Source organism: Streptomyces agglomeratus, from assembly GCF_001746415.1.
Lineage (GTDB): Bacteria > Actinomycetota > Actinomycetes > Streptomycetales > Streptomycetaceae > Streptomyces > Streptomyces agglomeratus.
The window spans coordinates 7231032-7460331 of the sequence record NZ_MEHJ01000001.1 but is presented as its reverse complement, the minus strand read 5'-3'; the positions used below and the strand labels follow the sequence as shown (position 1 = coordinate 7460331).

213 protein-coding genes and 7 pseudogenes (2 of these 220 only partly in view) are annotated in these 229300 nt (G+C 71.1%); 102 read left to right on the top strand and 118 right to left on the bottom strand.

Annotated elements, in window-relative coordinates; all coding sequences use genetic code 11:
- From hypF to AS594_RS32640, 14 genes are all read right to left on the bottom strand, one after another.
- Positions 1-588: the start of a carbamoyltransferase HypF gene (gene hypF / locus AS594_RS32700; protein ID WP_069775071.1), read on the bottom strand. 1824 nt of this gene lie to the left of the window's left edge; the window shows 588 of its 2412 coding nt (coding positions 1-588); its start codon is at positions 586-588; its stop codon lies off the left edge, out of view.
- Positions 585-1466: a hydrogenase nickel incorporation protein HypB gene (gene hypB / locus AS594_RS32695; RefSeq protein WP_079144287.1), complete on the bottom strand. Its 882-nt coding sequence runs from the start codon at positions 1464-1466 to the stop codon at positions 585-587. Before hypB ends, hypF begins: the two co-directional genes overlap by 4 nt.
- A 3-nt stretch (positions 1467-1469) precedes the next feature.
- Positions 1470-1865: a hydrogenase maturation nickel metallochaperone HypA/HybF gene (locus tag AS594_RS32690; RefSeq protein ID WP_069775072.1), complete on the bottom strand. Its 396-nt coding sequence runs from the start codon at positions 1863-1865 to the stop codon at positions 1470-1472.
- A 194-nt stretch (positions 1866-2059) separates the two neighbouring features.
- Positions 2060-2167 carry a DUF6893 family small protein gene (locus tag AS594_RS48010; protein WP_420877868.1) on the bottom strand — a complete coding sequence of 36 codons (108 nt, stop codon included), beginning with the start codon at positions 2165-2167 and terminating at the stop codon, positions 2060-2062.
- An 11-nt stretch (positions 2168-2178) separates the two neighbouring features.
- A complete protein-coding gene (locus AS594_RS32685; protein ID WP_069775073.1) occupies positions 2179-2727 on the bottom strand; it encodes a hydrogenase maturation protease in 549 nt (182 codons plus the stop codon).
- Positions 2724-4172, bottom strand: coding sequence for a hypothetical protein (locus tag AS594_RS32680; RefSeq protein WP_069935682.1), 1449 nt, complete (start codon positions 4170-4172; stop codon positions 2724-2726). Before AS594_RS32680 ends, AS594_RS32685 begins: the two co-directional genes overlap by 4 nt.
- Positions 4169-4873 carry a DUF6084 family protein gene (locus tag AS594_RS32675; RefSeq protein ID WP_069935681.1) on the bottom strand — a complete coding sequence of 235 codons (705 nt, stop codon included), beginning with the start codon at positions 4871-4873 and terminating at the stop codon, positions 4169-4171. Before AS594_RS32675 ends, AS594_RS32680 begins: the two co-directional genes overlap by 4 nt.
- Positions 4870-5538 (bottom strand): DUF5947 family protein, encoded by a 669-nt coding sequence (locus AS594_RS32670; protein WP_069775077.1) that lies wholly within the window; start codon positions 5536-5538, stop codon positions 4870-4872. The genes AS594_RS32675 and AS594_RS32670 overlap by 4 nt, the downstream gene beginning before the upstream one ends.
- On the bottom strand, positions 5535-6185 hold the full coding sequence (locus AS594_RS32665) for a hypothetical protein (RefSeq protein WP_069935680.1): 651 nt from the start codon (positions 6183-6185) through the stop codon (positions 5535-5537). The genes AS594_RS32670 and AS594_RS32665 overlap by 4 nt, the downstream gene beginning before the upstream one ends.
- Positions 6182-7966 carry a nickel-dependent hydrogenase large subunit gene (locus AS594_RS32660; RefSeq protein WP_069930940.1) on the bottom strand — a complete coding sequence of 595 codons (1785 nt, stop codon included), beginning with the start codon at positions 7964-7966 and terminating at the stop codon, positions 6182-6184. The genes AS594_RS32665 and AS594_RS32660 overlap by 4 nt, the downstream gene beginning before the upstream one ends.
- Positions 7967-8107: 141 nt before the next feature.
- The gene (locus tag AS594_RS32655) at positions 8108-9196 is read right to left on the bottom strand and encodes an NADH-quinone oxidoreductase subunit B family protein (protein ID WP_069775079.1); all 1089 of its coding nucleotides are present in this window, start codon (positions 9194-9196) and stop codon (positions 8108-8110) included.
- Between the two features lie 61 nt (positions 9197-9257).
- Positions 9258-11048 carry a hydrogenase maturation protein gene (locus AS594_RS32650; protein WP_069935679.1) on the bottom strand — a complete coding sequence of 597 codons (1791 nt, stop codon included), beginning with the start codon at positions 11046-11048 and terminating at the stop codon, positions 9258-9260.
- 312 nt (positions 11049-11360) lie between these two features.
- The gene (locus AS594_RS32645; RefSeq protein WP_069935678.1) at positions 11361-11723 is read right to left on the bottom strand and encodes a DUF952 domain-containing protein; all 363 of its coding nucleotides are present in this window, start codon (positions 11721-11723) and stop codon (positions 11361-11363) included.
- Positions 11724-11730: 7 nt separating this feature from the next.
- The gene (locus AS594_RS32640) at positions 11731-11973 is read right to left on the bottom strand and encodes a hypothetical protein (protein WP_069935677.1); all 243 of its coding nucleotides are present in this window, start codon (positions 11971-11973) and stop codon (positions 11731-11733) included.
- 89 nt (positions 11974-12062) lie between these two features.
- On the opposite strand from AS594_RS32640, the gene AS594_RS44840 reads away from it, so the two are divergent.
- Positions 12063-12239: a hypothetical protein gene (locus AS594_RS44840; RefSeq protein ID WP_167368062.1), complete on the top strand. Its 177-nt coding sequence runs from the start codon at positions 12063-12065 to the stop codon at positions 12237-12239.
- A 183-nt stretch (positions 12240-12422) separates the two neighbouring features.
- Here the strand turns inward: AS594_RS44840 and AS594_RS46435 are convergent.
- Positions 12423-12567 (bottom strand): annotated as a pseudogene (locus tag AS594_RS46435) (GntR family transcriptional regulator); the annotation flags it as partial.
- Between the two features lie 96 nt (positions 12568-12663).
- On the opposite strand from AS594_RS46435, the pseudogene AS594_RS32635 reads away from it, so the two are divergent.
- Positions 12664-13748, top strand: a pseudogene (locus AS594_RS32635) (extracellular solute-binding protein); the annotation flags it as partial.
- Here AS594_RS32635 and tnpA read toward each other — a convergent pair.
- Positions 13738-14038: pseudogene (tnpA, locus tag AS594_RS45480) on the bottom strand (IS200/IS605 family transposase); the annotation flags it as partial. The pseudogenes AS594_RS32635 and tnpA overlap by 11 nt on opposite strands.
- A gap of 54 nt (positions 14039-14092) precedes the next feature.
- Between tnpA and AS594_RS32625 the strand changes: the two are divergent.
- The 3 genes and pseudogenes from AS594_RS32625 (at position 14093) to AS594_RS32615 (ending at position 16821) form a co-directional block, all read left to right on the top strand.
- Positions 14093-15278, top strand: a pseudogene (locus AS594_RS32625) (RNA-guided endonuclease InsQ/TnpB family protein).
- Between the two features lie 110 nt (positions 15279-15388).
- The gene (locus AS594_RS32620; RefSeq protein WP_069775086.1) at positions 15389-15676 is read left to right on the top strand and encodes a LamG domain-containing protein; all 288 of its coding nucleotides are present in this window, start codon (positions 15389-15391) and stop codon (positions 15674-15676) included.
- A 248-nt stretch (positions 15677-15924) separates the two neighbouring features.
- Positions 15925-16821, top strand: a complete 897-nt coding sequence (locus AS594_RS32615) for a GNAT family N-acetyltransferase (protein ID WP_069935676.1) — start codon at positions 15925-15927, stop codon at positions 16819-16821.
- A gap of 173 nt (positions 16822-16994) precedes the next feature.
- Here the strand turns inward: AS594_RS32615 and AS594_RS32610 are convergent, their stop codons facing one another.
- The gene (locus tag AS594_RS32610; RefSeq protein ID WP_069935675.1) at positions 16995-18497 is read right to left on the bottom strand and encodes an FG-GAP repeat protein; all 1503 of its coding nucleotides are present in this window, start codon (positions 18495-18497) and stop codon (positions 16995-16997) included.
- A 379-nt stretch (positions 18498-18876) separates the two neighbouring features.
- On the bottom strand, positions 18877-19314 hold the full coding sequence (locus tag AS594_RS32605) for an SsgA family sporulation/cell division regulator (RefSeq protein WP_079144288.1): 438 nt from the start codon (positions 19312-19314) through the stop codon (positions 18877-18879).
- A 265-nt stretch (positions 19315-19579) separates the two neighbouring features.
- Between AS594_RS32605 and AS594_RS32600 the strand changes: the two genes are divergently transcribed.
- Positions 19580-20344 carry a hypothetical protein gene (locus AS594_RS32600; protein WP_069775091.1) on the top strand — a complete coding sequence of 255 codons (765 nt, stop codon included), beginning with the start codon at positions 19580-19582 and terminating at the stop codon, positions 20342-20344.
- Between the two features lie 38 nt (positions 20345-20382).
- Here the strand turns inward: AS594_RS32600 and AS594_RS32595 are convergent, their stop codons facing one another.
- The gene (locus AS594_RS32595) at positions 20383-21222 is read right to left on the bottom strand and encodes an alpha/beta fold hydrolase (RefSeq protein WP_069775092.1); all 840 of its coding nucleotides are present in this window, start codon (positions 21220-21222) and stop codon (positions 20383-20385) included.
- 200 nt (positions 21223-21422) lie between these two features.
- The gene (locus tag AS594_RS32590; RefSeq protein WP_069775093.1) at positions 21423-21842 is read right to left on the bottom strand and encodes a CBS domain-containing protein; all 420 of its coding nucleotides are present in this window, start codon (positions 21840-21842) and stop codon (positions 21423-21425) included.
- 371 nt (positions 21843-22213) lie between these two features.
- Between AS594_RS32590 and AS594_RS32585 the strand changes: the two genes are divergently transcribed.
- Positions 22214-23050: a class I SAM-dependent methyltransferase gene (locus AS594_RS32585; RefSeq protein ID WP_069775151.1), complete on the top strand. Its 837-nt coding sequence runs from the start codon at positions 22214-22216 to the stop codon at positions 23048-23050.
- 104 nt (positions 23051-23154) lie between these two features.
- Here AS594_RS32585 and AS594_RS32580 read toward each other — a convergent pair whose 3' ends face one another.
- A complete protein-coding gene (locus AS594_RS32580) occupies positions 23155-23421 on the bottom strand; it encodes a hypothetical protein (protein ID WP_069775097.1) in 267 nt (88 codons plus the stop codon).
- Positions 23422-23639: 218 nt separating this feature from the next.
- Between AS594_RS32580 and AS594_RS32575 the strand changes: the two genes are divergently transcribed.
- From AS594_RS32575 to AS594_RS32555, 5 genes are all read left to right on the top strand, one after another.
- Entirely contained in the window at positions 23640-25511 is a 1872-nt protein-coding gene (locus tag AS594_RS32575; protein WP_069935674.1) for a hypothetical protein, read from the top strand.
- Positions 25512-25694: 183 nt separating this feature from the next.
- A complete protein-coding gene (locus AS594_RS32570; protein WP_069775100.1) occupies positions 25695-26207 on the top strand; it encodes a hypothetical protein in 513 nt (170 codons plus the stop codon).
- Between the two features lie 192 nt (positions 26208-26399).
- Positions 26400-27230, top strand: a complete 831-nt coding sequence (nadE, locus tag AS594_RS32565) for an ammonia-dependent NAD(+) synthetase (protein WP_069775101.1) — start codon at positions 26400-26402, stop codon at positions 27228-27230.
- A 263-nt stretch (positions 27231-27493) separates the two neighbouring features.
- Positions 27494-27697 carry a hypothetical protein gene (locus AS594_RS32560; protein ID WP_069775102.1) on the top strand — a complete coding sequence of 68 codons (204 nt, stop codon included), beginning with the start codon at positions 27494-27496 and terminating at the stop codon, positions 27695-27697.
- Between the two features lie 134 nt (positions 27698-27831).
- Positions 27832-29904 (top strand): SpoIIE family protein phosphatase, encoded by a 2073-nt coding sequence (locus tag AS594_RS32555; RefSeq protein ID WP_069935673.1) that lies wholly within the window; start codon positions 27832-27834, stop codon positions 29902-29904.
- A 70-nt stretch (positions 29905-29974) separates the two neighbouring features.
- Here the strand turns inward: AS594_RS32555 and AS594_RS32550 are convergent, their stop codons facing one another.
- Positions 29975-30772 carry an 8-oxoguanine DNA glycosylase OGG fold protein gene (locus AS594_RS32550; RefSeq protein WP_069775106.1) on the bottom strand — a complete coding sequence of 266 codons (798 nt, stop codon included), beginning with the start codon at positions 30770-30772 and terminating at the stop codon, positions 29975-29977.
- Positions 30773-31265: 493 nt separating this feature from the next.
- On the opposite strand from AS594_RS32550, the gene AS594_RS32545 reads away from it, so the two are divergent.
- The gene (locus AS594_RS32545) at positions 31266-31640 is read left to right on the top strand and encodes a VOC family protein (protein WP_069930939.1); all 375 of its coding nucleotides are present in this window, start codon (positions 31266-31268) and stop codon (positions 31638-31640) included.
- Positions 31641-31726: 86 nt separating this feature from the next.
- Here AS594_RS32545 and AS594_RS32540 read toward each other — a convergent pair whose 3' ends face one another.
- On the bottom strand, positions 31727-32119 hold the full coding sequence (locus AS594_RS32540; RefSeq protein ID WP_069775107.1) for a winged helix-turn-helix transcriptional regulator: 393 nt from the start codon (positions 32117-32119) through the stop codon (positions 31727-31729).
- 92 nt (positions 32120-32211) lie between these two features.
- Here AS594_RS32540 and AS594_RS32535 point away from each other — a divergent pair, with 92 nt between their 5' ends.
- Positions 32212-33072, top strand: a complete 861-nt coding sequence (locus AS594_RS32535) for an SDR family oxidoreductase (RefSeq protein ID WP_069775108.1) — start codon at positions 32212-32214, stop codon at positions 33070-33072.
- Positions 33073-33271: 199 nt separating this feature from the next.
- On the opposite strand, the gene AS594_RS44835 is transcribed toward AS594_RS32535, so the two are convergent.
- The 3 genes and pseudogenes from AS594_RS44835 to AS594_RS47330 form a co-directional block, all read right to left on the bottom strand.
- Positions 33272-33526, bottom strand: a complete 255-nt coding sequence (locus AS594_RS44835) for a ricin-type beta-trefoil lectin domain protein (RefSeq protein WP_069775109.1) — start codon at positions 33524-33526, stop codon at positions 33272-33274.
- Positions 33527-33837: 311 nt separating this feature from the next.
- Positions 33838-34257: a protein kinase family protein gene (locus tag AS594_RS47335; protein ID WP_069775111.1), complete on the bottom strand. Its 420-nt coding sequence runs from the start codon at positions 34255-34257 to the stop codon at positions 33838-33840.
- 89 nt (positions 34258-34346) lie between these two features.
- Positions 34347-34661, bottom strand: a pseudogene (locus AS594_RS47330) (protein kinase domain-containing protein); the annotation flags it as partial.
- A gap of 57 nt (positions 34662-34718) precedes the next feature.
- Here AS594_RS47330 and AS594_RS32520 point away from each other — a divergent pair.
- Positions 34719-34961, top strand: coding sequence for a DUF6411 family protein (locus tag AS594_RS32520; protein ID WP_069775112.1), 243 nt, complete (start codon positions 34719-34721; stop codon positions 34959-34961).
- A 140-nt stretch (positions 34962-35101) separates the two neighbouring features.
- Here AS594_RS32520 and AS594_RS43155 read toward each other — a convergent pair whose 3' ends face one another.
- Complete coding sequence (locus tag AS594_RS43155) at positions 35102-35611, bottom strand: ATP-binding protein (RefSeq protein WP_240509134.1); 510 nt, start codon at positions 35609-35611, stop codon at positions 35102-35104.
- A 370-nt stretch (positions 35612-35981) separates the two neighbouring features.
- Between AS594_RS43155 and AS594_RS32510 the strand changes: the two genes are divergently transcribed.
- Entirely contained in the window at positions 35982-36341 is a 360-nt protein-coding gene (locus tag AS594_RS32510) for a hypothetical protein (RefSeq protein ID WP_069775113.1), read from the top strand.
- Between the two features lie 42 nt (positions 36342-36383).
- On the opposite strand, the gene AS594_RS32505 is transcribed toward AS594_RS32510, so the two are convergent.
- Together AS594_RS32505 and AS594_RS32500 are read right to left on the bottom strand one after the other, a co-directional pair.
- Positions 36384-37853 carry a serine/threonine-protein kinase gene (locus tag AS594_RS32505; RefSeq protein ID WP_069775177.1) on the bottom strand — a complete coding sequence of 490 codons (1470 nt, stop codon included), beginning with the start codon at positions 37851-37853 and terminating at the stop codon, positions 36384-36386.
- Positions 37854-38233: 380 nt separating this feature from the next.
- Positions 38234-39508 carry a YncE family protein gene (locus tag AS594_RS32500; protein ID WP_240509133.1) on the bottom strand — a complete coding sequence of 425 codons (1275 nt, stop codon included), beginning with the start codon at positions 39506-39508 and terminating at the stop codon, positions 38234-38236.
- A 274-nt stretch (positions 39509-39782) separates the two neighbouring features.
- Here AS594_RS32500 and AS594_RS32495 point away from each other — a divergent pair, with 274 nt between their 5' ends.
- A complete protein-coding gene (locus AS594_RS32495; protein ID WP_069775117.1) occupies positions 39783-40427 on the top strand; it encodes a TetR/AcrR family transcriptional regulator in 645 nt (214 codons plus the stop codon).
- Between the two features lie 176 nt (positions 40428-40603).
- On the opposite strand, the gene AS594_RS32490 is transcribed toward AS594_RS32495, so the two are convergent.
- The gene (locus AS594_RS32490; RefSeq protein WP_069775118.1) at positions 40604-41968 is read right to left on the bottom strand and encodes a pectate lyase family protein; all 1365 of its coding nucleotides are present in this window, start codon (positions 41966-41968) and stop codon (positions 40604-40606) included.
- Between the two features lie 304 nt (positions 41969-42272).
- On the opposite strand from AS594_RS32490, the gene AS594_RS32485 reads away from it, so the two are divergent.
- Positions 42273-43085, top strand: coding sequence for an SAM-dependent methyltransferase (locus tag AS594_RS32485; RefSeq protein WP_069935672.1), 813 nt, complete (start codon positions 42273-42275; stop codon positions 43083-43085).
- Positions 43086-43172: 87 nt separating this feature from the next.
- Here AS594_RS32485 and AS594_RS32480 read toward each other — a convergent pair whose 3' ends face one another.
- Together AS594_RS32480 and AS594_RS32475 are read right to left on the bottom strand one after the other, a co-directional pair.
- A complete protein-coding gene (locus tag AS594_RS32480; protein WP_069775121.1) occupies positions 43173-44075 on the bottom strand; it encodes a helix-turn-helix domain-containing protein in 903 nt (300 codons plus the stop codon).
- Between the two features lie 88 nt (positions 44076-44163).
- On the bottom strand, positions 44164-44397 hold the full coding sequence (locus tag AS594_RS32475) for a DUF397 domain-containing protein (protein WP_069930111.1): 234 nt from the start codon (positions 44395-44397) through the stop codon (positions 44164-44166).
- Positions 44398-44564: 167 nt separating this feature from the next.
- Between AS594_RS32475 and AS594_RS32470 the strand changes: the two genes are divergently transcribed.
- The 3 genes from AS594_RS32470 (at position 44565) to AS594_RS32460 (ending at position 48010) form a co-directional block, all read left to right on the top strand.
- Positions 44565-45092 carry an ATP-binding protein gene (locus AS594_RS32470; protein WP_079144289.1) on the top strand — a complete coding sequence of 176 codons (528 nt, stop codon included), beginning with the start codon at positions 44565-44567 and terminating at the stop codon, positions 45090-45092.
- A gap of 238 nt (positions 45093-45330) precedes the next feature.
- Positions 45331-47472: a SpoIIE family protein phosphatase gene (locus AS594_RS32465; protein ID WP_069775126.1), complete on the top strand. Its 2142-nt coding sequence runs from the start codon at positions 45331-45333 to the stop codon at positions 47470-47472.
- 175 nt (positions 47473-47647) lie between these two features.
- Entirely contained in the window at positions 47648-48010 is a 363-nt protein-coding gene (locus tag AS594_RS32460; protein ID WP_141743736.1) for a DUF6355 family natural product biosynthesis protein, read from the top strand.
- A gap of 109 nt (positions 48011-48119) precedes the next feature.
- Here the strand turns inward: AS594_RS32460 and AS594_RS32455 are convergent, their stop codons facing one another.
- The 4 genes and pseudogenes from AS594_RS32455 to AS594_RS32440 form a co-directional block, all read right to left on the bottom strand.
- On the bottom strand, positions 48120-48608 hold the full coding sequence (locus tag AS594_RS32455; protein ID WP_256096770.1) for a hemerythrin domain-containing protein: 489 nt from the start codon (positions 48606-48608) through the stop codon (positions 48120-48122).
- 96 nt (positions 48609-48704) lie between these two features.
- A complete protein-coding gene (locus AS594_RS32450) occupies positions 48705-50183 on the bottom strand; it encodes an oxidoreductase (RefSeq protein ID WP_069775130.1) in 1479 nt (492 codons plus the stop codon).
- A 198-nt stretch (positions 50184-50381) separates the two neighbouring features.
- Positions 50382-50588 (bottom strand): annotated as a pseudogene (locus AS594_RS32445) (DUF2201 family putative metallopeptidase); the annotation flags it as partial.
- An 83-nt stretch (positions 50589-50671) separates the two neighbouring features.
- Complete coding sequence (locus tag AS594_RS32440; protein WP_069930935.1) at positions 50672-50863, bottom strand: DUF6381 family protein; 192 nt, start codon at positions 50861-50863, stop codon at positions 50672-50674.
- Between the two features lie 746 nt (positions 50864-51609).
- Between AS594_RS32440 and AS594_RS32435 the strand changes: the two genes are divergently transcribed.
- Together AS594_RS32435 and AS594_RS32430 are read left to right on the top strand one after the other, a co-directional pair.
- On the top strand, positions 51610-52812 hold the full coding sequence (locus AS594_RS32435; RefSeq protein ID WP_079144291.1) for an amidinotransferase: 1203 nt from the start codon (positions 51610-51612) through the stop codon (positions 52810-52812).
- Between the two features lie 136 nt (positions 52813-52948).
- Positions 52949-53263, top strand: a complete 315-nt coding sequence (locus AS594_RS32430; protein ID WP_069775132.1) for a DUF3040 domain-containing protein — start codon at positions 52949-52951, stop codon at positions 53261-53263.
- Positions 53264-53353: 90 nt separating this feature from the next.
- On the opposite strand, the gene AS594_RS32425 is transcribed toward AS594_RS32430, so the two are convergent.
- Positions 53354-53773 carry an Hsp20/alpha crystallin family protein gene (locus AS594_RS32425; protein ID WP_069775134.1) on the bottom strand — a complete coding sequence of 140 codons (420 nt, stop codon included), beginning with the start codon at positions 53771-53773 and terminating at the stop codon, positions 53354-53356.
- 387 nt (positions 53774-54160) lie between these two features.
- Between AS594_RS32425 and AS594_RS32420 the strand changes: the two genes are divergently transcribed.
- Together AS594_RS32420 and AS594_RS32415 are read left to right on the top strand one after the other, a co-directional pair.
- On the top strand, positions 54161-54634 hold the full coding sequence (locus AS594_RS32420; protein WP_069775181.1) for a carboxymuconolactone decarboxylase family protein: 474 nt from the start codon (positions 54161-54163) through the stop codon (positions 54632-54634).
- A gap of 183 nt (positions 54635-54817) precedes the next feature.
- Positions 54818-55750, top strand: coding sequence for an RNA polymerase sigma-70 factor (locus AS594_RS32415; RefSeq protein WP_069775136.1), 933 nt, complete (start codon positions 54818-54820; stop codon positions 55748-55750).
- Between the two features lie 298 nt (positions 55751-56048).
- Here the strand turns inward: AS594_RS32415 and AS594_RS32410 are convergent, their stop codons facing one another.
- Together AS594_RS32410 and AS594_RS32405 are read right to left on the bottom strand one after the other, a co-directional pair.
- Positions 56049-56420 carry an ArsR/SmtB family transcription factor gene (locus tag AS594_RS32410; protein WP_069775137.1) on the bottom strand — a complete coding sequence of 124 codons (372 nt, stop codon included), beginning with the start codon at positions 56418-56420 and terminating at the stop codon, positions 56049-56051.
- Complete coding sequence (locus tag AS594_RS32405) at positions 56417-56863, bottom strand: SRPBCC domain-containing protein (RefSeq protein WP_069775139.1); 447 nt, start codon at positions 56861-56863, stop codon at positions 56417-56419. The genes AS594_RS32410 and AS594_RS32405 overlap by 4 nt, the downstream gene beginning before the upstream one ends.
- A gap of 221 nt (positions 56864-57084) precedes the next feature.
- On the opposite strand from AS594_RS32405, the gene AS594_RS32400 reads away from it, so the two are divergent.
- Positions 57085-57903 carry a hypothetical protein gene (locus AS594_RS32400; protein ID WP_069775141.1) on the top strand — a complete coding sequence of 273 codons (819 nt, stop codon included), beginning with the start codon at positions 57085-57087 and terminating at the stop codon, positions 57901-57903.
- A gap of 75 nt (positions 57904-57978) precedes the next feature.
- On the opposite strand, the gene AS594_RS32395 is transcribed toward AS594_RS32400, so the two are convergent.
- Positions 57979-58437 (bottom strand): hypothetical protein, encoded by a 459-nt coding sequence (locus AS594_RS32395; RefSeq protein ID WP_167368061.1) that lies wholly within the window; start codon positions 58435-58437, stop codon positions 57979-57981.
- A gap of 249 nt (positions 58438-58686) precedes the next feature.
- Entirely contained in the window at positions 58687-59292 is a 606-nt protein-coding gene (locus tag AS594_RS32390) for a hypothetical protein (RefSeq protein ID WP_056789649.1), read from the bottom strand.
- A 167-nt stretch (positions 59293-59459) separates the two neighbouring features.
- Here AS594_RS32390 and AS594_RS32385 point away from each other — a divergent pair, with 167 nt between their 5' ends.
- Positions 59460-60674 (top strand): helix-turn-helix domain-containing protein, encoded by a 1215-nt coding sequence (locus tag AS594_RS32385; protein WP_069935671.1) that lies wholly within the window; start codon positions 59460-59462, stop codon positions 60672-60674.
- A gap of 39 nt (positions 60675-60713) precedes the next feature.
- On the opposite strand, the gene AS594_RS43150 is transcribed toward AS594_RS32385, so the two are convergent.
- Positions 60714-61534 (bottom strand): IS5 family transposase gene (locus AS594_RS43150; RefSeq protein WP_107357852.1). Its coding sequence is split into 2 segments (ribosomal slippage): positions 60714-61186 and positions 61186-61534, totalling 822 coding nucleotides; the frame shifts between segments, so codons are not numbered across the junction.
- A gap of 217 nt (positions 61535-61751) precedes the next feature.
- On the opposite strand from AS594_RS43150, the gene AS594_RS32370 reads away from it, so the two are divergent.
- The 3 genes from AS594_RS32370 (at position 61752) to AS594_RS32360 (ending at position 63884) form a co-directional block, all read left to right on the top strand.
- Entirely contained in the window at positions 61752-62159 is a 408-nt protein-coding gene (locus AS594_RS32370; RefSeq protein ID WP_069775143.1) for a YciI family protein, read from the top strand.
- A gap of 8 nt (positions 62160-62167) precedes the next feature.
- On the top strand, positions 62168-63391 hold the full coding sequence (locus AS594_RS32365) for an RNA polymerase sigma factor (RefSeq protein WP_069935670.1): 1224 nt from the start codon (positions 62168-62170) through the stop codon (positions 63389-63391).
- A gap of 133 nt (positions 63392-63524) precedes the next feature.
- Positions 63525-63884, top strand: a complete 360-nt coding sequence (locus tag AS594_RS32360) for a phage holin family protein (protein WP_069775152.1) — start codon at positions 63525-63527, stop codon at positions 63882-63884.
- A gap of 383 nt (positions 63885-64267) precedes the next feature.
- On the opposite strand, the gene AS594_RS32355 is transcribed toward AS594_RS32360, so the two are convergent.
- Both AS594_RS32355 and AS594_RS32350 read right to left on the bottom strand, forming a co-directional pair.
- Positions 64268-65539, bottom strand: coding sequence for an Ig-like domain-containing protein (locus tag AS594_RS32355; RefSeq protein WP_069775155.1), 1272 nt, complete (start codon positions 65537-65539; stop codon positions 64268-64270).
- Positions 65540-65888: 349 nt separating this feature from the next.
- Complete coding sequence (locus tag AS594_RS32350; RefSeq protein WP_069932005.1) at positions 65889-66089, bottom strand: cold shock domain-containing protein; 201 nt, start codon at positions 66087-66089, stop codon at positions 65889-65891.
- A 396-nt stretch (positions 66090-66485) separates the two neighbouring features.
- Between AS594_RS32350 and AS594_RS32345 the strand changes: the two genes are divergently transcribed.
- The gene (locus AS594_RS32345) at positions 66486-66860 is read left to right on the top strand and encodes a hypothetical protein (RefSeq protein ID WP_069775157.1); all 375 of its coding nucleotides are present in this window, start codon (positions 66486-66488) and stop codon (positions 66858-66860) included.
- A gap of 89 nt (positions 66861-66949) precedes the next feature.
- Here AS594_RS32345 and AS594_RS32340 read toward each other — a convergent pair whose 3' ends face one another.
- The 3 genes from AS594_RS32340 to AS594_RS32330 form a co-directional block, all read right to left on the bottom strand.
- A complete protein-coding gene (locus AS594_RS32340; RefSeq protein WP_069932006.1) occupies positions 66950-67270 on the bottom strand; it encodes an SCO5918 family protein in 321 nt (106 codons plus the stop codon).
- A gap of 72 nt (positions 67271-67342) precedes the next feature.
- On the bottom strand, positions 67343-68893 hold the full coding sequence (locus AS594_RS32335) for a DEAD/DEAH box helicase (protein ID WP_069775159.1): 1551 nt from the start codon (positions 68891-68893) through the stop codon (positions 67343-67345).
- A 374-nt stretch (positions 68894-69267) separates the two neighbouring features.
- Complete coding sequence (locus AS594_RS32330; RefSeq protein ID WP_069775160.1) at positions 69268-69471, bottom strand: cold-shock protein; 204 nt, start codon at positions 69469-69471, stop codon at positions 69268-69270.
- 519 nt (positions 69472-69990) lie between these two features.
- Here AS594_RS32330 and AS594_RS32325 point away from each other — a divergent pair.
- Positions 69991-71225: pseudogene (locus AS594_RS32325) on the top strand (PP2C family protein-serine/threonine phosphatase).
- A 173-nt stretch (positions 71226-71398) separates the two neighbouring features.
- Positions 71399-72844, top strand: a complete 1446-nt coding sequence (locus AS594_RS32320; RefSeq protein WP_069775161.1) for a glyceraldehyde-3-phosphate dehydrogenase — start codon at positions 71399-71401, stop codon at positions 72842-72844.
- 152 nt (positions 72845-72996) lie between these two features.
- On the opposite strand, the gene AS594_RS46425 is transcribed toward AS594_RS32320, so the two are convergent.
- Positions 72997-73275, bottom strand: coding sequence for an HPP family protein (locus AS594_RS46425; RefSeq protein ID WP_240509132.1), 279 nt, complete (start codon positions 73273-73275; stop codon positions 72997-72999).
- The gene (locus tag AS594_RS46420) at positions 73272-73550 is read right to left on the bottom strand and encodes an HPP family protein (RefSeq protein WP_240509131.1); all 279 of its coding nucleotides are present in this window, start codon (positions 73548-73550) and stop codon (positions 73272-73274) included. The genes AS594_RS46425 and AS594_RS46420 overlap by 4 nt, the downstream gene beginning before the upstream one ends.
- A gap of 364 nt (positions 73551-73914) precedes the next feature.
- Between AS594_RS46420 and AS594_RS32310 the strand changes: the two genes are divergently transcribed.
- The 3 genes from AS594_RS32310 (at position 73915) to AS594_RS32300 (ending at position 76503) form a co-directional block, all read left to right on the top strand.
- The gene (locus AS594_RS32310) at positions 73915-74397 is read left to right on the top strand and encodes a hypothetical protein (protein ID WP_069932007.1); all 483 of its coding nucleotides are present in this window, start codon (positions 73915-73917) and stop codon (positions 74395-74397) included.
- Between the two features lie 246 nt (positions 74398-74643).
- A complete protein-coding gene (locus tag AS594_RS32305) occupies positions 74644-75864 on the top strand; it encodes a GDSL-type esterase/lipase family protein (RefSeq protein ID WP_069932008.1) in 1221 nt (406 codons plus the stop codon).
- 63 nt (positions 75865-75927) lie between these two features.
- Positions 75928-76503 carry a TetR/AcrR family transcriptional regulator gene (locus AS594_RS32300; RefSeq protein ID WP_069932009.1) on the top strand — a complete coding sequence of 192 codons (576 nt, stop codon included), beginning with the start codon at positions 75928-75930 and terminating at the stop codon, positions 76501-76503.
- Positions 76504-76569: 66 nt separating this feature from the next.
- Here the strand turns inward: AS594_RS32300 and AS594_RS32295 are convergent, their stop codons facing one another.
- On the bottom strand, positions 76570-77307 hold the full coding sequence (locus AS594_RS32295; protein ID WP_069935669.1) for a TetR/AcrR family transcriptional regulator: 738 nt from the start codon (positions 77305-77307) through the stop codon (positions 76570-76572).
- A gap of 116 nt (positions 77308-77423) precedes the next feature.
- On the opposite strand from AS594_RS32295, the gene AS594_RS32290 reads away from it, so the two are divergent.
- The 4 genes from AS594_RS32290 (at position 77424) to AS594_RS32280 (ending at position 79596) form a co-directional block, all read left to right on the top strand.
- Positions 77424-77954, top strand: a complete 531-nt coding sequence (locus AS594_RS32290) for a DUF4386 domain-containing protein (protein WP_240509130.1) — start codon at positions 77424-77426, stop codon at positions 77952-77954.
- A gap of 23 nt (positions 77955-77977) precedes the next feature.
- Entirely contained in the window at positions 77978-78115 is a 138-nt protein-coding gene (locus AS594_RS46415) for a hypothetical protein (RefSeq protein WP_240509129.1), read from the top strand.
- Between the two features lie 196 nt (positions 78116-78311).
- Positions 78312-79163, top strand: coding sequence for an aldo/keto reductase (locus AS594_RS32285; RefSeq protein ID WP_069935668.1), 852 nt, complete (start codon positions 78312-78314; stop codon positions 79161-79163).
- A 205-nt stretch (positions 79164-79368) separates the two neighbouring features.
- Positions 79369-79596, top strand: a complete 228-nt coding sequence (locus AS594_RS32280; RefSeq protein WP_069775169.1) for a hypothetical protein — start codon at positions 79369-79371, stop codon at positions 79594-79596.
- 38 nt (positions 79597-79634) lie between these two features.
- Here the strand turns inward: AS594_RS32280 and AS594_RS32275 are convergent, their stop codons facing one another.
- Entirely contained in the window at positions 79635-80462 is an 828-nt protein-coding gene (locus AS594_RS32275; RefSeq protein WP_079148789.1) for a DUF2637 domain-containing protein, read from the bottom strand.
- Complete coding sequence (locus AS594_RS32270; protein ID WP_141747185.1) at positions 80455-80820, bottom strand: hypothetical protein; 366 nt, start codon at positions 80818-80820, stop codon at positions 80455-80457. Before AS594_RS32270 ends, AS594_RS32275 begins: the two co-directional genes overlap by 8 nt.
- A 401-nt stretch (positions 80821-81221) precedes the next feature.
- Between AS594_RS32270 and AS594_RS32265 the strand changes: the two genes are divergently transcribed.
- Positions 81222-81500, top strand: coding sequence for a hypothetical protein (locus AS594_RS32265; RefSeq protein ID WP_069775171.1), 279 nt, complete (start codon positions 81222-81224; stop codon positions 81498-81500).
- 74 nt (positions 81501-81574) lie between these two features.
- On the opposite strand, the gene AS594_RS32260 is transcribed toward AS594_RS32265, so the two are convergent.
- On the bottom strand, positions 81575-81925 hold the full coding sequence (locus tag AS594_RS32260) for a hypothetical protein (RefSeq protein WP_240509128.1): 351 nt from the start codon (positions 81923-81925) through the stop codon (positions 81575-81577).
- A gap of 437 nt (positions 81926-82362) precedes the next feature.
- Positions 82363-83190, bottom strand: a complete 828-nt coding sequence (locus tag AS594_RS32255; RefSeq protein WP_069935666.1) for an endonuclease I family protein — start codon at positions 83188-83190, stop codon at positions 82363-82365.
- A gap of 269 nt (positions 83191-83459) precedes the next feature.
- On the opposite strand from AS594_RS32255, the gene AS594_RS32250 reads away from it, so the two are divergent.
- From AS594_RS32250 to helR, 4 genes are all read left to right on the top strand, one after another.
- The gene (locus tag AS594_RS32250) at positions 83460-84668 is read left to right on the top strand and encodes a cytochrome P450 (RefSeq protein ID WP_276207446.1); all 1209 of its coding nucleotides are present in this window, start codon (positions 83460-83462) and stop codon (positions 84666-84668) included.
- Positions 84551-84826, top strand: a complete 276-nt coding sequence (locus AS594_RS47325; RefSeq protein WP_276207445.1) for a cytochrome P450 — start codon at positions 84551-84553, stop codon at positions 84824-84826. The genes AS594_RS32250 and AS594_RS47325 overlap by 118 nt, the downstream gene beginning before the upstream one ends.
- Positions 84827-85101: 275 nt before the next feature.
- Positions 85102-86343 carry a glycosyltransferase gene (locus AS594_RS32245; RefSeq protein WP_069935665.1) on the top strand — a complete coding sequence of 414 codons (1242 nt, stop codon included), beginning with the start codon at positions 85102-85104 and terminating at the stop codon, positions 86341-86343.
- A 157-nt stretch (positions 86344-86500) separates the two neighbouring features.
- Entirely contained in the window at positions 86501-88648 is a 2148-nt protein-coding gene (gene helR / locus AS594_RS32240; protein ID WP_069935664.1) for an RNA polymerase recycling motor ATPase HelR, read from the top strand.
- Between the two features lie 76 nt (positions 88649-88724).
- Here helR and AS594_RS32235 read toward each other — a convergent pair whose 3' ends face one another.
- From AS594_RS32235 to AS594_RS32215, 5 genes are all read right to left on the bottom strand, one after another.
- Positions 88725-89330, bottom strand: a complete 606-nt coding sequence (locus AS594_RS32235) for a cysteine hydrolase family protein (protein WP_069935663.1) — start codon at positions 89328-89330, stop codon at positions 88725-88727.
- Positions 89331-89503: 173 nt separating this feature from the next.
- Positions 89504-90760: an IS21-like element helper ATPase IstB gene (gene istB, locus AS594_RS32230; RefSeq protein WP_069775180.1), complete on the bottom strand. Its 1257-nt coding sequence runs from the start codon at positions 90758-90760 to the stop codon at positions 89504-89506.
- A gap of 128 nt (positions 90761-90888) precedes the next feature.
- Positions 90889-91722, bottom strand: coding sequence for a class II glutamine amidotransferase (locus AS594_RS32225; protein WP_069775182.1), 834 nt, complete (start codon positions 91720-91722; stop codon positions 90889-90891).
- Positions 91723-91867: 145 nt separating this feature from the next.
- Positions 91868-92563 carry a L,D-transpeptidase gene (locus tag AS594_RS32220; RefSeq protein ID WP_069775183.1) on the bottom strand — a complete coding sequence of 232 codons (696 nt, stop codon included), beginning with the start codon at positions 92561-92563 and terminating at the stop codon, positions 91868-91870.
- A 260-nt stretch (positions 92564-92823) separates the two neighbouring features.
- Entirely contained in the window at positions 92824-93216 is a 393-nt protein-coding gene (locus AS594_RS32215) for an ATP-binding protein (RefSeq protein WP_167368059.1), read from the bottom strand.
- Between the two features lie 260 nt (positions 93217-93476).
- Between AS594_RS32215 and AS594_RS32210 the strand changes: the two genes are divergently transcribed.
- Both AS594_RS32210 and AS594_RS32205 read left to right on the top strand, forming a co-directional pair.
- Positions 93477-94268 carry a restriction endonuclease gene (locus AS594_RS32210; RefSeq protein WP_069775187.1) on the top strand — a complete coding sequence of 264 codons (792 nt, stop codon included), beginning with the start codon at positions 93477-93479 and terminating at the stop codon, positions 94266-94268.
- Between the two features lie 98 nt (positions 94269-94366).
- Positions 94367-95266: a SigB/SigF/SigG family RNA polymerase sigma factor gene (locus tag AS594_RS32205; protein WP_069935662.1), complete on the top strand. Its 900-nt coding sequence runs from the start codon at positions 94367-94369 to the stop codon at positions 95264-95266.
- A gap of 94 nt (positions 95267-95360) precedes the next feature.
- Here AS594_RS32205 and AS594_RS32200 read toward each other — a convergent pair whose 3' ends face one another.
- Together AS594_RS32200 and AS594_RS32195 are read right to left on the bottom strand one after the other, a co-directional pair.
- A complete protein-coding gene (locus AS594_RS32200) occupies positions 95361-95816 on the bottom strand; it encodes an STAS domain-containing protein (protein WP_240509127.1) in 456 nt (151 codons plus the stop codon).
- 1 nt (position 95817) lies between these two features.
- Entirely contained in the window at positions 95818-97281 is a 1464-nt protein-coding gene (locus AS594_RS32195; RefSeq protein ID WP_079148788.1) for a PP2C family protein-serine/threonine phosphatase, read from the bottom strand.
- 314 nt (positions 97282-97595) lie between these two features.
- Here AS594_RS32195 and AS594_RS32190 point away from each other — a divergent pair, with 314 nt between their 5' ends.
- Together AS594_RS32190 and AS594_RS32185 are read left to right on the top strand one after the other, a co-directional pair.
- Complete coding sequence (locus AS594_RS32190) at positions 97596-101900, top strand: HAMP domain-containing protein (protein ID WP_069775193.1); 4305 nt, start codon at positions 97596-97598, stop codon at positions 101898-101900.
- Positions 101897-104218: a SpoIIE family protein phosphatase gene (locus AS594_RS32185; RefSeq protein WP_069775194.1), complete on the top strand. Its 2322-nt coding sequence runs from the start codon at positions 101897-101899 to the stop codon at positions 104216-104218. Before AS594_RS32190 ends, AS594_RS32185 begins: the two co-directional genes overlap by 4 nt.
- Positions 104219-104249: 31 nt before the next feature.
- On the opposite strand, the gene AS594_RS32180 is transcribed toward AS594_RS32185, so the two are convergent.
- The 3 genes from AS594_RS32180 to AS594_RS32170 are packed head-to-tail and all read right to left on the bottom strand — an operon-like array spanning position 104250 to position 106710.
- Positions 104250-104990, bottom strand: a complete 741-nt coding sequence (locus AS594_RS32180; protein ID WP_069775195.1) for a hypothetical protein — start codon at positions 104988-104990, stop codon at positions 104250-104252.
- A 47-nt stretch (positions 104991-105037) separates the two neighbouring features.
- Positions 105038-105886 carry an alpha/beta fold hydrolase gene (locus tag AS594_RS32175; protein ID WP_206281727.1) on the bottom strand — a complete coding sequence of 283 codons (849 nt, stop codon included), beginning with the start codon at positions 105884-105886 and terminating at the stop codon, positions 105038-105040.
- Complete coding sequence (locus AS594_RS32170; RefSeq protein ID WP_240509126.1) at positions 105883-106710, bottom strand: SDR family oxidoreductase; 828 nt, start codon at positions 106708-106710, stop codon at positions 105883-105885. Before AS594_RS32170 ends, AS594_RS32175 begins: the two co-directional genes overlap by 4 nt.
- A gap of 198 nt (positions 106711-106908) precedes the next feature.
- On the opposite strand from AS594_RS32170, the gene AS594_RS32165 reads away from it, so the two are divergent.
- From AS594_RS32165 to AS594_RS32155, 3 genes are all read left to right on the top strand, one after another.
- The gene (locus AS594_RS32165; RefSeq protein WP_069775198.1) at positions 106909-107304 is read left to right on the top strand and encodes a TOBE domain-containing protein; all 396 of its coding nucleotides are present in this window, start codon (positions 106909-106911) and stop codon (positions 107302-107304) included.
- Positions 107305-107403: 99 nt separating this feature from the next.
- On the top strand, positions 107404-108219 hold the full coding sequence (gene modA / locus AS594_RS32160; RefSeq protein ID WP_069775199.1) for a molybdate ABC transporter substrate-binding protein: 816 nt from the start codon (positions 107404-107406) through the stop codon (positions 108217-108219).
- 81 nt (positions 108220-108300) lie between these two features.
- Positions 108301-110235: an ABC transporter permease gene (locus AS594_RS32155; RefSeq protein WP_069775239.1), complete on the top strand. Its 1935-nt coding sequence runs from the start codon at positions 108301-108303 to the stop codon at positions 110233-110235.
- 27 nt (positions 110236-110262) lie between these two features.
- Here the strand turns inward: AS594_RS32155 and AS594_RS32150 are convergent, their stop codons facing one another.
- The 11 genes from AS594_RS32150 to AS594_RS32105 form a co-directional block, all read right to left on the bottom strand.
- The gene (locus tag AS594_RS32150) at positions 110263-112023 is read right to left on the bottom strand and encodes an ABC transporter ATP-binding protein (protein WP_069935659.1); all 1761 of its coding nucleotides are present in this window, start codon (positions 112021-112023) and stop codon (positions 110263-110265) included.
- A complete protein-coding gene (locus AS594_RS32145; RefSeq protein WP_107383020.1) occupies positions 112020-113924 on the bottom strand; it encodes an ABC transporter ATP-binding protein/permease in 1905 nt (634 codons plus the stop codon). Before AS594_RS32145 ends, AS594_RS32150 begins: the two co-directional genes overlap by 4 nt.
- Positions 113921-115306, bottom strand: coding sequence for a nitroreductase family protein (locus AS594_RS32140; RefSeq protein ID WP_069935658.1), 1386 nt, complete (start codon positions 115304-115306; stop codon positions 113921-113923). The genes AS594_RS32145 and AS594_RS32140 overlap by 4 nt, the downstream gene beginning before the upstream one ends.
- Before the next feature lie 11 nt (positions 115307-115317).
- Entirely contained in the window at positions 115318-116673 is a 1356-nt protein-coding gene (locus tag AS594_RS32135; RefSeq protein WP_069936022.1) for a YcaO-like family protein, read from the bottom strand.
- Positions 116674-116753: 80 nt separating this feature from the next.
- Complete coding sequence (locus AS594_RS32130) at positions 116754-118247, bottom strand: CocE/NonD family hydrolase (protein WP_069935657.1); 1494 nt, start codon at positions 118245-118247, stop codon at positions 116754-116756.
- A 101-nt stretch (positions 118248-118348) separates the two neighbouring features.
- A complete protein-coding gene (locus tag AS594_RS32125) occupies positions 118349-119233 on the bottom strand; it encodes a hypothetical protein (RefSeq protein ID WP_069935656.1) in 885 nt (294 codons plus the stop codon).
- A gap of 85 nt (positions 119234-119318) precedes the next feature.
- Positions 119319-119456 (bottom strand): streptamidine family RiPP, encoded by a 138-nt coding sequence (amiA, locus tag AS594_RS44830; protein ID WP_167368058.1) that lies wholly within the window; start codon positions 119454-119456, stop codon positions 119319-119321.
- 57 nt (positions 119457-119513) lie between these two features.
- Positions 119514-120413, bottom strand: coding sequence for an ABC transporter ATP-binding protein (locus AS594_RS32120; protein ID WP_420877867.1), 900 nt, complete (start codon positions 120411-120413; stop codon positions 119514-119516).
- A 102-nt stretch (positions 120414-120515) separates the two neighbouring features.
- The gene (locus tag AS594_RS32115; RefSeq protein WP_420877866.1) at positions 120516-121574 is read right to left on the bottom strand and encodes a FecCD family ABC transporter permease; all 1059 of its coding nucleotides are present in this window, start codon (positions 121572-121574) and stop codon (positions 120516-120518) included.
- Positions 121575-121585: 11 nt separating this feature from the next.
- The gene (locus AS594_RS32110; protein ID WP_069935654.1) at positions 121586-122614 is read right to left on the bottom strand and encodes a FecCD family ABC transporter permease; all 1029 of its coding nucleotides are present in this window, start codon (positions 122612-122614) and stop codon (positions 121586-121588) included.
- On the bottom strand, positions 122611-123594 hold the full coding sequence (locus AS594_RS32105) for an ABC transporter substrate-binding protein (RefSeq protein ID WP_069935653.1): 984 nt from the start codon (positions 123592-123594) through the stop codon (positions 122611-122613). The genes AS594_RS32110 and AS594_RS32105 overlap by 4 nt, the downstream gene beginning before the upstream one ends.
- A 103-nt stretch (positions 123595-123697) precedes the next feature.
- Here AS594_RS32105 and AS594_RS32100 point away from each other — a divergent pair, with 103 nt between their 5' ends.
- The 4 genes from AS594_RS32100 to AS594_RS32085 all read left to right on the top strand — a co-directional run bounded on the left by AS594_RS32100 (position 123698) and on the right by AS594_RS32085 (position 127661).
- Positions 123698-124945 (top strand): hypothetical protein, encoded by a 1248-nt coding sequence (locus AS594_RS32100; protein WP_069775263.1) that lies wholly within the window; start codon positions 123698-123700, stop codon positions 124943-124945.
- A gap of 155 nt (positions 124946-125100) precedes the next feature.
- Positions 125101-126186, top strand: coding sequence for a DNA glycosylase AlkZ-like family protein (locus AS594_RS32095; protein ID WP_069935652.1), 1086 nt, complete (start codon positions 125101-125103; stop codon positions 126184-126186).
- Positions 126187-126297: 111 nt separating this feature from the next.
- The gene (locus AS594_RS32090) at positions 126298-126954 is read left to right on the top strand and encodes a lipoprotein (protein WP_069775268.1); all 657 of its coding nucleotides are present in this window, start codon (positions 126298-126300) and stop codon (positions 126952-126954) included.
- A gap of 230 nt (positions 126955-127184) precedes the next feature.
- Entirely contained in the window at positions 127185-127661 is a 477-nt protein-coding gene (locus AS594_RS32085) for a MarR family winged helix-turn-helix transcriptional regulator (RefSeq protein ID WP_069775270.1), read from the top strand.
- Between the two features lie 43 nt (positions 127662-127704).
- Here the strand turns inward: AS594_RS32085 and AS594_RS32080 are convergent, their stop codons facing one another.
- From AS594_RS32080 to AS594_RS32045, 8 genes are all read right to left on the bottom strand, one after another.
- Positions 127705-128208, bottom strand: coding sequence for a MarR family winged helix-turn-helix transcriptional regulator (locus AS594_RS32080; protein WP_069775273.1), 504 nt, complete (start codon positions 128206-128208; stop codon positions 127705-127707).
- 73 nt (positions 128209-128281) lie between these two features.
- Positions 128282-128860 carry a pyridoxamine 5'-phosphate oxidase family protein gene (locus AS594_RS32075; RefSeq protein WP_069775275.1) on the bottom strand — a complete coding sequence of 193 codons (579 nt, stop codon included), beginning with the start codon at positions 128858-128860 and terminating at the stop codon, positions 128282-128284.
- Positions 128861-128895: 35 nt separating this feature from the next.
- Positions 128896-130119, bottom strand: coding sequence for a globin domain-containing protein (locus tag AS594_RS32070; RefSeq protein ID WP_240509125.1), 1224 nt, complete (start codon positions 130117-130119; stop codon positions 128896-128898).
- Between the two features lie 205 nt (positions 130120-130324).
- Complete coding sequence (locus tag AS594_RS32065) at positions 130325-131722, bottom strand: PP2C family protein-serine/threonine phosphatase (protein WP_069775213.1); 1398 nt, start codon at positions 131720-131722, stop codon at positions 130325-130327.
- Complete coding sequence (locus tag AS594_RS32060) at positions 131719-132735, bottom strand: SpoIIE family protein phosphatase (RefSeq protein WP_069935650.1); 1017 nt, start codon at positions 132733-132735, stop codon at positions 131719-131721. The genes AS594_RS32065 and AS594_RS32060 overlap by 4 nt, the downstream gene beginning before the upstream one ends.
- Entirely contained in the window at positions 132732-133211 is a 480-nt protein-coding gene (locus AS594_RS32055) for an ATP-binding protein (RefSeq protein WP_107357856.1), read from the bottom strand. The genes AS594_RS32060 and AS594_RS32055 overlap by 4 nt, the downstream gene beginning before the upstream one ends.
- Complete coding sequence (locus AS594_RS32050) at positions 133195-133605, bottom strand: STAS domain-containing protein (protein ID WP_069775216.1); 411 nt, start codon at positions 133603-133605, stop codon at positions 133195-133197. Before AS594_RS32050 ends, AS594_RS32055 begins: the two co-directional genes overlap by 17 nt.
- Entirely contained in the window at positions 133602-134492 is an 891-nt protein-coding gene (locus tag AS594_RS32045) for an STAS domain-containing protein (protein ID WP_069935649.1), read from the bottom strand. Before AS594_RS32045 ends, AS594_RS32050 begins: the two co-directional genes overlap by 4 nt.
- 462 nt (positions 134493-134954) lie before the next feature.
- On the opposite strand from AS594_RS32045, the gene AS594_RS32040 reads away from it, so the two are divergent.
- The 5 genes from AS594_RS32040 to AS594_RS32020 all read left to right on the top strand — a co-directional run bounded on the left by AS594_RS32040 (position 134955) and on the right by AS594_RS32020 (position 140997).
- On the top strand, positions 134955-136640 hold the full coding sequence (locus AS594_RS32040) for a ribonuclease J (RefSeq protein ID WP_069775217.1): 1686 nt from the start codon (positions 134955-134957) through the stop codon (positions 136638-136640).
- Between the two features lie 86 nt (positions 136641-136726).
- A complete protein-coding gene (locus tag AS594_RS32035) occupies positions 136727-137500 on the top strand; it encodes a spermidine synthase (RefSeq protein ID WP_069775218.1) in 774 nt (257 codons plus the stop codon).
- 25 nt (positions 137501-137525) lie between these two features.
- Positions 137526-138713 (top strand): D-alanyl-D-alanine carboxypeptidase family protein, encoded by a 1188-nt coding sequence (locus AS594_RS32030; protein ID WP_069775219.1) that lies wholly within the window; start codon positions 137526-137528, stop codon positions 138711-138713.
- 151 nt (positions 138714-138864) lie between these two features.
- Entirely contained in the window at positions 138865-140082 is a 1218-nt protein-coding gene (locus tag AS594_RS32025; protein ID WP_069775220.1) for an RNA ligase, read from the top strand.
- Positions 140083-140085: 3 nt separating this feature from the next.
- Positions 140086-140997: a phosphatase domain-containing protein gene (locus tag AS594_RS32020; protein WP_240509124.1), complete on the top strand. Its 912-nt coding sequence runs from the start codon at positions 140086-140088 to the stop codon at positions 140995-140997.
- A gap of 70 nt (positions 140998-141067) precedes the next feature.
- Here AS594_RS32020 and AS594_RS32015 read toward each other — a convergent pair whose 3' ends face one another.
- Positions 141068-141403, bottom strand: a complete 336-nt coding sequence (locus AS594_RS32015) for an STAS domain-containing protein (protein ID WP_167368057.1) — start codon at positions 141401-141403, stop codon at positions 141068-141070.
- A gap of 231 nt (positions 141404-141634) precedes the next feature.
- Here AS594_RS32015 and AS594_RS32010 point away from each other — a divergent pair, with 231 nt between their 5' ends.
- From AS594_RS32010 to AS594_RS31975, 8 genes are all read left to right on the top strand, one after another.
- Positions 141635-142108 carry a J domain-containing protein gene (locus AS594_RS32010; protein ID WP_240509123.1) on the top strand — a complete coding sequence of 158 codons (474 nt, stop codon included), beginning with the start codon at positions 141635-141637 and terminating at the stop codon, positions 142106-142108.
- A gap of 10 nt (positions 142109-142118) precedes the next feature.
- Positions 142119-144005 carry a molecular chaperone DnaK gene (gene dnaK, locus AS594_RS32005; protein WP_069930106.1) on the top strand — a complete coding sequence of 629 codons (1887 nt, stop codon included), beginning with the start codon at positions 142119-142121 and terminating at the stop codon, positions 144003-144005.
- Entirely contained in the window at positions 144002-144706 is a 705-nt protein-coding gene (gene grpE, locus AS594_RS41435; RefSeq protein ID WP_079144299.1) for a nucleotide exchange factor GrpE, read from the top strand. The genes dnaK and grpE overlap by 4 nt, the downstream gene beginning before the upstream one ends.
- Before the next feature lie 98 nt (positions 144707-144804).
- The gene (locus AS594_RS31995; protein WP_069775224.1) at positions 144805-145257 is read left to right on the top strand and encodes a YbhB/YbcL family Raf kinase inhibitor-like protein; all 453 of its coding nucleotides are present in this window, start codon (positions 144805-144807) and stop codon (positions 145255-145257) included.
- A gap of 193 nt (positions 145258-145450) precedes the next feature.
- Positions 145451-145708, top strand: coding sequence for a hypothetical protein (locus AS594_RS31990; protein WP_069930105.1), 258 nt, complete (start codon positions 145451-145453; stop codon positions 145706-145708).
- Between the two features lie 5 nt (positions 145709-145713).
- A complete protein-coding gene (locus tag AS594_RS31985; protein ID WP_069775225.1) occupies positions 145714-146052 on the top strand; it encodes a cupin domain-containing protein in 339 nt (112 codons plus the stop codon).
- Between the two features lie 52 nt (positions 146053-146104).
- Positions 146105-147226, top strand: a complete 1122-nt coding sequence (locus AS594_RS31980) for a CapA family protein (RefSeq protein ID WP_069775226.1) — start codon at positions 146105-146107, stop codon at positions 147224-147226.
- A 151-nt stretch (positions 147227-147377) separates the two neighbouring features.
- Complete coding sequence (locus tag AS594_RS31975) at positions 147378-149462, top strand: transglycosylase domain-containing protein (protein WP_069775228.1); 2085 nt, start codon at positions 147378-147380, stop codon at positions 149460-149462.
- A gap of 89 nt (positions 149463-149551) precedes the next feature.
- Here the strand turns inward: AS594_RS31975 and AS594_RS31970 are convergent, their stop codons facing one another.
- From AS594_RS31970 to AS594_RS31955, 4 genes are all read right to left on the bottom strand, one after another.
- Positions 149552-149941, bottom strand: coding sequence for a hypothetical protein (locus tag AS594_RS31970; protein WP_069775230.1), 390 nt, complete (start codon positions 149939-149941; stop codon positions 149552-149554).
- 335 nt (positions 149942-150276) lie between these two features.
- Positions 150277-150891: a hypothetical protein gene (locus AS594_RS31965; RefSeq protein ID WP_069935648.1), complete on the bottom strand. Its 615-nt coding sequence runs from the start codon at positions 150889-150891 to the stop codon at positions 150277-150279.
- A gap of 180 nt (positions 150892-151071) precedes the next feature.
- Positions 151072-151554 carry a DUF5709 domain-containing protein gene (locus tag AS594_RS31960; RefSeq protein ID WP_069775233.1) on the bottom strand — a complete coding sequence of 161 codons (483 nt, stop codon included), beginning with the start codon at positions 151552-151554 and terminating at the stop codon, positions 151072-151074.
- Positions 151555-151686: 132 nt separating this feature from the next.
- Positions 151687-154167 (bottom strand): ATP-binding SpoIIE family protein phosphatase, encoded by a 2481-nt coding sequence (locus tag AS594_RS31955; RefSeq protein WP_079148785.1) that lies wholly within the window; start codon positions 154165-154167, stop codon positions 151687-151689.
- A gap of 180 nt (positions 154168-154347) precedes the next feature.
- On the opposite strand from AS594_RS31955, the gene AS594_RS44825 reads away from it, so the two are divergent.
- From AS594_RS44825 to AS594_RS31935, 4 genes are all read left to right on the top strand, one after another.
- Positions 154348-154533: a hypothetical protein gene (locus tag AS594_RS44825; RefSeq protein ID WP_069935647.1), complete on the top strand. Its 186-nt coding sequence runs from the start codon at positions 154348-154350 to the stop codon at positions 154531-154533.
- A 97-nt stretch (positions 154534-154630) separates the two neighbouring features.
- Complete coding sequence (locus AS594_RS31945; RefSeq protein WP_069775236.1) at positions 154631-154930, top strand: hypothetical protein; 300 nt, start codon at positions 154631-154633, stop codon at positions 154928-154930.
- A gap of 102 nt (positions 154931-155032) precedes the next feature.
- Complete coding sequence (locus AS594_RS31940) at positions 155033-155491, top strand: CBS domain-containing protein (RefSeq protein WP_069935646.1); 459 nt, start codon at positions 155033-155035, stop codon at positions 155489-155491.
- Between the two features lie 261 nt (positions 155492-155752).
- Positions 155753-156742 (top strand): Gfo/Idh/MocA family protein, encoded by a 990-nt coding sequence (locus AS594_RS31935; RefSeq protein WP_069935645.1) that lies wholly within the window; start codon positions 155753-155755, stop codon positions 156740-156742.
- A gap of 71 nt (positions 156743-156813) precedes the next feature.
- Here AS594_RS31935 and AS594_RS31930 read toward each other — a convergent pair whose 3' ends face one another.
- The 4 genes from AS594_RS31930 to AS594_RS31915 all read right to left on the bottom strand — a co-directional run bounded on the left by AS594_RS31930 (position 156814) and on the right by AS594_RS31915 (position 161662).
- Positions 156814-158268: a GH1 family beta-glucosidase gene (locus AS594_RS31930; RefSeq protein WP_069935644.1), complete on the bottom strand. Its 1455-nt coding sequence runs from the start codon at positions 158266-158268 to the stop codon at positions 156814-156816.
- Positions 158269-158322: 54 nt separating this feature from the next.
- Positions 158323-159249, bottom strand: a complete 927-nt coding sequence (locus tag AS594_RS31925; RefSeq protein WP_069775242.1) for a carbohydrate ABC transporter permease — start codon at positions 159247-159249, stop codon at positions 158323-158325.
- 17 nt (positions 159250-159266) lie between these two features.
- Complete coding sequence (locus AS594_RS31920) at positions 159267-160250, bottom strand: carbohydrate ABC transporter permease (RefSeq protein ID WP_079144302.1); 984 nt, start codon at positions 160248-160250, stop codon at positions 159267-159269.
- 95 nt (positions 160251-160345) lie between these two features.
- Positions 160346-161662 carry an ABC transporter substrate-binding protein gene (locus tag AS594_RS31915; RefSeq protein ID WP_069935643.1) on the bottom strand — a complete coding sequence of 439 codons (1317 nt, stop codon included), beginning with the start codon at positions 161660-161662 and terminating at the stop codon, positions 160346-160348.
- 284 nt (positions 161663-161946) lie between these two features.
- Between AS594_RS31915 and AS594_RS31910 the strand changes: the two genes are divergently transcribed.
- The 7 genes from AS594_RS31910 (at position 161947) to AS594_RS31880 (ending at position 170269) form a co-directional block, all read left to right on the top strand.
- The gene (locus tag AS594_RS31910; RefSeq protein WP_069775246.1) at positions 161947-162963 is read left to right on the top strand and encodes a LacI family DNA-binding transcriptional regulator; all 1017 of its coding nucleotides are present in this window, start codon (positions 161947-161949) and stop codon (positions 162961-162963) included.
- 110 nt (positions 162964-163073) lie between these two features.
- A complete protein-coding gene (locus tag AS594_RS31905; protein WP_069935642.1) occupies positions 163074-164384 on the top strand; it encodes an ATP-grasp domain-containing protein in 1311 nt (436 codons plus the stop codon).
- Between the two features lie 39 nt (positions 164385-164423).
- Positions 164424-166508 (top strand): CocE/NonD family hydrolase, encoded by a 2085-nt coding sequence (locus AS594_RS31900; protein ID WP_069775249.1) that lies wholly within the window; start codon positions 164424-164426, stop codon positions 166506-166508.
- Positions 166509-166616: 108 nt separating this feature from the next.
- On the top strand, positions 166617-167297 hold the full coding sequence (locus AS594_RS31895) for a TNT domain-containing protein (RefSeq protein ID WP_069935641.1): 681 nt from the start codon (positions 166617-166619) through the stop codon (positions 167295-167297).
- Between the two features lie 10 nt (positions 167298-167307).
- A complete protein-coding gene (locus AS594_RS31890; RefSeq protein WP_069775251.1) occupies positions 167308-167547 on the top strand; it encodes a hypothetical protein in 240 nt (79 codons plus the stop codon).
- Between the two features lie 77 nt (positions 167548-167624).
- The gene (locus AS594_RS31885) at positions 167625-169049 is read left to right on the top strand and encodes an IS701 family transposase (protein ID WP_069774837.1); all 1425 of its coding nucleotides are present in this window, start codon (positions 167625-167627) and stop codon (positions 169047-169049) included.
- A gap of 134 nt (positions 169050-169183) precedes the next feature.
- A complete protein-coding gene (locus tag AS594_RS31880) occupies positions 169184-170269 on the top strand; it encodes an IS630 family transposase (RefSeq protein WP_069774131.1) in 1086 nt (361 codons plus the stop codon).
- On the opposite strand, the gene AS594_RS31875 is transcribed toward AS594_RS31880, so the two are convergent.
- Entirely contained in the window at positions 170270-171646 is a 1377-nt protein-coding gene (locus tag AS594_RS31875; RefSeq protein WP_107393241.1) for an extracellular catalytic domain type 1 short-chain-length polyhydroxyalkanoate depolymerase, read from the bottom strand.
- 583 nt (positions 171647-172229) lie between these two features.
- Here AS594_RS31875 and AS594_RS31870 point away from each other — a divergent pair.
- Complete coding sequence (locus AS594_RS31870) at positions 172230-172676, top strand: subtilase-type protease inhibitor (protein ID WP_069935640.1); 447 nt, start codon at positions 172230-172232, stop codon at positions 172674-172676.
- Positions 172677-172740: 64 nt separating this feature from the next.
- On the opposite strand, the gene AS594_RS31865 is transcribed toward AS594_RS31870, so the two are convergent.
- Positions 172741-173493 carry a transglutaminase domain-containing protein gene (locus tag AS594_RS31865; protein ID WP_069935639.1) on the bottom strand — a complete coding sequence of 251 codons (753 nt, stop codon included), beginning with the start codon at positions 173491-173493 and terminating at the stop codon, positions 172741-172743.
- Between the two features lie 304 nt (positions 173494-173797).
- On the opposite strand from AS594_RS31865, the gene AS594_RS31860 reads away from it, so the two are divergent.
- A complete protein-coding gene (locus AS594_RS31860; protein WP_420877907.1) occupies positions 173798-176611 on the top strand; it encodes a PQQ-dependent sugar dehydrogenase in 2814 nt (937 codons plus the stop codon).
- Between the two features lie 22 nt (positions 176612-176633).
- The gene (locus AS594_RS31855; RefSeq protein ID WP_069935637.1) at positions 176634-178415 is read left to right on the top strand and encodes a ThuA domain-containing protein; all 1782 of its coding nucleotides are present in this window, start codon (positions 176634-176636) and stop codon (positions 178413-178415) included.
- Between the two features lie 56 nt (positions 178416-178471).
- On the opposite strand, the gene AS594_RS31850 is transcribed toward AS594_RS31855, so the two are convergent.
- A complete protein-coding gene (locus AS594_RS31850) occupies positions 178472-180553 on the bottom strand; it encodes a SpoIIE family protein phosphatase (RefSeq protein WP_069775331.1) in 2082 nt (693 codons plus the stop codon).
- Positions 180554-180783: 230 nt separating this feature from the next.
- Here AS594_RS31850 and AS594_RS31845 point away from each other — a divergent pair, with 230 nt between their 5' ends.
- Complete coding sequence (locus AS594_RS31845; RefSeq protein WP_069775259.1) at positions 180784-181734, top strand: DUF3048 domain-containing protein; 951 nt, start codon at positions 180784-180786, stop codon at positions 181732-181734.
- A 37-nt stretch (positions 181735-181771) separates the two neighbouring features.
- Here the strand turns inward: AS594_RS31845 and AS594_RS31840 are convergent, their stop codons facing one another.
- The 6 genes from AS594_RS31840 to AS594_RS31815 form a co-directional block, all read right to left on the bottom strand.
- Positions 181772-182080: an SCO5918 family protein gene (locus AS594_RS31840; RefSeq protein WP_069775260.1), complete on the bottom strand. Its 309-nt coding sequence runs from the start codon at positions 182078-182080 to the stop codon at positions 181772-181774.
- A 159-nt stretch (positions 182081-182239) separates the two neighbouring features.
- Complete coding sequence (locus AS594_RS31835; RefSeq protein WP_006604711.1) at positions 182240-182443, bottom strand: cold-shock protein; 204 nt, start codon at positions 182441-182443, stop codon at positions 182240-182242.
- A gap of 723 nt (positions 182444-183166) precedes the next feature.
- Positions 183167-184261 (bottom strand): carboxylate-amine ligase, encoded by a 1095-nt coding sequence (locus AS594_RS31830; protein WP_069775261.1) that lies wholly within the window; start codon positions 184259-184261, stop codon positions 183167-183169.
- A gap of 11 nt (positions 184262-184272) precedes the next feature.
- Complete coding sequence (locus tag AS594_RS31825) at positions 184273-184728, bottom strand: DUF4383 domain-containing protein (RefSeq protein WP_069935636.1); 456 nt, start codon at positions 184726-184728, stop codon at positions 184273-184275.
- 221 nt (positions 184729-184949) lie between these two features.
- Complete coding sequence (locus AS594_RS31820) at positions 184950-185225, bottom strand: isoamylase early set domain-containing protein (RefSeq protein ID WP_069935635.1); 276 nt, start codon at positions 185223-185225, stop codon at positions 184950-184952.
- Positions 185226-185345: 120 nt separating this feature from the next.
- Positions 185346-186221: a UbiA family prenyltransferase gene (locus AS594_RS31815; RefSeq protein ID WP_069935634.1), complete on the bottom strand. Its 876-nt coding sequence runs from the start codon at positions 186219-186221 to the stop codon at positions 185346-185348.
- A 125-nt stretch (positions 186222-186346) separates the two neighbouring features.
- Here AS594_RS31815 and AS594_RS31810 point away from each other — a divergent pair, with 125 nt between their 5' ends.
- The 5 genes from AS594_RS31810 (at position 186347) to AS594_RS31790 (ending at position 191381) form a co-directional block, all read left to right on the top strand.
- Positions 186347-187399, top strand: a complete 1053-nt coding sequence (locus AS594_RS31810; protein WP_069775267.1) for a type III polyketide synthase — start codon at positions 186347-186349, stop codon at positions 187397-187399.
- Between the two features lie 12 nt (positions 187400-187411).
- Positions 187412-187957, top strand: a complete 546-nt coding sequence (locus tag AS594_RS31805) for an isoprenylcysteine carboxyl methyltransferase family protein (RefSeq protein ID WP_069775269.1) — start codon at positions 187412-187414, stop codon at positions 187955-187957.
- Complete coding sequence (locus tag AS594_RS31800) at positions 187954-188970, top strand: NAD(P)/FAD-dependent oxidoreductase (protein WP_069935633.1); 1017 nt, start codon at positions 187954-187956, stop codon at positions 188968-188970. The genes AS594_RS31805 and AS594_RS31800 overlap by 4 nt, the downstream gene beginning before the upstream one ends.
- 58 nt (positions 188971-189028) lie before the next feature.
- On the top strand, positions 189029-190111 hold the full coding sequence (ku, locus tag AS594_RS31795) for a non-homologous end joining protein Ku (protein ID WP_079148783.1): 1083 nt from the start codon (positions 189029-189031) through the stop codon (positions 190109-190111).
- A 178-nt stretch (positions 190112-190289) separates the two neighbouring features.
- The gene (locus AS594_RS31790; RefSeq protein ID WP_069935632.1) at positions 190290-191381 is read left to right on the top strand and encodes a glutamate--cysteine ligase 2; all 1092 of its coding nucleotides are present in this window, start codon (positions 190290-190292) and stop codon (positions 191379-191381) included.
- A gap of 210 nt (positions 191382-191591) precedes the next feature.
- Here AS594_RS31790 and AS594_RS31785 read toward each other — a convergent pair whose 3' ends face one another.
- Positions 191592-192089, bottom strand: a complete 498-nt coding sequence (locus tag AS594_RS31785) for a peptidylprolyl isomerase (protein WP_069935631.1) — start codon at positions 192087-192089, stop codon at positions 191592-191594.
- Positions 192090-192300: 211 nt separating this feature from the next.
- Here AS594_RS31785 and AS594_RS31780 point away from each other — a divergent pair, with 211 nt between their 5' ends.
- A complete protein-coding gene (locus tag AS594_RS31780; RefSeq protein ID WP_069935630.1) occupies positions 192301-193722 on the top strand; it encodes a PP2C family protein-serine/threonine phosphatase in 1422 nt (473 codons plus the stop codon).
- Positions 193723-193736: 14 nt separating this feature from the next.
- On the opposite strand, the gene AS594_RS31775 is transcribed toward AS594_RS31780, so the two are convergent.
- Positions 193737-195224 (bottom strand): DNA-binding protein NsdB, encoded by a 1488-nt coding sequence (locus tag AS594_RS31775; protein ID WP_069775279.1) that lies wholly within the window; start codon positions 195222-195224, stop codon positions 193737-193739.
- 231 nt (positions 195225-195455) lie between these two features.
- Here AS594_RS31775 and AS594_RS31770 point away from each other — a divergent pair, with 231 nt between their 5' ends.
- The 6 genes from AS594_RS31770 to AS594_RS31745 all read left to right on the top strand — a co-directional run bounded on the left by AS594_RS31770 (position 195456) and on the right by AS594_RS31745 (position 203922).
- On the top strand, positions 195456-196607 hold the full coding sequence (locus AS594_RS31770; RefSeq protein ID WP_069775280.1) for an aminoglycoside phosphotransferase family protein: 1152 nt from the start codon (positions 195456-195458) through the stop codon (positions 196605-196607).
- A 174-nt stretch (positions 196608-196781) separates the two neighbouring features.
- Positions 196782-197840 carry a glutathione S-transferase family protein gene (locus tag AS594_RS31765; protein ID WP_069935629.1) on the top strand — a complete coding sequence of 353 codons (1059 nt, stop codon included), beginning with the start codon at positions 196782-196784 and terminating at the stop codon, positions 197838-197840.
- Between the two features lie 116 nt (positions 197841-197956).
- Complete coding sequence (locus AS594_RS31760; RefSeq protein WP_069935628.1) at positions 197957-198988, top strand: PHP domain-containing protein; 1032 nt, start codon at positions 197957-197959, stop codon at positions 198986-198988.
- Between the two features lie 127 nt (positions 198989-199115).
- Positions 199116-199325: a YkvA family protein gene (locus AS594_RS31755; RefSeq protein WP_069930921.1), complete on the top strand. Its 210-nt coding sequence runs from the start codon at positions 199116-199118 to the stop codon at positions 199323-199325.
- A gap of 223 nt (positions 199326-199548) precedes the next feature.
- Complete coding sequence (locus tag AS594_RS31750) at positions 199549-201525, top strand: N-acetylmuramoyl-L-alanine amidase (RefSeq protein ID WP_079148782.1); 1977 nt, start codon at positions 199549-199551, stop codon at positions 201523-201525.
- 171 nt (positions 201526-201696) lie between these two features.
- A complete protein-coding gene (locus AS594_RS31745) occupies positions 201697-203922 on the top strand; it encodes a terpene synthase family protein (protein WP_069935627.1) in 2226 nt (741 codons plus the stop codon).
- 77 nt (positions 203923-203999) lie between these two features.
- Here AS594_RS31745 and lepB read toward each other — a convergent pair whose 3' ends face one another.
- From lepB to AS594_RS31710, 7 genes are all read right to left on the bottom strand, one after another.
- Positions 204000-204731 (bottom strand): signal peptidase I, encoded by a 732-nt coding sequence (lepB, locus tag AS594_RS31740; RefSeq protein ID WP_079144308.1) that lies wholly within the window; start codon positions 204729-204731, stop codon positions 204000-204002.
- 28 nt (positions 204732-204759) lie between these two features.
- Positions 204760-205260, bottom strand: coding sequence for a glycosyltransferase family protein (locus AS594_RS31735; RefSeq protein WP_069775284.1), 501 nt, complete (start codon positions 205258-205260; stop codon positions 204760-204762).
- A gap of 153 nt (positions 205261-205413) precedes the next feature.
- Positions 205414-205656 carry a DUF397 domain-containing protein gene (locus AS594_RS31730; RefSeq protein ID WP_069775286.1) on the bottom strand — a complete coding sequence of 81 codons (243 nt, stop codon included), beginning with the start codon at positions 205654-205656 and terminating at the stop codon, positions 205414-205416.
- A gap of 117 nt (positions 205657-205773) precedes the next feature.
- Entirely contained in the window at positions 205774-206940 is a 1167-nt protein-coding gene (locus AS594_RS31725) for a thiolase domain-containing protein (protein ID WP_069775287.1), read from the bottom strand.
- Positions 206937-208007, bottom strand: a complete 1071-nt coding sequence (locus AS594_RS31720) for a thiolase domain-containing protein (protein ID WP_069775354.1) — start codon at positions 208005-208007, stop codon at positions 206937-206939. The genes AS594_RS31725 and AS594_RS31720 overlap by 4 nt, the downstream gene beginning before the upstream one ends.
- Positions 208007-208951: a Zn-ribbon domain-containing OB-fold protein gene (locus AS594_RS31715; protein WP_069775289.1), complete on the bottom strand. Its 945-nt coding sequence runs from the start codon at positions 208949-208951 to the stop codon at positions 208007-208009. Before AS594_RS31715 ends, AS594_RS31720 begins: the two co-directional genes overlap by 1 nt.
- 26 nt (positions 208952-208977) lie before the next feature.
- Positions 208978-209781 carry a crotonase/enoyl-CoA hydratase family protein gene (locus tag AS594_RS31710; RefSeq protein ID WP_069775290.1) on the bottom strand — a complete coding sequence of 268 codons (804 nt, stop codon included), beginning with the start codon at positions 209779-209781 and terminating at the stop codon, positions 208978-208980.
- A 188-nt stretch (positions 209782-209969) separates the two neighbouring features.
- Between AS594_RS31710 and AS594_RS31705 the strand changes: the two genes are divergently transcribed.
- The gene (locus tag AS594_RS31705) at positions 209970-211604 is read left to right on the top strand and encodes an acyl-CoA synthetase (protein WP_069935626.1); all 1635 of its coding nucleotides are present in this window, start codon (positions 209970-209972) and stop codon (positions 211602-211604) included.
- 153 nt (positions 211605-211757) lie between these two features.
- Here AS594_RS31705 and AS594_RS31700 read toward each other — a convergent pair whose 3' ends face one another.
- Both AS594_RS31700 and AS594_RS31695 read right to left on the bottom strand, forming a co-directional pair.
- Complete coding sequence (locus tag AS594_RS31700) at positions 211758-212510, bottom strand: PepSY domain-containing protein (RefSeq protein WP_069775292.1); 753 nt, start codon at positions 212508-212510, stop codon at positions 211758-211760.
- Positions 212511-212597: 87 nt separating this feature from the next.
- Positions 212598-213038, bottom strand: coding sequence for an SRPBCC family protein (locus AS594_RS31695; protein ID WP_069775293.1), 441 nt, complete (start codon positions 213036-213038; stop codon positions 212598-212600).
- 51 nt (positions 213039-213089) lie between these two features.
- Here AS594_RS31695 and AS594_RS31690 point away from each other — a divergent pair, with 51 nt between their 5' ends.
- The gene (locus AS594_RS31690) at positions 213090-214631 is read left to right on the top strand and encodes an ATP-dependent DNA ligase (RefSeq protein ID WP_069935625.1); all 1542 of its coding nucleotides are present in this window, start codon (positions 213090-213092) and stop codon (positions 214629-214631) included.
- A 25-nt stretch (positions 214632-214656) separates the two neighbouring features.
- Here the strand turns inward: AS594_RS31690 and AS594_RS31685 are convergent, their stop codons facing one another.
- A complete protein-coding gene (locus AS594_RS31685; protein WP_141747184.1) occupies positions 214657-219189 on the bottom strand; it encodes a HEAT repeat domain-containing protein in 4533 nt (1510 codons plus the stop codon).
- Positions 219190-219374: 185 nt separating this feature from the next.
- On the opposite strand from AS594_RS31685, the gene AS594_RS31680 reads away from it, so the two are divergent.
- Positions 219375-219572, top strand: coding sequence for a DUF4236 domain-containing protein (locus tag AS594_RS31680; protein WP_069775296.1), 198 nt, complete (start codon positions 219375-219377; stop codon positions 219570-219572).
- Positions 219573-219594: 22 nt separating this feature from the next.
- Here AS594_RS31680 and AS594_RS31675 read toward each other — a convergent pair whose 3' ends face one another.
- The 3 genes from AS594_RS31675 to AS594_RS31665 all read right to left on the bottom strand — a co-directional run bounded on the left by AS594_RS31675 (position 219595) and on the right by AS594_RS31665 (position 222080).
- Positions 219595-219987: a DoxX family protein gene (locus AS594_RS31675; RefSeq protein WP_420877865.1), complete on the bottom strand. Its 393-nt coding sequence runs from the start codon at positions 219985-219987 to the stop codon at positions 219595-219597.
- A gap of 78 nt (positions 219988-220065) precedes the next feature.
- Positions 220066-221583, bottom strand: a complete 1518-nt coding sequence (locus tag AS594_RS31670) for an alpha/beta fold hydrolase (RefSeq protein ID WP_069935623.1) — start codon at positions 221581-221583, stop codon at positions 220066-220068.
- A 125-nt stretch (positions 221584-221708) separates the two neighbouring features.
- Positions 221709-222080 (bottom strand): DoxX family protein, encoded by a 372-nt coding sequence (locus AS594_RS31665; protein WP_069775298.1) that lies wholly within the window; start codon positions 222078-222080, stop codon positions 221709-221711.
- A gap of 91 nt (positions 222081-222171) precedes the next feature.
- Between AS594_RS31665 and AS594_RS31660 the strand changes: the two genes are divergently transcribed.
- Entirely contained in the window at positions 222172-222873 is a 702-nt protein-coding gene (locus AS594_RS31660; protein WP_107357858.1) for a TetR/AcrR family transcriptional regulator, read from the top strand.
- Positions 222874-222998: 125 nt separating this feature from the next.
- Positions 222999-224288: a phenylacetate--CoA ligase PaaK gene (gene paaK, locus AS594_RS31655; protein WP_069935622.1), complete on the top strand. Its 1290-nt coding sequence runs from the start codon at positions 222999-223001 to the stop codon at positions 224286-224288.
- Here paaK and AS594_RS31650 read toward each other — a convergent pair.
- Positions 224257-225783, bottom strand: a complete 1527-nt coding sequence (locus AS594_RS31650; protein ID WP_069775301.1) for an acyl-CoA synthetase — start codon at positions 225781-225783, stop codon at positions 224257-224259. The genes paaK and AS594_RS31650 overlap by 32 nt on opposite strands.
- A gap of 180 nt (positions 225784-225963) precedes the next feature.
- On the opposite strand from AS594_RS31650, the gene AS594_RS31645 reads away from it, so the two are divergent.
- Positions 225964-228366, top strand: a complete 2403-nt coding sequence (locus AS594_RS31645) for a penicillin acylase family protein (protein WP_069935621.1) — start codon at positions 225964-225966, stop codon at positions 228364-228366.
- A gap of 72 nt (positions 228367-228438) precedes the next feature.
- Here the strand turns inward: AS594_RS31645 and AS594_RS31640 are convergent, their stop codons facing one another.
- Positions 228439-229300, bottom strand: the 3' portion of a protein-coding gene (locus AS594_RS31640; RefSeq protein WP_079148780.1) for an acyl-CoA synthetase. Its footprint extends 695 nt past the window's final position; only the last 862 of its 1557 coding nucleotides appear in the window; its start codon lies off the right edge, out of view — the gene reads right to left on this strand; it ends in the stop codon at positions 228439-228441.

The window sequence follows — 229300 nt, the reverse complement described above, 5'->3', positions numbered from 1 at the left end:
GCAGTGGGGGCAGGCGACCGGCTGGGCGTGGAAGCGCCGGTCGGCCGGGTCGGCGTACTCGCGGGCGCAGTCCGGGCACATCGGGAAGTCGGCCATGGCCGTCTGGGCCCGGTCGTACGGCAGGCCGGTGACGATGGTGAAACGCGGGCCGCAGTGCGTGCAGTTGATGAACGGGTGGCGGTGGCGCCGGTCCGCCGGATCGGCGAGTTCGGTGAGGCAGTCGGCGCAGGTCGCCGTGTCGGGCGGGACCAGGGTGCGGGCCGCGCCGTCCGTACGGGAGGCGACGATGGCGAAGCCCGCGCCGCCGGCGGCCGGTACCTCGTGGTGGTCTACGGATTCGACGCGGGCCAGGGTCGGGGCATGGGTGGAGATCGCGGCGCAGAACCGGGCCACGGCCGACGGGGCGCCCTGCACCTCCGCGACGACGCCCTCGGGTGTGTTGGTCACGTGTCCGGTCAGTTCGAGTTCCGTGGCGAGGACGTACAGGAAGGGCCGGAAGCCGACGCCCTGCACGACGCCGCGTACGGTCACGCGCCGGCGTTCGACCGTGCCGTCGACGACGGCGGCCCCGGACGGGGAATCGCTCACGAGCGGGTCGGCGACATGGCGCCGGGGCCTGCGCGGTGGTGGTCCGGGTGGCCGACGGGGTGGTGATCCGCCTGGTCGTGGTCCGGGTGGCCGGCCTGGTCGTGGTGGTCGTGGTCGGGGTGGGCATGGTGGTCCGCGCCGGCATGAGCGTGGATGTGGGTGTGGGTGTGTCCTTGCGCTACGTCGTCCTGGCAGCGGCCCATGACGGGCGCGTGCACCGGCGCGCCGTCGGCCACGGCCAGTGCCCGGTCGAGCAGTTCTCCGGCCCCCTGCCCCCGGCGGGTGGACGTCAGGAGCACCTCCACGCCGGGGTTGACCTGTTCGACGTGCGCGCGGAAGGCCGCCTCGTCGAACTCGACGGCGTCCGCGATGTCGGTCTTGGTGACCACCACCAGGTGGGCGAGCCCGAAGGCTGTCGGGTACTTGAGCGGTTTGTCCTCGCCCTCGGTCACGGAGGCCAGGACGACCCTCAGTGACTCGCCGAGGTCGTAGGAGGCCGGGCAGACGAGGTTGCCGACGTTCTCGACGAACAGCAGCCGGGTGTCGTCGGGCAGCCAGCCCTCCAGGTGCCGGTGGAGCATCGCGGCCTCCAGGTGGCACAGCCCGTCGGTGAGGACCTGCTTGACGGGGACGCCGGACCGCGCGAGGCGTACGGCGTCGTTCTCGGTGGCGAGATCGGCGGTGAGGGCGGCGACGGGGAGCCCCCTCTCACGCGCCAGCAGCAGTTCGCGTTCCAGCAGGGCGGTCTTCCCGCTGCCGGGGCTTGACAGCAGGTTGACCACGGTGGTGCCGCGTGCGGTGAGTCCGGCGCGCAGGGTGTGCGCGGTCGCGTCGTTCTTGGCGAGTACGGCTTGGTGCAGATCGACGGCACGGCACATGGTTCAGCGCTCCTCGAGGATCGGTTCGCGGGTGTGTTCGTGCGGCGGGCCGTCCTCCCAGTGCACGCTGACGATCTGGAGTTCGCGGCCCGAGACGAGTGCGTCGGTCGCCGTACCGCACACCGGGCAGCACAGTCGCGGCGGCATGCCGACGGCCCATTCGTCCGCGCAGGGGGCGCAGCGGGCGCGGCCCGGCACCGCTTCCGTGACGAGTTCGGCGCCTTCCAGCAGCGTTCCGGCGCAGGCCAGTTCGAAGCAGAAGGAGAGCGCGTCGGGGACCACGCCGGCCAGTTCGCCGACCTGGAGGCGCACCGACCGCACGGCGGTCACGCCGCCGGCCCGTTCGGCGGCCTCTTCCACCTGGCCGACGACGGCCAGCGCGATGGACATCTCGTGCATCGGACTCCGTCCTGGCGAAGGCCGGTCTCCGTCGGCCGCCACGGGCGGGCGGCGCGCCTCCGCCGTGGCGGGCGGAGTGCGCGAGGGGTGGCCCGCACGGCCCCATTACAGGCCGCGCCGCGGGCGGGCGGCGCGGCGGCACGCCGACGTGGCGCCGCGCGTACGCCGTTCGACGCAACCGGGGCCGGCGCGGGTCACATCTTGCGGATGCGCAGGTACCGCTGGATGTCAGGCAGGGTCAGCTTGGCGAGCGCCGCCAGCGCGGATGCTCCGACGGCGCCAAGGATGATGGTCTTCTTCATGCTCGTCTCCCTCATGTCGCGGCCTCGCCGGCCGTGGCCCGCGGCGCGGGCGCTTCCTGGTCCCCGTCCCGCAGCAGTTCTTCGATCAGCCGTACGGCCTCCGGCACGGCGGCGGCCACCGGCGGGCTGAGGCCGATGCCTTCGTCGACCGACGCCGGTTCGCACCCCACGACCAGCGTGCGGCGCGGCGGGTTCGCCCCGGTCCCGGCGCAGAGCGTGCCGAGCAGGGCCAGTACGGCGTCGGGTGACATCCGGTGGCCGTCGAGCACGGGGCTCTGCTCCGCGCTGTCGCCGGGGCCGGAGGGCTCGATCAGGTACACCGTGCCCGGCTCGCCGCCGCGTTGCGTAGCGTCCACCAGGACGAGCGTGTCGTAGCGGTCGAGGAGCTGGTACGCGAGGTGTACGCCGCGTACGCCGATGTCCACGGCCTCGACGTGCTCGGGCAGCGGCTGCGCGGCGAGCCGGCGGACCGTCTCGACGCCGAAGCCGTCGTCGCTGAGGAAGATGTTCCCGACACCGGCCACCAGGATGCGGCCCTCGCCGGGGGCCGGGCGGCTCACGCGTCCTCCAGGGGGCTGACCTCGTCGGGCTGGAAGTACAGGAACCGGCCCTGTTCGCGGCGGATGTCCGCGCCCGGGTCGCCTTCGACGGTCACCGCCAGGTGCACCTGGCCGTCCACGTCGTGCAGCACCGCTTCGACGCGGGCGCTGCGGCCCTGGAGGAACAGGTCCTGCGCGTCGGTGCGGCGCAGGCCCGGCCGCAGCAGCACCCGGCTTCCGGCGCCCAGCGACCGGCCGTCGACCACGACCCGGTCGTGTGCCGGGTCGAAGCCGGCGTCGCTCGCCGGGTCCCACCACGGGGTCTGTGGCGGCTCCACCCCGTACGGGTCGGGCATGGCCGGGGCGGCCTGCAGCGGGGCGGACGGCGCCGGCGAGGGCTCGGGGCCGGTCACGTCGCGCAGGCTGCGGACGGCGCCGTGCAGGCGCTCCAGTACCTCGGGCGGCATGGAGTCGGCCAGTTCGATGACGGCGGCCGCCCGGTCGTCGGTGCCGCGTGCCTCGCGCTTCTCCTGGTCGGTGAGGGCCGCTGTGCGCAGGGCGAGGATCTCGTCGATCTCCGTGGCGTCGTACAGCGCTCCGGGGCTCTCCGGGGCGATGGCGGGGTGGTCCTCCAGGATGATCGGCGAGGACAGTACGAGGTCCGCCCGCCCGGGTTCGCCGGCGAGTACCGGCCAGGTGTGCAGGTTGCGGCAGGACGCGACCGCGCCCTTGGCCCACTCGGGCGGGTCCGTCATGGACAGGAACGATCCGGCGTCGAGGCACATCAGGACGTGTGCGGCGACCAGTGAGCGCGGGAGCGCCGCGTGGCGGCCGGCGGTCCCGTCGTCCGGCGGGGACCAGGGGGTGGTGTTCTCCACTACCGCCGTCAGCTGCATCACCCGGTAGGGGCCGTCGAGTTCGCGTGCGGACAGCCGTACGACACCGCTGATCTCCTCGCACCTGCGGACCAGGCGGCCGAGCGGCCGGCCGTCGGTGTCGAGGACGGGTTCGGTCTCCTCGCGGGCGGGGCGGGTGAACGGCACGGTGACGCCGTCCCCGATCAGCTCGTCCACCGGAGCGAGCACCTCCTCGCGTTCCTCGGTGCCCTCGTCCCAGGGCACCAGGACCCGGTCCTCCAGGTGGAGTTCGGGTACGTCCTCGAATCCGCCGTCGGGCCGGGAGCGCTGGACGGTCCGCCGCTGGGCGTGCAGGAAGCGCAGTTCGACGGCGAGCGTGGCGCCCGCCCTGGGTTCCATCAGGCATTCGGTGTGCTGGAAGTCGTGCTCCTCGGAGTCCGCGCCCCAGCCCGGCGGTACGAGGACCCCGAACTGCCAGCGCAGCCGGTTCTTCGCCGCCGAGGCCCGGTAGGGGTAGAGCACGTACCCCTCGAAGAGCACGGCGTCGGCCACCTGCCGGGCGACGGAGAACCGGGCCTCGGTCCCGTCGGCGAACGTGGTCACGGTCACGGAACCGTCCTTCCGGTGGCGGTGAGCGGCGCCCCCGCGCCGGTCAGGGCGGTCTCGTGCCGCGGCGGATCCGGTTCGTCCGCCTCGGCCAGCAGTGTCTGGAGGGTGGACTCCCAGGAGGCGAGACCCCGCCGGGAGCGGAATCCCAGCAGGGCGTCCATGGTGTCGCGGGGCACCCGGATCCAGCCACAGCCGGGGAAGTGCTGCTCGACCATCTCCCGCCAGGCCGCCACGGGCATCCGGAAGTCCGCCTCCCGGTCCCACGGCACGGGCTCGACGTGGAAACCGCCCGCTCCCGTGAACGCCGTGCCGGAGAAGAGCATCAGCAGGGGCACCTCACCGCCGGTGACGGCGCCGAAGTACCGCGTGGAGGCGATGTCGGTGTCGTACGTGCACGGCACGACGAGGTCGGTCTCCGTCTCGCCGGTGAAGCCGGGGACCATGAGGGAGACCTGGGCGAACTGGACCGGCTGGAGCGTGCTGCCCCACCGTGAACGCTCGCCGAAGAGGTCCTTCAGCCCGTCGGCCTCCGCGGGTTCGTATCCGCGCCGGGCCGGTTCGATCCGGATCTGGCAGCGCAGGGCGAGAGCGTGCACCCGGGCGCCACCCGAGGCGGTGATGCGTAGCCGGAAGACGAGGGTCGGTCCGGCGGCGTACGGGTCGGACCGTACGCCGGTGCAGGTGAACGCGAACTCCGTCATGGCCGGTCCTCCTCGCGGACCGTCCGGGCGCGTTGCGCCACGGTGCGGAAGAACGCCTCCAGGTCGGCGCGGGCCTCGGCGCCGCCGTCGAAGCCCTGCCACAACAGGCGCATGCGGCCCACCAGTTCGTAGCAGATGTCGATGGGTACGAGGTAGCACTCGGACCGTCCCTCCGAGCGGCGCACCAGCAGCGCCTCCACGTCGGGTTCGAGCAGCGCGGCCAGCGGGGTGCTGTCGGTGATCGCCGGCCAGACCGAGGGGTTGAGTTCGCTCTCGGTGGCGCCCGCCGGGCTCGGGTAGAAGGCGGCCGGCCGGTCGAGCGCCGCGTTGCGGAAGAAGAAGGCGACGCCGACGGGGATCTGGAGGAGTTCCCACGCGCCGTCGTCCAGGTGGTGGTCCGGGTCGGCCAGGTAGCGGGAGGGAACGGCGCGGAAGCGGCCGCCCGCCGCGCCCGGCCGCTCGAACAGGAAGGCGCACGGGGTGCAGGCGCAGGCCAGCGACCGGTTCTCCGTGTCCACCAGGTGGCGGTGGGCGTCTTCGGCCACCGCCACCCCGCACAGTTCGCAGCGCTCCTCCCGGGGCGGGCGCGCGCCCACGAACCGGCGCAGGCCGCGCACGTCCGTGGGCCGCGCCGCAGGCTGCGGCCGGACCGGGGGCGCGCTCACGGCGCCTTCGCCGGGGCCGGTCGCGCCGCCGCGTCCGCCCGCGTTCCCGGTCCCGTCGGGCCGGGCCCGGAGAGGGGCGCCGATCCGATCTGGAGCAGGACCGGCTCGCTGGTGTCGGCGGGCGGCTGGATATGCACGGACTTCACCTCGGGGGCGAAGCAGGCGAGCGCGTCCTCGACGGCCTGCTGGGCCGCGCCCGCGGTGGCGGCGCAGCCGCAGCCGGAGCCGGAGCCGCCGGAGGACCGCAGGCTCAGGGCCCCGGTGGCGTCGTCGAAGCCGGCGACCTCCACCGCGTGTTCCGGCACGGTCGCCAGCGCCCGCGCGATGCGGGTGGCGGTGTCCTCCGGGTGCAGGTCGTGCAGGACCAGCAGGCCGGCGACGAGTTCGTCCCCGAGGAGCCGGGCCAGCGCTTCGTCGCCGCTGCCGGCGGTCCCGGCGCTCTTGGCGGCCCGGCCGTCGAGCAGGGCCATGATCCGGGCCAGACCGGCGCCGTAGAACTCCATCAGCGACCGGACCAGTTCCTCGGCCGCCGCGGTGGCGGTCCCGTCCCCGGTGGCGGCCAGACGGTCGATCACCTCTTCGACACGGCGCCCGGCCTGCTCCGCGTTCACCGCGGGAGCCGTCTTCACCCTCGTCCCGCCGCTCATCCGCCGAGTCCGCTCAGCCCGGTGGGCATGTGCATCTTCTGCACGGTCTTGCCCTCGCCGACGTACATGTGGACACCGCACGGCAGGCAAGGGTCGAAGCTGCGGACGGCGCGCATGATGTCGATGCCCTTGAAGTTCTCCGGGGTGTTCTCCTCGAAGATCGGCGTGTTCTGCACGGCGTCCTCGTAGGGGCCCGGTGTGCCGTAGGTGTCGCGGGTGCTCGCGTTCCACGGGGTGGGCGGGTAGGGGTGGTAGTTGGCGATCTTGCCGTCGCGGATCACCATGTGGTGGGAGAGGACGCCGCGTACGGCCTCCGTGAACCCGACGCCGACGGCCTGGTCCGGTACTTCGAACTTCTCCCAGGTCTGGGTGCGTCCGGCGCGTACCTCCTCCAGGCCCTTCTCCGCGAAGTGCAGGGCGATCGCGGCGGTGTACGCCTGGAAGTACGTACGGGCGCGGTTGCGCTCCAGGGCGTTGCTCCAGCGCGGGATGTTCCACTCGAAGGTGGTCTCGGGCTTGGTCATCGTGCGCGGCAGGTTGATGACCACGCTGTGGCCGGTGGACTTCACGTAGCCGGTGTCGACGAGCCCGGAGAGCGCGGTCGACCACAGGCGGGCGATGGGGCCGCCGCCGGTGTCGAGGGCGAGGTAGTCCTTGCCGTCGAACCAGCGGGGAGACATCACCCAGCTGTAGTTGCCGTTGAAGTCCCGCTTCTGCGGCGCGGGGATCGTGTGCTGGTTCCACGGGTGGCGCGGGTCCACCGGGTTGCCGAGCGGGTCGTGGGTGACGAACTGCTCCTGGCCCTGCCAGTCCTCGTAGTACGAGCTGCCGAGCAGGATCCGGATGCCGAGGTTGATCTCGGTGAGGTCGTTGGTGACCAGCTTGCCGTCGACGATGATGCCCGGGGTGACGAACATCCGCCGGCCCCAGTCGCTCATGTTGGCGTACGTGAAGTCGCAGTACTCGGGGTCGTTGAGCGCGCCCCAGCAGCCCAGCAGGACGCGGCGCCTGCCCACTTCCTCGTACCCGGGGAGGGCCTCGTAGAAGAAGTCGAACAGGTCGTCGTGCAGGGGGACGACGCGCTTCATGAACTCGACGTAGCGCATCAGGCGGCTCAGGTAGTCCGTGAAGAGCTGCACGGAGGCGATGGTGCCGACGCCGCCCGGGTACAGCGTGGAGGGGTGCACGTGGCGTCCCTCCATCAGGCAGAACATCTCGCGCGTGTAGCGGCTGACCTGGAGGGCCTCGCGGTAGAACTCCCCCTCGATGGGGTTGAGCGAGCGCATGATGTCGGCGATGGTGCGGTAGCCGTGATCACCGGCGTGCGGCGCCTCGGTGCGCTCGGCCAGTTCGAGGACGCCCGGGTTGGTCTCACGGACCATCTTCTCGCAGTAGTCGACCCCGACCAGGTTCTCCTGGAAGATGTTGTGGTCGAACATGTACTCCGCGGACTCACCGAGGTTGATGATCCACTCGGCGAGGTGCGGGGGCTTCACGCCGTACGCCATGTTCTGGGCATACACCGAGCAAGTGGCGTGGTTGTCGCCGCAGATGCCGCAAATCCGGCTGGTGATGAAGTGCGCGTCCCGGGGGTCCTTTCCGCGCATGAAAACGCTGTAGCCCCGGAAGACCGACGAGGTGCTGTAGCACTCGGCGACCCGCTTCTGCTTGAAGTCGATCTTTGTGTGGATGCCGAGGCTGCCCACGATCCGGGTGATCGGATCCCAGGCCATCTCCACCAGGCCGCTGCCGTCGCCGGCCGCCTTCGTCGTCGGTGCCATCGTGTCTGCCGTGCCCTTCTTCAAGCGGGGAGTCTTCTCGCGCGGTGGGGTCGGAGGTGGGGGCAGGCCCGCCGGTACGGACGGGCCTGCCGGGGGGACGGAGTGCGCGGGCCGGGAAGGAGCCCGCGCTCCGGGCGGGAGTCACCAGGGCGGGCGGTATCCCGTGGTCAGCTGTTCTCCGGTGTGCCGCCACTTGGGCTCCTTGTCGACCGTCTTGGCCGTGATGGACCGCAGCTTGCGGACCACCGCCCCGTAGGCGCCGCTCGCGGCGCTCGACACCTTGCCGCCGGGCGGCTCGTCCATGAACGGCATGAACTTGTCGGGGAAGCCCGGCATGGTGCAGGCGATGCAGATGCCACCGACGTTCGGACAGCCGCCGATACCGTTCATCCAGCCGCGCTTGGGGACGTTGCACTTGACGACCGGACCCCAGCAGCCCAGCTTGACCAGGCACTTGGGCGAGTCGTACGTGAGGGCGAACTGGCCCTGCTCGTAGTAGCCCGCGCGGTCGCACCCTTCGTGCACGGTGGCGCCGAAGAGCCAGGTCGGGCGCAGTTTGTCGTCCAGCGGGATCATCGGAGCCGAACCGGCCGCCTGGTACAGGAGGTAGGTGAGGGTCTCCGAGAAGTTGTCGGGCTGGATGGGGCAGCCGGGCACGCACACGATGGGGATGCCCGCCTTGGACTTCCAGTCCCACCCGAGGTAGTCGGGCACGCCCATGGCTCCGGTGGGGTTGCCGGCCATGGCGTGGATGCCGCCGTAGGTGGCGCAGGTCCCGATGGCCACGACCGCCAGTGCCTTCGGCGCCAGCCGGTCGATCCATTCGCTGGTGGTGATCGGCTGGCCGGTCTCGGGGTTGTCCCCGAAGCCGCACCAGTAACCCTCCTGTTTGATCCCCTCGTTGGGGATCGACCCTTCGACGACGAGCACGAAGGGGTCGATCTCGCCGCGTTCCCCCTTAAAGAACCACTCGATGAACGTGTCCGACCCTCCGACCGGACCGCACTCGAAGTCGATCAGGGGCCAGTGAACGGCGATCTTGGGCAGGCCCGGCAGCACACCGAGGACGATCTCCTCGATGCTCGGCTGCATGGCCGCTGTCAGGGCGACCGAGTCGCCGTCACAGCTCAGACCGGCGTTGATCCAGAGAATGTGGATCGGGGGCGCCTCGTCGGCGGGCGCACCCGGCGCGTCCGCGGCCTCGGCTGTGTTCGGCGTCGCTGCACTCATGGGGAGCGCCTCCTTGGGGAGGTAAGGACGAAAGCCGGCATTCCGACCATCAACCCTCTTGTTAACAGGGACCCTGGGCCGGTGCGCCGTCAGCGGCGGCCGTTCCGGTGACGCGGCCCGTCCGGCGGCCAGAAGGCGCCGCTCGACTTGCGGACGCGGGCGGATTGAGGTGGGGCGGGGTGCCCGGCGGCGCCTCCTTGCGGACGAAGGACCGGCGCAGGGCGTGGTACGGGGCGTCCGGGTCAAAGAACGTGCGCCGCATGAGCGCCAGCTCCTTCTCCCGGAAGGCCGCCAAGGGCTTGACGCTCTCCTGGCGGTCCAGCTCCGCCTTCTTCTCCCGTACGCGTGTGGGCGTCGCGGGCAGCGCGGCCAGCTGCACCGCCAGCCGGCCCGCCTCGCGCACGAATCCCTGCGGAGTGCTCTCGACCACCCGGTCGACGAGCCCCAGCCGAAGCGCCGCGTTCGCGCTCACCGGAAGGGCCTCGCGCGTGAGCCGTTCGGCTGCCTCGGAGCCCACTCTGCGAGGCAGGGTGTACGTCCAGTACTCCGAGCCGTACAGGCCCATCAGGCGGTAGTGCGGGTTCAGTACGGCCCCGGACCTGCACCACACCTCGTCCGCCGCCAGGGCGAGCATCACCCCGCCCGCGGCCGCGTTGCCGCCCACCGCGGACACCACCAGGCGGTCGGTGGTGGTCAGGACGGCTTCGACCAGGTCGTCGATGGCGTTGATGTTGGCCCAGGACTCGCCGCCCGGGTCGTCGGCCGCCTCGATGACGTTCAGGTGGATGCCGTTGGAGAAGAAGTCCCGGCCGCCGCCCAGTACGAGTACGGACGTGGGGCGCGAGCACGCCTCGCGGTAGGCGGCGAGCAGGCGCCGGCACTGGTCGGTGCTCATGGCGCCGCCCGGGAAGGAGAACGACAGGACGCCGACCCGGCCGTCCTCCCGGTACCGGATGTCGCTCCAGGTGCGGCCGGCCGGGTCGTCCAGTAGCGGAGCCGGGTGCTCGGGCAGCGGGGGCAGCAGGTCGCCGAGGGCCTGGACAGCGGGCAGTTTGAACGTGGCGGGCTGTCCCGGGACGCGCCGCGGGCGCACCTCGGGAATCCACACGGCGCTGTCGGTCGTCGCCCGGCAGACGGCTCCGGCCCTGGTGGCCAGCAGCGTGCCGGGCCGGCCCCGCAAGGCGTCCTCGGGGTGGCCGCCGTGGAGATACCACTCGGCGCCGAGCAGCTCGTCCAGTACGCCGGGCTGCGAGTCCGCGGCGCGCAGCTTGCGCAGTACCGTCTCGGTGGACTCCGACGCCCAGTCGATCCGCCGGTCGGTCTGCTTCAGGTACGGGCGGGTGCGGACGGTCGTTCCCGCCTCGCCCGCGCCGGGCTGCCGCCAGGGGACGTACGTGCCGCCCGCGAAGCGCTGGACGGCCAGCAGGACCGCCGCCAGCGCCGCGTCGGCCACCTCGTTGCGGTACAGGTCGCTCTTGGCCACCGGGGGCACCGCGCAGACGACCGAGGCCCACACGTCGCCGGCGTCCATCTCGGCCTCTGCCTGAAGGACGGTCACGCCCCACTCGGCGGCATCCTCATGAATGGCCCAGTCGAGCGACGAAGGCCCGCGGTCACCGATGGGGCCGGGGTGGACCACGAGACAGGTGTGCGCCGACCACACGTCCTGCGGGATCGCCGTTTTCAGCATTGGCGCCACGACGAGCTCCGGCGCGTGCCGCCGCACGGCCTCGCGCAGGCAGTCGGCGTGCCGTACGAGCTCCACCGCCACGCTGTGGCCGTGGTCCCTCAGTTCGGCGTGCACACGCTGGGTGAGGCTGTTGAACGCGCTGGCCACGAGCAGGAGGTGCATGGCAGCCTTTCCCGGCGCGGGCACCGGCGGTCGTCGACGCGGCCGGGACTCCCCCGGCCGCTGCGATCGTCGGGCACGCGGCGGGGAGAGGGGACGACGACAGGCTGCGGGGTCACCCGAAAGCGCAAGGTGCGACGCCCACCCGGCGGGCCGTCGGCGGGCCGCGACGGCAGGGCGGGGCGCCGGCGGCAGGGGCGGGGCCGCGCAGTTCCACACGGGCGGCCGGCCGGCTCAGTGGCCGCTGGACCGCCGCGCCGGGCCGCGTCGCCACGCCTCTCGGGACACGATGTTCGCCGTGTGCGCCGCGCGGTGTTAGTTCGCACCCTCCAGCCCGATCGCCCGGCCTTCCTCGTCCCACCGGATCTCCAGGACGCGCTCGACGGCGTCACGGTTGACGGGGCCGAACACGTGGGGGAACAAGGTTCCCCGGGCGACTCCGGGCGGCGGGGCGGGCACCGCCTCCTCCCGTACCACCTCGGCACTGAGACGGCTCTCGTCCAGGCACAGCACCAGCAACGGCCTCGGCGCCGACCGGTAGAAGGCGTTGACGACGGCCAGCGTGGTCGCGTCGTCGGGAGAGCAGTGGACGAAGCCTTCCTCCGCGAGGGAGGCGGGCGCGTACGGGCGGTCGGGACGGGCGGCCCACTCGTCGAGCGGCACGACGTGATAGATCATGACGCGGTTATACAACGGCGTGTTCGACGAGCCGTTCGGGGTGCCGTACCAGGCCGGTGGCTTCGTGCCCGATCCGGCCACCACCGGCCGCGGCGCGGTTCGAGCCGGACACACCGGACGTGTCGCCGATCAGCGCCACCCCGTACACCGGGGAGCCGAAACCGCAGGTGGACGCGTTGCCGAGCCGGAGTGGCTCCGACAGCCGCACGAAGCGCGCCGCGCTGGCGTCGAGCGGGCCCGGCCGTGCCACCAGCCGACCGTTGGTTGCGGCCGAGGCGGTTTCCGTCCCTGCGTGACGGGCAGGCGGATGGGTGAGTGAGTGCTGACGAAAGGACCGACATGAGCGCCGGAGAGAAGGCCAAGGCCAAGGCCGAGCAGGTTGTCGGGATGGCCGTGCGGAAGGCGGCCCACGCGATGGGCAAGGAGACCACCGCCGCGAAGGGCGCCGCGCTGGAGGCCCGGGGCAAGGCCCGGGACACCAAGGAAACGTCGAAGGACAGGTTCAGGCGACGCTGACCACGGCCCCTCGGGACGTGACGACCGCCGCGAAGGCCGGTCGTCGACCCGACCGGCCGAAGCGCACATACGAGGGCCCGGGCAGCGATGTCCGGGCCCTCGTGCTGTCGGCCTCCGTGAACGGTGGAGCGGAGAGCCTTCGGCTGGCGGCCCGCGGGGCCCGCTGCCGTCGCACCGGTCCGGTCAGCGGGCGTCGCCTGTCGTCGACGACGTGATGATGTCCCCGTGCGCGAAGTCGCCCGGTGGAATGCCCGGGTGGTGGCTCTCCGGACGCGGGTGCGGGGCGGTGGCGCCCAGGGCGATGGGAGACGATGCGGTAGCGGTCGCCGGGGTCTATGCCACCTTCGAGCCACATCGTTGTCCAGTTGCCCAACTGGTCAACTCTCTCGCGAGGTGAATCCAGTGAAGATCCGCTTCATCCCCACTGCCGCGGCGCTCGCGGCCGCTTGTGCGCCTGACTGCCTGCGGTACCTCGTCGTCCGGCTCCGAGCAGGCGTCCGGTCCCGACGCGCTCACCGGATGGATCATGAAGGACAGCGTCTCCGACGCCTACCTCAAGCGGTTCGAGAAGGACTTCGAGCGGCAGCACGAGGACACCGTCCTGGACATCCAGAAGGGGAGTGGGACGGCATAGGCGAGAAGATCACCGCCGCGCTCGCGAGCAAGGACGCCCCCGACGTGATCGAGGTGGGGAACACCCAGGTCGCGCAGTACGCGCATAGCGGCGGCGTACTCGACCTGAGCGACAAGGTCGATGAGCTGCGGGGCGGTGACTGGCTTCCCGGCCTCGCCGAGCCGGGGAAGATCGACGGCAAGCAGTTCGACGTCCCCTGGTACGCGGCCAACCGCGTCGTGATCTACAACAAGGATCTCTTCGCCAAGGCCGGGATCACCTCGCCGCCCACCACGCGTGACGAGTGGCTGCGGGACACCGCAAAGCTCAACCGGGGGAAGACGCAGGGCATTTACCTGCCCGGGCAGAAGAGCGGTGACCGGTGGAAGGGCTCGCTCGACAGCCCGGAAGCGCTCCGGGCCATGGACTTCTACCAGCGGTTGCAAGCGCTGGGCAGGGGCCCCAAGGATTCCGACGAGGCCAAGCCGCCGCAGGCGGACGTCTTCACCAAGGGCGACGTCGCCCAGATCATCGCCGTTCCCGGCGGAGCCAAGATCGTGGAGCAGGCCAACCCGGCCCTCGCCGGCAAGCTCGACTTCTTCCCGGTCCCCGGCGCGACGGCGGGCACACCGGGGGCCACCTTCACCGGCGGCTCGGACCTGATCATCCCGGCCGCCTCCGCCCACCAGGACGCGGCGTACCAAGTAATCAAGTCCCTCGCCGGGGAGAAGTGGCAACGGGACCTGGCCAGGACGATGAGCTACGTACCCAACCGGACGTCGCTGGCCGACGCCTTGGAGGACAACGAGGGCACCGCCGCCATGGCCGCGGCGGCCGCGCGGGGACGTGCGACGCCCAACTTCCCGCAGTGGGCCGCGGTCGAGGCCACCAACCCGAGCGGCGGGCGTGGTTGTCGTTCTCCTGACGGAGCCTGCGGGAGCTGATCCCCTTGAGGGAGTTGACCAGCTTGGCGAGCTGGACCTCGGGCGGGTAGTGCACCAGGAGGTGCACGTGGTCGTCCTCGCCGTTGAACTGTTTAGAGCTCGGCTTCGAAGTCTGTGCAGACTTCCCGCGTGATCTCTTCGGTTCGCGTCAGCGTGGCGTCGGTCATGGCTTTGCGTCGGTACTTGGTGGCGAAAACCACGTGGACGTGCAGGTTGTGGACGACGTGACGCCCGGCGCGTATATCGGGGTTGGGGTTTCATCGTGGTGACATAGACCGAAGGGTAATGTGATCAATATGCAGCTTCGGTACTCGTTTCGGGTGTACCCGAGTGCCGGTCAGCGTTTGGCGTTGGGGCGGGCGTTCGGGTGTGCTCGGGTTGTCTTCAATGACGCGCTTCGCGTGCGTGAGGCGCCCAGGCAGCTGACCGCTGTGAAGAAGACTCCCGAGCGGGCTTGGCTCGCCGAGGTGTCTTCGGTTGTGTTGCAGCAGTCCCTTCGGGACCTGGACACGGCGTACCGGAACTTCTTCGACGGTCTCAAGGGCAAGCGCCCGCGCATGGGTGCACCTGGTTTCAAGTCTCGCAAGGACACCCGCCAGGCTATCCGCTTCACTGCGAACGCCGGATGGAAGGTGACGGCCGGTGGGAAGCTGCGGCTTCCCAAGGTCGGTGATCTGGCCGTGAAGTGGTCCAGGTCCCTGCCCTCGGCTCCCTCCACGGTGACCGTGATCAAGGACAGCGCGGGCCGGTACTTCGCATCGTTCGTGGTCGAGACAGAACCCGGGACACTGCCGGATACCGGCAGCGCGGTCGGCATCGACCTGGGCCTGGCCCACTTCGCGGTCCTTTCCGACGGCACGAAGATCACCAGTCCCCGCTTTCTTCGCCGGGCCGAGAAGAAGCTCAAGAAGGCGCAGCGGGATCTGGGTCGGAAAGCGAGGGGATCGGCGAACCGGGCGAAGGCCCGGGTGAGGGTCGCCCGCGCCCACGCGCGGGCCGCAGATGCGCGGCGCGAGTTTCACCACCAGCTCTCCACCAGGATCATCTGTGACAACCAAGCGGTGGCAGTGGAAGACCTGGCGGTCAGGGGACTGGCCCGTACACGCATGGCCAAGTCCATACACGACGCCGGATGGTCGGCCTTCGTGACGATGCTGGAATGCAAGGCCTTGAAGTTCGGCCGTTGTTTCCACCGCGTCGGACGCTTCGAGCCGACCTCTCAGGTCTGCTCCGTATGCGGCGTCAAGGACGGACCCATACCCCTGGGCATACGCGTGTGGGAATGCGGAGCCTGTGGGGCGGTCCTTGACCGGGGACATCAACGCGGCGGTCAACGTCGCCCAGGCCGCCGGACTGGCGGTATCAGCCTGCGGAGCGCGGGTAAGACCGGGACCCGTCCCGGCACAGCGCGAAGAAACAGGAACCCACCCGAAGCCCCAGCCGGTGACCACCGGCAGGCAGGCGGGAATCTCCGCCCCTTAGGGCGGAGAGGATGTCAAACCACCTCGTGGGAGACCTACCGGCCCGACCCGTGGGAGGCCGTCAACCAGCACTCGGAGTCCCGCACGAGCTACGCGGGCTGGCACGACTTCGTGGTCACCATCAACGACAGCAACATCACCTACTACGTCGACGGCCAGGAGTTCGGCCGTGATGACGCCCGCTACCTGCCGGAGCGGCCGATGTCCATCAACTTCAACCAGTGGCTCATCGACCTCGCGGGCCAGACCAGCACCACACCGCGCGCCTACGACCAGAAGGTCGACTACGTGCTGCACGTCAAGGACCAGGTGCTGACCCCGGCCCAGGTCGCCGCGAAAATCGCCGCCTACCGGACCGCGGGTACGACGTTCGAGGACACGGTGCCGGCCGGTCAGTGACCGCGCGCGGCGGGCGGACGCGCAGCTGCGTCCGCCCGCCGCTCCCGCCGAGGGTGGGAGCCGGCGTCACACAAAGCCGTGGACGACAGGGCGGTCGGGCACCTAGGCTGGGCCGCGACGCCCACGACAGCGGAAGGAGGCGAGTGCTGTGCACAAGTCACGTTTGTCGCGCTCCCCTTCCGTTTCCCCGGTGTCCTTGGCCTGACCGGGAGCGCTCTTCACTTCCTGCTTTCCGGAGGACAACTCTCATGACCGATCCGGTCATCCGCGTGCTCGACGCGAGCAACGTGCATCTCTTCGACACCCTGCCCGACCCGCTCGGCGCCCGCGCCGGGCATGCGCGCACCACACACCGTCCCGAGTGGAAGCGTGTGGCGCTGCGTGACGGTGCGGTCGTCGCCCGCGGTGCCTGGTGGGGCGGGCCCGACGACAACACCCCGGTTAACATCAACTGGTTCGACGTCGGCGAGGGCGAGGAGGAGGCGGGTGCCCATCTGCTGCGCACCGCCCCGCACCAGGTCGAACTGGAGCTCAACCTGCCCGCCGGCTGGCGCGACGCCCCGGTCACCCGCGCCGCGGGCGAGACCCGCCTGCGAGCCGCGCGGGCGGCAGGGTACGACGTACTGGTCGAGCGGTTCATGTACCGCTGGACACCGGACTGCGGTCTGCCCCGGCGGCCCGGGCGCCTGAAGTTCGCGGCGGAGCCGGACGACGCCGTGTTCTTCGACGCGCTGCGCCGCATCCACTCGGCGACGCTGGACGCGCACGCGCTGCGCGCGATCGCGGAGGGCGGACTCGACCAGGCGGCCCAGGAGGAACTGGACTTCTTCCACTGGTGCCCGTCACCGCGCGAGTGGTGGCAGGTGGCGTACGCACCGGACGGCGAACTGGCCGGTATCCACATTCCCGCGCACAACCCCGCGGGACCCTGCGTCGGTTTCATCGGTGTGGTGCCTGAGCAGCGTGGGCGCGGCTATGCGTACGACCTGCTGGCCGAGTGCACCTACTTCCTCGTGGAGCAGGGTGCGGACTTCGTCGCCGCTGCCACGGATCAGGGCAACCGCCCGATGGCCGCGAACTTCGCGAAGGCCGGGTATCCGGTGGTACGCGAGCGCGTCAACCTGGTCCCGGGCGAGCGGGACTGACGACGGGACACCCCGGGGGGCGTGCCGATCCGCACGCCCCCCGGCCGTCTGTCCGTCTCTCCGACTTCGGGGTGCTGTCGGGCTGCATTGTGCTGTTGGGCTTGAAGGGTTTACGGCGCTGGTGCCCACCTCGGTGTTCACGCCGGCAGCAGTTCGGCGCGACCGGCAGCGGTCTACTCGTCGATCGCCGCCCCGAACTGCGCGTTGGCTGCGGGCGCCCCGAGGCGCGCCCCGTCGTAGGTCCACGTCCCCTTGGCGACGAGCCCCGACGACGACGCGGGGAGGACCCATGCGACGCCGTCATTGGTGTTCTCGCCCGGTGCCGCCGCCAGCAGGCCGAACAGGCCGTCCTTGTTGGCATCGACAAGCCGCACCTGTTCGCCCCAGCGGTCCGAGGTCTCCGCACCGCCGGGGATGTCGGGGTGGTTCTGGTCGAAACCGCGCGCCCCGGTCGCCGTCAGCCCGCCCGGCGCTCCGCGCAGCGCCCAGACCGCTCCCGCGTTGGAGACGGATCCGATGTCCTCCCCGGGGGCGCCGACGGCGAGGTCCGGGAGGCCGTCGCCGTCGGTGTCGCCGGAGGACATCTCGGCGCCCCACCGGTCGCCGGCCTCGGCCGCGCCGGGGATGCCCGGTGAGTCCTGCGTCCACCTCTGGGCCGGCGTTGAACCGAGCCCGGAGAGATCGCCCTGGCCCAGGTATACGGAGACGGACCCGCCGACGGGCGAACCGACCCCCGTGTCGCCGATGGCCAGGTCGTCCTGGCCATCCTGGTTGAAGTCGCTGGAAACGACCGCCGGACCGCCCTCGAACGCGCCGCCGTCTTCCATCGCCCCGGCGCCGGGTGCGCCGTGCAGGACCTGGGTGGCTCCGATGCCCGGCTCGTCGCCGGTGGTCACCCCGGAGATCGCCAGGTCCGCCCAGGCGTCCTCGTTGTAGTTGCCGCGGCTGAGGCTGCGGAGGGCGAAGCCGGTCTCCAACGGCGTCGCGTCCGGTGCCTGGCCTCCCTGGTCCGTCGGCTTCAGCTGCTGGGCCGCCGCCCCCGGCGGGGCGGTGAAGAACAGCAGCGCGTCGTTCTCCAGGACGGCGACGCTGTCGCGCGGGTTGGCGTCCGGGTCGGCCGGGTCCGGGGCGAAGTACCTGCCGGCTTCGATCGCCCGGCCGAAGTTCGCACCGGCCCGCAGTTGGCCGGGGTTTTCCAGCCAGGTGCTGTCGGAGCCGTGCAGCCCGGTCGGCGAGCCCCAGAAGACGGTGGCGCCGCCCGCGTTGGACAGCCCGGCCAGGTCCTCACCGGGGACGCCGACGATCGCGTCGTCGTAGCCGTCGTTGTCCAGGTCACCCGAGGCCACGGCGCGCCCGAAACCGTCACCGGCCTCGGTGCCGCCCGGGACGCCCGAGGTGTTCTGGTGGAGGACGCTCTTCTTGGTGGTGCTGAGACCGCTTGACGAGCTGTACTGCACGGTGACGTAACCGGCGCCCGTGGCGCCGCTCACCGTGGCGCCCGGGGCGCCGATCAGCACATCGTCGAAACCGTTGCCGTCGTAGTCACAATTGCGCTGCTGCCAGCCGATGGACGGAAAGGGCGCTGCGGCCTGTGCGGCGGGGGCCGTGAACGCGGCGCCGCCGAGGAGTGTGAGGAGTGCTGCGGCCGTGAGGGCCGTGCCTCTGATGTGACGCACAGGAAGAACCTCCTTGTACTCCTGGGTCGCCCACGGCGTCCTGCCCGGCCGCCGGCTGGTGCCGGGGGCGGGCAGGGCTGTGTGGTCGGTCCCCAGTGAGACGCCGCAGCACGGACCGGTGCGGGTGCCGGGAGCACCAGGCAAGGCCGCCGCGTCCCCGGCACGACGGGGTGAAATCCCGCACGACGGGGTGAAATCCCGCGCGACCTTCCACGCGAACTCGCCTACAAGACGTCCGGAGTCCGCCAAGGGTTGTACGCCTCGTTGGACGGGCCGTCGGGTCCGGCTGAGGAGCGGCGTGCAGAGGCAGGCCCGGACAAGGTTCGGCTTTCACTGTGCTGAGCCGTGCCGTGCCGTGCTGTGCCGTGCTGTGCCGTGATCAGCTGGCGAGGGCGTCGTGGAACGGCTTCCAGTCGAGGTGACCGCTCTCAGTCCCGGCCGGCACCAGCACGTACGTCTCGCCCAGCCATTCGGTGAGCGGTACGCGATCGACGTCCACCATGGCGATCCCTTCGGGGCTGCTCAGACGCATCAGGACGCGGTCCGTATTGCCGGGGCCGGGCGCAGGGCGGAGGTGGATGTCGCCGATGCCGGTCGGGGACTGCGTGCCCGCCATGAGCATGTCGCGGTCCAGATGCCAGACCACCGTCGGGCCGAGAGGGAGGTGGAAGTCGATCCGGACGGTGAAAGGATCGTCGGAGCGATAGCGGAAGGTCGTGTCCAGGGTGACGGGACACTCGTCTGTGACCTGGCAGATCACGGTCTTCCACGAAAGTTCACGGCAGGGCGGTGGGGCGGTTGAGCCGGCATCGGACATGGGTACTCCCGCATCAGGCACCGCTCCCGTCAGCGACGCTCACGCTTCTCTGGTCACCCGTATCCCGGTGATCACACCTGGCAGTCGTGTGACCCTTGCAACCGCTTCACCGGCATGCCCCCGAGACGTACGACCACCGAGCCGACCGGCACCCTCCGGCCGGGAAACGCCCCTGCCCCTAGTGGATATTCGGACTGCCGGACGGGTCCCACAGGCCGGTGTCTGCCCTGATGACACGGGAGCCGGCTTCCGGAAGGCTCGACCCATGACAGAGATCCTGATCGCCGCGTTCAGTGCGGTGGTGGCGGCCGGTGCCGTCGCAGTCAGCTTCGCCGCCCACCGTCACCAGGTGCAGCGCGCGGCCGTACTCGACGCCAAAGAGGCCCGCGTCGAGAGCCGTGAGCGGCAGGTGGAGGAGCGCGAGGCGGAGGCGGAGCGGCGCGAGACCCGTAGCCAGGCGTCCATGATCGCCGTCCGGGCACTGATGGTTCCCTCATCACTTCACGGCAATTGGCACCGAGTGGAACTGGACATCACCAACCACAGCAACCAGGCAGTCTTCCACTTGAACGTTTCTTACCAGGATCAGGAAGTGGAAGAAGGCGCGCGTGGGATCAGTCCTGGCTGCACGCGCACCGTGCCGCTCGAGTTCTTCGAACCCTCGGGCCGCCCCACCGTCCTGGACAAGGTCCGGATCGAGTTCACCGACGCCGCCGGTATCCGCTGGCACCGCGACGCCGACGGCGGGTTACGAAGACAACAGCGAGGCGACGACGGCGGATGGGAATGGGGCGAACGTGAAACTCCCATCATTTTCCCCACGCCCGCAACGCGACTTCCCGAGCGGAGGCCGGACGGCTACTCCGACGTCGGCGGCGCCTTCGACGTGGACGAAGAAGACTGGGTCAACGCGTCGCCCATGGATACCGGCGGTCCGGAAGAGGAAGGCATGACATCCGAGGCCCGCGGCGGCCTCCGCCTCGTGGACGAACCGGACGACCCGGCCGACGCACGACGCGACTGGACTTAGGCGACGCGACATTCGTACGCACCGGGGCGGCCGGTGCCTCACTGCCGGCCCTTGAGGAACTCCCGCAGGTGGCCGGTGAGGACGGTGGGCTGGTCTTCGGGAATGAGGGTGTAGCTGTCGGCGATCTCGACGAACTCGGCCTGCGGCAGGAGCCCGGCCAGGCGGCGGCCGTGGGACGGGGGCATCACGCGGTCCTCGGCGGCCCAGGCGACGAGTGCCGGGCGGTCGAATGTGCGAAGCGCCTCGGACCAGGCGAGCAGCTCGGCCTTCGGAGGTGTGCTGAAAACGTACTTGCGCAGATCGCGGCGGATCTCGGGCGAGCTGATCGCGGGCCGGAACCAGGCATCCATGATCTCGGGCGGCACAGGCCGCTTGGTCATCCAGCCCCAGGTCACGGGAAGTCGGCGCATGGGCTTCAAACGGAGCATGTTGAAGGCCATCGCCAGGCCGCCGGGCAGCCTGGCGAAGGTGACCAGGTTGCTGCCCGGCAGGCCGGGCGGGTAATTGTCGAAGGCCTCACAGGAGGTGAGTACGAGCCGGCCGATGCGGGTGGTGCGGCCGTCGGCGACAAGGCTCTGCGCGCCGCCCCAGTCGCTGAGCACCAGCGTGACATCGCTCAGGTCGAGCCGTTCCAGGAACTCGTCCACCAGCCGGGCAACGCCGAGGATCGACAGGTCGGCGTCCGGGCGCATCGGTCGGCGGTGGCCGCCGAGCGGGAGGGTGGGGACGACGCAGCGGAAGTCGTCCCGGAGCCCGGCGACGACGTGGCGCCAGAGCGAACCGTCCATGGCCACGCCGTGCAGAAGGACGACTACGGGACCGTCACCGCCGGTGTCCTGGTAGTCGATGGTTCCCGCCGAGAGTTCCAGCTCGGGCATGAACGCTCCTTCTTGTGCTGACTCGTGACGACGAACCTGGCGGGACCCCGGACGCCCGGTGCTCGTGCACGGGGCGCTGGGCGAAGCGCAACACCCCATGCAACTTAACGCACTTGGTCCCGGCCGGAGCTGCCGTTCCCCGTCAACGCACCACCCCGCCGCGCAACCGGTCGGCCGTGATCCACGGCGGACCCTTCCGGTTACTGGTTGGGGTCGGCGGCGCTGATGTCAGCCAGGGCCGAGTCCGTCTCGTGCTCGACGGCCAAGTCGCCCAGGGAGACGATGCCGACCGGCAGGCCGTCCTCGACCACGGGCAGACGCCGTACCGCGTGCTGCCGCATCAGTGAAACAGCCCGGTCGAGATCGTCGTCGAGCGAAACGGTGATCAGCTCGTCGCTACAGGCATCGGCCACGCTGTAGTCCGCGATGTCTCCCTCCCGCGCCACGATCCGCACCGCCAGGTCCCGGTCGGTGACCAGACCACGCAGTTCGTCGCCCTCGGCCACGAGCACCGCCCCGATGCCTTCGTCCCGCATCACCCGGGCCACCTCGCCCACCGACGTCTGCGGCCCCACTGTCACGGGCGCAGCCGTCATCACTTCACGCACTTTCCTGGCCATCACCGGTCTCCAAGGTCTGGGCACGTCGAACACGCCGGCCCACCGGCCGCGCGCACTGGCTGTACCCGCCAGCCCCCTGACCACACGCCCTCACATCCCGGTTTGCGCTCCGATGGCCCCGCCCCGTCCCCGGCGCCCGCCTCCGCAGCTCGGGACCCGGCCGGCCGGCTCACCGTCAGTCCCTGGCCACAACCCCAGGAACCGCCTGCCGAAGCCCGGGACGTGTCCGCTGCCGTTGGGGATCGTTCACGAGGCATGGACAGCACCGCCGCGGAGCGCAGCGGCCACCTGAGTGTCCGGAAGCTGAATCCCTTATTGGGTTACCGACCTGCCCGACCCGACTGGGCGGCGCAGTGAAAGAAGGACCTCCGATGGAGACGATCGCCAACACCCAGCAGGCGCAGGCATGGAACGGCCCCGAGGGCGCTTACTGGGCCGGTCGCCATGACCGGTTCGACGCGTTGAACAGCGGGTTCGACGACGCGCTGTTCAGTGCCGCAGCCATTGACGAGCGCGACCACGTGCTCGACATCGGGTGCGGAACCGGACAGACCACCCGCCGCGCAGCCCGCCAGGCCAAATCCGGTAAGGCGGTGGGAATCGACATCTCCGCGCCGATGCTGGAGAGGGCCCGTGCCGTGACAGCTCAGGAAGGCGTGCCCAACGCGGTCTTCGAGGAGGGAGACGCGCAGGTCCACCTCTTTCCGTCCGCCGGGTACGACGTGGTGATCAGCCGGGGAGGCGTCATGTTCTTCGCCGACCATGTCGCCGCGTTCACGAACATCGGTCGCGCTCTGCGGTCCGGCGGCCGGATGGCTCTCATCTGCCCGCACATGCCTGACCCCGAGGGGGAATCCGCTCAGGTGTTCGCTCCGGTGAACGCCCTTGTGCGCGAGCCCTCCCCGGCTGCCCGGGGGATGATGTCGCTGTCCGACCCGGCCCGCGTCCTCGACGTACTCACCGCCGCCGGGTTCGCCGATGTGACGACGACGCGCGTCGAGGGAACGGTCCACTGGGGGCGGGACGCCGGCGACGCCGCAGACTTCTTCTTCGCCATGAGCCCGGTCCGCTTCAACTTGGAGGGCGTCCCCGACCAGGTCCTCGCCCAGGCCCGGGAGCAGGTCACCGGTGCGCTTCGGCAGTACGAGTCCGCGGACGGGGTCCGCCTGCGCGGCGCTGTCTGGCTGGTGACGGCTACCCGCCCATGACCTGACCACGTCGAACGGGTCCTTCGGCAGGCACCCGGACAGTTTCAGGGGCAGGCCGTGAGGGCCTGCCCCTGAACGGTGCATACGGCGAGGACCTGTTGCCATCAGCCTCCCGTCTCGTCCGAAGTGGCGGAAGACCTGTCGGGCGAGGGGTTTTGGCTGCTATCACTGTTCTTGTCCGCAGGGTTCTGGGCTACCGCTGACAAGAACAGGGCGGCGACGGCCACGGCGGCCACGAGAGCGGACGCGATGTCGCCCTTGGGCCGGATGCCCGGGGTGTGCTGGACCTTGCTGTGCCGGTACAGCGCGTAGCTCAGCACCGCCGCCAGCAGGAGGATGAGACCTTGCAACGGAGCGACGTAGATGGTCATGCCCTGACTCCAGTGTGTAGGGGGGACGCGCGGGCGGGCGCGGGCTCGCACGGGGACGCCGGCTCCCGGGCGGTGGGGCTGGGAGGAGAACACAGGGGTGGCCGGCAGGTCTACGACGTTGCCCCTGGTCGCACGCTCCGTTCCAGTCGCACCACTTGTTCGGCAAACAATGCTGAACAAAGCGCCGTCGGTTCACTGACGGGGGCGGTGGCGCGGCGGTGAGCCGGCGGCACGGCAGCGGCTCGCGGGGCCGCAAGTGGGGCCCGCCGGAGGGCAGCAGCAAGGAGATCAACGAGCTGGCGCTCCTCCTGCGCTCGTGGCTGACCAGTACGGGCAACACCCTCAACTCGTTCAGGCAGCAACTGACGCCACTCCACTTCCACGCGGGAACGGTTCCGTCGCTGGGAACGCTGTCGGAGCGCTTCAAAGGCAAGAAACTCGACTGGGAGTTCACCCAGACCGTCGCGGATGTCTGTTTTCACGACCACACGGGTATGACGGCGGCACTCTTCGAGGCGGAGGAACTCTGGAAGAGGCACTGCCAGAACCCGACCCCGGTCGATATTGACGGAGCCCGTGCGGTGGCGCGCTCGCACGCGCACGTCACACGGAAGCAGCAGGAAACGCTGAAAGTTCAGCACGAGCTCATCGACGCACAGAATCTGCTCCTGGATGCGCGGCAGAACGAGCTGGAACTGAGCCGCTACACGTTCACTCTGCAAAAACAGCTGATCGTCGCGCAGAACTCCTTAATAGACAGCCAGAAAGCTGAGGCGAACAGCTACCAGCTCGTGCTGTTACTTCTCCAGATAATTCACAGCCTGACCACTTCCATGTTCGTGTTCAAGAGAGACGCGGAACGCTCCCAGCTGTCGGACAGCGAGAAGGGGTCCTTGCAGTACTTGCTGGACCAGGCAGCCACAAGGCGCGATCGGGCCATCGCAGAGAAGGAGGCCGCCGAGGAGGAGCAACGCGCCGCCCTGAAGGGAATCACCCAGGCACAGGAGGAAGTAAATGCCCTCCAGTACGAGCTGAACACTCTGGGTATTCAGCAGGACGAGACGGCCTCGACGCGCGGCCTTCTGTCCGTTCCGGTCCAAGGCCGCCAGGTCGTGGAGCAGGGTCCGTCGTACATCGAAGACATCGACAGGGCGCTCTCGACCGCGAGGCGGGTCAATCAAGAGAGCGAAGAGCTCACGAAGCGGGCCTTTGCCGGGTTGCAGTCGATCGAGCCGCCGCAGCCCGCGCTTTCCAGCCTCGTCACCACCGGAGGACAGGTGGCGACAAAGATCCTGATGCTGCGTCTCGAGGGGCTCGACCGAGAGGCCGGCACACTGGTGGCCGACGCGTCCAGGAAGTTGGACGTGCCGGGCTTGGTGACCTTGCTGCAGCAGTTCCGGGAGGCCGGGGCGCCCGCGGACCGCAGGCTCGCGCTCAGGACCGTGTGCAGGCGGCGGTCGACCCGAGAGATGATCGAACTCATCAGCCGCTGCCGCGCCGCCGGGCAGCACCCGGATGTCGTCTCCGCGCTGTCGGTCATGTCGGCCCACAGCCCCGCACAGACGCTGCCGGCCATAGCCGGGTCACTCCGGGCTGCCGGGCTCAAGGCCGAAGCACTCATGTTTCTCGACGAAGTGGGCCATGTCCGCAACGACTTCATCGACGTATTGGCACGCTTCGAAAAAGCCGGTCAAGCCAAAGACTGCGGGCCGATCTACGACGGGGCGTGCCGTCGGGGGCACCGAGAAATTCTGGACCTGTTCTCAGAATTAAAGGGAGAGGCGAGAAACAGACTTCTTCTGGCTATGGCGCGGAGGATTTCAGCCAGGTCCGTTCCGGCGACCGTCACCGAAATGCGTGCACGTCGATTGCAGCGGAATGCCGACCGCCTGCTGGAGCTGATCGGCCAGCACAGAGGAAGCTGGCTCTTACCACCGGTGCTCAAAGCTCTGCGCGGAGCGAAGCTGGGCAGAGAGGCATTGCGGACTCTCGACGCCGCCAGAAGCCGAAAGGACGGATCCAAGGACGCACTTCTTTTGGCTCTCGCGCACTTCAACATGATGGAAGACCACAAGAGATTACAAAGGTGAGAGACACGCGCCTGTCGGCCGGTCGGTCGGTCGGTCGCTGACCAGACCTCCGCCGCGCCCCGTGACCGTGCAGCGGCGGGGACACACCTTGGCAGGTGCCCTAACGGATGCGCTACGAATGCGCCGCCGCGTACCCGCGTACAGGCTCGGGGTGAAATCCCAGCATCGAACAGGAGCACCTGAATGCGCGCACGATCGGTCGCCGTCGGCATCTCCCTCGCCGCCCTGGCCTCGCTGACTCTCGCCGCCGCACCGGGCAGCGGCGACGACCCCCACCGCCAGCTCGACATCGCCGCAGCGGCCAGCGGCGCCTTCCACGCCCCCAAGCTCGCGGCAGCCGCCGGCTTCAAGAGCACGAACGAGTGCGTCAGCCACCCCACACAGGGCGGCATGGGTTACCACTACGTCGACCCGGCCAACATCGGGTCCGTGCACCCCGGGCGCCCCGCCGCCCTGGTCTACGCGCCGGACAAGTCCGGCAAGCGCCAGCTGGCGGCGGTCGAGTACATCGTGCCCGACTCCGACCAGAACCCGAAGACCACCAAGGACCGCCCCAAGCTGTTCGGCCAGAAGTTCGACGGCCCGTTCACCGACATTCCCGGCCTGCCCGTGCACTACTCCCTGCACGCCTGGCTGTGGAAGGACAACCCCAGCGGTCTCTTCGCGCCGTACAACCCCCGGGTGAAGTGCCCCTGACGCGCTGGTGACACCCATGGAGCCGGAGGCCCTGACGATCCCCCGTCAGGGCCTCCGGCCGAGTGCGTTCCGGGTGCCCCCGCCCTGCGGACCCACGGTCCGGCCGTCCCGGCTGTCCGGCCACGGGTCGCCGGACAGCCCCTGGGTAGGGTGGCCGCGACAGCACACCGTGAACCGGAACAAGGAGCAGACGTGAGCGAGCCGGCGTCCATCGCCCTGCAACAGGAGATCGCCCGGGAACTCCAGGTCGCCGAGACCTTCGAGGCCGAGCGGGAGATCGAACGCCGAGTGGCCTTCCTCGCCGAGCGGCTGACGTCCACCGGTCTGCGCTCCCTCGTTCTCGGCATCAGCGGCGGCGTCGACTCCACCACCACCGGCCGACTGTGCCAGCTCGCCGTCGAGCGGGCCCGCGCCGCCGGGCACGAGGCACGGTTCTACGCGATGCGGCTGCCCTACGGAGTCCAGGCCGACGAGCACGACGCCCAGCTCGCGCTCTCCTTCATCCGGGCCGATCACGTACTGACCGTGGACATCAAGCCGGCGAGCGACGCCGCGCTCGAAGCCTCCCTGGCCGGCGGCGTGAGCTTCCGCGACGCCCACCACCAGGACTTCGTGCACGGCAACATCAAGGCCAGGCAGCGCATGATCGCCCAGTACGCGGTGGCCGGGGCGCACAACGGCCTGGTCGTCGGCACCGACCACGCCGCCGAGGCGGTCTCAGGTTTCTTCACGAAGTTCGGCGACGGCGCGGCCGACCTGGTCCCGCTGACCGGCCTGACCAAGCGCCGGGTGCGCGCCGTCGCGGACGCCCTGGGCGCGCCGGGCGAGCTGGTGTGGAAGGTCCCGACGGCCGACCTGGAGACCCTCGACCCGGGCAAGACCGACGAGGACGCGCTCGGGGTCACGTACAACGACATCGACGACTTCCTCGAGGGCAAGCCGGTGGACGAGCGGGTCTTCGAAACCATCGTCAGCCGCTACCGCCTCACCGACCACAAGCGCCGGCTGCCCATCGCCCCCTGAGCGGCTCCCGGCCGCGTGCGGCCGGCCCCCGGCACGGCCCAGGGGCCGGCCGCCGATGCGACCGGCCCCTGGAGGCCTTGTTCTGGCCGTTCCACTCACCTCGACCGGGTGCCCCCTCAGCGCGCCGCCTAACAACCGAATCTCAGCGATCGAGCGCCGCCGCCGCAGCCCCCGGGTGGCAGCAGTGTCTTCCTCACGTATCGATTTCGTGACAGCGCCCAGTGCCACCATCCCCCTGCCGGGTGTGCGCGCGTTGTCAGGCGGTGAACCCACACAACAAGGACACAGAACCCGACGAGCCCCTGAACAACTGGCCCAGACACACCCACCATCCCGATACCCCGGTCAACGAGAGGGGCAGGCTGACAAACACGTTGAAGCTCCTGCGGCTCCTGCTGCTGACGCTCGCCGTCTTCGCCGCCGTCCTGAGCTTCGCCGCAGCACTGGCGGGCCTCGCCCGACCCTGACGGACCGGGCGGTTCTCTCCGGAGGGGCGGAGCCGCCCGATGTCCGCACAATGGAGGCAGATGCCTGAGCCGCGTACCCGGCGTGCCGTCCGCGCGGACTCGGGTCGGCATGCCAGGTGTGGAAGGGGCCGCTGGTGCCGTCAGACCGGTCGGAGGACGAGAGGGTTCCCGGTCCGCTCCGGTCGGAGCCCGGGACACTTCTGGAGCACGTACGCGTCGCGGTCCTCGGCATCGACGAGCACGACCGGATCTGTTACTGGGGACCCGGCGCGCAGGACCTCTTCGGGCACGCCCCTGCCGAGGCGCTGGCCGGACCTGCCGACATCCTCCTCGCGGATGCGCCGCCGCGCGCCCCCGGCGCACCGCTGCCACTGGCCGAGCGAGGACGCACGCTCGGCTACTGGCGCGGCCGGATGCGGGCCCGGCACCGGGACGGCACCGTGTTCGACTGCGGTTTCCGGGTGTTTCCGGTGACCGGTGTGGGAGGGGCCTCCGTGGTCATGGCGCTCGCCAGCCGGAGCGACCAGCTCGACCGGGTGAAGACCAATCTGGCCTTCCTCGACTCGCTCTTCGAGACCTGCCCGATCGGCCTGGTCATGCTCGACGAGGACCTGAGGTACGTCCACCTCAACCAGGCGCTCGCCGACATGGACGGTCTGTCCATAGCGGAGCACCTCGGCCGGCGGATGGACGAAATCATGATCACCTCGGACGACGGTGAGTACCGGCGCATGCTGCGGGAGGTCGCCCAGGAGGGCCGGCCGGTGGTGGGTGCGCTGGTGGGTGTCCGTACGCCCGGCCGCCCGGACCGCGACCAGGTGCGATCGGTGAGTTTCTTTCCCCTCAGCGGAGCGGCCGGCAGCCGGCCGGGGCTGGGCGGGCTGCTGGTGGACGTGACCGACCGCGAGCAGGCGATCATGGAGGCGACCGCCGGCCGCCGGCGACTGGCTCTGCTGAACCATGCCGCGGCCACCATCGGCACCACCCTTGACGTGAACGTCACCGCACGGGAACTCGTCGATGCCGCGGTACCGGACTTCGCCGACGCCTCCGTCGTGGAAGTCGTGCAGTGGATGGACGAGCCCGAGGTGTTCGACCCGGAGCGTCCGCTGATCACCCGCCGGATCGCCTCCGGCACCACCCTGCCGCCGCCCGCCACCGAACTCGTGAGCGGACTGGAGCAAGTAACCTATCCGCCCGGTTCCGCGATCCACCGGATGCTGGGAACGGGCAGCATCGTCGCCGTACCGGTGGACGACGAGTTCGTGACCCGGACCGTCGTACACCGGGACCGTGCTCAGCTGCTCCGGGACAGCGGCCTGACCTGCATTCTCATCGCCCCGCTCATCGCCCGGGGCACGGTCCAGGGCCTCGCCATGTTCGGCCGGTCCGCCGCCCGTCCCGCCTACACCGAACAGGACCACGCCCTGGCCGCCGAACTCTCCTCACGCGCCGCGCTCTGCCTGGACAACGCGCGCCTCTACAGCAGGGTGCAGGACATCGCACTCACCCTTCAGCGTGCCCTGCTGCCCAGTGCCCTGGCGACCAGCCCCTCTGTGGAGGTCGCCCACCGCTATGTGCCGGGCAGCCACATCACCGAGGTCGGCGGCGACTGGTACGACGTGATCAGCCTGCCCGGCGGCCGGGTCGCGCTGGTCGTCGGTGACGTCATGGGGCACGGTGTGCCGGCCGCCGCCGCCATGGGGCGGTTGCGCATCACGGCCAAGGCCCTCGCCCGGCACAACCAGGAACCGGGCGACCTGCTCGCCGAGCTGGACGCCTGTGCCCAAGAGGCCGGCATCGAGCTCGCGACCTGCCTCTACATCTCGTACGACCCCGCCACCGGACGCGCCCGTATCGCCAGCGCCGGGCATCCCCCGCCCCTGGTGCGGCACCCGGACGGCGCGGTCGAGACGATCAGCGATGTCCTGGGTGTCCCCCTCGGGGTGGGCGGCCAGCCCTTCGCGACGACCGAGGCGCACCTTCCCGAAGGCGCTGTTCTCGCCCTGTACACCGACGGCCTCATCGAGGCCCGTGGCCGGGACATCGAAGAGGGGCTGGACGCCGCGCGTGCCGAGCTCTCCGGCGAATGCGGCGACCTGGAGGCAGCGGCGGACCGCATGTTGGCCGGCCTGCTGCCCGGACCGCCCGACGACGACACGGTCCTCGTCCTCGCACGCGTCCACCGCGCCCACTCCGCCCCGTAGTTGCAACCGGAGCGGAAGCCGGCCGCAGTCAGCAGCCCGCAGTCATCGGTCATCGGTCATCGGTCATCGGTCATGCTGTTGGATCCCAGACGCCGTCGAACAGGGCCAGTTCGAGGAGATCCGGGCTTGCCTCGGGCCACCCGATACCGGAGGAGGCGAGCTGGGCTGCGGCGGCCTCGGCCCAGCGCACGTACACACCGTAGCGATGTGGCGTCCAGCCGCCGTCCGACCAGATCCAGGCCGCCACATCCGGCGCGGACGGCATGCCGGTGTCCAGCCCGACCCGCGTGGCGTGGCCGCGTACGACGCGGGCGACCCTCTGGTCCAGGATCAGCGCGCGTGGGGCGGCGGGAGTGTCCATCGCCAGGTCCAGGAAGTAGAGGAACTTGGTGAAGAACGCCGGCCCCAGCCCTCTCACGGCTCCGTACAGAACGCGATACGCCGCGACCGCGCCCTCCGCCTGGAGGGCCGCGCCGGCTCTGGCCAGCGCCTCGGCGACGTTCGGCTCGGCCAGGATTTCCTTGAGGCGGTGCGGGCCGTAACCGGTTCTGCCCTGCCCCCAGACGTACGAGGCGGCGAGAGCCTGGGGCCATTCCCCGCGGTCCACCGCCTCTCGCACGACGGTGACCACCTGGGCGCGACTGACCGTCGCGGTCCTTGCGTACGACCGGTTCGAGAGCTGATCGGGCCACGGCTCGACGCCCGACCAGTGCGCGGGCACATACGTCACGCGATGGCCGCCCACGCCCGTCGCGTACCGGGCGCCGGGGCCCGCCAGCCACCCGCCCACCGTGTCAACGGCGGCAGGCGGCAGCAGCCGCCGCATCAGCTCGTCGTCCAGCGCGTCCGCGAGATCCTGTCGTCCCACACCCACCCCTCCCCTAGCCCCTCCAGCATCATGACAGTGGCCACTGACAACGCAGGTTCGGACAGCGTCCTGACACACAATCCGCCCCGGCTTCTGATCAGTTGTGACAGCACTGCGTACGTCTCACTGCGCAGTCCGCCGAAATCTCGCCCGTGCGGCACTCCGCCGTCGCGTACGTCACCGGGACGGCCACGACAGCGGTCGCCCGGCTCGCTGCGCTCGCCCCCTGCGGCCGTACCGAGCGACAATGGGTGGAGCGGGGTCGGCCCGGCCGCTGGAGCGAGGGTGCGGGCGTGCCCACGGGCGCGCATGGCACGTCGCCCGGCGGTACTTCGAGACTTCCGGTACGGGCTGCCGGCGGCCCTTGCGTGAGGGGCGATGAATTCGCTGCTTCAGTCCAGTCCTTGGTGTGACGGCCGCCTCGGGGCTCCTCCGCCCGGCGGCTCCCGGCCCCGCACGGCCCGTACGCGTGACGACGGCACAGGAGGCGATCATGTTCGGTACGACGAAGGCGTTCAGCGGATTCTCGGTGGACGACACAGAGGCGGCCAAGGCGTTCTACGGCGAGACGCTCGGCATCAAGGTCTCGGAGGAGGACGGCATGCTCACCCTGCACATCGCGGGTGACCGGGACATCCTCATCTACCCCAAGCCCGACCACGAACCAGCGACGTACACCGTGCTCAACTTCCCCGTCGACGACATCGAGGCCGCCACCGACGAGCTCGCCCGCCGGGGTGTGACGTTCCTGCGCTATGACCACCTGCCCACGGACGACAAGGGCATCTTCCGCGGTGGAGGCCCGCTGATCGCATGGTTCGCGGACCCCGCCGGCAATGTGCTGTCCGTCCTCCAGACCCCTTCGTGAACGGTGGGCCGGGTAGAGGGGCGCGGGCGGAAAGTGGCGAGCGGTGTCCTCCCGCTCGGTACCTTCCGCGCTCCCGCCGGCCACCTCTAGGTCTGCGTCTGCCGTGCCTCCCGGGCGGCGTCGTACGCCGTGCGGGCCGCGACGACCGCCTCCATGCGCTGCTCGGTCCAGTCAGCCAGCGTCCGCACCTGGACCGCTGCCTCCCTGCCGAGGTCGGTGAGTGAGTAGTCCACCCACGGCGGGATCACCGGCCTTGCGTTCCGGTGCACCAGGCCGTCGCGTTCCAGTGTCTGAAGGGTCTGGGCCAGCATCTTCTCGCTGACCCGGCCGATGGAACGCCGCAGTTCGCTGAATCGGTACGAGCGCTCCTCCAGTGCGATCAGAACGAGGACGCCCCAGCGACTGGTGACGTGCTCCAGGACGAGCCGATGCGGGCACACCGGGTCGGCGGCGCCACCGGGCTTGCTGCTTACCTTCATGTCAGTACCTTACTTCAAAGTGGGTACTTTCGATTGGTTAGCGCCTTCTCTAGGGTTAGTGCATACGCACGCCCCCTGGAGGAGATCCGCACATGAGCATCGTCGTTACCGGAGCCACCGGAAACCTTGGCCGCCTCGTCATCGACGGGCTGCTTTCGGCCCGGATCCCGGCCGAGCGGATCGCCGCCGTCGTACGGGACGCGGAGAAGGCCGCGGACATCGCAGCGCGTGGGGTGGAGCTGCGCGTAGCCGACTACAGCGCTCCCGGGACATTGGGGGCGGCCTTCGCGGCGGGCGACCGCGTTTTGCTGATCTCGGGCAGTGAGATCGGGCAGCGCGTGACGCAGCACCAGGCCGTGATCGATGCCGCGACGAACGCGGGCGTGGCAGTGCTGGCGTACACCAGCGTCCTGGGTGGTCCCGACGCCGACTTCGATCTGGCTGCCGAGCACAAGGTGACAGAGCGGGCGATCCTCGGCTCCGGACTGCCGTCCGTGCTCCTGCGCAACGGCTGGTACCACGAGAACTACACGGAGAGTCTGGCCCCCGTCCTGGAGCACGGGTCGGTCGTCGCCTCCGCCGGCGAGGGGCGCGTCGCATCCGCCTCGCGCGCCGACTACGCAGCGGCCGCGGTCGCCGTGCTGACCGGCGAGGGCCACGAGGGGAAGACGTACGAGCTGAGCGGCGACATGGCGTGGTCGTTCGCCGAGTACGCCGCCGAACTCACCAGGCAGTCCGGAAAGAGCATCACGTACACGAACGTCCCGGCCGAACAGCGTTTCACGATGCTCACCGGTGCGGGCCTTCCGGAGCCCCTGGCCGCGATGCTCGTCGACGTGGACGCGGCGGTGGAGCGTGGGCTGCTGGCCGGGACCACCGGAGACCTGGCACGCCTCATAGGCCGGCCGACTACACCGCTCGCGGACGCGATCGCGGCAGCCCTCAGGAACTGACCCCAACTGCGGCGCCCAGGCCGTCCTCGTCGTGCGGAACGCGTCGGGCGGCCGGGTCACCGTCGACGGGAGGATCGTCTGCCCTCGCCGACGCACGGCCCGCCGCCCGCGTGTCGCCCTGCTTCGGATACTCCCCACCGGACGCGGCCCACCTGGCAGGAAGCGACGGGATCGTGTTCGGCAAGGACGTCCCCCAGGGCTATGCCTGCCTCGTCCAGCGCTGCGATGCCGCACCCGCGCACGTCCTCGTCACCAGGCCGCTGCTCATGCCCAGGTCGAGGCAGCCGCCGCCGTAGTCACTGCGAAGGCTGCCACCCGAACCCGTACGCCACAGCCGGCCGGCGTCCTGGGCGCAGTCGCCCACGAAGACGGCCTGGCCCAGCCCGTTGGAATACAGGCACTGGCTCGTCTGCTGGTTGACGAGCCTGAACGTGCCGTCCGGTCCGCTCCGCAACGTCCACCGGGCGGTCGAGTCCGCGCAGTCGCCGTGATCCGATGCGACGTAGACCTGCGTGATGCACCGGCCGAGCGGCCGGTGCCGGAAGCCGGGGGTGTGGGGGCCGTGGACGTCCCCCGCCCGAGGCGTCGGAACCGCCCGGGCTGCCAGAACCTTCAGAGGTGCCGGAGCCGCCGGAGTCGTCCGAGGTGCCGGAGTTGCCGGAGTTGCCTGACCCGTCAGAGCCGGCGGAGCCGCCGGACGCACCCGAGCTGCCGGATTCTTCGCTTCCTGGCCTGTCGTCCTCGGCACCGGCCCCCGCGCCCTCCTCAACAGCGCCCCGTGACCCGCCAGTCCCGCCCTGCCCTTGGCCTCGCCTTCCTCCCCGGCCTTCCGCCCTGCCGGTGACTTCGCCGCCGGCGCCGTGCCCGAAGGGCTGCCAGACGCACGTCCGCGGCGAACGCGGCGCGTTCGGACAGGCGCTCGCTGATGGCCGCCGGCCACAGCGGGGCGGTGAACGGGCCGTGCCGCGCGGCACGTTCGAGGAGTTCGGCGGCGGTCGGACGGCCCTCGGGGTCCTTGTCGAGGCACGCCGCGACGACGTCGGCGAGCTCCGGCTCCAGCTCGCGCAACGGCTCCAGGTCGGGCTCTTCGTGGACGATGCGGTACAGCACTCCGTACCCCGACTCGTCACCGAAGGGCGGCCGGCCGCACGCCGCGTACGCGAGTACGGAGCCCAGCGCGAACACATCGGTGGCGGCGCCCGCTTTGCGCCGGCGGCCTGTTCGGGTGCCATGTAGGCGGGCGTGCCGACGACCATGCCGGTCCTGGTCAGCCGGCTCTGCTCCGCGGCCCGGGCGACGCCGAAGTCGATCAGGGTGAGACCGTCGAGGGTCAGCATGACGTTGGACGGCTTGACGTCCCGGTGCACCATGTCCAGCGCGTGCACCGACGCCAGCCCGGCGGCCGCCTGCCGCAGCAGCAGCCACAGCGCGGGCGCGGGCAGGGGGCTGCCGTGCAGCTCGACGTACGTACAACGGTTCCGGACAACCTTCGCACGAGGTTCGACGCTTGGGCCGGCCGGCCGAGAGCGGCGGTCTCCGGCCGCCGGGTTCTCCCGGACCGCCCGAAGGCGGACAGGCGCCCTGCGCATGCGGTCACTCCTCGCGGGGCAGGCGGCAGACACGCCTCGACCCGCAAGGAGCCCCACATGATGATCGTCGGCATCATTGCCGTCTGCATAGTCCTGGCCGTCCTGGCATTCTTCCTGCCCCGGCTGTCCCGGCACCCCGAGCGCGGTACCCAGCGCACGCTGGGAGCCGGCTCACGCGCCGGCGGCAAGGCGCCCGGCGTGCTGGGCCGGATGTTCAGCAAGCCCTTCCGCAGCGGTTCCCGCGCCGTGAGCCGTAGCGGCTCCGCCGGACGGCGCACCCGCGGCCGTATGCCGTTCTGAGGCCCACGAGACGTACGACAGACGCGGCAACCGACGGCGCGGCACGGAGTTGCTCCGGGCGCCGTCGGTTCGGCGCGCCGTCGGTACGGCTTCCTCGGCCGCTCCGGGGCTGCCAACAAGGCTGAGCTGTCCGGCCCGTCCTAGTCGGCCGTGGGCCTTACGGACACCCGGGCCTTGACCTGTTTTCCGATGGGCCGGCGCTCTGCCTCGAAGCTTTCGCACAGCGCGCCGACGATCTCCAGGCCGTGCCCACCGATCCTGTCCGGCTCCGCCGCACAGGTCACCGGCAAGGCCGAATGGCTGTCCCACACCGTGATCTCCAGAACCGGCCCGGCCAGCTCGACATTGACCACGCACGGCCCGGGGGCGTACTTGCAGGCGTTGGTCACCAGCTCACTGACGATCAGCTGTGCCACGCCCGTCACCTGTGCGGAGATCTCGGCCCTTCGCTCCTCTTGCAGCTGGGCCAGGAAGCCGACGACGAACCGCCGGGCGTCCCCGATCGCTTCGGGAGACCCGTCGTACGACGTTCCCGCCCACGGGCAACGGCTTTCGAGTACCGCGTCGTCCGGAGCAGACGCAGTCTCCTCCGCGACGTCTTGGGCGGTGTGCCTGGGTGACGCGGCGACGCCGGCGGGCACAGGGTCCACTGGCTGATCCCCGGTCCGGTCGCCTTCAGAGCACTGCGCGTGCGGACCGCCGGGACCCTGGTCGTCGTTCATGGGTGACCGCCTGCCCCAGCCCGCCCCTGTCAATCAGTACGGGCAAATTTTGGTTGAGTACCCACCATTGGCCGAGGTAGTCACCCGGAATCCGGGCCAGGATCACGCCATGGGCCGACCGCGGACTCCAGCCCGCCGGTCGGGCAGGAAGCGCGCGACATGCGCTTGGGCGACATCGGTCTGGGCGACCGTGCCGACAGGTGGTTCACGCAGCGAAGGCGTGGCGCATGGCAGGACCCGCACGGGGCACGTTCACTATGGCCAAGCCCGCCCCTGGGCGAAGGAATCGGAGGTTGCGATGGTGTCCCACACGATCGAGCACGGTGTACTGGTCATCACGGTGGACCAGGACCCCGGCATCGGCGGACGGGCACGGGTGTCGGAGACGATCAGCGACCTCGTGCACGCCCACCGGCCCGCGCCCGTCGTCATCGTCCTGGATGACCGCGCGGCCGGCACCGCGGCGGTCAGTGCCGTGCTCCGTGCCCACCGTATGTGCGGCCACCTCGGGATCCTGATGTCCATCGCCACGCACAGCGCGCCCGCACGCCGCCTGCTCGAGGCCAACGCCTGTACCGACGGCACCCGACCCGTCATACACGCCCGCAAGGACACCGCCATCTCGACAGCCCTCGACGCAGCCGCCGCAGCCGCCTGACACCGCCCCCCTCGGCCAGGGGGGCGTCGTGTCGGTCTCGTGTCAGTTCTTGTGCTTCTTCTTCGCCGGCTTGGCCTTCACCGGCCGTGACTCCGCCTTGTCACGCTCCGGACCTCGTACGACCGGTCCCTTCGGACGGCTGTCCCTGCCCCGCGAGGTGGCGGGAGCGGGGGCCGCAGGGCCGGTGGCCGCGGATCCGGTAGCCGCAGATCCGGTGGCCGGCGCACTCGACTTGCCGGCCGTCACCTGCGCCTTGACGGGAGTGGGTGAAATCGTCACCCGACGGGTGGCGGTGTCCGGAACCGCGGGCGAGGAGGACGGACCCGGACGATCCGCCCTGGACACAGTGGGTTCCGTGGTGGCCCGGCGAGGTGGTGAGGCCGCGTTGTCACCCTCGGCGGGCAGGCCGCCGATCGAGCCGGTCAGTGTCACTCCGAGCACGGCCAGGGCCGCACCCGCCGCCAATAGGGCGCGGCTGACGCGGGGGGAAGCGGGTGACGCGAGTGACACGGAAGCGGGCTTCGCGGACCCGGTCCCCTCACCTGGCGCCACCGCGACCGCCGGAGGGGCACCACTCGTCCGGGCGCCGATCACCTCCGACCGCAGCGTCTCGCCCCCCGCGTATCGGCTGTCCACGCCGTCTCCCGGCGGGGCGCCCCGGCGCAAGGAGAGGGTGGAGTGGCCGTCCGGCCGCATGCCGGCCAGCGCTCGGAAGCAGGCGCGGGCGTCCGGGCGGCTGTTCGCGTCCTGAGCCGTCATGGCCTCCAACAGCTCGACGAGATCCCCCGGCAGGTCCGACGGAATCACCGGAGGCCGGTGAAGCCGCGCGATCGCTGCTTCCAACGGGGCTCCCCCGTACTCGAGTTCGCCCTTCAGCGACTCGAGGAGCACCAGGCCGAGGCTGTAGATGTCCGCGGCCGGGCCCGCTCCCCTGCCCAGTACCTGCTCCGGTGCGAGATACGCGGGGGTGCCCAGGAGTGGGCCGGTGACAGTGCGGGTGGTGTTGTCCAGCAGCCGGGAGATGCCGAAGTCCGTGAGGTGCGGTGTGCCCCTCTCACCCAGGAGGATGTTCGAGGGCTTGACGTCGCGGTGCACGACACCGGCCGCGTGTACGTGTCCCAGCGCCGAGGCCAGTGCGGACCCCGTCCCGGAGACCTCGGCGGGCGTCAGGGGGGCCGCGGCGATCCGCCGGCGCAGTGTCGTCCCCTTGACGAGCTGCATCACCAGGTAGGGCCGTCCGTCGTCCCGCCCGGAGTCGTACACGGTCACCAGCCCGGGATGCTGCAACTGGGCCAGCAGCCGGCCCTCGTCGTCGAATCGCTCCTCCGTCTGGGCATCGCTCTCCGGCCGGAAGACCTTCACCGCCACCGGGCGCCGCAGTCGCAGGTCCAGGGCCTCGTACACGTCAGCCGCGCCCCCGCGCCCGAGCAGGTCCTCGAGCCGGTAACGGCCGGCGACCACCTGGGTCGTGAGCCGGAAATCCGGTCGGTTCGCCCACGGGCGGACGTTCATCTGTGTTTCCCTGCCCTCTGCCGTCGACTGCCGTAGTCCGCTCGCCCCACCTGCGTCCGTGTCGGACGGACGCGCGGGCTCGTGACTGCCTCGCGTCGGCCCGGGGGCCGGACATCGGGCCGCCGACCGGCCCGTGCGAGCACGGACTACGAGTGCCCCCTAAGTCTCCAGGCATCCGTGGGCACATCGCGAATTCCGGACGCGGGCGGCAGCGGACCGCGCCGGCGCGCGCACCCGTCGTCGTGCACGCCCGGTCGCTCCGGTCGCTTCGCTGAGGGCAGGGCTTCGTCAACCGAGCAGCGTGCGAGCCGGCCGGTGGCAACGCCCCGGGCGCGGCGCCGGGCAGGCCGTGCCGGCAGCCGGGTGGACCACGGTGCGGGTCATCCGAGCGCGGCCGGGCTGGTCCAGTCGGCCGGTACGTGGGCGATGCGGACGCGCTGGGGGTGGTCTCCGACGGGGACCGAGACCGTCTTCCTTCCGGTGGTGAAGTCGATGGCGGTGACCTGATCGCTGCCGCTTTCCGAGATGACGCATGCCTTGCCGTCCCCGCTCACTGTCGCCCAGTAGGGCTTGGAAGCGGTGATCAGCGGGCCTTCCTGAAGGGTCGCGCGGTCGACGACGGTGGCGTAGTCGTCCATGGTTCCGGCGACGCACAGCTTGTCGCCCCCCGGACTCAGTGACATGCCGTGGTGACGGGAGTCGTTGACCCAGGTGGTGCGGTCCTCGCTGGTGCCGGGGTTCTTGGGGAGGGTCTTGACCCGGGTGATCCTGTCGTCGGCGACGTCGTACTCGACGAAACCGTTGAAGAAGGAGACCTGGAAGTAGAGCTTGGACTCGTCAGGCGTGAACGCCACTGGGCGCACGGCGTCGTTGAGGTCCTTGCGGCCGAAGGCGTCGAGCCGGTCCCGCATGTCGATGACCTTGACCGGCTTGAAGGTGGCCGCGTCGACGACGGTGATCTTGCGGTCGCCCTTCGTCCAGTCGAGCCAGGGGGCGTCGGTGTCGGTGTTGACGTCGCCGATGGCCATGTTCCAGATGTACTTGCCTCCGTCGGTGAAGACGTTCTCGTGGGGCTTGTCGCCGGTCTTGAACGAGCCGGCTTCTTTGCCCGTGGTGATGTCGAGGACGTGGACCGTGTTGGAGGTGGAGGCGGAGACGGCCACGCGGGTGCCGTCGGGCGACACGGCCATGTGGTCGGAGCGGTAGCCGGAGACGGGGAAGCGCCACTTTATTTTCCCGGTCGTCAGATCGATGGAGACGACGTCGGCGAAACTCGGGCGCGAGACGACCATGGCCGTTCCGTCCGGTGTGGAGTACATGTCGTCGACGAACTGGTCATGGCCCTCGCCCGGCCCGTTCCTGATGCCCAGGAAGTAGACGAGCTTTACGGGATTGATGTAGATCTCCGCCAGGCGCTTCTGCTTGTCGGGGATCACGTTGATCCGCCCCAGCTTCGCGAAGGTGCCACTGGACCTGATCACATCGGCCGTGCCGTCCCAGTTGTTGCCGACGAACATCACTTCCTGGAGGGCCGCGGCCTCCGGGGCCGGTCCCGGCTCAAGAGCCGATGCGCCCGGCGCGGTGCCGGCGGCAAGGACTGCCAGCGCGGCGGCGAGAGGCAGGCGGCGCCGGCTGCGGAGTGCGTGCGAAGCCACCCTGGCCGGCCGGGGCGCAGATGACGGTGACGCCGTGGTGTCCGCTTGACGGCTGCTGGATCCGAGCATGGCATTCCTCCGTGTGGCGACTCTGCGAGTGGAGCAGGAAGTCGGCGCCCGGTGCCGCTTCGAGGTGTCGTCCGTACGAGGCGCCCTGACCGCGCAATGTGAAAATGACTCACTTCACTTTGACTACTCGAAAGTAACGACAGGCCCTCGGTTCCTCAACCCCTCGGACAGGAGAAGATGACCGGGGCACGAGTGAGGGGGACCGGTGAAGGAGCGGCGCAGGCAGTCAACCGGTCGGTACGCGGGCAAGTCGGCGACCGAGCGGCACGCCGAGCGCCGGCAGAGGTTTCTCGATGCGGCGCTACAGCTCTTCGGGGCCGCGCCGGGCTACCGGGCGACGACCGTCGCTGCCCTCTGCGAAGCGGCCGGGCTGTCGACCCGGCAGTTCTACGAGGAGTTCCGCACCCTCGAAGACGTGCTTGCCGCCCTGCACCTACAGGTCAACGACTGGGCCGAGGCGGCCGTGCTGGAGGCCCTCGGCCGGACAGAGGGCCGGCCGCTCGCCGATCGCTACGGCTTCGTGTTCCGTGCCTACGCGGCGAGCATCGCCGTGGACCCGCGCCGGATTCGCATGACCTTCACCGAGATCGTCGGTGTCAGTCCTCGCATGGACGAGCAGCGGCTGGCCCGTCGTGCGCGATGGATCGATCTCATGTGCGCCGAAGCGGCGGCCGCCGCCCTGAGAGGTGAGGCCGCCGACCGGGATTACCGCATCGCTGCGGCCGCCTTCATCGGCAGCGTCAACGGCCTTCTGCACGACTGGGCCGCCGGCTGGGTGGACGCCACTCTCGACGAGGTCGTCGAGGAACTCGTCCGCCTGCTGCTGGCCTTGCTCCGCCCTGCCGACTGAAGGCACGACATCCGCCGTCGCCGGGCAGGCACAGGGCATCAGGGGGCGGTCCGGCCCGTACGCCACTCCCCCGCGAGGGCTGAAGGGCGTACGGGCCGGACAGCGGACCACAACGGCGCCCGCGTGCCGGGGCTCGTGCGCGTGCTCACACGCGTCCCGGCCTTCGCGGCCTGCGGCTACTTGGCCGTGGTCCCGGAGGCCGTGAGCACTCCCGCACCGGTGCTGTTGGCCAGTTCCGTCGGCAGACCGGCCGCCGAGGCGGTGAGCCCAGCGGTGTTGACGGGCTTCCAGTTGACGGTCGTCTTCATCTTCTTCGACGAGTTCGCCGTGTTGTACGCGGCCACCAGATCGGTCACCGCGCCGTTGACGTAGTTCCCGCCACCCGCGACCGAGCCCGTTCCGTCGCCGCTCAGCAGCTTCGCGACCTTGTGGCCGGCCGAGAGCTTCCAGTGGTTGTGCTCGGCCACGACCTGGGCCTTCGCGCGGGAGTCGATGGTGTACTTGGGCTCGTAGCCGTTGAGCGGCGTCGTGTCGAAGTAGTTGTTGTAGACGTGGATCTGGCCGATCCGGGCGAGCGGCACGCGCTGCGTTATGCCTTTCCACACGTTGTGGTGGATCGATACCCGCAGCTTGCCGACGCTGTCGGTGTCACTGCCGCCGATCAGCATCGTCTTGTCGTGGTTGGTGAACTGGTTGCGCTCGACGGTCACCAGATCCGAGCCCTTGGTGATGTCGAGCGCCCCGTCGTGGACCTGGTAGGGGCGGCCGAAGTACGTCTTGTTGCCCCTGTCGAATCCCGGGGCGTCGCTGAAGGTGTTGTGGTCGGCCCACACATGGGTCGCGCCGCGCAGGCCCACGGAGTCGTACGCGGAGTTCCAGTTCCCGGTGGAACCGTCCGTGGGGTCCCACTGCGGGAAGCAGTCCTCGGTGGCGCTCAGAGTGAGGTTACGGATGATGACGTTGTTCACGTCCTGGACCAGCAGAGTGCCGCCCACGATCCCGGCCTTGGTGCCCGGCACACCCACGAGGGTGGTGTTCGACGGTACCCGGAACTGGATGTTCTTCTGCTGCTTGGCCTTTGCGGCGTCGCGGGCCCGCTCCTGCGTGCCGGACGGCATCCTCTTGCCCCAGGACGCGGGGTCGTACGCCTTGAGGTAGGCGCTCAGCGAGTAACCCGTGCCGGCGGCGTAGTCCGCACAGGTCAACTTCTTCCCGGCGTCGTTCGTATTGGCGTCGATCGTGCCCGAGATCCGAATGATCTTCGGCGTCGAGTCGGTGCCCGTACCAAGTGCCTTCATCAGCCCGGCCCGGTCGCTGACGGTGTGGACATGCGCGGAGTCGGCCTTCGAGCCGCCGGTGGTACCGGAGCCTTCGGCCGCCCAGCCGTCCTTGGCCGGGAGGACCTGGTGGGCGAGGTCGGCGGCCGCGCTCGCGTTCATGACGAACGGGACGGCGCCGAGACCTGCGGCGGTCACGGCGGCGGCCGAGAGCAGGACGGTACGCCGCAGACGGGTCGACCGGCGGTGAGTGGGGGATGTCACGGATGAGTCCTTACGTGGGGCAATGGTGCACGTGATGCGTAGGAAGCCCGCAGAAACGGTGCCTCCGCCTCCAAGTGGCCGCAGCGAACCGAAAGGTTGCCCACCACGGAAAGTTTTTTCGCCCGGGCCGACGAACTCGCGGAGCCGGTCGCGCACAGGGACCCACACCGGCGCTACCGCGCCAGATCGGCTGAAAATCTGCCCAGCATTTCGGTCACTGTGGACATCGGCTTTCCCGGCGCCCGCGCGGTCCTAGCATGTCCGCCTACGAAGCCGATTTCCTCTTGGTACGGGTGAGGCCTGGATGCGACAGGAGTCGTGGCGGCCAGACGCCATCGACACGAAGGTGCCGAGCGTGGCACGCATGTACGACTACTTCCTGGGGGGTGAGGACAACTACCAGTCGGACCGCGAAGCATGCGAGCAATTGCTCGAGCAGGTGCCCAGCACCAAGGTGCTGGCCGTCAACAACCGGCGCTTCCTGCGCCGCGCGGTGCGCCTGCTGGCGGCCGAGTACGGCATCCGGCAGTTCGTCGACCACGGTTCCGGCCTGCCCACACAGGACAACGTCCACCAGGTCGCCCAGGCCGTCGATCCCGACTCGCGCGTGGTCTATGTCGACAACGATCCGATCGTACTGGCGCACGGCCGGGCGCTGTTGGAGGAGAACGACCGCACAGCCGTCATTCAGGCCGACATGCGGGACACGGACGGAATCTTCAGCCATCCGGAGACGACCCGGCTGATTGATTTCAGCCGACCCGTCGCGGCCCTCTTCGTATCGGTACTTCACTGCATCCCCGACGCGGACGACCCGGCGGGGCTCATCCGGCGCGTGGCGGCGCGGCTGGCGCCGGGCAGCTTCCTGGTCATCTGCCAGCTCGTGAGCGACCGGCCGCAGATCCGTACCTTCGTCACCGACTTCATGGCGGAGGCGACCGGCGGCCAGTGGGGCAGGGTGCGCGAGGAGCACGAGGTCGCCGAGTACTTCGCCGGCCTGGAGATCCTGGAACCCGGCCTGGGGGAGGTCTCCACCTGGCGCCCGGACAACGAGCTGGCGCCCGTACAGCCGTCCGACGAGTGGCTTGAATGGGGTGGCATCGGCCGACTCCCCTAGGCTCACCGGGCGTTGCTGCCCGACGACGGGGCGGATGGCGGCCTCCCCGGAGTCCATCGTCCGACGGCCGACCCCGGCCGTCGGACGTCACATGCCGGCGAGCCGCTTCTGGATGGCCTCCAGCGACTCCCTGGGAGTCAGCGCGCACGCGCCGAGGCGGTCGAGCATGTCGCGGTACTGCTCGACGATCCGCGGCTTCTGCGTGAACGTACTGTCCGTGAGGTGCTCGATGTACACCGCGTCCTTCAGATCACCCGGCGCGAACCGCAGATAGGTGAGGCCCGTTCCGACGCCGACCGATGCCGTCAGGTCGAGCGGGGCGATCTGGAGGGTCACGCGGGCGCGCCCCATCATGGCGACCAGGTGCTCCAGCTGGGCCCGCATCACCTGCGGCCCGCCGACCGTACGCATCAGCACCGACTCGTCGATCACCGCCCACAGCCGCGGTCCGTCGCCCTGTTCGAGCTGCCGCTGCCTTTCCTGCCGCAGTTCCACCCGGCGCTGGATGTCGTGCGCGAGCAGGGGGCCGGGGCCGGACCGCACCACCGCCCCGATGTAGGCGGGGGTCTGCAACAGGCCCGGCACATAGAAGGGTTCGTAGGTCCTGATCGTCGACGCCGCGCCTTCCAGCGCGACCAGCGGGGCGAAGAAGTCCGACAGGACGTCGCTGTACGACCGCCACCAGTCCGGTCGGCGGGACTGCTCCAGCAGACGCAGGAACTCCGCCACCTGTACGTCGTCGTCCACGCCGTACAGGTCGAGCAGCGCGGCGGCGTCGGCGGGCTTGCAGCCGTGGCGTCCCAGCTCGATGCGACTGGTCTTCGAGCGCGAGAAGCCGAGCTTGGAGTCGACGTGTGCGGGGTCGAGGCCCGCGGCCACCCGCAGTTCGCGGAACTTTCCGCCCAGGATGACCTTCAGAGCGGTCGGGTTGCGCTCAACCGCCCCCAGCGGGCGGACGAAGAGGGACGGGCTTGGTTCGGCTGCGGCCATCTCGCGCTCCTGCGGACGATGAAGAGCCCCGACCATATCGACCCGTCCCGCACACAAGCCAGAGGCACTTGCGGCCAGGCGACGCCTTTCAGCCGATAAGGAAGTCGAAGTCGCCGTCCTTGGCTCCGGCCACGAACGCCGCGATCTCGTCGCGCGTATAGATCAGGGCGGGCCCCTGGGGGTCGCGGCTGTTACGGACGGCCACCTGGCCGTCGGGCAGTGCCGCCAGCTCAACGCAGTTTCCTGTGGCGTTGCTGCGACCGCTCTTGATCCACGTTGCGGACGCCAGTGCGCTCGCACCGATGCCGTTGCACAACTCCATGCCCACCGCCCCCTCTTGGATCAGTAATTCAAGCCCATGGATTCGGACAGTGCAATCGCGGATGCAATTGCACTCCGTGGGCGGGGTCGACGATACTCGTGCCCCAGCGGCCGACGCAGCATCGAGCCCCCGAAGCCTGCAAAGGGACGTGATCCGTGGTGAATCACATGGCGCACTTGGCAAACCCGCACGTCGGGCCGATGGGCCCGGGTCGACTGCCGACCGCCCGCCACGCCTCACCACCTCCCCCGCCGGCCGGCTGCGACCCCGACGCCATGGTGCTGCCCGACGGCTTCGCCGCCTGCGGTCTCGACGGCCGCCCCGACAACGCCGGCCAGGCGCGCCGCTTCGTGGGCCGCACCCTCGACCAGTGGGCCCTGCCGGACCTGGTCGCGGACACGAAACTCGTCGTCAGCGAACTCGTCACCAATGCCGTCCGGCACGCCGTGGAGCCGCTGCGGCCCCACGTCGGCCCGTATCCCCTGTGGCTGGGCCTCTTCCGGTACCCCTCGCGACTGATGTGCGCGGTCTCGGATCCCAGTCCGGCTCCCCCTCGTCAGCCCCTCGCCGACGCCTCGGACGTCGGCGGCAGAGGGCTGCTCCTGATCGGCTCGTTGAGCGACAGCTGGTCCTGGGAGACGACAGCGCCGCAGGGCAAGACCGTCTGGGCGGCCATGCACCTCCCGGCCACCTGACCGGCGACCCGACCCGCACCCGGCCTCACCCCGACGCCCGACCGAGGGGTACAAACGCCGAGGGGAAAGCGCCGCGAGCGCCCTGGCGACGGTGGTGCCGCGCCAACCCGGCGGGGGTATTGTCCGTATATGGGTGACGCTCGATGTGGCCGGTACGGTAATCCGCTGCCGCAGGCGGAGGTCTCCGTATCGCCAGTGCAGCGCGCCTCCCCCTCCGCCGCAGCAGGCGGGTGAGGGCATGCAGCAGCCTGGTGGGCCCGGCCAGGGCACCGGCCCGGACCAGCTCGACAGCAGCGTGGCCGCTCTCGTGCGGGACGCCGGGGCTTCGGTCGCCCTGGTGTACCTCTTGCCGCCGGGAGAACGGGTGCTCCAGCTCGCCGTGGTGTCCGGGGTTTCCCGGCGGATCGCCGCCCCGTGGGCGCGGATCGCGGTGGAGGCCCCGATCCCGGTGGCGGAGGCGGTCCGTGAACGGCACCAGGTGTGGCTGGGCAGCCAGGAAGAGGTGGCGCGCCGCTACCCTCAGCTCGGGCTCGTACTGCCCTACGACTTCATGCTGGCCGCCACCCCGATCACCAGCGGCACCACCGTGTGGGGCGGCGTCGTACTGCTGTGGCCCATTCGGCACTCGCCGCAGCTGAGCTCGCTGGAGCGGGAGGCCATCGCCGCCTTCTGCCGCCGTACGGGCCTCCTCCTGCGCCAGGGGGCCGACAGCGGGCACCCGGTGCTGCCCGCACCGGAGCCGCGGGTGCTGGCGCCTCCGCGCTCCCGCAGCCCCGAGCGGGCCGAGGCTCTCGCCGCGGTCGACTTCGCCGAGCGGCTTCCCCTGGGCTGCTGCGCGCTCGATCTGGACGGCCGGATCACGTTCATCACCGCCACCGCGGCCGATCTGGTCGGCGCCGGGGCCGTCACGCTGACGGGCGCCCGGCCTTGGGAGGTGCTGCTCTGGCTCCAGGACCCGGTCTTCGAAGACCGCTACCGGGAGGCGGTCGTCAGCCGCAGGCCCACGTCCTTCACGGCATTGCGCCCACCGGACGACTGGCTCTTCTTCGAGCTCTATCCCGACGCCTCCGGCATCAGCGTCCACATCACGCCCATCCCCTCCGGGCACGCCCCGACCACGGCACCGTGGGAGCAGCCCGCACGCTCCGCCGAGCCGGTCGGGGCGACGGCGCTCTACCACCTGACCCACCTGGCCGCCACGCTCACCGAAGCCGTCGGCGTACAGGACGTGGTCGACCTGGTCGCCGACCAGATCGTGCCCGCGTTCGGTGCCCAGGCGCTGGCCCTGATGACGCCGGAAGACGGCCGGCTGCGGATCATCGGCTACCGCGGTTACCCCGCGGAGCTGATGCGGCGCTTCGACGCCGAGCCGCTGACCACCGATACGCCGGCCGTACGCGTCCTGAACACCGGCGTACCCAGCTTCTACTCGACCTTCGCGGACCTCAAGCGCGCGTACCCTCCGGCGGTCCACCAGGACGACAAGGCCGCCTGGGCGTTCCTGCCCCTGATCGCCTCGGGCCGTGGCGTCGGCTCGCTCGTCCTCGCGTACGACCGGACCCGTCCCTTCCCCCCGGCGGAACGCGCGATTCTGAGCTCACTGGCCGGACTGCTCGCCCAGGCTCTGGACCGTGCTCGCCTCTACGACACCAAGCACCAGCTCGCGCACACCCTGCAAGCCGGCCTGCTGCCCCAGACGCTGCCCCGTGTCAGCGGGCTGGAGGTGGCCGCCCGCTACCTCCCCGCCGGCCACGGCATGGACGTCGGCGGAGACTTCTACGACCTGATCCGCTGCGACGAGAGCACCGCCGCCGCGGCGATCGGCGACGTCCAGGGGCACAACGTCACGGCCGCCGCGCTCATGGGGCAGGTCCGTACCGCCGTCCACGCCCATGGAACAGCCGGAGCGTTCCCCGGCGAGGTACTCGCCCGCACCAACCGCCTCCTCACCGACCTCGACCCGGGCCTGTTCACCAGCTGCCTCTACGTCCACCTCGACCTGGCGCGCCACCGGGCCCGCCTGGCCACCGCCGGTCATCCACCGCCGCTCCTGCGCCACCCCGACGGACGGACCGAGGTCCTTCGTCTGCCCCCCGGGCTCCTGCTCGGCATCGAACCCGACGCCGACTACCCGACGGCCGAGATACCGCTGCCGCCCGGAACAGTGCTCGCCCTGTACACCGACGGACTCGTCGAAACCCCCGGCACGGACATCGACGACTCCATCGCCCACCTCGCCCGGCAGCTCGCACTGGCGCGGGACCAGACCATGGACGCGCTGGCCGACACTCTCATCGCCCACGCCACGAAGTCCGCACCGCGCCACGACGACATCGCCCTGCTCCTCATCCGCGCCTGCGCCGACTCGGAGACGCCCTGACACGGGGTGCCGTACCGCGATCGCCTCTTCCACCGCATCACAGCCCCCTCGTTCGGGCGCCGATGTCGTGATTGTCGATATCCATGACAACTTGCCCTGAAAGCCGGAAGAATGAGCTGCCACGGCGTAGGCGGTACAGGTCTACGGCAGCCTCGAAGCAACGGGGAGACGGAACATGCGGAAGGCCACCACGCGGTTGTCCACCACTCGGTTGTCCACCACGGCGCGGCGAAGGACCCGATGGTCCGCGCTCGCCGGAGCGGTCGTGCTGACGCTGACGACCACCGTCGGAGTCGCCACCGCATCGGCCAGGACCGGCGGCGTACAACTTGCCGACAAGCCCTGCGGTTACTCCGAGTCCGACCGGCGCGCCTGGTACAACCACTGCACCACGGACGGCTCACGGATCCAGATCCGGGTGGACGTCGTTCACGGTCCCGACTTCAACACCTGCGCCGAACCCGGCGTGAACACCCTCGGGTGGGCCTTCAAGTACAGGAACGCCTGGTACACCGGCAAGCTCTGCCGACCGCTCTGAGCATCGGGAATGCCGCAGCGGCCCCGCGGTGGAAGCGGGGCCGCCGTCGCCCGGACACGGCGGCCGGTGGCGCGCGCCCCGGCCGGGGCCCCGCTGCCTCACAGCAGCGTCAGCCGGACGCCGCAATGACCTTGCGTACGTTCTCCAGGCTTCCGCACCCTTCCTTCAGCAGCCGCTCGCGCTCGCGGGCGAACGCCTCACCCAGCTCCGCCCGCCGCTCGTCCGCGACGAGCTCCCTGGCGTGGTTGAGGAGCGTGCGTTCCTCCTCGTCCAGATGGTGGGTGATGGCCTCGGACAGCTCCTCCAGCTTCTCGTCCCACTCCTGCGAGCCCACCTCGGACACCTCCAGGAGAGCCGCGAGGGCCTTGTTCCCCTCGGTGTGTTCCTCTTCACCGTGGTCGACCTCGTCGTTGTCGACCTTCCGGTAGCGGCGCAGCGCCGGGTAGACCTCCGCCTCCTCGGCCTCGCCGTGTGCGATCAGCAGGTCCGCGAATTCCCTGAGCGCGGCGGCCCGGTCCTCCTCGACGCTCCGCATCGCGCGGAAGAGGTCCTCCATCCGCCGGTGGTCCCGGGTGATCAGCTCCACGACGTCGGTCACATCGCCTCCTGGTTGTGCGAGTAGGTAGACCGAACGCCTTCCCCGTAATCCGCACGTCACCCACCTGTCCGGACGCGGCCGCGCGGCCGGGAGCTGTCAGGTCTTGTTCAGCGACCGGGTCACGCCCGCGACGACCGCCGTCGTCAGCAGCCAGCCGGCGGCGATCAGGGTGTAGGACAGCCATTGCGCGGGGCCTTCCGGCCAGTACCAGGAGCTGCGCTGGCCGAGGCCGCCGATGGGAATCAGCAGGTCGAGCGTGTACACCAGGGCGTTGAAGGGCGGCCCTTCGCCGGCCTTGACCGGTTGCGGCGACTGGGCTCGGAACACCCACGTACCGAGCACCGTCAGGGCCGCTATCCACACCCCGGCCAGCCAGGGACGGTAGCCGTAACCCACCACGGCGTCGAGCAGGTGGCCCCAGGCGCGCCCGGCCGTGCCCAGGACGCTGCGACGGTGGCGCTGCTTGGCGAGGAGTACCCGGCGGGCGTCGTCGTCGTGGCCGACCTTCCGGTACCAGCTCGCCAACTGCTCGTAGGGCTGCGGTGCGTAGCCGGGTTCGCGCCGTATCCATGCCACGCGGCGTGCCACGTCGTCCCGGGCGCCTTCCGCGGGCTGGAGGGAACCGTAGACCAGCCCCTGTAGCCGTACGACGTCGGGCCAGGCGTCCTCGCTGTCGTGCAGGACGGCGATCTGGGCGCCTTGTAGGTCCACGGCGCCTGTGGGCGGTGCGGCGGGTGTGAGGTCGAGATCGCCCGCTTGCATGCGTGAGCAGTCCAGCGCGACCCGGTCACCGCTGAGGGTGGCGCCCCGGAAGGTCAGCTGGTCCGTTGTCTGCGCGCCCCGCAGGCGTACGGTTCCGAGCGCCCCGAAGCCCTGGGAGAAGACAAGCGTCGAGGCCAGGGCGTTGTCCGCGACGAGCGCCGAGGCGCCGGGGTTCTCCAGTCGCGCGCCCTCCATGAAAAGGCCGCCTGACAGCTGTGCTCCGACCAGCCGTACCTCGCCTCTCGTGGTGAGGTCGCGGGCGAAGATCCCGCCTTCCATGACCAGGCCACCGGCGGACAACGCCAGTCCGTCCGGGTCCGACAGCGCCGCGCCGGTCAGCGCGAGCTCCCCGGCCACCCGGGCGTTCACCAGCGAAACCCTGCTGTGCAGGACGGATCGCCTCAGGTCCAGGCGGCCCTCTATCCGGGCCATGGTGGCGTCCAGGCCGGGCACCCGGCTGCCGATGATGCCGATCGTCCGGGTGGCGGCTCCGTAGAAGCTCGGACCTTCCTCGAACCAGCAGCCCTCGAACCACAGCAGGTGTCCGATGTCGGCTCCGGACAGATCGAGACGCCCGGTGATCCGCGCGCCGGCCACCCGCAGGGCGGTGACCGCACCCGGTGGCGCCGCGCTGCCTCCCCGCGCCAAAGCGGTCACTACGGCCGCACGAAGCGTGCGCTCGGGCCCCCAGTCCGCCCCTCCGGCAGGATCGTCGCCGCCCGTCGCGCCGGCCCGCAGGTCCACTTGACGTCCTTCGGGGAAGGCGTCCCACAATTCCCGTTCCGGCGGCGTCATTTCGTCATACGACAGCATCCGTGCAGCGTAAACGGGGCCGTCACGAAGTCAGTGCGCGGCCTTCCCGTCCGCCCGTGTCGAACAGCCTTCGGGCACCGCCGGTCCCGCCGCTCGCCGGCCGGGCGCTTCGCGGAGTACGGGACAACGATGGTGCCCCCGCGCTCCGGCGCCCACCGCGCCGAGCGGTACGGTGCCACGGCCCCGCGCCGCCTACCGGGCGTCGCACGACAGCACGGTCACCAGGTCGCGACGGCCGCCCGCGGAGCGGGAGATCGCGGCGACCTCCAGGAGCGCGCTGCCGAGTTCGGTGTCACTGACCGATCTGGACGTGTCGATGACCACGGAGACCCGGGGCGGCCTGCGCCGCATGCGCGGAAGCACCACTCCGGGCAACCCTGCCGAGCGGCGCGACGGCCGGCCGTACTCTCCTGTCCACGAGGCGGATTGGGGTGGGCAGGACTGCTGCCACATCACCTGTCCCCGGCTTAGCAGTCGGTTCCGTGCCACTACGTGGGGTCGATGCCCTCTCGACTCCCCAGGCCGCTCGCCCGCTCGCTGCGCTCCTTGAGGAGGCGGGCCTCCTCCTTCAGCCGCCGGCGCTTCGCCGGGTCGGTGGCACGCTCCGCGGCCTGCTCCATCTCCTGCGCTCTGGCGCGCAGCCGCCGGCTTCGACTGCCGGACTCGTCGGAAACGCTCATGATCACTCACTCCATGGGTGCCGGCCGCCCGGAGAATTCCGGGGCGCACACCAGCGAAACAGCGTCGCCCCGTCCCCGCATCCGGCGCGGGGGCCGTCCGGGGGTGCCGGGTTCGCCCGGCAGAGGACCGACACCCAAGGACAGAGCCGCGCGGATCGCGCGGGCGATGCCGGTCGGAGCGGGCGACGCCGGTCGGAGCGGCGCTCTTACGGCTGAGCCCGTGCGCGCTACTGATGCGTCAGAGCCCGGCTCGTGATCGCATCATCACCATGGATGTTGCCGACGACAGTGCCCCATCCGCGAGGGCCGTAAATGAGCGCCGCGCCGCCCGACGCACCCTCGCCAGCTATGCCAGGAGCTCCGCCGAATTGGCCGAATTCCTCGACATACTCGATCTGCACCCGGACGGTGACGAACGATATCGAGGTATGGACACGGACGTGAGCGGCTTCAACGACGCAGGTCGCCGCTAGGCGTCGTGACACAGCCGGCCGAGTCGCCTGCTCCGCGCTTTCCAGCACGGACACTGCACCGATTCATGGTGTGGCATGCCGTATCGGCGATGACACGGACAGCAGTGATCGCGGAAGCCGAACGGGCAGCAGGAAGAGCCATAAATTTCTCGACGCCGCCGCCGAGCGAAAAGGCCGGTCGAGTCAGTGCGCCGGCCGGACCACTGCGGCCATTCACCGGTTCGCCCGTTTGGATATAGTAAATCTGACTTCTGTGATCGGAAGCGGTGGGGCATGGCGATGGTGCAGAGGCCCGGAATACCGAGGGCGGCGCCCGGCGGAGGCACCGGTACGCTGCCCTTGGATCACGACGCGATACCGGCCCCCTCTGCCGGGACCGCCGGCGCATCCGGACCTCTCGTCTCGCCGGTCAATTCCCACAACGAGTGGGACCCACTGGAGGAGATCGTCGTCGGACGCCTCGACGGCGCGACGATCCCGTCCAGCCATCCCGTGGTGGCCTGCAACATCCCGCAATGGGCGGCACGGCTCCAAGGGCTTGCCGCAGGCTTCAAGTACCCGCGCGCACTGATTGAGCCGGCACAGCAGGAGCTCGATCATTTCATCACTCTCCTGGAGTCCCTCGGCGTTACGGTCAGGCGCCCGGAGCCGGTCGACCACAGGCAGCGCTTCGGCACGCCCGACTGGTCGTCGCGCGGCTTCTGCAATACCTGCCCGCGTGACAGCCTGCTGGTGATCGGCGATGAGATCATCGAGACTCCGATGGCGTGGCCGTGCCGTTATTTCGAGACCCACTCCTATCGCGAGATCCTCAAGGACTATTTCCGGCGCGGCGCGCGCTGGACGGCGGCGCCGAAGCCGCAGCTCACCGACGAACTGTTCGAGGCGGATTTCCGTGTCCCCGAGGCCGGTGAGCCCATGCGCTACATCCTCACCGAGTACGAGCCGGTCTTCGACGCTGCGGATTTCGTGCGCGCGGGGCGCGATCTTTTCGTTACCCGGAGCAATGTCACCAACCGCATGGGTATCGAATGGCTGCGCCGCCATCTCGGACCCGGATATCGCATCCACGAGGTCGAAAGCCGCTCCCGCACACCCATGCACATCGACACGACATTCCTCGTGCTGTCACCCGGCAAGGTGCTGATCAATCCTGATTACATCGACGTCGACCACCTGCCCGACGTCCTGAGTGCGTGGGACATCCTGATCGCGCCCGAGCCCAACGAGATCGACGAGCGCCTGCTCAAGATCACCTCGATGTGCGGCAAGTGGCTCAACATGAACGTTCTCATGATCGACGAAAAGCGGGTGATCGCGGAGCGGCACCACACCGACATGCTGCGCGCGCTCGAGCGATGGGGGTTCGAGCCGATCCCGTGCGACCTGCTGCACCACGCACCGTTCGGCGGCTCATTCCACTGCGCGACGCTCGACATCCGGCGCCGTGGCACCCTCGAATCGTATGTCGACTGATCGACTGGCCGGGCGCAGGCGCCAGGGGCGGAGCCTGCTTCGGCGCTTCGGGTTGCCGCCAAGGCGAAGAAGCGAAGGCATTGGGGGAGAATGTCTACGTGTAGGGAACGGCTTTTTCAGCGCGTGCGTCTCCGCCATGAAGCAGGTGGCTGCCATGGAACATGAGTCGGAAGGGCGCGTGCTCGCGCAGATCGAGCGACGACTCGCCAGTGAGGACCCAGCACTGGCCGCCCGCATGAGCGCTCTCAATGAGCAGTTCCAGGCCGGGCGCCGGAAGGAGCCGTCTCGGTGGAACTGGCGCAAGCGGACCGCCCTGGCAGTGATCATCATTGCCATTGTGGGGCTCATCCTGACGGTGGTTCTCAGCGCGTCGCCGGCTGAAGACCCGCCGCCACCGCCCAACGGGCTCACCCTCTCGACCATCGAGCACGTACCGCGCGGGAACGCGTGAAGGGGTCGGACCGGACAGTCGCGGGCCCTGCGGATCCGTGTCCGCAGGGCCTCGCGCCACGCCGAGCGCCCCGAGACACCCGGCGGTACCTCAGGACCGCAGCTCCTTGCGGCCACCGCCACTGATCTCGATCTTGCGCGACTTGGCCTGCTCGGCCACCGGAACGCGCAGGCTCAGCACGCCCGCTTCGTACGTCGCCTCGATGTGCTCCGTGGCCAGGTTCTCGCCGAGGAACAGCTGCCGAGTGAACGTGCCCCTGGGCCGCTCGGAGATCAGCACCTCGGACTCTTCTCTCGTCGATGGCTTGCGTTCGGCCTGGATCGTCAGCACGTCCCGCTCGACCTTCAGGTCCACGGAGTCGGGGTCGACGCCCGGCAGGTCCAGCTCGACCCGGACCGAGCCGTCCTCGCGCCAGGCATCCATGGGCATCGCCGCAGGACGCCGCACTCCGTTGAACACCTGCTCCGTGAGTCGGTCCAACTCACGGAAGGGATCCGTCCGCAACAGCATCTGATCATCGCCTCCTTGTGTGTTGTACGCGTCCGGGCCGTTCGGCTTCCGACAGTTCTTATATAACTCGCAGCACACATATTGACAAGACAAGGCTCAAGTTTCTTCATGATGCCGATCGGGCGGCCAGAGCCGGATGGGCGCGGCGGCCCCCGACCGCGCCCGGGAGGGCCACTGGAATTGGCGCCCCGCACCGCCGCGCTACGAGCGCGCTGGACGCGCAGTGATCCGTTGACGACCTGAGCCCCGCGCACCTTCGGGAGCCGCCTCCACCGACGGGCGCAGACGGCAAGGAGACGCGGGGCACATTCCTTCGTGTCACAGGGGATCGGGCTGCCCCGTCTCAAGGGGTGTAGCCACTGACGACCACGGAGGAGCACGCACACCATGGACGCGCGACTGAACTACTTCGCCAGCCCCACCGCCGGCAAGATCTTCAAGCACATCATGTCGGCCGGCAAGGTGCTCAAGGACTCGCCTCTGCCGGCCGCGACACAGGAGTTGGTGGCGCTGCGCGTGAGTCAGATCAACGGCTGTGCCGTCTGCATCGACATGCACACCAAGGAGGCGGCCGCCGCCGGCGAGACCTCGGTGCGGCTGCATCTGGTGGCGGCGTGGCGGGAGGCCACCGTCTTCACCGAGGCGGAGCGTGCCGCCCTGGAGCTGGCGGAGGACGGAACCCGCGTCGCGGACGCGGCGGGTGGGGTCAGCGACGCGGTGTGGGCGTACGCCGCCAAGCACTACGACGAGGAGCAGCTCACCGCTCTGGTGGTGCTGGTTTCTATCATGAACATGACAAACCGGCTGAACGTCATCGCCCAGCAGCCGGCCGGTGACTACGAGCCCGGGCAGTTCCACTGAAGTCGGCCTGAAGACGGTCTGAAGTCGGTCTGAATCCAGCACCAACCGGCTCGGGGTCCGGCCGTGGGCTCCGAGCACCGCAACTGTGCTCACCGCTACGGCCGTTGACCGGATGAGTAACGGAAGCCGCCTGCGCCGGCGAGTACGGCCGGGCGGGAGGGCTCAGGAAGGAAGGAAGCCGGCGTGAGCAAGGTCGAGGAGTTCGAGGAGCTGCGGCCGCTGCTGTTTTCGATCGCCTATCGGATTCTGGGCAGCGTGGGCGAGGCCGAGGACGCGGTGCAGGAGACATGGCTGCGCTTTGACGGCTCGGCGACCCGGCCCACGTCGGCCAAGGCCTTTCTGTCGGCCGCGGTGACGCGGATCTCGATCGATGTGCTGCGTTCCGCGCGGGTGCGGCGGGAGCAGTACGTGGGCCCGTGGTTTCCCGAGCCGCTGCTCGCCGACCCCTATGAGGATCCCGCGCGGTCGGTGGAACTGGCCGACTCGGTGTCGATGGCGGCGTTGTTGCTGCTGGAGCGGCTCAGCCCGCTGGAACGGGCAGTGTTCGTTCTGCGGGAGGTGTTCGGGTTCGGGTACGACGAGATAGCCACGGCGGTGGGGCGCTCGGAGGCGGCATGCCGGCAGCTCCTGGTGCGGGCGCGGCGGCATATGGAGGCCGGGCGGCCGCGGTTCGCAGCTGACCGGCAGGAAAGGCAGGAGCTGGCTTCGCGGTTCTTCGACGCCCTCCGCGAAGGCGATGTCGCGGGCCTCCAGGAGCTGCTCGCCGCCGACGTATCGATGGTCGGTGACGGCGGCGGGAAGGCCCCGCAGCTGGCGAGGGCCGTCGTCGGCGCCAGGAACGTGGCCCGGCTGCTTGTCGCCGTCTTGCCTCGGATGGCGCGGGTCGGCGTGTCGTTCGAGCCGCACGAGGTCAACTGCCAGCCGGGAGCGATCTTCCGTGACCGGGACGGCAGGGTGTTGTACGCCTTGGCCCTTGAGGTGCTCGACGGGCAGGTGCAGACGATCCGCTCGGTGATCAACCCCGACAAGCTCGGGCACATGGGGCCGGTGGCGGATGCCTGGGCCCTCGACCGGGAGGTGAAGGAGTCCCGTCGCCGGCCGAACCGAGCGCGATGAGCAGTCCCAGTCCGGGCCGCCTCCTTCACGGCACTCGGGTCAGGGAGCGCAAGGCGGCCGGTTCGCCTGTCCGGCGAGGTCGAAGTCGCGCTGCCCGTCGACGGCGCGCATCGCGTGATGCGCGCCGTCGACGTGGTGCGGCGGCCGCGCAGGACCCGGGCCCGGGTCCTGCTGGTGGCAGTTGTGGTGCTTCGATGCCCGGCCACAGCTTCGGTCCGCTGCGGCCGACGGTCCGTTCCGCCGCCGCGCGTCCGGAGCGCTTACGGACCGGCCTCAGCCACTTGCGACGTACCGCCCCTCAGTCGGGTGGCGCCGGGCGGCGCGAATCCCGCTCCGCCGCCTCGGCGACACGCTTGATGTTCTCCAGCCGCCGGTCCCAGTCGGCCGCCAGCGCGGCCATCCACCGCGCCGTCGTGTCGAGCGCCGCGGGCCGCACCGCGTACCGCACCTCGCGGCCGACCCGGCTGCCGGACACCAGTCCGGCGGCGTCCAGGACGGCGAGGTGCTTGACCACTGCCTGTCGCGAGACGGGAAGCCGTTCGGCGAGCTTGGTCGCAGTGGCCTCCCCGTGTGCGGCCAGCAGGTCGAGCAACTGCCGTCGCGTCGGGTCGGCAAGCGCGGCGAGCACCCCGTCGACCCCCTCGGCGGCGCCAGGGCGTTCGTCCGTCACGCGGATGACGGTTCGGCGCGCTTCTTGAGCGCGTCGAGCACCTGGGGCCAGCCGTCGGTGTTGTCCTTCACCGCCTGACTGCGTACGTGATCCGGCCCGGCCAGCGCCGCGAACCCGCTCTCGACCACGCGCAACCGTGTCTTGTCGCCCTCCTCGGTCAACGTGAACTCCACGAGGGTGCTGTTGTCCTCGCGCAATTCTTGTCCGGGGAACGCGCTGGCCCAGCGGTACGCCAGGTACGTCGGCGGCTCGACCTTCTCCACCCGCACCGGGAAGTCGCCGTACTTCGCGTTCTTCGCCACCATCGACTCGCCCTCCCTGGCCACCGTGCCGGACAGGCCGGCCGTGTCGGACACCCAGAAACCGGGTTCCGCCACGAGGGACCAGACGCGGTCCAGGGGTGCCTCGATCAGGGTTTCACGTTCGATCCGGTCCTCGCTCATGAGGTGACTCCTCCACCGTCGACATTAGGTGCAACCTCAGGGTTGCACATAGCAAAGTCAGGCGCAACCAGTAGGTTGCACGTGCCTTTGCTGCGGAGTACACGGCCGGCCGGCCCAACGGGCGCCGCGCCAACCGGTGTCGGCCCTCGCTGTAGCTTCTTCGTACGCGGATCATCGGCGCATCGCACCTGTCGACAGGACAGGGCATCGAAGGGGGCAGCGTGTCAGGCCGTACGATCATGTTCGAATACTTCGCTCCGGTCTCATTCGTCCTGCTCGGGGCCGTGGGGCTGCGCTCCCTGGCCGGCGGGCGGAAGAACCTGGCTCGCGCCATCGGGATCATGTCCCTGTCCTTAACCGGTTTCGCGTACTTCACGTTCGAGTGGGTCAGCCCCGTCGTGCGGGGCGCTTTCGCCATCGCCGGACTGGTCGTGTGGGTGGGCGTTCTGTGGGTGTCATGGCCCCTCGTGGGCGACGGCCGCACGCCGAGCGCAGTGCTCGTACGGCCCCGAGGCGCAACGCACCGGCAGAACCGCAGCGGACCGGCGCCGCGGTCGCACCCCACATCCGGACGTGCGCCGGACGGACACCGCGAGACACCACCGTGGATACGCGCGGCGGTGATCGTCTGCGTGGTGGCGGGAGTCTTGCTGGTGCTCGCCACCGCCGGCGTGCGGGCACTGCTGAGCAGCTACGAGACGCACGGGCGTCTCGGCCCCTCCGACACGCCGGCCGTCGTCACCACCATTGTCAGCCTCGGCACAGCCATCGGCGCTCTCGTCGGCGTGAGCGTCACCGCCTTCGCGAAGTACGTTTCGGCCCGCGGCCAGGCCGATGCCGACATGGTCCGTGCGCGGGCCGAATTGCTGCGCGCCGAGGCAGAGATGGTCAGGGCCCGGGCCGGACTGCCCACCGTCGAGGCCCCGGCCGGCGACCCACCGGACCAGCCCCAGGCCCCTGCCGCGCCGGAGACGCCACCACCGTCCGCACCGCCGGCTCGCGAACCGGGCCCGGAAGCCCCCGGCGTCACGCCGCAGTGACCTGATGGACGCCCAAAACGGATGCCCGAACAGATGCCCGTACCGAGCGGCTCGCGGCCGGCCCACACCTGTCCCTCAGCCGCCGGATGTCACCCGCCCGGCGTCGGCTCGGTGGCGGGAGCGCAGCGCGAGAGCGCACCAGACGGCCGTAGCGGTCAGTGCCGCCGCAGCCATCGCGGCCAGCACCGGTGCCTCCGGCCGCCAGCCGAGGGAGAGCCGGGTGCCCAGGAGCGTGAGCCCGCCGGCGATCCGCCCCGCCGCGTAGACCGGCACCCTGGCGGCGGCGGCCCGCAGTGCGGCTGCCGCCGCCAGGCCGGTCGCAGCCCAAGCGGTCAGATACGGCCATGCCGCCCCGGTGGCGGCGGACGGCAACCCGTATGTGTCGGGGCCGATACGGAAGAGGGCGACCGCCCAGCCGAGGCCGACACCGAGGGCGGTGATGCCCACCACCCAGAGGGCATGACGCCACCACGGGCCGGGCCGCACGGTCTCTTCGCCGTCGTCGAGGCCGGCGGAGTCGAGGAATTCGATCATGTCCTGAATGACGTCGCCGGACGCCGGGACGTTGCGCCCCGAGCAGCGATCTTGCGGCCGATACTCTCCCCTGGACCTAAGAGACCATCTCATTTGGCGAGTCTGCGGTAGCAGATGAGGGTGCAGGCGATGCTGGTGAAGGCCAGGAAGTGGTCGCCGCCGGCGGAGCAGGTGGGCACGACAACGGCGCGCCCGGGTTCCGGCCGCGCCACTGTCGAGCTGTGGTCAGCCCTCGGGGGAGCCCCCGGGTCAGTGGAGCTTGTTGACGGCGGTCTTCGTCGTGGTGCGGAAGGCGGTCAGCGGGGCGTCCTCGAGGTCGCCCATCTGGCCCCAGCGGACGAGGGTGACGGTGCGGCCGTCGCGGCCGACGGAGAACAGGTGGATGTCGGAGATGCCGATCTGCGGGTCGGCGGTGTCCAGGCTGTAGACCCAGGCGCCCTCCTCGACGGCGAGCTTGCCGTGGGAGGCGCTGACGGCCTGCAGGCCCGGGTTCTGCTGCTCCAGCAGGGGGCCGCAGCCGGCGAGGGCCCCGCGGAGGGTGTCGACCAGCTTCACGGCGTCGGCCTCGGTACGGGCGACGGTGGTGACCTGGACGCCGTTGGTGTCGAGCTCGGTGCTGAACTCGCGGTAGCGGGTGTTCTGCGCCGGGATCTTGTACGGGGCGCAGAGGACGCCGCCGTTCTCCGGGACGCCGGTGAAGACCTGGGTGGCGGTCCACGGCGTCGACGACGGCGGCATCTGGGAGGCGGCGAGGAAGGCGGGCTGGGCAGCGGCCTGCGCCGGGGCTGTGGCGAGGGCCGCGAGGCCCAGTGCGGCAGCGGCTGCGGTGGCGAGTGCGGTGCGGAGCTTGTTCATGGTGGTGGATCCCCCGTCGGGTCGTTCGTTCGGTCAGTGCTCAACCAGCGTGGGGCCGGCGCCCGCCGGCTGCAACGATCACGCGCCCACCAGCCGTCCCGGAACCATTCCACCCCCGCTGACGTGCAAGGACGTGAAGGATGGGACGCAGGGTCGAGGGGGATGGAATGCCGAAGGACGCCGCCGTCGAGGAGTTCGCGGGGCTCGTGCGCGCGCTGAAGGCGCGGGACGGGAGGAGTTACGAGGCGCTGGGCCGGCGGCTGAGCGTCAGCGCGTCCACCCTCCACCGCTACTGCTCGGGCGCGACCGTCCCGGAGGAGTTCCCCGTGGTCGACCGCCTCGCCCTGCTGTGCGGGGCGGACGAGGAGGAACGGCGGGCCCTGGAGGCGGCCTGGACGGAGGCGGACCGCGCCCGCCGCCGAGCGGCCTCGCCCGCGCCCACGCCTGTGCCGGCCGTGTCGGCCGCGCCGGAATCGAACCCGGAACCGTCCGCGCCGGAACCGGGCCCCGGCCCCGCCCCGGACCCGACCGCGCCGGACCCGTCCGCCGCGGATCCGTCCGCGCCGGAGGCGCCCCGCGCCCGCCCCCGTCGTGGCGCCCCCGCTCCCCTCCTCGTCGCCGCCGCCGTCGCCCTCGTCGTGCTCGCCCTCGCCGCCGCCCTGCTCGGCCACCCCACCCGTACGGCTTCCGCCCCCGCTCCCGCTTCCACCGCTCCGGGGCGGACCGCGCCCCCCCTCCCCTTCACCTGGAGCATCGGTTCCCAGCTCTGGGAGGGCGGCTGCGGGCACACCTACCTCGTGGACCGGGCCCCCCGCGCGGTCGCCCCGCCGCCGGTCGCGGCCGACTCCGGGGCGTGGGCCGGGTCGCACGGTGCCGTGCACGGCGGGGAGGCGCTGGTGCGGATCACGGTCCAGGGCCGGTCGCCGTCCGACGCCGTCGTCCTCCATGCCCTGCACGTGCGCGTGGTCGACCGCGCCGCGCCGCTGCCGTGGAACGCGTACCGGATGGACAACGGCTGTGGCGGCGCCGTCACCCCGCGCCACTTCGCCGTGGACCTCGACCGGCCGCGCCCGCTCGCGAGGCCCGTCGACGGCCTTGACGCCTCCGGCGCCGAGGTCCGGAAGATCCCGGCCGTCTCCTTCCCGTACAAGGTCACCTCCTCCGACCCCGAGGAGCTGCTGGTCTCCGCGCGGACGGCGGGCTGCGACTGCCGCTGGTACCTGGAGCTGGAGTGGAGCGCCGGGGGCCGTACGGGGACGGTGCGGATCACGGACGGCGGGAAGCCGTTCCGCACGAGCGGGACCAGGGGGAGGCCGGCGTACGTGCACGACTCCGCCGAACGGCGCTGGATCACAGACTCGGACTCTGGACAGACCGGGTGACCGATGAGTAACTTCGACTGACATAGGCTGAGCAAGCGCTTAGAGACCATCTCGTTTGGCGAGTCTGTGGTAGCAGATGAGGGTGCAGGCGATGCTGGTGAAGGCCAGGAAGTGGTCGGCTTTGCGCTCGTAGCGGCGGTGGAGGCGGCGGCATCCAGCGAGCCATGCCATCGTGCGTTCCACGGTCCAGCGGTGGCGGCCCAGGCGTTGTGAGGACTCAACTCCCTTGCGGGAGATGCGGTGGGTAATGCCTCGCCCGCGTAACCATCGTCGCAGGTGGTTGTAGTCGTAGCCCTTGTCGGCGTGGAGCTTGCCAGGCTTGCGCCGCCGTCGGCCACGGCGCGAGCGGATCGGCGGGATGCCCTTCACGAGAGGGATCAGGGCCTGGCTGTCATGCAGGTTGGCCCCGGAGATTCCGACGGAGATGGGCAGACCGGAGCGTTCCGTGATCAGGTGGATCTTCGAGCCGTACTTGCCCCGGTCGACAGGATTCGGACCTGTCAGGTCCCCCTTTTCAGGGCTCGCATGTTCACCGAGTCGATCGCGCACCGCGACCAGTCCAGCTCGCCACGAGCCCCGAGTTCGTCGAGGACCAGGCGGTGGAGCTTGGCCCACACCCTGGCCTTCGACCACTCCGAGAACCGCCGGTGGGCCGTCGCCCCGGACGGGCCGAACGACGCGGAAGGCAACTGCTGCCAGGTGCAGCCCGACGTGGCCACGAACACGATCGCGGCCAGCACCTCCCGGTCACCGTGCCGCCGCCGGCCACCACCTTGCGGCCGCGACGGCGCCTCCGGCACCACCCGCTGGAACAACTCCCACAGCTCGTCCGGCACCAGCCGCTCAACGATCCCCACCATGACCCACAGAATACCGGTGTAACCAAATGAGATGGTCTCTAAGGGGTGCCCGCCCACGACGGCCGCTACCGAACGGGTCAGTAACTTCTTGGGAACCTCTTGAGCCAGTCGGCGCAAAACCGTGCCGACGGCGATGTCGAGAAAGCGTGACCGGCTCCGTCCCCGCAGTGAACGCGACCACAATGAATGGGTCGCACCAGCACCGAGGAGAACCACGATGGCCAAGTACTTGCTGCTCAAGCACTACCGCGGCGCCCCGGCTCCGGTCAACGACGTACCTATGGACCAGTGGACGCCGGAGGAGATCTCGGCCCACGTGCAGTACATGAACGACTTCGCGGCCCGGCTCGAGAAGACCGGCGAATTCGTCGACGGTCAGGCGCTCGCCCCCGAGGGGATGTTCGTACGGTACGACGGCGAGGGGCGTCCGCCGGTCACCGACGGCCCGTTCGCCGAGACCAAGGACCTCATCGCCGGCTGGATGGTGATCGACGTGGACAGCTACGAGCGCGCCGTCGAGCTGGCCGGAGAGCTGTCGGCCGCCCCCGGGGCGGGCGGCAAGCCGATCCACGAGTGGCTTGAGGTACGCCCCTTCCTGGCCGCACATCCCACCGTCACGGAGTGACCTCTGCGATGAACGAGGCACTGCTCCGGAGCCTCACACCGAGCGTGCTCGGGATCCTCGTCCGCCGCGGAGCCGACTTCGCGGCGGCCGAGGACGCCGTGCAGGACGCGCTGGTCGAGGCGGTCCGTGTCTGGCCGACCGGCCCCACCCCGAGCTCTCGATCCGGCTCGGGCGGGGAAGACCCCATTCGGGACCCGAAGGGCTGGCTGGTCACGGTGGCCTGGCGCAAGTTCCTCGACGCGACCCGTGCGGACGCCGCCCGCCGCCGGCGCGAGGACCTCGTCGACGAGGAACCGGCGCCGGGGCCCGCGCCCGCCGTGGACGACACGCTCCAGCTCTACTTCCTGTGCGCGCACCCGTCGCTGACACCCTCGTCGGCGGTCGCGCTCACGCTGCGCGCCGTCGGCGGGCTGACCACCCGCCAGATCGCCCAGGCCTATCTGGTGCCCGAGGCCACCATGGCGCAGCGCATCAGCCGGGCCAAGCGCATGGTCTCCGGCGTGCGGTTCGACCAGCCCGGTGACGTCGCCACCGTGCTGCGCGTCCTCTATCTGGTCTTCAACGAGGGCTATTCCGGCGACGTCGACCTCGCCGCCGAGGCCATCCGGCTCACCCGGCAGCTCGCTGCCGCGATCGACCACCCCGAGGTGGCGGGACTGCTCGCCCTCATGCTGCTCCACCATGCCCGGCGCGCCGCCCGGACCGCACCCGACGGCAGTCTGGTCCCGCTCGCCGAGCAGGACCGCGGCCGGTGGGACACCGAGTCGATCGCCGAGGGCGTCGAGATCCTCCAGGCGGCCCTCGCCCGCGACCGGCTGGGCGAGTTCCAGGCACAGGCCGCCATCGCGGCGCTCCACGCCGACGCGCCCACAGCCGAGGAGACCGACTGGACGCAGATCGTCGAGTGGTACGACGAGCTCGCGCGCCTGACCGACAGCCCGGTCGTCCGGCTCAACCGCGCCGTGGCCGTGGGCGAGGCAGACGGGCCGCGCGCCGGTCTGGCGGCGCTCGCGTCCCTGGACGAGTCTTCCGCACGTTCACGGACTGGCACGAGCAGGGGATGTCCCGTCCCCCGCCGTGCCGCGGTGGCGGCGTACCTCCACGAGCGCGACGGTGACCTGGCGACGGCGGCGCGGCTGTACGCCGAGGCGGCCCGCGAGGCGACCAATCTCGCCGAGCGCGACCACCTGACGCGCCAGGCCGCCCGGCTCAACGCGCGCCGGCGTCGCTGACGCGTCGCGCTCGGATCATCCCGCGGTACCTGGCGCACGGGCACGGCTGAGGACGTGCCGGTCCACGCCCCGCCCGGAGTCCCCCCACCACGTCCGACGCGTGCCCGGCTGTGTCAGGGGTACGGGGAAAGTCATGCAGGAACTGTCTCAGGATGTGATCGCGTTGGTACGTGAGGACGTTGCACAGGTCAAGGCGGAGTTGCTGGCCGCCGTGGCCGAGGGGCGCCGGGGATCGGCCGCGTTGGGCGCGGGCGGAGTACTCGGAGTGCTGGCACTGCTCGCGGCACAGGAATCGGTGATACGCGCGCTGGAGCGCGTGTGGCCGGCGCAGCGCGTGGCCGGGGTGCTGGCGGCCGCGTACGGGGCCGGTGCGCTGGCGTTCGCCGGGTACGGCCGGGCGAGATGGCGGGAGGCCCGAGCCGCGTCGCAGGAAGCGCTGGCGTGTTCGCTGGACGCGGTGGAGCAGGCGGCGAACGAGCTGAGCGGCAAGTGAGCCGGCCGCGCCGTGGGCGGGCCGAGCTCCACGTCCAGCCCCTGACCCGTCGACGGCGACCGGGCGGAACGCGGGGCAACGAGGCGTGTCGGCCCTGGAGTCCGCGCGTCTCCGGCTCGGCGAGACCGTGACGCCGTGCGGCGGCGGGCACTTGCTGGACCGCCTTGCTGAGGGCCACGCACCGCCGTGCGTGGCCCTCAACCGCTCCCCGGCAGGACCTTGTGGCGCGGATTCTCACTCCTACGCGCCTGTCATCCCCATGCAGGCGCGCGGATGCCTTCCGGCCTGTGCCAAGGATGTCGGCTCAGCCCCACTGGAACCGACACCCGCGTCAGCACCGGAACCCGCACCGTCGGACCGCTCCGTGCCGGATGCGGGTTTCTTCAGCTCCAGTCCTCGGCGAAGAGTCCGTAGAGCTTCTTGTTCGCTTCGTCCTTGGCCGGGAAGAGCACTTGGATGTCGATGTTCAGGGAATTCCTGGCCGGCACGATGTACCTGCCCTTGGCCGGGGAGCCCAGGAGGACAGCCCCGTGGGAGCCGTCCTCGGTGATCACACCCCAGAAGCTGTTGACGAAGTCCTTGAACAGAACCGTCCCCGACGGCAGTTGTCCGAACCCCACCCGCCAGCGCTTGACGTCGGTTTCACCGGCGCTCAGTGTGATGCTGAAGGGGTAGATGTACTTCTGCGTCTCCCAGTCCTGCCAAGGTTCCTGCCGGAGCTTGTACTTGACCGTGAGATTCCTCTTGGCCACGGTGAATCCGACCTTGGCCATATCCGATTTCTGGCCGCCCCTGACCGACACGGCGGTCACGCTGTGGCTGCCGAGAGTCCAGCCACCCGCACGGGAGAAACTCCACCTGTCGTTCGCCACCGGAACGGAACCGAGCTGAGTTCCTCCCTCGGCGACGTCGACCGTATCGGCGTTGAAAGCGATGCCGTCGATGGAGATCGCGCTGTCCACCTTCGCGCCGTCCTTCGGAGACCGGATCTCCACGACGGGGCTGGGCAGCGTGACGTAGAAACGGCGGTACGCCCTGCCGGATCCCGTGCCGCCGCGCATGGCGACGGCGGACAGGTCGTGCTGACCGATCGTCCAGTCCGAGTCCGGGGTGTACTTCCACTTGCCGTCAGCGACCGGACATGTGGCGATCGGGGTCTTGTTGTCGAAGAGCTCCACGCTCCCGACACTGGCGCCGACTGTGCCGCTGATGGTCTGCCGGCGGCTTTGGACCTGGGCGTCGGCTGCGGGCTCGGTGATGACGGGAAGGGGGACGGGCTCGTTGTGCGCGAGAGCGGACTGCGCCCGGTCGTTCCACGTCCCGTTGGGGCTCGACGGCAGCTTCTTCTGCGTCAGGTCCGCGATCGAGGTACCCGCGGGGACCGAGAGCCGGTCACCGCCCTGGTCGGTCTTGGTGAAGAGGAAGTTGTCCTTTCCGGTGTTGTTGACGACGGCACTCACACCGTCGTCCTTGTGCGTGAAGCCGTGCTCACTGAAGTTGTTCGCCGTTGCGTTGGCCGGAATGACGAGGATGCTGTCCTGTTTTCCGGACGTGTTGTACTTGATGTCGGCAAACAGACAGAAGGAATCGCTGGGGCATTTGTCCTGCCCACTGCCGTGGATGACATACGGCTTGGCGCCCTTTTCGCTGGACACTGTTGCTCCGTCTCTGCTGGAGTCTCGTCTCGCTCATTTCACGGCGGCCCTGGGGCAGCCGGAGGACGGAAGAATTCGGTAACCCGAACTTCCGGTCCAATGGCCCACAACTATGCAGAGGCGTACGTGATTTCCGTGCCGGATGCCGGGGCGATCGCCCGTTCGGAACCGGAGGAGCGTTTCTTCCTGCGGCATATGCCGCAGCGCACGCCGGTGCGACCAGGGGGCGCTGACGGCGGCAGGGACGAGCGCGTGGCGCCGGGCCGGCTGCGCGACGCACTCGCTCCGCGTCACGCCTGCGCAGCAGAAGCAGGGAGCGGGCCCGGTGCTCCGTGAAGCACTGACGCAGTCAGGCCGTGACGATGTTCTCCGCGTACGGGGCGCGTGCGGCGTGCATGACGTCGAAGTGCACCTTCTGCCCTTCGAGCAGCGAGAAGAGGTCCCGATCGGCGATGTGTGAGAAGTGGGCGAACACCTCGGCGCCGTCCGTCTGCTCGATGAATCCGAAGCCCTTGGCCGCGTTGAACCACTTCACGGTGCCAGTAGCCATGTCGTACCTCCTTGGAGCGGCGGCGGCCGTCGCCTCCCCGCCGCCGAAGCGCGCCGGAGGAAAGGGGGCCCGCCGGTACAGAATGCCGACGAATGTGCTTGAACTGTGCGGAGTGCGCCATCGAAACGAATTTCAACCGTAACATAATGCGAACGGCCGAGTATCCGACGCTATATCACTCATGCCGTCCGTCCATAAAGTCTCCCCCACGCGCGGTCTTATTTTCTGTGTCACGGGGAAGACATAATCGGTCGGCGCTTCGCCGCACTCTGACGGAGGCCGGGGTGATTCATCCCCGAAGTCCTCTTTTGCGACCTGCCGCAGTGTCCTCGCGGGTGGTCGGAGGTTCGAGGTGGGCGTACCGGTGAGGCTTTGACCGTAGTAAAATCAGGTGCCATGTCGAACGCTGATCACCTGCTCGTTGACGTTGCCGCCATGGTGGAGTCCGAGCACTGCAATCAGATGTCCCTCACCGTCGTCGCCGGCGGTGCTGTCATCACCGGACGGCTGGCTCCCGAAGCAGTGTGGAGGCAGCGAGTGGCCGAGGTGCTGAAGGACTCTGACCGGCTGGGACCGTTCTCCAGCATCTTCATGGCTCCCAGCCCGGATTCCCGCCCGGATCAGGACGTGCCGCCCACGCACCTGCACTTCCATGTCGCGAGGATCCTCCAGGGCAACATCGGGATTCCCGAGACGGGCGGGATGTACCGCATCGCCATCGAGGATGTGAGCGCATGGACGGTAGGTGACTTCAGCTACTCCGATCACTGAGCACGCAAGGCCGTACATGGTGAGGCCCCGACCGGTGCACCGGTCGGGGCCTCACCGCTGCCCGGGCTCAGCTGTGCCCGCCGCCGGGTTTACGCGACTGCCGAGGTACCGAGCATGGCGGACGCCGCGGCCAGCGGGGTGAGCCGTGCGGCGACCCCCGCGACCGGAGCGAGGCCGGGCGCCGGGCGGCAGGTGAAACCGAGTCGGGTCAGCGCCCTGGTCACCTCGCTCGCGGTGAAGTCGCGCCGGTCCTGTCGGGTGATGACTTCACCCACCTGCTTGACGGGGTAGTGGCGGCGGCCGACGATCACGGACTCGCCCACGACGGGTTCGGGCTTGATGCCCTTCATCGCTGCCAGCACCTCCGTCTTGACCAGGTCGAACGGGAAGCGGGCGATGACGCAGCGCATAGTGCCTCGGCAGAGTGGAGAGAGGTGACGGGCCGGGGGTGGCGGCCCGGGAGACCGGCGTCGGCGCTCGTGCTAAGCGGCCGCGCCGAGAGGGGGCTGAGCCCCGGAACTTCCGTCCGCCGCACGGGAGTTGGAGCCCGTACGCCGGGTCTGAGCGGGGCGGCCGCGCCGGCCCCGGTTCGAGGACTCGCCTCGCTTCGGGCGCTCGACGACCGGCGCGACGATCGTGACCGGAACACCCGACGGCGCCTGGGCTCCGGTGATGCGGCTGAGTTCCGCCTCGCCGGAGCGGACCTGCGCGGTGTGCGGAGTGATGCCCGCCGCCAGCATCAGGCGGGTCATCTCGCGGCGCTGGTTGGGCAGCACCAGGGTGACGACGCTTCCTGACTCGCCGGCGCGCGCGGTGCGTCCGCCGCGGTGCAGATAGTCCTTGTGGTCGCTGGGCGGGTCGACGTTCACCACGAGGTCGAGGTTGTCCACGTGGATGCCGCGCGCCGCGACATTGGTCGCCACCAGGACCGTCACATGGCCGGTCTTGAACTGGGCCAGGGTGCGGGTGCGCTGCGGCTGGGACTTGCCGCCGTGCAGTGCGGCAGCCCGTACGCCGCTGTTCAGCAGGTGCTCGGTCAGCCTGTCCACCGCGTGCTTGGTGTCCAGGAACATCAGCACCCGCCCGTCACGCGCGGCGATCTGCGTGGTCGTGGCGTTCTTGTCGGCACCCTGTACGTGCAGCACGTGGTGTTCCATCGTCGTCACCGCGCCGGCCGAGGGGTCGACCGAGTGGACCACGGGATCGTGCAGATAGCGGCGGACCAGCAGATCGACGTTGCGGTCCAAGGTGGCCGAGAACAGCATCCGCTGCCCCTCGGGCCGTACCTGGTCGAGCAGTTCGGTGACCTGGGGCATGAAACCCATGTCGGCCATCTGGTCGGCCTCGTCCAGCACCGTGATGGCGACGCGGTCCAGACGGCAGTCGCCGCGCTCGATGAGATCCTTCAGCCGCCCCGGCGTCGCCACGACGACTTCCGCGCCGCCACGCAGGGCACCGGCCTGGCGGCCGATCGACATGCCGCCGACCACGGTGGTCAGCCGCAGTCGCAGCGACCGGGCGTACGGGGTGAGCGCGTCGGTCACCTGCTGGGCCAGCTCACGGGTCGGTACGAGCACCAGAGCCAGCGGCTGACGCGGTTCGGCCCGCTGACCCGCGGTCCTGGCCAGCAGGGCAAGCCCGAAGGCCAGCGTCTTGCCCGAACCGGTGCGCCCGCGGCCGAGGACATCACGACCGGCGAGCGAGTTCGGCAGCGTGGCGCCCTGGATCGGGAACGGCACCGTCACCCCCGCGACGCCGAGCGCGGCCAGCAGCGTCGCGGGCATCTCCAGGTCGGCGAAGGCCTCGACGGCCGGCAGCGCGGGTGTGACGGTGACGGGAAGCGCGAACTCCCCCTGGACCGCGACGGGACGGCGCCCGTAGCCACCGGAACGGCTCACAGCGCCGGAGCGGCCGGGAGCACCGGAACGGCTCGGAGCGCCGAAGCGGCTCCCGCGTCCGGAACCGGCGGAGCCGGAAGAACCGCTGGTGCGGCTGGGGAAATGGCGGTCGTTCGTGCGAGCTGTGCGGTTCACTCGGAACCTTCCTCGATGCGGCACGTATCAAGGAATTCCCGGCACGAATAAATGAACAGCACAGGGAACCGCAAGAACGAGCCGAAGTAAGACGAAAACGAAACCGGGCCGGCATGAACACCAGAGGCCAAGTGCGTCGAAAATGATCGGCAGAAGCCGGACAGGGTCCGGGATGCCTGATCGGAGGGCCGGACGAATCCGCGTCCGTAGCCGTGGGCGGAGCGTCCGCCGTGCGGTGAGACAGCCAGGGCACTGATGCGTGGCGCCGCTCGCGCGACGTACACGACGCGACCAGCAGGCCCTGGACAAAGCAACGGGCTGGGGCCCGCACCCCAAGGTGCGGGCCCCAGCCTGCTACGCCATACGCTTCAGCGTCAGGCGGGAACGATGTTCTCCGCCTGCGGGCCCTTCTGGCCCTGCGTGACGTCGAAGTTCACCTTCTGGCCCTCCTGGAGCTCGCGGAAGCCCTGGGCGGCGATGTTCGAGTAGTGGGCGAAGACGTCAGCGCCGCCACCGTCCTGCTCGATGAAGCCGAAACCCTTTTCCGCGTTGAACCACTTCACGGTGCCAGTAGCCATGTCATATCTCCTTCGGGGCAATGCCCAGGGGCCCGCACTGTGCGTGCCCCGAGTCGCCGCGATGATCGCCCCGTCCGGAAAAATCTCCGGCATACAAAAATGCATCCGCCGACGCAAGAGGCCAGCAAATGCACTTGAAGTCTTTGGGAACCACAACTGCAACTGAGATCAAACAGTAGCACGGAGAAATCGCCCGTGTGCGTCCAGCGATATCGCTCTCCCCATGAGTCCACAAACCCTCATCGCGCATTACGGCAATTTCTGTGCCTGCCGCCACAGGTATTCGCGCGCGGGGGCCACAGCGTCCGTGTGGACTGGAAGGCGCTCCAGGAGCGGGACCGCCCTCGCGCACCTGCCGCCGTATGAGGGATTCATCGGGGAAGAGACCCTTCACGCGGGGCATGCCGGGGGTCGACGGGCGATCATCGTGTGACGCGAAGCTTCTGGGGCGAGACGACCGATGGACGCCTCACGCAGGTGAACGCCAACCAACAGGTCGGGCCAGGAGAGGGAACGGCTGTGGCAGAAGGTGAGCGACGGCCGGACCGTCACAGGGTGGACCGGTCGGAGGGGTTCGGTGAGCGGCTGCTCGGGGTGCTGCTCGACCGGGCGCACGAGATGCCGCCCCAGTTGATCGCTCCACTGATCGCCGAGGAAGTCGCCAGGGTCGGTGGCCGTGACGTCTCGATCCTCCTACAGGACTACGCGCAGGAACTGCTCGTGCCGCTCCCGGGCAGGCAGCTCGTCGTGGGCGAGCCGGAGGTCATCGGCGAGTCTCCGGCCGGCGATGCCTTCCTGCTCGGGAAATCGGTCCAGGTACGGCGGCCCGACGGCGTACGGGTCTACCTGCCGCTGCTGGACGGCAGCGACGAGGTGGGAGTCATGGCCCTCACCCTGGACACCATCGATGATGACGACCGGCGCCTGCTGCGCAGACTCGCCGGCCTGGTCGCCGACATACTGGTCACCAAGCACGCCTACACGGACCGGTTCTTCCAGGCCCGGCGCCGTGAACCGATGAGCGTCGCCGCCGAGATGCCGTGGTCACTGCTGCCACCGCTGACGATGTCCGTACCGCAGGTCGCCGTGTCGGGAGCCGTCGAACCCGCGTACAACATCGCCGGCGACAGCTTCGACTACGCCCTCAACGACGACATCCTGCACGCGGCCGTGATCGACGCGATGGGCCACGGCCTGGACGCCGCCACCATGGCGACCGTCGCCGTCGGCGCCTACCGCCACGCGAGGCGCTCCGGCATCGGCCTGGCCCAGAAGTACACGTACATGGACAGGGCCATCGCCGAGCAGTTCGGGCCGGACCACTTCGTCACCGCCCAGATGATGAACCTCGACGTCACCACCGGCTTGCTGCAATGGGTCAACGCGGGCCACCCGCACCGCTGCTGATCCGCGACCAGCGGGTCGACCGGCAGCTGGAGAGCCCCACCACCCTGCCGGTCGGTCTCGGCGGCGACCACCCGCCCATCACCGAGTACCAGCTCCGGCCCGGAGACCGGGTGGTGTGCTACACCGACGGCGTGATCGAGGAGCGCGACGCCGACGGGGAACCGTCCGGTGAAGAACGCCTCATCCGCTGCATCAACGAGCACCCCGAACAGGGAATGCGGGCAGGCGCCCTGTGGATCTCCCGCGCGCTCAAGAAGGCACGCGGCGGACGCACCAGCGACGACGCGACCGTCTTCGAGATCGAATGGCGGGGAGGCGCCGCCGACCACCTCGCCGTCCTCGACTGACTCGCCGTCCTCGACTGAGCCAGGGTGCCGTATCCCCCGGCCGGTGTGCCCCGCGGGCGCCACCGCGTGGTCAGCGCCGGACCCGGGCAGGCGCCGCCCCGGTGGGACCCATGGAAAGATCAAAGTAGCGAGGGGCTAGCATATGAGCGCCGCCTAGCTCGAAAGATAAACCTGTGACTGTCAATGACGACTCGTTCACCAGCTGGAAAACCCGCGAGGAGATCGCGGAGTCGATGATCCCGATTATCGGGAAGCTGCACCGGGAGCAGGACGTCACGGTCCTCCTTCACAGCCGCTCCCTGGTGAACAAGTCGGTGGTCAGCATTCTCAAGACCCACCGATTCGCCCGGCAGATAGCCGGCGCGGAGCTCTCGGTCACCGAGACGCTCCCGTTCCTCCAGGCCCTCACCAAGCTCGATCTCGGCCCGTCGCAGATCGACATCGGCATGCTCGCCGCCACGCACAAGACCGATGAGCGTGGTCTCTCGGTCGAGGAGTTCACCGCCGAGGCCGTCGCCGGCGCCACGGGTGCCGAGAAGATCGAACGCCGCGAGCCCCGCGACGTCGTCCTCTACGGCTTCGGCCGCATCGGCCGCCTCGTAGCCCGCCTGCTCATCGAGAAGGCCGGCTCCGGCAACGGTCTGCGACTGCGCGCCATCGTCGTCCGCCAGGGCGGCGAGCAGGACCTCGTCAAGCGCGCCTCGCTGCTGCGCCGCGACTCGATCCACGGCCAGTTCCAGGGCACGATCACCGTCGACGAGGCGAACAGCACGATCGTCGCCAACGGCAACGAGATCAAGGTGATCTACGCCGGAAACCCGTCGGAGGTCGACTACACGGCGTACGGCATCAACAACGCCATCCTCATCGACAACACCGGCAAGTGGCGTGACCGCGAGGGTCTGTCGAAGCACCTGCGCCCCGGCATCGACAAGGTCGTCCTGACCGCTCCGGGCAAGGGCGACGTCCCCAACATCGTGCACGGGGTCAACCACGACACCATCAAGCCGGACGAGCAGATCCTGTCCTGCGCGTCCTGCACCACCAACGCGATCGTCCCGCCGCTGAAGGCGATGGCGGACGAGTACGGCGTCCTGCGTGGCCACGTGGAGACCGTCCACTCGTTCACCAACGACCAGAACCTGCTGGACAACTACCACGATTCGGACCGTCGCGGCCGCTCGGCAGCGCTCAACATGGTCATCACCGAGACCGGCGCCGCCTCCGCCGTCGCCAAGGCGCTGCCGGACCTCAAGGCGAAGATCACCGGCAGCTCGATCCGCGTCCCGGTGCCGGACGTCTCGATCGCGATTCTCAACCTCCAGCTCGCGCGCGAGACCACCCGCGAAGAGGTCCTCGACTACCTCCGCGACGTGTCGCTCACCTCGCCGCTCAAGCGCCAGATCGACTTCATCAGCGCTCCCGACGCGGTCTCCAGCGACTTCATCGGATCGCGCCACGCCTCGATCGTGGACGCGGGCGCCACCAAGGTCGAGGGCGACAACGCGATCCTCTATCTCTGGTACGACAACGAGTTCGGCTACTCGTGCCAGGTGATCCGCGTCGTCCAGCACGTCTCCGGTGTGGAGTACCCGACCTACCCGGCCCCCGCGGTCTGATCCCGGCCGGTTTTCCGGTCCGGTGCCCCGGCGGCGGGGTGGCGGTGGCGCGGCAATCGAATCCCGACGGGGTCCGGTTGCTCCGCCACCGCCACCCGCCGTGCGGGGCACCGGTCCGTTACGGCCCAGGTGTTCTGACGAGCCGCGAACCCTCACCACCAGTAGGCGGGGTACCTCACCGCTGTGCGGCGGATGCGGGAGCCCGCGTACCCCGTGATGACGAGGAGAACGGTGGCGCCGAGCAGCAGGGGGACGAACCGGGCGGGCGCCGGAGCCTGGAGCACGATGACGACGGCCGTGGCGCAGGCGGGTGCTTGCGGCGTACGGGCGGTCATGTTCAGCGCGAGCGTGACGCCGGCCGCCACTGCCGCGGCCCAGGGGCTGCTGCCCGCCGCCGCCAGGACGCCGTAGCCGACGCCGGCTCCGATCAAGTGGCCGATGACCACGCTGCGGGCTGGGCCAGTGGCAGGGCGGGGGCGCTGTGCACCAGGGCCGCGCTGGCGGCCAGTGGGGGTATGAGTACCGGTTCGTGGATCATCGCGCCGATCGCGACGAGCCCCAGCAGGACGGCTGTCGCGGCGCTGATGCTGTGGAAGGCGGCCACAGGGGTGGGCCGGGCCGGAGCCCGTCCGAGGGGCTTACGCCGACTCGGTGCCTCGGGGACGAGTGGGACCGTATCGGGACGCGGGGCGGCGTCGATGCTCATGTGCGGTGTTTCCGGGGCAGGCGGCCGTACGGCCGGGCAGGGACAAAGGGCAGGATGAGGAAGGGCGGACTGCTGCGCCCAGTGCTGTGATCGACAGTCGGGCCACCCTCGCGCCCGTGTCCTGGTTCGGCCGACGCAATCACCCATGATCTTAACGTGCGGGTTTTCTACGGATTGGTCCGGGTCGGCCGAGCCGGTTGCCGGTGAACGACATCGCCCTGGGAGGGTACCGGCGCGGTGGGGTGACAAGGCTCGGTCCGTTCGCGCGCCCCGCACGAATTAGGGTGGGGGGATCGAGCGCCACGCTCGCTTCCAGGCAGTCGGCGCTCGCTTCCGGGCAGTCGGCGACGCGCAAAGGACGGACATGACGCACTCCCCCTCCGCCGCGGCCGTGACCGACCTCGACGCGGAGATGGCCGGGGCCCCCGCCGGAGCGGCCGGCGCCCTGTGGCGGCTGACCGGGGCGCAGCGCGGCCTGGACGCCAATCTTGTCCGCCTCGGGCCGGGTGGTGTCATCGCCGAGCACACGGAACCGACCCTCGATGTGCTGATGATTGTGGTTCAGGGCAGCGGCAGAGTCACCACCGGCGAGGAAACGCGTCCGCTGACACTGCACTCGGCTGCCTGGCTGGCGAAGGGGTCCCGGCGCTCGCTGACCGCCGGCCCGGACGGGATGACGTATCTGACCGTCCACACCCGGCGGCCCGGTCTCGGCGTAACGCCAGCCTCACCCGAAGGCGGCGAAGCCGCCTGTCTGCTCCAGCGGGTCTGCCCGGACTGCGGGCGGCTGGCCGCCGACCGGGACGCGCGGTACTGCGCGCGCTGTGGCAGCCCGCTTCCCGACTGACCGCCCGGCGCTCGCGACTGGTGTGCGCGACTGCGGTGTGCGCGATACCGCTTGGCTCCGGGAGCCCGACGAGAGGCGCGGCCCCGCCAGGGTCGGCAGGCGCTCTTCCTGGCCCCACAGCGGAAGAACTCCCAGAGATGTACCACTGGTTGCCACTCGCTGAGCAGCGCACCGGGAGACGTCGTGCGGATGTGCCCTACGGGAATTCATTGGCCTCACCACGTACCCGTCCAGCAGAATGCGACGATGAACGACCGGCTCAGCGACATCCCCCACACCCCCACGACCGACCGCGAGACGGACTGGATAACCACGTCCATCACCGCGGACCTCCTGCGCGGCGCCCTGGATCTGGAGCGCACCGCGCACGGCGTGCTGCCGCACCGGCTGCCCGCCCGGGCCCGCGCCCAGTGCGCCGACGGGCAGTTGGCCATGGCGGAGGCCCAGCCGTCCGGCGTACGGCTGGTGTTCCGTACGCGGGCCACGGTCGTCGAGCTGGACGCGCTCCGCACCAAGAACGCCTACCGGGGCGCTCCGCCCCGCCCCGACGGGGTGTACGACCTGCTCGTCGACGGCCGGCCGGCCCGGCAGGCCAGTGTCACCGGAGGCAACGTCCTCCTGATGGACATGACGACGGGAGCAGCCGAGACCCTGCCGGGACCGGTCGGCACCGTACGGTTCTCCGGCCTCCCCGGCCATGCCAAGGACGTCGAGATCTGGCTGCCGTACAACGAGGTCACCGAGCTGGTCGCGCTGCGCACCGACGCTCCCGTCGAGCCCCGACCGGACGGGGGCCGCAGGAAGTGGGTGCATCACGGCAGTTCCGTCAGCCACGGCTCCGACGCCGCGAGTCCCAGCACGACCTGGCCGGCGCTCGCCGGCTCGCTCGGTGGTGTGGAGCTGACCAACCTCGGCCTGAGCGGCAGTGCCCTGCTCGATCCGTTCACCGCCCGCACCCTGCGCGACCTCCCGGCGGACCTGATCAGCGTGAAGATCGGCATCAACCTCGTCAACACCGATCTGATGCGCCTGCGCGCCTTCGGGCCCGCGGTGCACGGCTTTCTCGACACCGTCCGCGAGGGCCACCCCACCACTCCGCTCCTGGTCGTCTCACCCATCCTGTGCCCCATCCACGAGGACACCCCCGGCCCCAGCGCCCCCGACTTCAGCGACCTCAGTGCCGGAAGGCTGCGGTTCCGGGCCGCGGGCGACCCCGCGGAACGGGCGGGCGGGAAGCTGACCCTCAACGTCGTCCGGGACGAACTGGCCCGCATCGTGAAGCAACGGGCTGCCGACGACCCGAACCTGCACTACCTCGACGGCCGCGACCTCTACGGCGAGGCGGACTTCGCCGAACTGCCGCTGCCCGACCAGCTCCACCCGGACGCCGCCACCCACCGCCGCATCGGCGAACGCTTCGCCGCCCTGGCCTTCGGCCCCGGGGGCCCGTTCGCCACCGTACGGTGAACTCCAACCGTAGTACTCTGACTGTAGTGACACCGGTGCAGTACTACGTGTGGAGCAGCTTCAATGGTGCGCAAGAACACCGAGCGCAGGGCCGCCCTGGTAGACGCGGCCATCGAGGTGCTGGCCAGAGAAGGCGCGCGCGGCCTGACGTTCCGTTCGGTGGACGTCGAGGCCGGCGTGCCCGCCGGGACCGCGTCCAATTACTTCGCCAACCGCGACGACTTGCTCACCCAGACGGGCTCCCGCGTCTACGAGCGGCTACAGCCGGACGACGCGACCATCGCACGGCACCGCGCCGGCAAGCCGGACCGGGACACCTACACGATGCTGATGCGCGAACTCGTCAGCCGTGTCGGCACGTTCAGGACGGGCTATCTGGCTCTGCTCGAACTCCGGCTGGAAGCCACCCGGCGCCCCGAGCTGCGCGCGGTCCTGACCGAGCGGGTCCGCTCGGACATCGACGCCAACGTCTCCTACCATCTGGCCTCCGGCCTGCCCGGGGACGCCACCTCGGTCCGGCTGCTGTACTTGGCGTTCAACTGGCTCATCGTGGAGCAGCTGACGCTGCCGGACGTCTTCTCCGAGGCCGAACGCGAAGAACTCGTCGCGGCCGCGGTCGAGCGCATCGCCACCGGCTGACCGGCGGGCCTTCTTCTCCACTACCGTCTTACGCAGGCCACTGCGCCCCACGCCGGGGGCGTCGCGTCATCCAGTCGTCTCCTGCGCCTCTTGCGCCTCCGACGTCTCCTGCGGGCGACGGGCGGATGTCCACCCCTGCCGCCGGAGTCGTTCGAATCCGTCCAGGAGAAGGTCCAGCGAGAACTCGAACTCGAACTGATCGTCACAGCCCCCGCCCACGACGGACCCCTCCTCATGGGCCACCGCCCCGGCCAGCTCCGCCACATAGGGGTACTGTCCCGCGTCCCCCGCGGACGCGGGAGCCGGCGCGTCCGGTTCCGGGCCGGGCGAGGCGTCGAACAGTTCCTGGGTGAACCCCAGCATGCGGCTGCCCAGCGCATGCATCACATGGTGTGTCAGATCGACCGAGAAGCCGCCGGTCCGGAACATCCCGATCACCGAGTCCATGTACGCGAGCACGACCGGTGTTGGCCTGGGTCGCGATTGGATCACCTGAGCTGCCCAGGGGTGACCGATGAGCGCTCGTCGCGCCGAGAGGATCCTGCGCCTGACCGCGCCCTTCCAGTCGCTTCCGGGGTCCGGGGGCTCGATCTCGCCGACGACGACATCCACCATGCCGTCCAGGAGCTGCTCCTTGTTGGCGACATGCTTGTAGAGCGCCATCGGCACCACGCCCAGCTCCTGTGCGAGCTTGCGCATGCTCAGTGAATCGATCCCGGCCTCGTCGGCGAGCGCGACCCCGGCGCGCAGCACGCGGTCCCTGCTCAGAGGAGGCCGGCGCGCCGCCTCCGCCTGCTGAGTCATGTCGGTCAACTCCCCTTGTGGTGAGCCGTGGAAGGCATCCGCCTTGACGAGTGTACGCCGTACACCTACCGTGGGCCTTCGGTGTACGCCGTACACCTTTCATGGGGAGGGTCCACATGGGCTCAGCTGGAAAAGTCGCGGTTGTCACCGGAGCGTTCTTCCTTGTCACGGAGGTCGCCGCGATCGGCGGGCTTGTGCTGTACGGGCCCGTGCTGGAGAGCACCGGTTACGTCGTCGGTCCGGGCGCCGACAGCCGGGTGTTCTTGGGGGCGCTGTTCGAACTCGTCCTCGCGATAGCCGCCATCGGTACCGGGGTCACCCTGTTCCCGGTCATCAGGAGACAGAACGAAGGGGCCGCTCTGGGCTACGTCTGTGGTCGCCTTCTCGAAGCCGCCGTCATTGTCGTCGGCATCGTCAGCGTTCTGTCGGTCGTGACGCTGAGAAGAGACTTCGCGGCGTCCTCCGGCGCCGACGCCGCGGCCACGGTCACGGCGGGCAAGACCCTGGTGGCGATCCATGACTGGACGTTCCTTTTCGGGCCCAACTTCATCCTGGGCGCGAACTCACTGGTCCTGGCGTACCTGATGTACCGCTCGCGGCTCGTACCCCGGTTCATCGCCGTGCTGGGGCTGGTCGGGGTCCGCTGATCTGCGTTTCGGCGACCGCTGTGATGTTCGGTCTCTACGAGCAGCTCTCCGTGCTGGGTTCGGTCGCGGCGATCCCCGTTTTCGCCTGGGAAGTCACGCTCGCCGTCCGGCTCATCAGCAAGGGGTTCAATCCGTCCCCCCTCACTTCTGGCGACGCATGAGGGAGGGCCGGCCACTGGCTCGGCCGGCGCTGCGGCTTCCGGCCGTCTCGGACGCCGGCCAAGGGCCCGGTCCCAGTCCCAGCCGGGGCCGGGGCTGGCCGGCGACACGGCGCACTCGTCCCCACGGCGAGCGGCCCCCGGGCGATCGGGCCAGAGTGGAAGTCCCCACCGCCGCATCGCGCCCAGAAGGAACCCCGTGCAGAACGTCACCCTGAACAACGGCGTCCGTATGCCGATCCTCGGCTTCGGCGCGTACCAGATCCCGCCCGACCGGACAGAGCGGGCCGTCACCGACGCCCTCGCCGCCGGCTACCGCCTGCTCGACACCGCCGCAGCCTACGGAAACGAGGTGGCCGTCGGCCGCGCGATCAGGAGCAGCGGCATCCCGCGCGAGGAACTGTTCGTCACCACCAAGCTGTGGGTCCAGGACGCGCCCGCGGAGCGGAACGCCAAGCGCGCCTTCGAGACGTCGCTGGACAAGCTCGGCCTCGGCCACGTCGACCTGTATCTGATGCACCAGCCGTTCGGCGACGTCTACGGGCAGTGGCGCGCCATGGAGGACCTCTACCGCGAAGGGCGGGTCAAGGCGATCGGTGTCGCCAACTTCTATCCCGACCGGCTCGTGGACCTGGCCATCAACAACGAGGTGACGCCTGCGGTGAATCAGATCGAGACCCATCCGTTCTTCCAGCGCGGCACCGACCAGGACGTGATGCGCGAGCACGGGGTCCAGCTCCAGTCCTGGGGCGGGTTCGCGGAAGGCCGCAACAACATCTTCACTCACCCGCTCCTGAGCGAGATCGCCGAGAGCCACGGCAAGTCCGTGGCACAGGTCGTTCTGCGCTGGCTGACCCAGCGCGACATCGTCGCGATTCCCAAGTCCGTTCGCGCCGAACGCATGGCGGAGAACATCAACATCTTCGACTTCGCACTCACCGCCGCCCAGATGGCGTCCATCGCCACCCTGGACACCGGAACCTCGCAGTTCTTCGACCACCGCGACCCCGCCATGGTCGTCCGGCTCGGCCGGGTGCGCCTCAGCGACTGACCAGGCGCGTGCACCGGGGCACACCACCGGCGCTGAGCTGCGGATGCGCTCGACGAGGGCGGCGGAGGGCTACGTACCGGTAAACCTCCGCCGTACGGTTTTCCGCCCGTCGGCCTACGCCGATTCGCCCCTTCGGCCGCGATCGCTTCTCATGGAGACAGCGGGCAGTTCGTCCCGCTTTGCGTCTGCGCAGAAAGGCACGCCGATGTACGAGATGCGCGCCGAGCCCACAATCGGCAAGGGCGAACTGATCTGGCATGTCATCCACAAGGACGTCACCGCCAGCACTCTGTGCGGGCGCTCGTTGATGCCGGACTCCCCCGCCGCCCTGCTCGCCCAGATCGAAGCGGCCGCGGAACGGTACTGCTCCTCCTGCATGACCGCTTTCAGCTCCGCGTTCAGTTCGGCAGTCCAGCACCACGTACGACGCTGAACAGGTGCGTAGCACCGGCCCGCGCGCGCGGGCCGGTGCTACGCCGGTGTCCGGCCCGAGCCGGCGGAGCGCTGCGCCGAAGTCGCCGGACCGCGGTGACGGGGGGCGGCTTGGCGGGGTGGCCGGGTGAGGGTGATCTGCCGTACGAGCTGCTGGAAGCATGCGAGCGCGGCGAGCGAGGGGAGCGCGGCGGCTGATACGTCGACCACGGTGCGAGGGGCCTGTGAAACACACAGGAGTATGGAGACGGTGGAGAAGAGCAGCACGACGGCCCAGGAGTGTGCGGCGCGGCGCTGGTGGAGGGCGGCGCGCAGGATGGACAGCGATGCGACCATCCACGGCCCGTAGACGAGCAGCGGCCACCACCGCACGGCGTTGTCCGTGGTGCGGTATTTGGCGAGGTGACGCAGCGGGTCGTACGTGACCATGCCACCGAAGACACACACCATGGAGACCACGACGGCGGCGAGCGCGGCGAGAAAGAAGCTGGCGGTCTGCAAGGCTCCGGCCGTGCGTCTGCGCGAGAGGGCGCGACGGCGGCGGGAGGGCGAGGGGCGCACGGCCGGCAGCTCCGCCGTGATCCGCGTCAGGCCCGTGAGAGGGGCGTCGTCGGCTCCGACCACCGGCGGTTCGTCCGCACCGGGCAGCGTGGGGGCGTCGCCGGGGTCCGCCGCGATGGCTTCCTGCAAGAGGTGGGCGAGTTCCTCTGCCGGGTCCCAGGCCACGTCCAGGGAGTCGAGCGGATCGGACGGCTGATGGCGCAGTGGAGGCGGGGGACAGCCGTCGACCGGGTTCGTCCAGTCGGTGGGCGGGTCGGCAGGAGAAAAAGGGCCTACGCGGCTGTGACGGCCGCGTCCCTCATGCATGAGGCTGCCCGGCCGACTGAACACCGGGCCAGTCGGACACTTCAGCGCTGCTCGACCGGGCGACGAAATCCGCCTCGATGCTTCGCAGTTCCGCCAGCAGGTCTTCAAGAAGCGGGGCCGAATACCGCAGGTCGATCCATCGGTCGTCGTCGCGCAAGGTCGCGCCCGCTTCCCGGGCGGAGTGACCGGAGGCCGGTGTGAAAACCCACTCCCCCATACGAACGGCGAAGGCCGCGCTATTGCCCCCGGAAGTGAGCGAGCGGCGCGCGGGCATGCCGACCCGCATAATTTTTATCATATTCCACCCAACTGCATAAGCATTAGGCAGGATGCGCGGCATATGGGTGGTTTCTGTCACGCAAAGGCGTGTTCCGCTCAAATGATGTATCGGTTCTTCATGCGGCTGAGGTAACTTGCCGCGCCTCCTGCGACCGGTCCCGCACGCGTGCCCGGCCTGTGGAGCCGGTGAACCGCCGTCATCGCCGCCGGATCAGCGGCCGGCGGCGGGCGACCGGCGACCGCGAACCCGCCATCAACCTACGTCGCACACCCGAACCGCGACCGGTGGCCGGGCCGGGAAGGAAGAAGTGCGCCGGGGGCGCATAGAGATATGCACCGGCGCCGCCCACGTGGCCACCGCGCCGGTCGCCGCCGACCTCCCCGGCTCGTAGGGCACAGTCGCCTAACGGGTGGATGACGGGGCCATTGCGGCTGTGACACCGGGCGTTCTCCCCCGCCTGCTCCGTCGTTGTGGTCCACATGGACGCTTCCAATGACACGCCTCGGTCGGTCCCCTACGCACAGCTCGCGGGTTCGTACTGGCTCGATGACGCGCACGCGGCCCAGGCTTGTCGCTGGTGCCGGCTCCTGCTGGACGTCGACGACCAGCCCCGGCAGGCAGGGAAGACGCTTACGCGTCCGCCGGGCCGGAACAGTCTGCGAACCTTCGCCGCGATCGGGGAACGGACCAGGCTGATCATGCTGGTCGTGGCGTCCGTCATGGTCGCTTCGGCCCTGCTGACCGTCGCGCTGGAGTGATCGCTTGAACCGGTGGGCCCGATTGCGCCGATTGAACCCGGCCCCCCTTGCGGCTGCCGCTGCGCACGCGCGGTTCAGGCGGGCTGGTCGCTGTACCCGCAGATCCAGGCCAGAGCGTCGTGCACCCCGCGGACGAAGTCACGCGTGCCGGCTTCGAGGGTGGGGTCGTCCAACCGGACCACCGACGCGTCCACTTCGGCGGTCAGCAGCGACAGCTCCGGAATGTGCTCCGCGTCGTCCGTGCCGGTGACCGGCGAGCGGCCGCTGCGGCCCATGGCCCATGCGTAGGCGGCTTCCGCTCCGGCAGCGAACTGCGGAACCCCACCCGTCCCCCGGTGCCCCTTGAGGGCCAGGTCGATGTCGGCGTACGTCCGTACGCCGACGAGCGGGTCCTCGTCCTGCCGCGTGTTCCATGAGGTGGTCATGTCGGTCGCCTTTCCTCGGCTGGCCATGACTGACGGCCGCCTGCCGCGTGCGCTGCCCCGATGATCCCACCGGGAACAAGAATGTGTGGGCCGGGATCAGCCGGACCGGGTCCTTGGGCACTCACCCGCATACCGTGCGCTGCCCGCCCTGAGCGGCTCATGACCCTCGACCTCCTGCCTCCGCCTCACCACGTTGCCCTTTTCGTCGTAGATCGCACCTTCCCGCTCATACGCGCGGTACTCGCAGATGCGTCCACCCGGCAGCGAAACGCCCCTCTCCGGTCCTTGTGGAACCCTCGACCGGCACCACCGGGACCACCGCGAGGGATGGAGGGGACGGCGCCCAGGGCCCGCACGGGGCGGGCGGCGCACCAGCGACCGGGGGCAGCGGCACGAAGGCCACCACCCCGGTCGTGACATGGTTCGCGCAGCCGGCTCTACCAGATCGATTCGACCCATTCGGGGTGGTCGATGAACGGGTTCCGGTTGCGCTGGTACGTGCTGTAGATGATCTCGTTGCGGCGCTTCTCGAAGGTGTCCGGCGGGTCCTGGAGAGACCACTGCTTCAGGACGCTGAGGCGGCCGATCGCGGGAAGCGAGCCGTTGCTGACCCGGTCGTTGGGTTCGAGGTCCGCGAAGCCGTCTCCGCCGTCGTAACGGACGGCCATGTAGAGGATCATGCGGGCCACGTCGCCCTTGACGGCGCTGCGCGGCTCAAAGCTGTCGGCGTCGGTGTAGTTGCCCGCCGCGCCGGAAACGGCGGTGCCGCCGTTGTCGAAGTCCTTGTTGCCACGGATGCTGTTGACGGTAACGTCTTCAGGCCGCAGGTGGTGCAGGTCGGTGCCCGGCCCGGTGGAGGTTCCGAAGTCGCCGTGGGACTTGGCCCATACGTGCTCACGGTTCCAGTCGCCGGTGTTGCCGCCGTTGCGCGTCTTGGCGATGGACTTGCCGGTGTACAGCTCGATCACGTTGGCGGTGTTCGCCGGGTCCTGGTCGGTGTTCTTCAGGGCCGTCCACACCTGGTCGTACGACACCGTGGACTGTGTGCTGATGATCGTGTGCAGGCTGCTCTTCAGCGCGGCACCGGTCTTGCCGGCCGCCGCCGCGTAGTACGTGCTCGGGTCCGACGCCGCCACCGCTGCGGTTGCGGCGCTGTCAGCAGGCGCAGCGGCGGGGCGGGCCTGGGTGGGGGTTACGGTGACCATGCCTATGGACGCGGTCGCGACCAGGGCGGCGGCCCATCTCAGTTTGTTACGACGGGACATGGGGATGGTGTCCTCTCACGGGCGCCCGCCACAGCGGCGGGCGATCACGACGGTGACCGGACCCTTCCACACCACGGGCAACTGTGGGTGACATCCATGCGACAACCACAACTCGCTACCACAACTCTTCCACACCATGCCGCGACAAGGGCCGCGCGATCCGCGAAACGCCTTGGCGTGAACCAGAGGCCGGTGCGGCGCCAGGGCTCTGACGCCACCTCACCCCGGGCGGCGATTGCGCCCGCGCGTGGAGGGGAAATGATGCGACCATGATCAATACTGCGCCACCTATACCCACGGCCACCGGTGCTCTCCCCCTTCTGGGCCACGCCGTCCCCCTCATGCGCGACAACCTGCGCTTCATCGCCTCCCTGCGCGACTACGGACCCCTGGTCAGGATTTACCTACAGCCAGGGCAACCGACGATCGTCGTCAACCGCCCCGACCTGATCCGCACGATGCTGGTGGACCTCGCACCAAACCTGGACAAGGGCCGGCTCTTCGAAAAAATGGGCCAGGTTCTCGGCGGCGACAGCGTCGTCACCGCCGCCGGCACCGCACACGTCCGTGCGCGACGCCAGTTGCAGCCCGCCTTCCGTCATGCGGAGATCGCCCGGTACGTCGATCTCATGCGCGAACAGGTGACCAGTACCGTCGCGGACTGGAAACCGGGGCAAGTCGTGGACGTACGCGAGGCGATGGTGAAGCTGTCCCTCGACATGCTCGTGGCGACAGTGTTCTCCTCAAGCCTCGACGAACGGGCCTTTCATCAACTGCGGCGCGACCTGTCCATCGTGATGAACGGCGTCGGGACACGCGTCATGCTGCCCGACTGGGTGGAGCAACTGCCACTGCCCGCGAACCGGCGCTTCAACGAGTCCCGAGCCGCGGTCCGCGCGATCATCGGTGACGCGGTGGACGGCCTGCAGGCGTCGGGACACGACACGGGGGCCATGCTCTCGGCGCTCTTGCACGCCCGGGACGAGGAGACAGGTGAACTGATGTCGCGTCACCGGATCTGCTCCGAGATCCTGACACTCGCGGTCGCCGGTACGGAAACCACAGCCTCGGTCCTCAGCTGGATTCTGTACGAACTCGCGCGCGACCCCGGCATCGAGGAGCGGCTGCACAGCGAGCTGGAACAGGTACTCGCGGATCGCCCTGTGGCCTTCGAGGACGTCGGCAGGCCCCCCTTCCTGCGCAATGTCATCACGGAGACACTCCGCCTGCACCACACCGGATGGCTTGTCACGCGCCGCACCCTCACCCCCACGCGCCTGGGCGACTGGGAGATCCCCGCCGCGAGCTGGCGTACTGTCAGCACGCCATGCACCGGGACCCCGCCATTTTCCCCGATCCGTTGCGCTTCGATCCGGACCGGTGGCTGGACGAGGGGCAGGCCGCGGCTCTCCCCGAGGGTGCCTGGGTCCCGTTCGGTGCCGGTAAGCACAAGTGCGACGGTGACCATTTCGCCCTGACCGAGCTGACTACGGCGGTCGCGACGATTGCCAGGCAGTGGCGGCTCGAACTGTCGGACCGACAGGTGGTCCGGCCCGTTGCCCGGGCCACCGTGCGTCCCAGCACGCTGCTGATGACCGCGAACCCCCGCAGCGGAGCAGGCCGGACAGCGGCATGAGTCCAGAAGCGGGAGCCATGTCCGCACTCGGGCTCCCGCTCCACCACATGGGGACCAGGGGAAAAGGAGGGTAAAGAGCTTCGCGTTCCCGCCGTACCTGGCGCGCTGTAGCTGCTCAAGAAGGTTGTCCGTCTGACGCGGACATCACCGGCAAGAGGAATACTCACTCCTTGCCACTCTTAACTTATAGCGCACAGGGGGCCTTGCGGCAAGGCCCCGGTCGTGCCGCAGAATCGTCGACCTCGGCCAGATACTGCGGAATGAGAGTTCACGAAATGCGTGTGTTGTTGTCGACGTACGGATCGCGCGGAGACGTCGAACCGATGGTGGGACTCGCGGTGCGGCTGCGCGAGCTGGGCGCCGAGGTACGGGTGTGCGCGCCGCCGGACAAGGAATTCGCGGAGCTGCTGGCGGGTGTCGGCGTGGAGCTGGTGCCAGTCGGCCAGCCGCTGCGCGCGATGGTGGCCGGGGCGACGGCGCCGACGGTGGAGAGCCTGCCCCAGCGCGCCGCCGCGCTGATCACCGCTCAGTTCGACGCGGTCGCCGCGGCGGCCGCGGGATGTGACGCGCTGGTGGCGACCGGCTTGATACCGGCCGCGGCCGCCGCACGGTCGGTGGCCGACCAACTGGGCATCCCTTACACGTACCTGACCTACTTTCCCACCATGCTCCCGTCGCCGCACCACCCGCCGCACCCGCTGCCGGGCCGCCCGCTCCCGACGGACGTGACCGACAACGGTGCGCTGTGGGACCTGAACGCCCACAGCGTGCAGGAACTGTTCGGACCGGGGCTCAACGCGCACCGGGCGTCGATCGGCATGCCCCCGGTGGACAACGTCCGCGACTACGTCTTCACCGACCAGCCGTGGCTGGCGGCCGACCCGGCCCTGGGCCCTTGGCGGAAGCCGGCGGACCTCGACGTCGTACAGACCGGCGCGTGGGTCCTGCCGGACGAACGCCCGCTGCCGGCCGAGCTGGTGGCGTTCCTGGATGCCGGCGCACCACCCGTGTACGTGGGCTTCGGCAGCATGCCCATGAGGGCATCGAAGGACGCCGCCCGGGCCGCCATCGAGGCGATCCGCGCCCAGGGCCGACGCGCACTCGTCTCCCACGGCTGGGCTGGCCTGGCCCTGATCGACGACGAGGACGACTGCTTCGCCATCGGCGAGGTCAACCACCAGGCACTGTTCCCACGGGTGGCCGCCGTCGTGCACCACGGCGGCGCGGGCACCACGACGACAGCCGCCCGGGCCGGCGCTCCCCAGGTGGTCGTACCCCAGATGGTGGACCAGCCGTACTGGGCCGGCCGGGTGGCCGAGCTGGGCATCGGCACAGCACACGACGGTCCCGCCCCGACCGCAGAGTCCCTGTCCGCCGCGCTCCGCACCACCCTGACCCCCGAGACCCGCGACCGGGCGAGGGCCGTGGCCGCCACCATCCGCACCGACGGGACGACAGTGGCCGCGAAGCTGCTGCTCGACACGATCGGCCGGGAAAGGCCGCCGGTGTCCGCGTGAATCACGCGACATCACGAGCAGAGCCCAGGCCCCCAGGATCAACGGGGTCCCCGGCAGGCGAGACGTTGCCCGTCGTGGCCGCCCTCTTCGTCACCCAGGTCAAGACGCCTTGCCGCGTCGTCACTGCCGCACGCGAACCCAGATCGGAACTGATGCGATGACCCCCCTCACCACCAGCGCGTTCGAACTTCCGGGCCACCTCTCCCCCAAGGCCGATCCGGCGCTGATCGCCGGTGACGAGCAGCACTTCGCGGCCATCGCGCAGAGCCTGGAGCAGGCGATCGCCGAACTGTCCGACCGCCTCGATGCCGAGCGCAGGGCGCCCGGCGGCATAGGCCGGGAGGCGATGGAGCGGGACTTGGAGATCCACCGGCTGACCGCTCGCCTGCGCGCACTGCGCCGCTTCGGTCTGGATCTGTGCCTCGGACACATGGTCGGCGCGGACGACCCCGAGCCCGTGTACGTCGGACGGCTCGGCCTTACGGACAGCGAGGGCCGCCGACTGCTGCTCGACTGGCGCTCCCCCGCGGCCGAACCGTTCTTCGGAGCCACCCACGCCAACCCGATGGGGCTGGCCAGCCGCCGCAGATACCGCTGGACCCGAGGGCGGATCAGCGACTACTGGGACGAGGTCTTCACCTCGGACGGGTTCGCCGGGCACGCCGCGCTCGACGACCAGTCCGCCTTCATCGCCAGCCTGGGCAGCAACCGGTCGGCCCGGATGCGAGACGTGCTCGGCACGATCCAGGCCGACCAGGACGCCATCATCCGCGCGGGATCCCGTGGCGCTCTCGTCGTCGACGGCGGTCCCGGTACGGGAAAGACCGTCGTCGCTCTGCACCGCTCCGCCTACCTCCTCTACTCCGACCCCCGCCTGGGCCACCGCAAGGGCGGTGTGCTGTTCGTCGGTCCGAGCCGGCCCTACCTGTCCTACGTCGCCGACGTCCTCCCCAGCCTCGGCGAGGACGGCGTGCAGACCTGCACCCTGCGGGACCTCGTCGCCGAGGGCGCCACAGCAGCGCTCGAGACCGACCCGGAGGTGGCCCTCCTGAAGTCGTCCGCGGACATGGTGAAGGCGATCGAGACGGCGGTCAGGTACTACGAGGAGCCGCCCACCCGGGGGATGACGGTCACGACACCCTGGTCCGACGTCCGGCTGACCGCCGACGACTGGGCCGAGGCGTTCGAAGCACCGGGACCGGGTACGCCGCACAACGAGGCGCGCGACGTGATCTGGGACGAGCTGGTCACGATCCTGATGGACAAGCACGACGGTGATGTCCCGGCCGACCAGTTCCGCAGGGCACTGCTGCACGACGAGGAGCTGACCGGGACCCTCAACCGCGCGTGGCCGCTGCTCGAAGCGGCCGACCTCGTCGGAGATCTCTGGTCGGTACCCGCCTACCTGCGGATGTGCGCTCCCTGGCTGAGCCCCGACGACGTACGGAAGCTGCGGCGCGCGGACGCCGGGGCCTGGACGGTGTCCGACCTGCCGCTCCTGGACGCGGCCCGGCAACGGCTCGGCGACCCGGAGGCGTCGCTGCGCAAGCGCCGGCACGACGCCGCTGTGGCCGCCGAACGCGAGCGCATGGCCGGCGTCATCGACAACGTGCTCGCGGCCGATGACGACGGTGAGGGTGCGGTGACGATGCTGCGCGGACAGGATCTGCGCGACAGCCTGGTCGACGACACGGCGCTGCCGGGCACCGACGCGGAGCCCCTGGCCGGCCCGTTCGCCCACATCGTCGTGGACGAGGCCCAGGAACTGACCGACGCGGAGTGGCAGATGCTGCTGCTCCGGTGCCCGTCCCGGAGCTTCACCATCGTCGGGGACCGTGCCCAGGCCAGGGACGGTTTCACCGAGTCGTGGCGGGAACGGCTCGAGCGGGTCGGACTCGACCGCATCGACGTGGCCTCGCTGAGCATCAACTACCGGACGCCGGAAGAAGTCATGGCGGAAGCCGAGCCGGTCATCCGGGCCGTGCTCCCGGACGCCAACGTGCCGACCTCGATCCGCGCCGGCGGCATTCCCGTCGTACACGGGTCTGTTTCGGATCTGGACGCGGTCCTCGGCACCTGGCTCGCCGAGCATGCCGACGGCATCGCCTGCGTCATCGGTGATCCCGCGTTCCGGGCGACGCCCCGCGTCCGGTCGCTGACCCCGCAGCTGTCGAAGGGGCTCGAGTTCGACCTGGTCGTCCTCATCGACCCCGCATCGTTCGGCGAGGGCATCGCGGGAGCGGTCGACCGCTATGTGGCGATGACCCGAGCGACCCAGCGACTCGTCATCCTCACGAGCTCCTGACGGACAGCCGGACGAACGCCCGCCACTTGGCCGGTGGTCGGCGTTCCCGGCCGCCCGCGACATCACCGGCGTACGTTCATGCCGTCCGTACGGCGGGTTCGGCAGGACGCGCGGGCAGGGCCGTGAACGTGAGGTCCCCGGCGTGGGCGGTGATCTCGACGTCCGAGCCCAGGGCCCATTCGGCGACCCGCGAGACCGCGGCGGCCGGGATCCGCTCGCTGATCCCGGGCGCCGCCGGGATGTCGTGCGTCGCGTGGGCGTCGTGCGGCAGGACGACCCGGTACCCGCGTGCCAGGGCTGTACGGGCCGTGGCCTGTACGCACATCTCAGACATCATGCCGCAGACGGCGAGCGACCGTACCCCGGAGTCGGTCAACAGGCGTCCCAGCGGCGTGCCTTCGAAGCCGTCGTCGTGGGTCTTGCGGATCACCACCTCCGTGGGACCGGCCTCGACGGAGTGATGGAGCTCCCAACCGGGGGTGTGGGGCTCGTCGTCCGCTCCGGGCGGCCCGTCGTTCTGCACATGGACGACGAGCGCCCCGCTCCTCCGTGCACGTGCGATCAGCTCCGCCGTCCGGTCCACGAGCCGCTCCGCCTCGGGCACCGCCCCCGCACCGGAGACGAACGCCGACTGGACGTCCACGACCAACAGGGCCTCTACGGAAAACGCGCGATGACTCATACGGCCATCATGTCGACCGCCCCCGCACACCTCCACATGGTTTTGCACCCCTTCCGAACGGGTCATGAACGTGCAGAGTTGTGGTGGTGAACCGGTACGCTCGCGCATGTGCGCCCGGACGTCCGGTGCCACCTGCGGGTTACGGGCGTCGTCCGCTCGGCAGCCCGTTCCGCTCAGCAGCCCGTTCCCGTGCGCCGCCCGACGGCCGTGGCCTCCAGGCCCCGTGTCCGGTAGCTGTCGGCGTCGAGGGTGATCACCTCCGCGTGGTGGGCCAGGCGGTCCACCGCCGCCGAGGCGACCGCGGCGTCGCCGAACACCTCGTCCCAGCGGGCGAACGGCCGGTCACTGGTGACGATCAGTGAGGCCCGCTCGTAACGGCGTGAGACGAGCTGGAACAGGAGATGGGGCGCCTCTCCCTCCAGCGGTACGTATCCGAGCTCGTCCACGATCAGCAGCGGGTACTCGTCCAGCCGCGCGAGTTCCTTCGTCAGCCGGCCCGCGGCCTTGGCCTCGCCGAGGCGGGCGGCCCATTCGGCCGCGGTGGCGAACAGCACCCGGTGGCCGGCCTGACAGGCCCGTACGCCCAGCGCCACGGCCAGGTGCGTCTTGCCGGTCCCGGGAGCGCCGAGGAACACCACGTTGCCCTTGCGGCCGACGAAGTCGGCCTTGCCCAGCCGTACGAGCGTCTGCGGGTCGGGCGATCGCAGCTGGCTGTCGTCGAACATCTCCAGCACTTTGCGTGTGGGGAACCCCGCCGCCCCGATCCGCTCCTCCGCCGCCGAGGGCGGCTCCTCGGCCGTGCCGTCCCGCTGCCGTGGCAGGACCACCGGTTGGGTCCCGGGCGCGGCGTTCCCCCGGTGCTCGTGCGCGGCCATGGGTCCGGACATGTACGCGAGGATCGCCGCCGAGGCGATGAACGCCATGTGGATCACCGTCCCCCAGAGCAGGTCGTGCCGGGGCGTGTGGTGCACGTCGACGAACATCTGGAGCAGGTGCACCGACGAGATGCCGACGATGGCCGTGGCCAGCTTCACCTTCAGCACGTTGGAGTTGACGTGCGAGAGCCATTCCGGCTGGTCTCGGTGGCCCTGTAGCCCGATCCGGGAGACGAACGTCTCGTACCCGCCGACGATGACCATGATCAGCAGATTGGCGATCATCACTACGTCGACCAGCTTAAGCACGGCCAGCATGACGTGGGTCTCGTCCGCCCGCCCGCTGATGACGTGGTCGACAAGATGCCACAACTCGTTGAAGAACTTGTAGACGTATACGCCCTGCGCGGCCACCAGGCCGAAATACAGAGGTGCTTGGAGCCACCGGGTGGCGAACAGCGCGCACCCGAGCGTCATCATGGTCGACGGGGACGAGGCGGGACGGGACAACGGCACCTCCAGGGGTGGGCTGAGATTCGTATTCTTGTGGCCCACCGCCGAAAATCTGAATTCGCGCCACCCTTTGGGGTTAATAGAATTCCAGTAGGACAACGTCTTCGGGGGCCGCCGCCGCGGCGGAGGAATCGTTCTTCCTCGTACGGTCGCCGGACCGGCCCCGTCCGTTACACCGGCTGGGGTTCGAAAGTGAACAGCTCGTCCGTGCCGGGCTGGACCACGGCGCAGCTGCTCTCGGGCAATTCGTTCCAGACGCCCGGCAGATCGCCCAGCGGCTCGGACACGATGAGGCGTGTCTCGGCGGAGACGCCCGTCAGGAAGGCCAGGTCGGGATGGAGCTCCCGGACCGTGGCCGCCCTGGTGCTGTAGAAGAGCGACCGCGATTTCCCCTGGCTCGAGTACCGGAAGGCCCAGAGCCGCTCACTGTCGGTCACGGCGATGGTCATCTGGAGGGGGTACTCCACCCCGTGTTCGCGGCCCAGTCCCTCGACCAGCCCGGCCATCCGGGCGACAGCGCCCGGCGCGTCCTGGTCCAGGCCCAGGGTGATGGCCAGGTAGAACATCACTTCCGAGTCGGTCGACCCCTCCAGGAGCGAGTACAGCGCGGGGTCGATGGCCAGGGAGAGGTCACGCCGGAGCCGGTGGAAGTCGGTGATCGCACCGTTGTGCATCCACATCCACCGGCCATGGCGAAAAGGGTGGCAGTTCGTCTGCTGCACTGCCGTCCCGGTCGAGGCGCGGACATGGGCGAAGAACAGCGGTGAGCGGACGTGGTCCGCGATTTCCTGCAAGTTGCGGTTGTTCCAGGCAGGGCCCGTGTCCCGGACGATGGCCGGTGTATGCGCGTCGGATCCGTACCAGCCGATGCCGAAACCGTCGCCGTTGGTCGTCTCGACGCCCATCCGCGAGTGCAGGCTCTGGTCGATCAGGGAGTGCGCCGGCTTGTACAGGATGTCGCCGAGCAGGACGGGCGTTCCGGAGTAGGCGAGCCATCGGCACATGGGAGCACTCCTTCCCGCTCGGCACGCCCTGCGGTGCCGGCATGCCCCCTGCGGATGCCCCGCCTCGCCCGGGCGAAACAGCGGGCCGCGGCCCGCCGCGTCACCATGACCGAAAGAAGCGTTCCACCACCGCCCGTGAGGTTGCTCAGGTGCCGGGCTTGCGGCCGTAGACGAAGACGTCGTCGCCCTTGCGGAGCATGCTCCAGTACTTTGAAGCGGCGGTTTTGGTCATGTTCACGCACCCGTGCGAGCCGGGCGGCGCCCACACGCTGATGCCGACCGAGTGGAACGCCTGTCCGCCGTCGAAGAACTGGCTGTACGGCATCGGCACGTGGTAGATGCTGGAGACGTGGTCGATGTTGCGCCAGTAGACCTTCTTCAGGCCGGTGCGCGTCTCGTACCCGTTGCGGCCCGTGCGCACGGGAACCGGTCCGTACGCCAGTTCCCTGCCGTCCTGGATCCAGCTGAGCTGGAGCGTGAGGTCGACGCAGGCGATACGGCCCTTGTTGGTGGGACACTTGCCCGCTCTGTTCGGATTGCTCCCGACTGCCTTCTGCCGGTTCATCAGGTCCATGACGCCCCAGGTGATGGGACCCGCCAGTCCGACGTTCGGACTGATGGAGTGTTTCGTCTGAAATGCCTGAATCGCCTTGCAGTCGGCGACCGACTGCCTTCCGTCCACCGGGCGGCCGAGGAACTTCTCGACCTGCTTCTGGTAGGCCCCGGTCTGCGTGGTGCACGACGCGGCCTGAGCCGGCGTACTTCCCACGGCCACAGTGAGCGGAGCCACCAGCGCGGTAATTCCGGCTGCGACAAATCCTCTTCGGCGTATGTTCCTCACCGCTGTCCCTTCCTCGCGCCCGCGTGATTGACGTTTCGCTTAATAGACGGCGCAGGGGAGGCGGCAGTTGCACGGAGAAATGCGACAGTTGCGTAACTACGTGCGGGCCGGCACCCAGCGGCGGCGGAACGGGCGCCGGCGGTGACCGTCGCGGCCGGCCGGTGCGCCGGGACCGGTCACCTGAGAGGCCATCAGATACGTCCGGAGCAGGGCCGCTGTCGCCGCAGGCCGGGCGTCCCGGCTTCCGGGCAGCGCGGGCGTCAGCCCGGCGACGTGGTCGCGGCGGGGACCAGAGCCCAGATCCGCTTGCCGTCCGCGTTCGTTTCGACGCCCCATCGCGAGGCCAGCCGCTCCAGGATGTGCAGGCCGAACCCGCCGACGGCGGCTTCGAGGTCGGGAGTCCGACGGGCCGGCTGTCGCGTACTGGCGTCGTGGACGGTCAGGCGGACGCCGTCCGGGGTCGGGTGCAGCTGAAGCCACGCGTCGGTTCCCGCGTGCCGGTGGGCGTTGGTGACCAGTTCGGAGACGAGGAGTACGACGACGTCCACACGTTCGGGCGGCCAGTTCCACGACTCCAGCGTTTCTCGCGCGAGGTCGCGGGCGTGGGCGAACGCGCCGGGGCCCGGAACGATGCGCCAGCTGTGGTCGCTCACGGCGCGGGCCGTCGCTCTCGCGCGTTCTGTCTGGAGGTGATCACGTCCATGGTTACCCTCGGCCGGACTCGAAGCATTGGGGGCCAAAGGCTACGGGATCGGTCACGACGATCTTCAAGGCCCTGCCCCGGCCCTCGCCCGGTCCCCCGGGGGCCACGTGCGTCGGCGTCCGGTCGCTCCCCTGTTTAAACGGACGGACCGGGGCAGACGGCAGCCATGAGTGATCTTCATGCCGCCGCATCCAGGGGTGACCGCCGAATATGACCGTACGCATACGCGGGCCGCGACGCGCGAGCCGGAGAACGGCCTTCAGCCTCCGGCAGACCATCCTCTGCTTCGGACTCGTCGCCATCGTCCTGTGCGGTGCGGGCCTGACTCTGAAGCTGGCCCTACGAGCGGCCGACAACCGCCCGGCCCTCGCCGTGGCGGCAGCCGTCGCGGTGGTCGCCGCGGTGGCCGCCCTGCGGAGCCTACGCAGGCGTCGCGGCGCGGCGCACGTCGCCGGCGCCGTGGCCGAAGCGACGTACGAGACGTCCCGGTACCCCGGGGCGGCGGAACCCCGCGACCTTCCGGCAACGGCGGCGGAACCGGTCCCGGTCGCGGAGGCGGAAGTCGCCCCCGCCGAGACCTTCGCGTCCACGGATTACGCCGCCATGGATCCGGCGGATTTCGAGCAGGCCATCGCCGCGCTGTGCGAGCGGGACGGCTGCCGTGACGTCGACGTCGTCGGCGGAGCCGGGGATCTCGGCGCCGATGTCGTGGCCACCGCTCCGGACGGACGGCGCGTCGTCATCCAGTGCAAGCGCTACGGCCCCATGAACAAGGTCGGTTCCCAGGACGTCCAGCGCTTCGGCGGTACGTGCTTCGCGGTGCACGAGGCCCACGTCGCGGCGGTGGTGACCACCGGCGAGTTCACCCAGCCCGCGGCCGAGTACGCCGAGCAGTGCGGGATCGTCTGCGTCGACCACACCGGGCTCGTCGCCTGGACCGACGGCAGCGGAGCAGCACCCTGGGAAATCGAGGTGCCCGCGGCCGCCGGCGACTGCCCCTGATCCTTGTGGAACGTAATTCTTGTTGGGCGGCATGAATACAAAAATAAAGGCTGGGCACCCCCCGGAGGGAACAAGCACTACAAGGGGAGGACAGGCACATGACAGCGACTTCCGCACAGGCTGCTGCCGACACCGATGAGATGGAGGCCGCGGCCCCGTCTGTGGGCGGCTCAGCGGCCGGTGTCGAAGAGCTGCCCTGGATCGAGGACGCGGGGAAGATCGCCCCGAAGGACGCCCGAGCACTGTCGAAGCTGTTCTTCGAGCGCCTCCAGGTCCTTGAAGAGGGCACTCACGAGTACCAGTACGCACGCAACACCCTTGTCGAGATGAACCTCTCTCTCGTGCACTTCTCCGCCCGCCGGTTCCGCAACCGCGGCAGCGGCGAGATGGAAGACATCATCCAGGTCGGGACCATCGGGCTGATCAAGGCCATCGACCGGTTCGACCTGTCGCGCGAAGTGGAGTTCACGAGTTTCGCCCTCCCCTACATCATCGGGGAGATCAAGCGCTTCTTCCGCGACACCACGTGGGCCGTGCACGTTCCCCGGCGCCTTCAGGAACTGCGTACCGAACTGGCCAAGGCCAAGGAGCACCTCGCCGTCGACCTCGGCCGGGACCCGACCGTGAAGGAACTCGCCGCGCACCTGAAGCTCAGCGAGGAAGAGATCATCGAGGGGATAATCGCCTCGAACGGATACGTGGCCGGCTCCCTGGAGACACCCAACGACAGCGGTGACAACGCCGGGAGCGACTCGGCGCGCAGCTTCGCGGACGTGCTGGGCGAACCGGACCCCGCCATGGAGACCGTGGAGGACCTGCACACGCTGGCTCCCCTCCTGGACCGGCTCGACGCCCGTGAGCGCAGTCTGATCGAGATGCGTTTCGGCGAGGAGCTGACACAGTCGCAGATCGGCGCCCGGCTGGGTATCTCGCAGATGCAGGTCTCCCGCCTCCTCAGCCGCACGATCGCCAAGCTCAGGACGGGCATGTTCGCCTGAGGCGGGCATGCCCGCCTCGCCGGCCCCGGGCCCGCGAGGCATTCTCACCGGCCCGCCGCCCGCGAGGCACCCCGAGCGAGCGGCGGTATCCCGCTCAGGGTGCTTCGCGGGCCTCGGGTATGTCCGCGCCGTCCTGCGGGGTGGCGACGGCCCGAAGGTGCCGTACGGCCGGCCCGGCGGCCGCCGGGCCATGGGTCGCGCTGTGCGCACTCATGGCCGCGGCGGCGTCCGCGTGAGCGGGCATCAGCTGACTGACGCCGGTCAGGTCCAGGAGCCGGGACAGCCGGTCGGGGACCGCGGCGAGGGCGAGCGTGCCGCCCGTCTCCTTGGCGCAGCGCAGAATGCCGATGAGCGCGTTGAGCCCCGACGAGTCGCAGAAGTCGACCGGCGCCAGGTCCAGGATCAGATGGCGGCTGCCCTGGCGGCTCAGTTCCAGGGCGCGGTCGCGCAGATCGGGAGCCGTAGTGAAATCGATCTCGCCCGTGACGGTGAGCAGGGCGAGCGCGCCGTCGAACTGCTGGACGGTGAAAGCGAGGCTGTGGGACACCACGTCAGTCCTTCTCGCCGGACGGGCCGGTCGCGTCGACAGGAACGGGGGCGGCAGTGGTGTGGGCGGTCGCGCTCACACCGTGACCGCCCACGGCCTGTACTGGGGGTACGGAAAGGGCCAGCAGGGCGACATCGTCTCCGACGTCCTGCGGAAGGCCCTGGATCAGGGCCACGGCGTCGTCGACCAGAGCCGTGGCGTCGGCCGGGCCGGTCCGCCGGGCAAGGAACGCGGCCACGCCGCTCTCCCCGAGCATCGTCCCGTCGGCGAGACGGGCTTCGGTGAGCCCGTCGGTGTACATCAGCAGCCCCTGGCCGGGACCCAGGTGAAAGGTGCGCGAGGTGAAGGCCGCCTCCTCGAAGGCGCCGACCAGCATTCCGCCCTTGATGTGTACGGGCTCCACCTCCGCGCCACCGCCCGGTCGCGTGTGGAGGCGGTAGGCGGGCGGGTGTCCGCCGGACGCCACGGTGACGTTGAATCCCCCGTCCGCCGCGGGTTCGAGGAACCCGAACAGGCAGGTGCAGAAGCGGCTGCCGATCGAGGCGTCGAGGAGCAGCGCCGTGTTCAGGGCGGCCAGTACCGCTTCGGGCTCCTCGTGGTGCTGGGCGGCCTCCCGCAGCGTGTAGCGCGTCAGCGAGGTGACGGCCGCGGCCTCGGCGCCCTTGCCGCACACGTCGCCGAGGAAGAACGCCCAGCGCGCTCCGCCGAGCGGGAAGACGTCGTAGAAGTCACCGCCGACGTCCTGCGGGGAAGCCGTCTGGTAGTGACAGGCCAGTTCGAGCCCGGGGACCACCGGGAGGGCCGGGGGCAGCAGCGTCCGCTGGAGGGTCGAAGCGAAGGCGGCGAGGGACGCCTTGTCCCGCTCCGCCTGGGTCCGTGCCCGCTGCTCGGCCTTGCGCCGCTCCTGTTCGGTGCGTACCGCCTTCAGCGCCGAGAGCCGCAGCTCCATCTCGTCGAGGACGATCGCCGCCAGGTCCGACAGGGTCTCCATCTCGGCTTCGCTGATCACCCTGGGCCGGGTGTCCAGGATGTTGACGGTGCCGAGCCGGTGGCCGTCGGGCGTGGTGATCGGGGCCGCGGCGTAGAAACGTACGCCCATCGAACCGGCGACCAGCGGGTTGGAGCAGGCCACGGGGTCGGCGAGGGCGTCGGGGATGACGGTCGCGCCGTCGGCCAGGATCGCCGAGGCGCACAGCCCGGGGTCGCGGCCGATCTGGCTGACGCCGTCCAGTCCGCTGGCCGCCTTGAACCAGATCCGGTCGCTGTCGACGATCGTCACGGTCGCCACCGGAACGTCGAAGAGCCGGGCCGCCAGCGCGGACACCCGGTCGAAGGCGCCGTCGGGAGGCGTGTCGAGTATGTCGTAGCGCCGGACCGCCTCCAAGCGGGCCGCTTCCTGCTCCGGCCCGGACGGCAGCGGGCCGCGTACGGCCGCTCCTTGCGAAGGCGCCGGCACGGATGCTGGCATCGTCTGAAGCTCTTCCCCTCCGGTCGGCCTCCGTGCGTCCGACGACTCCGGCGACCCTACGTCAAAACGGACTCCCGGGGGCCCGTCACCGGATGTGCCGCAGAGCACGGAAAGCGCCACCGGTCCCGGGGTTTTGGCCGGTGGCACGGCGTACAGGAATCCACTGCGGTGACCGGTGGGGCGACGGAATGCTTGCCGCATAGCAACTATGGCAGTATGAGTCCGGCCGTACATCCGGAATCGGCTGCTATGCGAACGGCCGGTCCCTTGTCGGTCGGTCCACGGGGACTTGTGAACGAGGGGCGGGAATCAGCATGACTGTGGGCCAGGGGCAGGGGAAGCGCGCCGCGGTAAGGGTGCGGGACGCCGAGCGGGGCGGTGCGGCGGGTGCGGTGGGCGAGCCCGAGCTGCGGCAGCTGCTCGCCGGGCTGACCGCCGTGCGCGACGGTGATTTCGGTACGCGGCTGCCGTCCGACAGTGACGGACTCCTCGGGGAGATCGCCACCGTCTTCAACGGCATGGTCGACCAGCTGTCGCTGTTCACCTTCGAGGTGACGCGGGTGGCCCGCGAGGTCGGCACCGACGGCAGGCTGGGCGGCCAGGCGCACGTGCCCGGAGTCGACGGTACGTGGAAGGACCTCACGGACTCCGTCAATGCCATGGCCGGCAACCTCACGACACAGGTGAGGGACATCGCCCAGGTGGCGACCGCCGTGGCGAGGGGCGACCTCTCCCAGAAGATCACGGTGGACGCGCGCGGGGAGATCCACGCGCTGAAGAAGACCATCAACACGATGGTCGACGAGTTGTCCGCGTTCGCCGACGAGGTGACCCGCGTGGCCCGCGAGGTCGGCACCGACGGCAGGCTGGGCGGCCAGGCGCAGGTCCCCGGAGTGGGCGGGACCTGGCGGGATCTCACCGATTCGGTGAACTTCATGGCCGGCAACCTCACCGCGCAGGTCCGCTCGATCGCCCAGGTCGCGACCGCCGTGGCGCAGGGCGACCTGACCCGCAAGATCGACGTCGACGCGCGCGGCGAGATCCTCGAACTCAAGACGACCATCAACACGATGGTCGACCAGCTCTCCGCGTTCGCCGCCGAGGTCACCCGGGTGGCCCGTGAGGTGGGCACCGAGGGACGGCTCGGCGGCCAGGCGGACGTCAAGGGCGTCTCGGGCACGTGGAAGGACCTCACCGAGTCCGTGAACGTGATGGGCGACAACCTGACCGCCCAGGTGCGCTCGATCGCCCAGGTCACGACCGCCGTCGCCCAGGGCGACCTCTCCCAGAAGATCCGGGTGGACGCGCGCGGGGAGATCCTGGAGCTGAAGGAGACCATCAACACGATGGTCGACCAGCTCTCCGCGTTCGCCGACGAGGTGACCCGCGTGGCCCGCGAGGTCGGCACCGAGGGCAACCTGGGCGGCCAGGCCACCGTACGCGGTGTGTCGGGCACGTGGAAGGACCTCACCGACAACGTCAATGTCATGGCGTCCAACCTCACCAGCCAGGTGCGGTCCATCGCCCAGGTCGCGACAGCCGTGGCCAGGGGCGACCTGTCGCAGAAGATCACCGTCGAGGCGAAGGGCGAGGTGGCCGCGCTCGCCGGTGTGATCAACACCATGGTGACCACGCTCTCGGCGTTCGCGGACGAGGTGACGCGCGTGGCCCGCGAGGTCGGCACCGAGGGCATCCTCGGCGGCCAGGCGCAGGTGCCGAACGTGGCGGGCACCTGGAAGGACCTGACCGAGAACGTCAACTCCATGGCGAACAACCTCACCGACCAGGTCCGCAACATCGCGCAGGTGACCACCGCCGTGGCGCAGGGCGACCTGACCCGCAAGATCGACGTCGACGCGCGCGGCGAGATCCTGGAACTCAAGACGACCATCAACACGATGGTCGACCAGCTCTCCTCCTTCGCCGCCGAGGTCACGAGGGTGGCCCGCGAGGTAGGCAGCGAGGGCCGCCTGGGCGGCCAGGCCGAGGTCGAGGGCGTATCGGGCACGTGGAAGCGCCTGACGGAGAACGTCAACGAGCTGGCGGGCAACCTCACCCGGCAGGTGCGCGCCATCGCGGAGGTCACCGGCGCCGTGGCCGAGGGCGACCTCACGCGTTCCATCACCGTGGACGCGTCCGGTGAGGTGTCCGAACTCAAGGACAACATCAACTCCATGGTGGAGTCGCTGCGCGAGACCACCCGGGCCAACCAGGAACAGGACTGGCTCAAGACGAACCTCGCGCGCATGTCTGGCCTGATGCAGGGCCGGCGCGACCTGAAGGTCGTGGCCGAACTCATCATGGACGAGCTGACCCCCCTCGTGGGCGCGCAGTACGGCGGCTTCTACCTCGCCCAGGAGCACGCCGGAATCAGCGAGCTGGAGCTGATCGGCTCGTACGGACATCCCGGCGACGCCTCGGACGTGGACCGTCCGGTGCGTTTCCGGTTCGGGCAGTCACTGGTGGGCCAGGCCGCGCGCAGCCGCCGTACGATCGCGATCGACGAGCTGCCGGCCGGTTACATCACGATCTCCTCGGGGCTGGGGTCCACCGACCCCAGCAGCCTGATCGTGCTGCCCATCGTCGTCGAGGGCCAGGTCCTCGGCGTGATCGAACTGGCCTCGGTCACCGCGTTCACCCAGGTGCACCGCGACTTCCTGGACCAGCTGATGGAGACCGTCGGGGTCAACGTCAACACCATCGTGGCGAACGCCCGTACCGACGAGCTGCTCGGCGAGTCGCAGCGCCTGGCCGCCGAGCTCCAGGCCCGGTCCGGAGAGCTCCAGGTACGGCAGGAGGAGTTGCAGAACTCCAACGCCGAGCTGGAGGAGAAGGCCGCTCTCCTGGCCTCGCAGAACCGCGACATCGAGACGAAGAACCTGGAGATCGAGCAGGCGCGCCAGGAACTGGAGGAGCGGGCGCGGCAGTTGTCGCTGGCCTCCAAGTACAAGTCGGAGTTCCTGGCCAACATGAGCCACGAACTGCGCACCCCGCTCAACAGCCTGCTGATCCTGGCCCAGCTCCTGTCGCAGAACCCCACCCGCAACCTGACGCCGAAGCAGGTGGAGTACGCCGGCATCATCCACTCGGCGGGGTCGGACCTGCTCCAGCTCATCAACGACATCCTCGACCTGTCGAAGGTCGAGGCGGGGAAGATGGACATCAGTCCGGAGCGGGTGCCGCTGCGCCGTCTGCTGGACTACGTGGAGGCGACCTTCCGGCCGATGACCGCCCAGAAGGGGCTCGACTTCCGGATCAGCGTCGCGCCCGGGGTCCCGACCGACCTGGTCACCGACGACTCACGGCTGCGGCAGGTGCTGCGCAATCTGCTCTCCAACGCGGTCAAGTTCACCGAGGAGGGAGCCGTCGAGCTGCGGATCGCTCCGGCGGCCGACACGGATGTGCCCCCGCACGTGCGCGAGTACGGTCCCGCCCTGTCCTTCCGCGTCCTGGACACCGGCATCGGCATCGCCGAACCTCAGCTCGAGGCGATTTTCGGGGCCTTCCAGCAGGCCGACGGCACGACCAGCCGCAAGTACGGCGGCACCGGGCTCGGTCTGTCGATCAGCCGTGAACTGGCGCACCTGCTCGGTGGAGTCATCGAGGCGAGCAGCACCCTGGGCGAGGGCAGCGCGTTCACCCTCCATCTGCCGGTGGCTCGGTTCGAGGAGCGCGAGCCGGCGCCGGGGGACCAGGAGAGCCAGCAGCCGCTGGAGCTGTCCGCCCCGCACGTCATCCCCGCACAGCGCCGCCTGCTCGTCATAGAGGACAGGCCGCGCGGTCTCCTCTCCCTGGTCGCCGAGAGCGCCGTCGCCGAACTGGCGGACAACCACACCCTCGTCGACGCCCGCGGGCCGGTGCGGCTGCGCACCGCGGTGGGCCCGGAGGAAGCGGCCGCCGCGCTTGCCGCGGAGCCCTGCCACTGCGTCGTGCTGGGCCTGGACATGGCCGGCGGCGCCGCCATGCAGCTGCTGGAGGCCCTCAACGGTGACCCGGCCCTGCGCCAGGTGCCGGTACTCGCCCACCACACGCGCCGCCTGGACCACCAGCAGGAGCGCCGGCTGCGCGAACTGGCCCGGATGAAGCCGCTCGAACTGCTGCCCAGCCTCGACGAACTGCGCGAGCGCATCGCGCTGCACCTGACGGCGGAGCGGCCGTCCGACGTACTGCCTCTGGCGTGGTCGGCCGAATCGGCGGCGCTCACGGCGTCGCCGCACAGTCTGGACGCGGGCCCGGACAGCCAGCTGACGGGGCGGGTGGTCCTGGTCGTCGATGACGACGCCCGCAACGTCTACGCGCTGACCGGCATCCTGGAGACCCAGGGCATGCAGGTGCTGCACGCCGACAACGGCCGCAAGGGCCTGGAGGTACTCGCCCGGCACGACCGCATCGAGCTCATCCTCATGGACGTGATGATGCCCGAGATGGACGGTTACGCCGCGACGGCCGCGATCAGAGCCATGCCCGAGCACGCGGATCTCCCGATCATCGCCGTAACGGCGAAGGCCATGGAGGGCGACCGGGAGAAGAGCCTGGCCGCCGGGGCGAACGACTACATCACCAAGCCGGTCGACGCCGACGTGCTCGTGGCCTGCATGATCCGCTGGCTGAACCGGTGACCGGGGGCGATCAGCGACTCGACGCACTCGCGGCCACCGTGGAGCAGCTGCGCAGCGACCTCGCCCTCGCGCAGGAGACGACCGATGCCCGCGCCCTGATCGGGATCGCCACCGGCATCCTGGTCGAGCGGGGTCACGGCGGGCCGACGGAGGCCGCGCAGCACCTGGAGTCGCTCGCGGAAGCCGCCCGGCTGCCGCTGCTGGAACTCGCGGCCGACGTCGTCAACGCCGCGTCCGGCGACGCCGTCACGGAGGTCCTGCCGCCCACGGCGGCGCACTCGGACACGAAGGGCGCCCCCGGAGCGGTGCTGCGGCTGCGGGCCGCGGAAGCCGGTTCACTGTCCAGCGACGCACAGTCCGCGGCGGAGGCCCTGCTCGACCAGGCGCTCGCCCCGCTCGGCGCGGACGCGCTGGCCCTGTGGGCGGCAGGGCAGGACGGCGCCCTCGTCCTGGCCGGTCACGCCGGCTTCCCGCGCGGGGAGGCCGAACGGTGGAGGTACGTACCGCCCGGCGTCGGGACGCTCGCGCAGCGCGCCCTGACCGAACGCAAGCCCCAGTGGTACGGCAGCCCGCCCGCCGGCGCGCTCGGCATCGGCGGGCGACGCGGCGGCGGCGGCGCCCGGGCGCTGCTGCCGGCGGAGAGCGCCGGCCGCATACTCGGCGTACTGGAGGTGTGCTGGCCGCACCCGCAGCCACCGCTCACTGCCGCGACCACCCGGCAGCTCGACGCGCTGGCCGACCTGTGCGCGCACACGCTGCCGGGCACGGACCTGGGAGCAAGCAGCACCGCCCATCACCCCGACGACGCCATGAACGCCCTGGGCGATCTCGCGGACGGGCTGCTCGATCCCGCTCTGGTGCTGCGTCCGCTGATCGACGGTCAGGACGCGGTGTCGGACTTCCGCATCGCCCACACCAACGCGCACTTCACCGACCTCGCCGGACGCCCCCGCTCCACGGTCACCGGCATGAGCCTGCTGGAGGCGTATCCGCTGACGGCCCGCGAGGGCGGTCTGTACGAGCACGTCCTGCGGGTCCACGCCACGGGCGAGCCGTTCCGCTCGGAACGGATGGCCCTCGGCACGCTGGTGGCCGACGTACCGCTCAGCACGGTCGCGTCGGTGGGGATGTCCAGGTTCGGCGACAGCGTGCTGCTGACCTGGCGCGTCGAGAGTGAGACGGCCCGGTTGGCCGAACTCCTCCAGCACGCGCAGCGGCTGGGGCGCATCGGCGGCTTCGAGGAGAACCTCGTCAGCCGGCAGGTCATTTGGAACAGCCAGCTGTTCTCGCTGTTCGGGCTGCCGCCCACGTCGTCCCCGGTCCCGCTCGAAAGGCTGCACAAGCACGCCCACCCGGACGACTCGGTGGCGATCGGCCGCTTCCTGCGTACGCTGCTGCACCACCGGCACTCCGCTTCCACCGCGTTCCGGCTGCAACGGGCCGACGGGGTGGTGCGGCACATCCGTATCGTCGCCGAACCCGTCACCGGCCCCGTCGGACAACTCGTCGCCGTCCGCGGGGCCTACCAGGACGTCTCCGCCCAGCACTGGACCGAAGTCGCCCTGGCCGCCACCCGGGACCGGCTGGCCGACTCGGAGCAGCAGTCCGCCGAACGCAACCGCCTCGCACTGCAACTTCAGCAGGCGATCATGCCTCCCTCTCCCCCGGCGGTCGACACGTCCGGACTGCGGGTCGCCGTGCGGTACCGGCCGGCCGAGGAGGGTCACCTCGTGGGAGGCGACTGGTACGACGCGGTCGTACTGCCCTCCAAGTCGGTGATGCTGGCGGTGGGCGACGTCGCCGGGCACGGCATCAAGGCCGCGACCGGCATGGTCGTGCTGCGGAACGCGCTGCGGGGCCTCGCCGCGACGGGGGCCGGCCCGGCGCAACTGCTCGGCTGGCTGAACTCGGTGGCCCACCACCTGACCGACCAGGTGACGGCCACGGCGATCTGCGGCATCTACAACCCGGAGACACGGCAGTTGCGCTGGGCCCGCGCGGGGCATCCTCCGCCCGTGCTGGTACGCGGCGGCGAGGCCGCCGCGCTGCCCCTGCCTGGCGGCATCCTGCTCGGCGCGATGCCCGACGCGCCGTACGAGGAGCACCTCGTCACGCTGGAGGCCGAGGACCGGCTGCTCATGTACACCGACGGCCTGATCGAGCGGCGCGACCTCTCGGTGCAGCAGTCGCTGGACCATCTGCTGTCGGTCGCACAGAAACCGGTCCCGGAACTCGACAAGTACCTGGACCGGCTGCTGACCCACAGCCGCTCGGACACCGATGACGACACGTGCCTGATCGGCGTGCACCTGAGGTGACGGAGGGGGTGCGCGGCGCGGCGGCCTCGGGTCAGCGGCCGGAACCTGTGACTCCCCGGAGATCCTGGTGGCCCACCCCCGGTGCGCTGAGCGCCAGCCAGCCATGGCCGCGCACGGTGGTGCGGGCGCCGATCCGGGTGGGGTCCACCGACAGGTGACCGCATGCCTCGGCCACGTCCGCGGTGCCCTCGTTGGGCTCGGCCTCGCCGGAATCCGGGTCGAAGTACGGGGCGTCGGGGAGCAGTTCCTCCCACGGCAGCGGCTCGCCGGTCCACTCCGGGTCCCCGTCGCACGCGTACCGGCGCCGGATGCGTCCGTGCTCGGCGACCACCCAGATGTTGGTTCCTCCGGCGATGTCCTCGCAGAACATCTGGGCCTCGCCGCAGTGGGCGCTCAGCCGTTCCACCGCCTCCATCCACTCGTCCCAGTCGAGGCCGACCACGTCCTCCAGATTCCCGCATATCAGCCGCCAGCCGTCGAGTTCGGGCGTCACGAAGACGGGGACCGCTCCGCGCCGGGACGGCAGCCGCGTCACGTCGGCCCCTTCGCCGAGGGTGACGGGGAACCGGTCGTGCAGGTCCAGAGCCGTGAACAGGCCCTCGTAGCTCTCACCCGGCACCGCGAACCACCAGCTGTCGGGGAGGTACCACGAGGGCTCCTCGTGGCACGACTTGAGCAGTGCGCGGCGTGCCAGCAGTCCTCGGTCCCGCTCACCCAGGCGGTCCGTGAATCCGGCTTCCAGCAACGCGTCGAGCCTGTTCTTGATCGTCACGAGCCGGAAGCATAGGGGGAGCCTCTGACAGCGGCGCCCGAGGGCCTTCAGGGGGCCGGTGGGGACGGCCGGGTCAGGAACTCAGCGACGCGTTCGCCCCAGGTGCGGATGTCGGCGCGGGTCCGGGACACGTGCAGGCCGGCGTACGGCAGTGAGCCGGCCAGTGCTTCGGCGGTCGACAGCGGATGGCCCGGATCGTCCGCCCAGGCCAGGACGAGGGCCGGCCGGCGCAGCGCGGCGATCTCGGCGGGCGGGGGCAGGTCGGACAGCGCCAGGCCGCGCAGGACGGACGGCAGCACCCGCTCGGCCGGGGTGGGCGGGAACACCGGAACGCCGGCCACCGCCGCTGGGCGCGGTTCGTTCCGCCGGGCTGCCCACCACTCGTCCGCTCCCTCGCGTTCGATGGCGTCGGCGGAGGCCCGGTTGGCCCGCGCATAGGCCCCGCGCGTCGCCCAGGCGGTGGGCGGGACGAGCAGGACCAGCCGCGAGAACCGGTCGGGCGCCCGCACGGCGGCGTGCAGTACGGTGCCGCACCCCATGGACGCGCCCATGGCGTCGACGGGCTCGGCGGTGCCCAGGTGGTCGAGCAGGCTCAGCAGATCATCCGCGAGCGAAGCATACGCGTAGTCGGTGTCCACGGGTTCACCGGTGGACCGGCCGTGGGCCCGGGCGTCGTAGCGGACCAGGCGCCGGCCCGCGTCCAGCAGCGGCAGCCAGTCGAACAGGCCCATGCGGTCCTCGACCGCCGGACTGACGAGGCCGCCGTGCGCGTACACGGCGAGGGGGCCGCTGCCCGCGTCGTCGTAGACGAGATCCGCCCCGCGGCGGGTGAAGCGCCCTTCCCTGACCGCGTGCCTTCCCATGGTCCTCGGGGTGGGCCGCTCCTCGGTGCTCATTCGGGTCCGTGGGTGTTCAGCCACTGCGACCAGGTGGTCCGGCCCAGGCGGCCGTGGGGAGCCGTCATGTCACGGGCCGCCTGCCGGACACGGGCCGGTACGGGCACGTTCAGCACGCGCAGCGCCCGGCCACGGGCCCGCTGCCACTGTCCGGCCAGGTCACGCAGCTCCAGCACCTCGGGGCCGCCGAACTCCGCGCAGTCCCCGCCCGGCCCCTCCCGCACGCGGTCGGCCACGTACGCGGCGAAGTCTCGCGAGTCCACGGGCTGGGCGACCAGGGAGCCCGGTACGGCCGGCAACGGCAGCCTCGCGGCCTTGCCGAGCATCCGGTCGGCCAGCCAGTGGAACTGCGTGGCCCGCAGGACGGACCAGGGCACTCCGCTCCCCCGTACCAGTTCCTCGGCCGTGCGCTTGACCCGCATGTAGGGGATGGACGAACGGCCGACCCCGACGATCGAGATGTGGGCGACATGGGCGACGCCCGCCCTGCGGGTTTCGTCGAGCAGCCGTCGGGTGCCGTCGACGTCGACCTGGGGAGGGCTGCGCCAGAAGTCCGCCGGCAACAGGTAGCCGCGCCGGGCGGCCGGGGACAGCGTCGCGGCGTGCACCACGATCCGCGCGCCCGCCACCGCTTCCGGCACCCCCGCGCCGGTGGCCAGATCGCCCTTCACCCACTCCACGTCGGGATCCGGACCCGGCGACCGGGCGAGCACCCGCACCCGGTACCGGGGTTTCAGCTCAGCGACCACGTCACGGCCGAGGTGGCCGGTCCCACCGGTGATCAGGACGGTCTCCACGAGCAGCACCTCCGGTCGCACGGGCACGCGCTCTCCGACTCTCCCACCGGTACGGCGTCACGGCGCGCGCAGCAGGGCCGGGCCGCCGGGGGAAGGGGCGGACGGCGCTCTCGCGCAGGCGCGCCGACAGGCGGTTCGTCACATTGTCCAAGGCAGACCGCATCTGCCATGAAGCATCCGACAGATGCTTGCAGATGCCAGGTATCAAGACATATCTTGGCGCACATGCAGTCCTATACCATCGGACAGGCGGCACGCCTGCTCGGCGTCAGCCCTGACACCGCGCGCCGCTGGGCGGATGCCGGCCGGGTCGCGACCCATCGCGACGAGAGCGGGCGCCGCCTCATCGACGGCCGTGATCTGGCGGCCTTCTCCATCGAGGTCGGACAGAGCGGCCCCGGCGAGGAGGACGCCCCGTACACCTCCGCCCGCAACGCCTTTCCGGGCATCGTCACCGCCGTGAAGCTCGGCGACGTCGCGGCTCAGGTGGAGATCCAGGCGGGTCCGCACCGCCTCGTCTCGCTCCTCACCCGGGAGGCCGTCGAGGAACTGGGTCTGGAGGTCGGCATGCAGGCCACCGCCCGCGTGAAGTCGACCAGCGTGCACATCGACCGCACCTGACCCCTTGTTCGTCCAGCGGCGTCGCCCGTCCCCGGCGCGGCTCGTCACCATCCGCCCGGACGGCGTCCGCCGGCCGTGTTCCCAAGGAGTCCCACCGTCATGTCCCTCGCTCTCCCATCGGCCGGACGCCGCGTCGCCGCCGCAGTCGTGACCACTGCCCTCCTCGTCCCGCTCGCCGCCTGCGGCAGCGACAACGGGACCAGGAAGGACACCAGAAACAAGACCGGCACCTCGGCGACCGACTCACCCGAGGCCGATCTGACCGTGCTGGCCGCAGCCTCACTGACCGACGTCTTCAAGACAGCGGGCGCCGCCTACGAGAAGGCCCACCCGGGTACGAAGCTCACCTTCTCCTTCGCCGGCTCCCAGGAACTCGCCGCTCAGGTCAGGCAGGGCGCCCCCGCCGACGCCCTGGTCACGGCCGACACCAAGACCATGGACGCGCTGAAGACCGACACCGGCGCCGCGACGGTCATCGCCAAGAACCGTCTGGTCATCGCGACGGGCGAGGGCAATCCGAAGAAGGTCCAGGGACTCAAGGACCTCGCGGACACCGGTCTGAAGGTGGTACTGGCCGCACCCGAGGTCCCGGTCGGCCGCTACAGCCAGAAGATCCTGGACGCCCAGAAGATCAGCGTGAATCCGGTGTCGCAGGAGCCGAACGTCCGCGCCGTGCTCAGCAAGGTCGAGCTGGGCGAGGCCGACGCGGGGCTCGTCTACAAGACCGACGCCGCCACCGCGACCGGCAAGGTCGACGCGATCGAGATCCCCGACGCGCAGAACGCGATCGCCGAGTACCCGGCCGCGACACTCAAGACGTCCGAGAACGCGGAAGCGGCCGAGGCGTTCGTGAAGTGGCTGTCCTCCCCCGAGGCGCGGAAGATCTTCACGGACGCGGAGTTCCAGCAGCCGTAACCCTCTTTCGTACGCGGGCGCCCGGCTCGGGAGAGCGGGTTCCCGCGTACGTACCGCAACCACGCCCCCAGGGAACCGAAGATGAAGCGCCTCCGCAGCCGTGCAGCCGGCCCGCGCACCCCCGTTCTGCTGGGGATTCCGGCGCTGCTCGCCGTCGCCTTCCTGCTGCTGCCGCTGATCGGGGTGCTCGTACGTACGCAGTGGAACGACCTCGCGGATCACCTGAGCAGGCCGGGTACCACCGAGGCGCTGAGGCTCTCGCTCGTCGTGTCGTTGTGGGCGCTCGGCCTGTCCCTGCTGCTCGGTGTCCCGCTCGCCTGGCTGCTCGCGCGTGTCCCTTTCCCCGGCAAGGCGTTCGTCCGTTCCCTCGTCCTGCTGCCCATGGTGCTGCCGCCCACGGTCGGCGGCGTGGCCCTCCTTCTCGCCTTCGGCCGGCGCGGCCTTCTGGGGCCGTGGCTGGAGAACACCTTCGGCATCACTCTGCCGTTCCACACGTCCGGCGCGGTTCTCGCGGCGACGTTCGTGGCCATGCCGTTCCTCGTCATCAGCCTGGAAGGCGCCCTCGGCGGACTGCGGCCCCGTTACGAGGAGACCGCCGCGTCCCTGGGGGCTTCTCCCGTACGTGTCTTCTTCACCGTTACGCTGCCGATGGTCGCCCCGGGTCTCGTCGCGGGGGCCGCACTCACCTGGGCCCGCGCCCTGGGGGAGTTCGGCGCGACGATCACCTTCGCCGGCAACCTGCCCGGGACCACCCAGACCCTGCCGCTCCAGGTGTACCTGCTCCTCCAGGACGAGCCGGAGGCGGCGACCTCCGTCTCCCTGCTCCTGCTCGCCATCGCCATGCTGGTCCTCGTGGCACTGCGCGGCCGCTGGACCGGCGCACCGGCCGCCCGCGCGCGGGAATCCGGGCCCGCGGCGGACGAACCCGAGCCGGCCGCTGCCGACGTGGGCGCCGCTGCCGGGCCGGCCGGACCGCGGGAGAACTGGGCCCTGCACGCCGAGGTCACCGGCTTCAACCGGCTCACGCTCGACGCCGCGCCGGGTACCACCATTGCCGTCGTCGGCCCCAACGGCGCGGGCAAGACCACCCTCCTGCGCGCACTCCTCGGGCTGACCCCGCGCGCCCACGCCACGCTGCGCCTCGGCGACACCGACGTCACCCGGCTTCCCCCGCACCGGCGCGGGGTGGCCTGGGTGCCCCAGGACGGCGCTCTCTTCCCCCACCTCAGCGCGCTGGCCAACACGGCGTACGGGCTCCGGGCTCACGGCGTGCCGCGCGCCGAGGCCCGCCGCGGCGCACAGGAGTGGCTCGACCGCCTCGGCGTCGGCCACCTCGCGCACCGGAAACCCGCCGAGGTGTCCGGCGGCCAGGCCCAGCGCGTCGCCCTCGCCCGCGCACTGGCCACCCGGCCACGGCTGCTGCTCCTCGACGAACCCCTCGCGGCCCTCGACCAGACCACCCGCGCCCATGTCCGCCACACCCTGCGCAACCACCTCGCCGGCTTCGGCGGCGTCTGCCTGATCGTGACCCACGACCCCGTCGAAGCCGTGTCGCTGGCCGACCGCGTCCTCGTGCTCGACGACGGCCGCGCCCTCCAGGACGCCCCGCCCGCCGAGGTCACCCGCCACCCCCGCTCGCCCTGGGTCGCCAGGATGCTCGGGCGCAACGCCTGGCCCGGCACCGCCACCGCCAACGGCCTCCAACTGGCCGGCGGCGAAACGCTGGTCGTCGCGGAACCGCTGCCCGCCGGAACCGACGCGCTCGCGATCATCGCCCCGGAAGCCGTCTCCGTACACCGCGACAAGCCCACCGGAAGTCCCCGCAACGTCTGGCCCGGCACCGTCCGCGAGATCACCGCGTCGGGCAGCCGGCTGCGCGTCCTGATCACCTCGGACCGGGCGCCGGACCTCGTGGCCGAGATCACCCCGCAGGCCGCCGCCGAACTCCGTCTCGGCGACGGAACCTCCGTATGGACCAGCGTCAAAGCGACCGAGACGACCGTCGTGGCGTTGTAGGGGCGGGCCGCACGGGTCGCGTCGTACTCACGTCCGGCCGATGGGCGTACGCGCTCGCGGCACGACGACGCGGGTGAACGGGCCCTCGTGGGCGGTGAGCTGACCCCACGTCCCTTCCTCCGCGATGCGGCCCGACACGAGTACCGCGATGCGGTCTGCCCTGCGGACGGTGGCCGGCCGGTGCGCGATCCAGAGCGTGGTGCGCGTCGCGGAGGCCGCCGCGAGCGCCGCGGCGAGTTCGGCGTCGCCCGCCGTGTCGAGGTGAGCCGTCGTCTCGTCGAGGACCAGTACGCGGGGATCGGCCAGCAGGGCCCGGGCGAGTGAGATACGGGCGCGCTGGCCACCGGACAGCGTCGTACCGCGTTCGCCGACCCGCGTGTCGAGGTCCGTGACGAAGCGGTCGATGCCGCAGCTGCGGACCACCGCCGCCAGTTCGGCGTCGGTCGCTTCCGGCGCGCTCAGCCGGAGGTTGTCGGCGAGGGTGCCGTGGAAGAGCGGCGTCTCCTGGCCGACCACGGCCACGGCGCGGCGCAGTTCCGGCTCTGCCACTTCGCGCAGGTCCACGGGCGGGGAGCCGTCGGCCGGCAGCAGCTCGACGGCTCCGTCCGACGGGTCCCAGAAGCGCGCGAGCAGGTGGGCGCAGGTGGACTTGCCCGCGCCGGACGCTCCTACGAGGGCGACGGCCTCTCCCGCGCGTACGGTGAGGTCGACGCCGTCGAGGACCCGGGAGGCACCGTAGTCGAAGCGGACGTCTCGCAGCCGTACGCCGAGCGGGCCGTCGGGGAGCGTGCGCGGTGCGAGGGGCTCCGGAGCGCCCGCGACTGCCGTGATCGCCGCGCCGACGCGGGCGGCCGCCGGGCGCAGTCCGCCCGCCTGGCCGAGCGCCGCGGCCGCGTCGGCGGCCGGGGCGAGGGTGCCGAGCGCCAGCGCCATGGCGGCGGGGGCCCACGGCCCGTCGAGCCGCCCGATGGCGACCGCGTGAGCCGCCAGGGCGACGACCCCGGCCACCGCGGCGACCACCAGCGTGTCGCGGACCGCGGCGGCGGCCGCTTCCCAGGACTGTTCGGCGCGCTGTGCGCCAGCGAGGTCAGCCCCTGCCGAGGCGAGCCGTGCGCGCCTGCGGCGCAGGGCGCCGAAGGCGAGCAGTTCGCGCAGTCCGTCCACCGTCTGCACGGCTTCCGCGGACAGTTCGGCGGCTGCCGCACGCGTCGGGGCGCCCCGTACGGTCCTTCCCCGGCCCTCCAGGAGCGGCGCGAGAACGAGCAGCACCGCGACCGGGATCAGCGCGAACAGCAGGTGCGGCTCGATGACGGCCAGGGTCACCGTTCCGGCGCCGAACACCGTGGCGGACGCGGCGAGCTGGGCTATGGCGTGGGCGTAGAAGAACTCCAGGGCCTCCACGTCTCCCATGGCCGTCGCGGCCAGGTCGCCGCTGCGGCGGCCCCCGATCCGGGCCGGGGCACTGCGCGCGAGACCGTCGAAGACCCGTACCCGCAGCTCGGCGAGGATCCGGTATGCGAGGTCGTGCGAGAGGTCCATCTCGCGCCAGGTGGCCAGGGCCCGGACGACGACGAGCGCGATCAGTGCGGTCACCACGGCGGCGGAGGGGGCGGTGCGTTCGACGACGGCGGCTCCCACCGCGAGAGCGCCGAGCGTCACGAGTGCGACGAGCGCGGCCTGGTCGACGAGGGCTGCCGCGCAGGTACGCGCGACCATGGCCCGGTGGGGGCCGAGGGCGGGCAGCAGTGCCCGCAGGGAGCCGCGCTCCGCGATGTCGGAGGGCTTCATGCCGCGCGACCTGCTTCCTTCGTGGTGGGTCCGGCTGCTTCCCGCGCGGGTCCGGCGGCTTCGTCCGTCGCGGGGACGGATGTTTCGTCCGTCGCGGAGACAGGTGTCTCGTCCGTCGCGGGGACAGCCGCTTCGTCCGTCGCGCGTGCGGGTGCTTGCGTCGCGGGTACACCCGCTTCCGTCGTCGTACGCCCGGCTTCGACCAGTGAGGCGTAGAGCCCCCCGGCGGCCATGAGGGTGGCGTGGTCGCCGACCGCCTGCACCCGTCCGCCGTCGAGCACGACGATCCGGTCCGCGTGGCGTACGGAGTCCAGGCGGTGGGCGACGACGACGCAGGTGCGGCCACGGGCGGCCCGGGACAGGGCCGCGCCGATCCGGGCCTCTCCGCGCTCGTCCACCGCGCTGGTCGCCTCGTCGAGGACGAGTACGCGCGCGTCGGCGAGCAGCGCCCGGGCGAGGGCCAGTCGCTGACGCTGGCCGCCGGACAGGGTGGCGCCGCGTTCCCCCACCACGGTGTCGTAACCGTCCGGCATGGCGGCTATCTCGTCGTGGATTCCGGCGGAGCGGGCGGCGTCGCGCAGCTCGTCGTCGGTGGCGTCCTCGCGGGCCAGGCGGAGGTTGTCCGCGACGGACGCGTGGAAGAGGTACGTCTCCTGGGACACCACGGCGACGGCGCCCCGCAGCGAGTCGAGGGTGAAGCGCGTCGTCTCCGTACCGTCGGCCAGGACCCGGCCGTGCTGCGGGTCGCTGTGGCGCGTCAGCAGGGACAGCAGCGTCGACTTGCCCGCGCCGGACGGACCGACCACGGCGGTCGTGGCGCCGGCCTCGGCGGTGAAGGTGACACCGTCGAGCGCGGGCCGCTCGGCGCCGGGGTACCGGAAGCTCACGCCGTCGAAGGTGAGGGCGGGCGGGCCGTGCCAGTCGGCCTGGCGGCGTCCCTCGTCCGGGACGCCGCCCGCCGCCGTGCGCAGAGCCGCGATGCCGTCCGCCGCCGATACGCCGAGGTATCCCGCGTGCCACTCCCTGGAGAGGTCGCGTACGGGGCGGAAGCACTCCGAGGACAGCATCAGCAGCAGGTACGTGCCGGTCGCCGTCGCGTTCCCGGACACCGCCGACGCGCAGGCCACCAGGGCGGCGGCCGCCGTACCGCCCTGGATCGCGAGATCGGTGAGGCCGGTGTCGACGAGGGAGACACGGAGCTTGGCCACGGTCGCGCGGTGGAGCGCGGCGGACCGCCGTTCCAGCCGCGCGCGGGTCCTCCCCACCGCCCCGGCCGCGCGCAGGGCGGACATGCCCTGGAGGGCTTCGAGGTAGTCGGCCGCCAGGTCCTCGTAACTGTCCCAGTGCTCGCGGCCCCGGTCCTCGAGGAGCCGGTCCCACCAGCGGGGGGCGAGCAGCGCGAGGAGAAGGGCCGGTACGAGGGCGAGGAGGGCGTACGGCTCGATGACCGCGACGGCGGTCAGCAGCAGCGGCGGGACGACGCAGGTGACGAGGAACTGCGGCAGGTAGCGGGAGACATACGCGTCCACGCCTTCGACGCCGTCGACCAGCGTGGCGCGGACCGCCCCGGCGCGGGCGCCGTCGAGATGGGCGGGCCCCAGTTGTCCGAGCCGCTCCAGCAGGGCGTCGCGCAGCCGCACGCGTACCCGTGAACCCGCTGCTACGGCCGTACGCCGCTGCCAGTAGCTCAGCCCTGCGCGGGTGAAGACGGCCAGGAGCACGGCGCCGAGCAGGAGGGGCAGCCGACGGGTGTCGCCGCGGGCGACTGCGGAGAGCGCGACGGCGAGCAGCACGGCCTGGACGAGGTGGGTCAGGGCCACCGCGCCGAGCAGGGCCGTGGCGCCGAGCAGCGCGCCACGTGCCGCGCCGGCGGCCCGTGTCAGCTCCGGGTGAAGCATCACTGGTGATCATCTCTTCCCATGGCAAGTCCGTGCACGATCCAGTCCCGGCCGGGCGGAGCGCCCAGGGCGGCGCCGAGGTCCGCCTGCTGCCAGGAACCCACCGGGCGCGACGCCAGCCCGAGTTCCGTCGCGGCGTACTGCGCCAGGCCGGCCGCGTACCCGGCCGCCAGGTGTTCGCGGCGGACGCGCCCCGCGTCCGCCGCCTCCGGACATCCGTACGCGAGCAGTACGGCTCCGGCGTCGGCGATCCAGGCCTGGCCGGCAGCCCACACCGCGAGCGTCGGCCGGGCGTCGCCGGACGCGAGCCGCCGCAGGGCGGGGCCCCGCCCGTGTTCCCGTGCTCCGTCCGCCGCGCCGTCGCGGGCGAGTTCGAGCAGCGCGGGCCGCGGACCGCCGACGGCGGCGCACCACTTCGGCCCGCCCGGCGGCGACGCGTCCGCCGCGCGGGCCAGGACGCGGGCGAGGACCTCCGGCGCGGGCGCGCCCCGCAAGGGCGGCGGGGCGCTGCGGCGGGACGGCGGCGGCTGCGTGGCAAGGTGCGCCCGCGTCGGTGTCCACTCCCCCGGCCGGGCCGCGGCCGACGTCATGTCGTCGAGGGCACGCCAGGTCTGCGCCAGTACGGGAGACACTCGCCCGGCAGCCGGCTCCGGCCGCGGGGGCGGGCCGGGACCCCACGCGGCCCAGCGCCGGAGAGCGTGCTCCGCGTGGTCGGCCGCCGGTCCGAGTGCGACTGCGGCCAGCGGATGCTGGGGTTCTGTGCCGGGCCAGGTCCGGCGCCAGCGGGCGGAGCGGGGCAGACCCGCCGCCGCGGACAGCAGGGCGCCGTCCGCGTCCAGACACACCGCTGCCGCCCCGGCCCGGGCCAGCGCGGCGGCGGCGTGGCCCGCGTCCAGGAGCAGCAGGGGCAGGGCGCGGTGCCCGTAGTGCGACACCGTGCGCCGGGCGTGGACCGTGAGGACGACGAGGGTGCCGTCGGGCACGTCACCGGGGGCGGCGCCGCGCGGGTGCGCCCGGTGCGTCAGCGGGTCGTACGCGTAGCGCCCGGCGGGCAGCGGTCCTCCCGGGCCCATCAGGAGGTGGGCGTTGACCGGGTGCAGCGCGCCTGCCGAAGGGGCGGGCCGCAGCCGCCCGTTCGTGCCTTCCGGCGCGGCGAGTGAATGCCGCAGTACGTGGTCGAGGTCCGGCCGCCCGGCCCCCACGGTGAGGGGCTGGGCCGGTGAGGTCCATACGGCGGCTCTTCCGGCCGGGGTCTCCGGGCCGGGCACCGCTCCGGACCGTGCCATGGCGAGGGACGTACGGGCGGCTTGGTCCGTCGTGGTGGAGGAGGGCACGTCGTGGGGTGAGGGCACGTCGCTGGTGGGCACGTCGTTGGTTGTGGACACGTCGTTCCCCCTTACATGTGGGGCGGCGGTGTGAGCGTGAAATCTTGTGGTGCGCGCGGCGGTTCGGTCCGCCAGCCCCGGCACAGCGCGGCCTCGGCGAAGCGCGGGCTGCCGAAGTAACCGAAGGCCGCCGGTGCGTTGGGGATGAGCCCGGACACCAGTACGCGCGCCACCCTCAATGGCGTCGCGGTGACGTCCTCGGTGGTCAGATCGAAGGTGAAAACCCGGTGCCCGCCGGCCGCGAGCCGGCTGTCCAGGGCGCCGCGGCTGCCCGGCGCCACGTCGCCGATCCCGACGACTCCGCCGGCCGGGTCGGTGAAGCGCGCCGCCAGCGGGGTGACGCGTTCGTCGAGCCACACCTGCACGTGCGCGCCGAGGTCGCGTACGGCGGCGAAGTCGGTGCCGCAGTCGTCCAGGTAGCGCCGGTCCTCCCGGTGCTCCAGGTAGAGGCCCGGTGCGAACATCCCGGCGTCGACCGCCCGGAAGACCCATCCGTCGCGGTCGACCGCGCCCTGGGTGAAGACCCACGTGTGGACCGCTTCGAGTACGGCCTTGCGGGCGGCCTCCGCGGGGTCGTAGCGGCAGGCGAATCCGGCGGCGTGGATACGGCGCACGGGGTCGTAGACCAGTGCGGCCATGCACGGCGCGAATTCCGACGGCATCTCGACGATCGAGACGTCCAGGTCGCAGCCGTCGAGATCGGCCGTCAGGCCGGGCACGGTCGCCGGGTCGATACCTCGCGCCGGTCCGTCGAGGTGCCACCACAGTTCCAGCGCGTCACGCTCGACGACCTCCAGCAGGCCGCGCTCCACGGCGTCGTCGAAGCCCTGGCCGGTGGCGATGCCCGCGTAGTTCAGGTGGTGTGTACGCGGCAGGGAACGCAGCTCGCCCTGGCGCCAGTTGAGGTGCGTGAGGGCGACCGGCGCCCAGCACTCCCCCGCGCCCTGGTTGCCCCAGGTCCACAGGGCGGGTGTGTCCTCGTCGAGCGGCCGGTAGGGGAACCCCGGACGGTCGTACTGCCAGGACGCGTAGCGCGGGAGGGCGCCGGGCCCGTACAGCCGCTTGCCCTCGGCGCGGAGCCGGCGCGCCGTCGCGCGCACGGGGGCCGCCGGGTGTCCCGGTGGGGGCAACCGGTTGCCGCAGTAGCGCTCCACGGCTTCGGCGATGGCGGCGATGCGGGCGCCCGCGGGGTCACCGAAGGTGGTGCCGAGGGCGACGCGGTCGGCCGGCCAGGCGCCGAAGCGCCGGGCGTCGGCCACTTCCGCGGTCATCGCGGTGTAGCGGGGCGGTGCGCCGGTGGGGTGTCCGACCGGCTCCACGCCCCGGATCAGCCCGCAGACGGGGTCCACGAGGTCTTCGGCCGGTATGAGTTCGGCCTCCACGCCGGTGCCGGGGCTGGTGCCGGTGCTCGTGCTGGTGCTGGTGCTGGTGCTGGTGCTGGTGCTGGTCAACGGCAGATCTCCTGTGCGGGATCGACACGCGCGAAGCGGTGCCGGGCGGGGACGACAGGCAGGGACAGGGCACTGCCTTCGAGCAGTACGGAGCGGCGCGAGGGGAGCAGCCGGGTCGCGGTGACCGGGTCCTCACCGGTGTGGGGGTTGCGGGCGTGCGCGGGGAAGTGGTGTCCGCCGACTTCGAGGCGCAGCCGGGTTCCGGCGGCCAGGCGGCGGGCGACGAAGCCGAGCGGCACCGTGATCCCGGCGGCCGTGTGCGCGGGGTCCCGGCGCCGTACGATGCCGGTCGCGAGGGGGTCGGCGGTACCCCGCGGGTCGAGGGCGACCAGGCGTACGAGCCAGTCGGCGGCGGGGGTGTCCGCCACCGCCGTGAGCCTGGCCTCCGCCCGCCCGAGGAGGTCCATGGGCCGGGCCAGGGGCGCGGTGACCAGGAGGCACCGGTCGGCGTCTCCGGTCTCCGGTACGTTCAAGTGGTCGGAACGCAGTGGCCGTTCGGGGTCGGCTTGGAAGCCCGCTCCGCGCAGCAGGCGCAGCCCGGTGCCGAAGGGGTGGACGGTGGGCTCGGGGAGGTCCGCCAGGGAGGCCCACCACCCGCTGTTGCCCAGGGCGGCCACCCCGCGGCGGTCGCCCGCCAGGTCGCCGGCGAGCGCCGCTCGCGCCCAGCGGGCATACAGCGCGCCCAGGTTCAGCCGGTGCTCCGGACGGGCTTCGGGTCCCGGCGACGCGGTGAGCGCGTGTCCCCACGACCCCATCAGGAGCCGGGCGGGGCCGCCCCAGTGCCGCCAGAGGTCGACGGTGTCGTCACGGAAGGGGTCGCGGGTCCCGCCCACCGCGAGCAGGGGCAGAGCGGCGGCCGCCCCGCGCACGGCGATGCCGCAGCCCCTGGCCTGCTGCCACAGTCCCGCCCAGGAGGGCAGGGGCCGCCGGAGCCCCCGGGGGAAGTCGCTCACGGGAAGGCGGTCCAACAGGTGCGGGTCCCTGGCCAGAGCCCTCTCCAGGGCCGTTTCGTCGGACGTCCTGCGGTCGCCGTGCGCGGCCCACCAGCCCGCCCGGGCCAGCAGCCGCTCCGGACCGTCCGCCTCGCGCGCCGTCTCGGCGGCTCCGAGGGCGGGCACTGCGGCGATGACGGCGTCCGGGCGGCCGTCCGCCGTTCCGCCCAGCGCGGCGGCCAGCGCGCAGTACGCGCCGTAGGAGCTGCCGTGGGCGACGACCTTCCCGGCGCACCAGGGCTGGGCGCGCATCCAGCGCAGGGTCGCCGCGCCGTCCGCCTCCTCGTTCCGGTACGGGTGCCACCGGCCCTCCGAGGCGTACCGGCCCCGTACGTCCTGCGCCATGGCGGCGAAGCCGAGCGAAGCCCAGGCGCGCAGCTCGGCGCGGTGACGGCGACGGTCGTACGGAGTGCGTATCAGGACAGCCGGGAACGGGCCGTCGCCGAAGTCCTCGGGAGGTAGACACAGGTCCGCGGTGAGCCGGACGCCGTCGGACATCCCGGCCCGCCGCTCTTCCACGGGGCAGGCGGCCCCGCCGCCGTCGCGACGCGCGGGCGCGTGCCCGTCCCTCGCCGGTGCGCCGACGCCACGACCGCCGCTCACCGGGCCCCGCCACGGCGGCCGGCCGCACCGGACGTGCCGGCGGCCGTGGCGGCCGTCCGGGGCAACGGGGCCACCGGAGGCACGGGCAGCACCGGGTGTTCGGTGACGGTCAGGTCCCGCAGGTCGACGCGGCGCAGGCGGCGGCGTACCGGCAGACGGCCGGCCCTGGGCCGTCCGCCGGCCCAGGCGACGAGGTCGGCGGTGAGCAGTTCCGCGAGGAGCGCGGCCGACGCCTCGCCGCCCGCCGATCCGGTCTCCGCCGTCCGGTTTCCCGCCCAGTAGGCGGCGAGTTCACGGTGCGCGGCGGTGGCCGCGAGGCGCCGCAGCCGCACGTCGCGGGAGGTGACGTCACCGGGCGCCGCGGCAAGGGGTTCGATCCACGCCTGGAATCCCTCACGGTGGCAGCGCAGCCAGCCGATGCCCCGTTCGGGCAGCCGGTCGGCGGCGTCCCACAGCCCTTCGCCGACCGGTGAGTCGAGGCACCACACCACCGCGGCCGTCGCGCCGGCCGGCAGCCCGGCGCCGTTCTCCGCCATGGCGGAGACCTCGCCGGGGGCGGCGTACCGGACGTCGGCGCCTTCCTCGGCGATCCGACGCGCCAGCCTCGCGGTCAGGTTCACGTCGCCGAGCAGGTGTACGGTCCGTCCCTCCAGGGGCAGTTCGCCGTCACGGCCCGCATAGCCGGCGTTCTCGAAGGCCAGCACCAGATCCTCCAGGGCCGCGCCCCCCCGAGCCCCGCCCTCGAGCCGGGTCATCAGGTCCTCGGCCGCCACCTCCCCGGTGTCGACGCGCAGGAAGTCGCCGTCCGGGGTCCGTACCGCCACGCCCTGTCCGGGCACGGCGACGATCTCAACGCCTGGGACGAGTCGGCTGACGGTCACTGGGGCTCCTGGGGTAAGAGGTCGCTCTGCTGCGGAGAGAAGGAGCGGGCCCGCCCAACTGCTGGGCGGGCCCGCTCCCTTGCTGCTACTTGCTCTCGTCGACGGTGACGTCGGCGGCGGTGTCGTCGAAGGGGTTCTCGACGAGGGCGTTGGAGTGCGTCGCCGACAGGTGCGCCAGCTGGCCCTGCTCGGCGATCGGGCTGAACACCTTGTTGTGCTCCATGAGAAGACTCCTTCGTTCGGGAGATGCGAACCGCCTGTCGGCGGCGCACCACAGACACTAATGAATATGATTATCGTTTCGCAATAGCTCTTCGGGGGCCAGAGGGTGATCTGGGTAACAGACCGGCCAACCACCCTCCGGGTCCCTGCCCACCCGCCCGGCGACCCCCAGCACCCCGGCGAGCAGCTCGGGCGTGACGATGCGGGCGGGCGGGCCGTCCGCCGCCACGCGCCCGCCGCGCAGCGCGACGACGCGATCCGCGAAGCGCGCGGCGTGCCCCAGGTCGTGCAGCACCATCACCACGGTCAGGGACCGTTCCTCACGCAACCTCACCACCGTTTGCAGCACCTCCAGTTGGTGCCGCAGGTCGAGATAGGTGGTGGGCTCGTCGAGGAGCAGTACGCCGGTGTCCTGGGCCAGGGACATCGCCAGGCGCACCCGCTGGCGCTCACCGCCCGAGAGGGAATCGACCATCCGGTCGGACCAGCCGGCCACCCCCACGTCCCCGAGGGCCCGCGCGCACACGTCGTCGTCCCCGTCCCTGAGCATGCCGAGCGGGCCCCGGGCCGCGTAGCGCCCCTGCTTCACCAACTGCCGCACCGTCATGCCGGGGACAGCCGGTGCCGACTGGTGCAGCAGCGCGACGCGGCGGGCCGTGGCCCGCCGGGAAAGGCGTGCGAGGTCGTCACCCGCCAGCACCACCCGGCCCGCCGAAGGACGCAGCAGACCGGCGACGAGCCGCAGCAACGTGCTCTTCCCGCAGCCGTTGAGGCCGATCAGGGCGACCAGTTCACCCGCCTCCACCCGCAGGTCCACGTCCGCCAGCACGTTCCGGCCGGGGTAGCCGAAGCTCACCCCCTCGACGGCGATCGCCGGCCCGCGCGCGGGTACGGCGCCGCTCCGGGCCGCGCCGCTCTCCCTTACTCCCCCGGGCCGTGACATCTGCGAGGCGGTCATCTTTCCTCCTGAATGGGCCGATGCGCCGATGGCGCTCCTGCGCGCTGAATGTCGGTCCGGCCGAGACAGCTGTCCGCCGGACTCCCGTCTGCCGCCCGGCCGTCAGCCGGGCCCTGCTCCCTGACGCCGTGCCACGACGAGGAGCAGTACGGCGCCCACGCAGGTCGTCAGCGCCCCAACCGGTACGGTCAGCCGTCCGGCGTCCAGCCCTTCCACCAGCAGCCGGGACAGCGACTGCGCCGCCGCGTCGGCCCCGCACACCACGACCGCGCCGATGAGCGCGGCTCCGGGGAGGGTGACGCGCAGGTCGGCGCCGAAGACCGCGAGCCCCAGATGCGGCACCAGCAGTCCCACAAACCCCAGCGCTCCCACAGCCGAGACGGCTCCCGCCGTCAGCGCGACGGCGCACACGAGGGCCGCGCCGCGGGCGCGTCCCACCGCCAGTCCCGCTGCCGTCGCCTGGTCGTCACCGCAGCGCAGCAACGTCAGCGGGGCCGCCAGGGCGCAGGCCGCGGCGGCCCACACGAGAGCCCACGGCCACAACAGCGACCAGTGTTCCCACACCCGCCCCTCCGTGGAGCCGATGAGCCACTGCACCACGCTGCCCAGCTCCCCGGGCGCGACGAGCAGTACCACCGCGGTCAGTCCGGCGAGTACGGCGGACACCAGCACGCCGTACACGGCGGTCTGTTCGGGGTCCCCCTTCTCGCGCCCGGCGAGCAGCCACAGCAGTCCCGCTCCGAGGAAACCGCCCGCACAGGCGGCGACAACCACCGCCGTCGGTGATTCCCAGCCCGCGAGGCCGAGCCCGGTCGCCGTCACCGCTCCGAGCACCGCTCCGGGCGTGACACCCGTGACCTCGGGGCCCGCCAGCGGATTGCGCAGCGCCGACTGGAGCAGCAGCCCGGCGAGACCCAGGCTCGCTCCGGCGCCGAGCGAGACGAGCGCCCTCGGCATGCGCAGTTGTACGACGATGTGCCGCGCGGTCGGTTCGCCGGAGCCGGTGAGCACTTCCCACACTCCGGCCGCACCCGGACTGCGGCCGACGGTCATCTGGGCGCACAGGGCGACGGCCAACAGGCCCAGCAGGAGGCCCAGTTTGGCCGCGGCCCCGAGCCGGGCGGGCTCGGGTGCCCCGGTGGGGCGTGGCGCGCGTGCCACGGCCGGTGCCCTCATCGGTCACCTCCGGGAACGGTCCGCGGGGAGTGGCTCCCACCGGACGGGCGGGTGGCACCGGCCGGCCGCCGCACGCGCAGCAGCGCGACCCCGGCCGGCACCCCGAGCAGCGCCGTCCACGCGCCGACCGGCGTCTCGACCGGCGCGAGCGCCAACCGGGCCGGCTGGTCGGCGCACAGCACGATCAGCGCGCCCCAGACCGCCGACCAGAGCAGCCAGGCCCGCGCGTCGGCCGCCGGCCGAAGGCGGCGCGCGAGCTGCGGAGCGAGGAACCCCACCCACGCGACCGGCCCGCAGACGGCGACGACCGGGGCGATCAGGACGATGGCGATGGCCAGCGCCCCGAGCCGCGCCCGCCGCACCCGCACGCCCATCGCTCGGGCGTCGTCGTCCCCCAGGCGCAGCACCCCGAGCACCGGGGCACACAGAACGAGCGCCGGGACGGCGACGACCAGCCAGGGCCACAGCCCTGACACGTCGTCCCAGGTCCGGGCGGACAGACTGCCCAGCAGATAGCGGTAGATGAGTTGCAGATCCAGCTGGTCGGCGAGCACCATCAGCACCAGCAGGCCGGCTTGCAGAGCGGCCGATACGGCCGCTCCCGTCAGCAGGACGGCGGCCGGACTGCGCCCGAAACCGGCGGCCGCCAGGGTGAGTACGCCGCCGATCACCGCCCCGCCCAGGGCGAGCAGCGGCACCACCGCCGCCGGCATCGACAGGGCCAGCACGAGCGGCGCGGCGACGCCGAGAGCGGCGCCGGAGGACACTCCGATCATCTCCGGCACGGCCAGCGGGTTGCGCAGCGCCTCCTGGAGGACCAGGCCGGCGGCGCCCAGGCACGCCCCCGCCGCCAGCGCGAGTACCAGCCGGGGCAGCCTCAGTTCGGTGAGGATCACACCCTCCAGACCGTCACCGCTCAGCGCCGCGGGCAGGCGGTGCGGGGCGACGTACGGCGTACCCAGGCACAGGGCGACACCGGCCGCCACGACCAGCAGGGCCGTGGCGGCCGCCGGTTGACGTATCACCGCAGCGCGGCCGTGGCCTCGTCGAGGACGAGACCGAGCGAGCGGGTTCCGCGTCCCTTGGCCCAGACGTCGGCGTCGACCTCGATCACCTTGTCGTCGCGTACGGCCGGGATCCGCGCCCAGAGCGGGTTCTTGGCCAGCTTGTCCGACAGCTTTCCGTCCGGCGCGCCGAAGGAAAGCGTCTCGACGAAGAGGACGTCGACGTCGCGGGTGAGGATCTCCTCGATGCTGTAACTGCCCTCGACGCCGCGCCCCTTCCAGGGATAGGACGAGATCTTCGGGAAGAGGCCGGCGGCCACGTCGTTCCCCGGCGTCGCGACTCCGAAGTTCTCGTCACTGCCGAAGATGATCAGAGACGTCTTGTCGCTCTTGTTCCGTTCCGCGCGGACCAGTTTGGTGCGCAGGCGCTTCTCCGCCGCTTCGGCCTGCTCCGTACGCCCTGTCAGAGCCCCCAGATCGCGCAGGTATCGGACGCTGTCCTGCCAGGTGGACGGCTGAACGGGCCAGAAGGTGGTGGCGCCCTTCAGTGCGGGCGCGAGCTTGCCGTGCGTGTCCTCCAGACCGATGACCAGGTCCGGTTCGTGCGAGAGGACCGCCTCGACCTCCGGGCTGAGGAAGCCGCCGGGGACCACCGGAATCTTCCCCGCACCATCCTTGCCGAGGAACTCCGGGTGGGCGAGCAGCGTGGAGTTGGTGGCCGCCGGGGTCATGCCCAGTTCCACCAGCATGTCGTCGCACAGCGCGACCAGGCAGACGATGCGGCGGGGCGGCTTCTTGGCGGTGACGGTGACGCCCCGGGCGTCGGTGATCGTGCTCGATGCCTTGACGGGGCGGACGTCCACGCTGGTCCTGGGACCGGACTCGTCGGCCCCGGCCCTGCCCGGCGCGGGCTCCTCCGCGCCGCCGCCACATCCGACCAGCACGGTCCCCATGACGACGGCCGCCGCCCAGCGGCGGACCCTTCTCACTGCGCGCGACATGACGTGCCCTCTGTTCTTCTCGGTTCTCGTCGGTCAACTTTAGAGATGATAATCATTATCAAAACAAGTCTTGTCCAGTCGCCTCACACCTGGAGAACCCGCCATGCACCTCGGACCACGCCTGGTCGTCGCCGACCATGTAGCCGGAAAGTTGAGCATTCTGGACATACGGACCGGTAGGACGACAGCCCGGCTCGACCGGCGTCATCTCGCCGAGCACGCGGGCTTCCTGGCTCTTCCGCGCGACCGCACCGCCTTCGTCGACGACAGGGCGGGCGAGCTGCTGGTCCTCGATCCCTACGGGCCGGATCACGGACGCCCGGCCGTCGAGGCCCGCGTACCGGTCGCCGTGCCCGCCGAGCACCTGGCCGCCGACCGCTCCGGCCGCCGTATCGCCGTCACCACGGGCCTGGGCCGCAACTGGACCGCCTGGAGCGACCAGTTGACGGCCGTCGACCTGGCAGCCGACGGCGGGCCCAGCGCGGTGCGCGTCCGCACCCGGACGGGCGAACCGGGCGTCACGTTCACCGGCTCCCCCGACGACCCCATGGTCGTACTGCGGCACCGGGAGCCCGGTGAGCTCACCGCGTACCGGCACGCCGAACTGATGGCGGCCGCCCCCTCGTTGCCGCCCGCCGAGCCCGCGTACACCCTCCCCCTGCCGGACCACGACGGGCACGGTGACGCCTGCGACCCACTGACCGGCGGGGTGTTCGCGGCAGCGGGTTCGGGCGTCCACCGGGCCCGCGTGGACGGCGGCGCCCTGGTATCCGCGGACACGCTGCCCTGGGATGTGGGCGCACGCAGCGGCGGCCGCGGCTACTACCTGCGGCTCGACGCCGCGCGCCGGACGCTGTGGTCCGTCGTACGAGGTGGTCCGGCCGCTCCCGGGCACTGGCCGGACTGGACCAACGACGCCTGGTGGCACCACCTCGATTCGGGCCGGGGCGGCCGCCTCGGCCTCGGCCCCGGTCTGGTCTTCCGGCTGGCGGTGCTGGCCGCGCACGTCGCCTTCGCGCGCGTGCACCCCGACGGCGACGAACTGATCCTGGTCTCCACCGGGGGCACGGTGCCGGCCGTGTCGGCGCGCCTGCCCCTGCCGCCGATGGCGGGAGCCCCGCGCCGGGGCGGCACCCCGTGGGACGGCGTGCAGCGCCGGGCCATCGCGGCGTCCCCGGGCGCCTCGCTGGTGGCGGTCACCCGCGGCGGCCACGGCGAGGTCCACGTGTTCGACGCCGCCACGGCCCGTCAGACGGCGCTCGTCACCGTTCCCACGCCGCTCGACGAGGGCGGCCACCTGGCGCTCATCACCCCCGGTGACGCCTCCCCGTCGGACCCCGTGGGCCGCTGAAAGGCGGCCGCGGCACGGGCCCGCACAGCCCGGATTGAGGGTGCGGGCGCCGGACGTAGCCTGAAACCGAGGGCACCAGGAGGGGGCAGCACCGCCACGCCCCCCTCGGGCACCTGAGTGGATACGGTACGTCCAGCGCGTACGGAGGGTGGGCAGTGAGCAGCACACACCGGGTCGACGTCCGGCGGGAACAGGTACTGGCCCACCGGGTCGCGGCCCACGGGTTCGCACGCTCGTCGCCCCGGCCCGATGTGCTCGCCCTGGGGGCCCAGGACACGCCGAACGGATCGGCGCGGCTGGCGCTGGCCGCGCGCGGCGCGTCCGCCGACGGACTCGTACTCGTCTGGTCGTTCCGCGGCGCGCCCCATCTGCACCGGCGCGCCGACCTGCCGAGGCTCGCCGGGGGCCTGTGGCCGGTGACCGACGCGGACGCGACCGCGCGGATCGACACGGCGGTGATCAAGGAGGGGGCGCGACTCGGTGTCGAGGCGTTCCGCGTGACCGCCGAGGCGTTTCGCGAGGTGGTGACCGCGCCGATGGCCAAGGGTGAGGTCAGTACCGCTGTCAGCGCGGCCGTACCGGAGTCGCTGACGTACTGGTGCGCGGCCTGCGGTGCGCGGCACATCTCCGGGCTGTTGTTCCAGCAGGCCGGGCTCTTCGGAGCAGTCGGTGTCCGGCCGGAGGGCGGCCGGACGGTGCTGACCCCTTTGGACGAGAGGTTCCCGGTTCCGGCCGCGCCGTCCGGGGCCGCCGAGCTGGTCCGCGCCTACCTGCGCTTCCTCGGCCCCGCCACCCCCGCCGAGGTGGCGAAGTATCTCGGCACCAAGGTGACGGTGGTGAAGTCGATGTGGCCGGACGACCTCGCCGAGGTGTGGCTGGAGGGCAGGAAGACGTGGCTGCCCGCCGCGGATCTCGACGCGCTGCTGTCCGCGCGGAGCCGCGCCCTCGTGCGGCTGCTTCCGCCGGGCGACCCGTTCCTCCAGGCCCGCGATCGGGAACTGGTCGTACCGGACCGGACGAGACAGCGGGAGATCTGGCGGCCCATCGGCGGTCCCGGCGCACTGCTGGTCGGTTCGGAGATCGCCGGTACGTGGCGTGCCAGGGCCGCCGGTCGCCGGCTCGACGTGACGCTCACGCCCTTCGGACCGCTGTCGTCCGCCTTACGCGAGGAACTGGTCGCCGAGGCCGCCGCGGTGGCTTCGGCGCGTGGCGCGGCCGAGGCCCGGCTGCACTTCTCCTGACCTGCCCTGTCCCTGCTCCGGACCTGCCTCGGCCCTGGTCCGGGCGCCGGGAGAAGCGCTCGTGGGCGTGGGATAGCCTGCGGCGATCGATCAAGCTCAGGGGTGGGGTTCATGGGGCAGAACGTGGCGCGGGGCATCGTCCCGGCGGTGGCGCTGACAGTGCTCGTACTGGCCGGCTGTTCGACGGCGCCGGAGCGCGATACGGCGGACCGGGCCGAGCCGGCCGGGGAAACGAGCGGCAGCGCGAAGGCCGGGGCGGGGAGCGGGAGCGCCGCCGAGGGCGCGGTCATCGGCGGAGCCGGCACTCCGTGCGCCCTGCCCGTCTCGTTCAGTACGGCGGCCGACTGGACCGCGGAGAAGGTGACGGCCGGGGACGATCCCGCCTTCGCCTCGCTCGTCAGGCAGGGCGGCGTCAATCTGGTCTGCGAGATCGACGCCAAGCCCGCCGGGAGCGTCGGCTACCTCCGTGTCTGGACCGGCAAGGGCAAAGGCACTCCGCGCGAGGTCCTCGAAGGTTTCATGGCGGACGAGAAGAAGGCCGCCTCGGTCCGCTACCGCCCGACCGAGGCCGGTGAACTCGCCGCCGCGGAGGTCACCTACCTCATCACCGGCGAGTTCGAGAGCGAGCCGAAGAAGGAGCGGGCGCTCGCTGTGAGCACCCCAGGCGGCTCGGTGGTGCTGCACCTGGGCGGGCTGGACACCCAGGAGCACGAGGCGATGCTCCCGGCGTACGAACTGGCGAAGAGGACCATGGCGGTCACGGACTGACGCGCGGGGGTGGTGAGAAGGGCCGGCGCGGCGTCCGCCGGCCCCGGCCCGACCTGGTGGAGCGACGCGAACACTCCGGTCGCATGCATGTGCCGCGGCTTTCGATGCCGTCGCGGCGGGATACTTTCGGCAGAGTGGGCAGACGACGGGTAACGAGTCGGCAGACGCGTGCGAGACGAGAGTGCCGGCCTCCCGAAGAGGTGCACGCGCGTTCATGGGAGTGACGGCCGTTGGACCGCACGGAACCACCAGACGACGCCTCCGGCGAATTCGCCGCCCACGTGGCGGAAGCCGCCGAAGCGGTGGTTTCCACCTGGACGCGAGCCACTCTCGGCGCGTCTCCACGGCTCTCGGCACTCCAGCTGGAAGCGCTGCTGATCGCCCGGCGACACCCGGGCATCAACCTGACCGGACTGGCCGGCGAAGTCGGCGCGGCCCCGCCCGCCGTCAGCAGACTGTGCGACCGGCTGGAAGCGGCCGGCCTGTTGCGCCGCGAGCCGGCCCCCGCCAGCCGGCGGGAAATCGGGCTGGTGCTGACCGCCCAGGGACACGGTCTGATCGACGCCCTCTTCGCCCGGCGCTACGCGATGTTCCGCGCCGTCCTCAGCCGGATGCCGGCCGCGGAGCGCGAGCAGCTGCTGGCCGGACTGCTGGCCTTCTCGAAGGCTGCCCGGTCCGGCCGCACCGACCCGAAACGGCGTGGTTAGCCGGGCTCCGGCGACGGCGGCAGCGTGCTTCGGAGGGGGACGCTCAGGCGATGTCGGCCGCGTCGCCGGCGCCGTCGGCCGCGCCGTCCAGCCCGATGCGGGCGGCGGCCGCGACGTGGAACGCTTCCAGTCCTTCGGCGAGCGCGGCCAGCTTCGCCGGGCTCATCTCCCGCAGCACCGTTTCGAGCTCGCGCACACGGAACGTACGGAAGTCGTCGAGTACGGCGCGGCCGCGCCGGCTCAGTCGCACCTCGACCTCCCGGCGGCTGGTCGGGCTCGGAAAGCGCTCGACGAGACCCGCGGCCTCCAGCCGGTCGCACAGCCGGCTCACGGACGACGGCCGCGACCCCAGCGCCTCGCCCAGGGTGCGGAGGTTGGCACCCTCCCGGCCTTCCAGCACCGTCAGCGCGCGCAGCTGCGAGGGGGACACGGGGCCGGATGGGGCGGCTTCCTGGCCCCGGCCCCACAGAAGTTGCAGCAGTTCCAACGCCGCGCACGCGTCATGTGCCACCTGCTGACGGCTGGTGGAGTGCAAAGTGCGGAGCATCTCACCACCCTCTCACTCCGAAGAGTGGTTTGTCAGCCGCCCCCTGCCCGCGCGGCGCGGGCCGGGCGTGGCGCTACCGGTCCGTGAGAAGGCGGTCGGCGGGCACGGCGGCGATGAAGTAGTCGGCGTCCTTCGGGCGTTTGAGAGCGGGACCCTGGGGGCGGCGGGCCGGTTCGAGGTGGGGTATGTGCTTGGAACAGTGGATGTACGCCTCGACGACCGTGATGTGCACCCAGAACTCGGGCTGCCGCCCCGGAGCCGTGTCCGCCGGCACGAGGGGGTGGGCGGCACGCAGGTCCCGCTCATGGAGCAGCCGGGCGGACCCGTTGATGTGCAGTCCGATGTGGTGCTGGGTGAAGTCGACGAACAGCAGCCCGGCGTGCGGGTTCTCCGAGATGTTGCCCGCGCTCGCCATGACACCGTTCCCGCGGTACTCGGGATAGGCGAGGGTGCGGTCGTCCAGGACGGTGACGAATCCCGGCGGACCGGCCCGGAAGCTGGCGTCGCAGTGGCCACGGGAGTCCGCCGTGGAGAGGAAGACCATCGACTGGCGGCTGATGAAGTCCCGCATCGGCTCCGTGAGATGGGGATGGACCTGCCGGTCGTAGAAGGCGTCGGCGCGCTCGGCGGTACCGAGGTGGTCTTGCAGCATGCGCTCCCCGCGAGAGGGCGCGGCGTCGTGGCTGTTCACAGGTATTCGCTCTCGGGCTGGTGTCGGGAAGGTGCGAGGGGAGCCGTCAGGACGGGATCGGTGAGCGGGTCGTGGTGGATGCGTGCCTCGGGCACTCCGTCGTTCCGCAGGATCCGGGCGGCCGCGGTGACCATGCCGGGCGGCCCGCAGAGGAAGGCCTCATGCTGCCCCCAGGGTCCGAACTCGCGCAACACCTGCGGCAGGGTGCCCTCACGGCCGGCGATGTGCTGGTGCGACACGGCGGCCCGAACGGAGAGCCAGTAGTGACGCTGCGCCATCCGCAGCATGTCGTCCAGGCCGTAGAGCTCTTCCGCGGTACGGGCTCCCACGAAGAGGTCGACATAACGTCGCATGTCGCTGAGGGCCGCCTGCTCCAGGAGGGCGCGGATCGGAGCGAGGCCGGTTCCGCCCGCGACGCACACCAGGTCGCGGTCGCCTGCCGCCGCGAGCGTCATGTCGCCCTGGGGCGGGCCGAGCGTGACGATGTCGCCGACGGCGGCACGGTGCACCAGGGCATTGCTCACCCGGCCACCGGGCACGGCACGGATGTGGAAGGTGAGCGAGGAGTCCGCCCGGGGCGCGTTGGCCGGCGAGTACTGCCGCCAGGCCCTGCGCTGCCACGGCGTCTGCATACTCACGTACTGGCCCGCCTCGTACGCGTAGGGGACGTCCGTGCGGACCGTGATCTCGGCGATGCCGTGGCCGTGGTGCTCGTGCCGGACTATCTGCGCCGCCCAGGTGGCGGGGCGCAGCCGGGTGTCGTCCGCGGCGGCCAGCATCATCACCCGCGCCGCGGTGGTGTAGGCGCGGCTCCAGGCGGCTTCGACCTCCGCGGTCCACGCGGCGCCTGCGTAGCGGGCCAGGGAGTCAAGGAGGCACTCGCCGACGGCGGGGTAATGCCCTTCGAGCGCGCCGAACTTCCGGTGGTCACGTCCGAGGAGGGTGCAGAAGCGGACGAGGTTCTCCGGATCGTCGACGAGGTCGACGATCCGGAGCAGGCCGCGTAGGAGCCTGTCGCGCTGCCCGTCCATGTTGTCCGGGAAAAGTTCCCTTACTTGCGGGTAGCGGGCGAAGAGAATGGTGTAGAAGTAGACCGTCAGGTCGGCCGCGTGGGGCTCGACCACCGCCAGACCGGCGCGTACGAGCGAGATTTCGCGGGCGGTCAGCGGCGGGGGCGCCATCCCGGGGGCCGCGGCGGCGGCAGGGGTCGGCGCGTCCACCGAGGACCTCTCCGGTGGCATCGAACGTGCAGGCAAGGGACTTGTCCCAATCGCAGAAGGGCACGGTCCCGGTAGCGGACCGTGCGGGGCGTACTCGTTCGGACCGACAGCGTCGTGCGGGCACGACAGTGCCGGGGCGCGGCGGTGAACGCTCCCGTTGACGTCTCCTTCCCGTGGATCCTTCCCGTGGACCGGATGAGGATACTCAGGTTCCGTTTTCTGCCGTAGGTCGCGCCCACGGGGAGCGGTCGGTGAGACGGATGGCCAGGGCGAGGGTGTCGTCGGGGTGGAGGACGACCGTGTGCATGTCGGCGGCGATAGCCGCGGGGATCTCGCCCAGCGGTTTCGACGCGTGCCGGCGCGTTGCCTCGATGAGGCGGACCTCACCTTCGGTGGGGTCCCTGCGGCTCTCGGTGAGTCCGTCGGTGTAGAGGATGAGCAGGTCGCCCGGGTCGATGCGGGCCCGCAGGATCTCCTCGCTCCCGGGCAGCGGGTAGCCGATGCCCCTGCCGCGCAGTTCGAGGAAGCGCGCGTCGCCGCTGCCGGACCGGACGAGGAGGGCGGGCGGATGGCTGCCGTTGGCCAGCTGAAGCTCTCCGGTGGCCGGGTCCAGCCTGGCGAGGAGGACGGTCGCCATCAGCTCGGGGTCCAGCGGCATGAGGATCTCGTGCGTACGGGCCAGGATCAACTTCAGCGGATGGCCTTCGAGGGCCAGCGTGCGTACCGCGTGGGTCACGTTGAGGGCGCTGCGCGTGCTGCGTACGCCGTGTCCGAGCGCGTCGACGACGGTGATGTGCAGGGTGCCGTCGGGGAGCGGGAACCAGTCGTAGAGGTCTCCGCCGGTGGGGGCGTTGGGGTCGGCCGGCGCGTAGTGGACGGCGAGTTCCAGACCGTCGATGGTGAGCGGCGGCGGGCGCAGGGCGTCTTCGAGCTCTTGGAGGATCTGGCCGTGGGCCTTGCGCAACTGTTCGTCGCGTTCCTCCAGTTGTACGTAGAGGGCGAGGACGCCCGCGTTGGTCTCGGCGAGCTCGTGCTTGAGACGGCGGTGTTCCGCGACGAGGCCGTCGGTCTGGGCGAGAGCCGCGCGGAGCTCTTCTTCGACCGCCCGGACCTCTGCCGAGAGGCCGGCGCCGTCCGGAGAAGGCTCGTCGGGCCGGCTGCCGTCGCTGCCGTTCGGGAGCGGTCCGGAGCCGGTGCGGTCTCTCTGGGCGGGAGCGGAGATCCGCCAGGTGACGGCGTCACCCGCCGGTTCCGTGGCGGGCAGGGGCAGACCGGCGGTGACGAGCGGACCGGACCCGTGCGGGAAGCGCAGGGTGACGGTCAGGGCGGTGGAGCCGGTGTCCGGGTCCGTTTCCGTGTCGGGCGAAGTGCCACCCGCGCCGCCCGTGTCCCTCTCCGCAGCCCTCCCCGCGCCCGCCTCCCCGCCCGGTTCCGGCGCGACGCTCAGCTCGACCGGCCGGCCGGTCCGGAACTCGTCGGCGGCCAGGTCGCTCACGGACAGCACGAGGCGCGCCCTGACTTCCGGCGGCAGCCGGTGTTCGCGCGCGAGGCGGCGCACAGCCCGGCGCAGGGACGGCAGCGTACGGAAAAGACTGTCGGTCATCGGAACTCTTGCTGGGGCTTGACGGCGAGGACGGTGGCGTCGTCGCGGCCGGAACGGTGGGCGTGGGCGACGTTGGTGACGAGCAGCGGGGGCGGCAGACGCAGCAGGAAGGGGGAAGGGGCTTGTGCCCACTGGGGAGTGATGCCGTCGCTGTGGAGTACGGCGGTGGTTCCGGTGGGCAGGGGGATGGTGTGGGTCCAGGGGGCGGGCATCTTCCAGCCGACCACACCGGGCTGGGCGGTCAGCCGGTGGTGGACACCCTGCGGCGAGACGGTCAGGGCGCGGACGTTGCCGATCCCGCAGTACTCGGCGTGTGCCGCGTACAGGCGCAGGAGGCCGACGGCGGCGCCGCGGGTGTGGCGCAGCGCCCGGTGCAGCGCGGCGAGGAGTTGGGACAGCGGCTGGTCCGGCGGCGCGGCGGCGAACGCCCGCAGGGCGACCTGTGCGGCGTCGGCGGCACGGGGGCCGTGCCCGAGCCCGTCGACGACCATCGCAGTGCGGCGTTCGCCGTCCTCGACGACGGCGCCCGCGTCGCCGCAGTCCTGCTCGCCGTCGGCGGGCAGCGAGATGAGCCCGGCGTCCCGGCACACCGGCTGCGGCTGGCCGGGCAGCGCCAGCCGCGCGCCGACCAGTGTGCCGACGCCGACCCGGGTGCGGATGGTGAACTCCGTCGCGATACGGCTCACCGCTCCCAGCCCGGCGCCCAGCGTGCCGGTCGTGGTGTAACCGTCGGCGAGGCAGCGCCCCAGCTCCGGCATGCCCGGACCCCGGTCCGCCGCGAGAACCTCCAGACCGGCCCCCAGCGGCAGCGGCTGGATGTAGAGCGCGCCGTCCTTGGCGTGCTTGTCGAGATTGCTGGCCAGTTCCGAGGCGAGGACCGCCGCCCGGTCGGGCATCGCACCGGGAAGCCCGCACCGCTGGGCGACCGACCGGGCGGTCGCCGCGGCCAGGTGTACGGCGCTGTAGTGATCGATGCGTACCAGTGCGGTCGGCAGCGCGACCGGACGCGTCACCGGTCCACCCAGCGGGTCGCGATCACGGTCGTTCCGGCGCCCGGCTGCGTGCGCACTTCGAAGTCGTCCATCAGCCGGCGGGCGCCGCCCAGGCCATGGCCGAGCCCCGCCCCGGTCGTGAAGCCGTCGACCAGCGCGGCGTCCACATCGGGGATGCCGGGCCCTTCGTCACATATGGTCAGCCGCAGCCCTTTCGCACCGCGGCGGCGCGGGTACTCGATGGTCAGCGTCCCTCCCCCGCCGTGGATGTAGGCGTTGCGCGCCAGTTCACTGGCGGCGGTCACCACCCGCGTCTGATCGACGATGCCGAAACCGGCTTCGAGCGTGGCCGCGCGCACCGCGTGGCGGACCGCCAGCAGATCCTCCTCCGTGGCCAGTACCACTCGTGCGACAGGCTCCGCGGGGGTGGCGTCCGCCCGTTCGGGCCGGCCGTCGCGGAGTGGAGCCGTGGTGGCGGTGTTAGCGAGTTGAGTCACGGTGGGCCCCTTCCGGGGGCTGCGGACTTTGGTGCCAGCCCAGAACGGCCATGCCTTGCTCTGCGTTCAGGGCGGTTTCCACACCGACGAGTTCGATGCCGAGTTCGACCAGAGTGATGGCTACGGGAGGCCGCATCCCGGCCACGATCACCCGCGCTCCCAGGAGTCTGGCCATCATGGTCAGTTCCATCAAGGTGCGCGCGACGAAGGAGTCGATGATCTCCAGCCGGGAGATGTCGATCAGGACCCCGCGTGCCCCGTCGGCCGAGACGCGCTCCGTGAGTTCGTGGGTGAAGGCCAGGGCGGCCTTGTCGTCCAGCTCGTTCAACAGCCCCGTGAGCAGGACGTCACCCAGCCGCAGGATGGGCACGCCGGTGGACGGCCGCCCGCTCATCGCGCGACCGGTCCGTCGGGCGCGGGCAGGGAGCCCGCGGTGAGTTTGACCGCCTCGGACAGTGCGTCGGAGAGGGTGGCCCGCGTCATGATGGTGGACAAGTCGATGCCGAGCTGCGCGATAGTCTGCGCGATCGGCGGCCGGATGCCGCTGATGATGCAGTCCGCACCCATGAGCCGTACGGCGTTGACGGTCTGCATCAGGTGCTGCGCCACCGCGGTGTCCACCGTCGGCACGCCCGTGATGTCGATGATCGCGACCGTCGCCTCCTGGTCCTGAATGGCCTGGAGCAGGTTCTCCATCACCACCTGCGTACGCGCCGTGTCCAGCGTGCCGATGAGCGGTACGCCCAGAACCTGCCGCCACAGCCGGACCACGGGCGTCGACAGCTCCAGCAGCTGCCTGCTCTGCCTGCGGATGATCTCCTCCCGTCCCTCGACGTACGTGTCGAAGGACAGCGCCCCTGCCGCGTCCAGCAGCCGGTTGATCAGCAAGGCCGCCGAGAACAGCTGCGCACTCTCCTGCGCACTCTCCTGCGTGGTCTCCTGCACGGCCTCCAGCAACGCCTCCTTGAGGGCGAGAACCGCCAGCGAGGTGGCCGTCGGGGACTCACCGCCCCGCGCCCTGCGCAACGACAGCCGGGTCACCTCGCGGTGCAGATCGGCGTGCGAGGTCACGATCCGGTCGGTCGGCAGTGCGCTGTCGAGGCCCGCGACCAGGGCTGCGACCAGGGTGTCGGCCTCCTCGCGCAGCTCGCTCTCGTCCACTGGGTGACCGCCGCCGGACTGGCGCGCCTGCAACTGGACCCACCGGTCGGCTATCTCTTCGACGCGTCCCCGCACGGCGGAGGCGACGCACTCCCGGGCGGCCGTTTCACTGCTGCTCACAAGACTTCCCTTCACGCCCCCCACCGACGACGAGCGCCTCGCGGCCGGCCGGGATGATTCCTGCTCCGTTCGATTGTTGCCGTGCGGCAAATATAAGCACGGTGCCCTCGGCCGGTGAAAGCCGGGCCGCGGCCATCACCCGATTGATCGACGGCAGCGGGCTCCGTACCGCATCATGTGCCCCATGAGCGGCGGACCACCGGTATGACCAAAGGAGCGAACTCCTTCGTACCATTCGCCGACTTGCGGGCGCCGATCAGGCAGGGAACCGGGCCGGGCCCGCCGGACGGCCCCGCCGTCCGTGGCGGGGCGGGCCACCGGGGCTCCGCGCGGAACCTGTGGCCGGATCACGCCGGTCCGGGCCCGCGCGCGCGCCCGTCGCCTCACTTCGGGTGTTCCGCTGAACCTGCTGGGTGAACCCGTAAAGAATCTACGGCGGAGCCTCCGGTAACGTCACAAGCTATGAGCCATCCGCATCCCGAACTAAAAGCCGCCCCTCCCCTGCCCGACGGAGGGCTGAGGGTCGTCGCCCTCGGCGGCCTCGGGGAGATCGGCCGCAACATGACCGTCTTTGAGTACGCAGGCAAACTGCTCATCGTCGACTGCGGCGTGCTGTTCCCCGAGGAGACCCAGCCCGGGGTGGACGTGATCCTTCCCGACTTCACGTCGATCCGCGACCGCCTGGACGATGTCGTCGCGGTGGTGCTGACCCATGGCCACGAAGACCACATCGGCGGCGTTCCGTACCTGCTGCGCGAACGGTCCGACATTCCGGTCGTCGGCTCGAAGCTGACCCTGGCCTTCCTCGAAGCCAAGCTCAAGGAGCACGGCATCAGGCCGCGCACCACGCGGGTGCGCGAGGGCGACCGGCGGAGTCTCGGCCCCTTCGACTGCGAGTTCGTCGCGGTCAACCACTCCATCCCGGACAGCCTCGCGATCGCGATCCGTACGGGCGCGGGGATGGTGCTGCACACCGGCGACTTCAAGATGGACCAGTTCCCGCTGGACGAGCGGATCACCGACCTGCGGGCGTTCGCCCGGCTCGGCGAGGAGGGTGTGGACCTGTTCCTCACCGACTCGACCAACGCCGAGGTGCCCGGCTTCACCACGTCGGAACGCGATCTGAACCCGGCGATCGAGCAGGTCATGCGCACCGCTCCGCGGCGGGTCATCGTCTCCAGCTTCGCCAGCCACGTGCACCGCATCCAGCAGGTGCTGGACGCGGCGCACCAGCACGGCCGCAAGGTCGCCTTCGTGGGCCGGTCGATGGTCCGCAACATGGGCATCGCCCGCGAGCTGGGTTACCTGAAGGTCCCGTCCGGACTGATCGTGAGTCTGCGGGAACTGGAGAAGCTTCCGGACAACAAGATCACGCTGGTCTGCACGGGTTCTCAGGGCGAGCCGATGGCCGCGCTGTCCCGGATGGCCAACCGTGACCACATGATCCGGATCGGGAAGGGCGACACCGTCCTGCTCGCCAGTTCCCTGATCCCCGGCAACGAGAACGCCATCTACCGGGTGATCAACGGACTGACCCGGTGGGGCGCCCACGTCGTGCACAAGGGCAACGCCAAGGTGCACGTCTCCGGGCACGCCAGCGCCGGTGAACTTGTCTACTGCTACAACATCGTCAAGCCCCGCCACGTCATGCCGGTGCACGGCGAGTGGCGCCACCTGCGGGCCAACGGTGACCTCGCCATCCGTACCGGGGTCGACCCCGACCGCGTGGTCATCGCCGAGGACGGCGTCGTAGTCGACCTCGTCAAGGGCCGCGCCTCCATCACGGGCAAGGTGCCGGCCGGTTACGTCTACGTGGACGGCATGACGGTCGGCGGCGCGACCGAGGCATCGCTCAAGGACCGGCTGACCCTGGCCGAGGAAGGCGTCGTCACGGTCGTGGCGATCGTCGACGCCGACACGGGGGCGCTGGCCGAGGCCCCCGACTTCCTGGCCCGGGGTTTCGTCCACGACGACACCACCTTCGAGCCGGTCGTCCCGGTGATCGAGAAGGTGCTGGCCACGGCCGCCGAGGAAGGCGTGGGCGACGCGCACCAGCTCGAACAGCTCATCGCCCGCGCGGTGGCGTCCTGGGCGTTCCGTACCCACCGCCGCAAGCCCCTGATCATCCCGGTCATCATCGACGCCTGACCAGGGAGTCCGGTGGTTTCTCCCGGGGCGCGGCACACCGCGTCCCGGGCCCCGGGCTCCGGCCCGTGCCGAGGAAAGGCCAGCGCATGGGTGCGCGTTTCGAGGAACTCGACTGGCGGCCGACGCCACTGGGCGAGATCAGTCTGCGGCGGCGGCGCGATCCCGCGTCGGGCGGCGATGTGTACGAAGTGAAGCTCGGTGACGAGTTCCTGATGTCCAGCCTGTTCACGGCCGGCGAGATCGCGCTGGCCCGGCTCGGCCTGGCGGAGCTGCCGGACACCGGACTGGACGTCGTCGTGGGCGGCCTCGGTCTGGGGTACACCGCCCGCGCGGTCCTGGACGACCCCCGCGTCAGCGCGCTGGTCGTGGTGGACGCGCTGGGCGAGGTGATCGACTGGCACCGGCGGGGGCTGGTGCCGCTGGGCGCCGGCCTGGCGTCGGATCCGCGCTGCCGGCTGGTCCAGGGCGACTTCTTCGCGATGGTGGGCGATCCGGGCGGGCTGGACCCGCAGCAGCCGGAGCGCCGGTTCCATGCCGTCCTGCTGGACGTCGACCACTCGCCGCGCCATGTCCTGAACCCGAGCCACGCGGCGCTCTACACTCCCGCCGGGCTGCGCGCCCTGGCCGCCCGACTGCATCCCGGCGGCGTCTTTGCCCTGTGGTCGAACGATCCGCCGGACGAGGAGTTCGGGTCCGTCCTGGCGCAGGTGTTCGCGGAAGCGCGGGCGCACGTCGTCGACTTCCCCAATCCGCTGCAAGGGGGAACGGCGTCCAACACCGTCTATGTGGCCCGGAGTCACAGCGGCGCCACCGCGGACCCGGAGGGGTTCGGCCGGTCGGCCCAGCGGCCCTGCGCGTAACCCGGTCCGTTTTTACGCTGGTGCCATGATCACCAGGTCCAGTGTTCGCGGGGCTCTCGCCGGTGCGGGGTTCGCTCTCTGTACGGTTTCCCTCCTGCCGCCACCGGCAGCGGCGGCCACCCGGGACGATCCGCTGCCGCCGCCCCGGCCCGCGTCCGTCAACAAGGCCCTGTTGCACCGTCCAGGCACCCATGTGCGTCTGCGGCCGGGGGCGCCCCGCCTGCCGCGCGAGGTGTCCGCGCTGTCGTGGCTGGTGGCGGACGCCGCCACGGGTGAGGTGCTCGCCGCGCGGGACGCGCACCGCCGGCTGCCCCCCGCCAGCACCATGAAGACCCTTTTCGCCCTCACCGCCCTCCCCCGCCTTTCCCCCGCCGCTCTGCACACGGTCACCGCCACCGAGCTGTCGGGGGTGGGCGAGGGCAGCAGCGTGGTGGGGGTAACGCCGGGGGGCACGTACCGGATCGCGGATCTGTGGCGCGGTGTCTTCCTGAGCTCCGGCAATGACGCCGTCCACGTACTCGCGGAGCTGAACGGCGGCTGGAAGGTCACGGCGGCCCAGATGCAGGCCAAGGCACGCGCCCTGGGCGCCCTGGACACCCGGGTGGTCTCCCCCGACGGCTACGACGCTCCGGGCCAGGTCTCGTCCGCGTACGACCTCGCTGTGTTCGGGCGGTCCGGGCTGGCCGATCCGCAGTTCGCCCAGTACGCGGCGACCGTCGACACCAGGTTCCCGGGCGGCACGCGCAGGGACGGAAGCCCCACCTGGACGTTCGGCATCCGGAACACCAACCGGCTGCTGACGGGCGCCGACGGAGTGAAGAAGTACCCCGGCATCATCGGCCTCAAGAACGGCTACACCTCGCACGCCGGCCACACCCTGATCGCCGCCGCCCATCGTGGCAGCCGGCGCCTGCTGGTCACGGTGATGAACCCGCAGAAGGGCGGCGGCCACGCCGTCTACGAGGAGGCGCGCTCCCTGCTCGACTGGGGATTCTCCGCCGCGGGCCGGGTCCACCCGGTCGGATCGCTGACACCGCCCGCCGGGCTTCGGGATGCCCCGACCGCGCCGGTTCCCGCCGCGCAGGCAGCCGCGCTGGAGGAGTCCGGCTCGGGGAGCGCGTATTCGTGGCTGGCCGCGCTCGTCGGCGCGGCGTGCCTGACGGCGGGTGTCATCATGTGGACACGGGGCGGGCGCCGGCGACGGCCGCGCTGACCCGGTCCGCCGCCGCGAGAGATCCCGTCATCCGCGAGCACCGCCGTACCCCCGCCGTGACCTGCGCACCTCGACGCCCGCTGCCTGATTATTCACTGTGACCGCGTCCTCCCGCACGACAGAATGGAGCATCAGAAACCGGGAGGAACCCATGAGCCAGGCGTACCTGACTCTCCAAGACCTGCTGCCGCCACAGAAGTTGGCGGCCGCTCTCGATGCCGGGCACGTCACCCGCAAGCCGCACCCCGAACTGCCGCTGTCTCTCTACACCTACACGCGGACGTGCCAGTACGAGCGGATCTGGAACGAGGTGACCACGCGCTGCCGCGGGCTCGTCGCCGACGACACCACCGGCGAGATCGTCGCGCTGCCGCTGCCGAAGTTCTTCAACGTCGGTGAACACGAGGCCGGTCAGCCGTACGCGCCCGCTCTGCCGGACGAACCGTTCGAGGTGTACGACAAGGTCGACGGAAGCCTCGCGGTGGTCTTCCACTACGCGGACCGGTGGCGGGTCGCGTCCAAGGGGTCCTTCATCAGCGCGCAGGCGAAGTGGGCGCAGCGCCGCCTCGACAACAGGGACACCTCCGCCCTGACGCCCGGGGTGACGTACCTGGCGGAGATCCTGTATCCGCAGAACCGCATCGTCGTCGACTACGGCGACCGCCGGGACCTGGTGCTCCTCGCGGCGATCGGCAGGGACGGCGAGGAGATACCCGTGGCCGGGGCCGAGGCCGCCTGGAAGGCCATCGGGTCCGTGGTCACGAGGTGGCCCGCCATGCCGCTGGCCGACCTGATCGCGCTGACCACGTCGAACACCATGCCCGGCGGCCGTTCCGCGTCCGGCACCGACGCCGAGGGCTTCGTACTGCGCTTCGCCTCCGGTGTGCGGGCGAAGGCCAAGCTCTCCGAGTACGTACGGCTCCACAAGGTACTGACGGGTGTCACCGAGCGGGACATCTGGCGCAGCCACGGCATCCAGCGGTTCGCCGGCATGTCCGCGAAGCGTCTGGCGCAGGGCCTGGGCTGCTCGCGCGCCGAACTCGGGGGCATCACGGCGGCGGGCGGGCGGCCGCTGGACGTCCTGCTGGAGCAGGTACCGGACGAGTTCGACGCATGGGTGCGCGGGGTGATCGCGCGCCTGGAGGCCGACGCGGCGGCGCGCGAGCGCGCCATCGACGAGGCGTTCGGGAAGCTCGCCCATCTGGCCGCCGACCGGGGGGAGTTCGCGCGCGCGGTGCGGGAACTGCCCGACGGGCAGATCCGGGCCGCCATGTTCCTGCGTCTCGACGGACGCCCGACGGACCTCGTCGTGTGGCGGGCCGTCCGGCCCGAGGCGGCCGACCCCTTCAAGACCGATGAGGAGAACTGACCGGTGCCCGTAGTACACGTCATGACGGGGCTGCCCGCGTCGGGCAAGACGACCGCCGCGCGCAAACTCCAGGCGGAGGCCGAGGGCCGGATGCGCCGGGTCAACCTCGACGACCTGCGGGCGATGCTCGACCTTCCGGTCACCGAGCGGAGGTCGTGGGCGCACGAACAGACGGTCCTGGCGGTCCAGGACGCCGCGGTGCGGGCGGCCGTCGACGGCGGTTTCGACGTGGTGGTCGACAACACGCACATGACGCCGCACATCCCCAAGCGGCTGAAGGCGGCGGTCGCCGGCCTGGCCACGTTCACCGTGCACGACTTCACGGACGTACCGGTCGAGGAGTGCGTACGCCGGGACGCCGAGCGGGAGAAGCGCGTCGGCGAGGAGATCATCCGGCTCCTGGCCGACAAGCACGCGCAGGCCACCCGGGGCGGCTGGCGGCTCACCGACGCGTGGCTGAACGACCAGCCGCCCGTCGAGCCGTACGTGCCCGACCCTTCGCTGCCGGCGGCGGTGATGTGCGACATCGACGGCACGCTCGCCCTGACGGGCGACCGCGGACCGTACGACTTCACGCGCTGCGAGGTCGACCTGCTCAACGCGCCGGTGCGGCAGGCCCTGCGCGCCTTCCGGAGCGCGCACAACGACACCGTCGTGCTTCTGTCGGGACGCGGTGAGGAGTACCGCGCGCAGACGGAGGCCTGGCTCCGGGCGCACGACGTGCCGTACGACGAGCTGTGGATGCGCCCGGCGAAGGACGGCCGCCGCGACGACGTCGTGAAGGCGGAGCTGTTCGACCGGCACGTGCGTCACCGGTACGCGGTGCGGGTGTCGCTGGACGACCGTGACCGCGTGGTCGCGGTGTGGCGCCGGATGGGTCTGCCCACGTGGCAGGTCAACTACGGCGCGTTCTGAGCGCGACCGGTGCGACGCCCCGGGCGCCTCGCCGTACGTGGGTGGGGCGCCTGGGGCCCGGCCGCGGCCTCTACCGCGCGTCGGCCCGCTCCGTTTCGATCGTGAACGCGCTCGTGGTGTGGGACAGCTGCAGCAGCCGGGCCAGCGAGCGGGGGACGGCGCACAGCAGCAGGTCGCTTCCGCCGGCTCTGGCGGTCCGTGCGGCGCCCAGCATGGCGTTCAGACCCGAGCAGTCGCAGAAGGTCAGGCCGCCGCAGTCCACCACGACCTGCCGGTGGCCCGCCGCAGCGGCGTGGACGGCTTCCCTGAGCTCCGGCGCGGTGGCGACGTCGAGATCCCCCGCCAGGGTGATCCGGCAGGTGTCGGGTCCGGTGGCGCGGACGCCCAGCTGGAACGTGTCGTTCACGGCGCCCCCGTCGATCGCGATGCGGCTGCGGGGTGGACCGGCTGTTCCTCCAGACAACCCCTGACCTGCTGTCCTGTCCACCCCCGTGCCCCGGCCCGGGACCGCGGGCACGGGCGGGCCCGCACCCGCCGGGCCGGGCATGTCTTGACAAGCGCGGCGGCACGTTCTATTCAGGTTTTTGAAGAGGGTTTCCCTCCATATCCGCAGGTCAGAGCGGGGGAGGTGAACGCAGTGGCAGGGCTGGAGCCATCCGGTGGACGGCGCGACCACTACGCGGTGCTTGGCGTGGAGCCGACCGCTTCGGCCGGGCAGATCACGGCGGCGTACCGCCGGCTGGTGCGCGCGCTGCACCCCGACACCCGTCCGGACGGACCGGCGGCGGACGGCCGGTTCACCGATGTCGTCGTGGCCTACAGCACGCTGCACGACCCCGTCCTCCGTGCGGAATACGACTCCCGGCTCGGCCTGACCGGGCCCGCCGAGCCGGTGACCCGTGATACGCCCGTGGACGTCCGGGGTACCCGGATGCCGCACGCGGCGCGCGTGACGGTGAGAGTGACAGTGCACCCGGCTCCGCCCCGCCGCGACGCGCCGCTGTGGGCGGGTCCCACCCGGGTGCGCCCGGCACCCGACGCGTCCGGCCGGCCGCGGCCGCACCGGGTCACCGGCTGGGACCTGCTGTGGAAGTGGAGCACAGGGTGGTGAGGAGAAGGTCATGGCACGTGCAGTGGGTATCGACCTTGGTACGACGAACTCGGTGGTCTGCGTCCTGGAGGGCGGCGAGCCCACGGTCATCACCAACACGGAGGGCGCCCGGACCACGCCTTCGGTGGTCGGTTTCGCGAAGAGCGGCGATGTGCTGGTGGGCGAGATCGCCAAGCGACAGGCCGTGACGAACATCGAGCGGACCGCGCGGTCGGTCAAGCGCCACATGGGCGAGGCGCAGTGGCGATTCCCGGACACCGGGGACATCGACGGCAAGCGCTACACGGCGCAGGAGATCTCCGCGCGCGTACTCCAGAAGCTCAAGCGCGACGCGGAGGCGTACCTGGGCGAGGACGTCACGGACGCCGTCATCACCGTTCCCGCGTACTTCAACGACTCGCAGCGCACCGCGACCAAGGAGGCCGGGGAGATCGCGGGCCTCAAGGTGCTGCGGATCATCAACGAGCCGACGGCCGCGGCGCTCGCCTACGGCCTGGACAAGGAGAACGACCAGACCATCCTCGTCTTCGACCTGGGCGGCGGCACGTTCGACGTGTCGCTGCTGGAGATCGGTGAGGGCGTGGTCGAGGTGAAGGCCACCAACGGTGACACGCACCTGGGCGGCGACGACTGGGACCAGCGGGTCGTGGACTACCTGGCCAAGCAGTTCAAGAACGCGTACGGCATCGACCTGTCCAAGGACAAGATGGCCACCCAGCGGCTGCGGGAGGCCGCCGAGCGGGCCAAGATCGAGCTTTCGGCCGCGACCGAGACCACGATCAACCTGCCGTACCTGAGCGCGTCCGCCGAGGGGCCGCTGCATCTGGACGAGAAGCTCACGCGCTCGCAGTTCCAGCAGCTCACCGCGGACCTCCTGGAGCGGTGCAAGGCCCCGTTCCACAACGCGGTCAAGGACGCCAGGATCAAGGTCTCGGACATCAACCACGTGATCCTGGTCGGCGGTTCGACCCGGATGCCGGCCGTGACGGAACTGGTCAAGGAGCTCACCGGCAAGGACCCGCACAAGGGTGTGAACCCCGACGAGGTCGTCGCGATCGGCGCCGCGCTTCAGGCCGGTGTCCTGAAGGGTGAGGTCAAGGACGTCCTGCTGCTCGACGTCACGCCGCTGTCTCTCGGTATCGAGACCAAGGGCGGCATCATGACGAAGCTGATCGAGCGCAACACCACGATCCCGACCAAGCGCTCCGAAATCTTCACGACGGCGGAGGACAACCAGCCATCGGTGCAGATCCAGGTGTTCCAGGGCGAGCGCGAGATCGCGGCGTACAACAAGAAGCTCGGCATGTTCGAGCTGACGGGCCTGCCGCCGGCCCCGCGCGGTGTCCCGCAGATCGAGGTGTCCTTCGACATCGACGCCAACGGCATCATGCACGTGGCCGCCAAGGATCTGGGCACCGGCAAGGAGCAGCGGATGACCGTCACCGGCGGCTCCGCGCTGCCGAAGGACGACATCGAGCGCATGGTCCGCGACGCCGAGCAGTACGCGGAGGAGGACCACCGGCGCCGGGAGGCCGCCGAGACGCGCAACCAGGCCGAGCAGCTCGTCTACCAGACGGAGAAGTTCCTCAAGGACAACGAGGACAAGGTCCCCGGCGATGTGAAGACCGAGGTCCAGACCGCCGTCGCCGAGCTGAAGGAGAAGCTCAAGGGTGAGGACACGGCGGAAATCCGTACGGCGACGGAGAAGGTCGCGGCCGTCTCGCAGAAGCTCGGGCAGGCCATGTACGCCGATGCCCAGGCGCAGTCCCAGGCGCAGGGACCGGGCGCGGGTGCGGGCACGGGCGCGGGATCGGGCTCCGCGCGGGCGGAGAACGAGGAGGAGGTCGTCGACGCGGAGATCGTCGATGACGACAAGCAGCAGGGAGGCGCGGGATGAACCGCCCGACCGACGGCGGCGGCGACCCCCGGGTGCCGTCGTTGGAGATCGTCCGGGACGGGTGGCGCAGCGGCGGCCTCCCCGCCGCGTTCTCGGCCCGCGCCCCACGGCGGGAGGAGCGGACCGGGCGGACCGCCGGGGCAGCGTCCGGCCCCGGTGGGAGCGAGCCCGCGGGCAGCGGTACGCCACCACCGTCCCGGGAGGAAGCGCTCGGAGCGCAGCTGCGGGAGCGCACGGCCGACCTGCAACGGCTGAAGGCCGAGTACGACAACTACCGCAAGCGCGTACGCCGTGACCGGCTCGCGGTCCGTGAGATCGCCGTGGCCAACGTGCTCGGCCGGCTGCTTCCGGTGCTTGACGCCCTCGCCGAGGCCACCGAGCAGGGGGAGGTGACAGGCGGCTTCGAGCAGGTGGCCCGCGCCCTGAGGTCGGAACTGGGGGCGCTGGGACTGGAGTCGTTCGGCGCGGCCGGCGACCCCTTCGACCCGTTCGTGCACGAAGCGGTCTCGTACATCCGCGGCGACCAGGTCGAACGCTCCACCTGTACGGGGATCCTGCGGCCGGGGTACCGGGTCGGCGACCACCTCCTGCGGGCCGCCCAGGTGACGGTCACCGAGCCGCCCGCCGGTCCCCGGGACACCGCAGGCGCGCGCGAGAGCGGCGGCGACGGTACTCCCGGCCCCCTCCGCCCGGGCGGTTGACCGGCCCGCCGGTACGCGCGTCCGCCCGGCTGCGCCACTTGGTGCATCTTGACGGCCTGCTCGGCGGACGGACACCTCGGCGGGGTAGCCCTTGCTCCATGGCTGGTATCGAACTCAAGAGTTCCGCATTCGACGACGGCGCGTTCGTCCCGCGCCGCTACGCCAAGGACGGCGACGACGTCTCCCCCGGTCTTTCGTGGTCCGGTGTGCCGGAGGGCGCTTCCGAGCTGCTGTTGCTGTGCGAGGACCCCGACGCCCCCTCGGGGACCTTTGTGCACTGGCTCGTGACGGGCATCGACCCCGCGAGCCGTGGAGTGGAGCCGGGACAGAGCCCCGAAGGCGGACAGGCCCGGCAGAACGGCTTCGGCGAGTCCGGCTGGGGCGGCCCGCTGCCTCCCCCCGGCGACAAGGCACACCGCTACTTCTTCCGCCTGTACGCGCTGTCCGGACCGGTCGACCTGGCCGACGACGCGAGCGCCGAGGACGTGCACGCGGCGGTCGACGAGCGGCAACTGGCCACCGGCACACTGGTCGGCCTCTACCAGCGCTGAGGGACCGTACGTCAGGCCCGGCGGGACGGCGGGTGGCGTGCCGACCGGCGCACGTCGGTCGCCGCCGGCGGCGCCGCGGAGCCGCCCACCGCCTCCGCGCTGATCACGTAGTCTGGCCCGGGCAGCCGGCCGGACCGGTCAGCCATCCCCGGCCGCCCTCTCCCACCAGCGACTTCAGGATGGAAACAGCCCCATGGGAATGCTGATCGCCATCGGTGCGGGCATCGCGTGCGTAGTAGTGCTCGGTATCGTCATCGCAGTGATCGCGCGCGGACGCGGCCGCGGGAACGGCGGCGCGGGACCGGTTCACGGACCTGTGCAAGGAGGCTACCCGCAGCAGCCCGCGCCCTACGCGGTGCCGCCGGGCCCTCCGTCTCCCCCGGCTCCGCAGCACCAGCCCCCGTACTCCCCCAACCCGTACACGCAGCAGCCGCCCTACCCGGGGCAGTGAGCGCGATGGCGACGACGGCTCGCGCGAGCGTGCAGCACGAGGACGAGCAGGTGCGCGTCACGCGCTGGGACTTCGAGCCCGGAGCGCGCACGGGCCGCCATGCGCACGAATACGCCTACGTGGTCGTCCCGGTGGTGGACGGCCGGATCAGCGCGATCGCGCCCGACGGGTCGGTGACCGAGTCGCACCTGCGAGCGGGCGAGTCGTACGCCCGCCCGGCGGGGGCCGAACACGACGTCGTCAACGGGGGAAGCTCCTGGCTGGCCTTCGTCGAGATCGAACTCAAGGGGGCCCCGGCGACGGCAACCACCCCCACTCCCGCCCCGGTGCCACCGGGGCCGTGATCCGGCTGCCACCGGAGTGAGGGACGGACCCTCCGGTGGGAAAATCGGATGTATGAGCGGTGCTCTCGTGACGCTTCTGCTGACCGGGGACGTGATGCCGGGCCGGGGTGTCGACCAGATCCTTCCGCATCCCGGCGACCCGGCACTGCGCGAGGGCTACATCCGCGACGCCCGCGACTACGTCGCGCTGGCCGAGGCCGTCAACGGCCCGGTCCCCGACCCGGTGGACTATGCCTGGCCCTGGGGTGCGGCGCTCGGTGTGATGGACGCCGTGGCGCCCGACGCCCGGATCATCAACCTGGAAACGAGCGTCACGACGAGCGACGACTTCGCCCCCGGCAAGGCCGTGAACTACCGGATGCACCCGGACAACGTCCCCTGCCTGACGGCGGCGCGGCCCGATGTCTGCGTACTGGCGAACAACCACGTACTGGACTTCGGGCAGCGCGGCCTGGAAGAGACGCTGGACGTCCTGCACGCCGCAGAGCTCCGGCCGGCCGGTGCGGGACGGGACACGGCCGAGGCGCGGCGCCCGGTGGCGACCGCCACGAAGGGCGGCGGGCGGGTGCTCGTGCTGTCGTGCGGGACGGCTTCCAGCGGGATCCCGTCGTACTGGGCGGCGACGGACGACCGGCCGGGCGTCGATTTCGTACCCGATCTGTCGGACCGCAGCGCGGACGCCCTCGTACGAAGGCTGCGGGCGGTGCGGCGGGAGGGCGACCTGACGGTCGTCTCGATCCACTGGGGGTCGAACTGGGGATACGGGGTGCCTCCGGCCCAGACCGCCTTCGCACGGCGGCTGGTGGACGGTGGTGTGGACGTCGTGCACGGCCACTCGTCGCACCACCCGCGCCCGATCGAGGTCTACCGGGGCAGACTCGTCCTGTACGGCTGCGGAGACCTTGTCGACGACTACGAGGGCATCTCGGGCCACGAGCGGTACCGGGACGACCTGCGGCTGCTGTACTTCCCGTCGCTGGACGCGCGTACGGGCGAACTGGCCGGTCTGCGCATGGCCCCCCTGCGGGCCCGGCGGATGACACTGCACCAGGCGTCCGCGGCGGACTCCGCCTGGCTGTGCGAGACCCTGACCAGGGCAGGACGCACGTTCGGCACCTCGGTGGAGCCCGACCCCACCGCCGACGGGCTTCTCCGGCTCGGCCGGGCGGGCTGAACCCCCCGCACTCCGCCGCACGAACACTGCCACCCCACCCCCTCCTGAACGGGCGGCCGTCGCGCCGCGTAGTAGGGAACGACGGGGTGACCGTGATCGTGCGGAAAAGAGGCGAACACCTGTGATGCGTCGAAAAGGACCGGAAGCGTGGGTGCCGCCACGCCGGTCCTCCGGCCACGGCAACAACACCGGCCACGGCAATACCAACAACAGCAGCAACAGTCGGCGGCTGCGCGTCGATTATCCGCGCCGGGGCCGACGCGGGCTGTTACGGCTGGTCCCGTCGTGGCGCCAGCTGCTCGCGCTCTCGCTGCTCTGCTGCGGCGCGGTCGCCGCACTGGTCGGCTACGTCTACTCCACCGTGCACATCGCGGACGTGAACGCCGCCGCGCGGGCCGAGGCCAATGTCTATTACTGGGCCGACGGCACGCACATGGTCACGGTCGGCGCGGTCAACCGGCAGAACATCCCCCTGTCCGACATCCCGCCCTCCCTCCAGAACGCCGTGATCGCGGCGGAGAACGCCGATTTCTACAGCGACCCGGGCTTCTCCGTCGGCGGCGTGGGCCGGGCCGTGGTGAACATGGCACGCGGAGGGCAGGTCCAGGGCGGCTCCACCATCACCCAGCAGTACGTGAAGAACACCTACCTGACCCCGGAACAGACCGTGGACCGAAAGCTGCGCGAGCTGTGTCTGGCGGTCAAGCTGTCCAGGTCACTGTCCAAGCAGGAGATCCTCCAGGGCTACCTCAACACCAGTTGGTTCGGCCGCAACGCCTACGGGGTGCAGGCCGCCGCGGTGGCCTACTACGGCATGGACGCGAAGGACCTCGATCCCGGCCGCAGCGCGCTGCTGGCCGCGCTGCTCAAGGGAGCGGAGCAGTACGACCCTTCGCTGAGCGAGGCGAACCACCGCCGGGCCGAGGCACGGTGGCGGTACGTCCTGGACCGGCAGGTGGAACTCGGCCACATGACGCGGGAGGAGCGGGCCAGGTACACCGTCTTCCCCGAGCCGCGCCCGCAGTCGGTGTCCCCCGGCCTGTCGGGACAGACGGGCTACCTGGTGGACGTGGCGAACAAGTACATCCAGAAACGTACCGGGCTGACCGCCGAGGAACTGGGTCGCGGCGGATACCGGATCCGCACCACCTTCGACAAAACCGGTGTGGAGCGGCTGCGGCGGAGCGTGGAGCAGGTCACCGCGCGGGCTCTCGACCCCGGGAACCGGGCCGCCGACCGTGACGTCCAGGTCGGCGCCGCCTCGGTCCGGCCGAGTGACGGTGCGGTGCTGGCGCTGTACGGCGGTCCCGACGCGACCGAGCACTTCACCAACAACGCCGATACGGCCGGTGTGCCGGTGGGTTCGGCCTTCAAACCGTTCGTGCTGGCGGCAGCCCTTCAGCACGGCGTGCGTTCGGCCGGCGCCGCCCCGCCCCGGCTGCCCGTGACGTCCGACAGCTTCTACGACCCAACCGGCGCCCTGACAGCCGCGACGCCTTTGCTGGCGCGTGGCGGAGAGAGCCGGTTCGGGGACGGTGTGCTGCCCTTCGCCACCGGGCTCCCTACCCTGCGCGAGGCGCTGGTGCGGGGTGGCGACAGTGTCTACAGCCGCCTCGGCGAAGACGTCGGTCTGGCGAAGGTACGTGATCTCGCGGTCAGTACGGGCCTGTTGCCGCAGAGCATGGCTCCCCTGGAGCGGCGCTTCTCCGTCGGCACCTCCACACCGAGCGCCATCAGGATGGCCGACGCGTACGCCACCTTCGCCGAGGAGGGCCGGCGTACGGACCCGTACTCCGTCACCGCGGTCACCTACCGGGGGGCGCGGCTGGAGGGGCTGGAGCCGCCGCCCGGCAGGCAGGTACTGGACACGGCCGTGGCACGTGAGGTCTCGCGCGCGATGCGGGACGTGGCCGTGGACGCCCTGGCACCGGACACCCTGCGCGCGCTGGGCCCGGTCGCCGCGGGCCGGACCGGGGACGACGACCGGCTGCCCGCTGCCTGGTTCGTCGGCTACACCGAGGAACTCTCGACCGCTGTGACCGTCTTCCGCGACAAACCAGGCAGGGGCGGGCTGCTCCCGCTGACCGGGCTGGGCGGAGCGGCCGGGCCGGGCGCATCCGCGGAGACGCGTGACTTCCTGCCGCTGCGGGTGTGGTCCTCGTACATGACCGCCGCCTCGGAGGCACCGGCACCGGCACAAGAAACGGACTTCAGGGCGTCCGCCGACTCCCCGTAGGGGCCTCCCCCGCCTTGCCGCGAACGGCGAAGGGGCCGGCGTCCGGAATGGACGCCGGCCCCTCGTACGTACGGCTCGCGCGGTGGCCCCTACCGGCTGCCGGCCGCCCCCACCGGGGTCTGTGCGGGCTGGGCAGCATGCTGTGGGATGGACGCGACCGGTGCGGTCTCGCTCAGATGACCCACATGCGGGCGGGGCCGTTCCACGGCGGGAGTGCCCGTTATGGCGGCGGTCGCCGGGTGGCCGGACGGGGGCGCCGCACTCTTGCGCTCGTCGGGTGCGTTCGCCACCGAGGACCACGTCCGGAGCCGGTGGCTGGCGGCCTCGTCGAGCGTCACCGGAGCCCCGCGCTGCGCGGCCAGCCGGCTCGCCTCCCGGCCGAGCGCCGCCACATCGTCCCAACGCAGGGTCAGCACCACGGAAAGCTCGGCACCACCGTCCGGGAGTCCTTGCATCATGGATTCGACGCGCTCGTTCATGTCCGCTCCTGTCGTTGCCACAGAGACGTAACACCGCGCCTGGCTCGGGCGCGGACAGCCCGTAGTACGCAACGTGTGGGCGGTGTGTTCAGCGAGCGGCCGGATCTCCCCGGACACACACACCGGGCACGCGGACATCCGGCGGTCCCGGCCCGGCCGGGGCCGCGCCGCCGAGCGGGGACACGTCCATCGGTGGCGCGGGCCGTGCCGGGCCCCTGTCGCCGCCACGCGCGGGTCGCGCAACCCGCGCGCGGGCGGCCGGTATGCGCGTCACCGCACACCAACAACCCGGCACCACTCGGAAGGAGCCGCCACGCGCGACGGCCGCGACGGCGTTACACGCCCGCTGTGGCGGCCGGCGTCGCGGCCGACGGCTCCTGCATCGCTTCCGCGTCCTTGACGACCCGGTAGTAAACGGACTTCTGCTGCTTGGTCCGCTCGCTCTGGTTCTTGGCGACCGACGCCTCGAGGGCGTTGCGCACCACGGTGACACTCAACGTGCGTCCGGGATGTGCCTGCGCCAGCTCCTGCGTCACTTCGGCCGCCGACCGCGGTTCGTCGTGCTTCGCGAGGACACCGACGACGAGTTCCCGCAGCGGGGGTGTGGTCTTGTTCGCCTTCTGCGGGGCGTCCGGCTCTGCCGTCTTCCTGGTGCGCCTGGCCGCCGCGGGAGCCGCCTTGGCCGCGCGGCGGGCGCGGGGAACCGTTGCCGTGGCGGCCGCCTTGGCGGTCTTCGGTGCCTTGGCCGCCTTGGCCTTCTTCGCCGGCGGGGTACCCAGGGCCGCCCGCATGCTCACCAGCAGTTCGTGGTCCTTCTCCAGTGCCTCGAGCCGGCTCTGAAGGGCGGCCACCTCGGACCTGACGCGCTCCTGTTCCTGTGTGTTGCGCTCCAGATCCGCGTCGACCTGCTCGGCGTACTGGGACTTCAGTGTGGCGTTGCCTTCTGCCATGACAGCTCACTTTCGTTGCACGACTGTTGGAGGCGGATGCTACTCACATGTGTCGTACCCGCAGAACCACACGGGTGCGGCAATTCGACATCACCGCTCAACTCGCTGTCGAGCAAGGCGCCCAGTTTCACTCGGCGTAGCGCTGTTCGGTTACCCCGGCGCCACCCCGGCGAACCCGTACTACCGCGCGCCGCCGGCCTCTTCCCCGTCCGCCGGTTCGACGTGCATGGCGGCCTCTTCGGCCGATGCCGCACCACCGTCGATCCCCACATCTCGCCCCAGCACACCGATGTTCCGCCGCGGCGCCTCCTCCGCCACCGGGGCGATGCGGCCCGCACGGGTGTCGGCGGCGCTCTCGTCCAGGGGTTCCCCCTCGCCCCCGGGCAGGTCACCGACGTCGTCACCCTCCGGCGGGCGCACGTCGGGGGTTTCCTGTGCCAGGCGCTGGTCGAGGGACTCCCCCTCGCGCTGCTCCTCGCCGGTGGTGCCGTACTTCGTCACGCCCAGGGCCCGCTCCGGCGGGGAGTACCCCTCGTCCAGCGTCTCGTCCAGGTCGCGCTCCCCGACCGCGTTCTCCAGGTCGAGGTCGTCGGTCGGCCTGTTGTCCACGTCGGAGTGTCCGGGCTGGTAGACGTCGTCGCCCCGTGCCTCGTCGTCAGACATGCGCTGGTTCCTTTCCCGTACGGCGGTCCTGCTCCCTGCAGGCGCATGTGGGTACCCGGCCGGCCACACACCACACCGCATGCGTCACATTCGTCACACGGTTCACCCGCTCGGCCCTGTGGTGTCGCCCCTTCACGGGGAGCCCGGCAGCGTCTGTTCCGTCCAGATCGTCTTCCCGTGCCGTGTGTAGCGGCTGCCCCACCGTTCGGTGAGCTGTGCGATCAGGAAGAGACCGCGCCCGCCTTCCTCGGTGGCCCGTGCGCGTCGCATCCTGGGCTGCGTACTGCTGGGGTCGGACACCTCGCAGATGAGTGCCGACGTACGGATGAGCTTGAGTTCGACGGGGCCGCCGCCCGCGTAGCGGATGGCGTTGGTGACCAGTTCGCTCGCCACCAGTTCGGTGGTGAAGGCCAGTTCGTCCAGGCCCCAGCGGGACAGCTGCTCGACCACCAGCGCACGGGCGTCCGCCACCACCGCGGGATCGGGCTCCAGCACCCACACCACGCTCGCTTCCGGAGGCACCGCGCGGGTACGGGCGAGCAGCAGCGTCACGTCGTCCGACAAGGGGCTCGGCGCCAGATCGGCCACCATCTCCCGGCCGACGTCGCGCAGCGGACGGTCGAGGGCGTCCGCCGTCATCAGCCGGTCCCGGAGCGCCGCCATGCCTTCGTCGAGGTCGGCCAGGGGCCTCTCGACCAGGCCGTCGGTATAGAGCGCCAGTACGCTGCCCGGTTCGATCTCCATCTCCACGGGTTCGAAGGGCAGTCCGCCGACCCCGAGCGGCGGTCCGGGGCTCACGTCGGCGTAGGTGACGGTCCCGTCGGGCGCCAGCAGGGCGGGCGGGGGGTGCCCGGCGCTGGCCATGACGCACTGGCGCGCCACCGGGTCGTACGTCACGTACAGACACGTGGCACCGAACGAGTCGTACGCGCTCGGCGGTGCGGCGCTCGCGGTGGCACCGTTCTCGTAACTGCTGTTCTCCACCGTGAGTTGGGAGACGAGGTCGTCGAGGTGGGTGAGCAGCTCGTCGGGTTCCAGGTCCAGATCGGCGAGCGTGCGCACGGCGGTGCGCAGCCGTCCCATCATCGCCGTTGCCTGGAGGCCGTGACCGACGACGTCCCCGACCACCAGGGCGACCCGCGCGGACGAGAGCGGGATGACGTCGAACCAGTCCCCGCTCACTCCGCCGGCCGTGTCCGTGGGGTAGTAGACACTGGCGCTCTGGACGGCGGTCGTCTCGGTCGTCGTCGGCGGCAGCAGGCTGCGCTGCAAGCTCACGGAGGCGTGGCGCTCGCGGGCGTACCGGCGCGCGTTGTCGACGACGAGAGCGGCCCGGGAGGCGATCTCCTCCAGCACGGCCAGGTCGTCGGCGTCGAAGGGCGGCCGGGTGCCCGTGCGCCACACCGTGACCCGTCCCAGGAGTCTGCCCCTGGCACGCAGCAGCGCGCTCATGGCGCAGCGGGCACCGGAACCGGGCGCGGGGGCCGGCACGTCGTCGGCGTCCGGCCCGTGCCCGGTGAGCCGTGGCCACATACGGCCGCGCGGCGCGTCGTCGCCGATGTCCACCCGCAGGGAGCCGCCGACCGGAAGCTCCCCGGTGCCGTCACCGCCCGCCACGGCCGCCCGCCGCAGGACGTGCTCCCGCTGATGGCCGGGGCCGGGCTCCTCGTGGGCGAAGACGGCCTCGGCGATGTCTACGGCGGCCAGGTCGGCCAGCACCGGAACGAGCACGTCGGCCAGGTCCTGGGTGGTCTCGGCGACCGACAGCGAGTTGCCCAGTACGGCGGTGGCGCGGTGCAGCAGATCGAGGCGCCGGCGAGCCCCGCGCTCCCTGGTCACGTCGGTGAAGAGGGCGGTGACGCCCATGACCCGGCCGTCGGGCTCCTGGAGGCGGAACGCGGACAGCGCCATGATCCGCCCCGTCCCCGGGTCGATCCGGGTGCGTACGAGGGCGTCCATCGCCACCAGGGGCGTACCGGTCGTGAGCACCTTCCGCAGCTCTTCCTCGATCACCCGCGCGTCCTCGGCCCACAGGAACTCGCCCAGCCGCAGGCCGCCGAGGTCGGCGGGCAGGCCGGTGTACGGAAGCACCAGGGTGTTCGTCCGCACCAGGCGCAGGTCGCGGTCGAACATCGCGAACCCGACCCGTTTCTGGAGGAACATCTCCTGCATGAACGCGTGGTCCTGGCGCCACCGCAGCATCAGGGCGGCGGGCGCCCCCACGAGGAAGAAGCGCGCCGAGCGCCGGTCCGGCTCTCCGCGGTCCAGCGGAAGGACGCGGAAGATGATGTCCTCCTCCCCGCCCCCGGCCGCGCTCACCACGGCCCGGCCCTCCCAGACGGGACCGTCCTGCTGCGCCATGACCTCGGGCCAGCGGGCGGGGTCTGCCAGCAGGTCCTTGAGCCGCCGGCCGCAGAGCTGGGCGGCCCGCCGGTTCAGGAGAACCTCGGCCGCCGGTGTGCAGCCGAGGATCGTCCCGGCGGCGTCCACCAGCAGCCCGGCGGCGTTGCCCGCGTCGAGGGGATCGTCGTTGCTGCGAGCAATGCGCACACGCACCCCCGAGATCGGGTTCTCACCGGTCTGATCCGGGCCGGGCGGCCGGACGGTCGGCACCTTTGATCCGTCGGTGTCCTGGTTCTCTTGATCAGGCTATCCATCACCCCGGCGGTCCGCCCGCCCGGAGGGCGGAAGACCGGCCAATGGCCGATCGCCCGCGCGGCGCCGGGATGCGGCCGTGGGGGTGCTGTGTGACCCTGACCGCGAGACCAGGCGGTGCCGACGCGAGGAACAGCGATGAGTCAGCTCGGAGAGAAGCCGGAAGAGGTCCGCAAGCAGCTGGAGGAGGAGAAGCGGAAGGCGCGGGAGCAAGAGGAGAAGTCCGCCGGCCGGGCCTCACGGGCCGGGGACCGGGCCGTGGAACCGGACGACGGCGCGTACCTGGACGACCCCGCATACCCCGACGAGCGGGACCAGGGCTGACCGCTCCAGCCCCGCCCGACCGCCCCCTGCCCCACGCCCATCTGCCCCCTGCCTTACGCCGGTAGCGGATGTGGCCACCAATGCGAGACTTGGAAACATGGACTGGGCTTCATGGACGACGCTCGGGGTACTGACCGGCCGCGGCGGGGTGCTCACCGAGGAAGCGGGCATCCTGACCGGGGACCTCACGGTGCACACCACGTGGGCCGGCGGTGAGGCGCGGATCGCGGTGCAGTACAGCGGCGCGTCCGACTGGTTCACCATGGCGGGCAGTCCCGTGCCGTCCCCCTCGGAGGCCGACAGCCGGAACCTGCACGACGCGGTGGTCGCAGCGGTACGTGCCGGTGGCGCCGCCACCGTTCCCGCTCCGCCGCACAGCGGCTCCTCGGCACAGTGACGCCGACGCCCCACCGGTGCGCCGGCCGTAGGGTTCGCGCTCCTTGCACGACATGCTGATCAAGCTCACCGCGGACGGCCCACCACAGCAAGGAGAACGGCCATGCTCGCGCGTGATCTCGCGGAAACCTACCCCCACGTGTCGGTCGACGCCGACGCGGTGGACGCGGCCAGGCTGCTGGCCGGGAACAAGCTGCCCGCGCTCCTCGTGGTCGACGCCGACCAGCGGCCGTACGCCATCGTCCCGGGCTCCCAGCTCATCAAGCAGCTCGTGCCCGACTACCTGCTGGCCGAGCCGCTGCTCGTCTCCGTGGTCGACGACCGGCACCTCGGCGAGGTCACGGAGAAGATCGACGGCCTGACGGTCGCCGAGTGGCTGCCCTCGCGCACCTACGCACCGCCGGTGGTCGGGCCCGACGCGGGTCTGCTGCAAGTGGCGGCGCTCATGGCCCGTACGCACAGCCCTCTCGTCGCCGTCATCGAGCGCGAGGGCGACGAAGTCCGCCTGCTGGGGGCCATCACCGCCGCCTGCCTGATGACCCATCTTCTCGCCGGGCCGTGAGCGGCCGGCGGAGCCGGGCGGCGCCGGCCGTCCTCCGCCGCACACCCGTTGAACGAGCACTGCTGGGTGCGGTGAGCCCACCGGACCCCACCGCACACCCGGACGGCCCGTAGCGAGCCGCGGCGCGCCAGCGCTCCTCCGACGCGCGGGACCGAGCACGGCTTCCGTACACCTTGACAGCGGGCGACCCCGTGCGTGAGTCTGCGAGCGCACGGTGGGAACGTTCCCACCCGTCCGCTGCCACGCCTCAGGAGACAGCACATGCCCGAACGTCCGGTCCGTTGGGGCATCCTCGCCACCGGCCCCATGGCCGCCGCCTTCACCCAGGACCTGGCCCTGATCCCGGACGCGGACGTGGTCGCCGTGAGTTCGCGCTCCGAGGAGTCCGCCCGGCTCTTCGCCGACCGGTTCGGCGTCCCCCGCGCCTACCGCGGGTGGCAGGGCATGGCGGCGGACCCGGACGTCGACGTCGTGTACGTCGCCACTCCGCACTCCCAGCACGTCGCGGCCACCACGGCCTGCCTCGACGGCGGGAAGGCGGTCCTGTGCGAGAAGCCGTTCGCCCTCAACCGCGCGCAGGCCGCGTCGATGACGGAGCTCGCGGAGCGCAAGTCCCTCTTCCTCATGGAAGCCATGTGGACCTGCCTGAACCCCCTGGTCCGGCGCGTCCGCGCCCTGCTCGACGAGGGTGTCATCGGGGAAGTACGTTCCGTGCACGCGGACTTCGGGGTGCGGGCTCCGGCGATACCCGGGCACAGACTGCGCGATCCCGCCGCCGGCGGCGGCGCCCTCCTCGACCTCGGTACGTACCCCGTGTCGTTCGCCCACCTGCTGCTGGGCCCTCCCGACCATGTGGCGGCCTGGGCGCATCTGGGCGGCACCGGGGTGGACGAGAGTACGTCGGCCGTCCTCGGCTACGAGCGGGGAGCCATGGCCGTCCTGACGTGTTCGCTCGCGTCCGACAGCGCGCGCGGCGCGGTCGTCCACGGCACCCGGGGGCGGATCGAGTTCCCCGCCGACTTCTACAACCCGCGCACCGCGGTGGTGCGCCGCGACGGACACGCGCCGCGGACCCTCGTCGCGGACCCGCAGACCGGTCACGGTTACGGGCATCAGGCGCGGGAAGTGATGCGCTGTCTGCGGGAGAAGCGCACCGAGTCGCCCCTGGTGCCGCTGCACGGCAGCCTCGACGTCATGGGCACGCTGGACCGGATCCGGGAACTCGTCGGTCTGCGCTACCCGGGCGAGTGAGCGACGGACACACGGCACGACACCTGCCCGGCGTGCGGGCGCACGCCGGGCGGAGCCTGTGTTGCCGGCGGTCAGGTCGCGTCCGGCGCCGGCAGTGTGCCCGTACGTGCCACATCGGCGTACCAGCGGGCGCTCGCCTTCGGGGTGCGGCGGCCGGACGGGTAGTCGACGTACACCGCCCCGAAGCGCTTGCTGTATCCGTATCCCCACTCGAAGTTGTCGAGCAGCGACCACAGGAAGTAGCCCCGCACGTCCACCCCTGCCTGGATCGCCCGGTGCACCGCCGTGAGGTGGCCGTGCAGGTAGGCGATCCGGTCGGGGTCGATCACCTCGCCCCCCGGATTGATGTAGTCGTCGAACGCCGCGCCGTTCTCCGTGATCATGAGGGGCAGGTCGGGGAAGTCGGCCTTGAGCCGGAGCAGCAGGTCGTACAGACCGCTGGGGTCGACGGCCCAGCCCATCGCCGTCCTGTCGCCCGGCGGCAGGTGGAAGTGCACGTTGTCGGCGCCGGGCCACGGGCTGTGCGCGCTGTTGCCGTGGCCGTCGGAGCCGTGGCCGGCGTCGCCGGTGGCGGCGGAGACGAGCGTCGGCGTGTAGTAGTTGACGCCCAGGAAGTCGAGCGGCTGGCGGATCGCGGCCGTGTCGCCGTCCTGTACGAAAGACCAGTCCGTGAGGTGGGCGGTGTCGCGCAGCAGGTCGGCCGGGTACGCGCCGCCGAGGACGGGCCCGGTGAAGACGCGGTTGGCCAGCGCGTCGATGCGGCGGGCGGCGTCCGCGTCCTCGGGGCTCGCGGTGAGCGGGCGTACGTGGTGGACGTTGAGGGTGAGCGAGATCCGCGCGTCACCGCGCAGATTCGCGCGCAGCGCCTGTACGGCCTGTCCGTGCGCGAGGTTGAGGTGGTGCGCCGCGCGCAGGGCGGCGACGGGGTCGGTCCGGCCCGGGGCGTGGACGCCGGACGCGTAACCGAGAAAGGCGCTGCACCACGGCTCGTTGAGCGTCGTCCAGGTGTGCACCCGGTCTCCGAGTGCTCCGGCGGCGAGGGCTGCGTACTCGGCGAAGCGTTCGGCGGTGGCACGCTCGGGCCAGCCGCCCGTGCTCTCCAGTTCCTGGGGCAGGTCCCAGTGGTAGAGCGTGGCGACGGGCTGGATGCCCTTCTCCAGCAGTTCGTCGGTCAGCCTGCGGTAGAAGTCCAGGCCCTTCTGCACAGCGGGGCCGCGGCCGGTCGGCTGGATGCGGGGCCAGGCGAGGGAGAAGCGGTACGCGCCGACGCCGAGGTCCGCCATGATGGCGACGTCCTCGCGCCAGCGGTGGTAGTGGTCGGTGGCGATGTCACCGGTGTCGCCGTTGCGGACCTTGCCGGGGGTGCGGGCGTAGGTGTCCCAGATGGACGGGGTGCGTCCGTCCTCCGCCGCCGCCCCTTCGATCTGGTACGCGGCGGTGGCCGTTCCCCAGAGGAATCCCGGGGGGAACACCCGGCTGTCGGCGGTCTGGGGGGCGGTCGCGGTGCGTCGGATTGCGGTGACCACGGGCGTGGTTCCTTCCGGGGGTCGGGGATGTCCGGTGTGTGTGAGGAGGTGGGCTCAGCCCTTGACCGCGCCCTGCATGATGCCGCCGACGATCTGGCGGCCGAAGACGACGAACATCACCAGCAGCGGCAGGGTGCCGAGGAGGGCGCCGGCCATGATCAGGGACTGGTCGCGGATGTAGCCCGCGCTCAGCTGGGTGAGGGCGACCGGGACCGTCGGGTTGGTCATGTCGAGCACGATGAACGGCCAGAAGAAGTCGTTCCAGGCGTGCACGAAGGTGATCATGAACAGGACCGCCATCGGCGGCCTGGCGATGGGCAGGACGATGCTCCAGAAGATGCGCAGCGAATGCGCGCCGTCGATCCGCCCCGCCTCGACGAGTTCGTCGGGCAGCGCCTCGGACAGGTACTGCCGCATGAAGAACACGCCGACCGCGCTGACGAGGGTCGGGAAGATGACGGCGGGGAGTTTCTGCCCCCACCCGAGGTCCGTCATCATCATGAACAGGGGTACGACGCTGAGTTGCGGCGGCACCATCATCGTTCCGATGACGAGCATCAGCAGGATGTTGCGTCCCTTGAAGCGCAGCTTCGCGAAGGCGAAGCCCGCCAGGGTGGCGAACAGCACGGTGGACAGGGCGATGACACCGGCCACGATGAAGCTGTTGACCATGGCCTTGCCGAGCGCGGCGTCCTGCCATGCCTTGCCGAGGTTCTCCAGGAGGTGCGGTCCCGGCAGGAACGGTGGCGGGGTCTGGCTGACACGGGTGTTGTCGGTCGACGCCGCGACCATCGTCCAGTACAGGGGAAAGAGGGAGACGAGCGCGGCGACGGTCAGCAGGAGGTAGGTGAGGGGGCCCGCGTGGTGCTGGCGGCCGGCTCCGGGCCGCAGCCGCGTACGCAGGCTTCGCCGGGCCGGCCTGCTGTCCTTCGGCGGCTGCGGGCGGACGTCCGTCCGGACGGGGAGGCTGTCGGTGGTCATGGCTGGCTCGCTCCTGGTCAGGACGTACGTACTGAGGACGCTCGGCGGGACGCGAGGCGTTTGACGACCCGCTGGACGACGAAGACGAGGATCAGCAGCAGGAACATCACCCAGGCGACGGTGGCCGCCCGCCCCATCTGGTAGTTCTTCCAGCCCTCCTCGTACAGCAGCAGTCCGAGGGTCTGGTACTGGTTGTCCGCTCCCCCGGTGACGCCCATCGGGCCCTGGCCGAAGATGAGCGGTTCGCCGAAGAGCTGGGTCGCGCCGATCGTCGACAGCACGATGGTGAAGACGATGGTGGACCGGATGCCCGGGATGGTGACCGAGACGAACTGCTGCCAGCGCGAGGCGCCGTCGATGGCGGCCGCCTCGTACCGGTCACGGGGAACGGCCTGCATGGCAGCCAGGTACAGCAGGGCGTTGTAGCCGGTCCAGCGCCAGATCACGATGGTCGAAATGGCGGTCTGCGCGGCCCACTTGTTGTTCTCCCAGTCGACGTTGTCGACACCGACCAGGCTCAGCATCCAGTTGATCATGCCGAAGTCGCGTTCGAAGAGCATGGTGAAGACGAGCGCCGCCGCGCCGACCGACGTCGCGTACGGGGTGATGGCGGCGACCCGGAAGAACGTCGAGCCGCGCAGCCGGTAGTTGAGGAGATGCGCCAGGCCCAGCGCCGTCATCAGCTGCGGCACGGTGGACAGGACGCCGAGGGTGAGGGTGTTGAGCAGCGCGTTCCAGAAGCGTTCGTCCTGCCACAGCGCGGTGTAGTTGTCGAACGCCACCCACTCCATGACGTTCATGGTGGCGAGTTCGACGCGGTGCAGGGAGATCCAGGCGGTGTAGACGAGCGGATAGAAACTGAAGGCCGCGAACACCACGAAGAACGGAGTGATGAAGGCGTACGGCGCTCCGCGCAGGTCGAGGCGGTGGAGCAGCGTACGCCGCCGCTGGCGCGGGCGTTCCCGTTCGCCGGTCCGGGTTGTCGGGAGGGAGGTGGCCACCAGAGGGCATCCTTCGTGAGACGTGGGCGGGGCTGCGGCGCCCCGGTGACCGCGCGGAACCGCCGGCGGTCACCGGAACACCGGGGCGGCTGGACTCAGCCGGTGGCCTTCTTGATCCGGTCCTCCGTGTCCTTCCACGCCTCGTCCGGGCTCTTGCCCTGCGACTCGATGAGCGTCAGGCCCTGCGAGAAGATGTCCTTGATCGTGCCGTCCTTGCGCCCGAGGACCTGCTTGTCGGGGATCTCCTGGGCGGCCTCACCGAAGATCTTGCCGATCGGGGCGTCGCTGAAGTACTCGGACTTGGCGTCGGTGACCGCGGGGGCCTTGAGGGCTTCCTGCGAGGACGGGAAGTTGCCGAGCTTCTTGAAGATGGACTCCTGCTGCTCGGGCGCGGTCAGCCAGGCGACCAGCTTCTTCGCCTCTTCCTTGACCGGGCTCTTGTCGATGACGCCGAGGAACGAGCCGCCCCAGTTGGCACCCTTCGGCGCCTTGGCGACATCCCACTTGCCCTTGTTCGCCGGGCCGGCCTTCTCACTGATGTGGCCGAGCATCCAGGCCGGGCAGACCGCCGTCGCGAAGGTGCTGTTGGCGAGGCCCGGGTCCCAGCCGGGCTGGAACTGCCGCAGCTTCGCGGTGAGTCCGGTGCCGCCGGCCTCCGCGGCGAGCTTCCACGCCTCGGTCACGGCGGGGTTGTCCTGGTAGATGAGTTCGCCGGACTCGTTGTAGAACTGCTCGGAGTTGCCGTAGATCATGGCGTTGAACAGCCCGCTCGCGCTGTCCATAAAGGCGACCTTGTCGTTCTTGGTGCCCTTCTTGAATTCCTTGCCCGCCTCGACGTACTTCGACCAGTCGCCCTCCCACAGTTCGGCGACCTCCTCGCGGTCGGTCGGCAGCCCCGCCTGCTCGAACATGTCCTTGCGGTAACAGACAGCCATGGGCCCGATGTCCGTGCCGAAGCCAATGACCTTGTCGTCCTTGGCGGTGACCTGGCTCAGTTTCCAGGGCAGGAAGTGGTCGGCGCCCTTCACACCGGAGAGGTCGGTGAACTTCGCGGCCTGGGTGTCGGCCAGTTCCTTGGCGCGGCCGATCTCTATGCCCTGGATGTCCTTGAGCCCGCTGCCCGCCGCGAGGTGGGTCTGGAGGGCGGTGTAGTACGTCTGCTCGTCCCCCGCCACCTCGGCCTCGATGCGGACGTTCGGGTTCTCCTTCATGTACTGGTCGAGGAGGCCGGTCTCCTTGTATCCCATGACGCCGAACAGGCCCATGGTGATGGTGACTTCGCCGTCCTTGACTCCACCGCCGGTCCCTCCGTCGCCGTCGCCGCCGCTGCATCCGACGACCAGGCCGAGTGCGGCCACGGCCGAAACGGTGGCTACAACCCTTGTACGCAACAGCTTGTGAGCCCTGCTCATTTAGCCCTCCCAGTGGCGGCGCCGACGCACCGGACTACGAGCCCGTACGGTCCGCTCTGTGGCTTCGAATGGTGGAGTGGGTACGTTCCCACTAGCCAGGTGGGAACGTGCCCACCAAGGTTCACGAAGACTGACCGCCGGGCGTACCCTCTGTCAAGAACTTGAATCGACTTCGTTGCGTACGGATGTCGGAGACGTTCCGCCGGGCCCCGCGCCGGCCCCGGACCGTCTGGCACAATGCGCTGGTGAACGGCGCCGGGACACCGCTCTACTAGGAGGAAGCCATGGGGGGAAGGCAGCGCCCGACCATCAAAACCGTGGCCGCACGAGCCGGAGTCGGGCGTACGACCGTTTCACGTGTCATCAACGGCTCGACCCTCGTCAGCGACGAGGCCCGCGCCGCCGTCCTGGCAGCGATCGCCGAACTCAACTACGTACCGAACTCCGTCGCCCGCGGTCTCGTGACCAGCAGGACCAACTCCGTCGCCCTGGTGATCCCCGAGTCCGAGAGCCGCCTGGGCTCGGAGCCCTACTTCTCGGCCGTCATCCGCGGCGTCAGCACCGCGCTGGCCGAGACGAGGACCCAGCTCCAGCTCATGCTCGTACGCGACAAGGGCGAGCAGGACCAGCTCACCGACTCGGTCGCCGAACGGCGCGTGGACGGCGTACTCCTGGTGTCGGTGCACGAGCACGATCCGCTGCCCGGCCTGCTGGAGGACATGGGACTGCCGACCGTGCTCGCCGGCCGCCGCTCCCCCACCGAGCCGCTGAGCCACGTCCACTCCGACAACCTCGGCGGCGCCGCGGCGGCCGTCCGCCACCTGCTCGCGCGCGGCCGGACGGCGATCGCCACGATCACCGGTCCGATGGACATGGACGTGGGCCGCACCCGGCTCCAGGGCTGGCGGGACGCGCTGGAGGAAGCGGGCCGCGCGGCGGACCCGCGGCTGGTGGCGGCGGGTGACTTCACGGAGGCCGGTGGTGAACTCGCGATGCGTTCGCTTCTTGAAGCGGCCCCCGAACTGGACGCCGTCTTCGTGGCGTCCGACGTCATGGCCGCCGGCGCGATGATGGAACTGCGCAGGCAGGGGCGGCGCGTCCCGGACGACGTGGCCGTGGTCGGCTTCGACGACTCGTTCTTCGCCCGCCACACCGACCCGCCCCTGACGAGTGTGCGCCAGCCCATAGAGGAGATCGGCACCACGATCGCCCGCACACTGCTGCGGGAGATCGCCGATCCCGACGCCCCGCGGCAGCACATCGTGCTCCCCACCGAGCTCGTCGTCCGCGGCTCCTCCTGAAGCGGCGGCCTGCCTCCTGAAGGCGGCTGACCGGCCACTTTTCCCCGACCAGATGTGTGAGAAGCGTCTGACGAGGAAGGCGACCGGGACGAGCCGACGAAGGAGAGCACGTGAGCGAGCGCAAGAACATATTCGTACTCGGCCTGGACGAGGCCAATCTGCCGGCCCTGCGGGCGGTGCCGGACGCCGATGAGTACACGTACCACCCGCTGCTCACCATCGAGGAGCTCCAGCACGGTGAGGTGTCGGTGGCGGACCTGTTCGAGAAGGCCCAGAAGGTACTCGACGGCTTCGACGGCAGCATCGACGCGATCGTCGGCTACTGGGACTTCCCCGTGAGTACGCTCGTGCCGATGCTGGGCGAGCGCTACGGCACCCGCAGCACCGGCCTGGAGTCGGTCGTCAAGTGCGAGCACAAGTACTGGAGCCGGCTCGAACAGCAGAAGGTCGTCGACGAGCATCCGCGCTTCGGCCGGGTCGACATGGAGGCGGACGATCCGCGGCCGCCCGAGGGGGTGCGCTTCCCCATGTGGCTGAAGCCCGCCCTGTCGTACTCGTCGGAGCTGGCCTTCGGCGTCAAGGACCAGCAGGAGTTCCGGGAGGCGGTCGACGCGATCCGCAAGGGCGTGGCCCGGGTGGGCCGGCCCTTCGAGTACATCCTCGACCGCCTCGATCTGCCCGAGGAGATGGCCGGTGTCGGCGGTCAGGTGTGCCTGGCCGAGGAGGCGCTCTCCGGCATCCAGGTCGCCGTGGAGGGGTACGTCCACAACGGTGAGGTCACCGTCTACGGCGTCCTGGACTCGATCAACTACCCCGACTCCTCCAGCTTCCTGCGCCACCAGTACCCCTCCGCGCTGCCCGAGCCGGTGGTACGCCGGCTGCACGACGTCTCCGAGCGCGTGATGCGGCAGATCGGCATGGAGGCGGCGACCTTCAGCATCGAGTACTTCTACGATCCCCAGAACGACGCCATCAACCTGCTGGAGATCAACCCCCGGCACTCGCAGTCGCACGCCGAGCTGTTCGAGTACGTCGACGGCGCCGCGAACCACCACTGCATGCTCAGCCTCGCCCTGGGCAAGGACCCGGCGCTTCCGCACCGCGCCGGCCCGTACGAGTTGGCGGCCAAGTGGTACTACCGGTGGTTCGCCGACGGTGCGGCGCGCCGGGTGCCGACGGCCGAGGACATCGAGCGGATCGAGCGCGAGATCCCGGGTGTACGGATCCACGTCGTCCCCGAGGAGGGACAGCGGCTGTCCGAGACGCCGCAGCAGGACAGCTACAGCTACGAGCTGGCCCACATCTTCACCGGCGGGGACAGCGAGGAGGAACTACGGACGAAGTACGACCGCTGTGTGGCGGCGCTGGGCCTGGCCTTCGACGAGACCACACCGGGCGGACGCGACCAGAAGAACGTCTGAGGACGTGAAGGACCCGAGGGAGAGGAGCGGCCCCGCCGTATGCGTTTCGTGAGCAATCTGCCGCACGCGACCAAGGAAGAAGACCACGTCGTCGTCCCGATGTCCGACGGCACACGCCTGTCCGCCCGCATCTGGCGCCCGGTCTCCTCGGACGGGGAACCGGTGCCGGCGGTGCTGGAGTGCATCCCGTACCGCAAGCGCGACCTGACGGCCGTGCGCGACTCGGTCAATCACCCGTACATCGCGGGTCACGGCTACGCGTGCGTACGGGTGGACCTGCGCGGCACCGGCGACTCCGAGGGCGTTCTGGCCGACGAGTACCTGGAGCGGGAGCAGGCCGACGCCGAGGAGGTGCTCGCCTGGCTGGCCGAGCAGCCATGGTGCGACGGCAGCACCGGCATGATGGGCATCTCCTGGGGCGCGTTCGCCGCCCTCCAGACGGCCGCCCGTCGGCCGCCGAGCCTGCGCGCCGTCGTCATCGCGTCCTTCACGGACGACCGGTACGCCGACGACATGCACTACATGGGCGGCGCGATGCTGTCGGACAACCTCGCCGAGGCGGGGACGATGTTCGCGTACGCGACGTGTCCGCCGGACCCCGCGGTGGTGGGCGACCGCTGGCGCGACATGTGGCACGAGCGGATGGAGAACACGCGTCCGTGGGTCCTGGAGTGGCTGCGCCACCAGCGCCGGGACGACTACTGGCGGCACGCGTCGGTCTGCGAGGACTACACGGCCGTACGCTGCCCCGTCCTCGCGTCCAGCGGCTGGGCCGACGGCTACTCCAACGCCGTGACGCGGCTGCTGGAGAACCTCGACGTACCGCGCAAGGGTCTGATCGGGCCCTGGTCCCACAAGTTCCCGCACCTGGGCGAGCCCGGCCCGGCCATCGGCTATCTCCAGGAGGTCGTGCGCTGGTGGGACCACTGGCTCAAGGGCGTCGACAACGGCGTCATGGACGGCCCGATGCTCCAGACCTGGATGCAGGACAGCGTGCCGCCCTCGACGTCGTACGAGGAGCGGCCCGGCCGGTGGGTCGGCGAGCCGCACTGGCCGTCGCCGCACATCAAGGCCGTCGCGCACCCGCTGCTGAGGCACCGCCTCGTCAGGCCGGGTGAGGCGCTGCCCCCGGGGGGCGAGAGCGACCACAGCGGGGACAGCGGTCACAGCGACGGCGACATTGACCGCGACGGGGTGATGTCGGTGCAGTCGCCGCTGTCCGTGGGCCAGTTCGCGGGCAAGTGGGCGTCGTACAACGCCCCGCCGGACCTGCCCTACGACCAGCGCGAGGAGGACGGCGGCTCCCTGGTCTTCGACACCGGGCCGCTGGACGAGCCGGTCGAGATCCTCGGCTCGCCGACGGTCGAACTCGACCTGTCCGTCAGCGAACCGGTGGCCACCGTCGCCGCCCGCCTCTCCGACGTCGCACCCGACGGGCGTGCCACCCGGGTCACGTACGGCGTGCTGAACCTGACCCACCGCGACGGTACGGGCGAGCCGGAGCCGCTGGAGCCCGGCCGGCGCTACCGCGCGACCGTGCAGCTCAACGGTGTGGCCCAGGTCTTCCCGCCCGGCCACCGCATCCGGCTCTCCCTGTCGACGTCGTACTGGCCCCTCGCCTGGCCGCCGCCCAGGCCGGTGCTGCTGAGCGTTCACGAGCGTTCCAGCACGCTGATCCTGCCGGTGCGTCCGGCGGAGGAGCCGGACGAGCTGCCGCAGCGCCCCTTCGGTGAGCCGGAGGGCGCCCCTCCGATCACGACCACGCGGCTGTCCCCGCCCGAACAGCGCTGGGAGGTCAGGCGCGACCTGATCGGGTACGACTCCGCGCTGGAGATCGTGAAGGACCGGGGAACCGTGCGCATCGACGACATCGGGCTGGACGTGGGCTGCCGTGCCTACGAGCGCTACACGGCCACCGCCGACGACTTCACCTCCGTCGGCGGTGAAACGGCCTGGACGATGCGCTTCAGCCGTGACGACTGGGACGTACGCGTGGAGACCCGTACCGAACTGCGGTGCAGCGAGACGGAGTTCTTCGTCGACGCGACCCTCGACGGCTATGAGGGGGAGCGGCGGGTCTTCTCCCGCACCTGGAATGAGACGCTGCCCCGGGACTGGCTGTAATCCGTCCCCCTCCGGGTGATCCTCACGGACTCGACGCGGCGCGGCGTAGTCACTCCACTACGCTGCGCCGCGTCATGTGTTGGACGCAGCAGTCCGAGGGGACCTTGAGTGAACCGAATCCGCACCGTACTCGCCGCACTCGGCATCACCGCCGCGACGGTGCTCGCGCCGGCCGCGAGCGCCGCTCCGCAGCCGCACGAGAAGGGGCGGGCCGCAGGTGTCTCCCGGCCCGGGCCGTGCACCGGCTCGTACGAGGACGACGCACGGCTCGGGCCGAAGTGGCTTCCGAACAAGCACGAGGAGCCGGTGGGCCCGCTGTTGAAGGGCTACAAGCGGACCGGGAAACTGTCGTCGGAGGAATTCCTGAAGGAGTACTGGCAGGGTCCCGCCGACTCGGGTGGCTGGAAGTATCCGCCCAACGACGGGTTCGGTGAGGTCAACGGGGAGGTGGACAAGGCGCCCACCGAGCTGCGGAGCGGCCAGCGCCTGGACCGTTTCGGTTCGGAGTTCGGGGCCTATCTGGCGCCCGCCGGCGACCCGTACGCCCGGCGCGCCCTGCCGCCGCAGAACCTGAACACCCGTGAGCCGTCGGTGCCGTGCGACTACCGCGTCTACAAGGTGGCCAAGCCGTTCTATGTGTGGCAGGGCAGCATCGCGCCGTGGTTCGGACAGCCGGGCGGCGGGCAGCAGATCAAGCTCGACCGGGCGTTCCTGGATCCGGGTGAGGGGCAGCGGCTGAACGTGAAGTGGCTGCTGGAGCACGAGTACCTCGAACCGGCCGGCGCGTAGCCCCGCCGTCGTGGACCGCCACGAACTGCTGGCCGCGCTGAGCGCGGCGGGAGTGCCCGACGGCTACTACCGCATCGAGGGCGTCCACGAACCGGCCCCCACGCCCCCCGACTTCGTGTACCTGGCCAGGAGCCGGGACGAGCGCGGGGCGTGGGAGACCGGTGTGTACGAACGCGGTGCGTACGAGGCCGTCACCCGCCACGCGAGCGAGAGCGAGGCGTGCGCCGAGCTGCTGCGGCTGCTGACCTAGCGGTGGTTTGTTGACGGCGGGTCAGTGTTGGGGTAGGCCGGTAGAGAGGAAAGTCGCCTCGCTGCCTGGGGGTTGTGATGACCCGTCGTGTGCCGTGCCCGCCGGCTCCTGGCCCGCTGGAAGCCTACGCCGCACGCTTCGATGACCTGCTCTCCACGCTGGCCCAGCGACGCGGGTTCCGTGAGTACCTCGCCGGGCTGCTGCTGCCGCGGGACCGCAACAAGACCCTGACCTGCCTGGCCGGCGCCGAGCCCGTGGCCGGAGCCCAGCACCCGGCGGTGCAGCGGCTGCAGTTCTTCCTCTCCGAGTCGACCTGGGACCACGAGCAGATCAACGCCCGCCGGTTGGAACTGCTGCTCGCCGACCCGGCGACCGAGCCGCACGCGGGCGGGGTACTGGTGATCGACGACTCGGGTGACCGCAAGGACGGGACCGCGACCGCGCATGTCGGGCGGCAGTGGCTGGGCCGACTGGGCAAGACCGACAACGGCATCGTCACCGTGACGACCTGCTGGGCCGACGAGAGCGTCTACTACCCGCTCCACGCGGTGCCCTACAGCCCCGCCCGTCACTTCCCCGCCGGCAAGAGCGACCCCGGCTTCCGCACGAAACTGCAGATCGCAGCCGAACTCGCCCGCACCGCCAAGACTGCCGGGGTGGCCTTCCGGGCCGTGGCCGCCGACTGCGCCTACGGCGACCAGGACGGCTTCCGCCGGCAACTCGGCGAGGCGGGTCTGCCGTTCGTCATGGCCCTCAAGCCGAGCCACGGCACGTGGGCCTACGGCAAGGATGCCTACACCCCCGTCGACGCCGCACGCGCACTGACCTGGACCAATCCCGAGCATCCCGGGGACTGGACCGCGGTTGAGCGGACTTTCCGCAACGGGCACACCGAGACCTGGTGGGCCGCCGACGCCCACCTCGGCTGGTGGGGTCCGGACGGAAACGTCCGCCTGGTCGTGGCCACCACCGACCCGGCCATCCTGCCCGCGCAGGCAACTTGGTACCTGGCCACCGACCTGCCCCGCCCCGGCGGCCCCCGTGAGGCCGACCACCCTCATCCCGCCGCTGACCTGCACGAAGTCGTGCGGATCTACGGCATCCGTCACTGGATCGAGCAGAGCTACAAACAGGTCAAGGACGAACTCGGATGGGCCGATTTCCAGGTCCGTTCCGACACCGCCATCCGCCGCCACCAGACACTGGTCACCTGCGCGTTCTCGTTCTGCTGGGACACCTGGTTCGCTCATCCGCCAGACCGGGAACCCGCCCCCGTCCCTGCGCTCCCGCCCGCCCCGACGCCGCCGGGACCGGCTGAGAGGGGGCCCAAGCAGACCCCACCAGCCCCAACCGGCCAGCTGGCCCAAGGCGATCCGAGCCGTCCGCGCCTGGCTCGCTCCCTGGACCAACCTCCAACGATGCTGGCACGCATGGACGAATGCACCCCCACCGCCCGAACTCCAAGCACTGATCAACGCCGTCGGCGCAGGCCACCCACTTGACCTCTACATCCCCGTCTAACAAACCACCGCTAGTGATCTGGTTTTGAGGTCGGGGCTCGCCTCGTGAGTCGTGTTCTGTTTCAGATCTTGGGGTTCGCCTGACGTGGCTGGCTTTGTGCGGCTCTGCTGAATGGATGGGTGACACCAGGCTGCCGCCGGTCGTGCTGTCGGATACCGAGCGGTCGACGTTGGAGGACTGGGCCAGGCGGCGTTCGACCGCGCAGGGTCTGGCTCAGCGTGCGCAGATCGTGCTGGCGTGCGCGCGGGGATGGAACAACACGAGAGTGGCCGCGCGGCTGGGCATCGAGCGCAAGACGGCGGCCAGATGGAGGACGCGGTTCCTGCTGGACCGCCTCGACGGGCTGGCCGACGAGCCGCGGCCCGGGGTGCCACGGACCATCACCGATGCCCAGGTGGAAGAGGTGGTGGTCCGCACTCTTGAGGAGGTGCCCGCGGGCGGGACGCACTGGTCGAAGCGGGAGCTGGCCAAGGTGGTGGGGATCTCGCCGGCGAGCGTGCTGCGGATCTGGCACGCCTTCGGCCTGCAGCCGTGGCGGACGGAGACCTTCAAGATCTCTCCGGACCCGTTCCTGATCGACAAGATCCGTGACGTCGTCGGTCTCTACCTCGCCCCGCCTGCCAACGCGGCTGTGTTCGCGGTGGACGAGAAACCGCAGATCCAAGCTCTGGAACGGACCGCACCGGTGTTGCCGATGCTGCCCGGGGTGCCCGAACGGCGGAGTTTTGACTACGTCCGGCACGGGACCGTCGATCTGTTCGCAGCGTTGAACACGGCGACGGGCAAGGTGATCACGAAGCTGTCCGCGCAGCACCGGGCCGTGGACTTCCGTGACTTCCTCGACGAGATCGACCGCCAGACCGATCCCGGTCTGGCGGTCCACGTGATCTGCGACAACCTTTCCGCCCACAAAGCGCCTGTGGTGCACAAGTGGCTGCTGGCGCATCCCCGCTTCCACCTGCACTTCACGCCTACGTACTCGTCATGGATCAACCAGGTCGAGCGGTGGTTCGCCGAGCTGGAACGGCGCTGCCTCGCACGCGGAGTGTTCTGTTCCCTCGACGACCTCAAGGCCGGACTTGAGAGCTGGATCAAGGTCTGGAACGACGAGGCCAGGCCCTTCAAGTGGACCAAGACCGCCGACCAAATCCTCGACCGCATCTGCCGCTACTGCGACAGGATCTCCAAACCAGTTCACTAGTCATTCCCACTCCACCGTCAGCGTCGCCGACGCCCCCGATTTCAGGAACACGTACGCCGTGGCGGCGGGGGCCGATGTCAGGCGCAGGCGCACCTGGGTCGTCCCCGTGTCGTTGACGGCCGTGAAGTCGGTCGACGTCGCCGCGCCGGAGGCGAACCGGCCGATCTCCGCCACGCCGGACGCGGACGCGCCGGCGCTCCAGTCGTCGGCGCCGGTCGCGCACGAGGCGCCGAAGCAGCCGGACCTGACGTCGAGGACCATACGGTTTCCGGCCGCCCAGGGGTCGCCGCTGCCACTGGCGTACGTGACGCTCACGAAGGCGCGCTTCACGGTCGCCCCGTCGGGCACGGGCGAGGTGTCGAAGGAGAGCAGCGCGCGGTTGTGCAGGCCGTCCGAGCCCCGGCCCACCGCGACTCCGTACGTGCCCTCCAGTGTGCCGACGGCCGGCCCGGTGCCGGTCGCCGACGCTTTCACGTACCCGTCGTCGGCCGCCCGGCTCGGCAGGACCACCGTCCTGGTCCCGCCTCCGGGGGGCTGGGTGCCGCCGTCGAGGCCCCAGAACTGTCCGATGCGGTACGCGGCGCACAGGTTGACGTCGAGTATGTAGGCGCCCGCGGTACCGCACTGCTCGCCGCCGGTCCCGGGGTCGACGGGCTGGCCGTGGCCCATACCGGTGATCGAGTACGTCTCCACGACCGGCCGTCCGGCGCTGTCGCGGTACACGGCGTGCGGATAGCCGGCCACGGTGTCCGTGGTGTCGGCCGTGGCGTCCGTGCGGTGCACGTCCGTCCACTGTTCGACGGTCTCCGTCATGTTGGCGGGCACGACCGTGGTGTCGCCGGTCCCCTGCCACACGGAGACGGTCGGCCAGGGGCCCATGTAACCGGGGTGGGCGGCGCGCACTTTGTCGCCCCACGCGGCGGGCGAGAGGCTGGTTCCCGGGCTCATGCAGGTGTAGGCGGCCGCGACCGTTGTCGCGCAGGCGTACGGCAGGCCGGCGACCGGCGCTCCGGAGGCGAAGACGTCGGGGTACGCGGCGAGCACGACGTTGGTCATGGCGGCGCCGGCGGACAGCCCGGTGGCGTGGACGCGGGCGGGGTCGCTGCCCAGGTCGGCCTTCATCCGGTCGGTCATCTGCTTGATCGACAGTGCCTCGCCAGAGCCGCGCCTGATGTCGGCCGGCTCGAACCAGTTGAAGCAGGAGTTGAGGTTGTTGGACGACTGCTGCTGGGGCAGCAGGAGCGCGAAGCCCCAGCGGTCGGCCCAGGCCGCCCAGCCGGTCTCCGCGTCGAACGCGGCGGCCGACTGCGTGCACCCGTGTAAGGCGACCACGAGGGGCCGCCCGGCCGGCAGGCCGTCGGGCACGTACCGGAACATGCGCAGAGCGCCGGGGTTGGTGCCGAAGCCGGTGACCTCCGTGAGCGAGGCGGCGCGGGCGGGAGGCGCGGAGGTTTAGCCCGCACCGAGCAGTGCGGCCAGCAGGGCCAGCAGTACGGCGACGGCGGGGAGTCTCTTCTTCGCGGGGGGCGGTCCGACGGGCATGGCGGCTCCTTCGACGGGACTCGGACTGTAGGGCCGCCGGTACGTCGCGCAGGACAGGGCGGCACCACCGTCGCGGGTCGCGCGGAGTGTGCTCCGCGCACGTTGTCGTCTACCGCGCCCATTGCCCCGGAAGCGATGCTTTCCAGTCGAAGCGGCGTGGGTGAGGAATGAACCACTTCCTCGAAGCCGCAGGTCAGGCGGTCGTTTTGAGTTGTACCACTATCGGCTGTCCAGATGATGGACGCCTCGCGAGGTGACCCGCGCACCGGCCCCGAGCTGCCCGAACGACCATTCGGTCATGGCGTTCCGATCGTGTACGGCCGGAATGTGGTGATCGGTGTGCACTCACTGTCCGCGTCAGCAACACTCCTCACCGCAACACCTCCGCAACTCATCCGCAATCAGAGGAGATTCATTCATGCGTCACATCCGGACCACCCTCGGAGCCGTCGGCGCGGCCGCTGTCCTCGCACTGACGAGCACGGCCGCCGCGAGCCCGGCGCACGCGGAGCCGGCCGGAACGGCCAGCCTCTACGCGCCCTCCGCCCTGGTGCTCAGCATGGGTATGGGCGAGGAGGCCGGCACGGCGACGGTCGCACGCGCCGTGACGCTCAGCTGCGCCCCCGGCCCCGGCGGCACCCACCCGGCGCCCGAGGCGGCCTGCGCCGAACTGCACCGGGCGGACGGCCAGTTCGCCGGCCTGATCGACCCGGCACCGCGACGCACCTGTACGCGCGAGTGGGACCCGGTCGTGATCACCGCCCAAGGCGTGTGGCAGGGCAAGCAGGTCTCGTGGTCGACCACCTTCGGCAACCGCTGCCAGATGGAGGGCGGCCTGGCGGACGCCGCGCTGTTCGCCTTCTGACCGGTCGTCCCGTGTACGAGGAGGCCCCGGCCGGAACCCGGCCGGGGCGCCGCACGTCCGGCGGTCAGGCCGCGGAGCGGCGGCCCAGCAGCGCACCCGCGACGATCCTGGCGGGCGGGCACAGGGTCTGGCCGTGGGCGGCGAAGAGCTCGTCCCGCGAGGAGAAGCGCCCGAGGTCCCGCCGTACCACCGCCGACAGGTCGTACGACGAGCAGCCGTCCGCTCCGCAGGTCGAGCCGTCCCAGTCCACGGCGGTCGATGCCAGCGCCTCGAAGAGTGTCTGCGATCCGGTGTTCGTGAACCCGGCCGGGTTCGTCCGGCCGAGGGCGCCCAGGGGCGCGTACAGCTCGGAGACGCCCACCCACTCCTGCCCCAACCGGAATTCGGGCCACGCCAGCACGACCGTGTCCGGCACCAGGCGGCGCAGCCGCGGAAAGCGCGGATACCAGAACGAGCCGTCGATCAGAAGACCCCGTACGCGGGTGGGGATTCCGCCGGCCCGGGCGACCGCTTCGAGGACCGCGAGACGCTGGCTGCACGATCCGCGGCGCAGGCCCAGCGTCCGGGAGGCGGGCTGCGCGTCGTCGAGGGCGTAGACCGCGTGCACCCGCTCGCCGATCAGGCGGTGGGCGGCGAGCAGCAGCGGGCGTTCGCCGGTCTCCGGGGCGGCGGACCGGGCGTCCGCGAGCAGCCGCTGGACGCGCTCGTGACGCCAGTCGAGTATCGCCGTGGGGGCCACCGATCCGGGGGCTTCGCCGGCGCCGGCCGCGACGGGGCGCCGCCGGAGCCACCACGGAGTCAGGACGATGCTTGTCATGGCCGGATGCTACGTCCCCCGCCACCGGCTCCGGCACCGGGCGGGTGAAGGCCGTCCCCGTCACTTTGTCCGCGTGCGGAAGAAGTAGGGAATGCGGCTGCGAAAGGGGTTACGCGAGAGGACGGGGCCCGCTAACTTCCTTGAAATGAACCGGACATGCGTACGTGTCCGGTGACCTTCCGGCGCGACGGCGCGCGCCTGGCTCCCCCCGGCAGGACCGACCTCCTGGTCCGCCGGCCCCCACCCCCTCCGGGAGACTTCTGTGCGCAAAAAACCGTTCAGACCCCGTCCGGTCCCGGCGTTCCTGCTCGCCGCGCTGCTCTCCACCGGCTTCCTGGCGCCCGCGGGACCCGCCTCCGCGGCCCCCCCGGACGCGGATCGCGGGACAGCGAAGTCGGCAGCGGCCGAGGAGTTCCAGCAGGTCACCCTCGCCAAGGGCGTCGCGGAAACCGGCGAACCCATGACGATGGCGGTCCTGCCCGACCGCTCCGTACTGCACACCTCGCGCGACGGAACACTGCGGCTCACGGACGCGGCGGGCACGACCAGGGTCGCGGGCAAGCTCGATGTCTACAGCCACGACGAGGAGGGGCTCCAGGGCGTCGGCGTGGATCCCGGCTTCGCCTCCAACCGCCTCGTCTACCTCTACTACGCGCCGAAACTCACCACTCCGGGCGGCGACGCCCCGGGCGACGGCACGGCCGCCGACTTCGTCCCGTTCGACGGCGTGAACCGGCTCTCCCGGTTCTCCCTCGCCGCCGACGGCACCCTGAACCTGGCGAGTGAGAAGAAGATTCTCGACGTACCGGCTTCGCGCGGAATCTGCTGCCACGTCGGGGGCGACATCGACTTCGACGCGCAGGGCAACCTGTATCTCACCACCGGGGACGATTCGAACCCCTTCGCCTCCGACGGCTATACGCCGATCGACGAACGGGCCTCCCGCAACCCGGCGTACGACGCCCAGCGTTCGGCGGGCAACACCAACGACCTGCGCGGCAAGGTACTGCGCATCAAGGTGAACGCGGACGGCTCGTACTCCACCCCCTCGGGCAACCTCTTCGCCCCGGGCACGGCGAAGACCCGCCCCGAGATCTACGCCATGGGCTTCCGCAACCCGTTCCGGATGAGCGTCGACAAGGCCACCGGCACGGTCTACCTCGGCGACTACGGGCCCGACGCGGGCACCGCCAGCGCCTCCCGGGGGCCTGCCGGGCAGGTCGAGTTCAACCGCATCACCAAAGCCGGCAACTACGGCTGGCCGTACTGCACCGGCAAGAACGACGCGTACACCGACTACGACTTCGCCGGCGGGACCTCGGGCGCGAAGTTCGACTGCGCCGCCCCGAAGAACACCTCGCCCCGCAACACCGGCCTCACCGACCTGCCTCCGGCGCAGCCCGCCTGGATCCCGTACGACGGCGGCTCGGTACCCGAGTTCGGCAGCGGGTCGGAGTCGCCCATGGGCGGGCCCGTCTACCGGTACGACGCCTCCTCGCCCTCCGACGTGAAATTCCCGCAGAGTTACGACGGGAACTTCTTCGCCGGCGAGTTCGGCCGCAAGTGGATCAAGCGCATCGCGCAGGGCGCCGACGGAACCGTGCAGTCCGTCAACGCCTTCCCCTGGAGCGGCACCCAGGTGATGGACATGGCCTTCGGCCCGGACGGGGCGCTGTACGTCCTGGACTACGGCACCGGTTACTTCAACGGCGACGCGAACTCCGCCCTGTACCGCATCGAGCACGTCACCGGGGGCCGCTCCCCCATCGCCCAGGCCAAGGCCGACCGCACCTCCGGCAAGGCGCCGCTCACCGTGGCGTTCTCCTCGGCCGGCAGCTCCGACCCGGACGGGGACCCGCTCGGTTACGCGTGGAAGTTCGGCGACGGCGGGACGTCGACCGCCGCGAACCCTTCCCACACGTACACGGCCAACGGGCAGTACACCGCCGAGCTGACCGTCTCCGACGGCACCGGGAAGAGCGCCACCGCCTCCGTGCGGGTGACCGTCGGCAACACCGCACCGACCGTCAAGCTGGAGCTGCCGGTGGACGGCCGCATCATCGATCCGGGTGCGGCGGTGCCGTACAAGGTGACCGTCACCGACCCGGAGGACGCGTCCGTCGACTGCTCCAAGGTGAAGATCACGTTCATCGTCGGGCACGACAGCCACGGCCACCCGCAGACCTCCGCGACCGGGTGCTCCGGCACCGTACAGACCATCGCGGACGGCGAACACGACCCGAACGCGAACATCTTCGGTGTCTGGGACGCGGAGTACACCGACAAGGGGGCGAACGGCCAGCCCGCCCTGACCACCCACGCCCAGCACATCAGCCAGCCCAGTCACCGCCAGGGTGAGCACTACGGCGACTCGTCGGGCGTCCAGGTCGTCAGCCACACACCGGCCCACGGCGGAAAGACGGTCGGCCACATCGACAACGGCGACTGGATCTCCTTCAAGCCGTACGCACTCGACGACGCCACCCGGTTCACGGCGCGCGTCGCCTCCGCCGGTGTCGGCGGCACCCTTGAGGTACGGGCCGGCTCCCCCACCGGCACGGTGCTGGGCACGGCGGCCGTGCCCCTGACCGGCGGATGGGAGGCATACCAGGAGGTCAGTACCGCGCTGACGAACCGGCCCGCCGGAACGACGACGCTGTACCTCGTCTTCAAGGGCGGTCCCGGCGCGCTCTTCGACGTCGACGACTTCCGGTTCACCACTGCGGGCGCCGGGGAGCGGACGGGCGAGGTGAAGGGTGTGAACAGCAAGTGCCTGGATGTCGCGGGCGGGAGTTCCGCCGACGGGACGCAGGTCCAGCTGTGGACGTGCAACGCCGGAGCCGCGCAGCGGTGGACGCTGCCGGGCGACGGGACACTGCGGGCGCTGAACAAGTGCCTGGACGTCAGCGGAGGCGGGACCGCCGACGGTACGAAGATCCAGCTGTGGACGTGCAACGGCACCGGCGCTCAGCAGTGGCAGCCCCAGCCGGACGGCACCGTCCGCAACCCGCGGTCCGGCAAGTGCCTCGACGCCGAGGGCGGCACCTGGAACGACGGCACGCGCACCCATCTGTGGACCTGCCACACCGGAGCGAACCAGAAGTGGACCCTGCCGTAGCAGGAGAGGAGGCACGACCGATATGCGTACCACTCTCACCAACGCCGGCTGCTGGCTCGCGGGAGCGCTGCTGTGTGTGGCCGCCGCGCCCGCTGTCGCCGGGGGCGCCCAGGCACCGGTACGGGCGGAGGCACCGGGCGAGTCCGCCCGTACCGCCGTCCGGGCCGCTGCCGCCACCGATCCGGCGTACAAGATCCTCGCGTTCTCCAAGACGGCGGGCTTCCGCCACGGCTCCATCGACGACGGTCTCGCCGCGCTGCGCGAGCTCGGCGGCGCGCACAACTTCACGGTGGACGCCACGGAGAACTCCGCCGCCTTCACCACCGCCAACCTCGCGCAGTACAAAGCCGTCGTCTTCCTCTCCACCACGGGGGACGTGCTGAACGGCACGCAGCAGACAGCCTTCGAGCAGTACATCAGGGGCGGCGGCGGATACGCCGGGATCCACGCAGCCGCCGACACCGAGTACGACTGGCCGTTCTACGCCGGGCTCGCCGGGGCCCTGTTCCACTCCCACCCGCACAACCAGACGGCCACGGTCCGGGTGGAGGACCGCGCCCACGACGCCACCGCCCACCTCGGGGCCACTTGGCAGCGCTTCGACGAGTGGTACAACTACCGCACCAACCCGCGTACGACGGCCCGTGTCCTGGCCTCGCTGGACGAGTCCAGCTACTCCGGCGGCAACATGTCCGGTGATCATCCGATCTCCTGGTGCAAGGGCTACGAGGGCGGCCGGGCCTTCTACACGGGCGGCGGCCACACGGACGAGTCGTACACCGAGCCGGCCTTCCGCAGGCACCTGCTCGGCGGCATCCGGTGGGCGGCGGGCATGACCGAGGCCGACTGCCGTCCGGAGACCGGGTACACACCGCTGTTCGACGGTACGGGCACGACCGGCTGGAAGCAGGCCGGTCCGGGTTCCTTCACGCTGGCCGACGGGACGCTGACATCACAGGGCGGACTGGGCATGCTGTGGTACTCCGCCCAGGAGTTCACCGGCGACTACGCGCTCAAGCTCGACTGGCGTATGGACGGGGACGACAACTCCGGGATCATGGTGGGCTTCCCGGCGTCCGACGACCCGTGGTCGGCGGTCGACAACGGGTACGAGATCCAGATCGACGCCACCGACAGCGCCGACCGCACGACCGGATCGGTGTACGGGTTCAAGTCCGCCGACCTCGCCGTACGCGACGCGGCGCTCAATCCTCCCGGCGAGTGGAACACGTACGAGATCCGCGTGACCGGCGAACGACTGGAGGTCTTCCTGAACGGCCGCAAGGTCAACGACTTCACGAACACCGACCCCGCCCGCAGCCCGCGCCAGGGGCACATCGGGATCCAGAACCACGGCGACGGTGACCAGGTGTCCTTCCGCAACATCCGCGTCAGGACGTCGGGCGGTACGCCGCCGGGTCCGCGCACGGGTGAGATCAGGGGCGTCAGCAGCAAGTGCGCGGATGTCGCCGGCGGCGCGACCGGTGACGGCACGCAGATCCAGCTGTGGACGTGCAACGGCGGCGCCGCGCAGAAGTGGTCGCTGCCGGGTGACGGCACCTTCCGCGCGCTGAACAAGTGCCTGGACGTCAGCGGAGGCGGGACCGCCGACGGTACGAAGATCCAGCTGTGGACGTGCAACGGCACCGGCGCTCAGCAGTGGCAGCCCCAGCCGGACGGCACCGTCCGCAACCCGCGGTCCGGCAAGTGCCTCGACGCCGAGGGCGCCACCTGGAACGACGGCACGCGCCTGCACCTGTGGAGCTGCCACACCGGCCCCAACCAGAGGTGGACGCTTCCCTGAGTGGCCGCGTCCGGCGCGTGAGCGACGGGCTCCGGTTCCTCGCGGGACCGGGGCCCTCAGCCGGACATGGCCGTGGCCCGGGCGATGAGCAGCGCCACGTCGTCGTGGTCGCCCGGGTGGCGCAGGGCGTGCAACAGCAGGTCGCAGGTCTCCTCCAGCGATCCGGGAGGCGCGCTGAGGTGGGCGAGAAGGGCGTCCAGACGTTCGTCGATGGCCTGGTCGCGCGTCTCGACCAGGCCATCGGTGTAGAGGACCAGGCTGTCGCCGGGATTCAGGGCCAGCGTGGTGGTGTGGAAGGTGACCTGGCCGACGCCCAGCGGGGCGCCGGTGGGCAGGTCCAGCAGTTCGGGGGCACGGCCGGGGCGGATCAGGACGGGCGCCATATGGCCGGCGTTGGACAGGACGCACCGGCCCTCGTGGGGGTCGTAGACGGCGTAGATGCACGTGGTGATGGTCTGCCCCATGCGGTCGGTGATGCGGTCGAGATGGTGCAGCACCTGATCCGGCGCGAGGTCGAGTTCGGCGAGGGTACGGGTCGCGGTGCGCAGTTGGCCCATGGTGGCGGCGGCGCTGATGCCACTGCCCATGACGTCGCCGACCACGAGAGCGCTCTTGTCGCCCGTCAGCGGGATCACGTCGAACCAGTCTCCGCCCACCTCGTCGGCCAGCTGTGCGGGCTGGTAGCGGCTGGCGATCTCCAGGCCGGGCTGGTGCGGCGGCCGCTCGGGAAGGAGACTGCGCTGGAGCGTGAGGGCGGTGTTGCGTGCCTGGCGGTACCAGCGCGCGTTGTCGATGCACACCGCCGCCCGCGCGGCGAGCTCGCCGGCGAGCACCTCGTCGTCGGCGCTGAAGGGTTCCTGGTTTCGGGTGCGTTTGAGGTCGAGGGCGCCGAGCACCTTGCCGCGCGCGATGAGCGGCACGGCGAGGTAGGAGTGCAGTCCCGCGGCGTGCAGGAGTCCGGCGGCCTCGGGGCTGCGGGCGATGCAGAGCAGGTCGTCGCCGCTCACGTGGGACACGCGGACGGGCCGGCCGGTGTTCACGCACCGGGTGACCAGCCGGTCGGCCTCGTAGCGGGCCACCTCACCCGGCGGGTCGGCCGCGCGTACCGCCTCGCTGGGGTAGGCGCTGGCCACGGCCAGGGCACGGAACACCGCGGGGCCGCTGTGCGCCGTCACGGGCGAGCGGCCGTTGAGGACACTGTCGAGTACGTCCACGGCGGCCACGTCGGCCAGCTCCGGCACCGAGACGTCCGCCAGCTCGCGCGCGGTTTCGTCGAGGTCGAGCGTCGTACCGATACGGATGGAGGCGTCGGCCACGAGCGCGAGACGCTGTCGGGCCTGGGACGCCTCGATCGTGGCGCGCCGCCGCTCGGTGACGTCCACGACGGAGGTGGCGACGCCGAGCACTTTCCCGCTGGACCCCTCCAGGCGGTAGAAGGACACCGACCACGCCTTCTCCTCGTCCGGGTCGGCCGGGGTGCGCCCGACGGACTCACGGTCGACGATCGGGACACCGTCGGCCAGAACCTCACGCATCGCCGCCTCGATGGACTCGGTGTCCAGGAAGGGGAGGGCTTCCCGGACGCTCCGGCCGACATGTTCGGCGGCGGACAGGCCATTGATGCGTTCGAGTGCCGGGTTCACGGTGACGTAGCGCAGATCCGTGTCCACGACCGCCAGTCCGATCGGGGACTGCGACACCAGTCGGGTGGACAGGGCGAGGTCGCGCTCCAGGCTGTGCAGAGTGGCCTGGTCGGTGGCCAGGCCCAGGGCGTACAGGTCCTTGCGGTCGTCCTCCAGCCGCATGTTGCGGAACTCCACCAGGCGCGTACTGCCGTCCCGGTGACGCATCGGGAAGACGCCGGCCCAGCCCGCCCCTCCCGCCATGACCTGCTCGAACAGCCCGTCGACCAGCTCCAGATGCTGCTCCTGCACCAGCAGCCGGCCCGCGAACCTGCCGAGTGCCTCCTCGGCGGAGTAACCGAACAGATCCTCGGCCTGGGGGCTCCACAGCACGATCCGCCCCTGCGCGTCCAGCACGACGGCCGCGACGCTCAGCAGGTCCAGCAGACCCCCCGGCGTGGAAGGAGCGCCGCCCGGGCGACCGGGGTGGGCAGGGACGGGTTCGGTCGCGCGCATCCCGGGCTCCTTCCGCCCGCCGCCGTTGTCTCGCATCGTCACTTACCCAGGATGCGCCCTCATCCCCTGCGCCGTACCCGGTGAGCGCCGAGCGAGCCGGGTAACAGCCGCTCCCGAAGCGGTGCCGCGAGAACCGGCAACCGCGTGGTGGCGTGATGATGGATGAGGGAGCTGTCGTCGCTGCGGTCACGGAGCGGTGCGTCCCGCGTGCGACCCGGAAGGTGGCAGCCATGAACGCAGCCGGCGCGAGGAGCGCAGCCGCGGCCTCACTCACCACGCTGGCGCTGCTGCTCATGGCGGCGTGCGGCGGCGGAAGCGGAGGCACCGACGGAACCACCGCTCCGGCGGACAGCCGGGTATCGTCCGGCGCCCGCGTCCTCGCGGTGAAGATCGACAATGTCGGGGCGGCCCGGCCGCCGACGGGGCTGGAGCGGGCGGACATCGTCTACCTGGAGCAGGTGGAAGCCGGTCTCAGCCGCATACTGGCTGTCTATTCGTCCGCCGTGCCGCCAGTCGTGGGGCCGGTGCGCAGCGCCCGCGAGACGGACCTGGAGCTGCTGCGGCAGTACAACCGGCCGACGCTCGCCTACTCCGGCGCTCAGAGCCGGCTGATGCCACTCATCGAGGCGGCGCCGCTGGACGCGCTCTCCCCCTCGGACGCGCCGGACGCGTACTTCCGGGGCGGCGACCGGCCGGCGCCGCACAACCTGTACCTGCGGCCCGGGAAGACTCCGTACCGCGCTTCCGGTACGAACGCCGCCGAGGACATGGGACTGCGCTTCGGTCCGGCCCCGTCCGGCGGCGCACCCACGGGCGAGCGTACGGTTCGCTATCCGGCAGCGGGCTTCGCCTTCACCTGGTCGGCGGACCAGGAGCGCTGGCTGGTGACGATGGACGGTGCCCCTGCCCTTACGGCCGCGGGGGAACGGCTGGCCGCTGCGACCGTCGTGATGCAGGAAGTGACCGTGCGCCCGTCGGACTTCGGGGACCGTTCGGGCAACAGGACACCGCTCACCGAGACCGTGGGCTCCGGCTCCGCGACCGTCCTGCGCGACGGCAAGGCGTACGAGACCCGGTGGTCGAGGGACGACGCCGGGTCGCGGACCACGTTCACCGCGGCGGACGGCGAGCGCATGACGTTCGCCCCCGGCCAGGTGTGGATCGTGTACGTCGCACGCTGACCGGCCGCCGGGGCGGCCTGCCAGGCAGGGCCCGGTGTCAGACGCGCTCGGGCTCGCCCAGCAGCGCGGAAGCGGTCTCGAGCGGGGTGAGGACGGGCGGTACGACCGGCGCGGGAACCGCGCGGCAGGTGAAGCCGAGGCGGGCCAGCGCCCGGGTCACTTCACCGGCGCTGAAGTCACGGCGGTCCTGACCGGTGATGACTTCTCCCACCTGCTTCACGGGGTAGTGACGACGGCCGATGATCACCGATTCGCCGGTGACAGGCTCGGGCTTGATGCCCTTCATCGACTCCTGGACGTCGCTTTTGACCAGGTCGAAAGGAAAACGGGCGATAACGCAGCGCATAATGCCTCAGCAAGGTTGAAGAGAGCCGGAACTAAAGGGCACGCCCGATAACGAGCCGAGAAAAACACGAAAAACGCCGACGACAGAGCGGCCCGGAAATCAACGAGCTGGGGCCCGCACCCCAAGGTGCGGGCCCCAGCTGCGCCGTACGCCTGAGCGTCAGGCGGGAACGATGTTCTCCGCCTGCGGGCCCTTCTGGCCCTGCGTGACGTCGAAGTTCACCTTCTGGCCCTCCTGGAGCTCGCGGAAGCCCTGGGCGGCGATGTTCGAGTAGTGGGCGAAGACGTCAGCGCCGCCGCCCTCCTGCTCGATGAAGCCGAAACCCTTTTCCGCGTTGAACCACTTCACGGTGCCAGTAGCCATGTCATATCTCCTTCGGGGCAGTGCCCGGAACCGCACTGTGCGAGTACCGGTGTCGCCGCGATGATCGCCCCTCCGGAAAACAGCACCGGAAATATAAAAGTGCACTCGACGGCACGAACGGCCGACAAGAGCACTTGAAGTCTTTGGGAACCACAACTGCAACTGATATTTACCGTAGCACGACTTGAGCGCGAGAGGGCGGCAAGTAATATCATTTCACCCGGAAGCCGTAAAACCATCGATGAAACCGCTGCCGCGCGGGGGGTTATTTTCTGTTTCGGCGGCCACAGATACGCGGTGGATGCCGGACGGGCACACAGAGGGGCCCCGGTGCGTCCGGCACCGGGGCCTTAGGGGTTCAACACCATCTGTCGGCACTTACGCCGACTATTCTTTTGCCGCACGTCCGCCGGGGAGGCCGGAGATGCGGGACCTTGGATGCGTAACCGGGGACCACCTTCCCATCCGGGGTCTGCGGTGCCTGAGCGAACGGCATCCTCACTCAGGGATCCTGATGGCGTCTGTTCCTCCCTTGCTGATCAATTCCGGTTTGCCTTGGTCTGGTGCGGCGCCGTGTGCACCGCACGCGCCGGTCGTCTCTGCCGCGCTGTGCTGACTTCGTTGGCTACGTTAGAAACTCTAATCACTGTGGACTCAGATGTCTACCACCGTCACGACAGATATTCGCACGGAGGAAGGCCGCTCCCGGGCGACCCCGGTCCGTCACTGCGGCGCGCCCTGCAAAGTGACGAGATCGGTCAGCGCCCGCGTTCCGCCCTCCGCCAGCGCGCGGCGCTGGAGGTCCGCCGACGTGCCCTGCCGCAGGAGGCGGTGGACCAGGGAGGACACCTCCCGCGCGTCTCCCGATTCCTCCAGGGCGGGTGCGATGTGGTCCATCAGCCGGCAGATCACGTCGCCCGCGCTGCGGAGCCTCCCGTCGGGGTCCACCAGCGAGCCGCTGATGCCGTCGCGCGCGGCGTACCAGTTCGCTCCGTGCAGCAGTTCCGGCGGGCAGACGGCCAGCGGCACCCCGGCCTTCTCCTCGGCGATGGCGGTCGAGACGAGCGCCCGTACGATGCCCGCGAACATGACGGCGTCGTCGGCCCTCAGCTGCACGTCCATGCACCGCACCTCGACCGTGGGGTACTTGTCGGAGAGGCGGGCCTGCCAGTAGACCTGGCCCGGGTCACTGATGATCCCGGACGTGAGCAGTCCCCGGATCCGCCGCTCGTGGTCGGCCAGACCGGCGAAATGCGGCGGGGGCCCGCTGACGGGCCAGCGGCCGAAGATCACGGTGCGCCAGCTGGAGAAGCCGGTGTCGTGGCCGTCCCACAGCGGTGAGTTCGCCGACATGGCCACCAGTACGGGCAGCCACACCCTGATCCGGTTCAGGACCGCGACGCCCATCTCCGGATCGGACACGGCCGCGTGCACGTGCATGCCGTTGACCAGCTGCTCCGCGACCAGCTGCGGAGCCTGGGACTCTATGGCGAGGTAGCGCGGTGACCGGGTCACCGGCACCGGCGCGACCTCCCGGAAGGGCGCTGTCGCGCAGGCGGCGAGGCGGCATCCGAACTCCTCGGCGGCGGCGCCGACCGCGTGGCGCAGGCGCAGCAGGTGTCCGCCCACCTCCTCCAGGTCGGTGCACACCGGCGTGGCGACCTCCACTTGCGCCTGGAGCAGCTCGCACTGCACCTCGCGCCGGTCCACCACCGGCTCCAGGCCCGACGACCCCCGAACCTCTTCGGCCAGCGGTACCGGCAGTCCCGTGTCCGGGTCGAGGAGGAGGTACTCCTCCTCGACCCCCACCGTGATCACGCCGGCCCCGGTTATCGTGCCGCGCCGGTGCGCGTGCGGCGGGTGAGCAGGACGCCGAGGGCGATCATGGCCAGCCCCAGAACGAAGTGCAACCAGTTGTCGGCGGTGTTGAGGGGTACGAAGTTGGCCGCGCTGTCGTGGTCGATGAGCAGGCCGTACAGCCACAGCGCCAGATAGACGACCCCGCCGCCGACGAGGAAGGTACGGGCGGTGGACACGGCGCGGGACATGGCCACACCGGCGATGCCGAAGAGGAGGTGGACGAGGTTGTGCAGCACGGACACCTGGAAGAGGCCGAACAGCTTGGCTTCGGAGTCGTGCTCGGCGAACTTCATCGTGTCGTAGTCCGTGGTGATGCCGGGGATGAAGCCGAGGACACCGACCAGCAGGAAGACCGCGCCGACCAGCAGCGCCGCCTGTTGTACCGGGGTCCGGGCGACCGACGCCGTACGGTGCTGAGCACTCATGATCGCAACTTCCTTCTCCACGGGGGCGACCCGTCGGGCCGCCCGATCCGTCCCAGTACTAGGCATTGTGTACCCAGTACTGTCGCGGTTAGCCAGGCCGCTCGATCAGGTGTTCTGTGCGGCGCCGGACCGCTCACCGGCCGTGACCGGGACGACGCGCCGGCACTCGGCTGCCGGCACCCGACGCCCGTACGGTGCCCCGGCACGGCCCGGCGACACGCTCAGGTGTGGACGACGCTGTTGTGACCGTCCTGGTCGTCCGCCTGGCCGTCGTTGAACCAGTAGTCGCCGTGGGCCAGATAGCGGAAGCCGTAGCGCTGTTCCCTGGGGAGGGTGACGGTGACGGAGCGGGTGCCGTCCTCCCGCTCGGTGAAGGGGTGGGCTCCCGGCTGCCAGTCGTTGAAGTCGCCGACCACGCTGACCTGCCCGCAGGCCTGGCCCGCCGGAATGACGAACGTGATCTCCGTGTGCTTCTTGCGTCGGCTGCGCTCCAGCATCGCTGAACCTTTCCTCGGGGGGAGTGTGCCTCAGGATCCCCGCCCAGGGGCCTCCACAGCGCGTCCTGTTGAGCCGACGGCGCCGCCCGTCGCCCGGATGGCGCAGGCCCCGCGCCGGGGTCAGGTGACGGCCGCTCCCTCCCGGAGGAGCAGCGCGACATCGACCGCCGCGACCATGATCGCCGCGAGGAACGGCAGCCTGGGGAAGCGGCGGCCCAGCAGCGCGCCGCCGGCCGCGAGGGCCAGCGCCACCGGCAGCGCCGCCGCCCCGGCGGTGTCGGCGGGGCCGGGGCGCGCGAACGCCGTCAGCGCGGTGGCCGTCACCAGGGGCAGCGGCAGCAGCAGCCGCACCCGGGCGGCGCCCAGCCGCTGCGGCCAGCCGCATACACCGGTGGCCAGATCGTCGCCGATGTCGGGCAGGACGTTCGCCAGATGCGCGCCGACACCGAGCAGCGCTGCGCAGGCGACGATCCACCAGGGCGGCCAGGACCGCCCCTCCAGCCCGAGCGTGACGAACGCGGGGAGCGCCGCGAACCCCACCGCGTACGGCAGCCAGGACAGCACGGTCGCCTTCAGCCCGAGGTTGTACGCCCAGGCCGCCGCGACGCCGGCCAGGTGGACCGTACCCGCGAGGAGGCCGTACGCAAGGGACAGCGGTACGCACAGGACGAGCGCGGTGAGCGCCGCGCCGCGTACGGCACCGGCGCTCACCGAACCGGCGGCCACGGGTTTGGTACTCCGCCCGACGGCGCGGTCGCGCGCGGCGTCGGCGGCGTCGTTGCTCCAGCCGACGGACAGCTGCCCCGTCAGCACGGCGGCGGCCACCAGCAGACACCCGGCCGCGTCCTGCCCGCAGGCCGCCGCCAGCGCGGTCGTCAGCGCGCCGACTGCGAGGGCCGGGCCGGGATGACATGCCATCAGGAGCCCCCGGACCGATCGAAGCCGGCGGCTGGTGGCGGTCCCTGCCGGTGCCCGGTACGCGACCTCAGTGTCCACGCGCCCATGCTAGGCGGCCGGACGGTCGCCGGCGGTGAGCGGCCGGACGAGCGACAAGGCGTGTGGCGACGGCGAGCGGGGGCACTGATTGCAGGGTCCCCCCCACCGCCGACCTCGGACCCCAGATGACCCGGATCGCAGCTGTCCACGGAGCTCTCGCTCCCCACCGGCACGCCCAGCGGGATATCACGGACATGATCGCCCGGGTGTGTCTGCCCGAGGGGGCCGACCGCCGGGTTCTCGACCGGCTCCACGACAGCGCGAGGGTCAGCACCCGTCATACGGCGCTCCCCCTCGCCGCGTACGCGGAGCCTCGCGACTTCGGCGCGCTCAACGACGCCTTCGTCGAGGGGGCGCTGAGCCTGGGCGCCGAGGCTTTGGGCGGGGCGCTCGACGCGGCGGGGCTCTCCCCGCGCGATGTCGACCTGCTGATGTTCACCTCGGTGACCGGCATCGCCACCCCTTCGGTGGACGCGCGTCTGGTGGGGCCGCTCGGGCTGCGGCCGGACATCAAGCGTCTGCCCGTCTTCGGTCTGGGCTGCGTGGCGGGCGCGGCCGGCATCGCGCGTCTGCACGACTACCTGCTGGGCCGTCCGGACGACGTGGCGGTACTCCTGTCGGTGGAGTTGTGCTCGCTCACCTTCCAGCGTGACGACGCCTCGGCGGCCAACCTGGTCGCCGGCGCGCTCTTCGGGGACGGCGCCGCGGCGGTGGTCGCGTGCGGTGCCCGCCGGCCGGCGGCCGGACCGGTCGTGGTCGATACGCGCAGTCATCTCTACCCGGACAGCGAGCACGTGATGGGGTGGGACATCACAGGTTCCGGATTCCGGGTCGTACTGGATGCCAGCGTCCCCGACGTCGTACGCAAGAACCTCGCGGGGGACGTCGACGCATTCCTCGCCGGGCACGGTCTGCGCCGCGAGGACATTACGGCGTGGGTGTGCCACCCCGGCGGCCCGAAGGTACTCGAAGCCGTCGGGGAAGCGCTGGAACTGCCCGACGGCGCTCTCGACGTCACCTGGCGTTCGCTGGCGGCCGTGGGCAACCTCTCGTCGGCCTCCGTGCTCCACGTCCTGCGCGACACCCTCGCCGAACGCCGTCCTCCCGCGGGCAGCGCCGGGCTGCTGCTCGCCATGGGACCGGGCTTCTGCTCCGAACTCGTCCTGCTGCGCTGGTAGGGAGAGGAACTCATGCTCTGGTACACCTCGCTGGTCCTGGCGGTCGGCGTGGAACGCCTCGCCGAACTCGTCGTGGCCCGCCGCAACGCCCGCTGGAGCCTGGCGCGCGGCGCGTTCGAGGCGGGGCGCGGGCACTATCCGGTGATGGTCGTCCTGCACACCGGGCTGCTCGTCGGCTGCCTGGCCGAGGTCCATGGGTGGGGACGGCCGTTCGACCCGGTGGTGGGCTGGACCATGGCCGCCGTCGTGGTGGCCTCGCAGGCGCTGCGCTGGTGGTGCATCCGCACCCTGGGACGCCGGTGGAACACACGGGTGCTGGTGGTGCCGGGCCTGCCCCTGGTGGCCGGCGGACCGTACCGGTGGATGAGCCATCCCAACTACGTCGCGGTGGTGGCCGAAGGGGTCGCCCTGCCGCTCGTGCACGGCGCCTGGCTGACCGCGGCGCTGTTCACCGGCCTCAACGCGGCGCTGCTCACCGTACGCGTCCGCTGCGAGAACGAGGCGCTGGGGCTGTCGGCGCCCTCAGCCGCCGGGAGCGGGGCGGGTGCCAAGCTGTGATCGACCTGCTCGTGGCGGGCGGCGGACCGGCGGGACTGGCAACCGCCATCCACGCGGCGGGGGCCGGCATGGAGGTGGTCGTGGTCGAACCACGCGCCACGCCCGTGGACAAGGCGTGCGGTGAGGGGATCATGCCCGGTGGCGTGCTGGCCCTGGAGGCCCTCGGGGTACGGGTCGGCGGACGGCCGCTGCGCGGTATCCGTTACGTCGACGGGCACCACCAGGCGCAGGCGCTCTTCGGCGACGGCACCGGCCTGGGGGTGCGCCGTACGGACCTGCACGCGGCGCTGGCCCGGCGGGCGGCCGAAGTCGGCGTCGAGGTCGTCATCGGCAGGGTCACGGAGGTGCGGCAGAGTACGGATTCGGTCAGCGCGGGAGGGCTGCGGGCACGGTGGCTGGCCGCCGCGGACGGCCTGCACTCGCCGCTGCGCCACGCGCTCGGCCTGGACGTGCCCAGTCGCCGGCCCCGGCGCTTCGGCCTGCGACGGCACTACCGGATGGCTCCGTGGACGGATTTCGTCGAGGTGCACTGGTCCGTCCACGGCGAGGCATACGTGACGCCGGTCGGCGACGGTGTGGTGGGCGTGGCCGTGCTGAGCACCGCGAAGCGCGGCTTCGACGCCCATCTGGCCCACTTCCCGCACCTGCTCCGGCTCCTGGACGGGCGGCCTCCGGCCGGCTCAGTGCGGGGCGCGGGTCCGCTGCGCCAGCGGGCCCGTCGCCGCACCGCCGGGCGGGTGCTGCTGGTGGGTGACGCGGCCGGGTACACCGACGCGCTCACCGGTGAGGGCGTGGCGCTCGCGCTGGCGTCGGCCGAGGCAGCGGTGCGGTGTCTGAAGGCGGGACGGCCGCAGGCGTACGAGCGCTGCTGGCGGCGGCTGTCCCTGCGGCACCGCCTGCTGACCGAGGGCCTCGTACGGATGAGCGGTCACGCCGCCGTCGCCCGCCTGATCGTTCCGGCGGCGGCCAGGATGCCGCCGCTCTTCACGGCCGCGGTGCGCGCACTCCAGTGACACACCGCGCACCCGCCCGCCCCCGGGATGCGGAACGGGGCGCGTGGGGGTGCCATGGATGCAGGAGGAGGTGGCGGCTGCCATGGCGCGTCCGGTGTGGAGCGGGGCTCTGACCTTCGGCCTGGTGTCCCTGCCCGTACAGATGTTCACGGCGACGGACAGCCACACCATCCACTTCCACCAGCTCCAGCGCGGCACGTCGGACCGGGTCCGCAACAAGCGCGTGAACGAGCGCACCGGCGAAGAGGTGCCGCTCGACGAGATCGTCAAGGGCTACGACGCCGGGGACGAGTACGTACTCGTCGAGCCCGGCGAGCTGGAGGACATCGCCCCCGGCCGCTCCCAGGCCGTGGAGATCACCGGGTTCGTGGACCTCGAAAACGTCGAGCCCGTCTTCTTCGACAAGACGTACTACCTCGGTCCGAAGGGCAAGGAGTACGCCAAGATCTACGCCCTGCTGGAGAAGGCTCTGGCCGAATCGGGCAAGGCGGGCATCGCCACGTTCGTCATGCGCAACCGTCAGTATCTGGTGGCCGTGAAGGCCGAGGGCGGGCTCCTGACGCTGCACACCCTGCACTGGGCCGACGAGATCCGCGATCCGCGCACGGAGATCGGCACGCTGCCCGAAGACACCGAGGTCACCGGCCGCGAACTGAAGATGGCCCAGCAGCTCGTCGAGACGCTCAGCATGGACTGGAATCCCGAGGAGTTCCACGACACCTTCCAGGAGCAGGTGGCCGGGCTCATCGAGGCCAAGCGCAGCGGCGAGTCGGTCGAGAAGGCGGAGCCCCCGGCCGCGTCGACGAACGTGGTCGACCTGATGGAGGCGCTGCGGGCCAGCGTCGACCAGGCCAAGGGCGCGAAGCGCGGCGGGCGGGGGAAGACGGCCGAGGAGAGTGCCCCGGTCGCCCGGATCAAAGACACGGCCGACAAGCGCCGGGCCGGCGGTGCGGCGAAGCCCGGGAGAGAACCCAGGGCGGCGAAGGCGAGTTCGCTCGATTCCCTCACCAAGGCGGAGCTCTACCAGCGCGCCGCGGACGCCGGGGTCCCGGGCCGCTCCTCCATGACCCGCGAGGAGCTCGTCACGGCCCTCAGCGCCAAGAGCGGCAAAGCCGGGCGGCGCAAGGCACGGGCGTCCTAGCCGGACCGGCCCCGCGGAGATCGGCGGCATTAAGACCCGGGCGCAGGGCACAGGGTAAGGAACCGCAGCACGTACTGCCTGATCCGGTCGTGATCGCAGCCGTGGCGCGGGGTCCCTGAACCATGGATACAGCATTGCGCGGGCCCGCATCCGGCCGCGCCGCGGAAAGGCAGTCGACTTGCGTAGTGTCGGAGTGGAGGAGGAGCTCCTCCTGGTGGATGCCCTGACCGGTGAGCCGCAGGCGTTGTCCACCGCGGTACTGGCGGCAGTGTCACGGGAGGGCGGCGACGAGGGCGAGGTCTTCGAGGCCGAGCTGCACCGGCAGATGCTGGAGTTCGCCACCCGGCCGCAGACCTCCATGGGCGATCTCGCGGAGGAGATCAGGCGCTGGCGGGCCGAGGCCGCGCGCCACGCGGAGGACGTCGGCGCCGCCGTGGTCGCCCTGGCCACGTCTCCGCTCCCGGTCAGCCCGGTCATCGGCAGCGGCGAGCGGTACCGGTGGCTGGAGGAACAGTTCGGGCTGACCACACAGGAGCAGCTGACGTGCGGCTGCCATGTCCATGTGTCGGTGGACTCCGACGACGAGGGTGTGGCCGTACTGGACCGGATCCGGCCGTGGCTGTCCGTGCTCCTCGCGATGAGCGCGAACTCGCCGTTCTGGCAGGGCAAGGACAGCGGCTACAGCAGTTACCGCAGCCGGGTGTGGGGGCGGTGGCCGTCGTCCGGGCCGGTGGAGATCTTCGGCAGCGCCGACCGGTACCACCAGCAGGTGAACGACATGGTCGGCACGGGCGCGCTGCGGGACAAGGGGATGATCTACTTCGACGCCCGGCTCTCGCACAATTACCCCACCGTGGAGGTGCGGGTCGCCGACGTCTGCCTCGATCCCGGTACGACCGTGCTCGTGGCCACGCTGGTGCGTGCCCTGGTGGAGACGGCGGCCCGCCAGTGGCGGGCCGGCGAGCCGCCCGCGCGGCACGGCGTCGGGCTGCTGCGGCTGGCCGCGTGGCGGGCCGGGCGGTCGGGGCTGGAGGGGGAGCTGATCCATCCGGTCACGATGCGTCCCGCTCCGGCGGAAGCGGTCGTGCGGGCGCTGTTCGATCACGTCCGGGACGCCCTGGAGGACAGCGGTGACGTGGTACCCGCCCAGGAGGGCCTGGCGGCGCTGCTGAAGACCGGGAACGGGGCGCGCGTCCAGCGGGAGCTGCTGAGCCGCAGCGGTGGCCTGCGGGACGTGGTCACCGAGTGCGTGAGCAGGACCCGTGGGTAGTCCACGGGTCTCGGTCACGGACGGTCCGGGCCGGGGTTGCTGACGGCCGGCGTCACGGGTGGTGGGGGCGCTGGTCCGGCGGCGTCCCGCCGCACTCTCCCCCGCCCCTGTTCGGGCCAACACCTGCGAACCGGCACACAGTGGGAGCGCCGGCCGACGCGGACGTCGGCCGACGCGCTCACGGCCGGAATCTCGGGGAAAGGCGGTTGATCAGATGACGCCGGACTCGGAGATGGTGACCTTGGCCTTCGGCTTGCCGCTCTGGCTGCCGTAGCCCTCGATCTTCTTGACGAGCTCCATGCTCACCTCGTCGGCGACCTCGCCGAACACGACGTGCTTGCCGTCCAGCCACGGCGTCACCACGGTGGTGACGAAGAACTGGGAGCCGTTAGTGTTCGGGCCGGCGTTGGCCATCGACAGCAGGCCCGGCTTGTTGTGCGTGAGCTTGAAGTTCTCGTCGGCGAACTTCTCGCCGTAGATGCTCTTGCCGCCGGTGCCGTCACCGCGGGTGAAGTCGCCGCCCTGGAGCATGAACGCGGGGATGATGCGGTGGAAGGAGGACCCGGCGTAGCCGAAGCCCTTCTCGCCCGTGGCCAGCGCGCGGAAGTTGTCCACCGTCTTGGGCACTACCTCGTCGAAGAGGTTGAAGGTGATCCGCCCGGCGGGCTGGTCGTCGATGGTGATGTCGAAGTAAGCCTTGATCGTCATGGCTCTATCCTGACATCCCGGACCCGCATCCCGTGCATCCGGCATCCCGTGGAGGCGTTTCGGGGCCTTCCAGCGAGGCCCATGGCATATGCCAAAAGCACCACCGTATCGAGTGTTGCCAAATGGCTTACGGGCCTTTCCCCGCTGTGCCACAGTCGTAACTGGTCCATCCATCAGATCTGGCCCGGCCGCGCCTGTATCGGAGTACGACATGCCGTCCCATCTCTTCGCGGACCGTCCTGCGCCCCAGCCGCCCGAGCGGGGTTCCGTCGACGCACTGATCTCACAGACGCGCCGGCTGCGCGGCGACGTGGACGCGGTGCGCCGGGACACGGTCGCGGGGGACGACGAAGACCCGCAGGGGCGCTGGCAGCGGGCTCTGTGCGAACTGGCAGTGCATCAACTCGACGATCTGGGCGCCCACTTGGGGCAGCTCAAGGCCGGTCTGCCCGCACAGACCGGGGAAGCCCCCGCCGACCGGCCGCCGGCCGCGAGCGGTACGTCGTTGCTGTGCCGGGCCGGCAGCGCGGAGTGGGACCTCCTTACCGACGAGGCGCACTGGTCCGACGAGCTGTACGAGATCTTCGGCCGCGCGCCGGAGAGCGGCCCCCTGACGCTGGACGAGCTCCCCTCCATGCTGCTCCCCGAGGACCAGGGCCTCCTCGCCTCGATGGTCACCGACTGCCTCGTCGACGGAAAACCGATCGACGGCGAGTTCCGTATCGTGCGCACCGACGATGTCGTGCGGACCCTGCACATGCTGGGCGAACCCGTGCTCGACTCCGACGGCTGCACCGCCTCCATGTGGGCGGTGCTGCGGGACGTCAGCGAGCTGCGCCGCAGTCAGCGGGCCGTGAGCGAGACCCGCGACTCGCTCCGGCACCAGCAGCACATCGCGCGGACCGAGCACCGGCTGGCGGTCGAGCTCCAGGAATCGGTACTGCCGCCGTGGCGCGGTCCCCTGCGGCTCCCGCACGGCGGCCCCGCGGCGCTCGACCTCGCCGCCCACTACCTGCCGTCCTCGTCGAGCGCGATGATCGGCGGGGACTGGTACGACGCGCTGGAGCTGCCGGACGGCCAGACGTTACTGACGGTGGGCGACCTGACCGGCCACGGCGTCGCGGCGACCTCCGGGATGGCCATGCTGCTCGGCGCCGTGCGCGGGATGGCGATGGCCGGTATCGCACCCGGAGCTTTGATGGGTCACCTCAATCATCTGCTGGAGACCTCCACCCAGCCCGCGCTGGGCAGCGCGATGTGCTGTCGCTACGACCCCGTCACCCGGCTCCTGACCTGGGCGCAGGCCGGCCACCCCGCCCCGCTGCTGTTCCGCGACGGGACGGTGCGCGCGCTGACGCCGCCGGAGGGCGTGCTGCTCGGGGCGACTTCCGGGGCCGCGTACGAGCAGGCCGAAGTACAGCTGCGCGCCGGTGACCTGCTGGTGTTGCACACCGACGGAATCTCGCGCCGCACCCCCACGGACGATGCCGGCCCTTCCAGGCTGCTGGATCTCGCGCCGCGCTTCGCCGAGGCCCGCAGCGCGCAGGAGTGCGTGCGGCTGGCCGTGGAAGAGTTCGGCGAGGCGGAGCGGGAGAACGACGCCTGCGTGCTGATCGCCCGGATCGCGGCGTAGACGGAATCTAGAATCTAGATGGTGGTGTTCCTGTTCGCCTTCTTGGCGGGCAACGCCAGCTGGATCTCCTCGCGCAGGTCCTCGATCTTCGGGTATCCGGCGTACTCGCCGGTGAGCCGGTACATCTGACGCAGCCGGTCCCACGTGCGGTGGGACGAGGTCTCCCCCATCGACACCAGCGCGAGGCGTGCGTACCGGTCGGCCTGTTCCGGATCGTCCGCGATGAAGCACGCGGAAGCCAGCGAGAGGTAGTCGAAAATCTTCGACCGCTGCCTGCCGCCCTCCCGGAGATGGAGCGCCTGCTTGGCGTGCCGCTGCGCCGTGACCGCCGCCGAGGGGTCGTGCTCGGCGAGCGTACGGTAGGCAAGGGCCTGCATGCCGTGCATGTCCGCCTCGTCGAACATCTGCATCCAGCTCGGCGGCGGGACATCTCCCTTGTCCGACACGAACAGTTCCTCCGCCTCCCCCAGCGTGCGCCGCATCGCCTGGCCGCGGCCCATGGCTGCCTGTGCCCAGGCTTCGATGGTGTGCAGCATGGCGCGGGTGCGCGGCAGCATCTGGTCGCCGGACCCGGACTTGGCGAGCTTCATCAGGTCCAGTGCGTCGTCGGGCTTTCCGAGGTGCACCATCTGACGGGCGGCCCGGGAGAGGGCCTCCCCCGCGCGGGGGCGGTCGCCGCCCTCGCGGGCCGCGTGCGCGGCGATGACGAAGTACTTCTGGGCGGTGGGTTCGAGGCCCACGTCGTGCGACATCCAGCCGGCGAGGACCGCCAGGTTGGCGGCCACGCCCCACAGCCGGCGCTGGAGGTGGTCGGGGTGATGGTAGGCGAGCATGCCGCCCACTTCGTTGAGCTGGCCCACCACCGCCTTGCGCTGGAGCCCGCCGCCGCGGGCGGCGTCCCAGGCGCGGAACACTTCGACGGATCGCTCGAGCTCTTCGATCTCCTGCGACCCGATGGGGGCGGCCTCGTAGCGGTCGTACCCAGCGGGGTCGGCGTGCAGGGGATCTTGAGCGTGTGGAGCGTCGGCCGTCAGAGCGGGGTCGGTGTGCATCCAGTCGTGCATGGCGCTGCTGAGTGCGGAGCCTGCGGCGAGCGCGGCGCCCGCGCCCACCAAGCCGCGTCGGTTGAGCATGAGGTCCATTCCCGTGAATTCGGTGAGGACCGCTGCCGTCCGTTCGGGCGCCCACGGAAGACCGTCGGGATTGTCTGCGTTCCTGACGTCTCGCCGTTTCCCCGTGCGCCCGTGCCGGTCGAACCCGAGGTCCTCGATGGTCACGACACGGCCGAGTCGCTCGGTGAACAGAGCTGCCAGCACCTTGGGCACGGGATCGCGTGGGGCTTCCCCCATGTCGATCCAGCGTCGTACGCGCGAGGTGTCGGTCGCCAGCTGCGGATGGCCCATGGCCGCCGCCTGCCGGTTGACCAGCCTCGCGAGTTCGCCCTTGGACCAGCCGGCGAGGCCGAACAGGTCTGCCAGGCGGGTGTTGGGTTCTCCGGTCACTTCAAGCCCCCAGGTTCTCGGCTGAATTCGACAGTAACCCCGTGTCAGAGGCGCCGGGCATATTCGCCAGGGTTCGCCAGGGTCCGCCAGATGGTGTGCCACCCGCAGGCGGGTGTCAGGTAAGAAAGCGCCACCCCGTTCCGGCAACCGGCCGGCATTCCCCAGGGTGTTGACCGGTTGCCGGGGCGGGCGGGCGCACGTAACTCGTCGGCGCGCGAAGGGATCTGTCCCATGTACACAGCATCGTCCTCCGTGTCCGCCCCGCCTCGGCCGTACCGTCCAGTGGCGACGGGCAGCGGACCGTATCTCGATCCCCACCACGCCGGCGGAGCGTCACTCGGCGCGGGACGGGCCCGGCGCGCGGCGGCAGGGCTGGGGTCCGCACCGCTCAGCGGGAGACTCGACTTGTCCGGCCCCCAGGGCGCGCAGTTGCGGAAGGCCATCGCCTCGGTGCACCGGATCTGCCCGGAGTTCAATCCGGTGCAGGTACTGCGCCGCAGCGGACGTTCCGTACTGCTCGTCGGCACCACAGGCCGCGCCACCGCGGTGGCCAAGTGCTTACTGGATCACTCCCCCGCCTGGGCGGAGAGGTTCCGGCACGAAATAGCTGCATACCGCGCGTTCGTCCGGCACCGCCCACCCGTGCGTGTGCCGAGGCTGATCGCCGCGGACCCCGACAACTGCGCCCTGGTGATCGAGCGGATGCCCGGCCGGGTCGCGGCTCTCACCCGCCATCCGGCCGAGGCGCCGCCGCGCGCGGACCTGCGGGCCGTGCTCGGCGCGATCACGCGGGTCAACGCGTGGCGGCCACCACCCGGCATCTTCGAGGCGCCGCTCGACTACGCCTCGCGGATCTCCCGGTACCACGCGCTGGGGCTGCTCACCGACCGCGATCTGGGCGACCTCCAGAAGCTCCTCCACGGGGTCGCGCACGCGTCCGGCGGACGGCAGAACATGGGGCAGTTCTGTCACGGCGACGCGTTGCTCTCCAACATCCTGATGTCGCCGGCCGGACCCGTCCTGGTCGACTGGGAGCACGCCGGCTGGTACCTGCCGGGGTACGACCTGGCGACGCTGTGGGCGGTGCTGGGCGACGCCCCGGCGGCGCGGCGGCAGATCAGCCAGCTGGCACAGGCGCCGGGGACAGCCTCGCGGGACGCGTTCCTGGTGAACCTGATGCTCGTCCTGACACGGGAGATCCGTACGTACGAGACCGCTGTCCAGCGCACCATGCGCGAGGCCGCCCCCGTGAGCGGGGCCGCCAGGCAGGCACCGGCGGGCGCGCTGTCGACCGGTGAGGAGCAGCGGCTGCTGCTGCGGCGGCTGCACGACGACTGCGCGATGGCCCGGCGGGCCGTCCGCGCGGCTGTCGGCACCCGCTGACGGAAGAGGGGAACGCACTGGCCCACCGGTGACCGTCGTCGCCGGGGGGCCAGTGCGTTGCCATGTGCCGTTCCGTGCGGATCGTGGCGCGGCCGTCCGCGTGCGTGCCGGTGTGCGGGGGTACCGGGCGACGAGGGGAAGGCTCTCCGTACCCGACCGGGAAGGAACGTCACGATGAGCGGCGCCGACGACGAAGGCACGTACGGCAGGTACAGCAACACCGCGTACGGGAAGAAGCCCTTCAGGCGGTCGAAGAGCCACTTCACGGACCGCATCACCGCCGACGGCGGGGACGGCTGGCCCGTCGAGGCCGGCCGCTACCGGCTCGTGGTGAGCCGCGCGTGCCCGTGGGCGAGCCGCGCCGTGGTTTCGCGGCGGCTGCTCGGCCTGGAGAGCGCCATTTCCCTGGCCGTGGCCGATCCCGTCCAGGACGACCGCAGCTGGCGGTTCACCCTCGATCCCGGTGACCGCGACCCCGTCCTCGGCATCCGGTACCTGAGCGAGGCCTACGAGGCGCGGGAGAAGGACTACGCCGGAGGGATCAGCGTCCCCGCGATCGTGGACGTGCCGAGCGGCAGGCTGGTCACCAACGACCACCAGCGGATCACGCTGGACTTCGCCACCGAGTGGGCGGCGCTGCACCGTCCGGGGGCGCCCGATCTCTATCCGGAGCGGCTGCGCGCGGAGATCGACGACGTCATGGAAGGCGTCTACCGCGATGTCAACAACGGGGTGTACCGGGCGGGCTTCGCGACGGAACAAGGTGAGTACGAGGACGCCTGCCGGGACGTGTTCCGGCGGCTCGGTCTGGTGTCGCGGCGGCTCGCGGACCGCCGCTATCTCGTGGGGGACACCATCACGGAGGCGGACATCCGGCTCTTCACGACGCTGGTGCGGTTCGACGCCGTGTACCACGGGCACTTCAAGTGCAACGTGCGGAAGCTGGCCGAGGACCCTGTGTTGTGGGCGTACGCGCGCGACCTCTACCAGACGCCCGGTTTCGGCGACACCGTCGACTTCGCCCACATCAAGCACCACTACTACCGGGTGCACACGGGCATCAACCCGACCGGGATCGTGCCGCTGGGTCCTGACCTGTCCGGGTGGCTGAGCCCGCATCACCGGGAGGAGCTGGGCGGGCGGCCGTTCGGGGACGGTACGCCGCCGGAGCCGGTGCCGGTGGCCGAGCGGGTGCCCGCGCCGGGGCCGGAAGCGGCGGCGGAGCAGCCGTAGGGCGGTTCCGGGACCGTCCGCCGTACCCGGACGTGCGCCGCCGCGCGCGCCGGGTGAAGCTGGACACCCCGGCAGCCCGGGGTACGTACTGCCGGACCGGCCGACGAGAGGTGCCGATGGAACCCGTCGAGGCGCTGGAACGGATCGCGTTCCTGCTGGAACGGGGCCAGGCCCCCACCTATCGCGTACGGGCGTTCCGCACGGCCGCTGCCGCCGTCGCGGCACTCCCCGCGGAGGAGACCGCGAGCCGGGCGGCGGCGGGCTCGCTGGAGACCCTCAAGGGCGTCGGTCCCAAGACGGCGCAGGTGGTGCGCGAGGCGCTGGCCGGCGGGACGCCCGCCTATCTGAAGCGGCTGGAGGAGGAGAGCGGCGGCCCCCGGACGGAGGGCGGTGAGCGGCTGCGGGCGCTGCTGCGCGGCGACTGCCATCTGCACTCCGACTGGTCGGACGGCGGAAGCCCCATCGAGGAGATGGGGCGTACGGCGGCGGCGCTGGGCCACGAGTACGCCGTCCTCACCGACCACTCCCCCCGTCTTACGGTCGCGAGCGGGCTCTCGCCCGAGCGGCTGCGCGAGCAGCTGGAGGTGGTCGCGGCGCTCAATGAGCGCTGGGCGCCGTTCCGGCTCCTCACCGGCATCGAGTGCGACATCCTCCTCGACGGCTCGCTCGACCAGGAACCCGGCCTGCTGGAGGAGGTCGACGTCGTGGTGGTGTCCGTGCACTCCAAGCTGCGGATGGACGCCGCCGCGATGACCCGCCGCATGGTCGCCGCGGTGCGCAATCCGCACGCGGACATCCTCGGGCACTGCACCGGCCGGCTGCTCACCGGGCGCGGGCGGCCCGAGTCGCAGTTCGACGCCGACGAGGTGTTCGCCGCCTGCGCCGAATCGGGCACGGCCGTGGAGATCAACAGCCGGCCCGAGCGGCTGGATCCACCGAGGCGGCTGCTGCGCCGCGCCGTCGACGCGGGGGTGCTGTTCTCGGTGGACACCGACGCCCACGCGCCCGGTCAGCTCGACTGGCAGATCTACGGGTGCGCCAGGGCCGAGGAGTGCGGCGTGCCTCCGGAGCGGGTGGTCAACACCTGGTCCATGGACGATCTGCTGACGTGGGCCCGTACGCGCGAAGTGCCGTCGTCCGGTGCCTGAACCGGCCGGCGCACGGGCAGACGGTGTGAGAGAGTGCGCCGGACGTGAGCCGCCTGGAGGTCTTGTGAGTACCGAAGCCTGGACTCTGCTCGTCGTCGCCGTGGTGCTGGTGGCGGCGACGCTCGCCATGGCGGTCTACGTGCTCGTACGGCTGGTCCGCGCCCGCCGGAGCCTGCGGGCGGCGGGGCTACCGGAAGGGCGGCCCTGGGTCTTCTGGGCCGCTGTCGCCTATCTCGTCCTGCCGGCGGACCTGATGCCCGACCCGGTGTTCCTCGACGACATCGGTGTGCTGCTGCTCGCCCTGAAGTCGGTCCGCGCGGGCCGCGACGTGACCTGACGTCAGTTCAATTACCGTGCGGGTCCGTTGGCCGATTATTGGTCGATACCACTGACGCACCGCAGGCCCGCCCGCCGTCGCGGCGAAACTTCGGCCGCACCCGGGCTGACGTGCGAAGTCCCTGCCGCTGAGCCTCATTGACGGATGGTCCGCGAGCCGCTACCCCTGTAGTCGAGCCGCAGCCCGCAGGTCCTTCGCGCACCACCCGTCCCTGGAGGCCGCATTGCAAGGATCCGTCAGGTCACGTTCCAGTGTCGCGCGCAGACGTGCCTGGCAGGCCGGGGGCTTCGTGGTGTCCGCCGCGCTGGTGCTCCCCCTGCTGTCGGCCGGTCCCTCCGCGACGGCCGAGCAGCCCGCCTCCGGTGCATTGCAACGTGCTTTCGCCGCGGCCGCCGCGGAGTACCGGGTGCCGCCGAGCGTGCTGCTCGGGGTCTCGTATCTCCAGTCCCGCTGGGACGCGCACGGCGGCGCGCCGAGCGTGACCGGCGGCTACGGCCCGATGCACCTCACCGACGCGGCCGCCGCGCTGGCGCGGGCTCCGCACCACTCGGACACCGGGGAGGACCCGCGCGGCGACGACGCGCGAGCCGCCCGGTCCGGTGGCGAGGCCGAGCTGCCCGAGGTCTCCGAACTCCCCTACCGGCTCAAGACGCTGGAGCGGGCCGCCGCCCTGACCGGACTGCCGGACGCGGAGTTGCGGCAGAGCCCGGCCGCGAACGTCCGGGGCGGGGCGGCGCTCCTGGCCGCCGCGCAGCGCCAGCTCGGGCAGCCGCTGAGCAGCGACCCGGCCGACTGGTACGGCGCGGTCGCCCGCTTCTCCGCGGCCGACGACACGGCGACCGCGACGACGTACGCCGATGACGTGTACGACGTGATCCGGGCGGGTGAGCGGCGTACGACCGACAGCGGCCAGGACGTCTCGCTGCCCGCCGACCCCGCGCTCGTGCCCGACCGCGCCCGGGCGGCCGGCCTGGGTCTGCGGACCGCTGACGCCGGGCCCGCCGAGTGCCCGAAGACGGTGGCGTGCGAGTGGATCCCGGCCCCGTACAAGGAGTTCGGTGAGGGCGACTACGGCAACCACGACAAGGGCGACCGGCCGGCGAGCCAGGGCATCGACTACATCGTGGTGCACGACACCGAGGCGACCTGGGAAACGACGCTCAAGCTGGTCCAGAACCCGGAGTACGTGTCCTGGCAGTACTCCCTGCGTTCCTCGGACGGGCACATCGCCCAGCACGTGCCGCTGAAGGACGTGGCCTGGCACGCGGGCAACTGGTACATCAACTCCAAGTCCGTAGGCCTGGAGCACGAGGGTTTCCTGACCTCGCCGGACGCCTGGTACACGGAGGCGATGTACCGCACGTCGGCGCGGCTGGTGAAGTACCTGGCGAAGCGCTACGGGATCCCGGTCGACCGGCAGCACATCCTCGGCCACGACAACGTGCCCGGAACGGTCACCGCCAACATCCGGGGGATGCACACCGATCCGGGTCCGTACTGGGACTGGGCGCACTACTTCGAGCTGCTCGGCCGGCCGTTCACCCCGACGGCGGGCCCGGACAGTGGCGCGGTGACGATCCGGCCCGAGTACGACGGGCACCGGCCTCTCTACACGGGCTGTGTGAAGGCGGGCGAGCCGTGTGCCCCACACGGCTCGGGGGCCGTGCGGCTGCACACCGCGCCCGCCTCGGACGCACCCCTGGTGAAGGACGTCGGCCTGCGACCGGGCGGCCAGGACTCGACGGACGGGGTCAACGACACCGGTGCCCGCGCCTCGACCGGTCAGCAGTACGCCGTCGCGGAGCGCAGGGGCGAGTGGACCGCGATCTGGTACCTGGGGCAGAAGGCGTGGTTCCACAATCCGCGCTCGCGGCCGACCGCGGTGAACGCGCGCGGTCTGCTGCTGACGCCGAAGGACGGGGCCGCCGAGGTGCCGGTGTACGGGCGGGCCTACCCGGAGGCGGCGGCGTACGCCGGCACGTCCGTCCCGGTGCAGGCCATTTCGCCTCTGCCGTACAAGCTGCTCGCCGGACAGCGCTATGTGGTCGGCGACCGCGCCCCGGGCGAGTACTTCTTCGCTCCGACGTTCGACACCTCGGGACACCGCGTGATCCGCGGCAAGGAAGCGTACTACGAGTTCCAGTTCGGGCACCGGGTGGCCTATGTGCGCGCCGCTAACGTGCGCGTACTCGCGTCGTAGTCCGTCACGCGCGACGACGGGGCGCCATCGGCCACGACCGGCGGTGGCGCCCTTTTGTATGACTAATGGGCGCGGGGAGTGGGCCGTACGGGCGACGGGTAGGGCTGGGCGGAATTGACCGGTCCGTGCGACGGTGGGCGCGCGGACGTCCTGGAAAGGCCGGACCCGTTCATGGCACAACAGCCCTTCACACTGCCGGACTTCTATGTTCCGTATCCGGCGCGGCTCAACCCCCACGTCGACGAGGCCCGTCGGCACACGCGGGAGTGGGCTCGCCGGATGGAGATGCTGGAAGGCTCCGGAGTCTGGGAGGAGCGCGACCTCGAAGCCCACGACTACGCACTGCTCTGCGCGTACACCCATCCCGACTGCTCGTCCGAAGTGCTGGCGCTGGTCACCGACTGGTACGTGTGGGTGTTCTTCTTCGACGACCACTTCCTGGAGACGTTCAAGCGGACCCTGGACCGGGAGGGCGGCAAGCGGTACCTGGACCGGCTGCCGGCGTTCATGCCGATGGATCTGTCGGACGGTATGCCGGAGCCGGAGAATCCGGTCGAGGCGGGGCTCGCGGACCTGTGGACGCGGACCGTGCCGAGCATGACCGGCGCGTGGCGGGAACGATTCGCCGAGTCGACCCGGAACCTGCTCAACGAGTCCTTGTGGGAACTGTCCAACATGGACGAGGGACGGATCGCCAACCCCGTCGAGTACATCGAGATGCGCAGGAAGGTCGGCGGCGCGCCCTGGTCGGCGGGCATCGTCGAGTTCGCCGCGAACGCGGAGGTCCCGGCGTCGGTGGCGCACTCCCGGCCGCTCGCGGTGCTGCGCGACGCGTTCTCGGACGCGGTGCACCTGCGCAACGACCTCTTCTCGTACCAGCGTGAGGTCGAGGAGGAGCACGAGAACAGCAACGGCGTACTGGTGCTGGAGAACTTCCTCGGGTGTACGACGCAGGAGGCGGCGGAGGCGGTGAACGATCTGCTGACGTCACGGCTCCAGCAGTTCGAGAACACGGCGCTCACCGAACTGGGACCGCTGTGCGCCGAGAAGGGGCTGCGCCCGGACGAGACGGCCGCCGTACTGGCGTACGCCAAGGGCTTGCAGGACTGGCAGTCGGGCGGGCACGAGTGGCACATGCGCTCCAGCCGGTACATGAACGGCGGCGGGGCCGCGGCCGGTCCCGCCGAGAGCGGCTGGGGCATGGCGGCGGCCACGATCCGCTTCACGCCGAGGGCCGAAGCGGCGCGCCTGCGCAAGCACAGCCATGTGCCGTACCAGCACGTCGGTCCGTCGATCGTGCCCGAGCTGGACTTCCCGTACCGCCTCCAGCTGAGTCCGCACCTGGCGGGGGCCCGGGACCGCAACATCGAGTGGGCACGGCGGATGGGGATGCTGGAGCCGCAGCCGGGCCGGCCCGCGTCGCACGTCTGGGACGAGCGGCGGGCGCGCAACATCGACCTGCCGCTCTGCTCGGCGGGCCTGCAACCCGACGCGACACCCCAGGAGCTGGACCTCTCGTCGAACTGGCTGACCTGGGGGACGTACGGCGACGACCTGTATCCGGTGATCTACGGCCGAACCCGCGACCTGGCCGGCGCGTACGCGGCCAATGAGCGGCTGCGGCTCTTCATGCCCCTGGACGGGGTGCCCACGCCGGAGCCGGTGGACGCGATGGAGCGGGGGCTCGCCGACCTCTGGCAGCGGACGGCGGGGCCGATGAACGACGCTTCGCGGCGTACGTTCCGCAAGTCGGTCGACGACATGATCGCGAGCTGGGAGTGGGAGCTGGCGAACCAGGCGCTGCACCGCGTTCCCGACCCGGTGGACTACATCGAGATGCGGCGGTTCACCTTCGGCGCCGACATGACGATGCGGCTGTGCCGGCTGTCGCACGGCGACCGCGTGCCGGACGAGATCTACCAGAGCGGCTCCATCCGGTCGCTGGAGAACTCGGCCGTCGACTACGCCACGCTGCTCAACGATCTCTTCTCGTACCAGAAGGAGATCGAGTACGAGGGCGAGGTGCACAACGCGGTCCTGGTCGTGCAGAACTTCTTCGGCATCGACTATCCGACCGGGGTCGAGATGGTGCACGAGCTGATGAAGGGGCGGATGCGGCAGTTCCAGCACGTCATCAACGTCGAACTGCCCGTCCTGTACGACGACTTCGCGCTGGACGCCGGAGCCCGTGAGATCCTCGACGGCTATGTGCGCGAGCTACAGGACTGGATGGCCGGGATCCTGAACTGGCACCGGGAATGCGTCCGTTACCACGACGAGGACCTGCGGGGCGGCGGAGGCGGCGCCCCCTGGCACCTCACCGGTCCCACGGGGCTGGGCACTTCGGCCGCGCAGATCGTCACGCTGCTGAGCCGGCCGGCCGCCGCGCACACATAGCCCGCGTCACCGCCGCCGGGCCGACCGCCGCGACGCGCTGCCGCGGGGCACCGGCGGCGGCCCGGCCGGCTTCGCGGTCAGCGTCCCGGACCGCCGATCCCCGCCTGGCCGAAGGTGGCGGGGACGGGCAGGTTGTCCAATCGCCCGACCGGCCAGGCCACCACGACCGCGCGGCCCACCACGTCGTCCACGGGCACCATCCCGGCGCCCGGCTCGCGCTGGTGGTACCGGGAGTCTCCGGAAGCCTGGCGGTGGTCGCCCATCACCCAGAGGTGGCCGCTGGGCACCGTGACCTTGAACTGGCCGTCCGGGTCGGTGCTGCACGCCGTGTTCCCGGGGAAGACGTACGGCTCGTCGAGCGCCTTGCCGTTGACCTTCAGCGGGCCCCTGCCCGCGCACTCGACGGTGTCGCCGCCGACGCCGACGACCCGCTTGATCAGGTCCTTGTCCTCGGCCGACGGCATCAGTCCGATGAAACCGAGCGCCTTCTGGACGGCGTTGGTACGCGGAGTCGGCTCGTTCTTCAGCCAATCGCCCGGGTCGTGGAAGACGACGACCTCACCGCGCTCCGGCTCGGATCCGAACCACGGGGTCAGCTTGTCGACCAGGACGCGGTCACCCTTCTGAAGGGTGTTCTGCATAGACTCCGAGGGGATGGAGAACGCCTGGAGCAGGAAGGTCTTTATCAGCAGCGACAGCAGCAGCGCGATCACCACGAGGAGCGGGAGCTCCTTCCAGAAGGGGCGCTGCTTCCTCACCTTCGGATACCGCGTCTCCGGTGCGCCGACTGCCACATCTCCCACAACCACTCCTCGCTCGCCTCTCCCCGCAGGGTCGTCACCCCTGCTGGAACAGCTCCGCGGGCAGGGGCTTCAGCAGCGCGTACAGGTCGTCGGTGATCGGCCGGTCCCAGCTGGCGATGGTGACGAGCACGTTGTCGCTGCGGTCGAACTGTACGCAGGAGATGCGGGTTTCGGAGAGTTTGATACGGCGCACGATCAGCAGGTTGTCGCCCTGCATGACCGGCATGTCCTCGCTGCCGGTCACCGTGACGGGCTCGTCGTTCTCCAGCGCCAGGAGCAGCTGCGCCACCTCGAAGGGCACCTGGCCCTCCTCCAGCTCCCTGGCGGGCGAGCCCTCCGGCAGGTTCCCGATGATCATCGCGGGGCCGCGGCCGCCGAACAGGTCGTAACGCAGGAAGACACCCTGGCAGCTGCCGTCGGGCGCGGGCAGCAGGCCCGCTCCGAGGTTGCCCGGCCAGTCGCCCGGGTCCATGGCCAGGACATCGAATTCCGGGCCCGCGGGCGTGGCGGAGGGGCGGCGGCGGAGGAAGGACATGCCGCCATGGTACGTGGCCCGAAGGGTCTTCCGGCGTCGGGGCGGCCCGGTGCGCGGGTCCCGTTCCCGGTCCCGGCCCCCGATCGCCGTACGGGGCGGATTCGGGCCGTACGGCGGTCGGGGACGGCGGACGAAGTCCCGGCAGAGGGGCTGCTAGGTCAGGTCGAAGGCGCCGTTGCGGGCGTTCAGGACGAAGGCGCGCCACTCGGCCGGGTTGAAGATCAGTGAGGGGCTGCCGGGGGCGTCGGCGTTGCGCATCGCGATGAATCCCTCGACGAACGCGATCTGGACGTCGCCCGCCCCCTGACTGCCCGACTGCCAGTCCGCCTTGCTCAGATCCAGCTGCTCCGGCTTGTCCCAGCCCTTGGTCCGCTGCGCGGTGATGCTCTCGGCCACGTCCCTGCTCCTCCCGGTTCGTCGTCCGCCGGTCAGCCTAGCCATCGTCCCCGGCGACGGACAGGCCGCCGGTAGGAGCCGGGCCGGCCCGGTGGCCTGTCCGGTATGCCGGACCTCTCAGCCGGGAGGCGGTTCGGCGCCGACGAGCCACATGGAGAAGAACTGCGCTCCGCCTCCGTAGGCGTGGCCCAGCGCCCGGCGTGCCCCGTCGACCTGGTGCTCTCCGGCCTGTCCGCGCACCTGGAGGGCGGCCTCGGCGAAGCGGATCATGCCGGAGGCGCCGATGGGGTTGGTGGACAGGACCCCGCCCGACGGGTTCACGGGCAGGTCGCCGTCGAGTTCGGTGACGCCGGACTCGGTGAGCTTCCAGCCCTCGCCCTCGGCGGCGAATCCGAGGTTCTCCAGCCACATCGGCTCGTACCAGGAGAACGGCACGTACATCTCGACGGCATCGATCTCCCGGCGCGGGTCGGTGATGCGCGCCTGCCGGTAAACGTCGGCGGCGCAGTCCTTGCCGGCCTGCGGGGAGACGAAGTCCTTGCCGGCGAACAGGGTCGGTTCGCTGCGCATGGCGCCGCCGTGCACCCATGCGGGCGGGTGCGGCGCGCGCGCCGCGCCGGCGCGGTCCGTGAGGATCATCGCGCAGGCGCCGTCGGAGGACGGGCACGTCTCGGAGTAGCGGACGGGGTCCCAGAGCATGGGGGACGCCTGGACCTTCTCCAGCGTGATGTCCGGCTCGTGGAGGTGGGCGTACGGGTTCTTCAAAGCGTTGCGGCGGTCCTTGTACGCGACGACGGATCCCACGGTGTCGGGGGCGCCGCTGCGGCGCATGTACGCCCGGATGTGCGGCGCGAAGAAGCCGCCGGCACCGGCGAGCAGGGGCTGCTGGAACGGCACGGGCAGGGACAGGCCCCACATCGCGTTGGATTCGGACTGCTTCTCGAAGGCGAGGGTGAGGACCGTGCCGTGGACGCGGGCGGCGATCAGGTTGGCGGCGACCAGCGCGGTGGAGCCGCCGACGGAGCCCGCCGTGTGGACGCGCAGCATGGGTTTGCCGACGGCGCCCAGCGCGTCGGCGAGGTAGAGCTCCGGCATCATCACGCCCTCGAAGAAGTCGGGGGCCTTGCCGATGACGACGGCGTCGATGTCCGCCCAGGTCAACCGGGCGTCATCCAGCGCGCGTGTGGCGGCCTCGCGGACGAGACCGGCGAGGGAGACGTCCCGGCGGGCGGCGACGTGCTTCGTCTGGCCGATGCCCACCACCGCTACGGGCTCCTTGCTCATGACTCCCCCTCCAGGACGGCGACAAGGTTCTGCTGGAGGCAGGGCCCCGAGGTGGCGTGCGCGAGCGCCCGGGAGGACGCGCCGCGGTGGATGCGGGCCGCCGCCTCGCCGATCCTGATGAGTCCGGCGGCCATGACGGGATTCGCGGCGAGCGCGCCGCCGGACGGGTTGACGTCCACGTCGTCGCCCAGGCGCAGCGCCTTGCGCAGGACGATCTCCTGCGAGGTGAAGGGCGCGTGCAGCTCGGCGGTGTCGACCGGCCGCTCGAAGGCCCCGGCCCGTTCGGCGGCGAGCCTGGCAGACGGGGAGTCGGTGAGGTCGCGTACGCCCAGGCTGTGCGCCTCGATGCGGTGGTCCATGCCACAGATCCAGGCGGGGCGCTCGCACAGCCGGCGCGCGGTGTCGCCCGCCGCCAGGATCACCGCCGCCGCGCCGTCGCCGATGGGCGGGCAGTCGCCCGCGCGCAGCGGCTGTACGAGGTAGTCGCCGGCCGGAACGGATCCGGTGAGCTGGGCGTACGGATTGGCCTCCGCGGCGGCGCGGCTGCGGGCCGCGACGGCCGCGAGGGCGGGCTCGTCCGCGTCGCCCGCGTCGATCAGCGCCCGGGCCTGGAGTGCGGCCAGCGACACCGAGTCCGGCCAGAGGGGGGCGACGTAGTACGGGTCGAGCTGGCGGGTCAGGACGTCGCGCAGCTCGCCGGGGGAGGACTTTCCGTACGCGTAGACGAGCGCGGTGTCGGCCTCGCCGGTCAGGAGCTTGACCCAGGCTTCGTACAGCGCCCAGGCTCCGTCCATTTCCACATGGGACTCGGAGATCGGCGGCCAGGCGCCGACACCGTCGAGGGCCATGGTGAAGGAGAAGGCCCGGCCCGCGAGGTAGTCGCTCGAACCGGAGCAGGTGAATCCGATGTCACTGGTCCTGAGTCCGGTACGCCCCAGGACCTCGTGCAGTACCGGCATCAGCATCTCGACTTCGGACAGCTCGTCGGTGCGCCGGCGGTGAGGGCTCTGGGCGAAGGCGACGACGGCGATGTCGCGTGCGCCGGGCTTGCCGGGCGTGCCGGGCATCAGATCAGCTCCTTGTAGGCGTCGTAGTCGGCGTCCGGTTCGCCGGTGGGCCGGTAGTGGTCGGGGTAGCGGCCGCCCTCGGTCCACACCGGCTCGACGCGCAGGCCCATGCGCACCTGGTCGTACGGGATGCCGCCGATCCGCCCGTGCAGGGCGAGGTCGGCGCCGTCGAGCGCGATGTGCGCGTAGACGTACGGGACTTCGATGTCGAGGTTGCGCGCCTTGATGTTGACGATGCAGAAGGTGGTGACGGTGCCGCGCGGGCCGACCTCGACGCGCTCGGCCGTCGCGATGCCGCAGGTGGGGCAGGCGCCCCGGGGCGGGACGTACACCTTGCGGCAGGAGGGGCAGCGCTCGCCGACGGTGCGCCGCCCGGCGAGCGCGTTGATGTAGTCGGTGGGGGCGCGGCCGGGACTGTACGTGTAGTCGAGGCGGGCGGGGGCGACGATGCCGGTGACGGGATCGGCGAAGCGGCCGTCGTGCGGGGCCGCCGGACCGCTGTCCTCGCTGTCGTACGGTTCGAAGCAGGCGATGTCGGTGATGGCGCCGGTGCGTTCGGCGGCCCAGCGGACGCGCACGCGCAGGCCGGTGCGCACGGCGTCGGGGCCGGGCGCGTCCAGGGCGTGCAGCAGGGCGGTGTCGGCCCCGTCGAGCCGCACCAGGACCCAGGCGAAGGGGGTGCGCAGGGGCTGGTAGCGGCGCGGGGAGGGGTTCCAGGCCCAGGTGGTGACGGTGCCGGTCGGGGCTACCTCGACGAGTTCCCGGAGCTCTTCGGCGGTGACCGGGTCGTACTCGACGGGCGGCACCAGCACCCCGCCGCCGGCGGTCTTCACGCCGAGGACCGTGCGCTCGCGAAGGCCGGTGAGGAAGGCGCTCTGCACGGGACCGAGGGAGCGGGTGAACGGGAACTCGACAACGAGCGGGGCACTGAGGACTTCGGGCATGGACGGCTCCTTCTCGGGCGTCGTTCTCACGCGCGGCGGTAGTGGGGCTCGCGCTTCTCGGCGAAGGCGCGGGCGCCCTCCTTGGCGTCGGCGGTGTCGAAAACGGGCCAGCCTCGCTTCAGTTCGGCGGCGAGGCCGTCCGTCTCGGTCATGTCCGCGGTGTCGTACACGGACGCCTTGACCGCCTCGACGGCCAGCGGGCCGCAGGCGTTGATCTGCCCGGCGATGGCGAGGGCCTTGTCGAGGGCGGTGCCGTCCGGGACGACATGGCCGACGAGCCCGACGCGTTCGGCTTCCCGCGCCGGGTACGGGCGGCCGGTGAGGAGCATCTCCAGGGCGTGCGTGCGCGGGATCTGGCGCGGCAGGCGTACGGTCGAGCCACCGATGGGGAACAGTCCGCGCCTGACCTCGAAGAGGCCGAAGGTGGCGCTTTCCCCGGCGACGCGGATGTCGGTGCCCTGGAGGATCTCCGTACCGCCCGCGACGCAGTACCCCTCGACGGCGGCGATGACCGGCTTGCGGGGGCGGTGGTGGCGGAGCATCGCCTTCCAGTGGAGGTCGGGGTCGGCCTTCATGCGGTCGCGGTACTGGTCGCCGCCCATGTCCTTGTCGCCGGCGAGGGCCTTGAGGTCCATGCCTGCGCAGAAGTCACCGCCCGCGCCGGTCAGCACGACGGAGCGGATGTCGTCGTCCGCGTCGGCGGCCAGCCAGCCGTCGTACAGCCCCACCAGCATGGGCAGCGACAGCGCGTTCTTGGCCTCGGGCCTGTTCAGGGTGAGCACCAGCGTGGCGCCCTCGCGTCGCACGGTGAGGTGTTCCGTACCACCCATTGACTGCCTCCCGTCTGAGGAACGAGAACAGGTTGCAGGAGGGTGGGGCCCAGTTCAATAGTTTTCTGACACCTAGTCAGATTTTCTCGGCGCAGCCCCTTCCCACTTGGAGCGGGCTTTGCTCTGATGGCCGTCGGGTGACCGTCACGTGCCGTCGGGCGATCGCGCAGCCCGGGTCAGGAGGAACGGTGGAGTACAACCTTGCCGACCTGTTCGAGTCGGTCGTCGACGTGGTCCCGGACCGTGAGGCGCTCGTGTACGCCGACCATCCCGGTACGGGCGCCGAGCGCAGACTGACGTACGCGGAGCTGGACGCGGCGGCGAACCGCGTCGCGCACCACCTCGCCGACGCCGGCGTGAAGCCGGGCGAGCACCTGGGGCTGCACCTCTACAACGGCGTCGAATACCTCCAGACCGTGCTGGGCTGCCTCAAGGCGCGCGTCGTCCCGGTCAACGTCAACTACCGCTACCTCGAGGAGGAGCTGGTCTACCTCTACCGCGACGCGGACCTGGTGGCGCTCGTCTTCGACGCCGAGTTCACCGGGCGGGTCGCGGCCGCGCTCCCCCGGACGGAGAAGCTCCGGCATCTCGTACGGGTGGGTACGGCGCCCGGCGGTGCGCCCGAGCCCGCGATCCCGCCGGTGCCGTTCACGGAGGCCGAGGCGGCGGGACGGGACGGACGGGGGTTCGGGCCGCGCTCCGGGGACGACCAGTTCATCATCTACACCGGCGGCACCACCGGCATGCCCAAGGGTGTGATGTGGCGCCAGGAGGACCTGTTCTTCTCCGGGCTCGGCGGCGGGGCGCCGACCGGTGAACCGGTGAAGTCGCCGGCGGAGCTGGCCGAACGGGTTGCGGCCGGCGGCGACGGGATCACCTTCTTCCCCACTCCCCCGCTGATGCACGGCACGTCGACGCTCACCGCCTTCATCGGTTTCTTCTTCGGCCAGCGGGTGGTGCTGCACCGGAAGTTCGCGCCCGAGGAGGTGCTCCGTACGATCGAGAAGGAGAAGGTCACCAGCGTGTCGCTCGTCGGCGACGCCATGCTGCGGCCGCTGGTCGACGCGCTGAACGGGCCGATGCGGGGGACCGACTGCTCGTCGCTGTTCAGCGTCTCGTCCTCGGGCGCGATCCTTTCGGAGACGGTGCGCGAGCAGTTCCAGGCGCTGGTGCCGAACGTGATGCTGCTGAACAACTTCGGGTCGTCGGAATCCGGCTTCAACGGCACGGCGACGGACGACTCGGGCCCCGGCAAGGGGTTCCGGCTGCGCGTCAACTCCCGCACCGCGGTGATCGATCCGGCGACACACGCTCCTGTCGTACCCGGCGAAGTGGGCCGCATCGCGCAGCGCGGACATGTCCCGCTGGGCTACTACAACGACCCCGGGAAGACCGCGGAGACCTTCTTCGAGGCCGAAGGCGAGCGGTGGGTGCTGCTGGGTGACATGGCAACGGTGGACGAGGAGGGCATCGTCACCGTGCTCGGCCGGGGCTCGCAGTGCATCAACACGGGCGGCGAGAAGGTGTACCCGGAAGAGGTCGAGCAGGCGCTCAAGTCCCATCCGGACGTGTACGACGCGCTGGTGGCCGGGGTGCCCGACGAGACGTGGGGCAACCGGGTGGCGGCCGTGGTGCAGCTGCGCGGGGGCGTGGACGCGCCGGGGCTCGACGCCATCCAGGCGCACTGCCGCACCCGGCTCGCCGGATACAAGATTCCCCGCCAGCTCGTGATAGCGCCGGAGATACAGCGCTCGCCGAGCGGCAAGGCGGACTACCGGTGGGCCCGTTCGGTCGCGGCGGGATCCGGCGGCCGTCAGGGGTGAGCGCGCGGGCTCCGGAACAGGCGTCACCCGTCCGGCGGCCCGAACGACGGGGCCGGGGACGCGGGCCGGCGGTGGCGCGAGCGGCGACGGGCCTGACGACGCGGGACCCCGGGCCGCTTCCGGGCGCCGGTCGCACCCGGAAGCGGCGCCGTGTCAGTCCCGGTCGACGTCCTCGCTCAGGACTTCGCCCGTCGTGGCGTCGATGTCGAGCGTGGACTTGTTCCAGTCGTCGGTGGACACGACCTCGACGGACCAGATGACGTCGCCGCTGTCGGCGTCGTCGAGCTCCATGGAGGTGATCGTGCCCTTCTTCCGGTCGGTGGCGGCCTTCGCCACCTGCTCCGGGGTCTGCTTGATCTTCGTGATCCAGGAGGCGCGCTCCGCCTTCTCGTCGGCGTCCTGACCGGGGTCGGTGCGGGACCGGATGACGTCGCCGGACTCGGCGTCGATGCGGACGGTGGACGCCGTGCCGTCCTTCTTGGACACCTCCGCGACCCATACCGGCTGCCCGGTCCGGGGGCTCGCGGTCGGGCTCGGGCTGCCGGTGGGGCTGGGGCTCGGGGAGGAGCCACTGGCCCTGCGCTTCAGCTCGACCGAGAGCAGCGTGCTGTCCGGCACCTCCGCCACGGCCGTGGCGGCGGCCTTGTCGGCGGTGACCTTGGCGGCCGGCACCAGAGCCTTGCGTGCCGCCTGGTCCTCGTTGAGCCGGACGGACCCCGAGGGGCTCGGCGACGTGGTCTGCCGCACGTCCGGCTGCCCGGCGGCGGCATGGTTCGGCCTGGCGTCGCCACCGCTCCCGCAACCGCCGACGAGCGCGGCGACGGCCACGGCGCAGAGGGCGGCCGTCTGGACGCGCCGGGCACGCGGGCCGCCGGCACGGTTCCTGTGAATGGACTGAAGGTTCATGACCGCACGGTTAACCTCCCGGCCGCCGCCGCATGTCGCCCGGCGCCAAGAGTCACCCGATCGCACGGCCGTTCGCCGCCGGGGCGGTCACCGGCCGGCCGGGGGGCCGAGCAGGCCCGTGACCGCCCGGCCGAAGACCAGCCGGCCCGCGCGCGCGACCAGCCCGTCGAACGCCCCGGGGAGCCCCCGCAGCCGCAAATCCTCCGTCCAGACGGCCACGGCCCCCCCGGGAGCCGGACGTACGTCGATCTCGGCCCACCCGAGGACGACCCCGCCCCGCTTCTCCAGCCGGCAGTGCCCGGCCCCGCCGTCCTGCGGAGGCTCCCAGGCCACCACCTCCATGGGGTCGTCGAAACCGAGACGCCCGGCTCCGGTACGGGCCACCACCAGGGTGCCGGTGCCCGTCGGCGGCGGAGGGGTCACGGTGATGCGGGTCAGCGGGACCGCGTGGTGCTGCCAGTCGGTCAGGCGCCGCCAGGCTTCCCCGGCGGACAGCGGCGTTCGGCGTTCGATACGGAAGAGGGCCACGGCCCGAGCCTAAGCACTGCGGGGCGGCGATCGCCGTTGCAGGATGGGGGCATGCTGCTCGCCACACTCGCCCGGGTCTCGCGGGAGATCGCGTCGACGTCCGCGCGCTCGCGCAAGACCGCGCTGCTGGCGGAGCTCTTCCGGAGCGCCGGGCCCGACGACGTACCGATCGTGATCCCGTATCTGGCGGGCCGCCTGCCGCAGGGGCGCATCGGGACCGGCTGGAGCCTGCTGCGGGAGCCCGTCCCGCCCGCCGCCGGGCCCACACTGACCGTGCGTGAGGTGGACGCCGCGCTGACCGCGTTCGCGGGCGTGGCGGGGCCCGGCGCGCAGGCGGAGCGGGCTCGGCTGGTGCGGGAGCTGCTGGGGGCGGCGACGGAGGAGGAGCAGCGGTTCCTGTCCGGGCTGCTCACCGGGGAGGTACGGCAGGGCGCGCTGGACGCGCTGGCGGCGGAGGGGCTGGCGGCGGCCGCGTCGGTGCCCGCGGCCGACGTGCGGCGGGCGGTGATGCTGGGCGGTTCGCTGGTCGCGGTGGGCCGGGCGCTGCTGGCCCGGGGACCCGCGGCGCTCGGGGAGTTCAGCCTCCGGGTGGGCCGCGCCGTGCCGCCGATGCTCGCGCACCCCGGGCAGAGCGCCGGCGAGGCGGTCGGCAAACTCGGGGCGTGCGCGGTGGAGGAGAAGCTGGACGGCATCCGGGTTCAGGTCCACCGCGACGGCGAGCGGGTACGCGTCTTCACGCGCACACTGGACGACATCACGGACCGCGTACCGGAACTCACCTCCGTGGCGGGCGGGTTGTCCGGCGACGGATTCATCCTGGACGGCGAGGTCATCGCCTTCGACGCGAACGGCAGGCCGCTCCCCTTCCAGGACATCGCGGGCCGCGTCGGCTCCCGCCTCGACGTGGCGGCGGCGCGCCAGGCGCTGCCGCTGTCCCCCGTGTTCTTCGACGTACTGGCGCTCGGGGGTGAGGTGCTTCTGGACCTGCCCTACCGGGAGAGGTACGAGCGGCTGGCGGGGCTGGTCCCCGAGCCGATGCGCGTGCGCCGGACGGTGGTGACCGGGCCCGACGAGGCGCCGCTGGCCGACGAGTTCCTGGCGCGGACGCTGGAACGCGGGCACGAAGGGGTGGTGCTCAAGGGGCTGGACGCGCCGTACCAGGCCGGGCGGCGCGGCACGTCGTGGCTCAAGGTGAAGCCCGTGCACACCCTCGACCTGGTGGTGCTGGCCGCCGAGTGGGGCCACGGGCGGCGGACCGGCAAGCTCTCCAACCTGCATCTGGGTGCCCGGCGGCCGGACGGTACGTTCGCCATGCTGGGCAAGACGTTCAAGGGCCTCACCGACGCGATGCTGGAGTGGCAGACGCGGCGGCTGCTGGAGCTGGCGACCGGCGAGAGCGGCCATGTGGTGACCGTACGCCCGGAACTCGTCGTCGAGATCGCGTTCGACGGGCTTCAGCGCTCCACCCGTTACCCGGAGGGTGTGACGCTGCGCTTCGCGCGCGTGGTGCGCTACCGGGAGGACAAGCCGGCCGCCGAGACGGACACGGTCGGCACCGTCCTCGCGACGGGTCCGGTGCGGGCGGAGGAGTGAGCGGTCCGCCCGCCGGCCGCACCGGCTAGCCGCCGCCGGTGGACGTGACGATCCGCTGGAGTACGTCCTCGTACAGACGCCGTCTGTCCGGCCGGGCGTGACCGGCCGCGCGCCGGAGAGCGGTTGCCGCCGGTCCGGGCATCAGGGCCAGTCCTTCGCCCGCCGCCCTGCGGACGACCGGATGGGCGTGCTGGAGCAGGCCGACCACGGCGGGGACGGCGGGTTCCCAGTGCGCGTGGCAGAGCGTCCGGATCGCCATGCGTGCCACGTCGGGCTGCGGGTCGTCCAGCAGGACCGCCGTGTGGTGGAGGTATGCCGTCCGGTCGAGCATCGCCCGCGAGGTCCGGTGGGCGTGCAGCCGGACCCCGGGCCTCGGGTCCTTCAGCAGTGTGCCGATCACGGCCCGCAGCTCCGGGTCCTCGTCCGGGTCCGGACCCGGATGCTCCTCGGCCAACCGGGTGAGCGCGCGGCGTATCCCCTCGGGGGAGCCGGTCCTGGCCAGGTCCAGCAGCTCGGCCCGCAGCTCGGCCCGGGAGGGGCGCGGCGAAGCGCTGCGGGGCGACGTGGCGCGCTCGCGCAGCTCGGCCACCGCGGCGGCGTCGTGCCGCTCGGCGTCCGCGCCCCGCAGCGGCCCGCCGACCAGGAGCAGTTCACCCGCCAGGTCGTCGCGGCCCTCGGCGCGCAGTCGCCGGCGGACGCGTACGAGGGCGGGGGTGCTCAGCAGCGGACGGCCCGCGAGGAGGTCCAGGAAGCCGGAGGCGCCGGCTTCGAGCCGGTCGGTCAGGGCAGCGGCCAGCGTGTCCGCCGGGATGTCCCCCAGGGCGCGTCGGACCTCGGGGCGAAGGGACGGCGGGCCGTGCTCCCACCAGTTCAGCAGCAGGGGGAGCAGCCGGCTCCTGTCCCCGGGATCGTCGAGCAGCCGGACCGCGCGGACCACACGGTCCGGCCGTATGCCGGCGGAGCGCAGTTCCGTCTCGCTCATGGCGTTCAGTTCCCGGGCGTGGCCGGCGGTGGGGGCGACGGTGACGCGGCCGCTGAGGAAGGCGCGCAGCACGTGGCGCGCGGTCGCGGGTTCGGGCCACGTCGAGAGCGCCCGGGCGGCGGCGTCCCGGCGCTCCGGGTCGTCGGATTCCAGCATGGCGAGCAGCCGTTCGCGCTGTGCGCCCGAACGTGGCTGGTCGAGGTCCTCTACGCGTACGACGCGCTGGGTCCCCGCCGGGGCGGCGGCACTCTCCCCGACGGTCCACGGCGGTGCGTCCAGTGGCTGAAGACACGTCATCCAGTCGAGGAGCGCGACGCGTACTTTGGGGTCGGCGGATGTGTAGGCGTCGATCAGTCCGGCCAGTACGCCTCGCGAGCCCGGCGCGCCGTTCCCGGCGCGCCGGCGGAACGCCTCCAGGGCGCCGGGCGACCGCACGGCCGCACGCAGCGCGGCCCGCCATGCCTCCGAGGGCCCGTCTCCGGCCCCGGTGCGGGCGGCGGACGGCGGCGGGACGGCGAAGGCGTCGCGCAGCACGGCCGTCTCGGCCTGCCACGGATCGGCGCCGAGCCGGACCTCGGCCAGGGCCCGGTCGAGATCCGCGCGCACCGGAACGGCGCCGCAACGGCGCAGCAGCGGCAGCGTGGAGCGGCCGCTCATGGCCCCGGCGGGCAGCGCGCGCACCGCGTCCGCCGCCGCGAGCCTTCCGACCGTGGGCAGGTCCGGGACGACGGCTTCGAGCAGCGTGACGAGGTCGTGCCCGTTCCCGCCCGCCGGGTCGGCGAGCCCGTCGAGCAGGACCGTCGCGTACCGGGCGAAGACGGCCCGTTCTCCGTCCGCCCACGGCTGCGGGCACAGCCGGAGCGTGAACCGCAGCACGCGACTGCGTACGGTGGGCGCGGAGCCGGCCAGGCGGAGCCAGTCGGCGAGCATGGGCCGCAGTTCGCGCAGCCGGGCGGGGGACGGCGGCTCGGGCCGCCGGGCGATGCGCCGGGCGACCGAGGGGTCCCAGCCGCCGGTCAGCAGCGTCATGGCGTCGGCGTCCGCTTCCCGCCTGTCGGGCCCGGGCTCCGGCACCGCGGTGCGGCCGTCGGCATGCGTCGGCGCCAGGTCCTCGGCCGTCCCGGACGCCAGGCGTACCCGCCCGGCCTGCACCAGGGCGAGCAGCGCCTGCGCGGCCGGGAATCTCTGGCCTTCGAGGGCGAGGACCGAGTGCGCCGGAAGTGCGCCGTCGAGCCCGGCGAGGAGCAGGTCGCGGGTCCGGGTGTCCTCGGCGCGTTCGGCGGCGGCGAGGAGGGTCGCGGCGTACGCGTCGCCGAGGACGGCGCGCAGGGCGTCGGCCAGCGCGGCGCGCAGCCCGGGGTTGTCGTGCCGTCCGAGCCACCGGAGCAGGGCCGGCGCCGCCGCGGGGGTTCCGGCCCGGACCAGGGCCTCGGCGGCGGTCTTCTTGACGTTCATGTTCGGGTGGTCGAGGCAGGACGCGATCGCGGCGCAGGCCCAGGTCGCCCCGGCATGTCCCAGGGCCAGCAGGGCCTGTCGTACGGTCTGGACGTCCTGGGCGGCGGTCAGCGTGATCAGGGTCGCCGACAGCGCCTGCGGGCCGTCGCCTGTGGGGTCCTGGGCGAGCAGCGCGATCACCCGTTTGCGGACCTGCGGGTCACGGGAGCGCAGCAGGCGGTGCACCCGGGGGCGGGTGCGTCCGGCGGGGGCTCTGAGGAGGAGTTCGAGCAGAATCGACTGTTCGCCGCCGGACAGCCCCGGACGGTCGAGCAGGTCGAGCGCCACAGCCGCGACGAGCGCGTGTCCCGCCTCCGGGGCACCCGGGGCGTCGAGGAGACAGGACGGTCTGATCTTCCCCCGCTGGTGGAGGCGGCAGCCCAGTGCGTAGAGGGCGTCCACCACCTCCTGGGGCACTACGGGCTCACCGGTGGGGCTTTCGCCGCCCGCGCGCTCAGGGGCCCGGTGCGGCTCCCGGGACGCCGCCAGGTCGCGTACGGCGGCGAGCAGCAGATCGGTGATGAGCGGCAGTGTGCCGGTGCTGCCGTGGGCGGCCAGTCTGCACAGCGCATCCACCGGCCTGGCGGGGTCCAAGTGGGAGCGCAGGAGGGCCAGTTCGCGCTCGTCGGGGGCGCCCAGGTCGGTCGCGATACGGGCCGGGAGATCGGCCGGGTCGAGACGTACGAGGATGCGCTGCCTCGCGTGCGGTTCGTGGCTCAGGTGCCACAGCAGTTCCAGGGCCCGGTCGCGCACCGCCCGCAGGTGCGGCGCGATCACGCTCCCGGCGCCGTCCGGCGGCGCGTCCGCGGACAGGCCGAGCCCTTCGGCCAGCGCCGCCGCCGTACGGGCTCCGCCGATGGCCTCCAGGGCGTTGAGGGCGGCCGCGGGTGCGGCGGGCAGGAGGGCGATCACAGCCTCTTCGGCGTCGGCGTGGCGCAGCTCGCGGATCGCGTGGAGAAACGGTCCGGGGTCGGGGGCCGGCGGAAGCAAGCGGGTGATCTCCGCGCCGATCGGCAGGTCCCCCGGCCCCTGCGCGGCCAGGGCGACGAGCAGAGCCAGCCGCCGGGGCCAGGACGGGTGGCCGGCGGCGGCGTCCAGCAGGGTGCGCAGCATCGCCCGGCGGCAGGTGTACAGGACGGTCGCGATCTCCGCGGGGGCGATGGTGTGGTCGGCGAGTGCCAGGGCGACCACGGCCCTGACGGCCCGCTCGTCCGCGAAGTGCCCGCGCCGGTGGAGACCGCGCAGGCAGGTGACGGCCGGCCCGCCGAGCAGCAGGGGGTCCTGCGCGGCTACGGCCGTCAGCTCGGCGATGTCGCCGCGTTCCGCCACGTCGCCGAGGAGTTCCATCGCCTGTCGGCGCAGCGGCGGCGGCAGGCCGGGGTTCCCGGCGGTCTGCCGCAGCAGGTCACCGTGCCCGTGGCGGGCCGCGGCCGCGAGTGCGGCGGCGGCCGCCACGGGATGCGCGGCCGCCGCGCCGGCGTCGAGGAAGGGGGTCAGGAGCCCGTGCGGCAAGGGGTGCAGCGCGGCCCAGGGCCGGGCGAGTTCGGCCAGCGCGGCGGCCGCGACGTCGGCGCTCCCCCCGGCGAGCAGAGCGGCCAGGCGTTCGCGGACCGGCGTGGGGGCCAGCAGCCCGGCGTGCAGGCCCTGACGGGCCAGCCGCAGCCCTTCGGCCCGCAGCACCGGGTCACCGCTGTCCGTGAGTGCGGCCACGAGTCGCGCGGGCCGGTGCGGCGCGCTCGTGAGGTCCGCTCCCCCCACGGCCTGGTACAGGAGTTCGCCCGGCGGCACTTCCGCCAGCAGCCCGGGGTCGTTGAGCAGCTCGGCGCGCAGGAGGGCGATCCGTACGGAAGGCGGAAGTTCCGCCCCGCGCCACGACGGCGGCCGCCATCCGCCCAGTCGCGGCCCGTGGCGCTGGTACAGCCCGGCCAGGAAGAGCGTCTCCTCCGGCGACCGCGCCGTGAATCCGGGCAGCAGCTCCACGAGTTCGGCGAGGTCCCGCTCGCCGGCCCGCCGGCCGGGCGTCACTCGCTCCGCCAGCAGGACGAGGCGGTGAAAAAGAGGTACGTCCGTCGGCGTGGTCACCGTCGGATACTAGGCAGGCCGATCGCGGCCCCACCAGCGGGATTTGGCGGCCCGAGGGCGCCGGAGCGGCACAGCGGGCACCCTGTGCCCGTCCGGCGGCGCGGGCACGGTGCGGGCGGGGGGCATGGTGCGGCCAGGACGGGACACCTGTACAGCATCCGATCCCGTCCCGGAAGGACGTCGACATGCCGATCACATTCCGCAAGAGCTTCCGGATCCTGCCGGGAGTGCGGCTGAACATCAACCGCCGCTCCTGGTCCATCACGACCGGCGGCAGGAACGGCCCCCGCCGCACGACCAGCAGCACGGGCCGCCGTACCACCTCGGTGGACCTGCCGGGCCCCTTCGGCTGGCGCAAGACCACGCGCACGCGCCGCCGGTGAGCGGGCACGGGCGTCGCGGGCGTCAGCGCGCGGCGTTCCGCCCCACCTTGGCGGCCCACAGGACGAGCGGGACCTGGAGCGGAAGCCGCGCGTAGGCGAGGGACCTGAGCGGGGCGGGCTTGTGGCGCCAGTCGTACGCCATCTTCACGTTGGCCGGGAAGACGCCCGCGAAGAAGCACGCGGCGGCGATCGCGCTCACCCGCCGCGTGCGGGGCACCGCCAGGCCCGCCGCCAGGAGCAGTTCGGCGACACCGCTCGCGTGCGTCCACGCGCGGGGGCTTCCGGGAAGCGCGGCGGGCACGATGGCGTCGAAGGGCTTGGGCGCCACCATGTGGGCGGTGCCGGCGGCGGCGAGGAGACCGACGAGCAGACGCGCGGCACGGTCGGTGGCGTCGCTGGTGTCGATGGCGGTCAATGGGGGCCTCCCGGGTGGTGACGGATGTCCGGCCGCCTGATTATTACCAACCGGTACGCCGTATTGCTAGACACCGCGTCAACAACAGCCCGCGGCCTTGAGCTCCGCGAGGAACGCCTCCGGCGCGTTCTCGTGGATCAGATGGCCCGCGTCAATGGTCACCAGGCGGCAGCCGGGGATCAGCTCGGCCATCCGCGCCAGCGGGCCCTGCGGCAGATGACTGGACGGGCCGCCGGCCAGCAGGAGCGTGGGCGAGGAGATGTGGGACAGGCCCTCCGCCCAGCCCGGGTCCGGGTCGTTGTACTGCGCGTCCGTCGCCGCCACGACCTCCCGGTCGAAGTCGAGTCGCTCGTCCGTACGGACAGGGGCGGGGCGCCGAGGCTCGGCCGGAAACGGCGCGGGCGGGTCCTCCAGGACGAGCCGCCCGACCCGCTCCGGGTACGCCTGGGCCACCAACAGCGCGACCACGCCGCCCATGGAGTGGCCCACGAGGTCGGCACGGCCGAGGCCGAGCGCGTCGAGGAAGCCCCGCACGTCGTCACGCATCCGCAGGTACGTGTAGCTGCCCGGCCAGTCGCTCATCCCGTGGCCGCGCAGGTCCGGGGCGTACACCCGCCGGGTCCGCGCGAGCCGCCGGGCGACGTGGGTCCAGTGGGCACTGTTCCCGGACCTTCCGTGCAGCAGTACGACAGGAGGCGCGGCGGGGTCTCCCCAGGTCCGGTACGCGATCCGGACGCCGTTCGCGCGTACGCTCCGCAGCCCGTCGTCGAAGAAGGCGCCGACCGTACGGGAGAACCCGCCCGGGTCGTCGAGCCACGGGAAGTGCCCGCCCCCCGGCTGTACGGCCAGTTCCGCGTCGGGGAAGAGCGCCGCGATCTCGGCCGCGCGTTCCGAGGTGGGTACGCCGTCGCGTTCCCCGGCGAGCACGAGAACGGGCGCCGCGAAGGCCGCCAGCGCCGCGCGGGTCGCCGGCGGGTCGAAGGTGCTCTCGGCGACGAACACCTGTGCCGCCGCCGCGTTCACCTGCCGCGGGCTCTGCGCGGCGTGCGCGCGGGCGGCCGCGTCCCAGCGGCCGTAAAGGAACGGGTAGGCGGAACCGGGGCCGCCGGTGACGCCGCGCAGCTGCGCGTCCAGGGCGGCGTACGCCTCGTCGAACCAGGGCTCGTCCTCGCGCAGTCGCGCCGCCTTCAGCCGGTCCTCGGGCGTCACCGGAACCCCCGCCGCCCACGCGGTCGGCGTGACGAGCGCCAGGCGGCGGACCCGGTGCGGGTGGGCGGCGGCGTACAGCATGCCGAGGTTGCCCGCCGCCGAGTGCGCCAGCAGGTCCACGCGCTCCAGGCCCAAATGCACGCGCAGCGCCTCGACATCGGCGACGAGCCGCTCGCAGCGGTACGTCGCCGGGTCGGCCGGGACCGCGGAACCGCCGGTGCCGCGCAGGTCGAGGAGGACGAGCCGCCGGTGTGCGGAGAGGCCCCCCAGGTCGCCCAGGTAGGCGGAGGCGCGCATGGCGCCGCCGGGCAGACAGATCAGCGGCTCCCCCTCACCCACCGCACGGTAGGCGAGGGTTGTCCCGTCGTACGACTCGAATGTCCCCATGCGCGAGATCATCGCAATGGCCGGCCGTGCGAAGCAATGCGATTCACCTCGGCCCGGCGCCCGGCCGTCTCAATCCGCCACTGCGCGCGGGGTGTTCGTGCCCGAGGCGGTCGTGCCCGGGACGGTCACAAGGAGTACGGGCCGAAGCGGCCCCAGGCGACCAGTACGGCGAGGGCCAGCAGGAAGACGTTGACGACGATCGCGCTGTTCTCTTTGCGCCGCAGGTGGAGGACCGCGGCCAGGACCATGATCAGAGCCAGACCGCAGGCGGCGAGCGGTGTGAGCCAGACAGCGACGCCGGTCACCGCCGGAAGGATCAGGCCGAGGGCGGCGAGGAACTCGGTCACTCCGATGAGCCGCAGCGTGCCGGTGGACACGTCCTGCGCCCACGGCATCATCCCGATGAGCTTCTCTCTGGGCTGAGTGCTCTTCATTAAGCCCGCCAGGCCGAAGGCCAGGGCCAGCAGTGCCTGCACGATCCACAGGGCGACGTTCACTTGTTTCTCACGCTCCAAGTCGACTCGACGCCCTCGTAGTCGGGCCTCGAGAGAAAGATGAGGATGGCCTCCGGTTGATACGATGAGAAGCATGCCGGAATCACAGGCTTCCCACCAGCCCCTCCCCCCAACTCCCCCTCGGCCCTTGCGGCGTGACGCGCGGCGCAACCGCGAGGCACTCCTGGAAGCCGCCCGGGCCCACTTCGCCGAACACGGCCTCGACGCCTCCCTGGAACAGATCGCCAAGCGCGCCGGCGTCGCGATCGGAACCCTCTACCGGCACTTCCCCACCCGGCTCGACCTGATCCAGGCGCTGTTCACCGGCAAGCTCCAGGCCGTGGCGGAGGCCGCCGAGCAAGCCGCGGCCATGGACGACGCCTGGGAGGGCTTCGCCCACTTCATGGAGATGATGTGCGCTCTCCAGGCGGAGGACCGCGGACTCAACGACCTGGCCTCCGTACGCCTGATCCCCGCCTCACCCGAGTTCGACGAGGCCAACGCCCGCATCCACGACCTGGGCATCGTCATCATCCGAAGGGCGCACGAGCAGGGCAGCCTGCGCCCCGACGTCACCCCGGAGGACCTCGCGCTCCTCGTCTGGTCCCACAACCGGATCACCCACGCCACCAGCGGCATCGCGCCCAACGCCTGGCGTCGCTATCTCCACCTGATGCTGGACGCGTTCCGCGCCGAGCGGGCGCATCCCCTCCCGGAGCCGCCCATGTCGCCGCAGCAGGTGTACGAGGCGATGGTCCGGCTCGGCGGAGCGGCCGGCTGCACGCCGCCACCCTGAGCACGCTCCGGCGCGGTGCACGGAAGCATGCCCGGCCCCTTGCGGTGGGGCGGCGCACCTGGATTACTGACCCCCGGAAGATCAACCGAATGATCGGTTGTCCGGTCGGTACGGGAGTGTCACTTATGACGGTTCTGCTGGACGCGGCGGAGGAGCTCGGACCCGAAGAGCTCCGCGCGCTGCAACTGGAGCGGCTGCGGGCGACTCTGCGCCACGCGTACGAGAACGTCCCATTCTACCGGCAGTCGTTCGACAGGGCCGGACTGCACCCGGACGACTGCCGTTCGCTCGCCGACCTCGCCCGCTTCCCCTTCACCGTCAAGGCCGATCTGCGCGACAACTACCCCTTCGGCATGTTCGCCGTCCCCCAGGCCGACATCCGCCGCATCCACGCGTCCAGCGGCACGACCGGCCGCCCGACGGTCGTCGGCTACACCGAACGCGACCTCGGCATGTGGGCCGACATGGTCGCCCGCTCGATCCGCGCGGCCGGCGGGCGCCCCGGCCACAAGGTGCATGTGGCGTACGGGTACGGACTGTTCACCGGCGGGCTCGGCGCGCACTACGGAGCCGAGCGCCTGGGCTGCACCGTCATTCCGGCGTCGGGCGGCATGACCGCGCGTCAGGTGCGGCTGATCCAGGACTTCCGCCCCGAGGTCATCATGGTCACGCCCTCCTACATGCTGACGCTGCTCGACGAGTTCGAGCGGCAGGGCGTCGATCCGCGTACCACCTCCCTCCGGGTGGGCATCTTCGGCGCCGAGCCGTGGACCGAGGAGATGCGGCGCGAGATCGAGGAGCGGTTCGCGATCGACGCCGTCGACATATACGGGCTGTCGGAGGTCATCGGCCCCGGTGTGGCCCAGGAATGCGTGGAGACGAAGGACGGTCCGCACATCTGGGAGGACCACTTCTTCCCGGAGGTGGTCGACCCGGTCACCGGCGAGGTGCTGCCGGACGGGGAACACGGCGAGCTGGTCTTCACCTCGCTCACCAAGGAGGCCATGCCGGTCGTCCGCTACCGCACCCGCGACCTCACCCGGCTGCTCCCGGGAACGGCGCGCCCCGGCTTCCGGCGGATGGAGAAGGTCACCGGCCGCAGTGACGACATGGTCGTCGTGCGCGGCGTGAACCTCTTCCCCACCCAGATCGAGGAGATCGTGCTGCGGACCCCCGGGGTCGCCCCGCACTTCCAGCTGCGGCTGACGCGCGAGGGGCGGATGGACCGGCTGACCGTACGGGCGGAGGCGCGGCCGGAAGCCACCGGGGAGCAGATTACGGCCGCGGCGGCGTCGATCGCGGCCGCCGTGAAGGACGGTGCGGGGCTCTCGGCCGGGGTCGAGATCGTCGACCCCGGGACGCTGGAACGTTCGGTGGGCAAGCTCAGGAGGACCGAGGATCTGCGGAAGGGGTGAGCGCGCCGAGACGGTCCCGCAGCTCGCGCTTGAGGATCTTCCCGCTGGCGTTGCGCGGCAGCTCGTCCACGAACAGCACCCGTTTCGGGGCCTTGAAGTGGGCGAGCCTGTCCCGGGCGTGGGCGAGGAGTTCGGCCTCGGTCACCTCGCCGCGCGGTACGACGACGGCGGTGACGGCCTCGATCCAGCGCGCGTCGGGGAGCCCGACGACCGCGGCCTCCGCCACGCCGGGGTGGGTGTAGAGCGCGTCCTCGACCTGACGCGAGGCGACCAGCACACCGCCGGAGTTGATGACGTCCTTCACCCGGTCGACGATCGTGAAGTACCCCTCGCCGTCCCGCGTCGCGAGGTCCCCGGAGCGGAACCATCCGTCGCGGAACGCCTCCTTGGTCTCGGCCGCCTTGTGCCAGTACCCCTCGCACAGCTGCGGTGACCGGTAGACGATCTCGCCGGCCGTCCCGTCCGGGACCTCCGATCCGTCTTCGTCGACGACCTTCGCCTCGACGAAGAGGACGGGCCTGCCGCACGACTCCATCCTCCCCGCGTGCTCGTCCGGCCCGAGGACCGTCGCCAGCGGGCCGATCTCGCTCTGCCCGAAGCAGTTGTAGAAGGCGAGAGCGGGCAGCCGCTCGCGCAGCCGCTCCAGTACCGGTACGGGCATGACCGACGCCCCGTAGTACGCCTTGCGCAGTCGGCTCAGGTCGCGGGTGGTGAAACCGGGGTGCCGGGAGAGGGCGATCCAGACCGTGGGCGGGGCGAAGAGGCTGTCCGCCCGTCCCGCTTCCACCAGGTCGAAGATCTCCTCGGCGTCGGGCCCGTCGATGACGGTGTTCTCCGCGCCGACCGCGAGGTACGGCAGCAGGAACACGTGCATCTGCGCGGAGTGGTACAGCGGCAGGGAGTGGACCGGCCGGTCGCGTTCGTTGAGATCCAGTGCGGTGATGGCGCTGACGTACTCGTGGACGAGCGCCCGGTGCGTCATCATCGCGCCCTTGGGGAGCGCGGTCGTGCCGGAGGTGTAGAGCAGCTGCACGACGTCCCGGGCGTCACGGTCGGGGTCGTACGGCCGGGGCGTGCTCAGCGCGTCGAGCAGCGAGCCCTCGGCGTCGCGCAGCGGTCGTACGGCGACACCCTGAGGCAGCCGGTCCGCCAGCGCGGGGTCGGTGAGGACCAGGACGCTGCCCGAGTCTTCGAGGATGTACGCCAGGTCGTCACCGGTCAGGTGCTGATTGACCGGCACATGGACGAGTCCCGCCCGCGCGCAGGCGAGGAAGGCGATCAGGTACGCGTCCGAGTTGTGGCCGTAGGCGGCCACCCGGTCGCCGCTCTCCAGGCCGCTTCCGACGAGTTCGGCGGCAGCGGTGGAGACGGCGGCGTCCAGTGCGGCGTAGGTCCAGGACCGTTCCGCGTACCGCAGGGCGGTGCGGTCCGGGGTCCGGCGGGCGCTGCGGCGCAGGACCCCGTCGACTGTACTGCTGCGTACGTCTCTCGTCATGGCGTGATCCTGGGTCGGGGGCGACCGGGGGTCAAGGGGCCGAACGGGGCCGGGACACGGTCCCGGCGTCAGCGGCCGTGACGGATACCGAACGGAATGTTGACATGAACGCGCTCGGCTGGGTGCATGGACCAATCACTGCGCCAACACCCGTGCGCCACAGCCCCTTTGGGAGTCACGTTGGACCTCCGCACTCGCCTGAGACACCTCGTCCTGACGGCGACAGCCCTGGTCACGGCGGCGGCCGCGCTGCCGCCGGCGTCCGCCGGGGCGGCCGACGCCGGTTCCCGTAACCGGCATCTCTCTTCCGGCGGGCTGTCCGCCCTCATCCGCTACACGGAGCACGGCGTTCCGCACATCCTGGCCAAGGACTACGCGAACCTCGGCTTCGGCACCGGCTGGGCGCAGGCCGCCGACCAGGTCTGTACGCTCGCCGACGGCTTCGTGACCGTGCGCGGCGAGCGTTCGCGCCACTTCGGCGCGGACGCGGCACCGGACGGCTCGCTGTCCTCCGCCACGAAGAACCTGTCCAGCGACCTGTACTTCGCCGGCGTACGACAGGCGGGCACGGTCGAGAAGCTCCTCGCCACGCCCGCCCCCGCCGGCCCCAGCCGGCAGGTCAAGGAGACGATGCGCGGCTGGGCCGCCGGGTACAACGCGTGGCTCGCGCAGAACCGCGTCACCGACCCGGCGTGCAAGGGCGCCGGCTGGGTGCGCCCGGTGAGCGCGCTGGACGTGGCCAGGCGCGGCTTCGCGGTGTCCGTCCTCGGTGGCCAGGGCCGTGGTGTCGACGGCATCACCGCCGCCGCGCCGCCGGAGACCGGCGCGGCGCGCACCAGCGTGGTCGACCGGGAGCGGGCGGCCGCCGCGGCACGCGAGATGTTCGCGTCGGACAACGCGGACATGGGCTCCAACGCCGTGGCGTTCAGCGGGAGGACCACGGCGAACGGGCGCGGGCTGCTGCTGGGCAATCCGCACTACCCGTGGCAGGGCGGGCGGCGCTTCTGGCAGTCGCAGCAGACCATTCCGGGGGAGCTGAACGTTTCCGGCGGCTCCTTGCTCGGCACGACCGTCGTCAACATCGGGTTCAACGACAAGGTGGCCTGGAGCCACACGGTCGCGACGGGCGTGACGCTCAACCTGCACCAGCTGACACTGGACCCGGCCGACCCGACGGCGTACCTCGTCGACGGCAGGCCGGAGCGCATGACGAGGCGGACGGTGTCCGTGCCGGTGAAGGGCGCGGCGCCGGTCACCCGCACCCAGTGGTGGACCCGCTACGGGCCGGTCGTCACCGGCCTCGGCGCCTCGCTGCCACTGCCCTGGTCGGCGACGACGGCGTACGCCCTCAATGATCCGAACGCCGCGAACCTGCGGGGCTCCGACACCGCGCTCGGCTTCGCCAAGGCCCGCTCCACCCAGGGCATCGCGAAGACGCTGCGCCGCGTCCAGGGACTGCCGTGGGTGAACACCGTCGCGGCGGACTCGGCCGGGCACACGTTCTTCAGCCAGTCGCAGGTCCTGCCGAGGATCACCGACGACCTCGCGCAGCGCTGCTCGACGCCGCTCGGGAAGGTGACGTACCCGGCCTCCGGGGTCGCCGTGCTGGACGGTTCGCGCACCGACTGCGCGCTCGGCTCGGACAAGGACGCCGTGCAGCCGGGGATCTTCGGCCCGTCGAGGATGCCGGTGCTCGAGGACGCGCCGTACGCCGAGAACTCCAACGACAGTGCCTGGCTGACCAACGCGGACCGCCCGATCACCGGGTACGAGCGGGTCTTCGGCACGGTCGCCACGCGCCGTTCCCTGCGTACGCGGGGCGCGGTCGAGGATGTGTCGGCCATGGCGGAGAAGGGCGGGCTGACGGTCGGCGATCTCCAGCGGCAGCAGTTCGCGAACCGTGCCCCGGCGGGCGACCTGGCAGCCGCCGGCACGGTCGAGGGCTGCACGGCTCTCGCGGCGGACCGGCCGGACCTCAAGGAGGCGTGCGGCGTACTGGGGCGCTGGGACAGGACGGTGAACACGGACAGCGCGGGCGCGCTGCTCTTCGACCGGTTCTGGCGGAAGCTGGTGGCGTCCGTGCCGCAGGCGGAGCTGTGGAAGGTGCCGTTCTCCGCGGCTGATCCGGTGCGTACGCCGAACACCCTCAACACGGCCGCACCGGGTTTCGCGACCGCGCTCACCGGCGCGGTGTCGGAGCTGAGGGCGGCGGGCATCGCGCTCGACGCGCCGCTGGGCAAGCACCAGTTCGTCGTACGCGACGGCAAGCGCATCGCGCTCCACGGCGGTACGGAGTCCCTCGGCATCTGGAACAAGATCGAGCCGGTGTGGAACCCGGCGGGCGGCGGCTACACGGAGGTGACCACCGGCTCCAGCCACATCCAGGCGGTGGGCTGGGACGGCGGCCGCTGCCCGGTGGCGCGCACGCTGCTGACGTACGCGCAGTCGTCGAACCCGTCGTCGCCCCACTACAGCGACCAGACCGAGCTGTACTCGGGTGAGCGCTGGGTGACCTGGCGGTTCTGTGAGAAGGACATCCTCCGGGCGCCCGGACTGCGGGTGGAGCGGGTGCGCGAGCGCTGACGACCGCACGCGTGCGCGGCGGGCCCTCACCGGTGCGGTGGGGCCCGTTCGCGGGAGCGGGTTCAGAGGGGTTCAGAGGGGGCGCTCGTGGCCTTCCCAGTACGGCTCGCGCAGCCGACGCTTGTAGAGCTTGCCGTTCGGGTCGCGGGGCATCGCCTCGACGAAGTCGACGCTCCTCGGCCGCTTGAAGGCGGCGAGCCGCTGCGCGCAGTGCGCGAGGATGCCGGCGGCCAGCGCCTCGTCGGGGGCGTGGCCCTCGGCCGGTTCCACGACGGCTTTGACCTCCTCTCCCCAGTCGGCGTGCGGGATGCCGAAGACGGCGGCGTCCGCGACGGCCGGGTGCGCGAGGAGGGCCGCCTCGATCTCGGCGGGGTAGATGTTGACGCCGCCCGAGATGATCATGTCGATCTTGCGGTCGCGGAGGAAGAGGTAACCGTCCTCGTCGAGTACGCCGAGGTCGCCCACGGTGAAGAAGTCCCCGATGCGGTTCTTCCTCGTCTTGCTCTCGTCCTTGTGGTAGCTGAAGCCGCCGGTGCTCATCTTCATGTAGACCGTGCCGAGTTCGCCGGGCGGCAGGCGGTTGCCGTCGTCGTCGAAGACGGCGAGTTCGCTGATGGGCCATGCCTTGCCGACGGTCCCGGGCTTCTTCAGCCACTCCTGCGCCGTCGCGAAGGCGCCGCCGCCCTCGCTGGCCGCGTAGTACTCCTCCACGCAGTGGCCCCACCAGTCGATCATCGCCCGCTTGACGTGGTCGGGGCAGGGCGCGGCCCCGTGGATGGCGTGCCGCATCGAGGACACGTCGTACGACGCCCGTACGACTTCGGGGAGTGCGAGCAGCCGGTGGAACTGCGTGGGGACCATGTGGGTGTGCGTGCACCTGTACCGGTCGATCAGGCGGAGCATCTCCTCGGGGCTCCACTTGTCCATGAGGACG

Coding starts and splice junctions, on each gene's coding strand:
- AS594_RS31745 (WP_069935627.1), top strand. CDS start 201,697: ATGGCACAACAGCCCTTCACACTGCCGGACTTCTATGTTCCGTATCCG.
- AS594_RS31680 (WP_069775296.1), top strand. CDS start 219,375: ATGCCGATCACATTCCGCAAGAGCTTCCGGATCCTGCCGGGAGTGCGG.
- AS594_RS31825 (WP_069935636.1), bottom strand. CDS start 184,728: ATGAGTGCTCAGCACCGTACGGCGTCGGTCGCCCGGACCCCGGTACAA.
- AS594_RS32260 (WP_240509128.1), bottom strand. CDS start 81,925: ATGACCACCTCATGGAACACGCGGCAGGACGAGGACCCGCTCGTCGGC.
- AS594_RS32165 (WP_069775198.1), top strand. CDS start 106,909: ATGCAGTCCTATACCATCGGACAGGCGGCACGCCTGCTCGGCGTCAGC.
- AS594_RS32265 (WP_069775171.1), top strand. CDS start 81,222: ATGGACGCTTCCAATGACACGCCTCGGTCGGTCCCCTACGCACAGCTC.
- AS594_RS31985 (WP_069775225.1), top strand. CDS start 145,714: ATGGCGACGACGGCTCGCGCGAGCGTGCAGCACGAGGACGAGCAGGTG.
- AS594_RS32225 (WP_069775182.1), bottom strand. CDS start 91,722: ATGTGCCGATGGCTCGCCTACTCCGGAACGCCCGTCCTGCTCGGCGAC.
- AS594_RS32030 (WP_069775219.1), top strand. CDS start 137,526: ATGATCACCAGGTCCAGTGTTCGCGGGGCTCTCGCCGGTGCGGGGTTC.
- AS594_RS32150 (WP_069935659.1), bottom strand. CDS start 112,023: ATGAAGCCCTCCGACATCGCGGAGCGCGGCTCCCTGCGGGCACTGCTG.
- AS594_RS32330 (WP_069775160.1), bottom strand. CDS start 69,471: ATGGCTACTGGCACCGTGAAGTGGTTCAACGCGGAAAAGGGTTTCGGC.
- AS594_RS32175 (WP_206281727.1), bottom strand. CDS start 105,886: ATGAGCACCGAGGAGCGGCCCACCCCGAGGACCATGGGAAGGCACGCG.
- AS594_RS31760 (WP_069935628.1), top strand. CDS start 197,957: ATGGAACCCGTCGAGGCGCTGGAACGGATCGCGTTCCTGCTGGAACGG.
- AS594_RS32590 (WP_069775093.1), bottom strand. CDS start 21,842: ATGGCCAGGAAAGTGCGTGAAGTGATGACGGCTGCGCCCGTGACAGTG.
- AS594_RS31970 (WP_069775230.1), bottom strand. CDS start 149,941: ATGAACGAGCGCGTCGAATCCATGATGCAAGGACTCCCGGACGGTGGT.
- AS594_RS32385 (WP_069935671.1), top strand. CDS start 59,460: ATGCCGAAGGACGCCGCCGTCGAGGAGTTCGCGGGGCTCGTGCGCGCG.
- AS594_RS31765 (WP_069935629.1), top strand. CDS start 196,782: ATGAGCGGCGCCGACGACGAAGGCACGTACGGCAGGTACAGCAACACC.
- AS594_RS44825 (WP_069935647.1), top strand. CDS start 154,348: ATGAGTCAGCTCGGAGAGAAGCCGGAAGAGGTCCGCAAGCAGCTGGAG.
- AS594_RS46420 (WP_240509131.1), bottom strand. CDS start 73,550: ATGAGCATCGACGCCGCCCCGCGTCCCGATACGGTCCCACTCGTCCCC.
- AS594_RS32365 (WP_069935670.1), top strand. CDS start 62,168: ATGAACGAGGCACTGCTCCGGAGCCTCACACCGAGCGTGCTCGGGATC.
- AS594_RS32235 (WP_069935663.1), bottom strand. CDS start 89,330: ATGAGTCATCGCGCGTTTTCCGTAGAGGCCCTGTTGGTCGTGGACGTC.
- AS594_RS31650 (WP_069775301.1), bottom strand. CDS start 225,783: ATGACGAGAGACGTACGCAGCAGTACAGTCGACGGGGTCCTGCGCCGC.
- AS594_RS32035 (WP_069775218.1), top strand. CDS start 136,727: ATGGGTGCGCGTTTCGAGGAACTCGACTGGCGGCCGACGCCACTGGGC.
- AS594_RS32535 (WP_069775108.1), top strand. CDS start 32,212: ATGAGCATCGTCGTTACCGGAGCCACCGGAAACCTTGGCCGCCTCGTC.
- AS594_RS32345 (WP_069775157.1), top strand. CDS start 66,486: ATGTCGAACGCTGATCACCTGCTCGTTGACGTTGCCGCCATGGTGGAG.
- hypB (WP_079144287.1), bottom strand. CDS start 1,466: ATGTGCCGTGCCGTCGATCTGCACCAAGCCGTACTCGCCAAGAACGAC.
- AS594_RS32510 (WP_069775113.1), top strand. CDS start 35,982: ATGGTGTCCCACACGATCGAGCACGGTGTACTGGTCATCACGGTGGAC.
- AS594_RS31710 (WP_069775290.1), bottom strand. CDS start 209,781: ATGGGTGGTACGGAACACCTCACCGTGCGACGCGAGGGCGCCACGCTG.
- AS594_RS32580 (WP_069775097.1), bottom strand. CDS start 23,421: ATGACCATCTACGTCGCTCCGTTGCAAGGTCTCATCCTCCTGCTGGCG.
- AS594_RS31900 (WP_069775249.1), top strand. CDS start 164,424: ATGCGTTTCGTGAGCAATCTGCCGCACGCGACCAAGGAAGAAGACCAC.
- AS594_RS32390 (WP_056789649.1), bottom strand. CDS start 59,292: ATGAACAAGCTCCGCACCGCACTCGCCACCGCAGCCGCTGCCGCACTG.
- AS594_RS32645 (WP_069935678.1), bottom strand. CDS start 11,723: ATGATCTATCACGTCGTGCCGCTCGACGAGTGGGCCGCCCGTCCCGAC.
- amiA (WP_167368058.1), bottom strand. CDS start 119,456: ATGGAGCACAACAAGGTGTTCAGCCCGATCGCCGAGCAGGGCCAGCTG.
- AS594_RS32210 (WP_069775187.1), top strand. CDS start 93,477: ATGACCGTACGCATACGCGGGCCGCGACGCGCGAGCCGGAGAACGGCC.
- AS594_RS32395 (WP_167368061.1), bottom strand. CDS start 58,437: ATGATCGAATTCCTCGACTCCGCCGGCCTCGACGACGGCGAAGAGACC.
- AS594_RS32120 (WP_420877867.1), bottom strand. CDS start 120,413: ATGACCGCCTCGCAGATGTCACGGCCCGGGGGAGTAAGGGAGAGCGGC.
- AS594_RS32340 (WP_069932006.1), bottom strand. CDS start 67,270: ATGCGCTGCGTCATCGCCCGCTTCCCGTTCGACCTGGTCAAGACGGAG.
- dnaK (WP_069930106.1), top strand. CDS start 142,119: ATGGCACGTGCAGTGGGTATCGACCTTGGTACGACGAACTCGGTGGTC.
- paaK (WP_069935622.1), top strand. CDS start 222,999: ATGACGGTTCTGCTGGACGCGGCGGAGGAGCTCGGACCCGAAGAGCTC.
- AS594_RS32690 (WP_069775072.1), bottom strand. CDS start 1,865: ATGCACGAGATGTCCATCGCGCTGGCCGTCGTCGGCCAGGTGGAAGAG.
- AS594_RS32255 (WP_069935666.1), bottom strand. CDS start 83,190: ATGTCCCGTCGTAACAAACTGAGATGGGCCGCCGCCCTGGTCGCGACC.
- AS594_RS32205 (WP_069935662.1), top strand. CDS start 94,367: ATGACAGCGACTTCCGCACAGGCTGCTGCCGACACCGATGAGATGGAG.
- AS594_RS32105 (WP_069935653.1), bottom strand. CDS start 123,594: ATGTCGCGCGCAGTGAGAAGGGTCCGCCGCTGGGCGGCGGCCGTCGTC.
- AS594_RS32425 (WP_069775134.1), bottom strand. CDS start 53,773: ATGCTGTTGCGGACGGATCCCTTCCGTGAGTTGGACCGACTCACGGAG.
- AS594_RS32040 (WP_069775217.1), top strand. CDS start 134,955: ATGAGCCATCCGCATCCCGAACTAAAAGCCGCCCCTCCCCTGCCCGAC.
- AS594_RS31755 (WP_069930921.1), top strand. CDS start 199,116: ATGGCGGTCTACGTGCTCGTACGGCTGGTCCGCGCCCGCCGGAGCCTG.
- AS594_RS32080 (WP_069775273.1), bottom strand. CDS start 128,208: ATGCTCCGCACTTTGCACTCCACCAGCCGTCAGCAGGTGGCACATGAC.
- AS594_RS32615 (WP_069935676.1), top strand. CDS start 15,925: ATGACCGATCCGGTCATCCGCGTGCTCGACGCGAGCAACGTGCATCTC.
- AS594_RS32050 (WP_069775216.1), bottom strand. CDS start 133,605: ATGAGCGGGCGGCCGTCCACCGGCGTGCCCATCCTGCGGCTGGGTGAC.
- AS594_RS31935 (WP_069935645.1), top strand. CDS start 155,753: ATGCCCGAACGTCCGGTCCGTTGGGGCATCCTCGCCACCGGCCCCATG.
- AS594_RS32300 (WP_069932009.1), top strand. CDS start 75,928: ATGGTGCGCAAGAACACCGAGCGCAGGGCCGCCCTGGTAGACGCGGCC.
- ku (WP_079148783.1), top strand. CDS start 189,029: ATGCAGGAGGAGGTGGCGGCTGCCATGGCGCGTCCGGTGTGGAGCGGG.
- AS594_RS31725 (WP_069775287.1), bottom strand. CDS start 206,940: ATGAGCAAGGAGCCCGTAGCGGTGGTGGGCATCGGCCAGACGAAGCAC.
- AS594_RS31885 (WP_069774837.1), top strand. CDS start 167,625: ATGACCCGTCGTGTGCCGTGCCCGCCGGCTCCTGGCCCGCTGGAAGCC.
- AS594_RS32655 (WP_069775079.1), bottom strand. CDS start 9,196: ATGAGTGCAGCGACGCCGAACACAGCCGAGGCCGCGGACGCGCCGGGT.
- AS594_RS32280 (WP_069775169.1), top strand. CDS start 79,369: ATGTACGAGATGCGCGCCGAGCCCACAATCGGCAAGGGCGAACTGATC.
- AS594_RS31780 (WP_069935630.1), top strand. CDS start 192,301: ATGCCGTCCCATCTCTTCGCGGACCGTCCTGCGCCCCAGCCGCCCGAG.
- AS594_RS32600 (WP_069775091.1), top strand. CDS start 19,580: ATGACAGAGATCCTGATCGCCGCGTTCAGTGCGGTGGTGGCGGCCGGT.
- AS594_RS46415 (WP_240509129.1), top strand. CDS start 77,978: ATGTTCGGTCTCTACGAGCAGCTCTCCGTGCTGGGTTCGGTCGCGGCG.
- AS594_RS31910 (WP_069775246.1), top strand. CDS start 161,947: ATGGGGGGAAGGCAGCGCCCGACCATCAAAACCGTGGCCGCACGAGCC.
- AS594_RS31700 (WP_069775292.1), bottom strand. CDS start 212,510: ATGAACCTTCAGTCCATTCACAGGAACCGTGCCGGCGGCCCGCGTGCC.
- AS594_RS31670 (WP_069935623.1), bottom strand. CDS start 221,583: ATGGGGACATTCGAGTCGTACGACGGGACAACCCTCGCCTACCGTGCG.
- AS594_RS44840 (WP_167368062.1), top strand. CDS start 12,063: ATGAGCGCCGGAGAGAAGGCCAAGGCCAAGGCCGAGCAGGTTGTCGGG.
- AS594_RS31820 (WP_069935635.1), bottom strand. CDS start 185,225: ATGCTGGAGCGCAGCCGACGCAAGAAGCACACGGAGATCACGTTCGTC.
- AS594_RS32440 (WP_069930935.1), bottom strand. CDS start 50,863: ATGAGCGTTTCCGACGAGTCCGGCAGTCGAAGCCGGCGGCTGCGCGCC.
- AS594_RS32435 (WP_079144291.1), top strand. CDS start 51,610: ATGGCGATGGTGCAGAGGCCCGGAATACCGAGGGCGGCGCCCGGCGGA.
- AS594_RS32305 (WP_069932008.1), top strand. CDS start 74,644: ATGAACGACCGGCTCAGCGACATCCCCCACACCCCCACGACCGACCGC.
- AS594_RS31960 (WP_069775233.1), bottom strand. CDS start 151,554: ATGTCTGACGACGAGGCACGGGGCGACGACGTCTACCAGCCCGGACAC.
- AS594_RS31785 (WP_069935631.1), bottom strand. CDS start 192,089: ATGACGATCAAGGCTTACTTCGACATCACCATCGACGACCAGCCCGCC.
- AS594_RS32545 (WP_069930939.1), top strand. CDS start 31,266: ATGTTCGGTACGACGAAGGCGTTCAGCGGATTCTCGGTGGACGACACA.
- AS594_RS32360 (WP_069775152.1), top strand. CDS start 63,525: ATGCAGGAACTGTCTCAGGATGTGATCGCGTTGGTACGTGAGGACGTT.
- AS594_RS31965 (WP_069935648.1), bottom strand. CDS start 150,891: ATGGCAGAAGGCAACGCCACACTGAAGTCCCAGTACGCCGAGCAGGTC.
- AS594_RS31875 (WP_107393241.1), bottom strand. CDS start 171,646: ATGTTCCGGTACGTGCCCGACGGCCTGCCGGCCGGGCGGCCCCTCGTG.
- AS594_RS32475 (WP_069930111.1), bottom strand. CDS start 44,397: ATGGAGTTGTGCAACGGCATCGGTGCGAGCGCACTGGCGTCCGCAACG.
- AS594_RS32520 (WP_069775112.1), top strand. CDS start 34,719: ATGATGATCGTCGGCATCATTGCCGTCTGCATAGTCCTGGCCGTCCTG.
- AS594_RS31870 (WP_069935640.1), top strand. CDS start 172,230: ATGCGTCACATCCGGACCACCCTCGGAGCCGTCGGCGCGGCCGCTGTC.
- AS594_RS31940 (WP_069935646.1), top strand. CDS start 155,033: ATGCTCGCGCGTGATCTCGCGGAAACCTACCCCCACGTGTCGGTCGAC.
- AS594_RS32075 (WP_069775275.1), bottom strand. CDS start 128,860: ATGCTGCAAGACCACCTCGGTACCGCCGAGCGCGCCGACGCCTTCTAC.
- AS594_RS32480 (WP_069775121.1), bottom strand. CDS start 44,075: ATGGCCGCAGCCGAACCAAGCCCGTCCCTCTTCGTCCGCCCGCTGGGG.
- AS594_RS32090 (WP_069775268.1), top strand. CDS start 126,298: ATGGGGCAGAACGTGGCGCGGGGCATCGTCCCGGCGGTGGCGCTGACA.
- AS594_RS32470 (WP_079144289.1), top strand. CDS start 44,565: ATGGCGCACTTGGCAAACCCGCACGTCGGGCCGATGGGCCCGGGTCGA.
- AS594_RS32585 (WP_069775151.1), top strand. CDS start 22,214: ATGGAGACGATCGCCAACACCCAGCAGGCGCAGGCATGGAACGGCCCC.
- AS594_RS32065 (WP_069775213.1), bottom strand. CDS start 131,722: ATGACCGACAGTCTTTTCCGTACGCTGCCGTCCCTGCGCCGGGCTGTG.
- AS594_RS32505 (WP_069775177.1), bottom strand. CDS start 37,853: ATGAACGTCCGCCCGTGGGCGAACCGACCGGATTTCCGGCTCACGACC.
- AS594_RS32100 (WP_069775263.1), top strand. CDS start 123,698: ATGCACCTCGGACCACGCCTGGTCGTCGCCGACCATGTAGCCGGAAAG.
- AS594_RS32350 (WP_069932005.1), bottom strand. CDS start 66,089: ATGGCTACTGGCACCGTGAAGTGGTTCAACGCGGCCAAGGGCTTCGGA.
- AS594_RS31990 (WP_069930105.1), top strand. CDS start 145,451: ATGGGAATGCTGATCGCCATCGGTGCGGGCATCGCGTGCGTAGTAGTG.
- AS594_RS32540 (WP_069775107.1), bottom strand. CDS start 32,119: ATGAAGGTAAGCAGCAAGCCCGGTGGCGCCGCCGACCCGGTGTGCCCG.
- AS594_RS31835 (WP_006604711.1), bottom strand. CDS start 182,443: ATGGCTACTGGCACCGTGAAGTGGTTCAACGCGGAAAAGGGTTTCGGC.
- AS594_RS31880 (WP_069774131.1), top strand. CDS start 169,184: ATGGGTGACACCAGGCTGCCGCCGGTCGTGCTGTCGGATACCGAGCGG.
- AS594_RS48010 (WP_420877868.1), bottom strand. CDS start 2,167: ATGAAGAAGACCATCATCCTTGGCGCCGTCGGAGCATCCGCGCTGGCG.
- AS594_RS32155 (WP_069775239.1), top strand. CDS start 108,301: ATGAAGCGCCTCCGCAGCCGTGCAGCCGGCCCGCGCACCCCCGTTCTG.
- AS594_RS31915 (WP_069935643.1), bottom strand. CDS start 161,662: ATGAGCAGGGCTCACAAGCTGTTGCGTACAAGGGTTGTAGCCACCGTT.
- AS594_RS32370 (WP_069775143.1), top strand. CDS start 61,752: ATGGCCAAGTACTTGCTGCTCAAGCACTACCGCGGCGCCCCGGCTCCG.
- AS594_RS32295 (WP_069935669.1), bottom strand. CDS start 77,307: ATGACTCAGCAGGCGGAGGCGGCGCGCCGGCCTCCTCTGAGCAGGGAC.
- AS594_RS31845 (WP_069775259.1), top strand. CDS start 180,784: ATGAACGCAGCCGGCGCGAGGAGCGCAGCCGCGGCCTCACTCACCACG.
- helR (WP_069935664.1), top strand. CDS start 86,501: ATGACCCCCCTCACCACCAGCGCGTTCGAACTTCCGGGCCACCTCTCC.
- AS594_RS31865 (WP_069935639.1), bottom strand. CDS start 173,493: ATGACAAGCATCGTCCTGACTCCGTGGTGGCTCCGGCGGCGCCCCGTC.
- AS594_RS31715 (WP_069775289.1), bottom strand. CDS start 208,951: ATGCCCGAAGTCCTCAGTGCCCCGCTCGTTGTCGAGTTCCCGTTCACC.
- AS594_RS32595 (WP_069775092.1), bottom strand. CDS start 21,222: ATGCCCGAGCTGGAACTCTCGGCGGGAACCATCGACTACCAGGACACC.
- AS594_RS32430 (WP_069775132.1), top strand. CDS start 52,949: ATGAAGCAGGTGGCTGCCATGGAACATGAGTCGGAAGGGCGCGTGCTC.
- AS594_RS32660 (WP_069930940.1), bottom strand. CDS start 7,966: ATGGCACCGACGACGAAGGCGGCCGGCGACGGCAGCGGCCTGGTGGAG.
- AS594_RS31660 (WP_107357858.1), top strand. CDS start 222,172: ATGCCGGAATCACAGGCTTCCCACCAGCCCCTCCCCCCAACTCCCCCT.
- AS594_RS31850 (WP_069775331.1), bottom strand. CDS start 180,553: ATGCGCGCGACCGAACCCGTCCCTGCCCACCCCGGTCGCCCGGGCGGC.
- AS594_RS32190 (WP_069775193.1), top strand. CDS start 97,596: ATGACTGTGGGCCAGGGGCAGGGGAAGCGCGCCGCGGTAAGGGTGCGG.
- AS594_RS32605 (WP_079144288.1), bottom strand. CDS start 19,314: ATGTCCGATGCCGGCTCAACCGCCCCACCGCCCTGCCGTGAACTTTCG.
- AS594_RS32570 (WP_069775100.1), top strand. CDS start 25,695: ATGCGCGCACGATCGGTCGCCGTCGGCATCTCCCTCGCCGCCCTGGCC.
- AS594_RS31720 (WP_069775354.1), bottom strand. CDS start 208,007: ATGCCCGGCACGCCCGGCAAGCCCGGCGCACGCGACATCGCCGTCGTC.
- AS594_RS31840 (WP_069775260.1), bottom strand. CDS start 182,080: ATGCGCTGCGTTATCGCCCGTTTTCCTTTCGACCTGGTCAAAAGCGAC.
- AS594_RS31995 (WP_069775224.1), top strand. CDS start 144,805: ATGGCTGGTATCGAACTCAAGAGTTCCGCATTCGACGACGGCGCGTTC.
- AS594_RS31945 (WP_069775236.1), top strand. CDS start 154,631: ATGGACTGGGCTTCATGGACGACGCTCGGGGTACTGACCGGCCGCGGC.
- AS594_RS31855 (WP_069935637.1), top strand. CDS start 176,634: ATGCGTACCACTCTCACCAACGCCGGCTGCTGGCTCGCGGGAGCGCTG.
- AS594_RS32245 (WP_069935665.1), top strand. CDS start 85,102: ATGCGTGTGTTGTTGTCGACGTACGGATCGCGCGGAGACGTCGAACCG.
- AS594_RS32405 (WP_069775139.1), bottom strand. CDS start 56,863: ATGAGCGAGGACCGGATCGAACGTGAAACCCTGATCGAGGCACCCCTG.
- AS594_RS31735 (WP_069775284.1), bottom strand. CDS start 205,260: ATGTCCTTCCTCCGCCGCCGCCCCTCCGCCACGCCCGCGGGCCCGGAA.
- AS594_RS31690 (WP_069935625.1), top strand. CDS start 213,090: ATGCTGCTCGCCACACTCGCCCGGGTCTCGCGGGAGATCGCGTCGACG.
- AS594_RS32250 (WP_276207446.1), top strand. CDS start 83,460: ATGATCAATACTGCGCCACCTATACCCACGGCCACCGGTGCTCTCCCC.
- AS594_RS31810 (WP_069775267.1), top strand. CDS start 186,347: ATGACCCGGATCGCAGCTGTCCACGGAGCTCTCGCTCCCCACCGGCAC.
- AS594_RS31980 (WP_069775226.1), top strand. CDS start 146,105: ATGAGCGGTGCTCTCGTGACGCTTCTGCTGACCGGGGACGTGATGCCG.
- AS594_RS32465 (WP_069775126.1), top strand. CDS start 45,331: ATGCAGCAGCCTGGTGGGCCCGGCCAGGGCACCGGCCCGGACCAGCTC.
- AS594_RS31925 (WP_069775242.1), bottom strand. CDS start 159,249: ATGACCACCGACAGCCTCCCCGTCCGGACGGACGTCCGCCCGCAGCCG.
- AS594_RS32275 (WP_079148789.1), bottom strand. CDS start 80,462: ATGCATGAGGGACGCGGCCGTCACAGCCGCGTAGGCCCTTTTTCTCCT.
- modA (WP_069775199.1), top strand. CDS start 107,404: ATGTCCCTCGCTCTCCCATCGGCCGGACGCCGCGTCGCCGCCGCAGTC.
- AS594_RS32195 (WP_079148788.1), bottom strand. CDS start 97,281: ATGCCAGCATCCGTGCCGGCGCCTTCGCAAGGAGCGGCCGTACGCGGC.
- AS594_RS32650 (WP_069935679.1), bottom strand. CDS start 11,048: ATGCACCTCCTGCTCGTGGCCAGCGCGTTCAACAGCCTCACCCAGCGT.
- grpE (WP_079144299.1), top strand. CDS start 144,002: ATGAACCGCCCGACCGACGGCGGCGGCGACCCCCGGGTGCCGTCGTTG.
- AS594_RS32665 (WP_069935680.1), bottom strand. CDS start 6,185: ATGAGCGGCGGGACGAGGGTGAAGACGGCTCCCGCGGTGAACGCGGAG.
- AS594_RS31770 (WP_069775280.1), top strand. CDS start 195,456: ATGTACACAGCATCGTCCTCCGTGTCCGCCCCGCCTCGGCCGTACCGT.
- AS594_RS32130 (WP_069935657.1), bottom strand. CDS start 118,247: ATGTCCGACGGCGTCCGGCTCACCGCGGACCTGTGTCTACCTCCCGAG.
- AS594_RS32675 (WP_069935681.1), bottom strand. CDS start 4,873: ATGACGGAGTTCGCGTTCACCTGCACCGGCGTACGGTCCGACCCGTAC.
- AS594_RS32025 (WP_069775220.1), top strand. CDS start 138,865: ATGAGCCAGGCGTACCTGACTCTCCAAGACCTGCTGCCGCCACAGAAG.
- AS594_RS32460 (WP_141743736.1), top strand. CDS start 47,648: ATGCGGAAGGCCACCACGCGGTTGTCCACCACTCGGTTGTCCACCACG.
- AS594_RS31805 (WP_069775269.1), top strand. CDS start 187,412: ATGCTCTGGTACACCTCGCTGGTCCTGGCGGTCGGCGTGGAACGCCTC.
- AS594_RS32420 (WP_069775181.1), top strand. CDS start 54,161: ATGGACGCGCGACTGAACTACTTCGCCAGCCCCACCGCCGGCAAGATC.
- AS594_RS32310 (WP_069932007.1), top strand. CDS start 73,915: ATGACGCACTCCCCCTCCGCCGCGGCCGTGACCGACCTCGACGCGGAG.
- AS594_RS32290 (WP_240509130.1), top strand. CDS start 77,424: ATGGGCTCAGCTGGAAAAGTCGCGGTTGTCACCGGAGCGTTCTTCCTT.
- AS594_RS32485 (WP_069935672.1), top strand. CDS start 42,273: ATGCGACAGGAGTCGTGGCGGCCAGACGCCATCGACACGAAGGTGCCG.
- AS594_RS32450 (WP_069775130.1), bottom strand. CDS start 50,183: ATGCTGTCGTATGACGAAATGACGCCGCCGGAACGGGAATTGTGGGAC.